The sequence below is a fragment of the Nocardioides sp. InS609-2 genome (assembly GCF_023208195.1).
Lineage (GTDB): Bacteria > Actinomycetota > Actinomycetes > Propionibacteriales > Nocardioidaceae > Nocardioides.
Genome location: NZ_CP060034.1, coordinates 842564 through 1066770, shown reverse-complemented (window position 1 = coordinate 1066770; position 224207 = coordinate 842564). Strand labels below are relative to the sequence as shown.

Below are 224207 nucleotides of genomic sequence, written 5' to 3'. Positions count from 1 at the left end.
GGCCGGAGCAGTGGCCGGCTGGCGTTCCCGGTGCTGCCGGTCGACGACTTCGTCAAGGCCGTCGACGCCCTCGTCCAGGTCGACGAGCGCTGGGTGCCTGAGAGCGGGGGAGAGAAGAGCCTCTACCTGCGGCCGTTCATGTTCGCCTCCGAGGTCTTCCTCGGCGTGCGCCCGGCAAAGCACGTCACGTTCATGGTGATCGCCTCGCCTGCCGGCGCCTACTTCAAGGGCGGCGTCAAGCCGGTGTCGCTGTGGCTCACCAACGACTACACCCGCGCCGGCCGCGGCGGCATGGGCGCGGCCAAGACAGGCGGCAACTACGCCAGCTCGCTCGTCGCCCAGCAGGAGGCGACCCAGCACGGTTGCGACCAGGTCGTCTTCCTCGACGGGCAGGAGGGCAAGTACGTCGAGGAGCTCGGCGGCATGAACATGTACTTCGTCTTCGACGACGGCCGCATCGTCACCCCCGCGACCGGCACCATCCTCGAGGGCATCACCCGTGCCTCGATCATCGAGCTGGCGGGGAAGCTCGGCCACCAGGTCGAGGAGCGCAAGTTCTCCATCGACGAGTGGCGCGACGGCGTGACGAGCGGCGCGATCACCGAGATCTTCGCCTGCGGCACTGCTGCTGTCGTGACCCCGGTCGGCACCCTTCGGTCGGACGAGGGCGACGTGCCCGCGCCGGCCGCGACCGACATCACGATGCAGATCCGGCAGAACCTCGTCGACGTGCAGTTCGGCCGCGCCGAGGACACTTTCGGTTGGATGCACCGCGTGGTCTGACCGCTCCCCGGGGGTAAGCAGCGCGACCAAAGCCCAGGTTGAGTAAGGTAAGCCTTACCTGATCTGAAAGGCTCGCCGATGCGCTCCCCGCCGCTGCTCGCTCTCGCCCTTGCCACCTCCTTCGGACTGACCGCGTGTGGCGTAGACCCGGCCTCGACGACCGCCGCGGACGCCGGCGCGGTCGCCGCTCCGGCTGCCGAGACGGGCGCCTTCCCCGCCACGATCGAGCACAAGTTCGGCAGCACCGAGGTCACCTCGGCGCCGAAGCGCGTCGTCACGGTGGGCCTGACCGAGCAGGACGCCCTTCTGGCACTGGGTGTCGTGCCGGTCGGCGTGACCAGGTGGTTCGGTGAGGCCGAGGGCGCGATCTTCCCGTGGGCCACCGACGCCCTGGCGGCTGCCGGGGGTGAGCTCCCGGAGGTGCTCGACTCCACCAACGGCATCGAGGTCGAGAAGGTCGCCGCGCTCGACCCGGACCTCATCATCGCCATCAACTCCGGGATGACCGAGCAGGAGTACGCACTGCTCTCCAAGGTCGCGCCCACGGTGGCGTCTGCCGACGAGGTCGACTACACCTCCTCGTGGCAGGACATCACCGAGCTGGTCGGCACCGCGGTGGGCAAGCCGGCGGAGGCGGAGCAGCTGATCGACGACGTCGAGGGCCAGCTCGAGGCAGCGGCCGCGGAGCACCCCGAGTTCGAGGACGCCCAGGCCGCGGTGGTCACGCCGTACGAGGGGCTCTTCGTCTACGGCGAGGAGGACTCGCGCGGCCAGATGCTCGACGAGCTCGGCTTCGAGTTCCCCGGGGCGCTGGTCGACCCGGAGACCGACGCGTTCGGCTGGTCGCTCAGTGCCGAGCGCACCTCCGACCTCGCTGACCTCGACGCGGTCGTCTGGCTCGACTACGAGGCCGCCGACGCGGGCATGAAGAAGCTGTTCGAGAGCACGCCTGCGCATCGACAGGGCCGCTGGTTCGACATCAGCGACGCCAACGGCGGTGCCTACTATGTCGCGCAGAGCATGGTGACGCCGCTGAGCATCCCATACGTCCTCGAGCGCTATGTGCCGCAGCTGGCCGCGGCCGTCGACGGTGACCCGAAGACCGAGGTCCAGGTCGTCAAGGACTGAGCCACACAAGCTGAAGGGCCCGTCTCCCCGGGGGAGAGACGGGCCCTTCGTAGTGCGTGGAGTGCACACGATCCGATTTCGAGGCGTCGTCACACGCGGCGGCCGGCGTCGTACGTCACCAAGAAGGCGGGTGGGCGCCACGACGCGCAGCCAAGCCGACCAGAGGTCGTGGGGATAACGTCCTGCTTGCCGGCTCGTTGTGACCGACACCGCCACGACGCTTCGAAAGGCACCACACATGCCACTTCGCCCGGCTCGACTGGCGCTTATCCTGACTGCGAGCGCCTTGGTCGCTGGTCTGCTGATCGCGCCGACCGCGAACGCCGCGGGGGCGGTCCCCAGCGGCGACAACACGATCGACATCCTGGTGCTGGGTGACTCCTACTCCGCTGGGAACGGCGCCACCGATGAACAGGGCGCCGTGCATGGCTACGGTCCCGACGGGTGCCGCCGGAGCACGGTGAACTGGAGCGAGAAGTACGCCGCGGCCCTGCGCGCGATCGGCCAGCCGGTGCTGCTGGTCAACCACGCCTGCAGCGGTGGCGTGACCGCAGACATCACCTCGCCCCGGGCGATGGACACCGCGAGCAAGGTCGAGCCCACACCTGCCGGCGTGACGACCGCGGCCGAAGCCGACGCCAGCCTGGCGCAGAGCGACCCGTGCAACACCCACGCGTTCCCCGGGGAGGAGTTCTGGACCTATCGCGCCACGGCCGTGAGCCCGGTGGTCGTCGCCTACGACTGCACCCGCAACCTCCGGCCGCAGGCCGACTTCGTGAGCAGCAACGTCGACCTCGTGCTTTTCACCATGGGCGGCAACGACGCCGGCTTCAGCTCGATCGTGCAGAACTGCTTCGTGCCCGGGCTCCGCAGCTCAAGCGGATGCCAGGGCAAGGTCGACGGCGCCCGGGCGCTGCTGCCGCAGATCCGGGAGCGTCTGCTGGCCGACGTCGCCGCGATCCGGGCCCACGGATTGCGCGACGACGCCAAGCTGGTGCAGCTCGGCTATCCCTGGCTCCAGGTGGACAACGACTTCACCCTGCCCGACCCGCCCGGCTACGCCGCTGGCGACCAGGTCCGTGCCCTGGTCTCCGAGGGCAACGCCGCCATCGCGGCGAACGTCCCCGTCGCCAACGTCGGCCACCCGGGACAACTGACGTTCGTCGCGGGTGTGCCGGAGAAGTTCTCGGGACACGAGCCCGACGCGACGACTCCGCTGGGAAACCCGGACCGCTGGGTCAACCAGGTGGGGGACGGGGACGCGAGCGAGGTCTGGTACCACCCCAACCGGTTGGGGCAAGCGGCGTACGCCGAGATGCTCCAGACCCGTGGCACGTTGGGTGCCCCGACGGGCCCGCCGGTCGGCACCCAGACCGGCGCACGAGCGAAGCTGCGCGTCAGGCTTCACCCACACCGGGTACACGCCGGCGACAAGGTCCGCCTCAGGGTCGCGGTCAGGCTCTCCGACGGTTCGCGGCCACACGGCAAGGTGATCGTGCGTGATGTGACTGGCCACCGGAAGCTGGTGACCACCAAGCTGCACAGGAGCGACCACGGGACGGTGCGACTCTCGCTCCGCCTCCGCCATGCCGGGACCACCAGGCTCCGCGTCGTCTACCGCGATCGGGTCGCGCCGTCCGTGCGCGCGACCCAACGCGTCCACGTGGCTCCACGTCATCGCCCGATGTGACGACGCTGCTTTGATCGTGTGCTCCTCGCAGCCAAGGCCCCCCGACAAGGGGAACCGGACCGTCCTGACGTGGACGATCCGGGGTTCACACGTCGGACCACGAGGTCAGCTGCTGCCGCGAGCCTTGATCGCCGTGCGTCGCCGAGTTGCAGTCTCCTGGAAGCCGCTTGGGCCGTTGAGGCATGGTGCCTCTTTCAAGAGGTTGAACCGGAACTCTTGGGAGAAGCGGTCACCCTCGCAGGGCCTGTCCAGGACCAGACCAGATGCCCTCACGGTCGGGGAGAGCCGGATGTTGAGACGGCAGCGACCAATTCGACCCACCCTCGTGGACTGCCGCCGGTGGAAGCTCAGGTGACCTTCGTGTCAGTCGTCAGCCAGCCGGCGAGCTCCTTCATGTACGACGTCTGCGAGGGGTAGTCCATCGACTTGAACTTCCAGGGGTGCAGCTGTTCGGCCTTGGCCGCGGGCAGCGTGGCGAACGTCGGCTGGTCCTGCAGCTGTTCCGGCGTGAGCGACCCGCGCAGCGAGTAGAGCACGATGTCGGAGGTGTAGGCGTCGGCGTTCTCCCAGCTGACCTGGTGCCAGTAGTAGTCCTTGCCGCCGACCTCGGTGAACTGCACGCCCAGCGACTGGTAGAAGGCCAGCGCCGGGTCGTCGGGAGCCTTGGCGTAGTAGATGCCGGCCGCCTCCTCGGCGTACAGGGGGACCAGGCTGAGACCGCTCCTCGCTGCCTCGGTGAGCTCGGCCGACGCGGCCTCGAAGGCGGTGCGCTGGTCGGCGACCGTGCCGCTCTCGATGTCGATGCCGAGGGCGACGACCAGCTTCTCGTTGGTCTTGATGACGTCGAGGGCCGAGCCGCTCTGCATGACGCCGATGACCGGTGCGATGGCGCGCACCTTCTCCATCTGCGACTCGTCCTTGAAGCCGTACATCAGCTCGGGCTTCTCGCCCTCGTAGGACGTCGTGATGATCAGGTCGGGCGCCGCAGCGGCGAGCTGCTCGAGGTTGATCTCGCCGATCACCTCACCCACGATCTCGACGTCCGACAGGTCGAGCGACTCGAACGTCGCGTCCTCGGACGGCGGGATGTAGTGGAAGAGCGCCACCGGCGTGATGCCGAAGTTCATCAGCGCCGCAGCTGCGTCGCCGTACGCCGCGATGCGGACGGGCGACTTCTCGAGCTCGATCTCCTGGCCGAGGTCGTCGGTCCAGGTCCACGGTCCGTCGGGTGCCTCCGGTGCGCCGGCGGCCGGGACATCGGTGGGGGAGTCGTCGGCGCCACAGGCGGTGAGGCCGGCCACGGCGAGGACGGCGACTCCGCCGCCGAGCAGGCGACGACGGGAGAGCAGGGGACGGGGGTTCATGAAGCGGCTCCTTGGGGGACGGGGTGTGCGGCGGACGAGGTGGGCACCACGATCGGCAGCCCGGTGTGGGGATCGGTGAGCACGCGGGCGTCGAGGCCGAAGACGGCGCTGAGCATCGCTGGGGTGAACACCGCGCTGGGAGTGCCCTGCTCGACGATGACGCCGGCCTTCATGACGACGATGACGTCGCTGTAGCGCGCGGCCAGGTTGAGGTCGTGCAGCACCATCGCGACGGTGCGGCCGCGTTCGCGGTTGAGCCGGGTGACCAGGTCGAGCACCTCGACCTGGTGGGCCAGGTCGAGGTACGTCGTCGGCTCGTCGAGCAACATCAGGTCGGTGTCCTGGGCCAGCGTCATCGCGATCCAGGCCCGCTGGCGCTGGCCACCGGAGAGCTGTTTGAGCGGGCGGTCACGCAGGTCGAGGGTGTCGGTCATGACGAGCGCCGCGTCGACGATGTCCTCGTCCTGCCGCGACCACTGGCTGAACCAGCGTTGGTGCGGGTGGCGCCCCCGGCCGACCAGATCGCGGACGAGCAGGCCCTCCGGGGCGACTGGCGCCTGCGGCAGCAGCGCCATTCGGGTGGCGATCTCGTGGGTGGAGATCGAGCCGATCGGCTGGTCGTCGAGCAGAACGGTGCCCGAGGTGGGCGAGAGCAGCCGCGCAAGGGTGCGCAGCAACGTCGACTTCCCGCAGCCGTTGGGACCGACGATCGTCGTGACCTTCCCGTCGGGGATGGCCAGGCTCAGGTCGCGGACGACCGGCTCGGCGCCGTACCCGACGGTGACGCGGTCGGCCCTGAGCCGGCCGGTGGTTGTGACGGTCATGCGGTCACCTTCTTGTTCGCTCGGAGGAGCAGCCAGATGAGGTACGGGGCGCCGATGGCCGCCGTGACGAGGCCAGCAGGCATCGCGACCGGGATCACCACGCGGGTGAGCAGGTCGGCGCCGACGACCAGGCAGCCGCCGTACACCATCGAGGCGACCATCGGCGGTCGCGAGCCACCGACGAGGCGCAGCGCGACCTGGGGTACGACGAACGCGACGAACTCGAGGGGTCCGACCGCGCTGACGGCGACAGCGGACAGGCCGACCGCCGCGAGCAGGGTGAGCAGCTGGGTGGTCTGGAGTTTGACGCCCAGCCCCCGGGCGGACTCGTCGCCGAGCTGGAGGGCGTTGAGGTTGCGCACCAGCAGCAGTGAGAGGGGCGCCAGGACGACCAGGGTCCAGATCAGCGGGGTGCCCTGGTCCCAGCCGCGACCGCTGAGCGAGCCGTTGAGCCAGACCTGCGCGCTGGCGGCGTCCTGGATGCGTGCACGCACCAACAGCCACGACGTCAGCGCGGTGAGGCAGGCGCCGATGCCGATGCCGATGAGCACCAGCCGCTTGCCGTCGATGCCGCGCCGCCACGACAGGACGTAGAGGAGCGTTGCGGTGGTCAGGGCGCCGAGGAACGCCGCGATCGGGAGGCCGATCGACTGGAGGACGCCACTGACAAGGCCGCCGGAGTAGCCCGCGCCGCCGCTGAGCACGATCACGGCCACTGCGCCGGCGGCCGCACCCTCGGTCACGCCGAGGATGTCGGGGGAGGCCAGCGGGTTGCGGGCGAACGTCTGAGTCAGCGCGCCCGCGAGGCCCAGCGCGGCGCCCGCGAGCAGGGCGACCATCGTCTGGGGCAGCCGCAGGTCGAAGACGATGAACTCCTGGCCGGCGTCACCGCGGCCGAGGAGTGTCGCGACGACCTCGCGCACCGGGATCGGGAAGTCGCCGAGGGCCAGGTCGAGGGCGACGAGGACGGCGAGCAGCGCGACGCCGGACCCGGTCGCGCCGACCGCGCGGAGCGGCACCAGCCACGAGGTGGCACCGACGCGAAGGGGAGCGGAGAGGGTCGTCACAGCTTCACCATCCGGGTCCGGCGCACGAGGAACACGAAGACCGGGCCACCCACCAGTGCCATGACGATGCCGACCTGCACCTCGCCCGGGCGGGCGATGACGCGGCCCAGCGTGTCGGTCAGCACGAGCAGCAGCGCGCCGAGCAGGCCGGCGTACGGCACGACCCAGCGGTAGTCGACGCCGGCCAGGAAGCGCGCGATGTGCGGCACGACGAGGCCGAGGAAGGCGATGGGGCCGCACGCGGCGGTGGCGCCGCCGGCCAGCAGCATCACGGCGGTGACGCCGATGACCTTGTGCCGCATCGGGTGCATGCCGAGCGAGCGGGCGACGTCGTCGCCGAGCTGGAGCAGGTTGAGGCCGGGTGCGCTGATCGCCGCCAGCAGTAGACCTGCGGCGACGAACGGGGCGACCTGCCAGAACACGTCGAGGTCGCGGCCGGCGGTGGAGCCGACGACCCAGAAGCGGTAGGAGTCGAGCACCTCGATGTCGCGCAGCACGATCGCCTGGGTGAGCGCCGCGAGCAGGGCGGTGATCGCCGCGCCGGCCAGCACGAGCGAGACCGGGTCGGGCCCGCCTCGGGTCGAGCCGATCGCGAAGACGGCGACGGACGCGGCCCCGGCACCTACGAGGGCGAACCACGCGTAGCCGGACGTCTCGGAGACGCCGAAGCAGAAGATGCCGACGACCACGGCGAACGCTGCGCCCGACGAGACGCCGAGGAGACCGGGCTCGGCCAGCGGGTTGCGGGTGTGGCCCTGCATCAGCGCGCCGGCGATGCCGAGCGCCGTGCCGACGGCCAGGCCGAGCACGGTTCGCGGCACCCGGAGGCCGTGGACGATCGTCGAGATCTCGGAACCGTCGGGGTTGAAGAGGACGTCGAGCACGGTGCCCGGCGCGATGCTGCGGCTGCCGACGGCCAGGCTGAGGAGCCCCGAGAGCACCACAGCAAGGGTGAGCAGCAGGATGCCGAACGTCGAACCCCGGCGCGGACGGCGCAGGTCCTCGCGTGGTCGGGCCGCGCGCGCAATGGCGGTGGCGGTCATGGGACTCCTCCTATCGCCTAACTTAGGCAAGGCTAACCAAACTCGACCGGCAGTGCGACATGGGGTCCGGGCGGCGGGCCGATCCGCTCCTGCGCAGGTAATCTCGGCTCGTGACGACTTCCCCGCGTCCACAGACGCCACCGTCCGGCCTGACCGTCGGCGGCTACGCGCTCCTGACGCGCCTCGGCGAGGGCGGAATGGGAGTCGTCCACCTGGCCCAGCGGCCCGGTGGTGACCGGGTGGCGCTCAAGGTGCTGCGGCCGCACATCATCGGCGACGACGAGTCCCGCGCGCGGCTGGCCCGCGAGGTCGGGTCGCTCTCTCGCATCAGGAGCAGGCGCGTCGCCGAGATCGTGGACGCGGACCCGTGGGGCGACGTTCCGTATGTCGCGACCCGCTACGTGCCCGGCCTGTCGCTGCACGACGAGATCCAGGAGAACGGGCCGATCCTCGGTGTGGACCTCACCTGGCTGGGTCGTTGTCTGGCGGAGGCGCTCACGGCGGTCCACTCGGTGGGCGTGCTGCATCGCGACATCAAGCCCTCCAACGTGCTGATGGAGGGCCGCACGCCGATCCTCATCGACTTCGGCCTCGCCCGGGTCGCCGACGACCCGCGGATCACCCACACCGGATGGCTGCTCGGCACACCGGGCTACCTCGCGCCCGAGATCCTGTACGGCGACGACGCGACCACCGCGTCCGACGTGCACTCGTTGGCGGCCACAGTCGGGTTCGCCGCGCTCGGTCGGGCGCCCTTCGGGCGCGGGCCGTCGATGGCGATCATGGACCGCGTCCGCCGCGGCGAGCACGACCTGGCCGAGCTCGACGACCCGATGCGCGACGTGCTCATCGCGGCCCTCGACCCCGACCCGAGCCGTCGCCCGACGCTGCCCGCGCTGGTGTCGTGGCTCGAGAACCCGCGAGCCCGCGACGTCATTGAGCCGATCCCGCAGCCCATGCGGGAGCCCGAGCCCGACCTCTTCACGTTGCCGCTGGCCGTCGCAGCGTCCGCCCGTGCCGAGAACCTGACCGCGCACGAACCTGCCGCGCCGTCAGTCGTCCCTCATCGCACGGGTTCGACCTCGGTGCTGCCCTCGGAGGGTGACACCGCCTGGCTCGCCGACGGCCCGGTGTCGGTGCAGGGCCGGCCCCCGGTCGCCGAACGCCTGCGCCGCTTCGTGTCCCTGTTGTCACTGGCCTCCGTCGGTGGTGGCGCTGTTGCGTTCGCGCCGTACCTCTCCGTGGCCGGTCTGCTCGTCCTCACCTGGCTGCTGCGCAGTGGGTCGATGTCCGCGTCGGCGGCCGGCGACCGACGCCGCGCCCGCGGTGCCAAGTGGTACGACGGCCCGCAGACGCTGCTGGCCACGCCCTGGCACGTGCTGGCGGGCATCCCCGGCACGCTCTTGCTCGCGTTGTGGGCCGGTGGCATCGCTGCTGCAGTCGGTCTGTTGTGCTTCGCCGCTGCCACGGGACCGGTGCTCGCCCTGGGGCTCTGCGGAGCCGCGCTCGCCTGTGGCTTGTGGTTCGGGCCGGGTGGTTCACGCGTACGCCGGCCGTTGCGCCGCGTCGTACACCCGCTGGCGGCGGAGCCGCTGACGTGGCTCGTCGTGACGGCCGTCGTGCTCGCGGTCGCTGCCGGACTGGCGTCACTGGCGACCAGCCAAGGCATCTCCTGGGCGCCGGCGTCGGGTGCACCGTTCTCGTTCCTGCGCTGACCGGATCACGAGACCTCGTCCGACATTCGCCCGGTCCGTGGCAGCATGGGCGACATGCACCACCTCTTCACCACCAGCATCATCATTCGCTAGCGCGACGGGACACCCCGCCGCGCTGACCTCTCGTCCCCACGGGAGGTTTTTTGTTTGTCAGACAACATCCGCCGGACACGAGAGAACGACCATGGACCTCCAGGGTGACTTCCACGTCTACGACACGACGCTTCGCGACGGCGCACAGCAGGAGGGGCTCAACCTCTCCGTCGCCGACAAGCTCGCGATCGCGCGCCACCTCGACGGGCTGGGGGTCGGCTACATCGAGGGCGGCTGGCCGGGCGCGAACCCGAAGGACACCGAGTTCTTCCGGCGTGCGCGCACCGAGCTCGACCTCGGCCACGCCCGCCTCGCGGCCTTCGGCGCCACCCGCCGCGCGGGAGTGAAGGCCGCCGACGACCCCGGCATCGCAGCCCTGCGCGACAGTGGCGCGAGTGTCGTCACGCTCGTCGCGAAGTCGCACGACCGCCACGTCGAGCTCGCGCTGCGGACCACGCTGGAGGAGAACCTCGCGATGGTGCGCGACACCGTCAGCCACCTGCGCGCGGAGGGGCAGACGGTCTTCCTCGACGCCGAGCACTTCTTCGACGGCTACCGCGACAACCGCGACTACGCGCTCGAGGTGCTGCGGACGGCGTACGACGCGGGCGCCGAGGTCATCGCCCTGTGCGACACGAACGGCGGCATGCTGCCGGGCTGGGTGGGCAGTGTTGTCCACGATGTCATCGAGACCACGGGGGTGCGGGTCGGCATCCACTGTCACAACGACACCGGCTGCGCGGTGGCCAACACCCTCGCCGCGGTCGATGCCGGCGCGACCCACGTGCAGGGCACGATCAACGGGTACGGCGAGCGCACCGGCAACGCCGATCTCGTCAGCGTCGTCGCCAACCTCGAGCTCAAGCTCGACCGACGGGTGCTGCCCGACGGGCTGCTGCGGGACGCCACCCGCATCGCGCACGCCGTCGCCGAGGTGACGAACTTCCCGCCGGCCTCGCGCCAGCCGTACGTCGGCACCTCGGCGTTCACCCACAAGGCCGGGCTGCACGCGAGTGCCATCAAGATCGACCCGAACCTCTACCAGCACATGGACCCGGTCGGGGTCGGCAACGACATGAGGCTGCTGGTGTCCGACATGGCGGGCCGGGCGTCGATCGAGCTCAAGGGCAGGGAGCTGGGCTTCGACCTGTCCGGCGATCGCGAGCTCGTGCAGCGCGTGACCGACCGCGTCAAGCAGCTCGAGCAGAAGGGCTTCACGTTCGAGGCCGCCGACGCGTCGTTCGAGCTGCTGCTCGTCGAGGAGGTCGAGGGTGCCCGGCCGTCGTACTTCGACGTCGAGTCCTGGCGCGTGATCACCGAGACCCGGCCCGGCGACGAGGCGGTGTCGGAGGCGACGGTCAAGCTGAAGGCCGCGGGCGTGCGCTACGTCGTCACCGGCGAGGGCAACGGACCGGTCAACGCCCTCGACGCGGCGCTGCGCGAGGCGATCGGGCAGGCGTTCCCGGGCGTCGCGAAGTTCGAGCTGATCGACTACAAGGTACGCATCCTCGACCAGGGTCACGGAACCGACGCGATCACCCGGGTGCTCATCGAGACCTCGGACGGCGAGTCCACGTGGGTCACCGTCGGCGTCGGCCACAACGTGATCGAGGCGTCGTGGGGGGCGCTGGTCGACGGGCTGACCTTCGGGCTGCGACGTCAGGACGCCAAGGGCTGACCGGCCTCAGGCCAGGCCGGCGATCTTTCGGTGGTCAAGTGCCGGCGAGGAACGAGCGGGCGTATCGAGACCCAACCATTGACGGCAGCCCGGCCTCAGGCCAGGCCGGCGTACGTCTTGCCTCGAAAGGCAGCGAGCCGTTCCGCCTGCTCGTCGAGACCCTTCGTCGGCTCGCCGCCCGACCACATCTCGACGGCGATCTCGAGCCTCGGGCCGGACGTGCGCGGCCGCCACGACCCGACCAGCTCGTGGCCGTCGAGGATCGCGCCGGGCCGGCCGAGGGTGCGCCAGAGGTCCTTGCGGGCTGCTGCATCGGGTACGACGAGCTCCCGGTCGCGACCTTGCAGGAACAGGTCGAACGGACCGAGCAGCAACACACCGCTTGCCTTCGGCGCCTTGCGCAGGGCCGTCTCGTCGGCGGCCAGCACCTGGAGCCTCTGGCCCTCCACCGTCACGGGCACGACGTCTTCGGGCCAGCGCGCGGTGACCTCGCTGACGGTGGTGTCGAGGTAGCCGGCGACGAGCTTCGGCGCGGCCGGGCCCAGCAGATGGAGAGTGGCGCGCACCGGGTCGAGGTGGTCGGGCACCTTCTTCGCCGGGCCGCGCCAGCCCTTGATGCGGTGCAGCACCGGGGGAGAGGTGCCGGGCTCGAGCTCCAGGCCGGCGTGCAGTCCCGCGATCCGGAACGGCTGTTCGTAGGTGTGCGTCGCCTGGCACGGGTTGCACCAGCGCAGGTACGGCGCGTCGAGACGCTTGGTCAGGCCTGACGACACGTCGCCCTTCACAGTGGGCGACTGCACGATGTCGCGCATCTCGGTGGCCACCGAGTCGAGCGCGTCGAGGATGCCGATGTCGGCCTTCCGGAGCGGCGTGGCCGCGTCGAAGATGCGCTTGCCCGCGTCGGCGTCGCTCCACGGCCAGGTGGCCGCCGCCACGGCTGCGGCTTCCGAACGGCGATAGGCGTGGGGTGCGCCGCGCAGCGTCCAGGCGAGGAACAGCTCCTCGGCGGGCAGCGAGCAGCGGCGCAGCTCGAGCGCCCAGGCCGAGCCGTCGGGTCCGGTGTCCTGTACGCCGAGGTCGAGGATCGGCGAGTCCCCGCGAGCTCGCTTCGCGTCCAGGGCCTGAGCGTGCACCCGGAATCTGAGGACGTCGTCGCGGCTCACCGAGCGGTCAGGCATGCCCGACCACGCGTCGTACGAGGTCGTCCCAACCGGCCTGGATCCGCTCGACCGGGACGTGCTCGATCTCGGTCTGCTGGGTCAGGATCGTCATCTCCAGCGGCGCGATGAGCGCAGTGGCGAGCATCGCGATGTCCCCCCGCACTCCCAGCTGGTCGAGGAGGTGGCGCACGTGCATTGCGGTGAACGAGACCGCGGCGTACGCACGCGATCCCGCAGCGCCGGCGGCCCGGATCAGATGGGCGTGGGTGATGTTGAGCTCGACACGGGAGTGCCCGAACGCCAGCAGCCGCTCCATCGGTGGAGCGCCGGGTCCGAGCGGCGGCGGCCCGGAGAGTACGCCGGCCTGCCAGGCCGTCTCGGACCGGTTGAGGAGCGCGCCCATCAGGCCCTCGCGGCTGTCGAAGCGCCGGAAGACCGTGCCCTTGCCGACGCCCGCCTCGTGGGCCACGGCGTCCATCGTGACGTGCTCGACACCGCAGTGGTCGACCATTCGCTGGGCGGCAGCAAGCAGCGCCTCGCGATTGCGCGCCGCGTCGGCCCGCTCCGGGGCGGGCTCGTCGGCCAGCTGTAGGTGGATCGGCACGCTCACCAGCCTAGGGGGACAGCTTCGTGGCAGGCTTGGAATAGAAACGGACCGTGGTCCGTTTAGCCTCCCATGACCGTCACCAATTTCAAGGAGCACCCCATGTCAGACACCCGCGTCGTAGTCCTCGTCGGCAGCCTCCGCGCCGACTCCCTGAACCGTCGCATCGCCGAGACGCTGAAGACTCACGCGCCCGTGGGTGTCACCGTCGAGATCGCCGAGGGCCTTGGTGAGATCCCGTTCTACAACGAAGAGCTCGACGGCGACGCCGTGCCTCCCGCCGCGAAGACGCTGCGCGACCTCGTCGCAGGTGCCGACCGCGTGCTGGCCATCACCCCGGAGTACAACGGCACCATGCCGGCCGTCCTCAACAACGCCATCGACTGGCTCTCGCGCCCCTACGGTGTCGGCGCCATCACCGGCAAGCCGTTCGCTGCCGTCGGCGCCACCCCCACGCCGTACGGCGGCAAGTGGTCGCACGACGACGCCCGTCGCTCCGCCGGCGTCGCCGGTGCCTCCGTCCGCGAGGACATCGTCCTCTCGCAGTCGGCCATGGAGGGCGACATCCTCGCCGACGAGCAGATCGTGGGCACCCTGCTGGGCGCGCTCTCGGCACTGGTCGCCGAGCCCGCCGCAGCCTGACCCGTCACGGCCCGACCAGCGATCGGTCGACCGGCTAGCGTCGGGGCGTGGCCGAACTCCATGACCTGACCGCGCTCGAGCAGGGCGACGCCGTACGCCGTGGCGAGGTGTCGGCGGCCGAGCTGGTCGAGCACCACCTGGCCCGAGCCGACCGCGTCGGAGCCTTCATCACGCGCACGCCCGAGCTTGCCATCGACCGGGCTCGGGCCCTGTCGACACTGTCGCGTCCGGACGACAACGCCTCGCCGCTCCACGGCGTGCCGACCGCGATCAAGGACCTCAACCTGACCGCGGGCGTGCGCACGACCTTCGGCTCTGCGGCGTACGTCGACTTCGTGCCGGAGGTCTCGGACGCGGTGACGCTCGCGATCGAGGCCGCTGGCCTGGTCAGCCTGGGCAAGACGAACACTCCGGAGTTCGGCTCGCCCTGCTACACCGAGCCGGACGTCGCGCCGCCGGCCGTCACGCCCTGGGACACGTCCCGGATGGCAGGTGGCTCGTCGGGTGGCGCGGCCGCTGCCGTTGCTGCCGGCCTGGTGCCGGTGGCGCAAGGCTCCGACGGCGGTGGCTCGATCCGCATCCCCGCCTCGTGCTGCGGGATCGTCGGGCTCAAGCCGAGCCGCGGACGCATCTCCGGCGCCCCGACGTACGGCGACCCGGTCGGGCTCGCGACCCCCGGACCGCTCGCGCGCACGGTCCGTGACATCGCCGCCTTCCTCGACGTGCTCGCCGGTCGTGGTGTGGGTGACCCGTCGTGGGCACCACCTCCTCACTCGTCGTTCCTGGCTGCCTGTGACCGGGACCCGGGACGTCTCCGGGTCGCTCGATTCATTGCACCAGTGATCGCCGACAGTCCGGTCGACCCTTCGTGTGTGCAGGCCTGGGAGGACGCCTCCCGGCTGCTCGAGTCGATGGGTCACGAGGTCGAGGACGTGCCCGTCCCGCTGCCTCCCGAGGCGGTGCCGGTGTTCGAGATCTGCTGGGCCGTGCTCACCGCGCTGTCCGCCGCGCCGCCCGGGCGCGAGGGCGATCTCCGGCCGCTCACCCGCTGGCTCAGCGAGCGTGGCCGTGCGGTCACGGGTCCGGAGTTCGGCCTGGCCATCGGCGAGATGCGCCGACTCGCCGCCATAGCGCTGGCCGCCCTTGCGCCGTACGACCTGGTGCTGACGCCGACCCTCGCCGTACCCCCACTGCCGGTCGGCGCGCTGCGGAACGACGACGACCCGGAGGCCGACTTCGAGGCCCAGAAGGTCTTCACGCCATGGACCTCTGCCTGGAACGTCACGGGCATGCCGGCCATCTCGCTGCCCCTGCACTGGACCGACGACGACCTGCCCGTCGGCGTGATGCTGGCCGCGCGGCCGGCCGAGGAGGAGCTGCTGCTGGCGGTCTCCGCCAGGATCGAGGAGGCCGCGCCATGGATTCACCGCAAGCCGCCCGTGTGGTGAGGTGGGCGGCATGACCGAGCCGACGCCGTACATCTGTGTCGCCGGAGCAGACCGCGCCATCGCCTGGTACGTCGACCTGCTGGCGCCGAGGTGGTCCATGAGTCGATCGCCATGGCCGACGGAAAGGTCGGCCACGTGGAGCTGGTCGTCGACGGTGCGCGCTGGATGATGGCGGACGAGTTCGAGTCGGCGGGAGTGGCCGGGCCCGACCCCACCCGCGGCCGCGGTCCGGAGGACTCGCCACCCGCCGGTCGCGTGGCGGTCTTCCGCGACCCGTTCGGCCATCGGTGGCTCCTCAACACAGGTGTGACGACGGGGTAGTCCGGGGCAATCGGTACCTCCCAGGTCCGCGGGAGGTGCAATTTGGCCCGGACTATCCCAGGGGAGCGGGGGCTGAGAACCAGGACGGCGCCCGGTCCCGGAACGTCGCCGGGTCCAGGGCGCCGGCGCCGGCCGGCACGACTGCGATGACCGGGAGGCCGGCCACGACCGGCAGGTCCTCGAGGTTGCAGGTCTCGGCCAGCCCGGGCTCGACGGGCCAGGACCCGACCACCAGACCGGCCGGCTCGACCCCGCGGCCACGGAGTGCCTGCACGGTGAGCTCGGTGTGGTTGAGCGTCCCCAGCCCGGCCGACACCACGACGACCACCTCGGCCGCGAGGTCCGCCGCCAGGTCGAGCAGGGTCCCGCCGTCGGTGTCGAGCCGGACGAGCAGGCCGCCGGCTCCCTCGACGAGGACGCAGTCGTGCCCCTCGGCGAGCGCCCGGATCCGGTCGGCGTACTCCGCGATCGGGGGAATGCTCACGCCGCGCAGCCGGGCCGCCGTGTCAGGAGCGAGCGGGTCGTCCAGGGTGGTGAGCTCGAGCACGTCGCAGCCCGTCAACGTGTGGATGACCGACACGTCGGCCGTCTCTCCCCAGCCCGGACCCATCCCGGTCTGCACCGGCTTGACGACCACCACCGAGCCATTGCCCAGCTCCCGGACAGTGAGCGCGGCCGTCGCGATCGTCTTGCCCACACCCGTGCCCGTGCCGGTGACGACGACGATGCGCCCGGTCATCGGTGTGCCTCGACGACCTTGGCCAGCACGTCACACGTGCGTGCCCAGTCGTCGTCCGGCACGCCGGCGTTCGTGGTGATCCGCAGTCGCGACACACCGTCGGGTACCGACGGCGGGCGGAAGCAGCCCACCCGCACGCCGTGTTCGAGGCACTCCGCCTGCGCCTGGAGTGCGACGTACGGCGACGGCATCGGCACGGAGAGTACGGCGCCGGCCGGCGTGGTCACGTCGAGCAGGTCCGCAAGGGCCGTCACCCGACGGCGTACCCGCTCTGGCAGGTCGGCGTTCTCGCGGAGCACCCGCAGCGCCGCCAGCGCACCGCCGGTCGCTGATGGAGCAAGCGCGGTGTCGAAGATGAACGGCCGGGCGCGGTTGACCAGGTGGTCGACCAGCGCGGGTGTGCCGAGCACGGCTCCACCCTGGGCGCCCAGCGACTTCGACAGCGTCGCCGTCACCACGACGTGCGGATGTCCGCCCAGGCCCAGGTCGCGGACCAGCCCGTGACCGCCGGCGCCGGCCACGCCGAGGCCGTGCGCCTCGTCGACAACGAGCAGGGCGCCGTGGGCAGCGCACACCTGCACGAGCTCGACGAGTGGAGCTGCATCGCCGAGCACGGAGTAGACCGACTCGGCCAGCACCAGCGCCCGCCGACCGCCGCCGGAAGAGAGCGCAGCGTCCACCGCGTGCACGTTGTTGTGCGGCACCACGGAGATCTCGGCACGGGAGAGACGGGCGGCGTCGATGAGGGAGGCATGGATGTGCGCATCGGAGACGATGAGGGTGTCGCGGTCGGCCAGGCCCGTGACGGCCGCGAGATTGGCGTGGTAGCCCGTCGACATCACCAGGGCTGCGGGCATCGCGAGGAAAGCGGCGAGCTCCTGCTCGAGCGTCGCGTGCAGGGCCAGCGTCCCGGTCACGAGTCGCGACGCCCCGGACCCCGCGCCCCAGACGACGGCCGCTTCGGCGGCTGCTGCGACCACCGACGGGTGGCGGGAGAGGCCGAGGTAGTCGTTGCCGGCCAGGTCGACCACGTCGTCGTCGGGTCCACGCGGACGCAACCGGCGAGTCAGCCCGGCCGCATCGCGACTCACGGCCTCGTCGGCGAGCCACTGCTCCCAGCGGCTCATCGGGCCACCACCGCAGCGCGCAGGGCAGCGCAGATCGTGTCGATCTCGTCGTCGGTGCTGATGTAGGGCGGCATCGTGTAGATCAGGTCGCGGAAGGGCCGGATCCACACTCCGGCGGCCATCGCGGCATCGGTCGCGGCGACCACGTCGACCGGTCGGTCGACCTGGATGACTCCCACCGCACCAAGGATCCGTACGTCGACCACGCTCGGCAGGTCGCGCGCGGGAGCGAGACCGTCGGTGAGCCGGGTAGAGAGGCGCTGGACGTTTGCCGCCCAGTCGGACGACGTCAGCAGGTCGAGGCTGGCGAGCGCGACGGCGCACGCGAGCGCGTTGCCCATGTAGGTGGGCCCGTGCATGAGCACGCCCGACTCGGAGCGGGACAGGCCGCGCGCGACGGCCGACGTACACAGCACTGCGGCCAGGGTCAGGTAGCCACCGGTGAGCGCCTTCCCGACACACATGATGTCGGGAGTGACGCCGGCCGCGTCGGCGGCGAACATGCTCCCCGTGCGCCCGAAACCGGTCGCGATCTCGTCGAACACCAGCACCAGGTCGTGCTCGTCGGCGACCTCACGCATGACGCGCAGGCACTCGGCGGGATAGGGCCACATGCCGCCCGCCCCCTGGATGAGCGGCTCGACGATGATGCCCCCCAGCTCATCGGCGTGGGCTGCCGCGACCTCCCGGAACGACGCGGACCACTCGCCGATGTCGGCGCCGACAGCCGGTGGCCGCGGCGCGAAGACGTGCTCGGGCACGAAGCCGCGGAACATCGAGTGCATGCCGCCGTCGGGGTCGCATACGCCCATGCAGCCGCAGGTGTCGCCGTGGTAGCCGCCCAGGACGGTGAGCATCCGCGTGCGCTGTGGTCGACCGCTGCCTCGCTGGAACTGGAGGACCATCTTGAGCGCGACCTCGACGCTCACCGACCCGCTGTCGGCGAGGAAGACGTGCTCCAGGCCGTCCGGTGCCAGGTCCACGAGCCGCTGCGCGAGCCGGATCGCCGGCTCGTGGGTGAGCCCGCCGAACATCACGTGCGCCATCGACTCGAGTTGCTCGGTCGCGGCACGGTTGAGCAGCGGGTGGTTGTAGCCGTGGATCGCCGACCACCATGACGCCATCGCATCGACGACGCGCGAGCCGTCGGCCATGGTCAGGTGCACGCCGTCCGCGCCGGTGACGAGCCGGACCGGTGTCGGGTCGGTCATCGACGTGTAGGGATGCCACAGGTGCTCGCGGTCCCACGCGAGTAGTTCGGCAGTGCTCGCCTCAGCCACGGTCAGGCATTGGGGAGTACGGCGGTGCCTGCGCCCCGACGGCGAGTGGCCGGGTTGTGCGACTCGGCGTCCGTGGCGGCCAGGTGCTCGTCCGAACCCAGTACGACGAAGCCGTTGTCGCGGATCAGCTCGAGGTCGGCCTCCGCGGCCTGGCCCTCGGACGTGAGGTAGTCACCGAGGAACAGCGAGTTGGCGACGTTGAGCGCGAGACCCTGCAGCGAGCGCAGGTGCATCTCGCGGCCGGCGGCGATGCGGATCTCGCGCTCGGGGCACACGAAGCGAGCCATCGCCAGGATCTTGACGCAGCGCGCCGGCGAGAGCTCCCACGTGTTCTCGTACGGCGTGCCGTCGAACGGCATCAGGAAGTTGACCGGGATCGAGTCGGACTCGAGTTCGCGCAGGGCGAAGAGCGCCTCGACGAGCTGCTCGTCGGTCTCGCCGAGCCCGGCGATCAGGCCGCTGCACGGGGACAGCCCGGCGCCCTTGGCCTTCTCGACGGTGTCCACGCGGTCGGCGTACGTATGGGTCTGCACGATCTGGTCGTGGTGCGACTCGGCGGTGTTGATGTTGTGGTTGTAGGCGTCGACACCCGCCTCGCGGAGCCGCTCGGCCTGGCCCTCCTTGAGCAGGCCCAGGCACGCGCAGACCTCGGCGTTCGGGTGCTCGGACTTGATGGCGCCGACCATGTCGGCGACCCGCTCGACGTCCTTGTTGGTGGGGCCCCGGCCGCTCGAGACCATGCACACGCGCGAGGCGCCGCCGCGGAGCCCGGCCGTGGCCTGCTCAAGTGCCTCGTCGGTCTTGAGCCAGGTGTACTTCAGGATCTCCGCGGTCGACCCGAGCGCCTGCGAGCAGTAGTTGCAGTTCTCGGGGCACAGGCCGGACTTGAGGTTGACCAGGTAGTTGACCTTGACCGTGTTGCCGAAGTGCTCGCGCCGCAGCCGTCCGGCAGCGGCGACCACGCTGAGCAGCTCGTCGTCGTGCGCGCGGAGCACCGCGAGGGCATCGTCCGCGGTGGCCGGCTTGCCGTCGAGGATGCTGGTGGCGAGCTGGTCGAACGCGTCGAGGTGTTGGGCAGTCACGGGTGGCTCCTGAGGAATCAGTCTGGTCCCGGTGCGGGCACGTCGCGGCACTGAACGGTGGTCAGGTGAACGGTGTTCAGGTTAGGGTCGGCGTCCCGGATCGTCAATCCGTCCCGATGAGGGGGGCTCATGCGCTACCACCGAAGCGACGTGGTCGAGCGGGCGCTCGACGTCCTCGACCGCTACGGCCTGGCCGACCTCTCCATGCGCCGGCTCGCGGGCGACCTCGGTGTCGCCCCGAGTGCGCTCTACCACCACGTCGCCAACAAGCAGACCCTGCTGGCCGCCGTCGCCGACGAGATCCTCGCCCGCGGCCGCCGTACCCGCCGCGCCACCGACTGGGACGGCCGCGTCATCGAGGTCTGCGACGAACTGCGCGACTCGATGCTGGCCTTCCGCGACGGCGCCGATGTCGTCGCCACCGTGCACGCCTTCGGGCTGGGCGCGGCAGGTCCGGCCGAAGAGCTCGACGAGATCCTGCTCGACACCGGCCTCGACGACGACCTCGCTGCCGTCGCCACGCGGACCCTCCTGCACTACGTCTTCGGCCACGCGCACGACGAGCAGACGACGCTCCAGGCCAACAGCGCCGGCGCGATCGACCGTCGGCCACGTGACTCCGCCGACTTCCAGCTCGGCCTCGGGCTCATCCTCGACGGGTTGCGCACTCACGTAGTCGAGTTGGGCCGTACGACGCGTTGAGTTGCCGATGTGCGAGCGCCAACTCAACGACCCACCTCGACCACGGCTCCCGACAGCTCAGCAAGCAGTACGCCGCCCGCCAGGTCGAGTCTCGTGTCCTTGAGCACCGCTGCGGTGAGGTCGACCCGGTCGAGTGCGGCGCCCCGCAGGTCGGTGCGGGTCAGGTTGGTCTCCCGCACGTCCACGCCGGCCAGGTTCGCGTCGCGCAGCACCGTGCCGGTGAGGTTCGCCAGCGACAGGTCGGCCTCGCTGAGGTCGACGCCCGTCAGGTCGAGGCCGCTGAGGTTGGCGCCACGCATCGTCACGCCGGACCACCTTCCGCCGAAGACGCGCAGCGGTCGCAGGGTGCAGTTGGCGAACACCGACCCGACGAGCTTGCACCCGTCGAACGTCGCGTCGAAGAAGTTGGTACGCCGGAAGTCACACGCGACGAACGCACTCGCCACGTGCGTCGACGCGTTGAAACGCCCGCCGTGGAACGTGCAGCTCTCGAACACCGCCCCCGATGTCGTCGTCTCCGAGAAGTCGACGTCGGAGAAGGTGCAGTCGACGAAGCGCGCGGCGCGCAGGTCGTCGCCGTACCAGTCCTCGCCGCTGATCGACTCGCCCTCTCGAGTCAGGGAATGCGTGTCAGACATCGACCGTGCCGCCGATGCGCCAGTAGACGCCGTCCTCGCGCTCGAGGAACAGCGCCTCGACGAGGTAGCGGCGCAGCGCCGCGAAGTCGGGGTGGAAGCGCTGGAGGATCTCGTTGACCTCGGCTTCGGCATAGGTCTGGCCGGGCTCGAACTGCTGCGCGACGTGGTCGAGCACCACCAGCAGCTTCGACCGCTTCGACGGGATCGTGTGCAGCCGGCCGTCGTCGCCGATGAAGTTGGCGACGATGCGCTGCTCCTCCGCGCTCAGTGGCGAGGTCATGCCGGCACCCGGTCGAGCAGCTTCACGGGTCGCTGGGCGTCGTCCAGCCCACCAGCGACCGAACGCACCTCGAAGTGCAGGTGGCACCCGTCGGGCGCTGCCGAGTCCGACGCGAGCGCCAGCGACACCCCGCGCGTGACGCGGTCACCCACGCTGACGTACACCGTGCGCGCGTGCGCGATCAGGATGTCGACGCCGAGCCGCTTGTTGCGGATCACGAGCGGGTTCTCGCCGTACGCCGGTCCGTACGCCGCGCTGCTCACCACCCGTCCGAACCGCCCGGCCGTGATCGGCGTCCCGCACGGCATCGCCACGTCGATGCCGTGGTGGAAGCCGCGCCCGCCACCGCAGCGGCTGTCGGCCGGGTAGTAGGGCGCGCGGGTGCAGCCGTAGCCGATCATCGTGCGGTGCGCACCGTCGTACCAGGGAGAGGTGTACGCCGTCGTGTCGCGCGAGTAGAACACCCACCTCGGGTCGTCGTCGGCCGCCGCGGCCGGCGCCGCCGTGAGCAGCAACGCGGTCATCAGCCCGAGCATGCGCATCATGTGATCACCCTACGAGAGGAGGCCCTCGCACTCGGTGATCAGCCGGGCCCGAAGCGGACCCGCCCGCTCGGCGAAGCCGCGCTGCGCCGCGGCGTACTCCTGCTTTCCCTCGGGGGTCTCGATGCGCACCGGCTCGAAGCCGAGGTCGACGAGGTCGTACGGCGCGGCGCGCATGTCGAGCTCGCGGATGTCGCGGGCCAGCTCGAAGCAGTCGGCGACCAGGTCACTGCTGACCATCGGGGTGAGCCGGAAGGCGTGCTTGTAGAGGTCCATGTTGCCGTGCAGGCAGGCCGGCTGCTCGTACGCCGCCCGGTCCTCGCGGCCGGGGGACAGCACGTTGAGCGACCGCGCCGGGGGAGTGAAGAATCGGTAGGCGTCGAAGTGCGAGCAGCCGATGCGGTGCGACTCCACGACCGCGTCGGTGCCCGCCGGGCCCAGCCGCAGCGGCCAGTCGGCGTGCCGCGTCTCGTCCTCCTCGAGCCGGTAGACCATCGCCCACTCGTGCAGCCCGAAGCAGCCGAAGTTGGCTGGCTGGCCGGCCGTCGCGGTCAGCAGGGTGTGCAGCGACTCGAGGAGCGCGCGCTGCGACTCGACGTACTCGGGCGAGACGGCGACGGGGGATGACTGGTACCCCTTCAACCCCGCGTACTCCTCCCCACTCTCTAGCGCGACCCCGAAGCCGGGGTGCCAGCGCCGCAGCTGCGCCGGCCGCTGGGAGTAGTACGTGAAGAGGAAGTCGTGCACGGGGTGCTTCACCGCAGACCCACGCCGGGCCAGGTGCGGCGCCACGAACGCGTCGACACGAGCCGCGTGCGCCTCAGCGCGCGCTCGCCACGTCACCTCGTCCAACACCTCGGCATCCACGTGTCCGAGCCTACGAGCTCTGGTCGGAACGGCCCGATCCGGCCACACTGAGGGATGGCTGATCATGCGGCGGCCCTCGACCGGGCCCACACCCATGCCCTGACCTGGCTGGCCTCGCTCGATGATCGAGCGGCGCCGGCAAGCCACGGTCTGCGCGACGTTCGGTGACGACCAGCGCACCCGCGCCGTCGTACACGGCATGCTCGACGACGGAACCGCCTAGATGACCGGTTCGCGGTGGCGCGACCGCGCCGTACTCCGTGTGTCGGTGAGCAACTGGTCCACCAGCGAGACCGACGTGGAGCGCAGCCTCACCGCGTTGCGGGCGGTGGCCGCCGGATAGGCTCGCCTGCGTGCGCATCGCCCGATTCACCACAGGAGAAGAGCCCGCCTACGGAGTCGTGACAGGAGACGTCGACGACTACGGCCAGCCCGCCGAGGACTCCACGATCGTGGCCCTTGCCGGCGACCCGCTGTACGTCGGCGTCAAGCTGCTCCAGCAGGAGCACAAGCTCGCCGACGTCCGGCTGCTCGCTCCCGTGCTGCCACGCAGCAAGGTGGTCGGCATCGGCCGCAACTACGCCGCCCACGCCGCCGAGCTCGGCAACGACCTGCCGACCGAGCCGCTGATGTTCCTCAAGCCCAACACGTCGGTGGTCGGCCCCGGGGACCCGATCTTCTACCCGCCGCAGACCCAGAACCTGCACTTCGAGGGCGAGCTCGCCGTCGTCATCGGCCGCATCTGCCGCGACGTACCCCCGGAGCAGGCAACCGACGTCATCCACGGCTACACGATCGCCAACGACGTCACCGCGCGCGACCTCCAGAAGTCAGACGTGCAGTTCACCCGGGCCAAGGGCTTCGACTCGTTCTGCCCGCTCGGCCCATGGATCGAGACCGACATCGACCCGCAGGTGTTCGCCGACGGGGTGCGCATCCAGACCCACCTCAACGGCGACCTCAAGCAGGACGGGTCCACCAAGGACCTGATCTTCGACATCCCGACGCTGGTCGCCTACGTCTCCAGCGTCATGACATTGCTGCCCGGCGACGTCATCCTCACCGGCACCCCCGAGGGTGTCGGTCCCATGCTGGTCGGCGACGAGGTCGAGATCTCGATCGCCGGCATCGGCACCCTCACGAACAAGGTGGCATCCCGTTGAGCAAGGTCCGTGTTCGCTTTCCTCCGTCTCCGACCGGCAGCCCGCACGTCGGCCTCGTCCGCACGTTCCTTTTCAACTGGGCGTTCGCTCGACACCACGGTGGCACGCTGGTTCTCCGCATCGAGGACACCGACACCGCGCGCAACACCCAGGAGTCCTACGACGGTCTCTTCGACCTCTTCCACTGGCTGGGGCTCGACTGGGACGAGGGCCCCGACGTCGGCGGCCCGCACGCGCCGTACCGCCAGTCGGAGCGCGGTGAGATCTACCGCGACGCGCTTGCCCGTCTCGCCGAGGGCGGACACAGCTATCGGTGCTACTGCACCACCGACGAGGTCGCGGCCCGCCGCCAGGCGAGCGGCTCCAAGGACATGGGCTACGACCGGTTCTGCCGCGAGCTGACCGACACGCAGGTCGAGGCGTTCGTCGAAGAGGGTCGCGCTCCCGTCGTGCGGTTCCGGATGCCCGACGGCGAGATCGCGTTCGACGACCTCGTGCGCGGCCGGGTGAGCTTCCACAGCGACCACGTGTCCGACTACGCACTGGCCCGCGCCAACGGCGACCCGCTCTACACCCTCACCAACCCCGTCGACGACGCGCTCATGGACATCACCCACGTGCTGCGTGGTGAGGACCTGCTCTCCAGCACCCCGCGCCAGGTTGCCCTGTACGCTGCGCTGGCCGACGTCGGCATCGGCACGGGAGCCCCGCTCTTCGGGCACCTGCCCTACGTCATGGGCCAGGGCAACAAGAAGCTGTCGAAGCGCGACCCCGAGGCCCACGCGCTGGCCTACCGCGACCAGGGTTTCCTGCCGGAGGGGTTGCTCAACTACATGGCGCTCCTCGGCTGGGCGATCGCCGCCGACCGCGACGTCTTCACCCTCGACGAGATGGTGGCGGCGTTCGACATCAAGGACGTGAACCCCAACCCCGCGCGCTTCGACATCAAGAAGGCCGACGCGATCAACTCCTCGCACATGCGGATGCTCTCGACCGACGAGATCACGCACCGCGCGCTGCCGTTCCTCAAGCAGGCCGGCGTGGTCTCCGACCCGGTGTCCGACGCCGACGCACAGCTGCTCGAGCTGGCCATGCCGCTGGTGGGTGAGCGCATCAACAAGCTCACCGAGGCCGTCGACATGCTCGGCTTCCTCTTCGTTGACGAGGCCTCCTTCACGCGCACCGACGAGCTCGACGAGGCCGGCCGCGAGGTCGTCCAGGCGTCGTACGACGTGCTCGCCGCGCTGCCGCAGTGGAGCACCACCGCCATCGAGGAGGCGCTGCGCACCAAGCTGGTCGAGGAGCGTGGCCTCAAGCCGCGCCTCGCGTTCGGACCGGTGCGCATCGCCATCACCGGCAGCAAGGTGTCGCCGCCGCTGTTCGAGTCGATGGAGCTGCTCGGCCGCGAGCGATCGATCGCGCGGCTCCACGACGCACTGTTCGAATGAGTCCCACGGGCGACCTCGCCTACCACGAGCTGCACCGGGCGGGCCGGGCCGGCGTGTGGCGCCCGCTGCTGGGCATCGTGCTGATGGTCGCCGGGACGCTCCTCCTCGCCCCGGTCGTCTGGCAGGCGATCTTCGCTCTCGGGTACGCCGCGGCAGGCGAGCCCGTCGTGTCGTCGATGGAGGGGTTGCTCGACACCGACAACCCGACGCCGGTCTCACTGGCGTTCCTCAACGTCGTGCTGGCCTCGGCGATCCCGGTCGCGTGGTTCCTCAGCCGCGTGCTGCACGGGCTCAAGCCGCGCTGGTTGTCGTCGGTGCTCCCGCGCATCCGCTGGCGGTTCTTCCTCGTCTGCCTCGGCCTCTCGGTGCTGGCCCTGATCGCGACGCTGGTCGTCACCGCGGTGCTGCCCCAGGAGGGCGGCACGGAGGTGACCGGCACCGTCAACGACTTCACGTCGACGACGCGCGACTTCCTGCTCGTCGTACTCCTGCTGACGCCGCTGCAGGCCGCAGGGGAGGAGTACGCCTTCCGCGGCTACCTCACCCAGGCGTTCGGCGGCCTCGGCGGATCCCGGGTGCTCGCCGTCGTCGCTCCGGCGTTGCTGTTCGGCCTCGCGCACGGCCTCGGCCAGAGCCTGCCGGTCTTCGTCGACCGCTTCGCGTTCGGCCTGGTGGCCGGCACCCTCGTCGTACTCACCGGGGGTCTGGAAGCAGCCATCGCCATGCACGTCCTGAACAACTTCCTGGCGTTCGGCCTGGCGCTCGCGTTCAGCGACATGGGCAGTGCCCTCAACCCCACCGGCGGCAGCTGGTGGAGCCTGCCAGGCACCCTCACCCAGTCCATCGTCTACCTCGCCCTAGCGCTCGCCGTGGCCCGGCGGATGGGGCTGCGCCACACCACGAACGGGGGCGTTTTGGAGGCGTCCGGGGGCCGCGTGTATCGTTCACCCCTGCGTCCGGAGGGCCCCTGAGCAAGCATGATTCACGCTCAGAACAGGCCTCTCCATTGGGATATGGTGTAATTGGCAGCACGACTGGTTCTGGTCCAGTTAGTCAAGGTTCGAGTCCTTGTATCCCAGCAAAGTCCCGCCCGCCGCGGCGGGATTTGGTGCGAAACTCAAGCCATCGCTAGAGTTTCGTCCGCTGCTTGCAGCAAGCTAGCCCCCGTTGTGTAGCGGCCTAGCACGCCGCCCTCTCAAGGCGGTAGCGCCGGTTCGAATCCGGTCGGGGGTACTCACCACGAAGGCCCGGTCACCAGACCGGGCCTTTCGTCATCTCGCGTCGCTCCGATGGACCATTCGGTTCTCGGGTGGCCCGTCGTGATCGTCGGGTACGCCGAGGTCGACAAAGCCCGCCCGTTCGTACGTCGCGATAGCCCGTGGGTTGTCACTGCGCACCATCAGGTACGTCGTCCGCTCCAGGCCGCGAGCCCAGCCGACGACTGCTTCGATGAGCGCCTGTGCCGTCCCGGTGCCACGAGCCACTGGGTCGACCCACATCGAGATCAGCGCGGCGTCGTCGCCGTCGAGTGACCCGCTGGCCATGCCGACGGCCTCGTCGCCGTGTCGCGCGACGAGGTTGAGCTCGACATTCTCCAGGCGGCCGCGCCAGCTGGACTCGGGTTCGTCGACCCAGTCATCGAAGCGGGATCCGAACGCTCCGGGAGCGTCAGCCAGCGCTCGGAGCCGGATGTCACGGAAGAGGGCCCAGTCGTCGGGCGTGATCTGGACGATGTCGCGGTCGATCATGGGCGTCAGGCTACGGACATCACGAAGGCCCGGTCATCAGACCGGGCCTTCGTCGTGTCCGCAGTGTGATGGGCGCTCTCGCGGACCCACCACACCGCAGTCGCGGGGATTACTTGGTGTTGACGGTGATCTTGGCGATGCCGACGAGCAGGCCGCCCTTGACAGCGTCGGTCTTGAACGTGTCGTTCAGGAGACCGGCGGCGTCGTCGGAGATCATGACCTTCGTGCCCTCGAGGATGGCGGTGCTGCCCTCGGTGGCGAGGGGCTGGAGGGTGCGGCCGTCGAGCTGGAACAGGAACGCGTTGGAGACGGCGACCTTGCCGTTCACGCTCACGTCGCCGTAGACACGGGAGACGCCCGGGTCGACGTTGAGGTTGGTCAGCTCGACCTTGGTGTCACCCGCGGTGAGCGACAGACCCGAGCCCTCGTGCTGGACCTGGCCGATGACGTACGGCGAGACCTGGCCGGGCTTGAACACGGTGACGTTGCCACCGGTGATCGGGAAGACGAGCGAGCCGTCGACGAGCTTCGCCCTGCCCACGACGCCCGGGGTCAGCTTGAGCGAGGCGAGGGCGTCGGTGAAGCCCTTGTCCAGCGCGATGGCGGTGTCCTTGCCACTCAGGGCGTCGATCGAGGCGACCGGCTTGGGAGCCGAGGCAGACGTCTTGTCATTGCTGGCCGCGGGGCTGGCGTCGTCCTCGGAGCCGCAGGCGGCGAGCGGGACGGCAAGCAGGGCGACGGTGGCGAAGGCGGCGAAGCCGCGCTTGGTGGGAGAGATCGTGGAGCGCATGGGGACTTCCTTCAGGTTTCTTTCAGATTCTGGGGGCTTTCCCCTTGACACGAGGTAGTTCGCTGTGGTTGTCCATCCGGATTGGATTGGTTTTTCGTGGTGTCCGATTCCCGCCAGAACTGATGCCAGACTGACGGCAGGATGAACACATGAACACCACCGCCCCGCACCCCGTGCGCATGGACAAGGAGTCCTGCTACCGGGCCGTGAAGAGCCGCGACCGGCGCTTCGACGGCGTCTTCTACACCGCCGTGAAGACGACCGGCATCTACTGCCGGCCGTCGTGCCCGGCGCGCACGCCCGGCTACGCGAACGTCTCGTTCCACCCGACCGCGGCTTCCGCGCAAGCCGCCGGCTACCGCGCCTGCAAGCGCTGCATCCCCGACGCCACCCCGGGCAGCCCCGACTGGGACGTCGCCGCCGACGTCGCCGGTCGCGCGATGCGACTGATCGCCGACGGCGTGGTCGACCGCGACGGTGTCGACGGCCTGGCCCGGCGGCTGGGCTACACCTCGCGCCACCTCACCCGGCTGTTGACGCAGGAGCTCGGCGCCGGACCACTCGCCCTCGCGCGCGCCCGTCGCGCCCAGACCGCGCGCATCCTCATCGAGACCACCGCCATGCCGTATGCCGATGTCGCGTTCGCGGCCGGCTTCTCGAGCATCCGGCAGTTCAACGACACGATCCGCGAGGTGTACGCCGCCAGCCCCACCGACCTCCGCGGCCGACGTGGCAACACCCGCTCGACGCACGGCACCGTCGAGATGCGGCTGGCCGTGCGTACGCCGTTCGCCGGCCGCGCGCTCCTGGCCTTCTTCGCCACCCGCGCGGTGCCAGGAATCGAGGCGGCCGACGCCGCGTCGTACTCACGCACGCTCCGGCTCCCGCACGGCGTCGGCACGGTCCGCCTCGAGCTCGACGACCTGACGGGGGAGGGCACGGCGTTCGTGCCCGCGACGTTCACGCTCGAAGACCTCCGCGACACCGGCGCCGCCGTCGAGCGGGTACGACGCCTGCTCGATGCCGACTGTGACCCGGTCGCCGTCGCCGACACGTTCGCCGGAGACGCCCTGCTCGGTCCGCTCGTGCGTGCCGTGCCCGGCCTGCGCGTGCCCGGCCACGTCGACGGCCACGAGATCGCCGTACGCGCAGTGCTCGGCCAGCAGGTGAGTGTGGCCGGCGCTCGCACGGTCGCGGCCAGGCTCACCCAGCAGTACGGCGCGACAGTCGCGCCCGACGGCGAGCTCACGCACCTCTTCCCCGATGTCGCCACCCTGGCGGGCGTCGACCCCGAGGACCTGCCGATGCCACGCGCCCGCGGCCGTGCGCTCATCGCACTGTGCGCGGCGCTGGCCGACGAGACGATCGCGCTGGACCGTGGGGCCGACCGCGACGAGGTGCGCACCCAGCTGCTCGCCCTGCCCGGCATCGGGCCCTGGACGGCCGACTACATCGCCCTGCGCGCACTCGGCCACCCCGACGTGTTCCTGCCGACCGACATCGGCATCCGTGACGCCCTCACCGGGCTCGGTCGCGACCCACGCGACGCGGCTGCCCTCGCCGAGACCTGGCGCCCCTGGCGCTCGTACGCCCAAATGCAGCTGTGGCAGTCACTGGCTGCCACCGAACCAGAGGAGAACTGACATGTGGACCGTCATCGACTCACCGATCGGCGAGCTGCGCATCGTCGAGAACGCCGGCTCGATCACCGCGATCGAGTTCACGCCGTTTCGGCCCGGCGAGGGCCGGCCGCTCGGCGACCGCGACGACCAGCACCCGGTGCTGGCGGAGTCGACCCGTCAACTGACGGCGTACTTCGACCGCGACCTCAAGGAGTTCGACCTGCCGCTCGCGCCCCAGGGCACCGACTTCCAGAAGCGGGTGTGGGACGTGCTGCTCGGTGTCGGGTTCGGCGAGACCGCGTCGTACGGCCAGGTCGCGAAGCGGCTCGGCATGACCAACGCCGCGTCACGAGCGGTCGGGCTGGCCAACGGCCGCAACCCGATCCCGATCGTCATCCCGTGCCATCGGATCATCGGCGCCGACGGCACCCTCACCGGGTACGCCGGCGGGCTGGAGCGCAAGCAGACCCTGCTCTCGCTGGAGCAGGAAGCGCTGTTCTGAGAGTCGAGCGTCAGGAGCTCTGCGTCGAGCGGGTGGCGTTGCCGATCGCGGCGCCGATGACAGCGGGGATGAACACGAGCGTGAACGTGAAGGGGATGAGCGCCGCGTCGGTGGCGATCATCTCCTTCACGTTCATCGACTCGTCGGCTTCGGAGAGGGCCATGACGACCAGCCAGCCGAGAGAGAAGACGGCGGACACGACACCCCAGCAGATCACCGTCGCCCCGATGCCGTCGCGGCGGCCGTCGTACAGGGCCCAGCAGAAGCCGGCGACTGCGAGCAGTAGAAAGGCGAGGAGGCCGGCGCCGATGTTGGCGTCACCCTCCTCGCCCCACCTGCTGACGATCAGCTCCATGTAGCCGGTGAGGGCGAGCGCGAAGGCGGCAACTCGGATCAGGATCTTGACGACAGTGGTCATGTCTCCACCATCGTTGGGCACTGCCCGGGGACGCATCGGCCGTCGTACTCACCCGGTCGGCCCTTGTCGCCGGTGTGCGCGAGGCGCATGGTGCAGACCCGCTACCTGCGTGAGTGGGTTGCGGTGAAGCTGCGCTGGCGGCTGAGCGCGAGAGTGCAGAGAAGTCAGCGTCTCCGGGTTCGCTAGTCGGCGGCGGCGCGACGCAGCGACTCGGAGAGCCGCTCGGCTGCAGCGAGTACGGCGGGCGCGTGCATGCGGCCGGGCTGGCGCGAGAGGCGCTCGAGCGGGCCGGACACCGAGACCGCTGCGATGATCTTGCCGCCGGGGGAGCGGACCGGCGCCGACACGGACGCGACGCCTTGCTCGCGCTCACCCACGCTCTGTGCCCAGCCGCGGCGCCGGATGCCGGAGAGCGCGGTCGCGGAGAAGGCAGCGTTCTGGAGTCCGCGGTGCATGCGCTCGGGATCCTCCCAGGCGAGGAGCACCTGGGCGGCCGAGCCGGCGCGCATCGTCAGCTGCGAGCCGACGGGGATCGTGTCGCGCAGGCCGGACGGGCGCTCGGCGGCGGCGACGCACACGCGGTGCTCGCCCTGGCGCCGCCACAGCTGGGCGGACTCGCCGGTGATGTCGCGCAGCCGCGCCAGCACCGGTCCCGCGGCCGCGAGGAGACGGTCCTCGCCGGCGGCGGCGGAGAGCTCGCCGAGGCGGGGTCCGAGCACGAAGCGGCCCTGCATGTCGCGGGCGACGAGCCGATGGTGCTCGAGGGCGACGGCGAGGCGGTGGGCGGTCGGCCGGGCCAGGCCGGTGCCGGCGACGAGGCCGGCCAGGGTGGCGGGTCCGGCCTCGAGCGCAGCGAGCACGAGAGCGGCCTTGTCGAGCACGCCGACTCCGGAAGTGGTGTCCATATGGCAATACTGCCGTCTCACAAGATGGGATGCAAGGGGTAGCGTGTGTGACCTACCCAGAAGTGAGGAGAACGTGATGGGCAAGACCTTGGCCGAGAAGGTGTGGGACGAGCATGTGGTCCGTAGTGCCGACGGGGAGCCCGACCTTCTCTATATCGACCTCCACCTCATCCACGAGGTGACGAGTCCGCAGGCGTTCGACGGACTGCGGGTCGCGGGCCGCGCGGTACGCCGTCCGGACCTCACCCTGGCGACCGAGGACCACAACGTCCCGACCGTCGACTGGGACAAGCCGATCGCCGACCCGGTGAGCAAGACCCAGGTCGACACGCTGCGCAAGAACGCCGCCGACTTCGGCGTGCGGCTGCACCAGCTCGGTGACATCGAGCAGGGCATCGTGCACATCATCGGCCCGCAACTCGGCCTCACCCAGCCGGGCATGACCATCGTCTGCGGCGACAGCCATACGAGCACGCATGGTGCGTTCGGCGCAATCGCCTTCGGCATCGGCACCTCCGAGGTCGAGCACGTGCTCGCCACCCAGACGCTCAGCCAGGCGAAGCCGAAGACGATGGCCGTCACGGTCCACGGCAGCCTGCCTGCCGGCGTCACCGCCAAGGACATGGTGCTGACCCTGATCGCGCACACGGGCACCGGCGGCGGCCAGGGCTACATCGTGGAGTACCGAGGACCGGCCATCGAGGAACTCTCGATGGAGGGCCGGATGACGGTCTGCAACATGTCGATCGAGTGGGGCGCCAAGGCCGGGCTCATCGCGCCCGACCAGACGACGTACGACTATCTCGAGGGTCGCCCCGAGGCGCCGAAGGGCGCCGACTGGGACGCGGCGGTGGCGCACTGGAAGACGCTCCTCACCGATGACGACGCGACGTACGACGAAGAGATCGTGCTGGACGCGTCGACGATGACGCCGTTCGTCACATGGGGCACCAACCCGGGCCAGGGCGTGCCGCTCGGTGGCTCGGTGCCCAGCCCCGACGACTTCGACGAGCCCGACGACAAGATCGCCACCCAAAAGGCCCTGGAATACATGGGCCTGGAGGCCGGCACCCCGATGCGCGAGGTGCGCGTCGACACGGTGTTCGTCGGCTCGTGCACCAACGGCCGCATCGAGGACCTGCGTCTCGCAGCCGAGATCCTGCGCGGCCACAAGGTCGCCGACGGCACGAGGCTGCTCGTCGTACCCGGATCCGTGCGGGTGCGCCTGCAGGCACAAGAAGAGGGTCTCGACCGGATCTTCCTCGACGCCGGCGCCGAGTGGCGTGGCGCCGGGTGCTCGATGTGTCTGGGCATGAACCCCGACCAGCTCGCGCCGCAGGAACGCAGCGCGTCGACGTCCAATCGCAACTTCGAGGGACGCCAGGGCAAGGGCGGTCGCACCCACCTGGTCTCGGTGCCGGTGGCCGCGGCCACCGCCGTACGCGGCACGTTGTCATCGCCCGCCGACCTCACTCCGATCTCCCAGGAGGCCTGACATGGAAGCGTTCTCCCAGCACACCGGCGTCGGGGTGCCCCTGCGCCGCACCAACGTCGACACCGACCAGATCATCCCGGCTGTCTACCTCAAGCGCGTCACGCGCGACGGGTTCGAGGACGGGCTCTTCGCCGCCTGGCGCAACGACGAGTCGTTCGTGCTCAACCGGCCGGAGTACGCCGCGGGCTCGGTGCTCGTCGCCGGTCCCGACTTCGGCACGGGCTCGTCACGCGAGCACGCCGTGTGGGCGTTGCAGAACTACGGTTTCCGGGTGGTCATCTCACCGCGTTTCGGCGACATCTTCCGCGGCAACTCCGGCAAGTCCGGTCTGCTCGCCGCACAGGTCGACGAGAAGGTCGTGCAGCGACTCTGGGACCTCCTCGAGGAGCGGCCCGGCACCACCGTCAGCGTCGACCTGGAAGCCCGTACCGTGCGTGCCGGTGAGGGGCCCGATGCCGTCGAGGACTCCTTCGACATCGACGACTACACGCGTTGGCGGCTGCTCGAGGGTCTCGACGACATCGGCATCACCCTCGGACACGACGGCGACATCGCGTCGTACGAGACAAACCGCCCGAGCTGGAAGCCAGCGACTCTCTGACCGCTGAACGCCCTCTGCAAACGCCGGAAACCCTTGCCACGCAAGGGTTTCCGTCATTTCGGAGGCCGTATGCCGGGCGAAAAGCCACCAGTTGAGCGGGATCGGCCATTTCGACGCGCAGAAAAAACCTTAGAAAAAGTGCCGACGGTGATTGTGACGGAGCCCACGACTACCTAGCGTGCAGGCAGGCGTCGGGCACCAGCCCGGCCGCATAGTTCATTGGAAGGGAAGCTAGTGAACAAGTCACAGCTCATCGACGCGCTTGCTGCGCGCTACGAGGGGAACCGCAAGGCCGCGGCCCATGCGCTCGAGTCGGTCCTGGACACCGTCACTCGCGAGGTTGCGAAGGGCGAGAAGGTCGCCATCACCGGCTTCGGTTCATTCGAGAAGCGCGTCCGTGCGGCGCGTTGGGTCCGTAATCCGCAGACCGGCGAGCGGATGAAGTCCAAGAAGACTGCTGTCCCCGCGTTCAAGGCCGGTCAGGACCTGAAGAACGTCGTCTCGGGTGCCAAGAAGCTGCCGAAGCTCACCTTGACCGCACCGGTCAAGGCTGGCGCTCCGGCCAAGAAGGCTGCCGCTGCTGCCGGCGCGGCCGCCAAGAAGGTGACCACGAAGAAGGCGGCTCCGGTCAAGAAGGCCACGGCCACGAAGGCCGCTCCGGCGAAGAAGGCGCCGGCGAAGAAGGCTCCGGTCAAGAAGGCGCCGGCCGCGAAGAAGTCGGTGCCGGCGAAGAAGGCTCCTGCCAAGAAGACGGTCACCGCCAAGAAGGCGCCGGCCACGAAGAAGGCGGCGCCGGCGAAGAAGGCGGCAGCGAAGAAGGCTCCTGCCAAGAAGGCTCCGGCCAAGAAGGCGACTGCGAAGAAGACCGCCAAGAAGGCCTGACCTCCGAGGCACCATGCGCCGACCCCGCCCGGTCCGAGCGGGCGGGGTCAGCCCATTTCAGGAGTGGTCACGCGCGGCCGGTGACCGCCGCGGTGAAGGTGCCGACACCGAGCACCAGGGCCCGGCCGAGGTCGCCGACGTCGTCGACGTCGAGGCGCAACGTGGGCAGGTCGCCCTCGATGGCCCTCGCGCCAGACAGAGCGTGCTCGACGGCGGAGTCGTTGCCGAACAACGGCGCGAACTCGTCGTACGACGCGGTGTAGAGGGTGGTGCCGGACCCCACGTGGTCGGCGACGTAAGCCGGCCCGTCGGGCACGCCCGCGAGCGCGTCGGACAGGTCGTGGGACGTGAGGGTCGGCAGGTCGGCCGTGACGGCGACCGGCCGCAACCCGGGCCAGCGACGCCGGGCATCGGCGGCGGCCTGCACGAGGCTGGAGTTGAGGTCGTCGCCCGCACCGTCGGGGATCACCGTGCAGCCGGCCTGGGCAAGCTTGTCGGCGAAACGGAAGTCGTCGGTCAGCACCAGCACCCGGTCGACTGCCGGGGTGTCGAGCACCGCGGCGATGGTGTCCTGTGCGAACGCCGCGGCCAGCTCCTGGCGGCGCTGGTCGGGCAGTCCCGACAGGCGCGACTTCGCCAGCGCCAGGGTCTTGACCGGCACGAGGACGACGAAGCGCGGGGATTCGGACATCGCCTCGATCTTGCCAGTACCAGCGGCATACGAGCGAGTAGCCTGCTCTGCACTCAGACAACACGAAACAGAACGAGGTCGTCGGTGCGGGTTCGCAAGCTGGAGAAGAAGCGCGGTTGGGCCTTCACAGTCGCCGCGTCGATCCTCAAGCCGACGTTGCTCACCGCCACGTCCCGCACCTGGATCGATGGCGAGAAGATCCCCGCGACCGGTGGCTGCATCGTCGTGCTCAACCACATCTCGCACACGGATCCCTTGTTGTCTGCGCACTTCGTCTACGACCACGGCCGGTTGCCGCGCTACCTGGCCAAGTCCGGGCTCTTCCGCAACCGCTACCTCGGTGGTCTTCTCGCATCCGCCGGCCAGATCCCTGTCGAACGGCTCACGGCGAGCGCCGTTGGTGCGTACGACGCCGGGGTGGCCGCGCTGGAGGCCGGCGAGTGCGTCGTCGTCTACCCCGAGGGCACTCTCACCCGAGACCCGGACCTCTGGCCGATGCGCGGGAAGTCCGGTGCGGCCCGGCTGGCGTTGGCCACCGGTGTGCCGGTGATCCCGGTAGGTCAGTGGGGTGCCCAGCTCCTGCTGCCGCCGTACACGATGGCGCCGCACTTCTTTCCCCGCAAGCACATCACCATGAAGGCAGCCGACCCGGTGCCGCTGGGCGACCTGCGCAGGCTCGAGGCGACGCCGGCCGTCGTACAGGAGGCGACCGACCGGATCATGGCGGCCATCGTCGCCATCGTCGAGGAGCTCCGTGGTGAGGAGGCGCCTGCCGAGCGATTCGACCCCCGAGCTGCCGGCGTGACCGCGATCGGCAACCCCAACAAGCGAGTACGTCGGAAGGACCAACGATGACGAAGGTGGCCGTGTTCGGTGCGGGGTCGTGGGGTACGGCCTTCTCGATGGTCCTGGCCGACGCCGGCAACGACGTGACGATCTGGGGGCGCCGCGAGGAGGTCTGCGACACCATCAACGCGACTCACCAGAACGCCGACTACCTGCCCGGCATCGACCTGCCGCCGTCGATCCGCGCCACGCACGACCACGAGGAGGCAGCGGCCGGAGCCGAGGCGGTCTTCATGGTCGTGCCGTCCCAGACGTTCCGCGCCAACCTCAGGGAGTGGGCGCCGGCGCTGCCGTCGAACGCGCCGATCGTGTCACTGATGAAGGGCGTCGAGCTCGGCACCCTCGACCGGATGAGTCAGGTGATCGCCGAGGAGACCGGCGCCGGGCCCGACCGCATCGCCGTGGTCAGCGGGCCCAACCTGTCGAAGGAGATCGCCCGCCGGGAGCCCGCCGCGTCCGTCGTCGCGTGCGAGGACGAGGAGGTCGCCCGCCAGCTGCAGTCCCTCTGCCACTCCGCTGCGTTCCGGCCCTACACGTCGGTCGACGTGCTCGGCTGCGAGCTCGGCGGCGCCTACAAGAACGTCGTCGGCCTGGCCGTCGGCATGGCCGTGGGACTCGGGTTCGGCGACAACACGACTGCGTCCGTCATTACGCGAGGGCTGGCCGAAACGGCTCGTCTCGCCACTGCGCTGAACGCCAACCCGCTGACGCTGATGGGGCTTGCCGGTCTCGGCGACCTGGTCGCCACCTGCTCGTCGCCCCTCTCGCGCAACCGCACCTTCGGCGTGAGGCTCGGTGAGGGGATGACCACCCAGGAGATCTACGACTCCACGCGCCAGGTCGCCGAGGGGGCGAAGTCGTGCTCGTCGCTGCGGGCACTGGCCGCCCGTACCGGTATCGACGCGCCCATCGCCGAGCACGTCGACGACGTCGTCGCCGGCCTGCTGACCGCGCCGGAGATGATGGAGAGCTTCATCGCGCGCGACACGAAAGCCGAGACGGACTGAGCCGGCCAGGTCCGACCGAGGAACGAGGTCGGGCCGTCGGCCGGCCAAGTAGAGCAAGCGACGCGACTGACGAACGAAGTCGCGCGAGCGAGTCGAACCCGGTGAGGTGCGCAGGGCGATGAGCGCCGCGGGTCAGACGAGACCGTCGAGGGCACGCACGAGGTCAGCCCACAGGTCGTCGACGTCCTCGATGCCCACCGACATCCGCACCAGCGCGTCGGGGATCGTGGTGGGCTCGGTCTTCCACCGGCGCCGCCGCTCGAACGTCGACTCGACACCGCCCAGCGAGGTCGCGTGCACCCAGAGCTTCGTCTTGTGGGTCAGCAGGTCGGCGGCCATCGCGCCCTGCGCCAGCACGATCGCGACGATGCCGCCGAAGCCGGGGTATCGCACCTCACCGACCGCCGGGTGCTCCTCGAGCCGCCGGACGAGCTCGCGGGCGTTCTCCTGGGCGCGCTCCACACGCAGGTGAAGAGTCCGTACGCCGCGCAGCGTCAGCCACGCCTCGAACGCGCCGGGGATCGCCCCGACCAGGTCGCGGCGGCCCTTCAGGACGGCGTACAGCTCGTCGTCACGGGTCATCACCGCGCCCATGAGGACGTCGCTGTGCCCGGCGAGGTACTTCGTCGCGGAGTGCACGACTACGTCGACGCCGTCGGCCAGCGGGGTCTGCAGCAGGGGAGTGGCGAACGTGTTGTCCACGACGACGTAGGCGCCCGCCTCGTGCGCGGCGACCGTGATCGTCGCGATGTCGGCGATCTCGAGCGCCGGGTTGGTCGGCGACTCCAGCCATACGAGCGCCGCGTCGTCGCAGGCTCGCACCACCTCGTCGGTGTCGGTGATGTCGACCAGCTCGACCTTCAGCCGGCCCCGCGACTCCAGGTCGGCGAGCTGCATGACGGTGCCGTTGTAGGCGTGCCGCGGCGCTACCACCTTGGCGCCCGTGCTGACGAGGTCGAGCACTGTGGCGACCGCGGCCAGGCCGGACGCGAACGTCAGGCATCGGCCGCCCTCGAGCTCACCGAGCACGTCCTCGAGCGCGGTCCAGGTCGGGTTTCCGTAGCGGCCGTACTCGACGTCGCCGCCCGCGACGTACGTCGACGCCATCGTGATCGGCACGTTCAACGGCGCGTCCGGCTCGTGCGCGGGGCGACCGGCAGTGACGGCGACGGTGCTGGGCTTGAGGGGTGAGTCCGCGGGCATGGCCACGACCCTAGGCCGCTAGGTTGGTCGGCGATGACTGAGCCCAGCCGCAAGACCCGTGTAGCCGTCGTCTTCGGCGGCCGATCGTCCGAACATGCCATCTCGTGCGTCACAGCCGGGAGCGTCATGGACGCCATCGACCGCGACGTGTACGACGTCGTACCGGTCGGCATCGCACCTGACGGGCGGTGGGTGCTCGAGTCGTCGGACACGTCTCGCCTGCAGCTGACGTCGGCGGATGCGCTGCCCGAGGTCAACGGTGAGCTCGCCAGTGTGGCGCTGCTGCGCGAGGAGGGCCACACCGACATCGTCGTGAGCGAGCCGTCGGCGCCGCCGCGCACGCTGGGCGAGGTCGACGTCGTCTTTCCGGTGCTGCACGGGCCCTGGGGCGAGGACGGCACGATCCAGGGCATGTTCGAGATGGCCGGCGTCCGTTACGTCGGCGCCGGGGTGCTGGCATCCGCGGTGAGCATGGACAAGGCCTACATGAAGGTGATCCTGGAGGCCGCCGGGCTACCGGTGATGCCCGGCGTCATCGTGACCGAGCGCGAGTGGCGCGCCGACGCTGCGGGCTGTCGCGAGCGGATCGCGGGTCTCGGCTTCCCGGCCTTCGCCAAGCCCGCCCGCGGTGGATCGAGCATCGGCATCAGCAAGGTGCACCACGCCGGCGAGATCGACGCGGCGCTCGACGAGGCCTTCCGGCACGACCCCAAGGTGCTGGTCGAGGTGGCGGCGATGGGTGCGCGCGAGATCGAGTGCGGCGTGCTCGGAGCCCTGGACGGTGGCGTCGACACGAGCCGACCGGCCGAGATCCGAATCGGTGGCGACCACGAGTTCTACGACTTCGCCGCAAAGTACCTGCCCGAGGAGCACACCCAGCTCGACGTACCTGCCGACCTCCCGCCCGAGGTCGAGGAGCAGATGCGAGCGCTCGCCGTACGCGCGTTCGAGGCGGTGTCGGGCGAGGGCCTGGCCCGGGTCGACTTCTTCGTGATGCCCGACCACTCGCTGGTCGTCAACGAGCTCAACACGATGCCGGGGTTCACACCGACGTCGATGTTCCCGCGGATGTGGGCCGAGTCGGGTCTCGACTACCCGGCGCTGGTCGACCGGCTGCTCCAGCTGGCGTTGCAGCGCGGGACCGGCCTGCGCTGAGTCGCTCCGACCGTTGGGTAGTCCGGGGCAAAATCGCCCTGGAACGCGCTCCGGAGGTGCATTTTGCCCCGGACTACCCGGGTCAGAGGCAGGGGTGCACGAGCTCCAGGTCAGCATTGATCGCCGTACGCAGGTCGCCCATCACGGCGTCCGCCTCCGGCCGGTACGTCGCGGGCACGAGCACCGAGATCACCGGCTCGTAGCCCAGCGACCAGATGGTGATGTCGGCCGAGGGATCCTTGAGTCCGACGTCGGGGATGTACCACTGCACGTCGTCGTTCAGCGAGCACTGGGAGAAGTCGTCGAAGGACGCAGGCATCTCGGTGCCGCACCCGAGGACGAGCGCCGGATCGCCCCAGGCCGCGCCGAGTGCGTCGTCGGGGTCGACCGGGCGGCGCAGCTCACCGGCGAGGGTGTCCGGCACGTCGTCGAGGAGCTCGCGGCAGGTCGCGGCGTCGGCAGCGGACACGTCACGCGACTCGATGGCGACCTCGTCTGACGCGCACCCGGTGAGCACGGCGACGAGCACCGGGCCGAGGAGCCCAGAAACGACGACGCCCCGGAACCGAAGGGATCCGGGGCGTGCGAAGGCTGGCACTGTCATGCGGCGGTCAGATGTGCACGACCGGGCAGGTCAGGGTGCGCGTGATGCCGTCAAGGTTCTGGACCTTGGACACCACGAGCTTGCCGAGCTCGTCGACGTTGCGAGCCTCGGCCCGGACGATGACGTCGTAGGGCCCGGTGACGTCCTCGGCGAGCGTGACTCCCTTGACCTGGGAGATGGCTATTGCTACCTCGGCGGCCTTGCCGACGTCGGTCTGGATCAGGATGTAGGCCTGGACGACCATCAGGACTCCTCGGTCTCGTAGTGCAACTGTCGTCGGTCAACCTACCGTGCTGCCAGGACCGGCCGATAGCCGTCCCGCGCCGCACCGCTGACCTCTTCCGAACCGGGCATCTGGTGGGATGGGGACATGCCCGCCACACCGTCCCCGAAGTCCCCGTTTCCCCCCGACGCGACGCTGGCCGATGCCGGCGAGTTCGGGCTGATCGGCGCCCTCACCGGGCTCTTCGCGCAGGGCGAGCACGTGCTTGTCGGTCCCGGAGACGATGCCGCCGTGCTGCGTATCCGCAACGGCCACGTCCTGGTATCCACCGACCTGATGGTCGAGGGCCGGCACTTCCGCCGCGACTGGGCCGGCGCCGAGGACGTCGGCCACCGGGCCGCCGCGCAGAACCTCTCCGACATCAACGCGATGGGTGGCCGGGCGCACTCACTGACCATCGGCCTCGCGGCCCCCGCCGACCTGCCCGTGCAGTGGGCCCTCGACTTCGCACGCGGTTTCGCCGACGAGTGCGCGCTGGTCGGCGCCAGCGTCGTTGGCGGCGACGTCACCCGTGCCGACCAGGTCGTCATCGCCGTGACCGTGATGGGCGCGTGCACACAGAGCCCGGTGCTCCGCAACGGTGCCCGGCCGGGCGAGCTCGTGGCGCTCTTCGGCCGTCAGGGCTGGGCGGCCGCTGGCCTCGCCGTACTCGGCCGCGGCTTCCGGTCGCCGCGTGTGCTGGTGGAGGCCTACCGCCGCCCCGAGCCGCCGTACGACGCGGGCGCCGTGGCCGCCGATGCGGGAGCGAGCGCCATGATCGACATCTCCGACGGTTTGCTCGCCGACGCCGGCCACATCGCCGACGAGTCGGGAATCGCCATCGACATCACCCGGCATTCGTTCGAGATCCCCGAGCCGTTGCACGCGGTCGGCTCGGCGCTCGGTGCCGACCCGATCCAGTTCATCCTCGGCGGCGGTGACGACCACGCCCTGCTGGCGACGTTCCCGGCGGGTCACGTGCCCGACGGCTGGCTGGTCGTGGGCGAGGTCTCCGAGGGCGAGGGGGTGACCGTCGACGGCGCCGCCTACGATGGTCCGACCGGCTGGGTGCACTTCTGACCGCTGCTCTCGTTCGATTTCATCGATCGCGTTGCTGTCCGATACTCTTGTTCGGTTGCTCGCCGGCCGTTTCGGCCGGAGCGAGCCCTCTGACGTAGTAAATCAACGAACCTCAGGAGTACCCGGTGGCTGCCGTCTGTGACATCTGCGCCAAGAAGCCCGGCTTCGGCAACAACCGCCCGTGGTCGCGCAAGATTACGAAGCGTCGCTTCAACCCCAACATCCAGCGCGTGCGCGCCACGGTGAACGGCACTCCCAAGCGCCTCAACGTGTGCACCGGCTGCCTCAAGGCCGGCAAGGTCTCCCGCTGACCCCACGCTTTCCCGAAAGGCCCTGCGAGCAGCTGCTCGCAGGGCCTTTCGCTTTGCCCTGATCCCTGCCGCACGGTGTCCGCGCCGGGCACTACCCTGTGGCACTCGACCGCTGGCGGGACCGTGACAGGAGGGGTGCCGATGGAACCCGTGCCCCATGGCATCTCTATCGACACGGTGCTGAGGTTCGTCGACGTCGCCACCGAAACCCTGGCCGAGGCCCGTGAGGAGATCGACGCCCTCAACGTCTACCCCGTGCCCGACGGCGACACCGGCACCAACATGTTCCTCACCGTCTCGGCTGCGCGTGACGCGATCCGTGCGGCGGTCGACGACGGAGCCGACTTCCCTACGGCGCTCGCGGCGTTCTCACGCGGCGCCCTGCTCGGGGCTCGCGGCAACTCGGGAGTGATCCTGTCGCAGCTGCTCGGCGGCATCGCGTCGCGACTGGCCGGTGCCACGCCCGACGAGCGCAACGCCGTCGTGATGGCCGACGCGCTCCGGCTCGCCACCGACGCGAGCTACGCCGCCGTCGGCACGCCCGTCGAGGGCACCATGCTGACGGTGGCCAGAGCAGCCAGCGATGCCGCGCTGGTCAGGGCCGCCGAGCCCGGTGCCCGTGCCCGCGACGTGTTCTCGGTGGCGGCTGCTGCTGCGCGCGAAGCCCTGGCCCGCACGCCCGACCAGCTCAAGGTGCTCGCCGACGCCGGGGTGGTCGACGCCGGTGGGCGTGGTGTCAGTGTCGTGCTCGACGCCGCCGAGACCGTGCTGACCGGGCGGCGCCCGCCGCCGGCGTCCGCCCGCAGAGGCGTGCCGCGCATCCCCGCCCCTGTCGCAGCCGACGAGCTGACGCCCGACGGGCCGTCGTACGAGGTCATGTTCCTGCTCGATGCCGAGGCCGCGGCGATCCCCGTCCTCAAGTCCGCGCTAACGCCGCTCGGCGACAGCTTGGTCGTCGTTGGCGGCGAGGGCCTGTGGAACGTCCACGTCCATGTCGACGACGTCGGCGCCGCGATCGAGGCCGGCATCGACGCCGGTCGGCCCCACCGGGTGCGGGTGACCCACTTCGCCGACCAGGTCCGGTCCCGTCCGAGCGCAGCTGCCCGCACGGGCCGTCGCATCGTCGCGGTCGCCGCAGGACCCGGGCTGGCGCGGCTGTTCGAGGAGGCCGGTGCGGTCGTCGTCCTGGGCGGGCCGGGGGAGCGGCCGTCGTCCGGCCAGCTGCTCGAGGCGATCGAGTCGTCCGGGGCCGCCGAGGTCGTCGTGCTCCCCAACGACGCCGACTCCGTGCGCGTCGCCGAGGTCGCCGCCCGCACCGCCGAGGAGTCCGGCGAGGTGAAGGTCGTGGTGATCCCCACCCAGGCGCAGGTGCAGGGCCTGGCCGCGGCCGCCGTGCACGAGCCCGGTCGCAGCCTCGACGCTGACGTCCTCGAGATGACCGCCACCGCCCGGCACGCCCGCCACGGCGCCGTCACCGTCGCCGTCCGCAAGGCCATGACGATGGCCGGGCCGTGCGAGCCGGGCGACGTGCTCGGTGTCATCGCCGGCGACTTCGCGGCCGTCGGCAACGACCTGTACGCCGTCGCGACGGGCATCCTCGACCTGCTGCTCGGCGGTGGCGGCGAGCTCGTCACGATCGTCTCCGGCAACGACGACAGCGCCGACGACCTGGGCCGGCGCTGCGCGGCGTTCGTCGAGACGAGCCACCCGCACGTCGACGTGGTCGTCCATGACGGAGGCCAGGCGCGCTACCCACTCCTCGTGTCGGTCGAGTAGGTCGCCGTGGTCGCCATCACCCCCGACTCGCCGATCGCGAGCGTCTTCGGCCGCTCGACGAAGAAGCGTGACGCAATCCAGAAGGGCCTGGGCCTCGACACCGTCGGCGACCTGGTCTGGCACTTCCCGCGGCGCTACGTGAAGACCACCGAGCTCTCGGAGGTCGCCGAGCCGCAGGAGGGAGACCTGCTCAGCGTCGTCGGGCGGGTCACCCGCAGTGAGGTGAAGTCGTTCATGAACCGGCGCACCCGCAAGCTGAGCTTCCGGGTGGAGGTGCGCGTCGAGACCAACGGGCCGTCGTTCACCTTGTCGTTCTTCGTGCCCTGGAAGGGTCAGGCGGAGACCGAGCAGCGCCGGATGGCCGCGGGCAGCCGCGGCATGTTCACGGGCAAGGCACAGCGCTTCGCCGGCTCCTGGCAGCTCGCGTCGCCGCACTCGGTGATGTTCGGTGCACCCGAGGTGAGCGACGACGACGAGGAAGACGGGTCCGACCACGGGCTGGTGGCCAGCCTCAAGGGACTGCTGCCGATCTATCCGGTGACGGCCGGCGTCTACTCGTGGGACGTCCAGAAGGCGGTGCAGTTTGCCCTCGACCTGGTCACCGACGTGCCCGACGTGTTCCCGCCGGCGCTGCGCGAGCGCTACGGCGTGCTCGACGTGATGGCGGCGCTGCGCTGGGTCCACGCCCCCGACGACCACGGCCAGCTGGGTGCCGCGCAGAAGCGGTTCCGCTTCGAGGAGGCACTCGTCCTCCAGCTGGTGATGGCGCGGCGTCGCGCCGCCCAGCGCGCGCTGGGAGCCCAGTCGCGGTCCGGCGGTGGTGGGTTGCTGGCGGCGTTCGACGCCCGGCTCCCGTTCACGCTCACCGGAGGCCAGCGTGAGATCGGCGAGCTGCTCGAGAGCGAGCTGGCCGCCAGCCATCCGATGAACCGACTCCTGCAGGGCGAGGTCGGTTCGGGCAAAACCCTGGTCGCATTGCGGGCCATGCTGCGGGTCGTTGACTCCGGCGGGCAGGCCGTGCTGCTGGCGCCGACCGAGGTGCTCGCCCAGCAGCACCACCGCAGCATCAGCGCGCTGCTGGGTGACCTCGCGGCGGGCGGAATGCTCGGCGGCGCTCCCGAGGCCACTCGGGTGGCCCTGCTCACCGGATCGATGACCAAGGCCCAGCGCCAGGAGGCGATGCTGGCGATGGCCAGTGGCGAGGCCGGCATCGCCCTGGGCACCCACGCCCTCCTCGAGGAGCGCGTCACCTTCGCCGACCTCGGCCTGGTGGTGGTCGACGAGCAGCACCGCTTCGGCGTCGAGCAGCGCTCTGCCCTCACCGACAAGGCCGGCACCCCGCCGCACGTGCTCGTCATGACCGCCACCCCCATCCCGCGCACGGTGGCGATGACCGTCTTCGGCGACCTCGAGACGTCCGTGCTCACCGAGCTGCCGGCCGGGCGCGCCCCGATCCAGACCAACGTCGTTCCGCTGGTCGACCAACCGCGCTGGATCGACCGGGTCTGGACCAGGGTCCGCGAAGAGGTCGACAAGGGGCACCAGGCCTACGTCGTCTGCCCGCGCATCAGTGGTGACGAGCCCGAGCAGGGCGAGACCGACCAGCTCGACCTCGACGACGACGGCAGCCCGGTGGCGCCCCGCCAGGCGCTCGCTGCCGTGACCGACCTCGTCGAGGAGCTGTCCGCCGGCCCGCTCGCCGGGCTGCGGGTGCAGATGCTCCACGGCCGGCTGCCCCCCGACGAGAAGGACGCCGCGATGCGGGCCTTCGCGGCCGGCGACATCGACGTACTCGTCTCCACCACCGTGATCGAGGTCGGCGTCGACGTCGCCAACGCCACGGCCATGGTGCTGATGGACGCCGACCGCTTCGGCGTCTCGCAGCTCCACCAGCTGCGCGGCCGCGTTGGCCGTGGCGGACATCCCGGGCTCTGTCTCCTGGTCACCCGGGCCGACGCCGAGACCGACGCGCGGATCCGGCTCGACGCGGTCGCGGCGACGACCGACGGCTTCGAGCTCAGCCGCGTCGACCTCGAGCAGCGTCGTGAAGGTGACGTGCTCGGCCGCAACCAGAGCGGCTTCCGGTCGAGTCTCGTGAGCCTGCGAGTGCTCCGCGACGAGAAGACGATCGTCCGGGCGAAAGAGGCAGCCGAGGAGCTCCTATCGGAGAGTCCCGAGCTCTCCTTGGCACCCGGTCTTGCCCGCGCGGTAGACGAGATGGAGCAGACACGCGAGTCTGAGTTCATGGAGAAGTCATAGCGGCATGACGCGGATCATCGGGGGAACCGCCGGCGGACGACGCCTGCACACACCCAGGGGAGTGGCGACCAGGCCGACGAGCGACCGGGTGCGGGAGGCCTTGTTCTCGGCTATCGAGTCGTGGTGTGGCTCCTTGTCGGGGCTGCGCTTCTTGGACCTGTACGCCGGATCCGGGGCCGTCGGCCTCGAGGCGTGGTCCCGCGGGGCCGGCGTCGTGACGCTCGTCGAGCAGGACCGTCGCACCGCGGCGCTGATCTCCGACAACGCCCGCGAGCTCGACTTCGCGCGCGCCCACGTGCTGGCCTCGTCGGTGACGACCGCACTGGCCAAGGTGCCCACCGCGCCGTACGACGTGGCGTTCCTCGACCCGCCGTACCCACTCGAGGCCAGCCGGGTCGACGCCGACCTCGTGGCGATGGTCGCCCAGCAGTGGCTGGTGCCGGGGGCGATAGTCGTGGTCGAGCGGTCCTCGCGGGGCGAGCCGATCACCTGGCCGGAGGGTCTGGTCGGGGAGCGGGAGAAGAAGTACGGCGAGACGATGCTTTGGTACGGTCGCGCCGCCCCCAACCCCGAGGAGTAGCCGTGCCCGCAGGTGTGCGACGCGTCGTGTGTCCCGGTTCGTTCGACCCGGTCACCAACGGTCACCTCGACATCGTCGAGCGCGCGGCCTCCCTGTTCGACGAAGTCGTCGTCGCGGTCGGCGTCAACGCCTCCAAGAACCGCCTCTTCAGCGCCACCGAGCGCATCGAGATGCTAACGACGGCCTGCCAGGACATCCCCAACGTGCGCGTCGACGGCTTCAGCGGCCTGCTGACCGACTTCTGCCGGGAGCACGAGATCGTCGCGATCGTGAAGGGGCTGCGCGCGGTCAGTGACTTCGACTACGAGCTGCAGATGGCCCAGATGAACTCCAGCCTGGCGCCGATCGAGACGGTGTTCGTGCCGACCAGCCCGGAGTACTCCTTCCTGGCGTCGTCGCTGGTGAAGGAGGTCGCGGCCTTCGGTGGCGACGTGGCCGGGCTCGTCCCGGCCTTCGTGCACACGCGGCTGACCGAGCGGCTGGCCGAGCGCGCGCGGGAGCAGAGTGACGAGTGAGACGCCGTTCAGGCGTCGTCACGGACCGTCCGTTTTGCTCACGCTGACCGCAGACCGTTACGATTCCTAGGTTCTGTCGTGCCGGACTGGAGTTGACCTTTTGAACAGCCTGGACCCGAGAGCGCCGCTCGTGCTCGATACACGCGAGCTCGGTCGCCGCCCGGGGTCCCAGCGTCAGGTGGTCGTCACCGTTCCGGCTCCGTCAGAACTCGGCATCGAAGTGCTTCGTGTCGCCGAGGGATCGCCGGTCGAACTCGACCTGCGCCTCGAGGCGGTCATGGAGGGCGTGTTGGTCACGGGTACGGCGCAAGCCGCGCTCGTCGGCGAGTGCGTGCGGTGCCTGGAGCCCATCGACGAGGACATCGTCGCCGATCTCCAGGAGCTGTACGTCTACGACGACATCCGGCACGACGCCTCCGACGAGGACCTCGACGACGAGACCAGAAAGCTCGAGGACGACCTGCTCGACCTCGAGCCGTTGCTGCGGGATGCGGTGGTGCTTGCACTGCCGTTCCAGCCGTTGTGCCAGGACGACTGTCCGGGTCTGTGCATCGAGTGTGGTGCGCGGCTCGCCGAGGATCCTGACCACAGCCACGAGGCAGCGATCGATCCACGCTGGGTGGGCCTGCAAGCCCTCCAGCCGGATCACCCCAAGGACTGACCGGCCGAACCAGGCCAGACGAAAACGATGGCCGGAGCGATCCGGCCCGTATGAGGAGATAACAGTGGCTGTCCCGAAGCGGAAGATGTCGCGGAGCAACACGCGCCACCGTCGGTCGGCGTGGAAGGCCGTTGCGCCCTCCCTCGTGACCTGCGCGAACCCCGCCTGTGGTGCCAAGCACCTGCCGCACCGTGCGTGTGGCACCTGTGGTCAGTACGGCGCGCGCGCCGACCGTCGCCAGGTTCTCTGAACCGGGCGACGAGCTGACCACCGCGGTTCTGCGCACCGCGCTCGGTGATCCCACGCTGGACGCCGAGCTACTCGACCGCGCCCTGACACACCGCTCCTACGCCTACGAGAACGGCGGGCTGCCGACCAACGAGCGGCTCGAGTTCCTCGGCGACTCGGTGCTCGGGGTGATCGTCACGGAAGCGCTCTACACGACCCACCCCGACCTCAACGAGGGCCGGCTCGCGAAGCTGCGGGCCGCCGTCGTCAACGCCCGGGCACTCGCCGGTGTGGCTCGCGACCTCGAGCTGGGCCAGCACATCAAGCTCGGCCGAGGCGAGGAGTCGACGGGTGGTCGCGACAAGGCCTCGATCCTGTCCGACACCGTCGAGGCGGTCATCGGCGCGATTCACCTCTCCGGCGGGTTCGAGGCCTCGGGCCCCGTCGTACACCTGCTCTTCGACCCGCTGATGCAGGCCGCCGCGGCCATGGGCGCCGGCCTCGACTGGAAGACGTCCCTCCAGGAGCTCTCCGCCGTGCGCGGGCTGGGCGTGCCCGAGTACGTCATCGCGGACGCAGGTCCCGACCACATGAAGACGTTCACCGCGCAGGTGAAGGTCGGCCACCAGCTCTACGGCCACGGCGAGGGCCGCTCCAAGAAGGAAGCCGAGCAGGCCGCTGCCGAGACGGCGTACGGCGCGATCCAGGACGCCTTGACCGCCGTCGCCGCTCCCTCCGACTGAGCCGTGCCCGAGCTGCCCGAGGTCGAGGTGGTCCGCGTCGGCCTCGAGCGCCACGTCGTCGGGACGACGATCACGCACGTCGACGTCCTGCACCCCCGCCCGGTACGCCGTGACCCGCGTGGTGCCGACGGTTTCGCTGCGGCACTGACCGGTCACCGCGTCGAGGCGGCCCGGCGCCGCGGCAAGTACTTCTGGCTCGCGCTCGACAACGGCGACGCGCTGCTCGGCCATCTCGGCATGAGCGGGCAGATGCTCGTGCAGCCGGTCGGCCAGCCCGACGAGAAGCACCTCCGGGTCCGCTTCGCGCTCGACGCCGCCAACCGGGAGCTGAGGTTCGTCGACCAGCGGATGTTCGGCGGGCTGTTCGTCTCGACCGGCGGCGCCGAGCTGCCGACGGAGATCGCCCACATCGCCCGCGACCCCCTCGACCCGGAGTTCGACGACGACGCGTTCGTCGCCCGGGCTCGGCGGCGGACGTCGGGTATCAAGCGCCAGCTGCTCGACCAGACGCTGATCTCCGGGGTCGGCAACATCTACGCCGACGAGGCCCTGTGGCGCGCACGCGTGCACGGCGACCGGCCGGGGGACCGGCTGACCCGCGCCCAGATGACCGACGTGCTGGGCCATGCCCGGGCCGTGATGTCGGCCGCGCTCGAGGTGGGCGGCACCTCCTTCGACGCGCTGTACGTCAACGTCAATGGCGAGTCGGGCTACTTCGACCGCTCGCTGCACGCCTACGGACGCGAGGGCGAGCCGTGCGAGCGGTGCGGCGCCCCGATCCGCCGGATCGCCTTCATGAACCGGTCGTCGTACTTCTGTCCGGTGTGCCAGCCGGTGCCGCGCCGACGCCGTACGGCGACCGCCTCCTGACTGGGATTGACCCGTTGGGGGCACGGTGGGACTCTTGAAGATGGCCCCAGCACGGGTCGTCCACCGCCCCCCGAAAGGTTCGCCCATGGCCAAGGCGCTGATCGGTCACCTGAACAGCGACCCGCGGTCCACCGCTCGTCTCTCCGCCCAGAACCACCACCTGCGCCGGCGCGTCACCGAGCTCGAGACGCTCGTCGTGCGGCTGCAGCAGGAGAACGACCGGCTCACCGCCGCCCAGGCGGCAGCCATCCTCGAGCGCGAGGGTGACGCGCTCGAGCGCATGCTGCACGCCTGACCCACCGGAGACGCAGAAACCCCGCCGACATGGTGGTCGACGGGGTTGTCTGGATGACTTCGCGGGTCAGCCGCGGGTCATCGTGCCGGTGGCGTTCTGGCCGTTGTTGGACCACACGCCCTTGAGCTTGTTGCCCTTGCGCTTGACCTTGAGCTCGACGGTCGGGGTGCAGACGAGACCCGGCTGCAGCGACTTGGTGAGCATCTCGGTGAACTTGAAGTAGCCACCGGACTTGCCCTTGAACTTCAGGGTGCCGGCGCAGAACCCCTTGTGGGTGACGGTGCCCTTGTACTTGTTGCCCCTCTTCTTGATCTTGAGAATGACGCCGGAGTCCTGGTTGTTGCTCCCGGTGACGTCGAACTTGCCGGTCCACGTGCCGGTGATCCTCGCGGCCTGCTGGGCCTGTGCCTGGGCCTCGGCGGGCGCCGCGTCGGCGGCGGCGACGGGCGCCGCCAGGGCGAGTGTGGTGACTGCTGAGACGAGCAGTGTGCGGAACATGAGTTTCCCCCTCGGGTCGGGTGGCGCGTGTGCGCCGGTGGCTCCTACCCATTCAGTCGTCGGGGGAAACCGCGTGCGGCCGATCAGTGTGGCCGGTAACGTCCGCGACTTGTGAGCCGAATCGTCGAAGTCCTTCTTCCGGGTCGGCTGGGCATCGGCTTCCGGTGGCTGGTGGCGAGTTCGTGGGTCTCCAACATCGGCGACGGCATCGCCATGGCGGCCGCACCGCTGCTGGTCGCGTCCCAGACGCGCTCGCCGGTGCTGGTGGCGGCCGCCGTCTTGTTGCAGCGACTGCCCTGGCTGCTGTTCGGTCTGTACGCCGGGGCGCTGGCAGACCGGCTCGACCGGCGCAGGGTCGTCATCGTGGCCGACGCGCTACGCGCCGTACTGCTGGTGGGGCTGTGCTTCGTGATCGCCACGGGCGCGGTCAACATCGCCATCGTGCTGGTGGCGGTCTTCCTCTACGGAACCGCGGAGGTCTTCGCCGACACCACGAGCAGCACGCTCACGCCGATGCTGGTCGACAGGGCCGACCTGGGCATCGCGAACGTCCGCCTCCAGGCCGGCTTCCTGACCGCCAACCAGCTCGTCGGGCCTCCCGTCGGCGCGTTCCTGTTCGCGGCCGGCATGGTGCTGCCGTTCCTCGTGCAGGTCGTCTGCGCGGCGACCGCGGTCGTGCTCGTCTCCCGGATCTCCACGCCGCCCGGAGCCGTGCGCGACGTGGGGGAGACGCACGTACGACGCGATATCGCCGATGGGGTCCGTTGGCTGCTGTCGAACCGCCCCATCCGCACCCTCGCGCTCGTCATCGTCACGTTCAACATCACCTGGGCTGCCGCGTGGTCGGTGCTGGTGCTGTGGTCGCTCGACCGGCTGCAGATGGGGGAGGTCGGCTTCGGCCTGCTCACCACGGCCGCGGCCGCCGGCGGCATCGTGGGGACCGCGAGCTATGGCTGGCTGGAGCGTCGGGTGCCGCTCGCGGCGCTGATGCGCGCGTGCCTGCTGCTGGAGGTCGTCACCCACCTCTCGCTGGCGCTCGCGCAGACCGCCTGGCAGGCCTACGTGACCATGTTCGTCTTCGGCGCCTACGCATTCGTCTGGGGCACCCTGTCCAATGCGGTCCGGCAGCGCGCCGTGCCGACGCAGTTCCAGGGGCGGGTGGGCTCGGTCTACCTGATGTGTGTGATGGCGGGCATGGTCGCGGGTACGGCGCTGGGCGGCGTGATCGCCGACGTCTGGGGGCTGACCGGGCCGTTCTGGTTCGCGTTCGTGGGCTCTGGGTTGACGCTCGCGCTGGTGTGGCGCCAGCTCAACCACATCGCGCACGCCGACGAGGTCGTCTCAGCCGCCTGACGACCTACGGCGCAGCCGGTCGCGGACGTACGCCGCGGTGACGACGACGCCGGCACGCCACCGGGTCGGACCGGTGAGCTGCCGGACGCGTCGTCGCGCGCGGTCGCGCTGGCGAGTGGTCTTCGCCAGCCGGCGCTCGAGCCGGGTGATGCGGGCCGTGGCCTCGCTGAGTGCCTGGTCAGGTCCAGCGGGAAGCTCCTCGGCGGTGAGCGAGTCGAGGGCTTCGTCGTGCAACCGCTCGCGCTCGGCGGCGGTCGACGCGGTGTCGGTGCCGCGGGGGAGGCGCGTCAGAAGCGCGTAGTACTCCAGCTCGTCGCGCCGGGTGGGGACGACCCGCTCCACGGCGAAGTCGACGAGTCCCAGGCGGCCCAGGTCGTCGACGAACGCCACGAACTCCGCGGGCGTGAACAGCCATACGTGGCTGTCGACGTAGTCGCCCTCGCGGGCGCGGCGGGTGAAGTCGACGGCCGCGTCGAGGGTGTGGATGCGAGCCTCGGGGCCGGGGACGTGACCGGCCCACGCGTCGGCCGGGGTGAGCGTGACGACCTGGTGGAAGTAGTCGAAGACAGCTCGCGTCTGTGGCCTCCGGTCGCCGCGGTCATGCGCCTCGAGGGCCTGGCCGACGGTCGTGGGCGGGCGGTGCACGTCGAAGCTGTAGCGGCGATCGGGGATGGCGAGCACGAGCGTGCCGCCGTCGGTGGTGACGGCGGCGATCTGCTGCAACCAGGCGATCACGTCGGGAATGTGCTCGACGACGTGGCTGGCCACGACCCAGTCGAACGGCGCCCCGCCCGTGCACGCCTCGTCGATGGTGACGATGCCGTCGGGCTGGGTGAGCCAGAAGTCGAGCTCGGGGATGGCATCGGTGTCGACGCCCGGGTCCTCGAGGTAGTGCGCGACCAGCCCGGCGCGGTCGGTGATGTCGACGTAGCTGACGTCGGCAGCCGGGCGTACGGCGATCGGCTTGGCCAGCGGCCCGATCTCGAGGCCGTGACCGGTGCCGAAGTCGAAGAACTCGGCGAACCGGGCGCGACGTGCCTCGTCCTCTGCGGTCACTGCATCTCGGGTGGCATCGAGCGGGCGGCGTACCCCTGCCAGTTGGACTCGAGCGCCTCGAGCAACTGGGTCACCATCAACGGCGACAGGTTGACGCGCGCCACGACCTGCCCTTGGTGGCTCCCGTCCTCGCGCTGATGGGCGTAGTCCATGCGGGCGAAGTCGATGGTGAACTCATAGGGACTGTGCGACACGGACGCGAAGTTGGCCCACACCCCGCCGACCTGGTCGTCGGGGACGTTGATCTGGAAGTTCTGAGGCTGGTTGGCGGCCTGGTCGTTGTCGTCGTCGGACATGGCGCAGAGGCTACCGGCGGGCTCGATACACCCGGGGTCTCGATACACCGGGGTCTCGATACACCTCGCTCGTTCCTCGCGAGGCACTCGACCACCGAAGGGTGGGGTGAGGCACTCGGCCACCGATCTCTCGTTGGTCGCGTAGCGCGCGCCGGCGAGCGTGTCGAGACCCGCCGCCGACGGTGCTCGCGAGCGCGTCGCCGCCGAGTAGGCTGAGCCGCGCTGAGCTTCCCCCGCCGGATGTCTGAGAGACTGCCGCGTTCAGTGGACGAGCCGTGCCCCCGGAGGAGCTACGCGTGTACCTGAAGAGCCTGACCCTCAAGGGGTTCAAGTCCTTCGCCTCATCGACGACGCTCCAGCTCGAGCCGGGCATCACGTGCATCGTCGGGCCCAACGGCTCCGGCAAGTCCAACGTGGTCGACGCGCTGGCCTGGGTGATGGGTGAGCAGGGCGCCAAGTCGCTGCGCGGCGGCAAGATGGAGGACGTCATCTTCGCCGGCACCTCCGGCCGCCCGCCGCTGGGCCGCGCCGAGGTGATGCTGACGATCGACAACTCCGACGGCGCGCTGCCCATCGAGTACGCCGAGGTGACGATCAGCCGGACGATGTTCCGCAACGGCGGCTCCGAGTACGCCATCAACTCCCAGACCTGCCGGCTCCTCGACGTACAGGAGCTGCTGTCCGACTCCGGCATCGGCCGCGAGATGCACGTGATCGTCGGCCAGGGCCAGCTCGACCAGATCCTGCACGCCACTCCCGAGGACCGCCGCGGCTTCATCGAGGAGGCGGCCGGTGTCCTCAAGCACCGCAAGCGCAAGGAGAAGGCGCTCCGCAAGCTCGACTCCACCGAGGGCAACCTCACCCGGCTCACCGACCTGCTCTCCGAGATCCGTCGTCAGCTCAAGCCGCTCGGCCGGCAGGCAGAGGTAGCCCGCCGGGCCGTCGCCGTACAGGCCGACGTGCGCGATGCGCGGGCCCGGCTCGTCGCCGACGACCTCGTCACCGCCCGCAACGCGCTCAACCAGGAGCTCGCCGACGAGTCGATCCTGCTCGAACGGCGCGAGCTGGTCGAGGCCGGCGCCGCCAAGGCGCGGGAGTCGGAGACCCGGCTCGAGGCCGCGCTGCGCGAGGACCTGCCCGCGCTGGCCCAGGCCCAGGAGACGTGGTTCGCCCTCTCGGGGCTCAAGGAGCGACTGCGCGGCACCCAGTCGCTGGCCGCCGAACGCGTCCGCAACGCCGCCGGCACCAGCGACGACGAGCTCGACGAAGGAGGCCGCGACCCCGAGCACCTGGAGGCCCAGGCCGCCAAGGTGCGCGAGCAGGAGCAGCAGATCGGCGCCGAGGTCGAGTCACTGCGCACCGCACTCGAGCACGCCGTCACCGCTCGTCGTACTGCTGAGGACGCCGCAGCCGAGGAGGACCGGCGCATCGCCGGCCTTCAGCGCGCTGCCGCCGACCGCCGTGAGGGGCTGGCCCGTCTGCACGGCCAGGTCAACGCCATCAAGTCGCGCGCCGCGGGCGCCGACGACGAGCTGGGCCGCCTTGGCGCAGCCCGAGAAGAGGCCGTCGCGCGAGCCGACCGGGCGCAGCGCGATTTCACCTCGCTCGAGACCAAGGTGGCCGGCCTCGACGCCGGCGAGGAGGGCCTCGACGCCGAGCACGAAGTGGCCGTCTCCGCCCTCGACGACATCGACGAACGACTCGCCAAGGCCCGCGACGAGGCGGCCCAGGCCGACCGCTCCCGCACCGGGCTGCTGGCCCGCAAGGACGCCCTCGAGCTCGGTCTCAACCGCAAGGACGGCGCGGGCGCCCTGCTCGCCGCGTCCGACTCCGTCTCCGGCCTGATGGGCTCCGTCGCGGCGCTGCTGTCAGTGCGAGCCGGCTACGAGGCGGCCGTCGCCGGCGCTCTCGGCTCTGCGGCCGACGCCGTCGCGTTCACCGGGCCCGACGCGGCCGTCGCCGCCATCGGTCACCTCAAGGGTGACGACCTCGGCCGGGCCGGCATGCTGCTCGGAGGCCCGCCGGCCGCTGAGCGGTCGTGGCCGGAGCTGCCCGGCACCGCGACGTACGCCGTGGACGTGATCGAAGGCCCCACCAGCCTCGACGGTGCGCTCGCACGACTGCTCTTCAAGGTCGCGGTGGTCGACGACCTCGACGCCGCGCGTGCCCTCGTGGCCGACCTGCCCGACGTCACCGCGGTCACCCGCGAGGGCGACCTGATCGGAGCCCACTTCGCCTCGGGCGGCTCGTCGAGCCAACCCAGCCTGATCGAGATCCAGGCCGCCCTCGACGAGGCCTCCGAGCAGCTGGTCGAGGCCACCGCGTCGGCCGAGCGGCTGGGCTTCGACATCTCGCGCTTCGAGTCCGAGCGGCTCGAGGCCCTCAAGCGCACCGACGTCGCGCTGGCCAAGCTGCACGAGTCCGACGCGACCCTGGCCGCCGTGGCCGAGGAGCTCGGTCAGTACCACTCGCTCGCCCGGTCGGCGCGTGGTGAGGCCGAGCGACTCGAGCGCGCCATCGCGACCGCGCAGGAAGCCCGTGAGAAGGACCTGGCCGGCCTGGCCGAGCTCGAGCGCCGGCTGGCTGCTGCCGAGGACGCCACCGACGAGGAGCCCGACGTCGTCGACCGCGAGCGGCTCGTCGACGCTGCCCGGGCCGCCCGGCAGGGAGAGATGGACGCCCGGCTGGGGCTGCGCACCGCCGAGGAGCGCGCCCGCGGCCTGCACGGCCGCGCCGACGCTTTGGTGCGCTCTGCCCAGTCCGAGCGCGAGTCACGCGCCAAGGCTCGTGAACGGCGCGAGCGGATCATCCGCGAGGGTCGCGCCGCGGAGTCCGTGGGCGCTGCCGTGGCCGTCGTACTCGGCAAGCTGGAGCACTCGATCGCGCTCGCCTCCGAGGCGCGTGGTGACATCGAGCGGGCCAGGTACGCCCGCGAGCAGGAGCTGCTCACGGTTCGCGCGACGCTGCGCGACCTGGGCCGCGAGCACGACGAGCTGGTCAACTCCGTCCACCGCGACGAGATGGCCCGCACCCAGCAGAAGATGCGCATCGAGCAGCTCGAGGAGCGGGCGCTCGAGGAGCTCGGGATGGACCCCGAGGGCCTGGTCACCGACTACGGCCCCGAGACGCTGGTGCCGTTCGCCGGCGAAGTGGCCGAGGGCGACGAGACGCCCGAGCCCGCGCCGTACGTGCGCGAGGAGCAGCAGAAGCGCCTCCGCACCGCCGAGCGCGCGCTGAGCATGCTGGGCCGGGTCAACCCGCTGGCGCTCGAGGAGTTCTCGGCGATGGAGGAGCGGCACAAGTTCCTCACCGAGCAGCTCGAGGACCTCAAGCAGACCCGCAAGGACCTCCTCGACATCGTCCGCGAGGTCGACAACCGGGTCGAGCAGGTGTTCGCCGAGGCCTACGCCGACGTCGAGCGCGCCTTCGACTCGACCTTTGCGCGGCTCTTCCCCGGTGGTGAGGGCAAGCTGGTGCTCACCGACCCCAGCGACATGCTCAACACCGGCATCGAGGTCGAGGCCCGTCCGGCAGGCAAGAAGGTCAAGCGCCTCTCGCTGCTCTCCGGTGGCGAGCGGTCGCTGGTCGCGGTGGCGTTCCTCGTCGCGCTGTTCAAGGCGCGCCCGTCGCCGTTCTACATCCTCGACGAGGTCGAGGCCGCGCTCGACGACACCAACCTCGGCCGGCTGCTCGAGATCTACGAGGAGCTGCGCGAGAGCTCCCAGCTGATCGTCATCACGCACCAGAAGCGCACGATGGAGGTCGGTGACGCGCTGTACGGCGTCACGATGCGCGGCGACGGCATCTCGGCCGTGATCAGCCAGCGCCTCCGCGACGCCGAGAGCGCGTGATGGGTCCGCGGCCGACACCCACCCGCGCCGACTACGTCGCCTGGCGCACCGTCACCACCCGCTGGCGCGACGACGACGCCTACGGCCACCTCAACAACGCGACCTACTACGAGCTGTTCGACACCGCCGTCAACGCGCACCTCTTCGAGGCCACCGGCACCAACGTGCGCCTGCTCCGCGAGATCGGCGTGGTGGCCGAGACGTCGTGCCGCTACTTCCGCGAGCTCGGCTTCCCCGAGCCGATCGAGACCGGTCTGGTTGTCGACAAGGTCGGCACGTCCTCGGTGATCTACCGCATCGGCCTGTTCCAGGGCGACAGCGACGAGGCGGCCGCCGAGGGCCGCTTCGTGCACGTGTACGTCGACAACGAGAACGCCGAGGGGGAGCGACCGGTCATCGCGCTGCCCGACTCGATCCGCGCGGCCGTCACCCCACTGCTGCGCCCCTGACAGTCGAAGTCACACTCCGGGACGGGCCGGGGATGGCGGTCCGAATGGCCGGATGTGCCACTCTGGAGGAGACGTAGACGCCGACCGCTCGGGAGTGATCGACCGTGATTGCCATCATCCTCATCATGCTGCTCGTCCTTGTGCTCTCCGCCGGCGTGGTCGCCTATGTGGCCTTCCCGCACCGCGGCGAGGACATTCCCGGAGCCCCCTGGCTCGGCGACGCCATGAAGAAGGGCGTCGACAAGCTGCCGACGCTCGACGAGGACCAGCACCACGACCAGTTCCACGTCTGACCGCCCCCGGGGGTGCGCGACGCCCGGCCGGGCGTGGGCGTCTGATTGGATTGCCGCATGGGTGACTGGCTGTTTCTGATCATCGGCATCGCGGTCGTCGGACTGCTGACTGTCGTCGGCCTGCTGACCTCCGGGCGCCGCCGCAAGTCCGGGCCGCCTTCCGCGGGCACGGAGGTCATCGCACCGCCTCCCACGGAGGCCGATGTCGAGTCGCCCGTCGAAGCGCCGGCACCGGTCGACGTACCTGCGCCGGCGCTCGAGAAGCCGGAAGGTACGGCGTCCAGGCTGGTGCGGCTGCGCGAGCGGCTCTCGCGCTCGCAGGGCACCCTTGGCCGCGGTCTGCTCGCGCTGCTGACCCGCGACAAGCTCGACGAGGACACCTGGGAGTCCATCGAGGACACCCTGCTCACCGCCGACATCGGCGTCGCCCCGACCCAGCAGCTGGTCGAGCGGCTGCGCACCCGGCTCCGCGTCGAGGGTGGCAACGCGCCCGACGCCCGCGCCGTACTCCGTGAGGAGCTGCTGATGCTCGTCGACCCGGGCATGGACCGTCGCCTGCAGGTCAGCGGTGCCGAGGGCAAGCCCGGAGTCGTGCTGGTCGTCGGTGTCAACGGCGCCGGCAAGACGACGACCGTCGGCAAGCTCGCCCGGATCCTGGTGGCCGAGGACCGCACCGCCATCCTCGGCGCGGCCGACACGTTCCGCGCCGCCGCGGTAGAGCAGCTGGCGACCTGGGGAGAGCGCGTCGGCGTCGAAGTGGTGCGCGGTCCGGAGGGCACCGACCCCGCCAGCGTCGCGTTCGAGGCCGTGAAGCAGGGCGTCGAGCGGGGTGTCGACACCGTGATCGTCGACACCGCCGGACGCCTCCAGAACAAGGCCGGCCTGATGGACGAGCTCGGCAAGGTCAAGCGGGTCATCGAGAAGCAGGCGCCGGTCACCGAGGTGCTCCTCGTGCTCGACGCGACGACCGGCCAGAACGGCATGATCCAGGCCCGCGTCTTCTCCGAGGTCGTCGACGTCACGGGCATCGTGTTGACGAAGCTCGACGGCTCGGCCAAGGGCGGTATCGTCGTCGCGGTCCAGCGTGAGCTCGGCGTACCCGTCAAGCTCGTCGGCCTCGGGGAGGGGCCGGACGACCTGGCCCCCTTCGACTCCGGCGCGTTCGTCGACGCACTGCTGGGCTGAGCACGAGACGACGCGCGACTGACGGAAGGCAGGGCAGGTGGACCAGGGCGGTGACAACCCCAGCATCGCGCGCCTGCGGCGTGCGGTCGGCCGCGTGCTCGACGGCCGCGCCAACGTCACCGACTCGCCGTCCCGACTCGGCCCCGACGCCACGCGGCTGCTCGAGACGCCGCTGTTCGACGAGGCCTACTACTCCCGCCAGACCGGGGTCGATGGCACCCGCCGCGAGCTGATCCGGCACTACCTGCGGACCCCGGTCGGCTGGCGCGCGTCGCCGCACCCGCTCTTCGACCGCGAGTTCTTTGCAAAGAACTACCGCGCCGACCTCGGGAAGCGCGACGTCTTCCTGGTCTACCTGCGGCGCAAGGCATTCCGCACGCCCACGCACCCGCTCTTCGACACCCGCCGCTACCGCCGCCGCAACCCCGGCGCGGCAACGCATCCGCACGGCCCGATCGGCCATTACCAGGAGGTCGGGGCGGCCGCCGGCATCCCCGCCAACCACTGGCTGGTCGGCCACGAGGGCGAGTTCACGCCGAGCCTGCTCGACTGGCTCTCGGCCCGCCGCGCCGAGTGGGACCTGCGCCGCGCCGGCATCGTCCGAGGTGCCGTGTCGAGGGCCGACCTCCGCCAGGGCGCTGCCGCGCTCGCGGCGTACGACGACGTCGAGATCGCCGCCGGCAGCGACCGGGCGCTGGTGTCGGTGGTCATCACGCCCGGCACCCACCCCGGCCATCTGGTGACGTCGCTGCGCAGCCTGCGCGGTCAGCGGTTCACGTCGTGGCACGCGCTCGTGCTCGATGACGCGGCCCAGCCCGACCTCACGGACCTGCTCGCCGCCGAGCTCCCCGAGGACTCGTGGCAGATCGTGCCGGCGACGGGTCACGGTCCGGTCGACCTCAACCGCGCGGTCGCCGCGGCCAACGGCGTCTGGCTGGCGTTCCTGTCCGCCGGCGACGCCTGGGAGAAGGACCGTCTCCACCTGGCCCTGGCCGTCGCGTTGGCCGAACGCGAGCTCGCCGTCGCAGACGTGATGCGCCGGGTGCGCCGCGACGGGTCGTCGGGCCTGGTCGGCAACGGCCTGCCGCGCGACGACGTGACGGACCGCAGCACCGTCGACCTGGCCCGGCTGGTCGTCGACCGGGCGACCGTGCTCGAGCTCGGCGGCTTCGACGAGTCGCTGCCGGGGGCGTGGGCCTTCGACCTGGTCGCGCGCGTCGCCCGGGTCAGCGGCGTGCGCGCCATCACCGCGCTCGGGGTGACCCGTCACCAGGCCTGGCTGCTGGAGGCGCGGCACCGCCAGGCCGGCGACCGGCCCGCGTTCGACCAGTCGGTCGTCACGTCCTGGGCCGACGTCGTACTCAACCGCTCGCTGATCGACTGGGACTCCCTCGCCGACACCGAGATCACGCCCGGCCTGGTGTCGGTGATCATCCCGACCTACGCCGACTGGTCGATGACGGTCGAGGCCGTCGAGAGCGTCATGCACGCCGCGGTCGTCGGTGAGGTCGAGGTCGAGTGCCTGGTCGTCGACAACGGGTGCGACGGTGAGATCTCGGTCATCCTCGACTCGCTGGCCTGGCGCTTCGACCGAGTGCGGGTGATCCACAACTCCGTCAACCACGGGTTCGCGCTGGGCAACAACCTCGCGCTGCCGCACGCGCGCGGCGAGCACGTGGTGTTCCTCAACAACGACACGACCGTCGACCGGGGCTGGCTCGAGTCGCTGGTGGCCCAGCTGGCCGACCCCGAGGTGCTGGGCGCACAGTCGCTGCTGCTCTACCCGACCGGCGTGATCCAGTCGGCCGGCATCGCGTTCCCGACCACGGGGGGCGTGCCGCACGCGTTCCTGCAGGGCTTCCCGATCGAGGACTCCGCCGGTATCGAGGAGCTCTCCTTCTCCGCGCTGACCGGCGCGGCGCTCGCGATGCGTCGGGCCGACGTCGTCGCCTTGCATGGCTTCGACCCGGTCTTCCGCAACGGCATGGAGGACATCGACCTGTGCCTGCGGCTCAAGGCGCTGCGGCCCGGGCGGTTCGTCGTACTCCCTGAGTCACGGGTGACCCACCACGAGTCACAGACGCCGGGGCGGTACGACGCGTTCGACACCAACCGCGAGCTCTACCTCCAGCGCTGGGGGAGGGATGCGCCGCGCGATGACGCCGCGTTGTGGGCGACCCGCGGGTTCCGCGTCGTCGACCACGCGGTGTCGTTCCGGCACCGCAACCAGCGGCGGCTCGGTGTGCCCGAGCCGGTGCTCATCCGCGACACCTGGCTGCGCGTCGACGAGTCGCCGCCGCGGCTGCGCTGGGCGATCAAGAACCCGGCGCCGTTCGGTCCCGACGCCGAGCGCTGGGGTGACACGCACTTCGCCCGGGCCATGGCGGCTGCGCTGCGCTGGGCCGGGCAGGAGGTCGTCATCGACCACCGGCCCGAGCACGAGCGCTATACCGGCCGGTTCGACGACGTGTCGCTGGTGCTGCGTGGTCTGGCGCCGTACCGGCCGTCGTACGAGCACGTCACGATCGGCTGGGTCATCTCGCACCCGGAGATGCTGTCGACCGGCGAGGCGGTGACCTACGACCGGCTGCTGGCCGCGAGCGAGGCGTGGGCGACGCGACGCTCGCGGGACTGGGGTATCCGGGTCGAGCCGATGCTGCAAGCCACCGACCACACGCTCTTCCACCCCGACCTGGCCGTGCCCGACACCGGGCACCCGGTGCTGTTCGTCGGTGGGTCGCGCAAGGAGTTCCGGCCGATCGTGAAGGCAGCGGTCGAGGTGGGCCTGCCGATCTCGATCTACGGCAGCCAGTGGCGCCAGTTCGTCACCGGCCGGGTCGTCAAGGACGCCTACCTGCCCAACTCCCAGCTCGGCGCGGCCTACCGGTCCGCCGGCGTCGTGCTCAACGACCACTGGGAGGACATGCGGCTCGAGGGCTTCCTCTCCAACCGGCTGTTCGACGCCGCAGCCAGCGGGGCGCGCGTCATCACCGACGACGTCGTCGGGCTCGGATCGACGTTCGGCCGGTCGGTGCAGGTCATGCACTCGTCGGCAGACCTCGTCACGATGAGCTCGACGCCCGACCTCGACGAGATCTTCGGCAGTGACGTGGAGCGGCGTCAGGTCGCTGCGCTGATCCATCGGGAGCACTCGTTCCGCGCCCGCGCTCAGCGGCTCATCGAGATCGCACTCGAAGCGCGTCGCGAACGCGGCTTCGACCGCTGACCCGTACGGAGTCCGTCAGGCGGACGCGCTGTCGGTGTCGACGATCCGTGCCCGGCGCTCTCGCTCGAGGTGGCGGCGCAGCGGGGTGTCACCGAGGTCTGCGGGCGGGTCGGAGAGGTGCTCGGTGTCGAGTACGGCGCGGAGCAGCTCGGGTCGCAGGGCGTCCTTCTGCAGCTGCTCCATGTGGGAGTACAGCCACGGGTCGCGGACGTACCAGCCGCTGGCCTCGCCGAGGCGGATGTCGTCGGGCAGGGGGCTGCGCGCGATGTAGGACTGCTCGAGCGTGCCCTCCTTGAAGCGGCGGTAGTCGGCCATGCCGTGGTGGTTGGGGCTCGGCTTGAGGTCGGGAGAGGCCTCGTAGCCTCGACCGGCGTTGACGACCTTGCGCTCGAACTGGGTCCACGAGCGCCACGGCAGGTGCAGCACCTCCATCGCGAACTCCGGCGGCGGCTGGCCGTTGCTCGGCATCGACGTGACGTGGTTGCCCTGCTGGATGACGATGTCGGACTCACCACGGTGGATCGCGTTGGGCGTCGGCTGGGCGTGGATTCCGATGTCGCGGAGCGCGGCGTCGGTGCGAAGGTCGCGCCACACGAGCCGCTGGATGCCACTGCCAGACCAGCCGGCGGGGCCGATCAGGTTGAAGACCGGCACGGTGAAAGCGTTGAGGTGGAGCGGAGTGCCCGCCAGCGCCTGGCGCACGGTCAGCCGCTTGTCGACCGGGATCAGGAACTCGTCGGCGTCGAGGTTGAGCACCCAGTCGGCACGGTGCTCCGTGCGGGCGCGCCGGGCCATCCTGGTGACGACGTCGCGCTGCTGCTTGCGGTGCTCGAGGTCGTGGAAGAGCTCGATCAGCCCGGTCTCGGCGTACGCCTCGAGCACCTCGGTGGTGCCGTCGAGGCTGTTGTTGTCGGTGACGACGAGCTTGTCGATGCCCTGGGCGAGGTGGTGCTCGACCATCGCGGCGACGATGTCGACCTCGTCTCGCACCATCAAGGTGCCGATGATCCTCATCGTGCGGGCGCTCCTTCGGCTGCTCGTTCCACCAGCGCACCCTAGTTCAATCCGGCGTCAGGGCGGAGTCGACGGTGTCTGCTCCGGCCGGCGCGGAGACCTCCCGCGGGCGCTCTTCCCATGTAACGCGGAGTTAGGGCGACTGGGCGCCAGGTCTGCGGGTATCCCAGTTGTCCTAACTCCGCGTTACATGGATCCGGGCCGCCCAGGACGACGGTTTGTTCACCTGCCCGAAACATGAGTGGCGTACTCGTTGCCTGCCCGCAACATGGGGCGCCGTACGTCGAAACCAACGCCCCGCAGAGTTTCTGCCACTGGGACGAAGCCGGTCCACGACAGCGTCGTCGCTGCCGGACCGTTCCCTCCGTGCGAACGATCACGAGGTTGAGACACATGGATACTGGCGATACCGCGTGGGTGCTCACGTCGGCGGCACTCGTGCTGCTGATGACTCCCGGCCTGGCACTTTTCTACGGCGGCATGGTCCGCTCCAAGAGCGTCCTGAACATGATGATGATGAGTTTCTCGGCGCTCGCAGTCGTGACGGTGCTCTGGGTCCTGTACGGCTACTCGATGGCGTTCGGTGACGACGTCGGCGCCGGCCTCGTCGGCAACCCTGGCGACTACTTCGGTCTCGCGGGCCTGATGAACCCCGACGCCCTGGTCTTCACCGTCCCAAGCCTTGCGTTCGTCGGGTTCCAGGCCGTCTTCGCGATCATCACGGTCGCGCTCATCTCCGGTGCGATCGCCGACCGCGCGCGGTTCGTGCCGTGGCTGGTCTTCTCGGCCGTGTGGGCGACGATCGTGTACTTCCCGGTTGCGCACTGGGTGTTCGCGTTCGACGGCGTGACCGGCGTCGACTTCGCGGGCGGATGGATCGCCAACAAGCTCGCGGTCATCGACTTCGCGGGGGGTACGGCGGTGCACATCAACGCCGGTGCCGCGGCCCTCGCCCTCGCGCTGGTGCTCGGCAAGCGCAAGGGCTTCGGCAAGGAGGCCATGCGGCCGCACAACCTGCCGCTGGTCATGATCGGCGCCGGCCTGCTGTGGTTCGGCTGGTTCGGGTTCAACGCCGGCTCGGCCCTCGGCGCCAACGTCTTCGCCGCCGTGGCCTGGATCAACACCCTCGCCGCGACCGCCGCTGCCGTGATCGGCTGGCTGATCGTGGAGCAGATCCGCGACGGCAAGCCGACATCCCTCGGTGCCGCGTCCGGCATCGTGGCGGGACTGGTGGCCATCACTCCTGCGGCCTCCTCGGTCAACCCGATGGGCGCGCTCGTGCTCGGTGTCGTCGCGGGTGTCCTGTGTGCGCTCGCGGTCGGGCTCAAGTACCGCTTCGGGTACGACGACTCGCTCGATGTCGTGGGCGTGCACCTGGTGGGCGGCCTCTGGGGCACGATCGGCATCGGCTTCCTCGCCACGGCGAACGCGCCGGCGGCTGTCGACGGCCTCTTCTACGGTGGTGGGGTGGACCAGCTCTGGCGTCAGGTGGTCGGTGCGCTCGCCGTACTCACCTTCTCGTTCGTGCTGACGATGGTCATCGGCACCGTGATCTCCAAGACCATCGGCTTCCGCCTCGACGAGGAGCTCGAGGTCGAGGGCATCGACGGAGCCGAGCACGCCGAGTCGGGCTACGACTTCACCAGCAGCGGCGGCGGCGGCCTCGGACTCGCAACGGGCCACCTGGCCGCGTCCACCGGTACCGCTCCCGCCAAGCCCACGAACAAGGAAGGTGCGAACGCATGAAGCTGATCACCGCGGTCATCAAGCCGCACAAGTGGGAAGACGTCCGCGAGGCGCTCGAGACCTTCGGCGTCACCGGCATGACCGTCTCGGAGGTCAGCGGCTACGGCCGGCAGAAGGGCCACACCGAGGTCTACCGCGGCGCGGAGTACGACATCGCGCTGGTGCCGAAGATCCGCATCGAAATCGTGGCCGACGACGCCGACACCGACGACATCCTCGGCATCATCGTCAAGACCGCCCAGACGGGGCGGATCGGCGACGGCAAGGTGTGGGTCAGCCCGGTCGAGACCGTGGTGCGCGTACGCACCGGCGACACGGACCAGGCTGCGATCTAGTCGCCCCAACCCCATGTAACGCGCCGTTACTCCGACTACCGCGCCCACCGGTGGGGTGCGAACAATGAGTAACGGCGCGTTACATGGCGCGCCGGGAGGAGCCTGCTGAGATGACCGCATCGGATCGCGCCCGGCGAACGAACGACGCCGACGCGCTGTGCCTGGCCGCCTACGAGAAGGCGGAGCTGCCTGAGATCGGGGCTGCCCTGGTGGCGGTGGGCGGCTACGGTCGCGGCGAGCTGGCGCCGTACTCGGACCTCGACGTGGTGCTCGTCCACGCCGCCGACCTCGACCCGGGGGAGGGTGCGGCCGAGGTGTGGTATCCGCTCTGGGACGCCGGGGTGCGGCTCGACCACGCCGTACGCACGGAGCAGCAGATGCTCGAGGCGGCCGCCGACGACGTGAAGGTCGCGACCGGGCTGCTCGACGCGCGGCACCTGGCCGGCGACCCCAGCCTCACCCTTCGACTGCGTACGACGATGCTCGCGGCCTGGCGGCGCGACGCCCGGTCCCGGCTGCCGGAGCTGCACGAGATCGTCCGGCAGCGGCACGGGCTGGTCGGCGAGGTGGCGCACGAGTCGGTGCCCGACATCAAGGAAGCCGCCGGCGGGCTGCGTGATGCCACGGTGCTCCGGGCGCTCGTGGCCACCTGGCTGGTCGATGTGCCCCACGTCGCCCTCGAGCGGGCCCGCCAGGAGCTGCTCGACCTGCGCGACCACGTGCACGAGATCTCCGGCCGCGCCACAGACCGGGTCGGTCCCGAGGTGTGGAGTGAGCTGGCTGGGCGGATCGGCGTCGAGGACGCCGCCGCCGCGCAGGTCGCCCTGCGCGAGACCGGCCGCCGGATCGCGCACATCCACCGGCTCACCTGGCGCCGCGTCGACGGCGTGCTCGCCCGGCCCGTGTCGGTGAAGGGGACTCGCCGGCCCGATCTGCAACCGGTGGCCAGGGGCATCGCCCTGTCCTCGGGCGAGGTCGTGCTCGACGGCCGGGTGGCACCCGCCGACGACCCGTTGCTGCTGCTCCGAGCAGCAGCCGAGGCGGCCGAACGCGAGGTCGCGCTCTCCCCGGCCACAGCGTCGCGGCTCGTGCGCGAGTCACCTCCGGTGCCCGAGCCCTGGCCGGCCGAGGCTCGAGACCTGCTCGTGCGCCTGCTGGCGTCGGGCCGCGGCCTCCTCGGCGTGTGGGAGACCCTCGAGGAGACCGGCGCAGTCGACCGGGTGCTGCCCGAGTGGCAGCGCATCCGGCTGCTGCCGCACGCCTCGGCGATCCACCGCTTCACCGTCGACCGGCACGTCGTGGAGACGTGCATCGAGGCGTCCGCGCTGATCCGCACGGTCTCGCGCCCCGACGTTCTCATGGTGGCCGCGCTGCTGCACGACATCGGCAAGGGCGAGTTGACCGAGCACAGCGTGGCCGGTGAGCCGATCGCCCGCAGAGTGGCCGCGCGGATGGGCTTCGACGCGGCGGCCGTCGACCACATCGGCACGCTCGTGCGCTGGCACCTGTTGCTCTCGACTGTTGCCACGACCCGCGACCCCGACGACCCGGCCACCACCGCGCAGATCACCGCGCGCATCACCACGCCCGAGGCCATGTCGCTGCTGCTGGCGCTCACCGAGGCCGACTCCCGCGCCGCGTCGGCCAAGGCCTGGTCGTCGTGGCGCGCAGGCCTGGTCAAGCGGCTCGCCGCGCACGTCGTACGCACGCTCGAGTCGGGGCAGGCGCCCACCGGTGCGGTGCGAGACCCGGTCGACGTCCCCGAGGACGTACGACGCGGCGCGACGTCGATCGCCGTACTCGATGCGGACGACGGGGTGCGGGTGCGGGTGATCGCCCCCGACCGCGTCGGCCTGCTGGCCGACGTGGCGGCGATGCTGGCCCTCCAGCGCACGTCGGTGCGCGGCGCGCGGGCGTGGACCCAAAATGACGTCGCCGTCTCCGAGTGGGACGTCACCGACACCGCGATCGACCCGGCCGTGCTGCGCCAGCGGTTCGACTCGATCGTGTCGGGACGCATCGACCCGGGGGAGCGGCTGCGACCGGCCGGCTCCGCACGTGACGGGGCGGCATTGGCCCCGACGGTCGCCATGCGTTCTGATGCGTCGACGCGGGCCACCGTGCTCGAGGTGCGGGCGGCCGACCGGCCCGGCGTCCTCCACCTCGTGTGCGCTGCGCTGGCCGAGCTCGGCGTCACGGTGGCCTCGGCGCACGTCGACACGGTCGGCCCCCAGGCGGTCGACGTGTTCTACGTGCAGGAGCAGAGCGCCGGGCCGCTGGCCGACCACCGGGCGGCGGCGGCGGCGCACGCCGTACGCGCCGCGCTCACGCCCCTCTGACGCGCCGGTTAGGCTGGGGACTCATCAGCCGGGCCGTCAGGCCGTTCGACCAGCTAGGGATCTTCGTTGTTCGCCACTCTCTCCGACCGGCTTGCCGACACCTTCAAGAACCTGCGCGGCAAGGGACGCCTCTCCGAGGCCGACATCGACGCGACCGCGCGCGAGATCAGGATCGCGCTCCTCGAGGCCGACGTGGCACTGCCCGTGGTCAAGGAGTTCGTGGGCGCTGTCAAGGAACGGGCCCGCGGCGAAGAGGTCAGCGGTGCGCTGAACCCCGGCCAGCAGATCATCAAGATCGTCAATGATGAGCTCGTCTCGATCCTCGGCGGCGAGACGCGGCGGTTGCGCTACGCCAAGACCGGCCCGACCGTCATCCTGCTCGCCGGCCTCCAGGGTGCCGGCAAGACCACGCTCGCGGCCAAGCTCGCGCTGTGGCTCAAGGACCAGGGCAAGACGCCGATGCTCGTGGCGGCCGACCTTCAGCGCCCCAACGCCGTCCAGCAGCTCCAGGTCAACGGCGAGCGCGTCGGGGTGCCGGTGTTCGCCCCCGAGGCCGGCAACGGCGTCGGTGACCCGGTTGCCGTCGCCAAGGCCTCGCTCGAGGAGGCCGCCCGCAAGCTGCACGACGTCGTGATCGTCGACACCGCCGGCCGCCTGGGCGTCGACGCCGAGCTGATGCAGCAGGCCTCCGACATCCATGACGCGGTCAACCCCGACGAGGTCCTCTTCGTCGTCGACGCGATGATCGGCCAGGACGCCGTCAACACGGCGCTGGCGTTCCTCGAGGGCGTGGGGTACGACGGCGTCGTGCTCACCAAGCTCGACGGTGACGCCCGCGGTGGTGCCGCCCTGTCGATCGCGTCGATCACCGGCAAGCCGGTCATGTTCGCCTCCGCCGGCGAGAAGATGACCGACTTCGACCTCTTCCACCCCGACCGGATGGCCTCGCGCATCCTCGACATGGGCGACATGCTCACCCTGATCGAGCAGGCCGAGAAGACGTTCGACCAGGAGGAGTCGTCGAAGGCGGCCGAGAAGCTGCTCGGCGGCGGCGACTTCACCCTCGACGACTTCCTGGCGCAGATGCAGCAGATGCGCAAGCTCGGCTCGATGTCGAAGATCATGGGCATGCTGCCCGGGATGGGGCAGTTCCGCGAGCAGCTCGAGAACTTCGACGAGCGCGAGATCGACCGCATCCAGGCGATGATCTTGTCGATGACACCCGCCGAGCGGGACAACCCGAAGATGATCGACGGCTCGCGTCGCGCCCGCATCGCGAAGGGCTCGGGTGTCCAGGTCTCCGACATCAACCAGATGGTCACCCGGTTCTTCGAGGCCCGGAAGATGATGCAGCAGATGGCGCGCGGGGGCGGGATGCCCGGGATGCCCGGGATGCCTGGCCTCGGTGGCGGCGCCGGCAAGCGCCAGAAGGGCAAGCCGAAGCCCGCGAAGGGTCGCCGTGTCTCCGGCAACCCCGCCAAGGCGGCCCAGGAAGCCAGGGCGGCCTCCGAGAAGCCGGCCGCAGCTGCCGCCAACCCGTTCGGCAACCCCGACGAGGCCGGCGTGGACTACGAGCAGGCCGCGGCCGCCCTCAACCTGCCCAAGGACTTCTCCAAGTTCCTGAAATGATGAGACGCCCGGTCGCCCGCGAGCGGAGCGAGTGGGCGGCGTCGGGCGGCCAGGTCGAGCAAGCCCCGCGGAGGCGAGCCTGCGAGCCGCCGCGACGGGCGCGTCGAGACCCGGTGAGCGGAGAGGAGAACTGAATGACCTCCGTGCTCGTCGTCGACGGCGCCAACGTCATCGGCTCGCGCCCGGACGGCTGGTGGAAGGACCGCGGTGGTGCCGCGCGGCGTCTGCACGAACGGCTGATGGTGGCCGACCTGCCTCACGACGAGATCGTGCTGGTGCTCGAGGGAGCCGCCAAGGGCGGTGTGAAGGCAGGCCGCGACGGGCACGTGCGCGTCGTACACGCTCCTCGTGACGGTGACAGCGAGATCGAACGCGTCACGTCCGCGGCAGTGGAGTCCGGTGCGCAGGTCACCGTGGTGACCGCCGACCGTTTCCTCCAGTCGAGAGTGCAGGGGATCGGCGCGATGGCGATGAGCCCGTCGTGGCTGCTGGGCCAGATCGGATAGCGTCGCGACCATGGCTGTCTTGAAGTTCTCAGGACCCGTCCTCCCCGACGGTGAGGCGCGTGACCTGTACGTCGTCGACGGGCACGTCACCTACGAGCCCCAGGCGGGGGCGGAGTCGGTCGGGGACGGCTGGATCGTCCCCGGGCTGGTCGACGCGCACTGCCACATCGGGCTCAACGACGACGGCGACGCGGGTGCCGCCGAGGCCGAGACGCAGGCGATCGCCGACCGTGACGCCGGCGCGCTGCTGATCCGCGACTGCGGCTCCGCCCACGACACCTCCTGGATCCACGAGCGCGACGACCTGCCCCGGCTGATCCGGTGCGGCCGGCACATCGCGCGCACCCGCCGCTACATCCGCAACTACGCACACGAGGTCGAGCCCGACGAGCTGACCGCGTACGTCGAGCAGGAGGCGAAGCGCGGCGACGGCTGGGTCAAGCTCGTCGGTGACTGGATCAGCCGCGACACCGGTGACCTCGAGCCGAGCTTCCCCGCCGACGCGTTCACCGCCGCGATCCAGACCGCACACGCACTGGGTGCGAAGGTGACCGCCCACTGCTTCGGCGAGGGCGTGCTGCCTGGCCTGATCGAGGCCGGCATCGACTGCATCGAGCACGGCACCGGCCTGTCGCCAGACCTCGTCGAGGCGATGGCCGCGCGCCACGTCGCGCTGGTGCCGACGGTGATGCAGATCGACAAGTTCCCCCAGTACGCCGACGCCGGCCGCGAGAAGTTCCCCACCTACGCCGGCCACATCACCGACCTTCACGCGCGCCAGCGCGACACGATCATGGCCGCCCACGAGGCCGGCGTGCCGCTGTACGCCGGCTCCGACGGCGGCGGCGTGACCGCCCACGGCAACATCGCCGGGGAGGTCGTTGCGATGGCCGGGCTGGGCCTGTCCGCGGAGTACGCGCTCGGCGCCGCGTCGTGGCGGGCCCGCGAGTGGCTGGGCCGGCCCGCTGGTCTCGCCGAGGGGACGCCGGCCGACTTCGTGGTCTACCCGACGGACCCGCTGGCAGACTTGTCGGTGCTGCACACACCCAGCCGCGTCGTACTCCGAGGCAAGGTCGTGGCGTGACCTCACCGAGCATCTCGCTGCGCACGGTCTGCCTCGACTGCTCCGACGCGCACGCGATGGCCGGGTTCTACGGCGCATTGCTGGGGTGGGAGCCGACCTTCACCGAGCCCGACTGGGTGCTGATGCGCAACCCCGCCGGGGGAGTGGGCCTCTCGTTCCAGGCCGAGCCCGCGTACGTCGCACCGACCTGGCCCGAGGCACCTGGCCAGCAGCAGAAGATGATCCACCTCGACGTGCTGGTCGACGACCTCGAGGCCGCCCTGGCAGTCGCACTCGCGGCGGGCGGCCGGGCTGCGCCGTACCAGCCGCGCGAGGACCTGCGGGTCGTGCTCGACCCCTCCGGGCACCCGCTCTGCCTGTTCCTCGACTGATCAGCCGGCCGCGCGTTCCACGGTGCGTGGCGGCCGCCGCGACCAGGTGACGGCGAGCAGGATCAGCCAGAGCAGCCCCGCACCGCCGAGCAGCAGGGGGAAGAGGATGACGCCGACGATGGTCGTCGCCATCCCCGTCCCGCTCAGTGCGGACCCGATCTGGGCCTGTTCGCCGGGAAGGGCAGCGCACGACAGCACGAGCGCACGGTGCGGCGCGTCGACGGCGTACGCCGCCTGCCAGCGCATGCCGCCGGTCGTCTTGGTGTAGGTGTCGGTCGGCGGGTCGAGGGTCAGCAGCCGGCCGGTCACGGAGTCCTCGACGGTGCACATGGGCGGGGTCCTGCCGTCGCGGACCCAGACGAGCTGGCGGCCGGTGTCGTCGACCCGGACCGGATGAGGCTGCCCGTCGGCGGGCACCGTGGCGTCGGTCTGGAAGGTGCCTGCGAACAGCCGCACGGCGCACAAGATCCCGAGGCCGATGCCGACCGCGATGACCAGCGGAGGCGCGATCCACCACGCGGCGTGCGGACGGGGCTTGGCCGCCGGTGTCGTCATGAGGTCATCCTCACCCGCCGGTCGCCTCGCAAACCCGTGGACCGGCTGCCGAGGCACCGGGTTTGATTGACGTCATGACCTCGATAAGCGACCTGTTCCCGCCGCTCGGCCTGCGTGCCACGGCGGGCCCGGTCGAGCTCCGCGGGATCGGCGACGACGACCTAGTGACACTGGCCGAGCTGGCCGTCGCCGGCATCCACGAGCCCGACCGGATGCCGTTCTTCTTCCCGTGGACCGACGTGCCGGCCGACGAGCTGCCGATGCAGTTCGTCAAATACCACTGGAAGTCGCGTGCCGAGTGGAGCCCTTCGTCGTGGGAGCTGAATCTCGGTGTCTGGTTCGAGGGCACACTGGTCGGCGTACAGGGGGTCAGCACTCGTGACTTCCTGGTCACCCGCGCAGGCGAGACCGGCTCGTGGCTCGGGCAGGCGCAGCAGGGCAGGGGCATCGGCACCGCGATGCGGCAGGCGATCTGCGCCCTTTGCTTCGACCACCTCGGCTTCACCGAGATCACCTCCGGCGCGTTCGTCGACAACCCCGCGTCGCTCGCGGTGAGCCGGAAGGTCGGCTACCGCCTCAACGGCGTACGACGCCTCGCGCGGCGACCGGGTGAGCTGGCGGTCAACCAAGGTCTGGTGCTCTCGCCCGACGACTTCGTGCGCGGCGAGCACTCGCTGGAGGTGACCGGCGCGGACGCCGTACGACGGTCGATCGGGCTCGATTCGGAATGACCGGCCGACGTCTGGCAGAATCACCCGCTGTGCCCTGCACGACCGGACCCTCTCATCCGGACGTCGTCGGGCCCATCGCAGGCGCCTGACCCGGTCCCCACCTGGTGGACGGCGCCTCACCACACACAACTTCCGAGGAGACACCACAAACGTGGCCGTCAAGATTCGTTTGAAGCGCCTGGGCAAGATCCGGGTGCCGCAGTACCGCATCGTCGTCGTCGACTCGCGCAAGAAGCGCGATGGTCGCGTCATCGAGGAGATCGGCAAGTACCACCCCAAGGAGGAGCCGTCCTACATCGACGTGACCTCCGAGCGGGCGCAGTACTGGCTCGGTGTCGGCGCGCAGCCGTCCGAGGCCGTCGCGAAGATCCTCAAGATCACCGGTGACTGGCAGACGTTCAAGGGGCTTCCGGGCACCGAGGGCACTCTGAAGGTCAAGGAGCCGAAGCGCGACAAGCTCGAGATCTTCAACGAGGCCCTCAAGGACGTTGCCAACGAGCCCAAGAGCGGCGCGACGACCAAGAAGGCCGCCAAGAAGACCGAGGCCAAGGCCGACGACGCCAAGACCGAGGACGCCAAGACCGAGGTCAAGGTTGACGAGAAGCCTGCCGTCGCTCCGGAGGAGACCAAGGTCGAGGAGACTCCGGCCGCGGTGCCCGCATCGGAGACGCCGGAGGGCGCCGCCGCCGAGGCCGAGGCTGCCGAGACCGTCACCGCTGACGACGCCGGTAAGAGCGAGGCCTGAGCACCATGCTCGCCGATGCACTCGAGCACCTCGTCCGCGGTGTCGTCGACAACCCTGACGACGTGACCGTGCGCGACAAGCAGCTCAAGCGCGGCTCGATCCTCGAGGTCCGGGTCCACCCCGACGACCTCGGCAAGGTCATCGGACGCAACGGCCGCACGGCCACCGCGTTCCGTACCGTCATCTCGGCCCTCGCGGGCCGCGGCGGTGCGCGCATCGACTTCGTCGATGTCGACCGCCGCTGAACTGATCCATCGCAACGGGCGTCATCCCTTCGGGGGTGGCGCCCGTTCGCCATTTCGGCTGACTTGTCGGGCATTACCTGAACTTGTCGGGGCGTGCACGGGCCGACAAGTTCAGGAATCCCCGGTCGACCGGGGATTCCTGACGCCACATACCCTGAGCCCCGTGGACAGCATCGAGGTCGTCGTCGGCCGCATCGGCAAGCCGCACGGCCTCCGCGGAGAGGTGACCGTCGACGTACGCACCGACGAGCCCGACCGCCGCTTCGCACCCGGCACGGTGCTCCGCGCCCAGCCGCCGGCGGGCTCCGCGTCGAAGCTGCGCAGTCTGACCGTCACCAGCTCCCGCTGGCACCAGAGCGTGCTGCTGGTCAGCTTCGACGAGTTCGACGGCCGCAACGAGGCCGAGGCCGCGCGCGGCATCGTGCTGCACGCCGACCTGCCCACCGACGCGTCGCCCGAGGACCCCGACGAGTACTACGACCACCAGCTCATCGGGCTCACGGCGTACGACGAGCAGGGCGCCGAGCTCGGCATGCTCACGGCGGTCGCGCACGGCGCCGCCCAGGACCTGCTGACCATCCGCACGCCTGACGGCCGCGACACCCTGGTGCCGTTCGTGTCCGCGCTCGTGCCCGAGGTCGACATCGCCTCTGGCCGCATCGTGGTGGCCGACCGGCCCGGCCTGGTGACACCGTTCCCGGACGACACGGCCGACGCGGACAAGACAACTGGCTGATGCGCATCGACATCGTCTCGATCTTCCCCGGCTACCTGGCCCCGCTCGAGCTCAGCCTGGCCGGCAAGGCCCGCGACAAGGGCCTGCTCGACATCGCCGTGCACGACCTGCGCGACTGGGCCCGCGACAAGCACCGCACTGTCGACGACACGCCGTACGGCGGGGGCGCGGGCATGGTCATGAAGCCCGAGCCGTGGGGCGAGGCGCTCGACGAGGTGGCCCCCGGCAGCCCCACCATCATCTTCACGACCCCCAGCGGCGAGCCCTTCACCCAGGAGCTCGCGCGCGAGCTGGCCACTCGCGAGCACCTGGTGTTCGCGTGCGGTCGCTACGAGGGCATCGACCAGCGCGTCGTCGACCACGCAACCACGCTGGGCGAGGTGCGCGAGATCTCGATCGGCGACTACGTGCTCAACGGCGGCGAGGTCGCGGCGCTGGCGATCACCGAGGCGGTCGTGCGGCTGGTGCCCGGTTTCATGGGCAACCCCGAGTCGCTGACGGAGGAGTCCCACGAGGACGGCCTGCTGGAGTACCCCGTCTTCACCAAGCCCGCCTCGTGGCGCGGCCGTGACGTACCCGACGTGCTGATGGGCGGCAACCACGCCGCCATCGAGCGCTGGCGGCACGACGAGGCGCTGCGTCGTACGGCGGAGCGGCGACCCGACCTGCTGCCGCTGAGCGCGGTGCCCGGCGGAGGCGACCTGCGCCACGCCGCGCCTGCCGATGTCGGGGAGCTGTTCGTCCTCCAGATGTGCTGCTGGGTCCAGGAGATGCACGCCAACCCCGGCGTCCGCATCCCCGCCCTCCACGAGGACCTCGACGACGTACGCCGGTCGCTGGGGGAGTGGACCTGGCTGGTGCTGCGCCGGGCCGGCCGGCTGGTGGCCGCCGCGCGCGGCCGCGCCGACGGCGAGACCTGGGACGTCGGCCGGCTGATGGTGGCCCCCGACCTCCAGGGCCAGGGCCTGGGCCGGTTCATGCTGGCCGAGATCGAGGCCGCCGCGCCGCCCGGTGTGACGTCGTACTCGCTCTTCACGGGCGCGTCGAGCACCGACAACATCCGGATGTACAAGAAGGCCGGCTACCGCCTGCGCGGCGACGGGCCGCCCGGCGCGGTCGTCTTGACCCGCAGGCGCTGACACAGGATTCGTCGTACGCCGCGGCCTCTGGCAGACTTGTTCCTCGGTCCACGTCGGCCGAAGACCGCTCCGAAGATCGCACCCCGGAGGGTTGCGTCGGGCTCCTGCCACAGGGGGAGTCCTCGCCGCCGGCCACGCACGTCGCGGACCACCGCATCGACACTTCCAAGAATCACGGCTGACCTGTGGCGAGTCGTCAGGAGCATCATGACCAACGTCATTGCCGAGCTCGGCAACGAGAGCAAGCGCGACGATGTCCCGGCCTTCCGCGCCGGTGACACCATCAAGGTCCACGTGAAGGTCACCGAGGGCACCCGCTCCCGTGTGCAGGTCTTCCAGGGCGTCGTGCTCAAGATCCAGGGTTCCGGCATCGGCCGCACCTTCACCGTCCGGAAGGTCTCCTTCGGCGTCGGCGTCGAGCGCACCTTCCCGCTGAACTCCCCGATCTTCGAGTCCATCGAGATCGTGAGCCGCGGCGACGTGCGCCGCGCGAAGCTCTACTACCTGCGCAACCTGCGCGGCAAGGCCGCCAAGATCAAGGAGCGGCGCGAGGCCTGAGTGTCGGTCCCCGACCACTCACTGGCTAGTCTCCCTTCGTGACTTCCGACGACCGCGAGCCCACCTCCACCGCTGATGGCGAGGAGGGCTCGCGGTCTTCTGTTTCCACGGGCGAGCCGGCCGAGCGCCGGCGCAAGCAGCTGCCCCTGTGGGGCGAGACCATCGTGCTGCTAGCGGTGGCGCTGATCCTGGCGGTTGTGATCAAGGCCCTGTTCGTCCAGGCGTTCTACATCCCGTCGGAGTCGATGGAGCCCGGGCTCGTGCGCAACGACCGGATCCTCGTCCAGAAGGTGTCCTACTGGGGCGGCAACAGCCCCCAGCGCGGCGACGTCGTGGTCTTCAAGGACCCGGGTGGCTGGCTCAGCCCGGTCGACGACGCCGGCCCCACGAGCACGCTGACCGAGGTGATGTCCAAGATCGGGCTCTACCCCAGCGGCGGACACCTCGTGAAACGCGTCATCGGCGTCGAGGGCGACGTCGTCACCTGCTGTGACGACCAGGGCCGCATCTCGGTCAACGGCGTGCCCCTCAACGAGAAGGCCTTCCTCCAGCAGGACGGCCAGGCGTGCGACGGTCCGATGGTCACCCAGTGCGGCGAGGACTGGACGGCCGGCCCGATCCCGAAGGGCCACATCTTCGTGATGGGCGACAACCGCGGGCACTCGGCCGACTCGTCGGAACACATGTGCTCGCCCACCGAGACCGAGTGCGTGCCGGGCGAGGAGTTCGTGCCCGCCGACCTGGTCGTCGGCAAGGTGTTCGTGCTGCTGTGGCCGCGCGACCACTTCCGCTGGGTCAAGCGTCCCGCGACCTTCGCGGACATCGCCGACTCACCCTGAGGCGTGCGCCGTGAGTGACCTTCCCCGGGGCGCGACCGTGCGACGCGACGCAGGCCTCTACGGCTACGAACGCGCGCTCCGGCGCGTGGGCATCGAGCCCGTGGCCGGTGTCGACGAGGCGGGTCGTGGCGCCTGTGCCGGCCCCCTCGTGGCCGGCGCGTGCATCCTGCCCGCGGGCAAGGCCGGCATCGTGCCCGGCCTGGCCGACTCCAAGCTGCTCACCGAGAAGGCCCGGGAGCGCGCCTACGTCCAGATCCTGCGCCGGGCCACCGCCTGGTCGGTGGTCGTCGTCGAGAGCGACGAGTGCGACCGCCTCGGCATGCACGTCGCCAACGTCGAGGCGCTGCGCCGGGCCGTCGCACTGCTCGACGTCCGCCCCGCCTACGTGCTGACCGACGGATTCCCCGTCGACGGCTTCGACGTGCCCGGGCTGGCCATGTGGAAGGGCGACCGGGTCGCCGCGTGCATCTCCGCCGCGTCGGTGCTCGCGAAGGTCACCCGCGACCGCATCATGTGCGACCTCGACCGCGACTGGCCGGCGTACGACTTCAAGACGCACAAGGGCTACATCACCGACGAGCACGCCGCGTTGCTCACCGAGCACGGTCCGTCGCCGGTGCATCGCATGCGGTTCGTCAACGTACGTCGTGCCGCCGGGCTCGAACCGCCGCTGCCCGTGCAGAATGGGCACGACCACGATCAGGAGGAGACACCATGAGCGCCGAGGATCTCGAGAAGTACGAGACCGAGATGGAGCTCACCCTCTACCGCGAGTACCGCGACGTGGTGTCGATCTTCAAGTACGTCGTCGAGACCGACCGCCGGTTCTACCTGTGCAACCAGGTCGACGTGAAGGCGCGCACCGAGAACGGCGACGTGTTCTTCGAGGTGTCGATGAGCGACGCGTGGGTCTGGGACATGTACCGGCCGGCACGCTTCGCCAAGAACGTGAAGGTGTTGACGTTCAAGGACGTCAACGTCGAGGAGCTCAGTCAGCAGGACATCGAGCAGCCCCCACTGGCGTGATGCGCCGGGGGCCCGGGGCCGCTACTTCTCGAGACTGACGCCCGCGGGAGGCGCCGGGATGGTGGCCCCGATCACGCTGTTGAGGTTCATGCCGCCCGTGTTGCCGTTGCCGTAGAGGTCGCCCACGATCACGGGCCCATTGGTGACCGTGAAGAACGAGTTGCCCGGGAACTCGAGGGTCGATGACGGTGCGTACACGGTGCCGGTCACGAAGGAGTTTCCGTTGCCCTGCAGGTTGAGGCCCGCGATGTTCTTGCGGTCGTAGATGATCACGAAACCGGCCAGCGATGCCGGCGCGACCGGGGCCACGAGCTGGGTGTCTCCGTTCTTGCCGTCCAGGCCACCCCCTGCCTGGCCCGTGGTGCACTCCTGAGGAGTCGCGGTGGTGCCACACGTGCCGTAGAGGGTGACACCGGTGCCCTTGAGCAAGGTGTTGTTGCCCATGTCCCACTTGCCGGTGAGGAAGTAGAGACCTGGTGCGAGGGTGCAGGCGGAGTTGGGCAACGTCAGTGCCGGGTAGATGCCGGGACCCTGGGTGCAGGGCGAGGTCTTGGCCGTGAGCGTTCCTCGCGACAACGGCAGGGCCAGCACGTTGAGGTAGGGGTCGACGATCTGCGGGACGCCCGTCTGCGCCGCAGGGGAACAGTTGCCCGGGCAGGTGCCGCTCGTGCTGATCGAGTTCGGCGCGGGTCTGGCCGTCATGTGCCCATTGGGGCCGCTGTCGATGGTGGCGTTCGAGTGCACCGACCCCCCGTTGACGGTGACGTCGCCGTTACCCAGGCTGTTGACGTCGTTGCCGAGGATGCAGAGGCCACACGAACGGGCCTGTCCGGGTTCGAGGATGGCCCGCGCCGAGGAGGCGATGGGGATGTTGGTGACCCCCGCTATGGACCCGAAGCCGGTCTTTACGTTGCGTTGGGGCACGAACACGCGCACCCTCGTCGGCTGCGCGGGCACCGTGCTGCCCAAGGAGGCATCGGTGAAGGAGATGCACTCGGTGTTGCCGGACTCCACGTAGAAGTGGGCGGAGTCGGTGCAGGTGGCCCACGCGGCGGGTTGCACGCCGAAGTTGGCCTGGGCGTAGGTCTTGGCCTCTGCCACGGCATCACGGAAGCACGGTGGGCTGGGCTGGGCCGAGGTCGTGCAGCTGCCCGACGCGGGATACAGCACATTGGCGGCCGCCAACGAGGAGGCGTCGGAGGCGTTCTGCGACTGACGTCGTACGTCACGGGCGAACCCTAGGTCGACCACCATGGCAACCACGACGAAGAAGATGGTTGCCATGACGCCGACCATGATGGCCACGGCACCACGCTCGTCACGCTTCCGCGCGGCCAGGACGCTCAGCACGGGTACGCCGGCGCGCCCGCGGGCAGCGAGTCAGAGGTGGTCGTTCCGGTGGGCAGGGGGGTGGCGTCCTGCTCGATCGACATCTGGGTCGATGACACGATCCAGCCGTTGTTCGGCATGGGCAGCAGGCCGACACCGCCGTCGGTCTTGACGAGGGCGCACACGATGAGCGGCTGGGCCCGGGCCCAGGTGGCCGGCCTGACGACCTTGACGTACTCCGCGCCGGTCAGCGCGTCGATCTGCTGGACCGCCGCGCAACGGAGCTTCTCCATGTCGGTGCCGGAGCAGCCCGGTGCGGTGAAGTTGCGGACGACCCCTTGGCGGGCCGCTTCGCGGACACCCTGACGAGTGTTCAGCGAGTCGTTGAAATACAGCCCGTACTGCAAGATGCCGAACATCACGAGGAACAAGATGGGCATCACCAGTGCGAACTCCACCGCCGCGGCGCCACGTTCGTCGCGTCGTCCGGGCAGCCCACACGACGTCACGGCGCGCCGTGAGGTCGAAGAATCCAGGTCGGCGGGGTGCCGCGCGCGTACATGTCGCTCAGTATGCGGTCGCCCTCCCACAAATGTCGGGGAAACCAAAAAGCGTCTAGACCGGCCGCAAAGCATCCACAGATCGACCGAAGTCGACCTTTTCCACAGGGACCGCTGATCTGTCCCACCGTCGTCGGTGAAGGCCACGAGGCTGCGGGTCAGGAGGTTCACCCATGACTCGAGCCCACACCGATACCCATCGCACCGCGCCACCGACCCACAACGGTGCTCTCGGCGCGTACGGCGAGACCCTCGCCGCGCGCCATCTCGTCGAACGCGGCATGGTGCTCCTCGACCGCAACTGGCGCTGCCGAGACGGCGAGATCGACCTGCTCCTGCGTGACGGCGACGTGCTCGTCGCCTGCGAGGTCAAGACCCGCACCACTTTCGCGTGCGGCACGCCGCACGAAGCAGTCGATGTCGCCAAGGTCGCGAAGCTGCGCCTGGTGGCTGAGCAGTGGGTGCGCGATCAGGCCGTTTCGCCCCGTGACATCCGGGTCGACCTGGTCGCGGTGCTGCGACCGCTGCGCGGGGCTTCGGTCGTCGAGCACGTGGCAGGAGTCGGCTGATGCCCTTCGCCACCACGCACACGGTCAGCCTGCAGGGCTCCGTCGGTCACCTGATCGAGGTCCAGGCCGACGTCTCCCAGGGCATCGTCGGCATGACCGTCGTCGGGCGCCCGGACGCGACCCTCAACGAGGCGCGCGACCGGGTCCGGATGGCCATCGCCAACTCCATGCTGGCCTGGCCGGCCACCCGCCGGGTCACGATCCTGCTGGCGCCGGCCGACCTGCCCAAGAGCGGGACCCACTTCGACCTCGCCATGGCAGTCGCCATCAAGGCTGCCGATGGGCTCGTCCCGACCTCGGCCCTGGAGGCCACGGTGTTCATCGGTGAGCTGACGCTCTCGGGCGGGCTGCGCTCGGTCCCGGGTGTGCTGCCGATGGTGATGGCAGCAGCGCAACGAGGCGTGGGGCGGGTGTTCGTGCCGGAGCCGCAGGTGCGCGAGGCCGCGCTGGTGCCGGGCATGGAGGTGTTCGGGGTGCGCTCGCTCGCCCAGGTCATCAGCGTGCTCAGCGGAGACGACGTGCCCGAGGCGCCGCCGGTCGCGCCCATGTCCGGAGCCAGGTTGCTGTCCTGGCGCGGCCAGCACGAGCGCAGCCAGGTCGACATGGCCGACCTGGAGGGCATGCTGGAGGCCAAGTATGCCGTGGAGGTCGCCGCAGCCGGTGGTCACCACCTGCTTCTCTCCGGGCCGAAGGGTGCCGGCAAGACCACGCTCGCCGAGCGGATTCCTTCGGTGCTGCCCGACCTGACCGCCGAGGAAGCGCTCGAGCTGACGGCCATCCACTCCCTGGCCGGAGCCCTCGAGCCCGGCGACGATCTCATGCGTCGGCCACCGTACTTCGCACCCCACCACGACGCGAGCAAGGCCAGCCTGCTGGGAGGCGGCACGGGCCGAGTGCGGCCGGGTGCGGTGAGCAGGGCCCACTGCGGTGTGTTGTTCCTCGACGAGTTCCCGCTCTTCCGCACCGACGTGGTCGAGGCGCTGCGTGAGCCGCTCGAAGGTGGTCAGGTGACCATCGCGCGGGGTGAGGAGCTTGCGACCTTTCCGGCCCGGGGCATGGTCGTGCTCGCCGCCAACCCTTGTCCGTGCGGCGACTACTCCCCGTCGGCGCCGGCCAACAAGTGCACTTGCTTCGATCCCGTGCGCCGCGCCTACCGCCAGAAGCTCACCGGTCCGATCGCCGACCGCATCGACATCCTGAGGCATGTCGAGCCGGAGCCGCGCCACGCCGGGGCCGACAAGTTCGCCGTGCGCGAGCGATCTGACCAGATCCTCCGTCGGGTGGCGTTGGCCCGCGAGCGGCAGGCCGAGCGCTACGCGGGTCGCGGTTTCCGGCTCAACAGTCAGGTCCCCGGTCACCTGCTCGAGTCCGAGTGGCCGCTCGCGCCCGAGGCGCGCAGCCGGCTCGACAAGGAGCTCTACGAAGGGCGACTGACCCGTCGGGGGGCGGTCCGGGTGCACCGGCTCGCCCTCACGGTGTCCGATCTGCGCGGCCTCGAGCACCCAGGGTTCGACGAGGTCATGGCGGCGCTTCACCTGCGCACCGGTGAGCCGCTCGAGATCGCGTCGCTGGGACGAGCCGGATGAACGCCTCGGCGCCGTCGACCGACGAACGGCTGGCCCGGGTGGCGCTGGCCCGGTTGGGCGAGCCGGGGGAGGCCCGGCTGGCCGGCCTAGCCGCCGAGCTGGGTGCGGTCCAGCTGTACGACGCGCTCTGCGCCGAACGCAACCCGCACGGCATACTCACCGACGTCGCCGGCCGGCTCTCCGAGGTCGATCCTGAGCGCGACCTGCGTCGGGCTGACCGACAGGGCATCCGATTCGTGGTCCCCGGCGACGCCGAGTGGCCGCGGCGGCTCGACGACCTTGCGGCCGCAGGCTCCCTGTACGAGCGCGGTGGTGCCCCGATCGGCCTCTGGGTCCGAGGCCCGCTCGATCTCTCCACCATCGACCGGTGCGTCGCGATCGTCGGTTCGCGGTCGTCGACCAGCTACGGGCTGCGCGTGGCCGACGAGATCGCCGCGACGGTCGCACGAGCCGGGGCAGCGGTCGTCTCGGGGGCAGCGTTCGGGATCGACCAGGCCGCCCATCGGGGCGCGCTCGCAGTCGGTGGCACCACCGTGGCAGTGCTCGCGTGCGGCGCAGACCGGGCCTACCCAGAGGCGCACCGGGCGCTCATCGACCACATCGCCACGGTCGGGGCCGTCGTGTCCGAGTCTCCTCCGGGCTGCTCGCCCACGCGCATCCGCTTCCTGGCCCGCAACCGGCTGATCGCCGCTCTCGGCAACGGCACGGTCATCGTCGAGGCAGCCATCCGCAGCGGTGCACTCAACACCGCCAACTGGAGCGAGCGTCTGCACCGCGTCCTGATGGGCGTGCCCGGACCGGTCACGAGCGCCCAGTCCGAAGGCGTCCACCAGCTCGTCCGCACCGGCGCGGCGGGCCTGGTCACCTGTGGCAATGACGTGCTCGAGCTCGTCGGGGGTGCCGGTCAGCACCTCCGCGACGATCCCCGCGAGCCTGCGCGACCCCGAGACCGTCTCACCGCTCGCCAGCGGCAGGTGATCGATGCCGTGCCGGTGCGTTCGCCGGCGCCTGCAGACTCGGTCGCCCGCACTGCCGGCATGGGTCTGATCGAGGTGCGCGGCGTGCTCGGTCGACTGTCCGACCATCGCCTGGTGGAGTTCGTCGGCGGCGGCTGGCGTCTGTGCGATCCCACCGGTCGCGATGGTCTGTCACGGTCCGATCCGGAGCTGAATCTCGATGGCGTCACGTGACCCGCCGCAGCTAGCCTCCGGGCGTGACCCAGACTCCGGCCGACCTGCTTGCTGCCTATGACGCCCAGCTCCGTCAGGAGGCCGAGGTCTCGACCGCACATGGGTGGCACCGGCACGGTCCGCTCGTCCGAGCCGTCACCGACTGGGGTGGTTTCGTCACCTACCGCGACCTCGAAGGAGCCGAAGGCGCGGCGCTCGACGCCCTGATCGCAGACACGATCGCGTGGTTCCGGGACGAGACAGAGGTCAGTTCCTTCGAGTGGAAGTCCCGAGGCCACGACGCCCCGGCCGACCTGCCCGAACGGCTTCTGGCCCAGGGTCTGGTGGCCGACCCGACCGAGACGGTGATGATCGGCGCTGCCGAGCGCCTGGACGTCCCCGTCGACCTCCCGGCAGGTGTGCTCCTGCGTCGCGCGGGCGACGACGGCGCCGACCTGCTCGCGGACGCGACCGCGGCCTCGAAGATGCAGGCGGCAGTGTTCGGCAGGGACGCCATCGCCGATCCCTCGGTCCTGGTCAACCGACTCATCGAGGCGCCCGAGCTCTACGAGCTGTGGCTGGCCGAGGACGAGCACGGCGCGGTGGTGTCTGCCGGGCGCCTCGACATTGTCCCCGGCACCGAGTTCGGCGGTCTGTGGGGTGGCGCCGTGCTGGCGGACTGGCGCGGACGGGGCATCTACCGCGCCATGGTGGCCGCGCGGGCGCGGTCGGCGATACGGCTCGGGGCGGTCTACCTCCACAGCGACTGCACCGACATGTCCCGCCCGATCCTCGAACGCAGCGGCTTGGTCATGGTGACCACCACCACGCCGTACAACTGGACGCGTCCCTGAGCGTGCGCCTGCCGGATGGTTCCGCCCCGCGTTCCTAGACTCGGAGGATGACCGACGTCGCCGACCGTGCGGACGTGCTGCCGGAGGGGTTCGCGCGCCTGCTGGGGGAGTACGAACGCCACCTGGTCTCCGAGCGCGACCTGGCTCCGCACACCGTGCGCGCCTACGTCGGCGACGTGTGCGGCCTGCTCGACCACGCCCACCGGCTCGGCCACGACGACGTCGCCACGATCGACCTCCGCAGCCTGCGCAGCTGGCTGGCCAAGCAGCACACGATGGGCAGCGCCCGCAGCAGCATCGCTCGTCGGGCGACGGCCGCGCGGGTCTTCACCGCCTGGCTCGTCCGCACCGGCCGGGCGCCGGCAGACGCAGGGGCGTCTCTCGCCTCGCCGAAGAAGCCCAAGTCGCTGCCGCCCGTGCTACGCGCCGACGAGGCGCGTGACCTGATCGAAGCAGCTGCCGACCTCGCCGACGACGGCAGCCCCGTCGGGGTGCGCGACGTGGCCATGCTCGAGCTGCTGTACGCCACCGGCATCCGGGTGGGTGAGCTGGTCGCGCTCGACATCGACGACCTCGACCACGAGCGTCGGGTCGCCCGGGTCTTCGGCAAGGGCCGCAAGGAGCGGACGGTGCCGTACGGCCAGCCAGCCGCCGCAGCGCTCGACCGCTGGCTGCGCTTCGGACGACCGCAGGTGCGGGCCGAGGGAGCCGGAGCCGCACTCTTCCTGGGGTCGAGGGGTCGGCGGATCGACCAGCGAGTGGTCCGCGAGCTCGTGCATCGGCGCATCGCCGAGGTGCCCGGTGCCCCCGACATCGGGCCGCATGGGCTCAGGCACACCGCCGCCACCCACCTGCTCGAAGGCGGAGCAGACCTCCGGTCGGTGCAGGAGCTGCTCGGGCACGCCTCACTGGCCACCACCCAGCTCTACACTCACGTCACCACCGACCGGTTGCGCTCGGCGTACAAGCAGGCGCATCCTCGAGCCTGAGCCTGAGCCTGAGCCTGAGCCTGGGCAGCAGTCAGGGGCCGGGGCGAGGCGTCAATAGGTGGTTTCGCCGATGTGGCCCCCGACGCCACCGGACAAGACTCCTCACAGACACTCGACTGCGGATAGCTGGGGAGCTCGCAATGACCTACGGACCATTTCGGGTGGTGCTGACTCTTGTCTGCTGCCTGACGTTCATGATTCCCGCGGGCACCTACTACGGCCCCGCCCGCGGGCGCCGGCCTCACGTGCCGGGTCCGGGCCGCATGGGACAGCAGGGCGATGCTCTTACGCAACGAGCTCCAGCCAACGAGCGACGAGCGCTTCTGGACGACGACGCAGGCCCGCTCGACGTACGGACACCCGGGGCGAGTTCGACTGTCTGACCCGAGCTGGTCAGCCGTCTGCCCGAGCAGGAGCAGGAGCAGGAGCAGACCTTCGAGGGCGCTCGGCCCCAATCGGGCACACCCGCGGGCCTGAATCACGCAGCCCGGAGCCCCAGGCAGGCGTTCTTCGGATCTGGTAGGTGATTTCGCCGATGTGCTCCAGAGCCCATCGGCGAAGACTCCGTTGGGGCAGTCACCCGACTGCCGGGAGCAAGGGAGATCCGATGAAGTACACACCATCACGCGCCGCCCTGGGAGTGGTCGCCTGCCTCGCGATCGTGCTCGCGGGAGTGGCCATGGTCACGCCAGCGGGCGCCAGTCTGACGCACGATGCGCAGGCCGTCGCGAAGCACAACTGGAGCAAGATCTGGAGGCAGAAGCTGCAGCCGAAGGCCGACCAGCGCTACTGGACGAAGGCGCAGGCCGACTCGAAGTACGCCGGCAGGACCGACAGCTACACCAAGCTGGAGTCGGACTCGAAGTACTACACGAAGGCCGACTCGGACTCGAAGTACTACTCCAAGACGGAGTCGGACACGAAGTACCAGGTCAAGCAGAAGATCTACCGCGGCACCTACCTCGCCGGGGCGCCCTCGACGGCGGCCGGCGCCTTCGTGTTCGGTGACCTCTCGTACGGCGTGACGCTCACTGCCGCGCCCACCGCGCACTACATCCAGACCGGGGCTGCGGTGCCGGCAGGCTGTTCGGGGACGGCGGCGGCGCCGGGCGCTGACCCGGGTCACCTGTGCGTCTTCGAGTCGCAGGCCTTCAACGTGGGCGCGACGAGGTTTGTGACCGACCTCGCGTTCAATGCGAGCACGGCGACGCCCACCGGTGCCTGGCTCTACGCCTCCACCGTGGGCGCCAACTACGGGTTCTTCGGGGGCACGTGGGCCATGCAGCCGGGTGGCGCCGCCACCGTGAGCAGCCTCAAGGGTGCGTCACCCTCCTTCGGACCCACCGTGGGCATGCCTCACTGAACCGCGCGGTGACCGGCGCCCTGGGGGAGGGCTGCCGGTCTGCGTGGCACGAGCGCAAGACGCCACCAGCTCGCCTGGGAGAGAGCTGCGGTGGGGGAAGGCGGCACGGGACGGTCACGCCACAGAGGGAGGAGGCGGACCGGCCCGGTGTCGTCGACCAGCTCGAGGGGATCGAGATAGGTGTCGCCACGAAGCCAGCCCCAGTGCAGGCAGGCGCGCGGGAAGCAGTGCGAGAACGGCACGCTGAGCCGCCCGATCACATCGCCCGCCTCCACCCGGTCATCGACGTGCGCCGTCGCCACCACCGGCTCATAGGTGGTGCGCGTGTCGCCGTGGTCGACGACCACGACTCCGCGCCCGGCCAGCTGCCCCGCGAAGCTGATCCGGCCGGCCATCGCGGCTCGCACCGACTGAGCCGGCACGCCGGCCAGGTCGACGCCACGGTGGCCCGTTCCCCAGGGATCGTCGGGAGGGTCGAAGCCGGACACGACCTCGGGCTCCGGCTGCAACGGCCAGACGCCGACCGGATCGGCCGACGAACCGACCAGGGGCACGGGCCCGGCCGACGCCCGCGCAGGAGCCGCGGCCACGACAAGGAAGAGGACCAGGGTGGCGGTGAGAGCACGAGGGAACATGCGCCCGACCTTGCCGGGCGCGGGCAGCGGGTGCCAGGCGCCCGGTCGAGCCTGTGGAGAACCCCGGAATCGTCGTGGCTGTGGACGAGTTGCGGCCGGCCGTTGCCGATTGGTCCACCCGCCTGTGGTGGCCTAATATTCAGCCAGCAGCCCTCCGGGGCTGACTTCGCACGCTCGCAGACCGCGACGGAGCTGCATTCCTGGGCTCCGACCACCCGTGGGCGCCGATCCTCAGTTCCATTCCTCCGCCAGTTTCTCGACGACGGAATGGGTCGGGTCGCGCGTGAGCGTCAGGGTCACCGGCACCCGTCGGTGACATTGAACTGAAAACCACACAGCGGTACGCCGCCCGTCCGACGGGTTCAAGGTCGGGCACTGGTCAGTTATGACCAGCACTCGCCGGCGTGGCCGCATCACACAGGAGATACACATGGCAGTCGTCACCATGCGCCAGCTGCTCGAGAGCGGCGTCCACTTCGGTCACCAGACCCGTCGCTGGAACCCGAAGATGAAGCGCTTCATCATGACCGAGCGCAACGGCATCTACATCATCGACCTGCAGCAGTCGCTGGCCTACATCGACCGCAGCTACGCCTTCGTCAAGGAGACCGTCGCCAAGGGCGGCGTCGTGATGTTCGTCGGCACGAAGAAGCAGGCCCAGGAAGCGATCGCCGAGCAGGCGACCCGCGTCGGGATGCCCTACGTCAACCAGCGCTGGCTCGGTGGCATGCTCACCAACTTCCAGACCGTGCACCAGCGGATCAACCGCCTCAAGGAGCTCGACGAGATCGACTTCGACAACGTCGCCGGCTCCGGTCGCACCAAGAAGGAACTGCTTCAGATGAAGCGGGAACGCGACAAGCTCGACAAGACCCTGGGCGGCATCCGCGAGATGACCCGCACCCCGTCGGCCGTCTGGATCGTCGACACCAACAAGGAGCACCTTGCTGTCGAGGAGGCGCGCAAGCTGCGCATCCCGATCATCGGCATCCTCGACTCCAACTGCGACCCCGACCTCGTCGACTTCCCGATCCCGGGCAACGACGACGCCATCCGCGCGGTCGGCCTGCTGACCCGCGTGGTCGCCGACGCCGTCGCCGAGGGCCTCATCGCCCGCTCCGGTGCCAAGTCCGGCGACGCTGCCGCGACCGCCGAGGAGCCGCTGGCCGAGTGGGAGCGCGAGCTGCTCGCCGGTGACGCCGACAAGGCTGCCGTTGCTGCCACCGGTGGCGACGCCGCCACCGACACCGCCGCTGCCGAGAGCACCGGCGCCGCTGCCGAGGCGCCCGCCGCCGACGCCGCTGCCGAGAAGGCCACCGACAAGCCGGCCGCCGAGGTCGCCACCGAGGAGCCGGCAGCGGAGAAGGCCACCGACGAGCCGGCCGCCGAGGAGCCGGCCGCGGAGATCAAGCCTCTCGCCGACGTGTCCTCCGCCACCGAAGGCCCGCACGGCGCCGACTCGGCTGCCGCGCTCGAGGACGGCTCGGCTCCCGAGGGCTTCGACGTCAAGGGCAACGCCGACTCGATGAAGTTCCACGCGCCGACGAGCCCCTGGTACGACCGCACCAAGGCCGAGGTCTGGTTCCGCACCGAAGAGGCCGCCGAGAAGGCTGGTTTCGTCAACGCCGAGAAGAAGGACTGACCTCACCCGTCGGTTCCACTCGCACACACTCAACTGAGGAAGAAGGAACATGGCTAACTTCTCAGCCGCCGATGTCAAGAAGCTCCGGGAGTTCACCGGCGCCGGCATGATGGACTGCAAGAAGGCGCTCGACGAGGCCGAGGGCGACTTCGACAAGGCTGTCGAGCTGCTCCGCGTCAAGGGCGCCGCCAAGGCCGCCAAGCGCGGTGCCGAGCGCGAGGCCTCCGCTGGCCTGGTCGCCCACTCTGCCGGCGTACTCGTCGAGCTCAAGTGCGAGACCGACTTCGTGGCCAAGGGTGACGACTTCATCACCGCCGCCCAGAAGATCGCCGACGCTGCGTCCGAGGCCAAGCCGGCCGACGTCGAGGCGCTCAAGGCCGTCGCGCTCGACGGTCAGACGGTCGGCGAGATCGTCGATGGTCTCGCGATCTCGATCGGCGAGAAGATCGAGCTCGGTCAGTACGTCCACTTCGACGGCTCGGCCGTGGCCTACATGCACAAGCGTGCGGCCGACCTGCCGCCCGCCGTGGGCGTGCTGGTGGAGTACGCCGGCGACGCCGACGCGGCCCGGGCCGCTGCGATGCAGGTCGCCGCGATGCGCCCGCAGTACCTCACGCGTGACGAGGTCCCGGCCGACATCGTCGCCAAGGAGCGCGAGATCGCCGAGGCCACCTCCCGTGAGGAGGGCAAGCCCGAGCAGGCGATCGCCAAGATCACCGAGGGTCGCCTCAACGGCTTCTTCAAGGACGTCGTCCTGCTGGAGCAGCCCTCGGTCACCGAGAACAAGAAGTCCGTCAAGACCGTTCTCGACGAGGCCGGCACGACCATCACGCGGTTCGCCCGGTTCGAGGTCGGTGCCTGACCCCGCTAGGGTTTCCACGACGTACGACGAGGAGGCCGGTTCGATGACTCAGACATGGATCATCGAGCCGGTCTTCTCGCATGTCTCCACACTTTCTGGCTCCGTGAAGGGAATCTCGTGACCGCCTACCACCGTGTCCTGCTCAAGCTCTCCGGTGAGGTGTTCGGCGGCGGCAGCGTCGGCGTCGACCCCGACGTCGTCTCCAACGTCGCGAAAGAGATAGCGGCCGTGGTCCGGTCCGGCGTGGGCGTGGCCATCGTCGTCGGCGGCGGCAACTTCTTCCGCGGCGCCGAGATGCAGCAGCGCGGCATGGACCGCTCGCGCGCCGACTACATGGGCATGCTCGGCACCGTCATGAACTGCCTGGCCCTCCAGGACTTCCTCGAGAAGGAAGGCATCGAGACGCGCGTGCAGACCGCGATCGCGATGGGCCAGGTCGCCGAGCCCTACATCCCGCGCCGGGCGATCCGGCACATCGAGAAGGGTCGCGTCGTGATCTTCGGCGCCGGCGCCGGCATGCCGTTCTTCTCCACCGACACGGTCGCCGCCCAACGAGCGCTGGAGACCCACTGCGAGGTGGTGCTCTACGCCAAGCAGGGCGTGGACGGTGTCTACAGCGCAGACCCGAAGAAGGACCCGACCGCCACCAAGTACGACACGCTCACCTTCAACGACGCACTGGTCCAGGGACTGAGTGTCATAGACGCGACAGCGTTCGCGCTCTGCCAGGGGAACGACATGCCGATCATCGTCTTCGGCGCCGAGGACGAGGGCGCGATCCTGCGCATCGTGCAGGGTGAGAAGATTGGCACGCTCGTCAGCACCGGGGCCTGAGCGCCCTCGACTACGCTCGACCGGCCGGTCGCCGTACGACCAGCAAACCCGAACTCACCTCAGGAGTACTCCGTGATCAACGAGATCCTCAAAGACGCCGAGGACAAGATGAAGAAGTCGGTCGAGTCGACCCGCGAGGACTTCTCGGCGATCCGCGCCGGGCGCGCCCAGCCGAGCATGTTCAGCAAGATCGTCGTCGACTACTACGGATCGCCGACGCCGCTCCAGCAGCTCGCGTCCTTCACCTCGCAGGACGCTCGGGTCATCTTGATCGCGCCGTACGACGTGGGCGCCATGGGCAGCATCGAACGCGCCATCCGCGACTCCGACCTCGGCGTCAACCCGGCCAACGACGGCAAGGTGCTCCGTTGCGCCTTCCCCGAGCTGACCGAGGACCGTCGCAAGGACTACATCAAGGTCGCCAAGGGCAAGGCCGAGGACGGCCGCGTCTCGGTGCGCAACGTGCGCCGCAACGCCAAGCAGGGGCTCGAGAAGCTCGAGAAGGACGGCGAGGTCGGCAAGGACGACGTCACCGGCGCCGAGAAGCGTCTCGACGGCGTCACCAAGACCTACACGGACCAGATCGACGACCTGCTCAAGAACAAAGAAGCCGAGCTGCTCGAGGTCTGACCTCGACGAGCCGCCATGACTGAGACGCCCCCACCTGTCGGCTCGCCGACCGCACCTCCGGCCAAGGACCACGGCCGCGCCGGCCGCAACCTTCCGGCCGCGGTCGCCTCCGCCGTCGTCCTGCTCGCTGCCATCGCGGCGTCGCTGGCCGTCTGGAAGACCGCGTTCATGCTCATCGTGGCGGCCGCTGTGGTCGTTGCCCTCTGGGAGCTGCGGCAGGGACTGCTCGCCAAGAACATCGACCTTCCCGAGCAGCCACTCATGGTCGGCGGTGTCGTCATGGTCGTCGTGGCCTACTTCTGGGGCGCGCCCGCGCTGGTGACCGCCACCGCAGTGACCGCCCTGGTCGTCATGCTCTGGCTGCTGCGCCGTGGGATCGACGGCTATGTCCAGACGGCGACGGCCTCCGTCTTCACCCTCGTCTACGTGCCGTTCCTGGGCTCGTTCGTGGCGCTGCTGCTGGCCGAGGGCGGAGCCACGGGCTTCGACCGCTTCGACGAGGGCGTCAAGGCCATCATGACGTTCATCCTGGTCACCATCGCCTCTGACATCGGCGGTTACATCGCCGGCGTCCTCTTCGGCCGGCACCCGATGGCCCCGGTCATCTCGCCGAAGAAGTCGTGGGAAGGCTTTGCCGGTTCGCTGGTCTTCACCGTGGCGGCCGGTGTGGCGCTCGTGGTCTACCTGCTCGAGGGACACTGGTGGGTGGGCGTCGCACTCGGCCTGATCGCTGTGGTGATGGCAACCCTGGGCGACCTGTGCGAGTCGGTGATGAAGCGCGACCTCGGCATCAAGGACATGAGCCAGGTCATCCCCGGCCACGGTGGTCTGATGGACCGTCTCGACTCCCTGCTCGCCACCGTCGCGCCGATCTGGCTGCTCCTGCACTACCTCGTCTTCTGATGCGGCTGCTGGTCACCGGAGGCCGGACCGGCTACCTCGGCCGACACGTCGTCACACTCGCGCGGTCAGCGGGCCATGACGTCGTAGCCGTCGGCAGTGCGGACGCCGATCTCCGCGACGCTGCGGCGGTCGCTGGACTCGTCGCCACCCACCTGCCGGAGGCTGTGATCCACACCGCCTACGCCCAGTCCGACTGGGCGGTGACCGCGACGGGTGCCGCCCACGTCGCCCGGGCGTGCGCGACGTACGACGCGAGGCTGGTCCTGGTCTCCTCCGACGTCGTCTTCTCGGGAGCCTCCGGCCGCTACGACGAGTCGGCTCCACCAGATCCGATCACGCCGTACGGAGCGGCCAAGGCGGCCGCAGAGACAGCCACCCTGGCGATGGTCGCTGATGCCGTGGTCGCCCGCACCTCGCTGATCCTGGGCGACGGACAGTCGCCGCACGAGCGTCTGGTCCACAGCCTGTTGGGCGGCGCCGAGGGTGCGCTCTTCGACGACGAGATGCGGTGCCCGGTGCACGTCGCGGATCTCGCCGCAGCCCTGGTCGAGCTCGCGTCGTCCGACCACCGAGGCGTCCTGCACGCGGCCGGCGCGGATGCGATGAGCAGGCTCGACCTGGGCCGCCTGATCGCCCGGCGCGACGGCCTCGCCCCGACGCAGCTGCGCGGCCGGTCACGGGAAGCAGCGGGCGTGCGCGGACCGGTCGACGTACGCCTCGACTCCACGCGTGCCGCGGGCCTGTTGACCACCCGGCTGCGCGGCGCCACGGAGTTCTTGTGACCCTCTTCCTCGTCCGGCACGGCCGGCCGCTGGTCGACACCTCGATGCCGGCGCACACCTGGGAGCTCGACCCGCAGGGGTACGACGACATCTGGGCCCTGCGCGAGTCCGGGCGTCTGCCCGCGCGAGCCGCCTGGTTCAGCTCGCCGGAGCCCAAGGCCATCGGCACGGCGGCCCTGCTGACGGACTCGCAGGTGGGCGTCATCGATGATCTGGCCGAGCACCGTCGCGACTCCACGGACTGGATTGACGACTTCGACGACTTCGACGCAACGGTGCGCCGGGCCTTCGCAGAGCCCGACGTGCCGGCGTACGACGGGTGGGAGCCGTTGGCCGAGTGCCGGTGCCGGGTCGTCGCAGCGGTGCGGCCGGTCGTGGCCACGCTGGGCGAAGACGACGTGGTGCTGGTCGGGCACGGCACGGCCTGGACGGTGCTCGTCGCGGAGCTCACGGACGCGGAGCCGGATCTCGATGCGTGGCAGGCGCTCGCCATGCCGGACCTGATCCGGCTCGACGAGCCCTTTGCGACCTAGGATCGCGTCATGACCACCGAGCAGTCGGACCGTGCCCCCGACCACGACGTCGACGGTGGAACCGACCGGAAGTCGCCTCTCGACTGGTGGCACCACAGCCATCCCACCTTCTCGGCGCTGATGGGCTTCTTCACGGGCATGCTCTTCGTCACCGCCGTGCCCGGTGCGTTCGCAGGAATCCTGCGCCTGGTCTTCCCCTATGACACCGCCGAGAAGCTCTTCCCGCTGGTCGCCATCGCCCTGGTGGTGCCGATCGCGCTGCTGGCCAAGCGGAAGACCCGGCGGTTCGGCGTCTTCATGGTCATCGGCATGGTGCTCACCGCGCTGGTGGTGCTCGGCGTTTCCTCGCTGGTGCTCTACTTCATGGTCCGCTACGACGCCTGAGCACGGACACCAGAGCGCGGACACCGGGTCAGGCCCGCACCGGAGGCGCGTCGTCGACCTCCCACCGCAGAGTGCGCTCCACGGCGCGGTCCCACGCGGCGCGACCGCGACGGCGTACGGGTTCGCTCATCGACGGCTCCCAGACCGCTGCGCTGCGCCAGTTGTCGCGCAACCCCTCTAGGTCGGGCCAGTAGCCGACGGCGAGCCCGGCGGCGTAGGCCGCCCCTAGGGAGACCGACTCCGAGACCAGGGGGCGCTCGACGGGCACCGCCAGCACGTCCGAGACCATCTGCATGAGGAGGTGGTTGGAGGTCATCCCGCCGTCGACGCGCAGCCGGGTGAAGGCCGTGCCCGAGTCGGCGTTCATCGCCTCCACGACCTCGCAGGTCTGCCAGGCCGTCGCCTCCAGGACGGCACGGGCCAGGTGTGCCTTCGTGACGTACGACGTGAGACCGACCACGACGCCCCGTGCATCGGGCTGCCAGCGCGGGGCGAAGAGTCCGGCGAAGGCCGGCACGATGTAGCAGCCGCCGTTGTCCTCGACCCGTAGCGCGAGTGTCTCGATCTCCGGCGCGGAGCTGATCATCTCGAGCGCGTCGCGGAACCACTGGACCAGGGCGCCGGCAACCGCGATGGAGCCCTCGGTGGCGTAGACGGGAGGCTGCCCCTCGAGGGCGTAGGCAACGGTCGAGAGCAGGCCGCTGGAGGAGGGCGTGATCGTGTTGCCGGTGTTCAACAGCAAGAAGGCGCCGGTGCCGTAGGTGCACTTGGCCTCGCCCTCGGCGAAGCAGGTCTGGCCGAAGAGCGCGGCCTGCTGGTCGCCGAAGGCACCGCCGATAGGTACCCCGGGCAGGCCGACGGTGCAGGTGCCGTAGACCTGTGCGTTGGGCCGGATCTCCGGCAGCAGCTCGACGGGGATGTCGAGGGCGTCGAGCAGGCGCTGGTCCCACGAGAGGCTGCGGATGTCCATCAGCATCGTGCGGCTTGCGTTCGTGGTGTCGGTGATGTGGACGCCACCGTGCGGACCGCCGGTGAGGTTCCAGATCAGCCAGCTCTCGATCGTTCCGAAGGCGAGCTCGCCGTTCCTGGCACGGCGCTGGAGCCCGGGGACGTGGTCCAGCAACCAGCGCAGCCTCGGTGCGGCGAAGTAGCCCGCGGGCGTGAGCCCGCACACCTCCTGGAACAGGGCAGCTTGCGGGCCGCGGTTCATCTCCCTCACCAGCTCACTGGTGCGGGTGTCCTGCCAGGTGATTGCACGGGCCACCGGGCGACCTGTGGACCGGTCCCACACCACCGTCGTCTCTCGCTGGTTGGCGATCCCCACGCTAGCGATATCGGTGACCTCCAGGCCCGCGACCGACAGGGCCTCGGGGAGGACACGCAGGGTGTTGCCCCAGATCTCGGTGGCGTCGTGCTCGGCCCAGCCCGGCTGCGGGAAGTGCTGTGTGTGCTCGTGCTGGGCGACCGACACCATCCGGCCCGCGTGGTCGAAGATGAGGCAACGGGTCGAGGTCGTGCCCTGGTCGATGGCCGCGACGTAGCGGGCGCGGCCCGTCACAGCCGGTCCTGGAGCATGTTCGCCGTGGCGTCGGCAGCGGCCACGACCTGCTCGACCAGGCCCTCGCGGGGTGCCCCGGACGCCTGCAGCAGCCGGTCACGCGGCCCGCTCACGGCCATGGCCCCCACGCCGATGCCGACGTGGTGGCGGATGGGTGCGGCCAGCCCGGCCGATCCGGGTCGGAAGGCGCCGTCGACGCACGCCCACCCCTGACGACGTACCTGCTGCAGGGTCCGGACGAGCGCGACGCGGGTGCTCGGGGTGTTCTGCGTGTACGACGTCAGCTCGAGCTCGTGGACGCGTGAGGCCGTCGGTGACCACGCGAGGAGCGCCTGGCCCAGGGCCGTGGCGTGTGCCGGCTGCAGCTCGCCGACCCGGAGCCTCTGCGGCGACCCGTCGGGCCGGAACACATGGCCGATGAGTTGGACCGAGGGGCCTTTCAGCACCCCCAGGTGCACCTCCAGGCCCGTGTGGGCCGCCAGTCCGTCGGCCCAGTTGATCGCGCGCGAGCGCAGCAGGTGTGGGTCGACCTGCTGACCGAGCTCGGTCAGGCCGCTGCCGAGGGAGTAGTGGCCCGAGCCGGGCTGCTGCACGGCGAAGCCGACGGCGCAGAGGGTCCGGACGATGCCGTGGACGGTGCTCTTCGGCAGCTCCAGCAATCGGGCCAGCTCCGCGAGCGGGATCGGGTCGGGTACGGCGCCGAGGATGTGCAGCAGCGCCGCGGCTCGTTCGATGGACTGAATCTGACCGGCCATCCCGCCATCCTGCCAGCGTGCGACATCGTCGTGCGAACGTTCGCCATCGTCGAACGGATGGGCTGGCGGGGGCGCGGCCCACGGGACAGTCTGTGACGTGCGCCACGAGCGCCTAGCGGAGGAGAGTGACATGAGCAGTGGAAAGAACCAGCTCGTCGGAGAGCTGTGCGCGGAGTTCGCCGGAACGATGATCATCATCCTGTTCGGCACCGGAGTGGTCGCCCAGGTCGTGACGAGCAGCGACGGCAGTCTCGGCGACCACGACTCGATCGCCTGGGCCTGGGGCCTCGGCGTCACCCTCGGTGTCTACACCGCAGCCCGGCTTTCCGGCGCGCACCTCAACCCGGCGGTGACGGTCGCACTCGCCGCGTTCAAGGGCTTCTCGTGGCGCAAGGTGCTGCCGTACGCGGCCGCGCAGACGCTCGGGGCGTTCGTCGGAGCGCTGATCGTGCGGGCGACGTACGCCGACCTGATCGCGACCATCGACCCTGACCACACCATCGCCACCCAGGGCATCTTCTCCACGCTGCCCGGCAACGGCGGCGACGGGGTCGGCATCCCCACAGCATTCCTCGACCAGGTCGTCGGCACGGCGATCCTCGTGTTCGTCATCTTCGCGCTCACGACGGCCTGGAACAACCCGCCGATGGCCAACCTCGGCCCGGTCGTCGTGGGGCTTCTCGTGGTCGGGATCGGCATGGCCTTCGGTGCCAACGCGGGCTACGCCATCAACCCGGCGCGCGACTTCGGCCCGCGGATCGCCTCCCTGATGACGGGCTACGGCGGAGCGATGAGCGACCAGAACGGTGATCTCTACTTCTGGTTGCCGATCGTCGCACCGATCATCGGAGGCCTGGTCGGAGGCGGGCTCTTCAAGTTCCTCATCGAGAACCACCTCACGGAGGAGGAGAGTGAGGACGTGGCGGTCAGTGAGCCCCTCGCGAATGCCTGAGCACCAGCGCCAGCACCGAACACCGACTAGGAGACACCCATGACGCAGTACGTCGGAGCCGTAGACCAGGGCACCACGAGCACCCGTTTCATGATCTTCGACCACAGTGGCAACGAGGTCGCCAGGCACCAGCTCGAGCACGAGCAGATCCTGCCGCAGGCCGGTTGGGTCGAGCACGACCCCGTGGAGATCTGGGAGCGCACCAGCTCGGTCCTCCAGACGGGGCTGGCCAAGGCCAAGCTCTCTGCCAGCGACCTGGTCGCCCTCGGCATCACCAACCAGCGCGAGACCACCGTGGTGTGGGACAAGAACACCGGACGGCCGTACTACAACGCCATCGTCTGGCAGGACACGCGCACCGACCGGATCGCGAGCAAGTTGGAACGGGACGGCCACGGTGACCTGATTCGTCAGCGCGCCGGGCTTCCGCCCGCGACGTACTTCTCCGGCGGCAAGATCCAGTGGATCCTGGAGAACGTGGACGGCGTTCGGGAGGCCGCCGAAAAGGGTGACGCACTCTTCGGCAACACCGACTCCTGGTTGGTCTGGAACCTCACCGGTGGCACCGACGGTGGTGTCCACGTCACCGAGCCCACCAATGCCAGCCGGACGATGCTGATGGACCTGGAGACGCTCGAGTGGGACGACGAGCTGCTCGCCCTGTTCGACATCCCGCGCGCGATGCTTCCTGAGATCAAGGCCTCCAGCGAGCCGGGTGGCTACGGCACCACGCGCAGCAACGGACCGCTGCGCGGCGAGGTGCCGCTGACCGGCATCCTGGGCGACCAGCAGGCTGCGACCGTCGGCCAGGTCTGCTTCGAGCCCGGCGAGGCCAAGAACACCTACGGCACCGGCAACTTCATGCTGCTCAACACCGGTACCGAGCTGGTCCGCTCCCACGCCGGGCTGCTGACCACCGTGTGCTACAAGTTCGGGGACGCCAAGCCTGTCTACGCCCTCGAGGGCTCGATCGCGGTCACCGGATCGGCCGTGCAGTGGCTGCGCGACCAGCTCGGCATCATCAGCGGCGCAGCCCAGAGCGAGTCGCTGGCCCGTCAGGTCGAGGACAACGGCGGCGTCTACTTCGTGCCCGCGTTCTCGGGCCTCTTCGCGCCGTACTGGCGCTCGGACGCCCGCGGCGCGATCGTCGGACTCTCCCGATTCAACACCAACGCGCACCTCGCCCGGGCCACCCTCGAGGCGATCTGCTACCAGAGCCGCGACGTGGCCGAGGCGATGGAGAAGGACTCTGGTGTCACCCTCGAAGTGCTCAAGGTCGACGGCGGTGTGACCGCCAACGAGCTGTGCATGCAGATCCAGGCCGACGTCCTGGGCGTGGAGGTCAGCCGGCCGGTGGTCGCCGAGACCACCGCCCTGGGCGCGGCGTACGCCGCCGGGCTTGCAGTCGGCTTCTGGAACAACACCGACGAGCTGCGCGAGAACTGGAACGAAGCGAAGAGATGGTCGCCACAGTGGGATGACCAGCAGCGCACCAAAGGTTACGAGCAGTGGAAGAAGGCCGTCGAGCGCACCCTCGACTGGGTCGACGTCGACTGAGCCACAGCGTCGCAGGCAAGGCCACCAGCACACACCAGGAAGAGGTTCCCTCGCATGAGGTCCATCGCGCTCTCGCCCGAGTTCCGTGAGCAGTCCCTGCAGCAGATGGCCACCGAGGAGCTGGACATCCTCGTCATCGGGGGCGGCGTGGTGGGCGCCGGCAGTGCGTTGGACGCTGCCACCCGTGGCCTGAAGGTCGGCCTGGTCGAGGCGCGCGACTTCGCGTCGGGCACGTCCAGCCGCTCGAGCAAGCTCGTGCACGGCGGCCTGCGCTACCTCGAGATGCTGGACTTCCGGCTGGTCGCCGAGGCCCTCAAGGAGCGCGGCCTGCTGATGCGGGAGCTGGCACCCCACCTGGTGCACCCGGTCGCGTTCCTCTACCCGCTCCAGCACCGGTGGTGGGAGCGCTTCTACGCTGGCTCCGGCGTTGCGCTGTACGACGCGATGAGCAGGGTCTCGGGCCGCGCGGGGGTGCCGATGCACCAGCACCTGACCCGTCGTGGCGCCCGGAAGCTGGCGCCGTCGCTGCGCAAGGACGCTTTGGTCGGTGCGCTCAAGTACTACGACGCGCAGGTCGACGACGCCCGGCACACGATGTTCATCGCCCGGACCGCGGCGGCCTACGGCGCTCACGTCGCCTCACGGGCGCGGGTGGTCGAGCTGCTTCGCGAGGGCGAGCGGGTGACCGGCGCGGTCGTCCGGGATCTCGAGAACGACACCACGGTCACGATCCGGGCGAGGCAGATCGTCAACGCGACGGGCGTATGGACCGACGAGACGCAGGCACTCGGCGGCCAGCGCGGGCAGTTCCACGTGCGCGCCAGCAAGGGCATCCACCTGGTCGTCCCCAAGGACCGGATCCGTTCCGAGGTCGGGATCATCCTGCGCACCGAGAAGTCCGTGCTGTTCGTCATTCCGTGGGGGCGGCACTGGATCATCGGCACCACCGACACCGACTGGGCGCTCGACAAGGCCCATCCCGCGGCGAGCGAGGCCGACATCGACTACCTGCTCGAGCACGTCAACCGGGTCCTGGAGGTGCCGCTCACCCACTCCGACGTGGAGGGGGTGTACGCCGGCCTGCGTCCGCTGCTCGAGGGCGAGTCCGACGCGACCTCGAAGCTGTCGCGCGAGCACGCGGTGGGTCACCCGGCGCCCGGGCTGGTCGTCGTCGCGGGCGGCAAGTACACGACGTACCGGATCATGGCCAAGGATGCCGTCGACGAGGCCGTCTTCGGCCTCTCCTCTCAGTTCGACCGCAAGGTCTCGGCGTCGGTGACCGAGAACATCCCGTTGCTGGGTGCCGAGGGCTACCAGGCGCTGCTCAACTCCCGCCACGTGCTGGCCGCCAGCTCGGGGCTGCACGAGGTATGGATCGAGCACCTGCTCAAGCGCTACGGCTCACTGATCCACGAGGTGCTGGCGATGGTGTCCGAGGATGCGTCGCTCGGGGAGCCGCTGACGGGGGCCACCGACTACCTGAGGGTGGAGGCCGTGTACGCCGCCAGCCACGAGGGTGCCCGGCACCTCGACGACGTCCTCACCCGGCGGATCCGGCTCTCGATCGAGACGTTCGACCGCGGTGTCGGCGCGGTCGACGAGGTGGCGGAGCTGGTGGGTGGCGTGCTCGGCTGGAGCGACGAGCAGACCGCGCTCGAGATCGAGCACTACCGCATGCGCGTCGCGGCAGAGCGGGAGAGCCAGCAGATGCCCGACGACGCGACTGCCGACGCTGCCCGGCTGGGCGCGGCCGACGTGGTGCCGCTCACGTGACAGGCCGAGGTGGTCGGGGGGTTCGCCGCGGCCACCGCGTCGGTGGGAGACTGGCTACCTGATGTCCGAGACACCCACGCCCGCTGAGGGCACGACCCCGCTCACGCTCGTCTTCGACGAGCCCCGTGGCCGCAAGAAGCCTCCCCGCCACCTCGCCGACCTCGATGAGGCGGGCCGCAAGGAGCTGCTGGTCGAGGCCGGGCTGCCCGGCTTCCGTGCCAAGCAGCTCTCGACGCACTACTTCGCGCGGTTGGTCGACGACCCCGCGCAGATGACCGACCTGCCGGCTGCCCAGCGCGAGGAGCTGGTCTCGACGCTCCTGCCGACGCTGATGACGCCGCTGCGCACGCTCGAGGCCGACAAGGGCACCACCCGCAAGACGCTCTGGAAGCTCTTCGACGGCGCGCTGGTCGAGTCGGTGTTGATGCGCTACCCCGACCGGGCCACCGTCTGCGTCTCGAGCCAGGCCGGCTGCGGCATGGCCTGCCCGTTCTGCGCCACCGGCCAGGGCGGCCTCCAGCGCAACATGTCTACCGCCGAGATCGTCGAACAGGTCGTCGCCGGTGCCCGGTCGATGGCCCGCGGCGAGGTCCCGGGTGGCCCGGGCCGCGTCTCCAACGTCGTGTTCATGGGCATGGGCGAGCCGCTCGCCAACTACAAGGCCGTGATCGGCGCCGTACGCCGACTCGTCGACCCCAGCCCCGCCGGCCTCGGCATGAGCGCCCGCGGCATCACCGTGTCGACGGTCGGTCTCGTGCCACGCATCAACCAGCTCACCGACGAGGGCATCCCGGTGACGCTCGCGCTCAGCCTGCACGCCCCCGACGACGAGCTGCGCAACGAGCTCGTGCCGATCAACACCCGCTACTCGGTGGCCGAGACGGTCGAGGCTGCGTGGCACTACGCCGAGAAGACCAAGCGCCGGGTCTCGATCGAGTACGCCATGATGCGCGGCATCAACGACCAGGCCCACCGTGCCGACCTGCTCGGCGACGTACTCAACTCCTACGGCGACTGGGGCTGGGTGCACGTCAACCTGATCCCGCTCAACCCGACACCCGGCTCGAAGTGGACCGCCAGCGACCCCAAGGACGAGCGCGAGTTCGTGCGCCGCCTCGAGGCCAAGGGCATCTCGACCACGGTGCGCGACACACGTGGCCGCGAGATCGACGGGGCCTGCGGGCAGCTCGCCGCTGCTGAGTGAGCTCTCGATCGTGACCGCACCCTGCTGGCCGCCTCGAGCGAGCGAGTCCATTTAGGACGCAGCGAGCCGACGGCCGCCGTTCACGTGTCGTCCACGACGACATCGGCGGGTGTTCGAAGTGGGTTCCTAGCGTCGGAGGCATGGCGCTCACCTCGCTGGCACGACGCAGGCAGGCCCACGACGCAGCGACACTGCTGCGCCTACCGATTCACTCACCGACTGCGCCGTTGCGTGTGCTGGTGGTCTCAGAGTCGTTCCTGCCGCAGGTCAACGGCGTGACCAACTCCGTACGTCGCGTGCTCGAGCACCTCGCGGCCGAGGGCCACGAGGCGGAGCTGGTCGCGCCCACCGGCCCCGCGACGTACGCCGGGTTCCCGGTCACGCACGCACGTGGCACCAGCCTGCCGTTCTACCGCGACTTCCGGATCGGTCTCGAGACCCGGCGGCGTCTGCGGGCCACGATGCTGCGGTTCCGGCCCGACGTCGTACACATCGCCTCGCCCGCAACTCTCGGTCACCAGGCGGCGCGTGCGGCGCGTGAGCTCGGCATCCCGGCGGTTGCGATCTACCAGACCGACCTGGTCGGCTTCGCCCAGCAGTACGGCGTGCCCGGCGGTGCCGCTGCGATGACGGCCCTGACCCGGCGCGTCCACACGGTTGTCGACCGCACGCTCGTGCCCTCGACCGCCAGCCTGGCGCAGCTGGAGGCGATGGGGATCCCGAACCTCGGTCGCTGGCCGCGTGGCGTCGACCTCGTGCAGTTCGACCCGCGGCACCGGTCCGTGGCGTTGCGCGAACGGCTCGCGCCCGGCGCCGAGCTGCTCGTCGGGTACGTCGGCCGGCTGGCGCCCGAGAAGGAGCTCGAGCTGCTGGCGCCACTGGATGCCACACCGGGCGTGCGGCTGGTGCTCGTCGGTGCCGGACCGGAGGAGGCGCGGCTGCGTGCCCTGCTCCCGAACGCCGCCTTCCTCGGCGTCCTGCACGGCGCCGAGCTGTCCGCGGCGTACGCGAGTCTCGACGTCTTCGTGCACACCGGCCGGCACGAGACCTACTGCCAGTCCGCGCAGGAGGCGCTCGCGTCGGGTGTGCCGGCGGTCGCACCGCGGGCGGGTGGCCCGATCGACGTGATCGACGACGGGGTCGCCGGCTACCTCTACGCACCCGGCGACGCCGCCGAGCTCGCGTCGTACGTCATGACGCTCAAGGACGACCCGATGCTGCGGCTCCGGATGAGCCGCAGTGCCCGGCGCAGCGTCGAGGGGCGGTCGTGGCTGCGGGTCAACGAGCTGCTGGTGCGCCACTACCGGGAGGTCAGCGGGGTGGGCGCGCGGAGCGACGTCAGGGCGTCGTGAACAGCGCCGCTGCTTCGTCGAGGGTGTCGACAAGGTGCACGTGCGGCTCCATGACGCGGCCATCGGCAAGCGACTGCAGCAACGGCCAGGCCGGCAGCGTCCGGGTCCAGTAGTCGCGGCCGACCAGCACCATCGGCGCGACGGACGAGTCGTCGGCGTAGTAGTTCTCGCAGGCGTCCTGGAAGATCTCCTGGACCGTGCCGCCGGCCCCGGTGAGGAACACGATGCCGCGGTTGCAGACCTGCAGCAGCACGGCCTCGCGGGTGGCGTTGCCGAAGTACTTCGCGATCGCGGTCGCGAACACGTTGGGTGGCTCGTGGCCGTAGTGCCACGTGGGCACGCCGAGGGTCTCGGTCGGCTCGGGGTGCGCGTCGACGACATCGAACGTCGCCGCTGCCCAGGCGTCGATCGACGGCCGGAACGACGGTACGGCGGCCAGGCCGGTCAGCGCCTCCTCAACCGTTGACAGGGGACCGGTGGCCAGGCGGGCACCCAGGTTGGCGGCCTCCATGGCGCCAGGCCCACCGCCGGTGGCGACAATGTGGGTGGTGCCCAGCAGGTGACCGAGGCGTGCTGCGTCGGTGTACTCGACCGAGCCGCGCTCGAGGGCGTGCCCGCCCATCACCCCGACGATGTCTCGGCCGGCGACCCACGTGGCGAGCGCGCCGTCGATCGCGTGGTCGTGCAGAGCCTTGGCGAGCGCCGAGTCGCGGGACTGGCGACGTTTCGACCACGCGAACGCCCGCCCGTCGAGCGACTCGCGGTAGGTCGCGGTGCCGTACAGCTCACGCGCGGTGTACAGCGAGGTCCGGTAGTCGTCGACGGGGGAGTTCGGCAGGTCCGGGAAGACCAGAGCGCCCTCGCCACGCACGCGGGCCTCGTCGCCCGTGGCGAACCGGCAGCCCAGGAACAGCGCGCCGCCGGTGTGACACGACGCGAGGGTGGCGGAGTGCCTGGTGAGGTCGAGCCCGCGCAGCCGCCAGCCGGCGAGCGAGGTGTTGCCGGCGGCCACGCGTCGTACGAGCTCGACGGTGGTGTCGACGTCGACCACACGTCCTCGGCTGCGCCTCACCCGCGCGACGCTAGCCGATCCCACCTGTCAGAAGGCGTGCGCCATCAGGTCTGCGAACAGCTCCTGGTCGTCGACCTCCATGCCGCGTGCCCTGAACCAGTTGCACATGTTCGTGCAGTCGCGCATCAGGAAGTCCAGGCCCTGCGGGTTGCCGACCAGGTCGACGATCTGCGGAAGGTCGATGATGACGAGCCGGTCGCCGGCCACGAGCGTGTTGTACGGCGACAGGTCGCCGTGCACGATGCCCGCCTGCACCATCGTCGCGAGGGCGCCACGCAGCTGTTCGAACAGCGACCCCAGTGCGTTCGGCGACGGCCGGGTCTGGGCGAGCCGGGGCGCCGTCTCTCCGTCGTGGGTGATCCACTCCATCAGGATCTCCGTGCCGTCAATCTGCACCGGGTAGGGCACGGCCACGCCGAGCTGCCAGAGCCGGTTGAGCGCGCCCCACTCGGAGATCGCCCACTCGCCGGACGCCACCAGGCGCCCGAACGTCGACTTGCGCTTGAGGGCGCGCTCGTCGCGGGAGCGCTTCATCGAGCGCCCCTCGGTGTACGACGCGGCCCGGTGGAACGTGCGGTGGTCGGTGTCGCGGTAGCGCTTGGCCGCCATGATCACCCCCGCCTCGGGCTCGAGCGGGTCGGCGCGCTCGAGCAGGAAGACGTCGGCTTCCTTGCCGGTCTTGAGGATCCCGAGATCGGTGTCGATGGCGCCTTGCGAGGTCACCAGCCAGTCAGGGCGCGGCTCGGGGCCGCGACTGAGTGGCTCGACGCTCATCCACGTCGACCAGCGCTGGGTGGACGCATCGAGGTCGTCGTAGGAGGTGAAGTCGAAGACGAAGCTGGGGTCGAGCTCGTCAGCCGGCTCGAAGGCCGAGTCGTTCGGGGTGCGTGTCATTGCTTGATGTGCTCCGTGAGGTCGAGAGGGTCTGGTCTGCGGACAGGCCAAGAACAGTCGTCAACATGACCTGCTCCTCTCGCTCGACGGGCACACGACTGCGCCCTGCTGCGTTCATCATGGGGGCGCGGCACAGTCGCCGCAACGCAATTACGCAGCCTCCCCCCTACTGGTCTCGAGCGGCGCGTTCTCCCAGACATCGTCGACGTGTACGACGCTGCGCCCGGCCCGCTGCAGCAGGCTCGCGGCGATGCCCGCGCGGTAGCCACTGAGGCAGTGCACCCACACCTCGCCGGCGGGCAGCTCGTGCTGCCGGGTCTCGAGGTGGTGGAGCGGGATGTGGATCGCGTCGGGCAGGTGGCCATCGTCGTACTCGTCGACGTGCCGCACGTCGACGAGCACCCGGTCGGCGGGTGCGTCGGCCAGGCCGAACCACGCGGCGCGGCGCAGGGTGGGGTGGCTCGGCAGGTCGACGCCCGGGACGAGCACGCGGGCGTGTGCGCCCTCGATGCCGATGCGTTCGAGGTCACGGCGGGCTTCGGTGAGGTCGCCCGGGTCGTCAGTCAGCAGCACGATCTCGGTGTCCTCGCTGGTCAGCCAGCCGACCCACGTCGCGAACTGGGCGCCGTACTCCACGTTGACCGACCCGGACAGGTGGCCCTCAGTAAACGACTCACGCGACCGGAGGTCGATCGCCCAGCCGCCGCGGGCGAGCACGCCCAGCACTTCGTCGTGCCCGACGTCGTGTCCCACCCTGGGTGCGACAGTGCCGCGGCCGGCGCGGTTGGCCGGCGACATCCGCCGGTAGTAGGTCGGCACCGGCCCGAAGCCCGCGACCAGCTCGTCGACGAACGCGTCGCGAGGTGTGTTGAGTGCGTGGTTGCTCGCCAGCTCGCCGCCGATGCTGAGCGGGACGTCGGTGGCCGAGGTGCTCGTCGCGGCGCAGAAGCTACCGAAGCCGTGGGTGGGATGCAGCGACGTGGCGGGGTCGAGGGTGCCGAGGTGGCGGACGCTGTTCCACTGGGCGCGCGCGAGGTGGCGCGCCAGGAGCGGGTCCATCAGGTCGGTGCGCCCGACGGTGCCGGCGAGCAGGCTGCCGCCGGAGAAGAGCGCGTCGCGGCCGACGCCGTCTGTCGCGAGGAGGGCCTGGTGGTGCAGCGTGTGGCCGGGGGTGTCGATCACGTGGACGGCGAACGAGCCCACGTCGACGACGTCGCCGTCGCGCACCCCGGCCCGGTCGAAGGCCACCCGTTCGTCGACCGAGAGCAGGTAGTCGACGCCGTGCCGGCGGGCGAGTCCCAGCGCGCCCGAGACGTAGTCGTTGTGCACGTGGGTGTCCGCCACCGCCGCGATGCGTACGCCGGCCAGCTCGGCCGCCTCCTCGACGATCTCGAGGTCGCGGGGCGGGTCGATGACGAGCGCGTTCTCGCCGTCGTGGACGAGGTGGGTGCGGTTGCCGACCTGCGGCACCTCGATCGTGATCACGTCCATGGTGTCCTCCCGTAATGTCTTCAAAGTTTAGTAATTCACATATATTAAACCACGCGATAGGTTCTTCGGGTGATTCAGACCTCCACGTTGCGCCGTGTCATCAGCCCGCTCGCCGTCGTCCTCGTCACCGGCTTCCTCGGCGGAGTCGTTGGTGCCGGCGCCACCGACGTGCCCGAGCGCGCACCCGCCGCCGGCTCGAGCGGCATCGGTGACCCCTACTTCCCGGCCGATGGCAACGGCGGCATCGACGTCCAGAGCTATGCCGTGCACGACCGCTACGCGTTCGCATCCAAGAGGCTGCGCGGCACGACCCGCATCTCGTTGCGGGCGACCCAGGACCTCTCGTCGTTCAACCTCGACTTCCTGCTGGGCGTCGACAAGGTCACCGTCAACGGTGTGAAGGCCGGCCACACCAAGCCGACCGACCATGAGCTGCGCATCACCCCGGCCACTCCGCTCGTCAGCGGCGCCACGGCCGTCGTCACCGTGAAGTACGCCGGCCGCCCGGCCAGGCATCGCTATGAAGGTGAAGGCAACTGGCTGGCCGACGGGCGCGAGGTCGTGGCCATGAACGAGCCGCACATGGCGCCGTGGTGGTTCCCCTCCAACGACCACCCGCGCGACAAGGCGCTGATGGACGTCAGGATCACCGTCCCGAAGGGCCGCGAGGTCATCGCCAACGGGAAGCTCGTGAACAAGAAGGCCGGCAAGCACAACACCACGTGGCACTGGCGCGCCGACGAGCCGATGGCCACCTACCTGGCGTTCTTCGCTGCCGGTGACTTCAAGATCGACAAGGGCACCCACCAGGGCCGGCCGTGGCTGGTGGCCGCGTCGAAGGCGCTGCCGCGTCGTACTCTCAAGACCTCCATGCGCCAGCTGCGTCGCAGCCCCGCGATCGTGAAGACGCTGGAGTCCGACCTGGGTGCCTACCCGTTCTCGGTGACCGGCGGCCTCGTCACCTCGCTAGACCCCGGCTTCGCGCTCGAGAACCAGACCCGCCCGACCTATCCGGCGCTCTCCGGCAACGCCACGAGCCTGCTGGTGCACGAGCTCGCCCACCAGTGGTTCGGCGACGATGTCGCGGTCGACCAGTGGCGCGACATCTGGCTGAACGAGGGAGCTGCCAGCTTCATGGAGGTGCGGTACGACGAGACGCACGGGGGCCCGTCGGGCACGGCCTGGCTCCAGCGTGAGTACAACAGCGTCAGCGCCAGCGACGGGCTCTGGAAGACCCCGGTCGTCGACCCGGGCAAGGACGACATCTTCGCCTACGCCGTCTACTACCGGGGGTCGATGGCGATGCAGGCGCTGCGCAACCGCATCGGCGAAGACGCGTTCTGGACGCTGCTCCGCACGTGGCTCTCGACCCGCTCCGGCGGCAACGGCAGCTCGGTGCAGTTCGAGGCGCTGGCCGGGCAGATCAGCGGCCAGAACCTGACCTCGTTCTTCCAGGCCTGGCTGCGCGACACCGCCAAGCCAGCGAGAACGGCAGACAACGGGCTCTGATCCGACAACTTGTGGCCGTCGAGCGGCGTCACATGGAGGTGATGTCCGTTCGAATTATCTCCGGTGCAGTCCTCGGCGCGCTTGCGCTCGCCGGTTGCTCCGCGGGGAGTGATCCATCGCTTTCGGCCCGCCCAGTTGAGTCGCAGAGCTCGCCACCCGCCGCACAGCCGACCTCGACCGGCTCCGGTCTGTCGGTTGCCGACGTGACGCACCGCCGTACGCCGCTGGCGGCGCACCTCTTCGGCCGCAGGACCAGCGTGGCCACGCTGGGACAGCGCGGGGAGGTAGTCATCTCGCTTCTCGCAACGAAGCCGAGCTTGGAACTCGAGCAGGGGCGGTTGGCGCTTGCCTCGAGCGCTGATCGCACCGGCAATGCTCTTCTCATTCCGATGGGCCCCCGTCGCGAAGAGGCCCAGCAGGTGGCCGGGGCCGCCGTGACGCCACAACATGTGGTCTGGATGGAGACGCCCTCCACGTCCCTCGATGAGGATCCGTGGATCCTGTACGGCTTCGACCGCCGCCGCGGTGTGACCAGCGAACTGGCTCGCGCTGCCGGACTCTGGGACCGAACGCCCCCGCCCCCAGTGCCAGGCCACACGGGCGTCGTCGCCGCAGGCGGTCGGATTGCGTGGGCACAGGTGCATGGCCGGAGCAGGAGCGACTTCCGCGTCGATGTGCTCACGTGTCGCATCGACCGGTGCGTGCCGAAGACTGCGGTGAGGAACGCGGCGTACCCGCAGATCACGTCGCGAGGCATCTACGCCGTACGGCGGGACAAAGGCGCGCACGAGGCGATCGTGTTCAGGCCCCACGTGGCTTCGCAACGCACTGTGTACGAGCTCTCCGACCCCGAGGCCGTGACCACCGGGTTCGCGGCAACTGACGAGAGCTGGATCGTTACGAAGCGACTGGACCGAGCCGGGTCGAGCGAGTCGAGCGCGCTGATCTCAGCCGGCGGCGATCCGGTGGAGGTAACGGGTCGGCCGGGCGAGAACTTCGGTTATCCGGTCGCCGGCTCCGGGTTCGTTGCCTGGGCAGAGGGGAGTGGGGTCACTTCCGAGCTGGGTGGGTACGTGTACTCGTTGTCGAGTGGGCAGGTCTACGAAGCCGGTAACCGAATGGGTCTCTACGGGCTGGAGGCGGCCGGCGCCCACCTTGCGTGGCAGATGGATCGAACCCGAGGCGCCGCCGACCTCGCTGGCATCCGATGGGTGGTCGCCGAGATCGACGAATGAGGCCAGCCTTGCTCCGGCCTCAGCGCACGCCCCACGAATAGGTCTGCTTCTTCAGCTTGAGATACATGAAGGTCTCGGTGCCCTCGACCCCCTCGATGGTCCGGATCTTCGTGGACACCAGATCGAGCAGGTGTTCGTCGCTCTCGCACACGGCCTCGACGAGCAGGTCGAAGGTGCCCGCGGTGATGACGACGTAGTCGACCTCGTCGAACCCGGAGATGATGTCGGCGATCCCCTCCAGGGGGCCCCGGATCCGGATGCCGATCATGGCCTGGCGGGCGAAGCCGAGCTCGAGGGGATCGGTGACGGCGACGACCTGCATGACACCGGTGTCGGTGAGCCGCTGCACCCGCTGGCGGACAGCCGCCTCCGAGAGCCCGACGGCCTTGCCGATGGCCGCGTAGGAGCGGCGACCGTCCTGCTGGAGCTGTTCGATGATCGCCTTGGAGACGTCGTCGAGTGGTCCGCCGGGTCGAGACGCCGCATTCATGCAGGCAATGTACAAGACGAGTGAACCCTGCCGAAACATTCGCCAGGACTACAGATTTCGTTGTCAGTTCCTCGTTCTTCAACCGAATCCCTTGTGGGACGGGTCGGTGCGTGACACGATCCCCGCAACTCGCCGTACGAAGAAGGGTGTGACATGGCCTCCACGAGAGCCGGTGTGAGTCGCCGCTCGCTGCTCCGCGGCGCGGGCACGGTGGCGTTCGCCGGAGCGAGTGTCGCTGCGCTCAAGCTGCCGTTCTTCGAGGTGCCCGGAGCACAACAGGATCCGGCCACCTGCAAGACGGCCGACCTGTCGGCCTCCCAGAAGCGGCTGATCATCTCCAACTGGCCGGGCTACATCGACCCGAAGCGCAAGGCCACCTCGACGTTCCAGATGTTCCAGCAGGAGACCGGCATCACTGTCGACTACACCGATGACGTCAACGACAACGCCGAGTTCTACGCCAAGGTGCGTAACCAGCTGGGCTCGTGCGAGCCGATCGACCGCGACATGGTGATGCTGACCGACTGGATGGCCGCGCGGATGATCGGGCTGGGCTGGATGCAGCCGTTCGACAAGGCCAAGGTGCCCAACCTGCACGCCAACCTCATCGACCCGCTCCGCAACCTCCAGTGGGACCCTGACCTGACCTACCACGCACCGTGGCAGACGGGCCTCACGGGCATCGCCTACAACGCCGCCAAGACGGGCGAAGTCAAGACGTTCCAGGAGCTGCTCACCAAGCCCGAGCTCAAGGGCCGGATCACCCTGCTGTCTGAGATGCGCGACACGATGGGCTTCATGCTGCGCATCGTCGGCGCCAGACCCCAGGACTTCACCCAGGAGCAGTGGGAGAAGGCGATCGAGGAGCTCCGCAAGGCCGTCGCTGGGGGCCAGGTGCGCGCCTTCACGGGCAACGACTACACGCAGGATCTCGCGGCCGGCAACATCTTGGCCTGTGAGGCCTGGTCAGGCGACATCATCCAGCTCCAGTTCGACAACCCCGACATCAAGTTCGTCGTACCCGAAGAGGGGCTGTCGCTGTGGAGCGACAACATGATCATCCCCAACCAGGCGAGCCACCAGGCCAACGCCGAGGAGTGGGTCAACTACTACTACGACCCCGAGGTCGCGGCGAAGCTCGCGGCCTGGGTCAACTACATCTGCCCCGTCAAGGGCGCCCGCGAGGCCATGGAGAAGATCGACCCCAGCCTGGTCGACAACGCGCTGATCTTCCCCGAAGACGAGGACCTCGCCGACACGTTCGACTTCATGCCGCTCGACGACCGGCAGACGATCGCATACGAGAGGGACTGGTCTGATGTCATCGGTGGCTGAGCAGGAGGACAGCACGTCTGAAGGGGCGTCCGACTCCGCGTCGTACGACGGGTTGCGGCTGCGCGAGCTGACCAAGTCGTTCGCCTCGTTCACGGCCGTGAACGCGCTCGATCTCGACGTACCCCGTGGCTCGTTCTTCGCGCTGCTCGGCCCCTCGGGCTGCGGGAAGACGACGACGCTGAGGATGGTCGCCGGTCTGGAGGCGCCCACCTCCGGCAGCATCACTCTCGCCGGACAGGACATCACCCACACCCGGGCCCACCAGCGACCGGTCAACACGGTGTTCCAGAACTACGCGCTGTTCCCGCACCTGACGATCTTCGAGAACGTCGCGTTCGGCCTGCGGCGGCGCAAGGTGCGCGAGGTGAAGTCGAAGGTCGAGGAGATGCTCGAGCTCGTCGAGCTCTCCACGCAACGCGACAAGAAGCCGGCCCAGCTCTCCGGCGGTCAGCAGCAGCGGGTGGCGTTGGCCCGCGCCCTGATCAACGAGCCCGAGGTGCTGCTGCTCGACGAGCCGCTCGGCGCGCTCGACCTCAAGCTCCGCCGCTCGATGCAGATCGAGATCAAGCGCATCCAGACCGAGGTCGGGCTCACGTTCATCCACGTCACCCACGACCAGGAGGAGGCCATGACGATGGCCGACACGGTCGCGGTGATGAACGCCGGCGTGATCGAGCAGCTGGGTGCGCCGTCGGAGCTCTACGAGAACCCGCAGAGCACGTTCGTCGCCAACTTCCTCGGCCAGTCCAACCTGATCGAGGGCACGGTGACCTCTCGGGCGGCCGACATCCTCTCGGTCGACATGTACGGCATCCCCGTGTCGATCCCGGCAGACCGGTCGCATGCCGACGGGGAGAAGGGCTGGGTCGGCATCCGGCCCGAGAAGGTGCTGGTGGGTGCTCCCGGTGAGGTGCTCGACGCGCCGGGCAACACCATCCCGGGAGGCGTGGTCACCGACGTCAGCTTCTTCGGGGTCAGCACGACGTACCTCGTGCGGATGCCGTGGGGCCAGGAGCTGACCGTCTTCGCCCAGAACACCGGCCGCCACCGCCTCTTCCGCATCGGTGAGCAGGTCGAGCTGTCGTGGCGGCCCGAGTATGCCTTCCTCCTCGACCATGCCCAGGACGCCTCGGCCGGCGCGCAACGGGTGGATGCGGCGTGAGGCGCAGCCGGACCGGCTACATCCTGCTGCTGCCGGGGCTGCTCTGGCTGTTGCTGTTCTTCGTGGTGCCGTTCTACTCACTGCTTGCGACCAGCCTCTACGACCCGGCCGGCTCCGACTTCCGCGGCTACGAGATGACCTATCACGTCGTCAACTACGTCGACGCCGTCCGCGACTACTGGCGCCCGCTGCTGCGTTCGCTCCTGTACGGCGGCGTCGCGACGGCGTTCTGCCTCGTGCTGGGCTACGTGCTGGCCTATGCCATCGCCTTCAAGGCGGGACGCTGGAAGAACCTGATGCTGGTGCTGGTGATCGCACCCTTCTTCACGAGCTTCCTGGTGCGCACCCTCTCGTGGAAGCTGATCCTCGCCGACGACGGCTTCATCGTGAACACCCTGCAGGCGCTGCAGATCCTCGGTGACGACGGGCGGCTGCTGGCCACGCCGGTGGCTGTCGTCGCCGGGCTGACGTACAACTTCCTGCCGTTCATGGTGCTGCCGCTCTTCGCCAGCCTCGACAAGATCGACCACCGGCTGATCGAGGCATCGAGTGACCTCTACGCCCACCCGATCGTCGGGTTCTTCAAGGTGACCTGGCCGCTGTCGCTGCCCGGTGTCGTCTCCGGCACCCTGCTCACGTTCATCCCTGCTGTGGGCGACTACATCAACGCCGAGCTGCTGGGCAGCCCCAACCAGCGGATGATCGGCGGCATCATCCAGAGCCTCTTCACCGACGCCAACGACTATCCCGCGGCGGCAGCGCTGTCGGTGATCCTGATGGTGCTCATCGTGGTGATGGTGCTCTTCTACGTGCGCCGCGCGGGGACGGAGGAGCTGCTGTGAACGCCCCGATGACCTGGATCCGACGCAACCTGGTGATCGTGCTGGGCATCTTCGTGCTCGTCTACACGTTCGTGCCGATCTTCGTGGTCGTGCTGATGAGCTTCAACGCCCCGCGCAGCCGCAACGTCTACTCGTTCGACGGGTTCACGCTCGACAACTGGCTCAACCCCTGCACCGACAAGTCGATGTGCGACGCCGTCGTACGCAGTGTCGAGATCGGCCTGCTCGCCACGCTGGCGGCGACGATCCTCGGCACCCTGGCGGCGTTCGCGCTGGTCCGGCACCGGTTCGCGGGCCGGTCGGCGACCAACCTGCTGATCTTCCTGCCGATGGCGGCTCCCGAGATCGTGATGGGCTCTTCGCTGCTGGCGCTGTTCGTGTCCGCCGGGTTCGCCGGCCAGCTGGGCTTCTGGACGATCCTCATCGCGCACATCATGTTCTGCCTGTCGTTCGTGGTGGTCACCGTGAGAGCGCGTCTTGCCGGCATGGACGACAACCTCGAACAGGCGGCCCAGGACCTCTATGCGACACCGGCCCAGACGTTCTGGCGGGTGACGTTCCCGCTGGTCTTCCCGGGCATCCTCGGCGCGGCCCTGCTGAGCTTCTCGCTGTCGTTCGACGACTTCATCATCACCAACCTCAACGCCGGCACGACCACGACCTTCCCCATGTATGTCTGGGGTGTCGCGCAACGCGGGGTGCCGATGCAGGTCAACGTCATCGGCACCGTGATGTTCGTGATCTCCATCGCGATCGTGCTCGGCGCCGAGGCGCGCAACCGGCGCCAGCGAAGGGCCGCGGCATCGTGACACCCGATCAGGCGCTGGCCGGCGCCCGGCCGGCTGTCTACTGGCTCGACGACCCGGCGAACCCGCCGGCCCTGCCTTCGCTGCGTGCCGACGTGGAGGCCGACCTGGTGGTCGTCGGTGGTGGCTACTCAGGTCTCTGGACGGCGCTGCTCGCCCTCGAACGCGAACCCGGTCGCTCCGTCGTGGTGCTCGAGGCCGGCCAGTGCGGACACGAGGCCAGCGGCCGCAACGGAGGCTTCGCCGACGCCAGCCTGACCCACGGCTTCGGCAACGGGCAGGACCGCTGGCCCGACGAGATGGCTGTTCTCGACCGGCTCGGTGCCGCCAACCTGAAGAACATCGGCGAGGCGGTCGCCCGCTACGACATCGACTGCCACTGGGAGACGACTGGCGAGCTGACGGTCGCCCGGGCACCCCACGAGGTCGAGGACCTGGCCGAGGTGGCCAAGGAGATGACTGCGGCCGGTCACGACGTGCAGCTGCTCGATGCCGGTCAGACGCGCGCGCGCCTCGACTCCCCGACGTACCTCGGCGGGCTGCTCGACCTCCATGGCACCGCGCTCGTCGAGCCGGCCCGGCTGGCCTGGGGGCTGCGACAGGCCTGCCTCGACCTCGGGGCGGTGATCCACGAGGGCTCGCCGGTGGTCTCGGTCGACTCCGAGGACTCGACGGTTGCGGTTCGCACCGCACGGGGCTCTGTGCGGGCGCGGAAGGTGGCGCTCGCGACCAACGCGTTCCCTCCGCTGTTACGACGGCTGCGGCTGATGACGGTGCCGGTCTACGACCACGTGCTGATGACCGAGCCGCTCTCCGCCTCGCAGCTGGCGTCGATCGGCTGGGCCGGACGCGAGGGGGTCGGCGACGCGGCCAACCTCTTCCACTACTTCCGGCTGACGCGCGACAACCGAATCCTCTGGGGCGGGTACGACGCGGGCTACCACTTCGGCTCGAAGATCTCCCGCTCGCTCGAGCAGTCCTCGACCACCCACCTGCTGCTCGCCCGGCACTTCTTCGAGACGTTCCCGCAGCTCGAGGGTCTCCGCTTCACCCACCGCTGGGGTGGGGTGATCGACACATGCACGCGGTTCTCGGCCTTCTTCGGGACGGCACACTCCGGCCGGGTCGCCTACGCTCTCGGCTACACCGGCCTCGGGGTGGCGGCGACCCGGTTCGGCGCCGACGTCATGCTCGACCTGCTGGCGGGGGAGGAGACCGAGCGCACCGCTCTCCAGATGGTGCGCCAGAGGCCGCTGCCATTCCCGCCCGAGCCGATGCGGTACGCCGGGATCCAGGCGACGCGCTGGTCGATGGCGCGCGCGGACCGCAACGGTGGCCGGCAGAACCTGTGGCTCAAGACGCTGGACCGGCTGGGTCTCGGGTTCGACTTCTGAGTCGGGCTCAGAGCATCGACCAGGCCTTGTCGAGCACCACCCGCAGGATGCTCTCGATCTCGTCGAAGTGCTCCTGGGTGCAGATCAGCGGCGGCGACAGCTGGATCACCGGGTCGCCGCGGTCGTCGGCGCGGCAGTAGAGACCTTCGTCGTACAGCGCCTTGGAGAGGTAGCCACGCAGCAGCTTCTCGGACTCGGCGTCGTTGAAGCTCTCCTTGGTCTCCTTGTCCTTGACCAGCTCGATCCCGTAGAAGAAGCCGTCGCCGCGTACGTCGCCGACGATGGGCAGGTCGAGCAGCCGCTCGAGTGTCGCCCGGAAGGCGCCCTCGTTGTCGCGGACGTGCTCGAGGATGCCTTCGTTCTCGAACGCGTCGAGATTGGCCATGGCCACGGCGGCCGAGACCGGGTGCCCGCCGAACGTGTAGCCATGCGCGAAGGAGTTGGTGCCCTCTAGGAACGGCGCCATCAGCCGGTCGGTGGCGATCATCGCGCCGAGAGGCGCGTAGCCCGAGGTGATGCCCTTGGCACAGGTGATGATGTCGGGCTGGTAGCCGTAGCGTTCGGCGCCGAACATGTGGCCAAGACGCCCGAAAGCGCAGATGACCTCGTCGGAGACCAGCAGGACGTCGTACTCGTCGCAGATCTCGCGGACCCGCTGGAAGTAGCCGGGCGGCGGCGGGAAGCAGCCGCCGGCGTTCTGCACCGGCTCGAGGAAGACCGCGGCGACGGTGTCGGGGCCCTCGTTCTCGATCGCGACCGCGATCTGGTCGGCGGCCCAGAGGCCGAACGCCTCGAGGTCGTCGGCGCGCTCGGGGGCTCGGTAGAAGTTGGTGTTGGGTACCCGGAACGTCGAGGGCACCAGCGGCTCGAACTGCTGCTTGAGACCTGGCAGGCCCGTGATCGACAGGGCGCCGGCGGTGGTGCCGTGGTAGGCGATGGTGCGGCTGATGACCTTGTGCTTCATCGGCTTGCCGGTGAGCTTGAAGTAGTTCTTGGCCAGCTTCCACGCCGTCTCTACTGCCTCACCGCCGCCGCTGGTGAAGAACACCCGGTTGAGGTCGCCGGGCGCGTAGCCCGCGACCCGCTGGGCCAGCTCGATCGCCTTCGGGTGCGCGTAGGACCACAGCGGCATGAACGCCAGCTCGCGTGCCTGGGCGGCGGCCGCGTCGGCCAGGTCCTCGCGCCCGTGGCCGAGCTGGGAGACGAAGAGCCCAGCGAGCGCGTCGAGGTAGCGCTTGCCGTGGCTGTCCCAGATGTAGGCGCCCTCACCGCGCACGATGACCGGCACCTCGGCGTGGTCATAGGTCGAATGCCGGGTGAAGTGCATCCATAGGTGGTCCTTGGCGGCCTGCTGCAAATGGTCGTACGTTGTGTCCATGGCGACCATCCTGCGGTTCCGCACTCGTCGACGCAAGGGATTCCGTGGCCATTTCGTCCGCAGACGCACGGAATCCGTGCAGAATCGCTGATATGACTGTCGTCTTTCGCAACGGATCCGTGTTTGACGGACATGATCACGTCGGTCAGGTGGATGTCGCGGTCGATGGTGACCGGATCGTCGCGGTCGGCCCGGACCTGGACCACGCGGGCGAGGTGGTCGACCTGGCCGGCGGCATGCTCGCTCCCGGCTTCGTCGACGCCCACGTGCACGCGGTGCAGGGCGGGCTGGAACGCGTCCGCTGCGACCTCTCGGGGGTGAAGGAGGACCGGGTCGCCTACTTGGAGACCGTGCGTGACTACGCGGACACCCACCCGGACCGACCGTGGATCCTCGGTGGTGGGTGGTCGATGGCGGTGTTCCCCGGCGGGACGCCGACGGCAGCCGACCTCGACACGGCGATCTCGGGCCGGCCGGCGTTCCTGCCCAACCGTGACCACCACGGCGCCTGGCTCAACACGGCAGCGCTGCGGAGGGCCGGCATCGACCGCCACACGCCTGACCCGCGCGACGGGCGCATCGAGCGGGACGCCGCCGGAGAGCCGACCGGCACCCTGCACGAGGGCGCGATGCGCCTGGTCACCGAGGTCTTGCCCCGCACCCATGACGAGGAGTACGACGGGGCGCTCCTCGAAGGACAGCGCTTCCTGCACTCGCTCGGCGTCACCGGCTGGCAGGACGCCATCGTCGGCTCCTACGCCGGCATGGACGACCCTGGCCCGATCTACTGGCGGGCCGCTCGCCGCGGCGACCTCACGGCGTACGTCGTGGGCGCACTGTGGTGGGAGCGCAACCGGGGCATCGAGCAGCTGGCCGAGCTGCGTCGCCGGCGAGACGAGCTGACGCACGGGCGGTTCCGGGCCACCAGCGTCAAGGTCATGCAGGACGGCGTTGCCGAGAACGGCACGGCTGCGATGCTCGAGCCGTACCTCGACAAGTGCGGTCACGCGACCGACAATCGCGGTCACTCCTTCGTCGACGCGGCCGCGCTGAGCAGGACTGTCGCGGCGCTCGACCAGGACGGTTTCCAGATCCACGTCCACGCGATCGGTGACCGGGCCGTCCGCGAGACGCTCGATGCGTTCGCGGGTCTCGACGGTCTGGACCGGCGCACCGACCTGCGCCATCACCTGGCCCACCTCCAGATCGTCCACCCCGACGACGTCGCGAGGTTCGCCGACCTCGGGATCGCGGCCAACCTGCAGACGCTGTGGGCCTGCCGCGAGCCCGAGATGATCGAGCTGACCCTGCCGTTCATCGGCGAGGAGCGCGGCCGCCAGCAGTACCCCTTCGGCGACCTGCACCGCGCCGGCACCCGGCTGGTCGCCGGCAGCGACTGGCCGGTGAGCACGCCCGACCCGCTGCTCGCCATGCATACGGCCGTCAACCGCACCGCCTATGGCATGGACGGCCCGGCCGGCAACGATCCCTTCCTGCCCGAGCAGTCGATCGACCTGCAGACCGCCTTCGCGGCGTACACGTCGGGCAGTGCCTGGATCAACCACCGCGACGACGCGGGGGTCGTCCGGCCCGGCGCGGTGGCCGACCTGGTGGTGCTCGACCGCGACCCGTTTGCCGGGTCGGTCGACGAGATCGGCTCCACCAAAGTGGTCTCCACGTGGGTCGACGGCGTGAAGGTGCACGGCTGACGCAACAAACCCGGCCCACACCGAGTCACACCCGCGGAACCCAACCGGTGGGTCCGTTCGATGATCGGGGAAAGCAATGACGTTTCGGGCCATGGCGGTGTCTCTGCTCGTGGGTGGGTTGGTCGCCAGCGGAGCACAGGTCGCCCAGGCCGATCCGGGGGTGACAGAGTCGTCGTACTCCATCTCCGGGCAGGTCAGGGACCAGACGACGGGCAAACCGGTGTCCGGCATCGCGGTCACGGCCGGGCACCTGTCGGAAGTCGACGGCCTGGACCACACCGATGCCCGGGGTCGTTACCGGATCGAGCTTCCGCAGGCGAACACGTACAGCATGGACTTCTTCGATCCCAAGAAGCGCTACATCGGCATCGGCTCGTTGCCGGTGCAGATTGCCGGTCATGAGCGCTACGACAGGCGGCTCGCGCGCGGCGGCAGGATCAAGGCCCGGGTCCTCGGCGATGCCGGGCCACTCGAGGACGTCATGCTCGATCTCTTCCACCGCAACGGCAAGGGCAGCTGGGTCAGGAAAGTGCTGCCCTACTACGCCAGCACGGACGCCGCCGGTCGGATCAGCCTGCCCCTGCTGACCCCGGGCACGTTCCGGGTGAGGATCGACCCTCACCTCGCCGCGGGCAACAACGCGCCGATGTTCTGGGGCGGCACCAGCACGATCAAGGGCTCACTCCGGGTGAAGGTGCGCTCCGGTGTCACGACCAGGCTTCCCGCCGCGCGCCTGAGGACCGGCTCGACCATCTACGGGACGGTCACCCGGCCTGACGGCACTCCGGTGCAGAACGCCCAGGTCGCCGCCCTCGACCTCACCGATCCGATCCCGAACCCGAACTGGCCGACGTCGCGCCGCTTCGGGGTGGGCACGGACTCCGCGGGGAGGTTCACGATGGACTCCTTCGCCGCGCACCCCTACCAGGTCTGCGCCGTCGACAACCTGGTCACGGGATGCCTGGGCGGCGGAGCCGACCCGGTCGACTCGACGACGGTGCGCCTCTCGCGCGGTGAGAGGCGCGAGGTGCGCATCGTGATCCCCTGGCCCTGAGGTCATCAACGACCTCGCGTCGAGCGATGACGACGGAATCAGTCGAGAGTCGTGGTGAACACCTATCGAATCCGTGGGGTCAGTGGTTAAGGTCGGCCCATGTCAACAGATTCCTTCAAGAATGTCATCGGCGGAGAGCTCGTGGACGCTGCGTCCGGAGAGACCTACGACGTGGTCGACCCCAGCACGGGTGAGGTCTACGCTCGTGCACCCATGTCGCGGGCCGCTGACCTCGACCGCGCCTATGCCGCAGCCGACGCAGCGTTCGAGGGCTGGGGGAGCAGCACCCCCCAGGAACGCTCCCGCGCCCTCCTGCGGATCGCCGACGCCATCGACGAGCGCGCCGACGAGATCGTCCGCGTCGAGTCGCGCGACACCGGCAAGCCCCTCGGCCTGACCGCGAGTGAGGAGCTGCCGCCCAGCTCCGACCACTTCCGCTTCTTCGCCGGCGCCGCACGGGTGCTGGAGGGCAAGTCGGCCGGTGAGTACCTCGCCGACCACACCTCGTTCGTACGCCGCGAGCCGATCGGCGTCGTCGGGCAGGTGACGCCGTGGAACTACCCGCTGATGATGATGATCTGGAAGATCGCTCCCGCGCTGGCGGCCGGAAACACCGTCGTACTCAAGCCGAGCGACACGACTCCGGCGAGCTCGACGCTGCTGGCCGAGCTGTGCCAGGAGTTCCTCCCGCCCGGCGTGCTCAACGTGGTGTGCGGCGACCGCGACACCGGGCGGGCACTGGTCGAGCACCCCACACCGCAGATGGTCGCCATCACCGGGTCGGTGCGTGCCGGCATGCAGGTGGCCGGCTCCGCCGCAGCCGACGTGAAGCGGGTGCACCTCGAGCTCGGCGGCAAGGCGCCGGTGATCGTCTTCGACGACGCCGACGTCGAGGCCGCGGCTGCCTCCATCGCCGAGGCGGGCTACTTCAACGCCGGCCAGGACTGCACCGCCGCGACCCGGGTCCTCGCCGGACCTGGCATCCACGCCGACTTCGTGGCTGCCGTCACCGAGGCGGCCAAGGCCATCAGGACGGGCATGCCCGACGACGAGGACGTGCTGTACGGCGCCCTCAACAACGCCGACCAGCTGGCGCGGGTCACCGGCCTGGTCGACCGGCTCCCCGACCACGCGAACCTCGAGACGGGTGGCCGCAGACAGGGGGAGACGGGTTACTTCTACGAGCCCACCGTCCTCTCGGGGCTGCGCCAGGACGACGAGCAGATCCAGGACGAGATCTTCGGCCCCGTCATCACCGTGCAGCAGTTCAGCGATGAGACCGAGGCGCTGCGCTGGGCCAACGGCGTGAAGTACGGCCTGTCGTCGTCGGTGTGGACCAAGGACCACGGCCGCGCCATGCGGATGTCGCGCAAGCTCGACTTCGGCGTGGTGTGGATCAACACCCACATCCCGTTCATCTCCGAGATGCCCCACGGTGGGTTCAAGCACTCCGGCTACGGCAAGGACCTGTCGATGTACAGCCTCGAGGACTACACGCGCGTCAAGCACGTCATGAGCTACATCGGTGAGTGACTCGATGCGCATCCTCCTCGTCGGCGCCGGGGGTGTCGGCGGCGCGTTCGCCGCGATCGCGGCGAGGCGCGACTTCTTCGAGGCGATGGTGATCGGTGACTACACCGTCGCCAGCGCCGAGCGGGCGGCCGCGGTCGACGACCGCTTCACCGCCGCCGAGGTCGACGCCTCGTCGGCGTCCTCGGTCGAGGCGCTGTGCCGCGAGCACTCGATCACCCACGTGATGAACGCCGTCGACCCACGCTTCGTCATGCCGATCTTCGAGGGCGCGTACGCCGCGGGGGCCGACTACCTAGACATGGCCATGTCGCTCTCGCGACCGCATCCGGACGCGCCGTACGAGCAGACCGGGGTGAAGCTCGGCGACGAGCAGTTCGCGGTGGCGGGGGAGTGGGAGTCCGCGGGGCGCCTGGCGCTCTGCGGGATCGGTGTCGAGCCGGGGCTCTCCGACGTTTTCGCGCGGTACGCCGCGGACCACCTCTTCGGCGAGATCGACGAGCTCGGGGTGCGCGACGGCGCCAACCTGACCGTCGAGGGCCCAGATGGATCGACGTCGTTCGCTCCGACATTTTCCATCTGGACGACGATCGAGGAGTGCCTCAACCCGCCTGTGGTGTGGGAGAAGGACCGCGGCTGGTTCACCACCGCGCCGTTCAGCGAGCCGGAGGTCTTCGAGTTCCCCGAGGGCATCGGGCCGGTCGAGTGCGTCAACGTCGAGCACGAGGAGGTGCTCCTGATGCCGCGCTGGGTCGAGGCCAAGCGCGCCACCTTCAAATACGGCCTCGGCGAGGAGTTCATCGACGTGCTCAAGACGCTCCACAAGCTGGGCCTCGACTCCACCGAGATGGTGAGGGTCGGCGGCGCCGAGGTGTCACCGCGTGATGTGGTGGCCGCGTGCCTGCCCAACCCGGCCGAGCTCGGGCCGAGGATGAAGGGCAAGACCTGCGCCGGGCTCTGGGTCACCGGCAAGGACAAGGACGGCGCGCCTCGGTCGACTTACCTCTACCATGTCGTCGACAACGAGTGGTCGATGGCCGAGTACGGCCATCAGTGCGTGGTCTGGCAGACCGCGGTCAACCCCGTCGTCGCGCTCGAGCTGCTCGCCCGGGGCGTGTGGTCGGGCGCCGGTGTGCTCGGGGCGGAGGCCTTCGACGCCGTGCCCTTCCTCGACCTGCTCACCGAGTACGGCTCCCCGTGGGGACAGCAGGAGCTCGACCCGGTCGGCTGACGGGTGTTCGGGGTCGTTCGGGAACGGCCTGGGGAGCGGCGCCGCCCTACGCTGCGAGCGCGCGTCCACTGCGCACCCACGGGGATCCACGACCATGACCTCACGCGCACGCCCGACCGACGTCTCGCGCCGACCCTGCGAGCCACGGTCCTCGGCGCCGTCGTCGCCCTGCTGGCACCGCTCCTCGGCCCGACGCCGGCAGAGGCTGCTCCGGGTGACTACGAGTACGCCAGGGAGCACACCGCCGGCGTTGCTGGGCAACGTCGCGGTGATCCACTTCCACCTCGGTGACCACGACGAGTCGGCGGCGCACCACTCCCGCGCCTGGCGTGAGGCGGTGCGTGAAGGTGACCGGTCGACGGCCGCCGTCGCGATGAACAACCTGGGCGAGGTGCACTTGCTACGCCAGGACGCGGAGGGTGCCGTCGAGGCGGCCCGCGAGCCGATCGCCATGGCCACCCAGATCGGCGCGGCCGGTACCGCCAACACGCGCACACCACCCTCGGCAACGCGCTGACCGTGCTGGGTGGCACCGAGGAGGCGATGCACCACCACGAGGAGAGCCTGCGGCTGGCCCGCGAGACCGGTGACCGGAACGTCGAGGCGTCGATCCAGTGCAACGCGGGGTTCACGCTGCTGGCTGCCGGGGAGCTCGTCGGGGCCCGCGCTTGGTTCGAGCGAGGCGGCCCGCTGGCCGACGACCTGGGCAGCCGCTACGAGCTGGCCCGGAGCCAGGACGGGCTGGTGAGGATCGCGCTGGCCGAGGGCGACAGACCGGTGCGGGCGAGCTGTGGAGCCGAGCCCTGTTCAACTTCGACGAGGTCGGCTCCCCGGAGGCCGCCGACGTCCGGGCTGCCCTGGCGGCGCTGCCCTGACCCGGCGGCTGGCACCGGCAGCAGCAGGAATGCGTGCCGGCCGCAGGCTGAGCGCGGCCGCCAGCAGGTGCAGCGAGGCCTGCGCCTGCAGGGCTGGACCGAGGCCGATGCTGCCCTCGGCGAAGCCCGCGACCAGCATGCCAAGTGCTTGGGCCGCGCCCTGCACCGCGAAGAAGGTGCTCACCACGCGACCACGGCTGGCGTCGTCCGAGAGTGACTGGAGCATGGTCACCAGCGCGGTCCATGCCGCCAGCCCCGGGACTCCGACCAGCGCGAACAACACGGCGTACACGCCGGTCTCGGTGGTGACCACCGGGGCGTTCCAGATCGCCAGCGACAGTCCGGCGAAGAGGAACAGCGACCACGAGAGCATCCGCGCCGGCTGCCACCTCCCGAGCAGGCCGACCAGTGCCACGCCTCCGAGGAGTGCGCCGACAGCCTGGACGCCACGCAGCAGTCCTACGTCTGCCTGGCTGCCGTCGAGGTCTCGGAGGACGAACAGCACGAACAGCACGACGAAGGCTCCCTGGGCCACCGAGCTGACCGCGGTTACGGCCAACAAGCGGCGCAGGGCAGGGGTGTGCGCGATGACGGCGAGTCCCTCGCGCCAGTCAGCCCAAACGGCGGCCAGCCCTTGCGCCCGGTCGAGGGAGGCGTCCGATCGCGGTGTCGTTGCCGTACGCCGGCCGAGCAGGAAGACGACGGCAGTCACGGCGTACAGGGAGACCGCGACCACGACCACGCCGTTGATGCCGCAGAGTCCGAGCACCAGGCCTCCCAGCGGCGCGCCGACGAGCCGGGCGAGGCTGGAGAGCACTCCCATGGCCTGGTTGAGCGTGGCGAAGTCGTCGGGCCGGACCAGCGCGGACGCCTGCACCAGCCGAGCGGGCTCGATGACGGTGCTCAGCACCGCCTGCAAGACCACCACGACGAACAGCAGCCACAGGTCGGCCCGGCCGTCGACCGCGAGGAGCCCGAGCAGTACGGCGGCCTGGCCGCCGGCGACGGCTGCCATCAACCGCCACGGATTCATCCGGTCCACCAGGACGCCGGCGGCGGTGCCGAGGAGCACGGTCGGGGCCAGCTGCAGCGCGAACACCACGGCGGTGAGGGGAGCGGAGTCGGTGAGCTCGAGCACGAACAGCGGCAGCGCCACCATCATCAACCAGTCGCCGAGCTCGCTGAGCAGGCCTGCCGCACCCAGCCGGGTCACGCCGGGGGTCGCGGCCACCCGCTTCAGGGCGGTCAGGAGCCCTGTCCGGACTCGCGCGCGACGTCGGGGTCGAGGAAGCCGCGCAGGGTGACGTGCACGATCTCGCTGCCCTGCGGAGCGTCCGGCCGGATCGGCCGGACGTAGGGCCGGAGCACGTCGTCGATGGCTGTCATCAGCTGCTCGGCCTCCGCGGGTGTCACGCGCAGCGCGTAGTTGTTGTCGGTTGCCGCGCGCCACGGCGCGGGCAGCTCTCCGCGACGATCCAGGTAGCGCTGGTAGAGCTCGTCGGCGTGACGCGCCGAGATGCTGGTCAGCGCGGCCGCGGCGACATCTCCGGCGGGGGAGTCGTCAGCGAACGCGAACCCGGGCACAGCCGCCCGCCACGGGCGACTGCGGCCGTCCCCCTCGCGCTCAGCCGGCTCGACGAGGCCCACCTGCGCGAGGGCCCGCAGGTGCCACGAGCAGTTGCTGGCGCTCTCGCCGACGACCACGGCGCACTCGCTGGCCGTGCGCGGGCCGGCAGAGAGCAGGTGGCTGATGAGCGCGTAGCGGACCGGCACCGCCAGGGCTCCGAGCGCCTCCTGCGCGAGGTCGCGCCGGGGAGGCGGCTTACGTGAAGTCATGCCTTCATGTTTGCACAGGTCGGCGCAATGTGAAGCGACTGCTTCGCATTGTCCCGACCGGGGCACCCGGGTAACCACGAAGCGCTGGAAGGATGCCGCCATGACCGACCCGACCGCGGACCTCGCCTGGTTCCGGCGACCCTCCGCCGAGCTCCCCGGCACGCTGAACGCCTGTTACAACGCGCTCGACCGACACGTCGTGAGCGGGCTGGCCGATTCGCTTGCCCTTGCCGGCGACCGCGACTACTCCTATGCCCGGTTGCTGACCGAGGTCGGCGCCTTCGCAGGCGTGCTGACTGCGTTCGACCTGGGCATCGGGGCCGAGGTGGTGCTCTCGGACCTGCCGCCCGAGTACGCCGTGATCGCGACGCTGGCCTGTGCGCGCGTGGGCGCGGTGGTGCACGACTCCGAGCAGCCGACCCCGGCGATGCGAGTGCTCGGCACCCGTCCCGAAACGCCCGTCGGGGACGTCCCGGTCATCACGGCCGATGACACGGGCGAGCTGACGTGGGCGACCGCCATGACGGCCGGTCGCAGCAACCCCGCCGGCTGCGCCGACGTACCCGCCGACGCTCCGCTCCGCGTGGTCGTCGGCCGCGCCGTACCTCTCGGCGAGCACCTCCTGGCCGTCGCCGCCGGGGAGGTCGAGGACGACGTCTTCGGCCCCCTGCTCGCCGGAGGAACCATCCGTTTGCCGGGGTAGTCCGTGGCAAAATGCACCAGGATATGGCCGGCGAGGTGCATTTTGCCCCGGACTACCGCGCGATCTGACCTCTCAGGCGTCGACGACGAGCAGGGGAGTGGGCTCGATGCCCAGCCGCACCCGGTCGCCGGGGTTGAGCGTGATCGCGAGCGAGCTGGCGATCTGGGCCATCACGTGCTGGCCGTCGTCGATGTCGGCGTAGACCCGGGAGATCGGCCCGAGGAAGCCGACGGAGACGACGGTCGCGTTGTCGGCGCCCTCGCCACCGACGGTGATCGCCTCCGGGCGCACCATCGCCTGGCCGCTGCCCGAGGTGATCGAGCCGTCGATCGCGGGCACGGTCACGCCGAGCACGTGGGCGGTGCCGCCGTCGACCTCGGCCGCCAGCAGGTTGTTGAGTCCGACGAACTCCGCGACGAAGCGGGTGGCGGGGTGGGCGTAGAGCTCGGCGGGTGCGTCGATCTGGTCGAGGCGGCCGGCGTTCATCACGCCCACCCGGTCGGCGACGGCCAGCGCCTCCTCCTGGTCGTGCGTGACGAAGAGCGTGGTGGTGCCGACCTCGAGCTGCACGCGGCGGATCTCGTCGCGCAGCTGCGCGCGCACCTTCGCGTCGAGCGCCGACAGCGGCTCGTCGAGCAGCAGCACCGACGGCTCGATGGCCAACGCACGGGCCAGCGCCACGCGCTGCTGCTGGCCACCTGAGAGCTGGTGCGCGTAGCGGTCGGCGTGGATGCCGAGCCCGACCAGCTCGAGCATGTCGTCGGCCCGGCCTTTGCGCACGGACGAGGAGTTGCCACGCAGCTTGAGGCCGAACGCCACGTTGTCGCGCACCGTCATGTGCGGGAAGAGGCTGTAGGCCTGGAAGACCATCCCCATGTCGCGCTTGTTGGCGGGGACCGCGGTGATGTCCTTGCCGCCGACCTCGACCGTGCCGGACGACGGCCGGTCGAGGCCGGCCAGGATCCGCAGCGCGGTGGTCTTGCCACAGCCCGACGGGCCGAGCAGGGCAACCAGCTCGCCGGGCTTCAGGTGCAGGGTCAGCCCGTCGAGGGCGTGCACCGAGCCGTAGACCCGGGTCAGGTCGGTGAGCTCGACGGCCAGGCCGCGGTTGGTGGCGGGGGCGATGGTCATTCCTTGACTCCTTCGACGTCGGGAGCCCGGTTGCCGCTGAGGAACGAGAGCCCCAGCAACAGGATCGAGACGACGATGATCGATGCGAGCGAGCCAGCGACGGCGGTCGCCGCGTCGGACTTTGAGATGGCGGTCAGGGCGACCGGCATCGTGTCGAAGTGCAGTAGCGAGGCGAAGGTGTACTCACCCAGGACCAGCGCCACCGAGATGAAAGCGGCGCTGAGGACGCCGCTCACGATGTTGGGCAGCACGATCCGGACGATCACTGTCAACCAGCCTGCCCCGAGCGAGCGGGCCGCTTCGGCGAGGGTCGTGACATCGATCGCGGCCAGGCCTGCGTCGATGGAGCGGTAGGCGTAGGGCAGCACGAGTACGGCGTACGCGAACGTCAGGGTCAGGGGCGAGTCGCCGAAGAGGTAGGTCACCCAGGCGTAGACGTTGGCGATGCCGACAACGATCACCAGGGCCGGGATCGTCAGCGGCAGCAGGCACAGGAACTCGATGACCCGCGACATCCCCGGCACCTTCAGCCGCACCCAGATCATCGTGGGCACCAGCAGCACGATCATCAGGAGGACGGTGAAAAGCGCCAGTAGCAGCGAGGCGATGATCGCCTCGCGCAGGTCCTTGTTCTCGACCAGCGCCCGCCAGGCGCCCCAGTTGCGACCCTCGTCGCCGTGGCCACGCGTACTGAAGTCGAGCATCGACAGCAGGGGCAGCAGGAAGTAGACGGCGAAGACCGTGAGCATCACTCCGCGGAAGATCCGGAAGCCGAGCGACGGCGTCGTCACCTCATCCACCGCGCCGTACGACGCAGCAACAAGGCGTAGAGCGCCATCACGATCGCCACGACGATGATCATCTGCAGCGCCAGTGCGAAGCCGAGGTTGGCCTGGCCCAGCAGGATCTCGCTGGTCAGCGCCGACCGGATGAACAGGGGCGTGATCGGGTTGCCCTGGCTGACCAGCACCGCCGCGGTCGCGTACGCCGCGAAGGCGTTGGCGAAGAGCAGCAGCATCGAGCCCAGGAACGCCGGGGTGAGCAGCGGGAATCCGACCTGCCGCCAGTATTGGCTCGACGATGCGCCCAGGTTGACGGCGGCTTCTCGCCACTGCGGGCGGAGGCCCTCGAGCGCTGGGGTGAAGACGATGACCATCAGGGGGATCTGGAAGTAGATGTAGACCACGATCAGGCCGTTGAGACCGAACAGCCAGCCGGAGCCATAGATGTCCAGGCCGATCCAGGAATCCAGTGCCTGCGTCAGGACGCCGTTGATGGCGAGCAGCGAGATGAACGCGAACGCGAGCGTCACGCCGCCGAACTGTGCGAGTACGCCGCACACCGAGAGCGTGGCCCGCCGCAGGAGGCTGCGTGGACCCAGGGACAGGATGAGGTAGGAGAGCACGGCGCCCAGGACGGCGCCGATGACCGCTGTGCTGCCCGACAGCAGGATGCTCTTCCAGAGCGCGTTGAGGGCGGCGTCGGACGTCAGCGCGCGGACGTTGCCGAGCGTGAAGCCGCCGTCCTCGCCCCGGAAGGCGCCCACGATGACCGTGACCGTTGGCACGATCAAGAAGACCAGCAGGAAGCCGAGGAACGGCAGCAGCGCCAGGTAGGAGCCGAGGGAGGTACGACGACCAGCACCGATGGCGGGCGGAGTGCCCGCCACCGGTGCCGGCGTCGCGAGGTCGGAGACGCTCACGGTCAGCTGATGACCTTCGACCAGTTGTCGGCCAGGTAGGTGCCGGCCTTCTCTGTCTGCTCGTTGGTCGGGATCACCGCGTCGCCGGCGACCTCGGGCAGGGCACCCCACAGGTCGGCGTCGATAGTGCCGGCCTCAGCCATGGCGTCGCCGCGGACCGGGCGAGCGCCCCCCTTCAGCCACAGGTTCTGGCCCTCGTCGCTGTAGAGGAACTCCTGCCACAACCGGGCCGCCGCCGGGTGCGGAGCGTCGGCATTGATGGCCTGGTAGTAGTAGCCGGCCACGACTGCCCCTTCGGGCACGACCGTCTTCCAGGTGTCGACGTTGGCCGCGGCAGCTGCGCCGAGGTAGTCCCAGTCGATGACCACGGGCGTCTGGCCCGACTCGATGGTCGCGGAGTCGGGGTCGACGGGCAGGAAGTTGCCGGCCTTCTTCAGGTCGCCGAAGAAGTCCACGCCCGGCGCGATGTCGTCGGCGGAGCCGCCGTTGGAGATGGCCGCCATCATCACGCCGCTGAACGCGGCGCCGGCCTCGGTCGGGTTGCCGTTGAGCGCGACCTTGCCCTTGAACTCCGGGCCGAGCAGGTCCTCGAGCGAGGTCACGTCGGGCACCTTGGCCGAGTCGTAGCCGATCGACATGTAGCCGCCGTAGTCGTTGACCCACGTGCCGTCCGGGTCCTTGAACTCGGCCGGGATGTCATCGAAGGTCTCGACCTTGTATGGCGCGAACAGGTCGGTGTTGGCGAGTGCGACCGACTGGCCGAGGTCGAAGACGTCGGGGGCACGGTTGGTCCCCTTGAGGTCTTCCGCTGCGGTGATCTCCTCCTGGCTGGCCGCCGTCGGCTGGTCGGAGTTGACCTCGATGTCGTACTTGTCGGAGAACGTGTTGATGATCTCCTCGTAGTTGGCCCAGTCGGGCGGCAGCGCGATGACGTTGAGCTCGCCCTCGTCCTGGGCGGCCTTGACGAGGGTGTCCAGGTCACCGAAGTCGGCCAGCGAGGTCGCCTCGCCGGCGGGGGTGCCGGACTCGGTCTTCGTGTCGTTGCCCTTGTCCTCGGGCGGCGCACAGGCGGCCAGTGTCAGCACGGTGGCGGCCGCCGCCAGCAGTGCCGGAATGCGTGTCTTTCTCATGTGCTGGTGAACCTCTCGTCGGGAATGAGTTGTGTCCAGGTGTTCGCGGGTCAGCATGGGGCCTCCACGTGTACGGCGGGGGCGAGGCGGATTCCAGTCCCGAGAAGTGCAGCCGACCACACGGGGACCTGCGGGTCAACGACCCCGGGCTGGAAGGATGGGTGGCGTGCAGAGACGTGATGTCGTCATCCTCGGATCGACCGGATCCATCGGGACCCAGGCCCTCGACCTGGTGCGTGCCCACCCCGACCGGTTCCGGGTCGTCGGGCTCACCGCCGGCGGCTCGAATCCCGCCCTCTTCGAGGCCCAGGTCGCCGAGTTCGCGCCGGCCCACCACGGCCTCGGCGAGGCCGCGTCCAACGAGCTGGCGGCGGCCGAGTGCGACGTCGTACTCAACGCCATCACCGGCGCCGTCGGTCTGCGACCCACGCTCGCGGCGCTCGATGCCGGCAACACGCTCGCCCTGGCCAACAAGGAGTCGCTGATCATGGGTGGCCCGCTGGTGCTCGACCGCGCCGCACCCGGCCAGATCGTGCCCGTCGACTCCGAGCACTCCGCGCTGGCGCAGTGCCTGCGCGGTGGCACCGCCCAAGAGGTACGACGGCTCGTGCTGACCGCCTCGGGCGGACCGTTCCGCGGGCGCACCCGTGACCAGCTGGCCGACGTGACCGTCGACGAGGCGCTGGCCCACCCGACCTGGGCCATGGGCCCGGTGATCACCATCAACTCCGCGACCCTGGTCAACAAGGGGCTCGAGGTGATCGAGGCGCACCTGCTCTTCGACATCCCGTTCGACCGCATCGCGGTGGTGGTGCACCCGACGAGCGTCGTGCACTCGATGGTGGAGTTCGTCGACGGCTCGACGCTCGCCCAGGCGAGCCCGCCGACCATGCTCATCCCGATCGCGCTCGGTCTCGGCTGGCCCGACCGGGTGCCCGACGCGGCGCCCTCGGTGGACTGGACGACAGCGCAGACCTGGGAGTTCTTCCCTCTCGACGACGAGGCGTTCCCGGCGGTCGCGCTCGCGCGGGCGGCGGGTGAGCGTGGATCCACGGCGCCCGCCGTCTACAACGCCGCAAATGAGGTGTGCGTAGAGGCGTTCCGGACCGGGCGGCTGAGATTCGTCGACATCGTCGACACTGTGAACGCCGTGGTCACCGCGCACGACGTACCCTCGGAGCAACAACTCACCGTGGACGACGTCCTCGCCGCTGATGCCTGGGCGCGCGACGAGGCCGCCCGTCTCATCAGCTGAAGCACCGGGGGACCCGCACTCCATGACCGCCCTTTTCTACACACTCGGCGTCGTCACCTTCGTGGTGTCGATCCTGGTGTCGATCGGCCTGCACGAGCTGGGGCACATGATCCCGGCGAAGAAGTTCGGCGGGAAGGTCACCCAGTACTTCATCGGCTTCGGCCCCACGGTGTGGAGCAAGCAGGTCGGGGAGACCCAGTACGGCGTCAAGGCGATCCCGCTCGGTGGCTTCGTGAAGATCGTCGGCATGCTCCCGCCGGGCGCCGCCAAGCTCGCCGACTCTGTGGAGATCGACGCGGACGGCAACCGCGTCGTGAAGGTCCGCAAGTCCAACACCGGGATGTTCACCCAGCTCATCTCCGATGCGCGTGCAGCCGAGTGGGAGACCATCGGTCCCGAGGACGAGCCCCGCCTCTTCTACCGCCTCAAATGGTGGCAGAAGGTGATCGTCATGGCGGCCGGCCCGACCGTCAACATCGTCATCGCGTTCCTCATCTTCGCGCCGGTCTTCGCGACGTACGGCAATCCCAGCGACCCCGAGGTGAGCCTCACGGTCGACAACGTCGCCGCGTGCGTGGTGCCTGCGGCCGAAGACAGCCGAGCGTGCACCGAGGCCGACCCGCCGACCCCGGCCGTGATGGCCGGGCTGCAGGAGGGCGACGAGTTCCTCGCCTTCAACGGCGAGTCCGTCTCGACCTGGGCCCAGCTCTCGAAGCTCATCCGTGACAACGACGCCGGTGCCGCGACCATCACGATCCTGCGCGACGGCACCGAGATGACCGTCGACACCAACACGACCGTCGCCGCGCGACCCACGTCCCCCGATGACCCCAAGCTCGAACAGGTCGGCTTCCTCGGCGTCACGCCGACGGTCCAGCGGGCGACCGGAGGGGTCGGCTACACGCTGGGCCAGATGGGCCACATGACCGTCGAGACGGTGCAGGCGCTCGCTCACCTGCCGACCAAGGTGTGGGGTGTGGGCCGCGCGATCGTCGGCCTGCAGGAGCGGGCGATCGACAGCCCGGTCTCGATCGTGGGTGGCGGCCGCTTCGCCGGCGAGACGGTCTCCCACGACACCTTCCCGGTGAAGGAGAAGGCCGTCTTCTTGCTGATGCTGGTCGCGGGCTTCAACTTCTTCATCGGCATGTTCAACTTCGTGCCGCTGCTGCCGCTGGACGGTGGCCACATCGCCGGCGCACTGTGGGAGGCCCTGCGCCGCGGCTGGGCGAAGCTCCGGGGCCGCCCCGACCCCGGCTACGTCGACGTGGCCCGCCTGCTGCCGATCGCGTACGTCGTCGGGCTGAGCCTGCTGGTCATGGGTGTGGTGCTGATCGTCGGCGACCTCGTGGTGCCGCTCCACGTCCCGGAGTGAGCTATCACCCGCCGGTCCCTAGACTGATGTCATGACTTCCGTAGGCGCGCCCATTGGTTTGGGCATGCCCCCCATGCCGCCGCCGGTCCTCGCCCCGCGTCGCCCCACCCGCCAGATCCAGGTCGGCAAGGTCGGCGTCGGCAGCGACCACCAGATCTCGGTGCAGTCGATGACCACGACGCTCACCAGCGACGTCAACACGACGCTCCAGCAGATCGCCGAGCTCACCGCGTCGGGCTGCGACATCGTCCGGGTGGCCTGCCCGAGCCAGGACGACGCCGACGCCCTGGCCGAGATCGCCCAGCACTCGCAGATCCCGGTGATCGCCGACATCCACTTCCAGCCGAAGTACGTCTTCGCGGCCATCGACGCCGGGTGTGCCGCCGTCCGCGTGAATCCCGGCAACATCCGCAAGTTCGACGACCAAGTTCGTGAGATTGCGAGAGCGGCGAAAGACGCGGGCACCTCGATCCGCATCGGCGTCAACGCCGGCTCGCTCGACAAGCGGATCATGGACAAGTACGGCAAGGCGACGCCCGAGGCGCTCGTCGAGAGCGCGGTCTGGGAGGCCGGGCTCTTCGAGGAGCACGACTTCCACGACTTCAAGATCTCGGTCAAGCACAACGACCCGGTCATCATGGTGCGCGCCTACGAGCTGCTCGCCGAGGCCGGTGACTGGCCCCTGCACCTCGGCGTCACCGAGGCCGGGCCGGCCTTCCAGGGCACCATCAAGTCGGCCACCGCGTTCGGCGCGCTGCTCAGCCAGGGCATCGGCGACACGATCCGGGTGTCGCTGTCGGCGCCCCCGGTCGAGGAGGTCAAGGTCGGCCTCCAGATCCTCCAGTCGCTCAACCTGCGTGAGCGCAAGCTCGAGATCGTCTCGTGCCCGTCGTGCGGCCGCGCCCAGGTCGATGTCTACACGCTGGCCGAGCAGGTCACGGCCGGGCTCGAGGGCCTCGAGGTGCCCCTTCGGGTGGCCGTCATGGGATGTGTCGTCAACGGCCCCGGCGAGGCCCGCGAGGCAGACCTCGGTGTCGCCTCGGGCAACGGCAAGGGCCAGATCTTCGTCAAGGGCGAGGTCATCAAGACCGTCCCCGAGTCGCAGATCGTGGAGACCCTGATCGAAGAGGCGATGCGCATCGCCGAGGGCATGGAAGCCCTTGAGGGTGCGGAGCCGACGGTCAGCGTCAGCTGACGTTCGGCATCGCGGCCTCTGAGGACAGCTCTGGCGCCACCGCGGACGTCTCCGTCTCCTGACCCCGCGAGATACCGTCGCGGCCATGAAGAGGATTGCGGGACTCTCCACCGCCGCCCTGCTCGCTCTGCTCGTGCCCGTCTCCGCCTCGTCGGCGACCGACGCGGCTCGCGAGGAGCTGGTGCCGATCACCCAGCGCGCCATTGCCGCAGTCGCGCTCGAGCACCTCCCGACCGACACCACCAGCCGGTCGGCGATGTACACCCACCAGCGCCACCCCGACGGCCTGCTCGGCGCGGACCTCCGCTACAACGGCGACGGAGAATACGACGGCGACCTGGTGCGGGTGAGTGTCGGACCGCGCCACGAAGCGTCCTGCTCGGAGTACTCCCACTGCGCGGACCTGGCGTCCCCGCCGGGCACGACCACGACGCTGGTCTGGCAACTCGAGGAGCCGGAGGAGGACCCGGGCATCGTGCTCGTGGTCTACCGCCACGACGACGAGCAGGTCATCGCCTACTCGTCGGGCGACACCATCACCAAGGACCCGCGCCAGATGCAGCTGCAGTTCCCGGTCGACATGATCACCAGCGTCGCCCAGGACCCGCGGTTGCGGTTGCTGACCACCCAGGCGGTCGTCGACCTCGGGGCCGCGCTGGCCGACTGGGAGGGTGGCGAGCCCGACCCGCTGGCCCTGACGATCGTGCCGTCGAGCGACCGGGCCCTCGCCGCGGCGTACATACTGTCGCGGAGTGGCTTCGGTGCCTACAAGACCATGCATCCCTCGCCGCTGAAACGCCGGTTCGGCACCGGCACCCTCGGTGCTCGGCTGACGTTCAAGAAGGGCTGGGGCTACACCGGGACGCACGACGTGCTCGCGATCCCGCGGCCGCCGGATTGGATGAAGAACCCCTGCAAGAAGCGGTTCGCCGGGCACTGCGTGACGATCGAGCGGGCCAGGGGCAGGATCCGCTTCGCCTGGCGGCCGAGCCGTCCGGGCCGACCGGGGGAGACCTGGGCGATCCACGTGCGGGAGGCCGAGACGGTGGCGATCCGCACCAGCGGATACCGCGTCCCCGAGGACCGGGCCGAGGCTATGGAGGCCTCCTACTGGCACAGCATGCGCAGCCAGATCGTCCGCCGCACGCTCGGTCTGACCACCACCAAGGAGACGAGCGAGGACCGCTTCGCGACCCGCCGGTGGCCGTCCTGACCGCGCCGTCGATCCCACCGCGTCGGCCGATCTCGCGAGCCGCACGACCCCAGACCGGGGTGCGAACAACTCGGTGTCGTTCGAATGGTTGCGGAGCATGCAGATCTGCCGGGAAGTCCCGACCGCTTTCCGCGTAGGCTCGCGCCGTGCTCACGACCCGCCGGGGAGTTCGCGTGCTCGGTGCCGCGGACCTCGCCTCGTTCTCCGCGCTTGCCGCGCGCGATGCGGTCGTCAACGTCTTCGCCGACTACCGGGCTCGCACCACCAACCTCGACCCGCGCTGGCTGGGCGGGGAGATGTGGGGCTACTTCGAGGACGGCGAGCTGGCCGGCGCGTGCCACGTCGCAGCCAACATGGTGCCGGTGCAGTGCGACCAGGTCGCCGCGCAGGCCTTCGCCGAGAAGGCGGTGGCCCGGGGGCGCACCTCGTCGACCATCGTGGGTCCGTCGGCGTCGGTCGACGTGATGTGGGACGTGCTGGCGGGGGAGTGGGGGCCGCCGCGCGAGTGCCGCTGGCGCCAGCCCCACCTGGTGCTGTCCGACGACCCGCTCACCGAGCCCGACCCGCTCGTCCGGCCCACGACCCGTGAGGACCTGGCACGGCTCTACCCGGCCTGCGTCGCGATGTACACCGAGGAGGTCGGCGTCTCTCCCGAGGCCGGCGGCGGCGGGGAGTACTACCGCGCCCGCATCCTCCAGCTGATCGCCCGGGGCTGGTCGTTCGCCCGCTTCGACGACGACGGCCGGGTGCTGTTCAAGGCCGAGGTCGCCTGCGTCTCGCCGTACGCCGCGCAGGTGCAGGGTGTGTTCGTGCCGCCAGAATTTCGCGGCCGGGGCCTGGCCACGGCCGGGATGGCGGCCGTGGTTGCCGCCGTACGTCGCGAGATCGCGCCGTCGGTGTCGCTCTACGTCAACGAATGGAACGCCCCGGCCCGGGCGGCGTACGAACGGGTGGGCTTCCAGGAGTCGACGACGTTCTCGACCATCATGTTCTGAGCGACCGAGCCGCCGGTTAGGTTGTCGAGCATGACCGCACCCCTGTCCAAGGACCTCGTCGCCCTGTCGGGACTCTTCGTCCTCTCCGCGACCATCCACCTGGTGAAGCCCGAGGTCTACGAGCCGATCATGCCCGAGGCGATCCCGGCCAAGCGCGAGGTCGTCTACGCCAGCGGTGTCCTCGAGCTGCTGTGTGCGGGCGGACTGCTGCACCCGCGCACGCGCAAGGTCGCCGGCTGGGCCACTGCCGGGCTGCTGCTGGCGGTCTACCCGGCCAACTTCAAGATGGCGGCCGACGTGCAGAAGTCGAACAAGACCGCCCTCAAGGCCGGCACGCTGGCGCGGCTCCCGATGCAGATCCCGATGATCCGTACGGCGCTCAAGGCCGCCCGCGGCTGAGGGACTGCTCGTTCACGGGGTCTTCGGTCGGCTCCGGATCGGTGGCGTTCTCGCACTCGGTGACCGTGCACCTGACGACGGCGCTCTGCTTCTTGCCGTGGGACTCCAGCAGGAGAGTGTCGTCGTCCTCCCAGTCGACCCGGCCGAACCAGCCGGTGGTGGTGTATGTCGCCACCCTGGTGCCGGTCACGGTGCGCACGGTGACCTCTCTCGGGCCGATCCCGTCACTGAGGATGGGGACCGTCGAGATCAGCCTGCCGTCCGGTGAGAAGCTCTCCACCCGCTCCTTGCACGACCGCCAGCTCGGCGTCTTGGGGTCGCTGATGGAGGTGAGCAGCATGCAGCCGCCCGCGTAGACGTCAGCCGTGAAGCTCGACATCAGGTCGTGGCGGAAGTCCACCGCCCCGCTCACTCGCTTCGTCACCAACTTGATGGTGTCCTTGCGGGTGTTCCACCAGAAGGTGCCGCCCTCCTGGCTCGTGAACATCACCTTGGCGCCCTTCATGCCCACCGTGGTGGGGTAGAGGTCGAACTTTCGGCTCTGCAGCTTCTCGCCCGTCCTGGCCGAGTAGATCGTCCGGGGCTGGTTCTTGCCGCCCGTGACGCCCGTGATGACGATCTTGCGCCCGTTCTCGGAGAGGTGGACCGACGCGGCGTCGCGGACCGTGAGCACTGTGGTGACGCCTCCAGTGGGGTCGATGCGGCGCACCTTGATGTTCTTGTCCGAGACCGCCACCAGGTGGTCGGCGCCGGAGCGACCCAGCAACCAGGGGTAGCGGCCGCCCAGCTCCACCCGCACGTCGCCGTTCACGAACGTCGTGTCGTCGACGTACGCCGTGGCGACGTCCGCCCCCCGCGCAAGGGTGGCCGGGTCGGTACTCGTCTTCGGTACGGCGGCGAAGACGGGCGCTGCGATGAGCGCTCCCGCCGCGGCGACGGCGATGGCCGTGAGCTTGGTCTTCATGCTGATGGTTCCCCCTGGTGTGGTCGGGTGTCACCCGTAGAGACGAGACGAGCGGGCAGTTGGTGCCAACTGGTTCGCGACGGCCCCGCGTGCCGCCGTACCCTCTGCCCATGATCCTCCGGATGTCCCAGCTCTTCGTGCGCACACTCCGCGACGACCCCAACGACGCTGAGGTCCCGAGCCACCGGCTGTTGGTCCGCGCGGGCTACATCCGTCGCAATGCGCCGGGCATCTACACGTGGCTGCCGCTGGGCCTGAAGGTGCTGCGCCGGATCGAGGACATCATCCGCGAGGAGATGAACGCGATCGGCGCGCAGGAGATGCTCTTCCCGGCGCTGCTGCCCAAGGCCCCCTACGAGGCGACGAACCGCTGGACCGAGTACGGCGACGGCATCTTCCGCCTGCAGGACCGCAAGGGCGACGACTACCTGCTCGGGCCTACGCACGAGGAGATGTTCACCCTCGTCGTGAAGGACCTCTACTCCTCCTACAAGGACCTGCCGCTCTCGATCTACCAGATCCAGACCAAGTACCGCGACGAGGCGAGGCCCCGTGCGGGCATCCTGCGCGGCCGCGAGTTCATCATGAAGGACTCCTACTCGTTCGACATCGACGACGCCGGGCTCGAGCGCTCCTACCAGGCACACCGCGAGGCCTACATCCGGATCTTCGACCGGCTCGGCTTCGAGTACGTCATCGTCAAGGCCACCTCGGGGGCCATGGGCGGCTCGGGATCGGAGGAGTTCCTCGCCAAGGCCGAGGTCGGCGAGGACACCTACGTCCGGTGCACCCACTGCGACTACGCCGCCAACGTCGAGGCGGTCGCGGTCCGCCCGCCCGCCGCCCTGGCGTACGACGACGTGCCCGCCGCGCATGCCGAGGAGACGCCCGACACCCCCACGATCGACACGCTCGTCGCGCTCCTGAACGAGAAGTACCCGCGCGGGGACCGGCCCTGGGCTGCCGGCGACACGCTCAAGAACGTCCTGCTCGTGCTCAAGCACCCCGATGGCTCCCGGGAGCCCCTCGCCATCGGCCTGCCCGGCGACCGCGAGGTCGACCAGAAGCGGCTCGAGGGCCAGCTCGAGCCGATCGAGGTCGACGCGATGACCGAGGCGGAGCTCACGGCACACTCCGCCCTGGTCAAGGGCTACATCGGCCCCGACGCGCTGGGCGAGAAGTCGGCCTCGGGCATCCGCTACCTCGTCGACCCCCGCGTCGTCGAGGGCACCCGCTGGGTCACCGGCGCCAACCTCTCCGGCCAGCACGTCATCGACCTGGTGGCCGGTCGCGACTTCACCCCCGACGGCACCATCGAGGCCGCCGACGTCCGGGACGGCGACGATTGCCCCAACTGCACCGAGGGCACGCTGGAGTCCGCACGCGGCATCGAGATGGGCCACATCTTCCAGCTCGGTCGCAAATACGCCGACGCGCTCGACCTCAAGGTCCTCGACGAGAACGGCAAGCTCGTCACCGTCACCATGGGCTCCTACGGCGTCGGCCCCTCGCGGGCTGTTGCCGCCATCGCCGAGAACACGCTCGACGAGATCGGTCTGTGCTGGCCCCGTGAGGTCTCGCCGGCCGACGTGCACATCGTCGCGGCCGGCAAGGACCCGGCCATCTTCGAGGCCGCGGCACAGCTGGCTGACGACCTCTCGGCCCAGGGCATCGACGTGATCTACGACGACCGCACGGGCAAGGTCTCACCCGGCGTGAAGTTCAAGGACGCCGAGCTCATCGGAGTGCCGACGATCGTCACGGTCGGTCGCGGGCTGGCCGACGGCACCGTCGACATCAAGGACCGTCGTACGGGCGACAAGACCGAGGTCGCCGTGGGCGACGCGGCCGCGAGGCTGGTGGAGACAGTCCGCGGCCGACGCCACCATTCGCCGGGCTAGGGTGCTCGCCATGTCACTCGGAATCATGCGCAAGAAGCCGATCGACCAGATCATCGAGGTCGACGACGACAACGGACTCGTACGCTCGCTCGGGCTCTGGCAGCTCACCGCGATCGGTGTCGGCGGCATCATCGGCGCCGGCATCTTCTCGCTCGCCGGAGCCGTCGCCAGCGGCGCCGAGGGCGGCAAGGGAGTGGGCCCGGCGGTCGTGCTCAGCTTCCTGATCGCCGGCGTCGCCAGCGCCGCGGCGGCCTTCTCGTACGCCGAGTTCGCCGGCATGATCCCGCGTGCCGGCTCGGCCTACACCTACGGCTACGCCGTGCTCGGCGAGATCATCGGCTGGTGCATCGGCTGGGACCTGCTGCTCGAGTACGTCGCCATCGTCGCGGTCGTGGCCATCGGGATCTCCGGCTACTTCTCGTTCCTGCTCGACCAGTTCGGGCTCGACCTGCCGACGTGGATGCTCGGCGCCCCGGGCAGCGGAGACGGCCACCGAGTCGACCTCTTCGCGATGCTGCTGTGCCTGCTGATCGCCTGGCTGCTCACGCTCGGCATGAAGAACGCCGCCCGCGTCGAGACCCTGGTGGTCGGCCTCAAGGTCGCGGTCGTGCTGCTCGTCATCATCGTCGGCTTCTTCCACATCAAGTCCGACAACTACTCGCCCTTCGCGCCCGCCGGCTTCGGGGGAGCGATGACCGGTGCGGCCACGGTCTTCTTCGCCGTCTTCGGGTACGACGCGATGTCGACGGCCGCCGAGGAGTCGAAGGACGCACAGAAGCACATGCCGAAGGCGATCATGTACAGCCTGGCCATCTCGATGGTGCTCTACTTCCTGGCGTGCCTGACCCTCGTCGGCATCCAGAACTACGGTGAGATCGACCCCGACGCCGGGTTCTCCTCGGCGTTCGCGAGCGTCGGCCTCGACGGGATCGGCACGATCATCGCGATCGGCGCCATCATCGGCATCTTGACGGTGATGTTCACGTTCATGCTCGGCGTGACCCGGGTGTGGTTCGCCATGAGCCGCGATGGCCTGCTGCCCGCGTGGTTCGCCAAGACCGACGCGAAGCGGCACGTACCCGTGCGGGTCACCTGGATCGCCGGCATCCTGTCGGCCGCCATCGCCGGCCTGATGCCCATCGCCGAGGCTGCCGAGCTCACCAACATCGGCATCCTGCTGGCGTTCGTGGTCGTGTGCGCCGCCGTGATCCGGCTGCGCCAGGCCCGCCCCGAGCTGCCGCGCAGCTTCCGCTGCCCGGCCGTGCCGATCGTGCCGCTGATCGGCATCGGGTTCAGCCTCTGGCTGATCTCCTTCCTCGCGTGGGAGACCTGGCTCCGGTTCGCCGTGTGGTTCGTCCTCGGCCTCATCGTCTACTTCGCCTACTCGCGAAAGCACTCGCTGCTGGCCACGCGGGAGGTCGTCGAGAAGTGAGCGCGATCGACGCCGTCATCTTCGACTGGGGTGGCACCCTCACGAAGTGGCACGACATCGACTTCCACGCCGAGTCGCTCGCGCTCGCCCAGGCCGTGCCGGCCGTCGACGGCACGCCGCTCGACGAGGCTGCCCGGCTCGACCGTGCCGGTCTCCTGCACCGGGCAGGTGACGTCATCTGGGGCCGCAGCCGGGACCACCAGCTCAGCTCGACGATCGCCGATCTCTTCGACGAGGCCGGCCTCGCCCACGACCCCGACCTACTGAGCGGCTACTTCGAGTTCTGGGAGCCGCACACGACGACCGACCCGGACGTCGGCCCGTTGTGGCGGTCCCTGCGCGAGCGGGGCATCTCGGTCGGCGTACTCTCCAACACGATCTGGCCCCGTGCCTGGCACCGCGGCTTCTTCGAGCGCGACGGCGTCCTCGACCTCATCGACGGCGACGTCTACACCAGTGAGATCGACTGGACGAAGCCCGACGAGCGCGCCTTCCGGGCCGCGATGGACGCCGTGGGCGCGAGTGACCCGGCCCGATGTGTCTACGTCGGGGACCGGCTCTTCGACGACATCCACGGTGCGGCGAACGCCGGGATGCGCACGATCCACATCCCGCACAGCGTCATCCCGGCCAGCCAGGTCGGCCACACCGAAGGAGAGCCCGACGCCGTCGCGCACCGACTGGCAGACATCGCCGGCATCGTGGAGCGCTGGGCCTGAGCCCTTTCGAGGACGCGACTTCTGCAGGTTTGCGCACAGCGTAAATATGCAGTCGTGAAAGTCTCGCCCTTCTTGCCACTGTCCTGCATGATTTCGCATGTGAGCAGGAAGTCTCGCTCACCGGGGTGACGCTGACCAGCCCGAAACGGTCCGCGTGCTCGCCACTTTGGGGCAGATCTCGGGACTGTCCCAGAAGGCCGAGCACGCGGACCGTTGCTGTTCTCGCCCCTGCCCCCGCATGAACGAGAGGACAGCTTCGTGACCACACCCACTTTTCGTACCCTGAGCCGGGTCGCTGCCATCAGCGTCGCGCTTACCGGCACCCTGGCTCTCGGAGGAATGACCGAGAGCGCCTCGGCCCGCATCTTGGGCACCAACGACGTGGCCGCCTGCCAGACCGACGTCGGGTCGTCGGCGCGCGGTGGCTACGGCACCGACCACCGCGACGTCTCCGTCAGCGAGCAGAAGGCGATCCAGGCGCAGACCGCCCGGATCCTCCGGGACAAGACCGGGTCGGCGACGGTGGGACCCGCCCAGTTCGGCGGGTCGATCCCGGTCTACGTGCACGTGATGCGCAGCAAGACCGGTGCCGGTGACGTCACAGACACGCAGATCGCCCAGCAGATCGCCGTACTCAACACGACGTTCGGCGGTCAGGAGTCGTCGACCGCGGCCAACACGGGCTTCACGTTCACGCTGGCGGGCACCGACCGCTTCAACAACGACCAGTGGCACAAGGACCGTCAGTCGACGACCTACCGGTCGCAGACCCGCAAGGGTGGCGCGAACGCCCTCAACATCTGGCTGGTCGACTTCAGCTACCTCGGCATCGCGACGTTCCCGTGGGACTACGCGAGCCAGCCGTCGATCGACGGGATCCGCGTGCAGTACACCTCGCTGCCCGGCGGCTCGGCCACCAACTTCAACTACGGCGAGACCGCCACGCACGAGGCCGGCCACTGGTTCGGGCTCTACCACACGTTCCAGGGCGGCTGCACGGCCACCAACGACGAGGTGAGCGACACCCCGGCCCAGGGGAGCGCCTCCAGCGGCTGCCCGGCCGGCCGCGACTCCTGCTCGCTGCCCGGCCTGGACCCGATCCACAACTACATGGACTACAGCTACGACACCTGCTACACCGAGTTCACCGGTGGGCAGAGCTCGCGGATGTCGTCGATGTTCACCGCCTACCGCGCCTGACCAGACATCACTGACTGACCCGTCCGAGATCCTCGGGCGGGTCAGTTCGGCGTCGGGACCAGGTCGGGAGCGCCGGGGAATTCCTGCGGCGCGCCGCCGAGCGAGAGCTGCCGCACCGCCGCGTCGGTCAGGGCGATGATCGCCCAGCGGCGCTGGGCGCGCACGGAGTTGGCGACAAGCGAGGAGTACGTCGCGGCGCAGGACTCCTCGACACCGATCGCGCTGCGGCGTACCTGGTCGGCGTTGGCCAGCTGCGCGGGCAGCGCGTACGCCCCCGCCGCTGCGACCGGCACGCCACCGGCCTCGGTGACGTATCCCGTCAGCTGGTCGCGGTGGCCCCGATGGCGCCGGTAGCCCTCGACCAGAGCTTCGTACAGCGCGGGTTCGAGCGACTGCGAGGTCTGCGCGCCGAGGACGCCGTACAGGTAGACCGCGGCGTGCTCGCCGGCGAGCGTCGTCTGGAGGCTGTCGAGGAGGGTCATCAGGCGGCCGGCTCCTGGTCGAGTGCGGTGAGCTCCTGCTGCACCGCGGCCGACATCACTGCCAGCAGCCGGGCGAACGTGCCGCTCTCGGCGCGCTGCGCACGGCCGGCCAGCTGCCTGGCCAGGGTCGTCTCCGCGCGGCGTACGGCAGCGAGGGCCTGCGGACGCGCGGGCGCGATGACCGGGGGAGTCGCGGAGGCGGTGGGTTCGCGCAGCTCGGCCACCGCGCCGGCAAGAGCCGCCTGGTGCACGGTATGCAGGTCGCCGAAGCCGGTGAGCCGGGCTATGAGATCGGGGTGCGCGGCCGTCGTAGCTGCGACGAGCGCCGCCGCCTCCGTGGTGGCCGCGACGGTGTCTGCCAGGGCGATCAGGTCGGGGTCGGAGGGTGCTTCGGCGTCGTCCGGTCCGGCGTCGGTCGACCGCGGGTCGAGGTCGCAGGCGGCGAGCGCGAGTGCCGATCCGGAGACCGTGACGGCAAGCGCGCGCCGGGTCAGCCGGAGGTTGGTGGGGGGTACGGAGCGGAACACGCGGCCGACCCTATCTCCGCCGTCGGCCGGCCCGGGGATTGCCGCTATCGTGGTCGGACACAACAGCACAGGAGGTCGAAAACCGTGAGCTCGATCGACAGCTCTGGCGAGCGGGCAGCCAGCCCCGCCAAGGCACGACAAGACCTCGTCCGTGATCGCATCGAAGCGGAGCTCCGCGACCCCATCGCCGCCATCGGCCTCGATGTCGAGGCCGTCGACCTGTCCGTCGCCGGCAAGCGACGCATGTTGCGCGTGGCCGTCGACCAGGACGGTGGCGTCACGCTCGACGACGTCGCCGATGCCACTCGCGAGGTGTCACGGGTGCTCGACGAGTCCGACGTGATGGGCGAGCAGCCTTACACCCTCGAGGTCACCTCCCGAGGCGTCGACCGCCCGCTGACCATGCCGCGTCACTGGCGCCGCAACGCCGACCGGCTCGTGAAGATCACCCTCGTCGAGGGTGGCGAGTTCAGCGGCCGCATCCTGACGAGCACCGAGACCACGGCCACGCTCGACGTGGAGGGTGCCGAGCGCGAGGTCGCCCACGCCGACGTCGCGAAGGCTCTGGTGCAGATCGAGTTCAACCGCAAGCGAAGCTTGCCCGAAGCCGAAGAGACCGAAGAGGACGACGCCTGATGGACATCGACCTGAGCATCCTGCGGATGCTCGAACGCGAGAAGGAGATCTCCTTCGACGTCCTCGTCGAGGCGATCGAGCAGGCCCTGCTCACGGCGTACCACAAGACGCCCGGAGCGCAGGAGCAGGCGCGAGTCGTGCTCGACCGCAAGAACGGCCACGTCACCGTGCTGGCCCGGGAGGCCGGCGAGGACGGCGTCAAGGGCCCGGAGTTCGACGACACCCCCGACGGGTTCGGCCGGATCGCCGCGACGACCGCCAAGCAGATCATGCTGCAGCGGCTGCGCGACGCCGAGGACGACATCAGGTTCGGCGAGTTCTCCGGCAAGGAGGGCGACATCATCTCCGGCGTCATCCAGCAGGGGCGCAACCCCGACGACGTCATGGTCGACCTCGGCAAGCTCGAGGCACTGCTGCCCCTCGGTGAGCGGGTGCCGGGCGAGAACTACGACCACGGCACGCGCATCAAGTGCATCGTCGTGTCGGTGCGCAAGGGCATGCGTGGTCCGCAGATCACCCTGTCGCGCACCCACCCCAACCTGGTGAAGAAGCTGTTCGCCCTCGAGGTGCCCGAGATCGCCGACGGCACCGTCGAGATCCACGCGATCGCCCGAGAGGCCGGCCACCGCACCAAGATCGCCGTCCACACCACCGCGCAGGGCGTCAACGCGAAGGGCGCCTGCATCGGGCCGATGGGCCAGCGGGTGCGCAACGTGATGGCCGAGCTGCACGGCGAGAAGATCGACATCGTCGACTGGTCCGAGGACCCCGCCGAGATGGTGTCGCACGCCCTGTCACCGGCCCGGGTGACGAAGGTCGAGATCGTCGACCTCGCCGCGCGGTCGGCGCGCGTCGTCGTACCCGACTTCCAGCTCTCCCTGGCCATCGGCAAGGAGGGCCAGAACGCCCGCCTCGCCGCCCGGCTCACCGGCTGGCGCATCGACATCCGCAGCGACGAGGCACCCGACCCGGAGTGAGCTCCGCGCCCTTGTAACGCCCCGTTACTCACTCATCTGCGCCCACCGATGGGCGCGGTGGTCGTAGTAACGGCGCGTTACATGGGGGAGCGGGCGGTGACGACCCGTCGGTCGTGCAGCGTCCTCAGGTGGCGCGCTCGTACGTGACCCACCTGGTGGCGACGGCCAGGTCGTCGTACACGCGTCGGGCGGTGGCGTTGTCGCTCGCGGTGATCCAGCTCACGACCCGGTCGCCGCGGGCAGCCGCGATCTCAGTGACGGCACCGATGAGTGCCCGGGCGACTCCGTGCCCGCGGGCCTGCGGGGTCGTGAAGAGGTCGTCGAGCCAGGTGGCGTAGTCACCCTCGGACGGGCGGGTGAAGCGGCGGTAGTGGGTGAAGCCGACGATCTCGCCGTCGAGCTCGGCCACGAGTCCGTCGACCTCGTGGTCGGGATCGTGCAGCCACCGCCACACGGTCGCGTGCACGGCGGGGTCGGCCGGCATCTTGTAGAAGTTCCGATATCCGGCGAACAGCCGCTCCCAGGCTGCGCGGTCGTTCTCGGCGACGGGACGTAGGACGACAGCGGTGGTGGTCACGAGGCCATTGTTGCGGCATGCCTCGGCGAGAGGTTGACGCGGCCGGTTCGTCGTTGACGGGGTGACCCGGTAGGGTTGTTGTAGTGGTCGGCACCCGCAACACCCCTGTGCGTACGTGCATCGGATGTCGGGAGCGGGCCATCAAGAGCGAGTTGGTGCGCATCGTCATCGGCACGGACACGGTCGGGCAGCCGGCCGCCGTACCCGATCCGGCAGGCACCGCACCCGGTCGCGGAGCGCACCTGCACCCCACGATCGAGTGTTTCGAACTCGCGGTGCGACGGCGAGCATTCTCCCGGGCCCTCAGGGCGCGAGAGGGGCTGGCCACCACACCGGTGAGGGACCACCTCATGTCACTACCCACCGTGATCGACCGACCAGAAACTGGAGCAGGCAGCTCATGAGCACTCGATGAGTTCTTTCCGATGAGCCAGCACCACAACTAAGCGGTCCGAAATTCACCCCTCCTTCTGGGGCTCGGACCAGAAGGAGCAGCGTTCCAACGTGGCCAAGACCCGAGTCCACGAACTCGCCAAAGAGTTCAACGTCGAGAGCAAGTTCGTTCTCGAGAAGCTCAAGGAGATGGGGGAGTTCGTCAAGTCGGCATCGTCGACGGTCGAACCTCCCGTCGAGATGCGCTTCAAGAAGCAGTACGGCGACGAGCTGAAGGCCTCCGCGGCCTCGGCCCCGGCCGCCCCCGCCGCGGAGCCCGCCAAGCCCGCGGCCACCAAGGCGCCGGCCAAGAAGGCCGAGCCCACCCCCGAGGCCGAGACCCCCGTCGAGGCACCTGCCGCGGCGCTCACCGAGACTCCTGCCGCAGCCCCGGCTGACGTCGCCACGAGCGGCGCACCGTCCGCGCCGCGCCCCGGTCCGAAGCCCGGCCCGAAGGCAGCGCCGGTCGCTGAGCCCACCCCGGAGGCCCCGGCCGCCGAGGTCGCCGAGGCCCCGGCTCCGGAGACCCCCGCAACCGAAGGCACCGACGGCACCGACGGTGCCGCGCCGAAGACGCCGGCCCCGCGTCCGGTCGGCAAGCCCGGTGGCACCCCGCGCCCCGGCAACAACCCGTTCGCGCCCAGCCAGGGCATGGGTCGCCGTCCGGCGGCTCCGCCCGTTGCTCCGGCAGCCGGCGACGACCAGCGTCCGCCGCGCCCGCCGGCGCAGCGTGAGGGCGCTGCCCCGGCCCGCCCGGGCATGCCGCGCCCCAACCCGGCGATGATGCCCAAGTCCCCAGCCGCCTTCGGTGGCGGCCCCGGCGGGCGTGCGCCTGCCGGCCGCGGCGGCCCTGGCGGTGCTCCCGGTCGCGGTGGCCCCGGTGGTGCTCCCGGTCGCGGTGGCCCCGGTGGTGCTCCCGGTCGCGGTGGCCCCGGCGGCGCCCCCGGTGGTGCTCCCGGTCGTCCCGGCGGCTTCGGCCCCAGCGGTGGCGGTCGCCCCGGTGGCGGTCGTCCCGGCCAGCGTGGCCAGACCCAGGGCGCCTTCGGTCGCCCCGGTGGCCCGTCGCGTCGAGGACGCAAGTCGAAGCGTGCCCGTCGTCAGGAGTTCGAGGCCATGCAGGCCCCGACGATCGGTGGCGTGCGTGTCCGCAAGGGCGACGGCGAGACGATCAAGCTGGCTCGTGGCTCGTCCCTGACCGACTTCGCCGACAAGATCGGCGTCGACGCGGCTGCCCTGGTCCAGATGCTGTTCAGCCTGGGCGAGATGGTGACCGCGACCGAGTCGGTCAACGACGAGACGTTCGAGCTGCTCGGCGAGGAGCTCAACTACGTCGTCGAGGTCGTCTCCCCGGAGGACGAGGACCGCGAGCTGCTCGAGTCGTTCGACATCGACTTCGGCACCGACGAGGGCGAAGAGGGTGACCTGGCCATCAGGCCCCCGGTCGTCACCGTCATGGGTCACGTCGACCACGGAAAGACCAAGCTCCTCGACGCGCTGCGTGACGCCAACGTGGTCGACAAGGAAGCCGGCGGCATCACCCAGCACATCGGTGCCTACCAGGTCCGCACCGACGTCGACGGCACCGAACGTCGCATCACCTTCATCGACACCCCGGGTCACGAGGCGTTCACCGCCATGCGTGCGCGTGGTGCACAGGCGACCGACATCGCGATCCTCGTGGTGGCGGCCGACGACGGTGTGATGCCGCAGACCGTCGAGGCGTTGAACCACGCCAAGGCGGCCGGTGTGCCGATCGTGGTCGCGGTCAACAAGATCGACAAGGAAGACGCCGACCCGACCAAGGTGCGCGGTCAGCTGACCGAGTACGGCCTCATCCCCGAGGAGTACGGCGGCGACGCGATGTTCGTCGACGTCTCGGCCAAGGCCGGGCTCAACCTCGACAAGCTGCTCGAGGCCGTCGTACTGACCGCCGACGCGTCGCTCGACCTGCGGGCCAACCCCGACCAGGACGCCCAGGGTCTCGTCATCGAAGGCCACCTGGACCGCGGTCGCGGTCCGGTCGCCACGGTGCTGGTCCAGCGCGGCACCCTGCGCGTGGGTGACTCGATCGTCGCCGGTGCCGGCTACGGCCGGGTGCGCGCCATGCTCGACGAGCACGGCGACAACATCACCGAGGCCGACCCGTCGCGTCCGGCGATGGTCCTGGGTCTCACCGCCGTACCGGGTGCCGGCCAGACCTTCATCGTGGTCGACGACGACCGGATGGCTCGCCAGATCGCCGAGAAGCGTGAGGCCCGCGAGCGTGCAGCCATGCAGGCCAAGCGCCGCGTGCGTCGTACTCTCGAGGACTTCATGGCCTCCATGGAGAAGGGCGAGAGCCAGGAGCTCAACCTCATCCTCAAGGGCGACGTGTCCGGTTCGGTCGAGGCCCTCGAGGACTCGCTGGCCCAGATCGACGTCGGCGAAGAGGTCAGCCTCCGGGTCATCGACCGCGGTGTCGGTGCGATCACCGAGACCAACGTCGACCTCGCTGCCGCCTCCGACGCCATCATCATCGGCTTCAACGTCCGGCCTCAGGGCAAGGCGGGCCAGATGGCGGACAAGGAAGGTGTCGAGATTCGCTACTACTCGGTCATCTACCAGGCGATCGAGGAGATCGAGGCAGCACTCAAGGGCATGCTCAAGCCCGAGTACGAGGAGTCGACCCTGGGTCAGGCGGAGATCCGCGAGATCTTCCGCTCGTCCAAGTCCGGCAACATCGCGGGCTGCATGGTCACCACGGGTGTCATCCGCCGCAACGCCAAGGTGCGCGTGCTGCGTGATGGCGCGGTCGTGGCCGACAACCTCGACCTCTCGTCGCTGCGCCGCGAGAAGGACGACGCGTCGGAGGTCCGCGAGGGCTTCGAGTGTGGTCTGGTCCTGAAGAACTTCCAGGACATCAAGATCGGCGACTTCGTGGAGTCGTTCGAGATGCGCGAGATCCCGCGAGCATGATTCGCTGATGGCCTCCCGAGCGGGGGCGGGCGGCCTACCAACCGTTCCGCTCGTCCCTCGCTCCACGGGTGCCAGACCCAACCACGGCCGCCCGCCCCCGCCCGTGCGGCCAGCACGGACCGAGGGCGGGATCCGTGCATCTGCAGGAGGAAAGAGATATGGCTAGCCCTCGTGTTCGCAAGATCGCCGACCGGATCCAGGTGATCGTGGCGGAGATGCTCGAGCGACGGATCAAGGATCCGCGGCTGGGGTTCGTGACCATCACCGACGTCCGGGTCACCGGTGACTCCCAGCAGGCGAGCGTTTTCTACACCGTCCTGGGCGAGGAGTCGTCGCGGGAGGAGAGTGCTGCGGCGCTCGAGTCGGCCAAGGGACTGATCCGGTCCGAGGTCGCCAAGCAGCTCGGCATGCGGCACGCGCCGTCGCTGGAGTTCATCCCCGACGCGCTGCCCGAGAACGCTCGCCACCTCGACGACATCCTGGCGGCGGCCCGCGCCGCAGACGAGCTGGTGGCGGCTCAGCGGGCCAAGGCGTCGTACGCAGGAGAGATCGACCCGTACAAGAAGCCGCGCGAGCTCGAGGCCGACGACGCTGACCTGCCTGCCGAGGACGAAGCCGACGACGAGTCGGGTCCTCAAGACAAGTGAGCGAAGCGCCCAACGGCCTCGTCGTCGTCGACAAGCCCGGCGGGCTGACCTCGCACGACGTGGTCGCCCGCGTACGACGTCTGGCCGGGACCCGCAAGGTCGGCCACGCCGGCACCCTCGATCCGATGGCCACCGGCGTGCTGGTGCTCGGTGTCGGCCGAGCCACCCGGCTGCTCGGTCACCTGATGCTGACCGAGAAGGCGTACGACGCCACGATTCGGCTCGGGGTGACCACGACGACCGACGACGCCGAGGGCGAGGTGGTCGCGCAGGCGCCGGCCGGCCAGGTCGACGAGACGCGGGTGCGTTCCGCGCTCGCGGAGTTCGTCGGCGACATCGAGCAGCGGCCCAGCGCCGTGTCGGCGATCAAGGTTGACGGCAAGCGGGCCTACCAGCGGGTGCGCGACGGTGAGGACGTCGAGCTGCCGGCCCGGCCGGTCACCATCCACGAGCTCGTCGTCCACGAGGTCTCGACCGTGCCTGGCGAGCCGTGCACCGACGTGACGATCTCGGTGCGATGCAGCAGCGGCACCTACATCCGCGCCATCGCGCGAGACCTGGGGGAGCGGCTCGCGGTCGGCGGCCACCTGACGGCGCTGCGGCGTACTGCCGTCGGCGGGTTCGACCTCTCGGTGGCACACACGCTCGAAGAGCTCGCCGAGTCCTTTGCGGTCGTGCCGCTCGAGGACGCCGCCCGGGCAACCTTCCCGTGCGTCGTGCTCGACGACGCCGAAGCGGCCGATGTGCGCGTCGGCCGGTCGCTGGACCGAAAGCTGCCCGACCTGTGTGCGGTCTTCGCGCCCGACGGCGAGTTCCTGGCGCTCTACGAACCTGCTGGTGACCGGGCCAAGGCCGTCGCGGTCTTCGTCGCCTAGGCTGCACGCCGTGAGTCCTCGTCTTCCTGTCTGGCGATCCCTCGACGAGATCCCCGCTGACCTCGGCGCCACTACCGTCGTCATCGGCAACTTCGACGGTCTGCACCGGGGGCACCGCGTGGTTCTCGGCCGGGCGCGCGCGAAGGCCGACGAGATCGGGCTGCCGTTGGTGGCCGTCACGTTCGACCCGCACCCGATGTCGGTGCTGCGTCCCGAGCACGCGCCCCAGCAGCTCACTAGCATCGAGACGCGTGTCGACCTGCTGGCCGAGGTCGGTGTCGACGGGGTGCTCGTGCTGCCGTTCGACCGCGAGATGGCGGCATGGTCACCGCAGGAGTTCATCGACCGGGTCCTGGTGCAGGCACTCGGCGTACGCGCGGTCGTCGTCGGCGCCAACTTCCGGTTCGGGGCGCGGGCGTCAGGAGACGTCGCACTACTGCGCGAGACCGGTGCGGAGCGCGGCTTCGAGGCGGTCGGTGTCGAGCTCGACGGGGGACCGCAGGTCTGGTCGTCCACCTACGTGCGCACCTGTCTCGCGACCGGTGACGTGGCCGGCGCCGCGGAGGCGCTCGGCCGTCCCTACACCGTGACGGGCGTCGTGGTCGAGGGCGACAAGCGCGGCCGAGAGCTCGGCTTCCCGACCGCCAACGTGCCCACGTCGGTCGTCGAGGCTGGGCCGATCGACGGCGTCTACGCCGGCTGGCTGACCCGCCGCGACACCGGTGAGCGCTACCCGGCGGCCATCTCGGTCGGCACCAACCCCACCTTCGACGGCGAGCGCGCCCGCCGCGTCGAGTCCTACGTGCTCGACCGCGACGACCTCGAGCTCTACGGCGTCGAGGTCGAGGTCGCGTTCGTCGAGCGGCTGCGCGGCATGGTGAAGTTCGAGGGCGTCGAGGCCCTCGTCGAGACGATGCACGACGACGTACGCCGAGCCCGCGAGATCCTGGGTGACTGAGCGGGATGCCGGGGCGCGCCGCCCCGAGGCCGCCGACCTGCTGGCTGCGGAGGAGTGGTTCGCGGACAACGGTCTGCCCTACTTCGTCGATAAGGTCCGTGAAGAGGTCGCCAGCCGACTGACGCGGTCGCGGCTCATTCTCGTCGGCGCCGCCGGCCTGGTCGTCTCGGTGGGCAGCGGCATCCTCGCCGGCCAGCTGTCCCACGACGTCTCCTACGGCATCTCCACGGGGGCGCAGGTCCTGCTCGTGCTCGCCCTCGCCTACGGGCTGCTGGCGCTGCGCGGTGGCCCGATCGCGCTCTGGGCGGGGCGCCGTACGTTCCGGAGCCTCGGGATGCTGTTCCAACTGGCCACCCGGGCGCTGCCGCTGCTGCTGCTCTTCGTGACGTTCCTGTTCATCAACACCGAGGTGTGGATGGTGGCCGAAACGCTGGACGGGGGAGTGATGGGGCTGACGGTCCTGCTCTTCGGTGCGGTGGCGACGATCTTTCTGCTCGTCCGGCTGCCCGAGGAGGTCGGCCGCATCGACGACCGCCTCGACGGCGAGCGGGTCGGCAGCGCGTGCACCGGCACGCCGCTCGAGCCCTGGACCGACCTCGACGACGGCCCGGGCATCGACGAGCCGATGGTGCGACTCGAGCGCGGCAACCTGGTGCTGGTGCTGCTGGTCAGCCAGGTGATCCAGGTGCTGTTGCTGTCACTGACTGTGTTCGGCTTCTTCCTGGTGTTCGGCGCGGTGATCATGGATCCCGAGGTCATCCAGTCCTGGGTCGGTGACCCCCCGACCCCGTTCCTTGGACAGCTGCTCATCCCGCGCGAGCTGGTGCAGGTCGCGACGTTCCTCTCGGCGTTCTCCGGCCTCTACTTCACCGTCTACGCCGTGACCGACGAGACGTACCGCAAGCAGTTCTTCACCGGGATCGTCGACGAGCTCGAGCGGGCCGTGGGTGCCCGGGAGGTCTGCCGCGCCATGCAGCGCGCGCAGTAGCCCGAGTCAGGCGTCGAGGTCCTTCTCGACCAGCGCGGCGATCGCGTCGACCGCGGCCTGGTCGTCACCCGAGACCTCGACGGAGTCACCGTTGCCGGCACCCAGTGTCATGATCATCAGCGACGAGCTGGCGTCGACCGACTCCTCACCGGGTACGGCGAGGAAGACGTCGGAGTCGAGCTCGCCTGCCGCCGCCGCGATGAGCGCGGCGGGGCGGGCGTGGAGTCCGACGGCGGAGCCGACGACAACGGTCTTGCTGGGCATGCGATCTCCTTGGGTGGTGTTCGGTCGGGTCAGACGGTGACGAGGTCGGTGTTGTTGGCCTTGTTGAGCGTCTTGAGGGCGATCACCGCGGCGCACGCCACGAGCACGCCGGCCACCAGGGAGACGAGGAACCCGAGGATGCCGTCGACGGCGAAGAGCACGAAGATGCCGCCGTGCGGTGCCCGCAGGGACACGTCGAAGGCCTGCGAGAGAGCACCTGTCACCGCACTGCCGAGCATGATCGAGGGGATAACGCGGAGCGGGTCCGCGGCCGCGAACGGGATGGCCCCCTCGGTGATGAACGACGCCCCCAGCGCCCAGCCGGCCTTGCCGTTCTCGCGCTCGGGGATGCTGAACAGGCCGGGCCGCACCACGGTGGCCAGGGCCAGCGCGATCGGCGGCACCATGCCGGCGAGCATCACCGACGCCATGATCTTGAGCTCGGGTGCGTCGGTAGCGGTTGCGGCGGCACCCAGGCCCGCCGTGGCGAACGCGTAGGCGGTCTTGTTGAGCGGTCCACCCATGTCGAACGCCATCATCAGGCCGAGGACGGCGCCGAGCACGATGGCCAGGCCCGGGTCGTCGGCCATGTTGTTGAGCCCGTCGCTGAGCGCCTCGGTGAGGTGGCTCAGCGGTCGGCCGAGCAGGACCACCATCACGAAACCCACGGCGAGCGTGGTCAGCAGCGGGATCACGAGCACCGGCATCAGGCCGCGTGCCCAGGTCGGGACCTTCCACCTCGCGATCCAGTGGGCGACAAGACCAGCGAGTACGCCGCCGGCGATGCCGCCGAGGAAGCCGGTGTTGAGGGTGACCGCGATCGCGCCCATCACGAAGCCCGGCGCGATGCCCGGACGGTCGGCGATGGCGTAGGCGATGTAGCCCGACAGGGCCGGCACGAGGAACCCGAACGCCGCGCCACCGAGCGTGAGCAGCAGGGCGCCGAGGTAGGTCAGCAGCGCGCCGTTCGGAAGCGTCGCGTCACCGGCCAGGTCGAAGCTCGAGGCGTCGGGCAGGTTGAGCAGTGTCGAGTCGGCCACGATCTGGCCGGCCGCGCCGGCACCGTCCTCGGTGTTCAGCGCGATCTCGTAGCCACCCAGCAGGAAGGCCAGCGCGATCAGGAGGCCGCCGGCCGCGACGAACGGGATCATGTAGGAGACGCCGGTCATCAGCACCCGGCGCACCGTGGCGCCGAACGAGTCGCTGGCCCCGCCGCCGTCACCGGCCTGGGCGGAACCCTCGACGCGGGGGGCGTGCGGGTCGTCGGCGTAGCGCAGCGCTTCGGCGATCATCGCGTCGGCGTCGTCGATGGGCCGCTTCACGCCGGAGGACACCATCGGCTTGCCGCCGAAGCGGCCCCGGTCGCGCACGCCGACGTCGACGGCGAAGATGACGGCGGAGGCGTTGGCGATGACCTGCGGGTCGAGAGGCGTCGAGCCGGCCGAGCCCTGCGTCTCGACCTGGAGCGCCACGCCGGCACGCTCGGCTGCGGCCTCGAGTGCCTCGGCGGCCATGTAGGTGTGCGCGATGCCGGTCGGGCAGGCGGTGACGGCGACCAGGCTGTGCTTCTCGGTCGGGGCGACCGGCGCCGCTTCGGCAGCCGGAGCTGCCGCGCGTGCGGGTGTGGCGGCCGCGGGGTCGGGTGCCGGCGTGCCGACGACTTCGGAGATCAGCTCGACGACCTCCTCCGGCGTCTCCGCAGCGCGCAGCGAGTCCGTGAAGACAGGCTTGACCAAGGCCCGCGCCAGCTTGGTGAGCAGCTGGAGGTGGGTCTGGTCGCCTCCGGCCGGCGCGGTGATGAGGAAGGCGAGGTCGGCCGGGCCGTCCTTGGCTCCGAAGTCGACCGGCGGGGAGAGGCGCGCGAACGCCAGGGTGGGTTCGCTGACTCCTCCGGTGCGGCAGTGTGGGATCGCGATGCCGCCGGGCAGGCCGGTGGCCGAGGTCTCCTCGCGGGCCAGGGCGTCCTTGACGATCTCGTCGACGTCGTCGGCCCGGCCGGCCCGGGCGACCATGCCGGCCAGGCCACGGATGGTGGCGATCTTGTCGGCGCCCAGGTCGGCATCGAGCCGGACGAGCGCCGTGGTGATCAGTTCGGTCATGTGAGTTCCCTTGCGATGAGGTCGAGCTGGCGTACGGCGACCAGGGCGGGTCGTACGTCGTCCGGACCGGGGATGGTGGTGCCGGGCAGTGCTGCGGCGGCGCTGCCGTAGGCGACTGCGAGTGCGAGGCGTTCGGGCGGAGTGAGGCCGCGGATGTCGCCGAGGATGTAGCCGAACAGGCTGGAGTCGCCGGCACCGACGGTGCTGACGACGGTCGTGGGCGGAGGCGTCGCGTGCCAGGCGCCATCGGCGGTGACGAGTACGGCGCCGCCGGCGCCGAGGGTGGCCAGCACCGCGCCGACGCCGCGGTCGATCAGGGTGCGCGCGGCAGCAGCCGTGGCGGCCGGGTCGGACTCGAGGGTGTCGGCGTCGGCGCCGCTGAACGACGCGAGCTCTTCACCGTTGGGCTTCATCAGGTCGGGCGCCGAGGCGGGCAGCGCGTCGACCAGGGCAGCAAGCGGTCGATCGCTGGTGTCGACGGCGACCTTGCTCGGGCAGTCGTGGAGGCGGCGTACGAGATCGGCGTAGAAGTCGTCGGGGGTGCCGTCCGCGAGAGACCCGGCGAGCACGGTCCAGTCGCTGGTGGCCGCGCGGGCCAGCAGCGTCGAGGTCATGGCGTCGAGGTGCTGGCGGCCCACGGTGGCGCCGGGGGAGTTGAGCTTGGTCGTGGTGCCGTCGGGCTCGGTGATCGTGAGGTTGGTGCGCAGGCCGCCGGCCGGAAGCACCGGCTTGCAGTCGATGCCGGCGGTCAGCAGCTCGATGACGAACGGGTCGTCCTTCCCCGCAGGGAGCACGGCCACGGTCGGGATGCCCGCGGCAACGGAAGCCCGGGAGATGTTGACGCCCTTGCCGCCGCCCTGGGCGGTGACCGACGCGACGCGCTGCACCTGGCCGCGCGCCAGCTCACCGGCCAGGGCGATGGTGCGGTCGATACTCGGGTTGGGCGTGAGTGTGAGGATCATGCGACCACCACCTCGACGCCGGCCCGCTCGATGAGCGTGCGGTCGGCCGACGAGATGCCGGCGTCGGTGACGAGCGTGTCGATGTCGCTCAGCGTGGCGAACCGCAGCGGAGCCTCGACGCCGATCTTGCTGGAGTCGGTGACGACGATCGTGCGGCGCGCGGCGGCCACGATGGCGCGCTTGGTGGCCGCCTCGTCGCGATCGGGGGTGGTCAGGCCGTGGTCGCTGAGGCCGTTGGTGGCGACGTAGGCGACATCGGCACGGAGGTCGGCCAGCGCGGCGACGGTGTCGGCGCCGACTGCCGCGTGCGTGGTCGGGCGCACCCGGCCCGGCAGCACGTAGAGCTCGATGTGCGGCAGCCCGGCCAGTCGGGTGGCGATGGTGACTGCATGGGTCACGACGGTCAGCCGGTGGTCGCGGGGGAGGACGGAGGCCAGCCGGGCCGTCGTCGTACCGGCATCGATGATCACCATCGACCCGGGCGGCGGCAGGAGGGCCACGGCCGCGGCCGCGATGGCGTCCTTGGCGGACGTGTTGGCCTGGTCGCGCTCGCCGAGGCCTGACTCGATCGCGGTGACCGCGCTCATCGGCACCGCGCCGCCGTGGACCCTGCGGACCAGGCCGATGCGATCGAGCGCGGAGAGGTCGCGGCGGACGGTCTCGGTGGTCACCCCGAACTTGTCCGCGAGCTCTGCCACGGAAAGCCGACCCTGCTGGCCGACCAGCTGGGCAATGGACTGCTGTCGCTCTTCGGCGTACACGGCGCGATGCCTCCCGATCGAAAATCTGTGTATGTGTTGTTTTATAGCCGAATGTGTTGATTGTCAAGCATTGAGTGGAATACGGTGTGTCGCATGACTGTGTCCTCGAGCAGAGCAGCCGACGCCATCCTGCGCGGCACCCCGGTCGTTCCCGGCGTGGGGGCCGGACCCGCCCTCCTCGTGCGTGGCGAGGTCTCGCCCGAGGCCATCACCCGCTTCGGCAGCGGTGATTTCGCCGACGACGACGCGGCCCTCGCGGCGTACGACGTCGCGGCCGGCCGGGTGGCCGACGAGTTCACCCGCAAGGCGGAGCAGGCGACCGGTGTGGCGGCCGAGGTGCTGTCGGCCAGCGCCGGTCTGGCCCGCGACAAGGGGTTGCGCAGTGCGGTGCGCAAGGACATCGCCGGCGGCACCGACCTGGTGGCGGCCGTCCAGGCAGCCATCGAGAAGTTCGTCGGCGTCTTCACCACGATGGGCGGGCTGATGGCCGAGCGGGTCACCGACCTGCGAGACATCGAGCGCCGCCTGGTCGCCGACATCGTCGGCGAGCACGCACCCGGTGTGCCCGACCCGTCCGAGCCGTCGGTGCTCGTCGCCGAGGACCTCGCACCCTCCGACACCGCGGGCCTCGACCCCGAGCTGGTCGTCGCCCTCGTCACCGAGCGTGGCGGCGCCACCAGCCACACCGCGATCATCGCCCGGCAGCTCGGCATCCCTTGCGTCGTGGGGGTTTCCGGTGCCGCCGACCTCGTGACCGGCACCTTCCTGGTCGTCGACGGGGAGACCGGAGAGATCGAGCTCGGCGCCGATCCCGACCAGGCTGCCGGTCGAGTGGAGGCGAGCCGCCAGGCTCGGGCGGCGCAGGCTGCCTGGGCCGGTCCCGCGGCCACGTCCGACGGCATGCCCGTCAAGCTGCTCGCCAACGTCGCGGACGGCCCCACGGCCGCCCAGGCCGGCACCGAGCCGGTCCAGGGTGTCGGCCTCTTCCGCACCGAGCTCTGCTTCCTCAACCGCAAGGACGAGCCCGGTGCCGAGGAGCAGGCCGACATCTACTCCGACGTGCTCTCGCCGTACGCCGATGGTCGTGTCGTCGTCGTACGCACCCTCGACGCAGGTTCCGACAAGCCGATCGCGTTCGCGACCCACGACGGCGAGGAGAACCCTGCTCTCGGGGTGCGCGGGCTGCGGCTGTCGTTCGACAACCCCGGCCTGATGGACCGCCAGCTCGACGGCATCAAGATCGCCGCCGAGCGCACCGGCACCGAGACGTGGGTGATGGCGCCGATGGTGGCCACCGTTGCAGAGGCGTCCGACTTCGCCGAGAAGGTGCGCGCCCGCGGCCTCAAGCCGGGTGTGATGGTCGAGATCCCCAGCGCCGCGCTGCTCGCCCACCGGATGCTCGAGGTGGTCGACTTCCTGTCGATCGGCACCAACGACCTCACCCAGTACACGATGGCCGCAGACCGGATGGCCACCGATCTCGCTCACCTGACCGACCCCTGGCAACCCGCCGTGCTCCAGCTCATCGCCATCACCGCCGAGGCGGGCAAGCAGGCCGGCAAGCCGGTCGGAGTGTGTGGCGAGGCCGCTGCCGACCCGTTGCTGGCGGTGGCGCTGATCGGCATGGGCGTGACGTCGCTGTCGATGGCCGCGCGCGCCGTACGTCCCGTGGGGGCCCAGATCTCGAACGTCACCTCGGACACCTGCGAAGCTGCCGCCGAGGTCGCCCTGGCCGCCAGCGACCCGATGGCCGCGCGCGCCGCGGTGCGGGAGTTGCTGAGCGGCTGAGCCAGCGGCCCCCGCCCGGGCGGGTCACGGCTCGACCTCTACTCACCGCTCGTCGCGGCTCTGGCCGGTGGGTCTCGAGGCTCGCGGTCCAGTCCCTCCTTCGTCGGGTCTGGACGGCTCGCGCCTCGACCTCCCCGTCGCTTGCAGGGCTTCCTCCGTCAGCCCTACGGCTCGACGGTGACCTTGATGGCTTCGCCGTTCTTGACGATCGAGAACGCACTCAGCACGTCGTCGAGCGGGATGTGGCGGGTGATCAGGTCCTTGACCGGCACCTGACCGCTGGAGATGTACTCCAGCGCACGCTTGTTGTGCTCGGGTGCGGAGCCGTTGGCGCCGTGGATGTGCAGCTGGCGGTAGTGCACGACGTTGGAGTCGCACTTGATGAACGGGTCGGTCTTGGGCAGGCCGCCGAAGAACGAGATCCGCCCGTTGCGTGCGGCCATCGAGATGGCCTGCTCCTGGGTGATGTTGGCCGCGGTGGCGGTGATGATGACGTCGGCACCACGGCCGCCGGTGAGCTCCATGACCCGCTCGACCACGTCGACCTTCGAGCCGTCGATGACCTCGTCGGGCTGGACGGCGTCGGCCGACATCTTCAGCCGGTCGGCGTTGACGTCGACCAGGTAGACCGGGCCGGCCTGGTGGACGCCGCGGGCGATGCGGATGTGCATGCACCCGATCGGCCCCGCGCCGAAGACGACCACGGTGTCACCGGCCTCGATGCCGAGGAGCTCCTGGGCGTTGATGGCACACGCGAACGGCTCCGCGGCCGACGCCTCGTCGTACCCCACATTGTCGGGGATCTTGTTGAGCCCGTCGACCTTGAGCACCTGGCGCGGCACGATCATGTACTCGGCGAAGCCGCCGTCGTACTGGTAGCCGACCGAGGTCTGGTTCTGGCAGACCGCCATCCAGCCCTTCTCGCACTCGTAGCAATCACCGCAGGGCACGGCGGCGATGACCTGGGCGCGGTCGCCGACCGACCAGTCGCCCGTGACGTCGGCGCCGATCTCGACGACCTCGCCGGCGATCTCGTGACCGATGGTGCGCGGGGGAGTGAGGTTCTGGTGGCCGTTGTGGAAGATCTTCACGTCGGTGCCGCAGGTGGAGCAGTTCTTGACCTTGAGCTTGATCTCGTCGGGCCCGCACTCAGGCTCGGGCACTTCCTCCAGCCGGACGTCCTCGGGGGCGTAGAAGCGCAGTGCCTTCATCGGTTGTTCCTCTCGAGTCGACGGTCGTGCGACTGGTGCGGAGGCCACGCTAGCGGGAAAGCTGGAGAGAAATCCACACTAACGGGCATGAATCCTGCCCGAGTGCTTGGCAATAGGCCCGAATGTGCGGTTTACTGCGAGGCAAGTTCTTGTGACGAGAGTCACGGGGACGCTCATTCGGTCCCTTTGTCGGAGGAAGCACATGTCCACAACCACCGGCGCACCCCGCGCGGGGATGCGCGTCCACGTGCAGAAGTTCGGCACGTTCCTTTCCAACATGGTCCTGCCCAACATCGGCGCGTTCATCGCCTGGGGCCTGATCACTGCCCTGTTCATCGAGACCGGCTGGATCACCCTGATCGGTGACTGGATCGGCTACGACGGCGGCTACGGCCCGATCTCCCACCTCGGTGGGTGGGGCGACTACGCCGGCGGCGGCATCGTCGACCCGATGATCACCTACCTGCTGCCGCTGCTGATCGGCTACACCGGCGGCCGGATGAGCTACGACGACAACATGCGTGGTGGCGTCGTCGGCGCCATCGCCACGATGGGCGCCATCGCCGGCGCCGGCGTGCCGATGTTCCTCGGCGCGATGGTGATGGGCCCGCTCGGCGGCTGGTCCATGAAGCGCCTCGACGCGCTCTGGTCGCACAGGATCCGGCCCGGCCTGGAGATGCTGGTCAACAACTTCTCGGCCGGCATCTGGGGTGGCTTCCTCGCGGTCGTCGGGTTCTTCCTCGCCGGCCCGTTCGTCGAGCGGTTCAGCGACCTGGCGTCAAACGTCGTCGACACGCTCGTCGAGAACAACCTGCTGCCGCTCACGTCCATCTTCATCGAGCCGGCCAAGATCCTGTTCCTCAACAACGCGATCAACCAGGGCATCCTGACCCCGCTCGGCACCGCAGAGGCCGTCGACAAGGGCAAGTCGATCCTGTTCCTGCTCGAGGCCAACCCCGGCCCCGGCCTGGGTCTGCTGCTCGCCTTCATGTTCTTCGGCAAGGGTGCCGCGAAGGCGTCCGCGCCCGGCGCCATCTTGATCCAGTTCATCGGCGGCATCCACGAGATCTACTTCCCGTACGTGCTGATGAAGCCCAAGCTGGTGCTCGCTGTCATGGCTGGCGGCATGTCCGGTGTGGCCACCAACGTGGCCTTCGGCTCCGGCCTTCGCTCGCCGGCCTCGCCGGGCTCCATCATCGCCGTGTGGACCGCTTCGCCTCCCGGCAGCCTCCTCGGCGTGACCACCTCCGTCATAGTCGCTGCTGGCGTGTCGTTCCTCGTCGCGTCGTTCCTGCTCAAGATCGACCGGACCGCTGACGAGGGCGACCTCTCCGCTGCCACGGCCGACATGGAGGCCCGCAAGGGCAAGCAGTCGGCTGTTGGCGCACTGCTCGGAGCGGGTGCCGCAGCGCCCGGGCAGCCCATCCGCAACATCGTCTTCGCCTGCGACGCCGGCATGGGATCGTCCGCGATGGGTGCCTCTGTGCTGCGCAAGAAGATCCAGGCGGCCGGCTTCGACGAAGTGACGGTGGTCAACAAGGCGATCTCGAGCCTGAACGACGACTGGGACGTGGTGGTCACCCACCAGGACCTCACCGACCGCGCCCGACAGCGAGCGGGCTCGGCGGTCCACGTGTCCGTCGACAACTTCATGGGCAGTCCCCGGTACGACGAGATCGTCGAGCTGGTGCGTCAGACCAACGGGTCCGAGACAGCAGCTCCGGCTGCCGCACCCGCCGCGGTCGCCGACGACGAGCCGGGCACTGACGGCAGCGTGCTCGCCGACGAGGCCATCGTCTTGTCGGGTTCGGCCACGACGCGCGACGAAGCCATCACCGAGGCGGGCCAGCTGCTCGTCGCGTCGGGTGCGGTCGCCCCGTCGTACGTCGATGCGATGCACGAGCGGGAGAAGTCCGTGTCGACGCACATGGGCAACCTGCTTGCCATCCCGCACGGCACCAACGAGGCCAAGGGCGACATCCGTCGTACGGCGATCTCGTTCGTGCGCTACCCCGACGGGATCGACTGGAACGGCAAGCCGGCCGAGTTCGTCGTCGGCATTGCCGGTGCCGGCAACGACCACCTCGCGCTGCTGTCGAAGCTCGCGTCGGTGTTCGTCGACGCCGACCAGGTCGAGCGGCTCCGCTCGGCGCCGTCGGCCGAGGAGGTGCGCGGCATCCTGGACGGGGTCCGTGCCTGACCGGCCTGCCTCAACACGCCTGGACCGTGACCGGCACGCCGCTCAACGCGGCGTTGCCGGACACGTCCAGGCGTTCGGGGTCGGTGAGGTCGTTGATCGATACGCCGGGTACGTCGGCCGCCCGGCGCATGCCCGTGGCGGTGCCGCCGCGCTGGTGGCCGTAGCCGTGGGGAAGGCTCACCACTCCCGGCATCATGTCGTCGGTCGCAGCGACCTCGACCCGGACCGTGCCGACGCGTGACGTGACGGCGACCGTCGCTCCGTCCAGCAACGACCGGGACGCAAGGTCGTCGGGGTGCATCAGCAGCTGGTGGCGCCCCTTGCCCCGCACGAGCCGGTCGGAGTTGTGCATCCACGAGTTGTTGTCGCGCTGGTGCCGCCGGCCGATCAGCAACAGCTCGTCGGCAGTCGGGGCGGGGGCGGCGGCGAGGCGGGCGAGGTCGTCGAGCACCAGCCGAGGAGCCAGATCGAGCCGCTTGTCGCGGGTCTGCAGACGCTCAGGCATCAACCCGGGCCGCAGTGGGCCGAGGTCGATGCCCTCGGGGCGGTCGCGCAGCTTCTTGAGAGTGACGCCGGTGCGCGTGCGCCGCAGCAGCAGCGCGACCAGACGGGTGGGACTGGTGCTCATGCGTGCGAACAGGAGGGCGCGGTTGCGCAGGGACGGCTTGGTGGGCAGTCGCTTGATCGTGCGCAGGGCGATCTCGCGGTAGATCTGCCAGTCGTGGCGGGCGTCCTTGTCCTTGGCGAACACGGCCGGTGTGAACCGTGCCGTGTTGCGCACCGCGAAGGTCTGGAAGATCAGGTCGTAGTGGTCGCGCTCGAGCGCCGTCGTTCGGCGGCAGGATCACGTCGGCGTGCCGGGTGGTCTCGTTGACGTAGATGTCGACGGCCGCCATGAAGTCGAGCGACGCCAGCGCCCCGTCGAGGCGGACGCCGTCGGGAGTCGACAGCACCGGGTTGCCCGAGAGCGTCAGCATCGCCCGGATCTGGCCGGGTCCCGGAGTCTCGATCTCCTCGCTGAGCACCGCCACCGGGAGCTCGCCGGCGGTCTCGGGCAGGCCGCGGACCCTGGAGTGCCAGGCGCCGTGGTGGCCGCGACCGATCAGGCCGGTGCCGACGGCATCGATCGCCGGAGACGTGAACATTGCGCCGCCGATGCGGTCGAAGTTGCCGGTGAGGATGTTGAGCAGGTTGACCGCCCACTGGCACACGGAGCCGAACTCGTGGGTGGAGACGCCGACCCGGCCGTAGGCCACGGCGCTCTCGGCGTCGGCGAAGTCGCGCGCCACCCGGACGATCTCGTCGGCAGGCACTCCGCTCATCGCGGCCGCCCTCTCGGGTGTGAAGTCGCGCAGTGCGTCCTCGACGGCGCCCAGCCGGTCGGCGTACGACGGGGGAGTGGCGATGCCGTCGGCGAACAGCACGTTGAGCATCGCGAGCAACACCCAGGCGTCGGCGCCCGGCCGCACGAAATGGTGCTCGGTGGAGACCTTCGCGGTCTCCGTGCGGCGCGGGTCGAAGACGACCATCTGGCCGCCGCGCCTCTTGAGCTCGCGCAGCCGGTTGGGGAAGTCGGGCGCCGTCATCAGCGAGCCGTTGGACGCCATCGGGTTGGCGCCGAAGACCAGGAAGTACGACGTGCGGTCGATGTCGGGGATGGGCAGCAGCAGCTGGTGGCCGAACATCAGGTGTGCCAGCAGCTGGTGGGGCAGCTGGTCGACCGACGTGGCGCTGAACGTGTTGCGCGAGCGCAGTGCCTTAACCATGCCGATGCCGTGCGTCATCGAGCCCAGGCTGTGCACGTTGGGGTTGCCCAGGTAGAAGCCGAGCGAGTCACGGCCGTGCTCGCCGATGATGCGCGCGAGGTTGTCGGCGACCAGGTCGAACGCCTCGTCCCAGCCGATCTCCACCCAGTCGTCGCCGACCCGCTTGACCGGACGGCGCAGCCGGTCGGGGTCGGTGTAGACGTCCGCGATCGCCACGCCCTTGGGGCAGATGTGGCCGCGGGAGAGTGGGTCGGCGTCGTTGCCCCGGACCGAGGTCACCACACCGTCGTCGATGGTGAGCTCGAGGCCGCAGATGGCCTCGCAGAGGTTGCAGACGCCGATGCGCTTCTCGACCATGGGCCGATCGTCGCACGGCCCGACACGCCAGAGGAGCGGCGCACCGCACACTATTACGGTTCGCGCAGTAGTGTGCGCTGCATGGATACCACCCAGCTCCTCAAGGGGGTGCTCGACCTCGCGGTGCTCGCGGTCGTCGACGCTGAGGACGGCTACGGCTACGACGTCGTACGCCGCCTGCGCGCCGGCGGGCTAGACGACGTGGGGGACGCCTCGGTCTACGGCACGCTGCGCCGGCTCTACGCCTCCGGCGCCCTCACGTCATATGTCGTCCCGTCCGACGAAGGTCCGCACCGCAAGTACTACGGCATCACGCCCATCGGCCGCTCGCAGCTGAAGAGCCAGACCGACGACTGGGCCCACTTCTCGGCCACCGTGTCCGGCATCCTGCAAGGAGTCCCCGCATGAACACCGCATCCATCGCACCGGAGGTCGCGCAGTTCGCCGAGGCGGTCCGGGCCAGGCTGGCCGACCTCACCTCCGACGAGCGCGAGGAGCTGGCCGGTGGCCTCGAGGCCGACCTGACCGACCTGGTCGAGGAGCGCGGTGTCGAGGCGCTCGGCGACCCGGTCGTCTACGCCGAGGAGCTGCGCACCGCTGCCGGACTCAGCCCGGCCATGGGCCAGGTCCGGATCAAGAAGGCGGCGGGGGAGACCGTGGCCGGCTGGCTCGACGCGGCCCACGATCGGTGGGACCGGGCGGTCACGGGGCTGCCCGGTTCCCCCTGGGAGTTCGTCGTCTCGTTGCAACCGGCTTGGTGGGTGCTACGCGCCTATGTCGCGGTCCAGTCGATCGACCTCCTCATGGTCGGGTCGTGGCAGATGGGCTGGGTGCCGACCCTCGACGGACTCGGTGTCCCGCTGCTGCTCCTCGCGGTGGCGCTGAGTGTGCAGATCGGCCGGAGCAAGCTCTGGCCAGGCAGCCCGGGAGTCGTTGCGAGAGTGGTGCTCCTCGGCCTCAACCTGTTCGCGGTCTGCATGGTGTTTCCCGTGTTCGGGTCCCTTCCCAACGCGACCTGGGCGCAGATCGACAGTGGCTACACCGACACCGCGTACAGCACCGGCATCACCAGCAATGGCAGCGACGTCAGCAACATCTATCCCTACGACGCCGACGGTCAGCCCCTCACCGGCATCCAGCTCTTCGACCAGTACGGCGCGCCGCTCAAGGTCGACGAGTACGCCGCGCCGTGGACCTACCCGTGGTCCAACGTCAACGGCGAGGTGTGGAACACCTTCCCCATGCCACAGGGCGCCGGCGACGAGGGCGGTGAACGCCAGTCCTCGCCCTGGACCTCCGACACCCCGCCAACCTTCGCGTTGCCGCCCCACGACCGGGTGCCGTCGGTGACCATCCCGGACGCGGCGTACGGCGAGAGCCAGGTGCAGGAAACCACGCCCGAGATGACGCCCGAGAAGACGCCGGAGAAGAAGAAGAGCCAGAAGTCGGGTCGATGATGGCTTTGCGGGACGCCCCGGCTTAGTCTCGCCGCATCATCCTCGATGAACTGGAGAATCCATGGGTTACGGACTCGGTGTCTTCCTGCTCGCTGTCGGCCTGATCCTGGCGTTCGCCGTCCAGGACGCGGTCGAGGCGATCGACCTCACCATGATCGGCTGGATCCTGGCTGCGGCCGGGGTCCTGGTCATCGCTATCACCGCGATGCAGACCAACGCCCGCCGTCGGCAGAGCACGGTGGCGCGGACCACCCACTCCGACGGTTCGCAGACCGTGCAGGAGCGTCAGTCCGACGGCAACAACCCGCCGCCGGCTGTCTGATTCCCGCATGTGAGCAGCCCGTGACACACCCCGTCGGCTAGGCCGGCGGGGTGTTGTCGCGATTGGGCCGGACCGGAGGCCCGCTGCTAGTCTTTTCCGGTTGCCCAGCCCGTACGGCGGGAGGCGACACGCCGTCATGACGGCCGCGGATCCCAGTGCTCGGACCAGTCAGGGTCCGGTGCGCCGCGCAACGAGACCGGAAGGAACCCCCATGTCGATCGGTACCGACGCGGAGACCAAGAAGAAGATCATCGCCGAGCACGCCACGACCGAGGGCGACACCGGTTCGCCCGAGGTGCAGGTTGCTCTGCTGAGCCACCGCATCAGCCACCTCACCGAACACCTCAAGACCCACAAGCACGACCACCACAGCCGTCGTGGTCTGCTGCTGCTCGTGGGCCAGCGTCGTCGTCTGCTCAACTACCTGCAGAAGACCGAGATCGAGCGCTACCGCTCGATCGTCGAGAAGCTCGGCCTGCGTCGATGACATCCGGAGCGGTCGCCCCAGCTGGGGTGGCCGCTCCTGCTGCATCACCCCGCTCCGCCAGCGAATCACCCGCAGCTGACCAGTAGGGTCGACTGCGACAACTGAACACTCACCACTCCAGGAGCGACCCGCCAACGCCGCCCGGTCCTCGGTAGTGGCTTTCAGGACGAATCCGTCCTGCGGGCCTCGATCGAAGACCGGCACATTCCAGCAGAACAAGCTGAGCCGCAGGTCAGGCGCGTGGTCGCTCCGCGTACAAGAAAGGGACCACCTTCGTGGAACCAGAAATTTCTGCTGTAGAGACCGTGCTCGACAACGGCAAGTACGGCACCCGCACCGTCAAGTTCGAGACGGGCCTTCTCGCCCGCCAGGCCGCCGGATCGGTGACCGCCTACCTCGATGACGAGACCATGCTGCTCTCGGCCACCACGGCCGGCAAGCAGCCCAAGGACCACTTCGACTTCTTCCCCCTGACGATCGACGTCGAGGAGCGGATGTACGCCGTGGGCCAGATCCCCGGCTCCTTCTTCCGGTCCGAGGGTCGTCCCGGCGAGGACGCCATCCTCACCTGCCGCCTGATCGACCGCCCGCTGCGCCCGACGTTCAAGAAGGGCCTCCGCAACGAGGTCCAGGTCGTCATCACCGTGCTGGCGCTCGACCCCGACCAGCCCTACGACGTGCTGGCCATCAACGCCGCGTCGCTCTCCACCCAGCTCTCCGGGCTGCCGTTCTCCGGCCCGGTCGGTGGCGTCCGCGTCGCCCTCATCGAGGGCCAGTGGGTCGCCTTCCCGTCGCACTCGCAGCTCGAGGACGCCGTGTTCGACATGGTCGTCGCGGGTCGCGTCACCGACACCGGTGACGTCGCGATCATGATGGTCGAGGCCGAGGCCACCGAGACGACCTTCGACAAGGTCGAGAGCGGCGCCCAGGCCCCGACCGAGTCGGTCGTCGCCCAGGGTCTCGACGCGGCCAAGCCGTTCATCAAGCAGCTGTGCGAGGCGCAGGTCGAGCTGGCCAACGTCGCCGCCAAGCCGGTCCAGGACTTCCCGGTCTTCCTCGAGTTCGAGGACGACGTCTACGCCGCCGTCGAGTCCGCCGTGAAGGCGCCCACCGCCGAGGCCATGACCATCTCCGGCAAGGCCGAGCGCGAAGACAAGCTCGACGAGATCAAGGCCGGTCTGCTCGACTCCCTCGCCGACAAGTTCGAGGGTCGCGAGAAGGAGATCGGTGCGGCGTTCCGCTCGCTCAACAAGTCGCTCGTCCGCGAGCGCGTGCTGCGCGACAAGGTCCGCATCGACGGCCGAGGCCCGGCTGACATCCGTCCGCTGCACGCCGAGGTCGGCCTGATCCCGCGCGTCCACGGCTCGGCGCTGTTCGAGCGCGGGGAGACCCAGATCCTGGGTGTCACCACGCTGAACATGCTCACCCTGGAGCAGAAGCTCGACACCCTCTCCCCGGAGAAGTCGCGCCGCTACATGCACAAGTACGTCTTCCCGCCGTTCTCCACCGGTGAGACGGGCCGCGTCGGTTCGCCGAAGCGTCGCGAGGTCGGTCACGGTGCGCTGGCTCGACGCGCGCTGCTGCCCGTGCTCCCCAACCGCGAGACGTTCCCCTACGCGATCCGCCAGCTCTCCGAGGCCATGAGCTCCAACGGCTCCACCTCGATGGGCTCGGTCTGCGCCTCGACGATGTCGCTGCTGCAGGCAGGCGTGCCCCTCAAGGCGGCCGTCGCCGGCATCGCGATGGGCCTCATCTCGGCCGAGATCGACGGCAAGACCGAGTACATCGCGCTCACCGACATCCTCGGTGCCGAGGACGCGTTCGGCGACATGGACTTCAAGGTCGCCGGCACCAAGGACTTCGTCACGGCTCTCCAGCTCGACACGAAGCTCGACGGCATCCCGGCCGAGGTGCTCGCCGCGGCGCTCAACCAGGCCAAGGATGCCCGCCTCGCGATCCTCGAGGTCATGAACGAGGCCATCGACGCTCCCGAGGAGATGTCGGTCCACGCGCCGCGCATCATCAGTGTGCGCGTGCCGGTCGACAAGATCGGTGAGGTCATCGGGCCCAAGGGCAAGGTCATCAACCAGATCCAGGACGACACGGGCGCGTCGCTGTCCATCGAGGACGACGGCACGGTCTACATCGGTGCGACCAACGGTGAAGCGGCAGAGGCCGCCCGTGCCATGGTCAACGCGATCGCCAACCCGACGATGCCCGAGGTCGGCGAGCGCTACCTCGGCACCGTCGTCAAGACGACGAACTTCGGTGCGTTCGTCTCGCTGATGCCCGGCAAGGACGGCCTGCTGCACATCAGCAAGCTGCGTGGCCTGGCCGGTGGCAAGCGGGTCGACAACGTCGAGGACGTCGTCTCGGTCGGTCAGAAGATCCAGGTCGAGATCGGCGAGATCGACGACCGCGGCAAGCTGTCGCTGATCCCGGTCGTCGACGAGTCCTCGTCCGACGCCGAGGGCGACGACGAGACCGTCGAGTCGACTGACGCCGAGTGACCACTCGCTCCAACAGCGGTACGACCGGCCAGCAGGTTTCTGCTGGCCGGTCGGCCGTTTCCCAGCCGGTCGGCTCCACCCGCACCCTCCAGACGGTGAAGGGCTGCGACGGCCAGATCACCTCGCGCGTACGCCGTACGCTCCTGCCTGGCGGTCTGCGGGTGATCACCGAGCACATGGCCGGAGTGCGCTCCGCCAGCATCGGAGTGTGGGTCGGCGTGGGTTCGCGCGACGAGACCCCGGCGCTCCACGGCGCCTCCCACTTCCTCGAGCACCTGCTCTTCAAGGGCACCCGCGAGCGCACCGCGCTCGACATCTCGGTGGCCCTCGACGAGGTGGGCGGTGAGTTCAACGCCTTCACCGCCAAGGAGTACACCTGCTTCCACGCCCGGGTGCTAGACGAGGACCTGCCGCTGACCGTCGACGTGCTCGGCGACATGATCACCAACTCGCTGCTCAGCACCCAGGACGTCGACGCAGAACGCGAGGTGATCCTTGATGAGATCGCCATGCATGACGACGACCCGGACGACGTGGTGCACAACCTCTTCGCGCAGCAGGCCTGGGGCGACTCTCCCCTGGGCCGGCCGATCGCGGGCAGCGTCGAGTCGATCGCGAGCCTGACCCGCGACCAGATCGCGCGCTTCCACCGCAAGCACTACCGCCCGGCCAACATGGTGGTGGCAGTGGCCGGCAACCTCGACCACGCCAGCGTGGTCCGGCAGGTCCGCAAGGCCTTCTCCCGTCAGGGCTTCCTTGATCGCGACGAGACGCCGGTGCCGCCGCGCCGCGGTCTCCGCGCACGCCGGGTGCACCCCGGCACGGCTTCCACGACCAAGCCCTTCGAGCAGGTCAACCTCGTGCTCGGGGTCGGTGGCCTGACGCGCCGCGACGATCGGCGCTTCGCCCTCGGCGTACTCAACACGGCGCTGGGTGGCGGCACCTCGTCACGACTGTTCCAGGAGGTCCGAGAGCGTCGCGGCCTGGCCTACTCGATCTACTCGTTCGCTAGCCACCACGCCGACGCCGGCGTCGTGGGCGTCTCGGTGGGCTGCCTGCCCGGCAAGGTCGACGACGTGCTGGCCGTGGTGCGCGACGAGCTGGCCAAGGTCGCGGCCGAGGGCATCACCGCCCAGGAGCTCGAGCGCGGCCAGGGCCAGCTGCGAGGCGGGCTGGTGCTCGGCCTCGAGGACTCCGGCTCGCGGATGTCACGACTCGGCAAGGCCGAGCTCATCCACGACGAGCTGTTGACGCTCGACGAGGTGCTCGCCCGCATCGAGGGCGTCACCCTCGACGAGGTGCGCGAGCTGGCCGCCGAGCTGTTCACGCAGCCCGAGATCCTCGCCGTCGTCGGCCCCTGAATCTCGATCGGGTTACCTCTCCGCGGGCTCGATCGCGCGGTATGCTCGAGACGCAGGCCCCGGACCCCGGCATGCGGTGGAGCACAGCTACTGCATTGCAGGACTCTGGGATTGCGATCGTGGCCGCGGTCGACGCTCGTGATCTCACGGAGCGAAGGGGGCGAGCCGAGTGTCGATTGCGTCGACCGATGGTCCGCAGCGTCTCGATGACTGGTTCGCGTCGGTGCCGGCGTTGGCCCTCGCGCACTTCGGCTGCGATCGGGCCGGGGTCGCGCTCAGAGGTGCGGATGGCGCGGTGATCACGCTCGCGGCCAGCGATGCCGTGGTCGGCGTGATCGACTGGTTCCAGTCGCAGCACGCCGACGGACCAGCCGTGAGCCCGGCCTGGTGCGCGCCCCAGGTGGCGGTGAGTGATCTCACGCAGTGCCGCACCTGGCCAGTGTGGGCGTCGGCCATCGCCGAGCTGGGCGTCGTGAGCGTCCTCGCCACACAAATCCTCACGCCTGAGGGGTCGACCGGGTCGCTCACGCTCTACTACACCCGTCGTGTCGCCTTCACCGATCACGAGCTCGCCCTGGCCAGGGTCCTCGCGCAGCACGCTGGTAGCGCGCTCGGTCATGCGCGCACGGCCGCCCACCTGATGACCGCGGTAGGTGGTCGGGCCCGGATCGGTCAGGCCCAGGGCATCCTGATGGAGCGTTTCGGACTCGCGGCCGAGGATGCCTTCGCGGTCATGATCCGACACTCCCAGGACACGAACACCACACTCCAGGACATTGCCGAATGCCTGATCGCGACGCATGCCCTCGACGACTGTCCCACCGGTGAGCACCCATGACCGGGCTCGGCCGGAGGCAGTCCGGCGAGGTGACGCGACGCGAGCCGTGTGCCGTGGGGCTCTTCGACACGCATGCGCATGACCTGCTGGCGTTGGCGATCCTGCTCCTCGACGACCAGCGCGAGGCTGAGGTGATCGTGGGGCAGGTACTCCGCGAAGCATGCCCCCGACACCGCTCCGCCGACGACCATGGCGACCGCCTGATCCTGGCGGACGAGGTGCACCGTCGCTCGTTCATCTCGCGATCGGGCCAGAGCAAGGTGTTGTTCCGGATGGTGAGTGAAACGGATTCCTCGCCAATCGTTGAGGCACTGCCGACACTGTCCGACCAGCAACGAGCGGTGATCGGCCTATGTCTGTTCGGCGACCACACCAACTCCGAAGCCGCCCAGTTCCTGGCGCTGCCGGTCTGCGTGGTCGACGAGCTGCTGAGGTCGGGGCTCCATCGCCTGGAGGTGGTCACCTAGATGGTGACGGTCACCGAGATCCTCTCCTCGATCATGGACGGGAACCCAGGCCCGACTACGCTGCCCGAGCTGCTCTGCGCCAAGTGCTCCAGTCACCTCGAAGTCACGGGCGTGGGAATGGCGCTGATGTCGGATGCCGGTCATCAGGGCGTGGTCGGGGCCACCGACGGAACCGCACGGGTCATGGAGGACCTGCAGTTCACGCTCGGGGAAGGGCCTTGCATCGACTCGTCCACCGAGGGTCGGCCGGTGCTGCAACCCGACCTGGCCATGACAGCGATGACCCGTTGGCCGGCGTTCGGCCCGGCCGTGATGGATGCGGGGGTGGCAGCCATCTTCGCCTTTCCGCTCCAGGTCGGAGGGATCAAGCTCGGCGTGCTCGATCTCTATCGCGACACCACCGGCAACCTCGGCGCCGCCGCGTTCACTGACGCGCTCGTGTACGCCGACGCCGCCGTGGTACTGCTGCTCCATCTCCAGGAACAGATGAAGCCCGGGGACGGCCTGCACCCGCAGCTGGCCAACTCCGTCGGCAACCGATCCGAGGTCCACCAGGCAACCGGCATGATCTCTGTTCAGGCGGCGGTCGGGCTGGCCGAGGCGCTGCTCCTGATGCGCGCCCATGCCTTCGCCGTCGACCGCTCGATCCTGAAGATTGCCATGGACGTGATCAATCGACGACTGCGTTTCGATCTGGACAGGGATGACAATGTGTAGTGCGCTGGGCGTTGCCCGTGATGGGGCAGGAACGGAGACATCTCGATGAGCCGGGAACAACTGCTGACGGCCACCTTCGTGGAGCTGGCTGACACGCTGGTGGCGGAGTTCGATGCGCTGGACTTCCTCCACCTGCTCACCGAACGTGCCGTCGAGCTGCTGGACGCTGACGCCGCCGGGTTGATCCTGATCGACCAGCGAGGGGATCTGCAGGCGGTGGCGTCGACGAGCCACGCGGTCAAGGTGCTGGAGCTCTTCCAGCTCCAGAGCGAAGACGGCCCGTGCCTCGAGTGCGTCCGGTCGGGCCGGCCGTTGGTGAACCTCGGCTTTGCCGAGATGGAAGACCGCTGGCCGACGTTCAGGAAGGCGGCGTCCGAGGCGGGGTTCCAGTCCGCGCACGCCATCCCGATGCGCTTGCGTGACCAGGTGATCGGCGCGCTGAACCTCTTCTGCACGGGGCAGGCGAGCATGAGCGACTCGGACGTCGCCGTCGGTCAGGCGCTGGCCGACGTGGCCACGATCGGGCTGCTCCAGGAGCGTGTGATCCGGCAACGGGAGCTCGTCTCGGAACAGCTGCAGACCGCGCTGAACAGCCGGATCCTGATCGAGCAGGCGAAGGGTGTCCTGGCCGAGCGGGCGAACCTCGACATCGAGGAGGCCTTCGATCTGATTCGCAGCTTTAGCCGGCGCACGCAGCAGTCGCTCGTTCAGGTCGCCAAGGAGCTCATCGAAGGCGACGTGGATGTGGAGGCGCTGCGCGGCGGCGTGTGACTCCGGTGCGTCAGCGACGACCGACGATGCCGATGACCGGCGGCGCCTTCTGCTCGACGATCGAGATGCGGAAGCCGGCCTTCGCCAGCGTGGCGGACGCCTTCTCGACGATGCGCGGCACCAGCTCGGGGCGGGCGGCTTCGTAGAACAGGTAGACCGCGCCACCGGGCACCACACGTTCGTGGAGCAGGGCCACCTCGTCGTCGCAGGCGCGCACCCAGAACAGGTTGACGTTGAAGGCGAAGACCTTGTTGAGCCGCTTGACCGGCACCCGCAGGGTGGCCAGGTCGATCTGGCGTACGACGAGCCGTCCGGCGTCGACGTACCGCGCGTTGCGGCGCTTGGTGCGGTCGACCCCCGACTCCGAACGGTCGATCGCGAAGAGCTTGCCGGTCTCGAGCCGCGAGCAGATGAGCTCCGCCGCGGCGCCCGCTCCGCACCCGATCTCGAGCACCTGGTCACTGGGCTGGACGTCGGTCACGTCCACTGCCCACTTGATCCGGGGCGGAATCGTCTGCAGAGCCATGGCCCCAGCCTGCCATGTACGACGCCCGGCCGTCAGGCATGGGTCTCGCCGCAGCGCCGTACCCGCGGAAGAAGACCGCCCGGACGCTAGGTTGACCCCGTGAGCGAGACGATCAAGGTCGGCGTCCTGGGCGCCCTGGGCAAGGTGGGTTCCGAGGTCTGCCGGGCGGTCGACGGGGTCCCCGACACCGAGCTCGTGGCCCGTGTCGACGCCGGTGACTCCCTTGATGTGCTGACATCCTCGGGAGCCGAGGCGGTGGTCGACTTCACCCATCCCGACGTGGTGATGGACAACCTCCGCTTCTGCATCGAGCACGGCATTCACGCTGTCGTCGGCACCACAGGGTTCGATGACGAGCGCCTTGACACGCTGCGCGGCTGGCTGGCCGACGCGCCGTCGGTCGGCGTGCTGATCGCGCCCAACTTCTCCATCGGCGCGATCCTGATGATGCGCTTCGCGGCCACCGCGGCACCGTTCTTCGAGTCCGTCGAGGTGGTCGAGCTGCACCACCCCGACAAGGCCGATGCGCCGTCCGGCACGGCCCGGCGTACGGCGGAGCTCATCGCCGCCGCCCGCCGCGAAGCCGGCAGCCCGCCGATGCCCGATGCCACCTCCACCTCGCTCCAAGGCGCCCGCGGGGCCGACGTCGACGGTGTGCGCGTGCACGGGCTGCGCGTGCGCGGCCTGGTCGCCCATCAGGAGGTCATCCTCGGCGGGCTGGGGGAGACGCTGACGATCCGCCACGACTCCCTCGACCGGGCCTCCTTCACTCCCGGCGTCCTCGCCGGCCTGCGCGCCATCGGCGCACACGCCGGTTTGACGGTCGGCCTCGAGCACTTCCTCGACCTGTAGGACGCGCAGGTTCTCGCGGTGCGAGAAGCCGCAGGCGGCTCCGCCGGCGCCGCACCATCGGCTGGTCCTGGCGCCGACGTGCTGGCCGCCCCGGCCGCCCACCCGAGTGCTGCTCGTGCCACCGACGGGCAGGAGTTCGTCGTACGACGCTCCGTCACCGATGCCGACGGCACCCCACGTGCGGATGGACGCACCAACAACGGCCTGCGCGTGCTGAGGGTGACGTCGTCGTCCACCAGGGTGCGGCCGACCAGCTGAAGGGCCGCTTCTGGATCAGGGCACCATCCAGCTGAGCACCGCAGTCGACTGCAGCGCGACGAGGATGCACATCAGCAGCAACAGGCCCAGGCTCCAGCCGATGACCTTGCGGAAGATGTCGCCTTCCCGGCCGGCCATACCCACGGCGGCAGCCGCGATCGCGAGGTTCTGCGGGCTGACCATCTTGCCGAGCACGCCGCCGGAGCTGTTGGCCGCGGCCATCAGCACCGGGTCGAGCCCTGCCGAGGCGGCGGTCTGGACCTGGAGTGCACCGAAGAGTGCGTTGGCCGACGTGTCCGAGCCGGTCACCGCGACGCCGAGCCAGCCCAGGATCGGCGAGAGGATCGCGAAGGCAGCGCCCGTGCCGGCGAGCCAGGCGCCGAGTGACCCGGTCTGGCCGGACAGGTTCATCACGTAGGCCAGCCCCAGCACCGCCATCACGGTGATGATCGCGGACTTCAGCTCGACGTAGGTGCGGCCGTAGGTGCGCAGCGCATCACCCGGGGAGACCTTGAGGATCAGCATCGTGATGATGCCGGCGAGGATCATCAGCGTGCCGGCGGCGGGGATCCAGTTGAACGCGAAGATCGTCGTGGCCACGGCGTCACCGTTGGGGTTGAGGACATCGAGGCCCGGCCACTCGAAGGAGTAGGTGAACGGCTTCTCGGCCAGGAACTCCTTGACCGCGGGGATGTTGACGATCGAGAAGATCGCGATGATGACGAGGTACGGCGCGTAGGCCTTGGCCACCTCGGCTCCACTGTCGGAGACCGGCGCATCGGACGCCTTTCCGGAGCCGACCGCGCGGCCGGTCGACGACGTCACCGAGGTGGAGACACCGTCGGGCCGGCGACGGGCTGACCGGCTGGAGCCGGAGTGCTCGTGCGCCTCTTCCTCGGCCACGGCCTGGTCGGCGGTCAGCACGTCGGACGGGGTCCACACGCGCAGCAGCGCCACGACGGAGGCAGCAGCCACGAGGGCCGCGACGATGTCGGCCAGCGGCACGGAGATGTAGTTGCTGGCAACGAACTGGGCGAGGCCGAAGGTCACGCCGCACACGATGGCGGGCAGCCACGTCTGGCGGACGCCGCGCTTGCCGTCGACGACGAAGACGAGCACCAGCGGGACGATGATCGCGAGGATCGGCGTCTGGCGTCCGACCATGGCGCCCAGGGTGTCGAGGTTGAGGCGCGGGTCGTCGCTGGCGCCGGAGGACACGGTGGCCAGGGTGACGATCGGGGTGGCGAGCGCGCCGAAGGCGACGGGTGCTGTGTTGGCGATCAGGGCCACCGCGGCGGCCTTGATCGGGCGGAAGCCCAGGGCCATCAGCATGACGACCGTGATCGCGACCGGGGTGCCGAAGCCGGCCAGTGCCTCGAGCAGGGCACCGAAGCAGAACGCGATGATCACTGCCTGGATCCGCTGGTCGGGACTGACCTTCTCGAACGAACGCCGCAACACGTCGAAGTGCCCGGAGGCGACGGTGAGGTTGTAGACCCAGATCGCGTTGATCACGATCCACAGGATCGGGAAGAAGCCGAACGCCGCGCCCTCGGTGCCGGCGAGGAGGGCCTGACCGACGGGCATCTCGAACAGCGCGATCGCGACCACGAGAGCCACCCCGAGCGAGATCAGGCCGGCCACCCACGCCTTGACGCGGAGACCCCCGAGGAGCACGAAGAGCGTCACCAGGGGGATGGCGGCGCACAGGGCGGACAGGGCCAGCGAGTCGCCGACCGGTGAGAAATTCTGTTGGAACATGACTTCTCCCGATGGTGGGTGAGTGGGGCTAGGCGGTGGTGAACGTGCTGGCGGGGGCGCCCTGGATCGAGGCGTCGAGCACCTCGATCGTGTGGGCCATCCCCATCGGGTGGCCTCCCTGAGACTTGGCGTGGCGCTGGATCGCCGAGGTCACCTGCATCAGGCAGCCGGGGTTGGCGGTGACCAGCACCTGGGCCCCGGTGGCGACGATGTTTCGTGCCTTGCGGTCCCCGAGCTCGCGGGCGGGCTCGGGGTTGGTGATGTTGTAGATGCCGGCCGAGCCGCAGCACAGCTCGGCCTCGGCGATCTCCTTCAGCTCGAGGCCGGGGATGGCCTCGAGCAGCCGTCGTGGTTCCGCGCGCACGCCCTGGGCATGCGCGAGGTGGCAGGCGTCGTGGTAGGCGATGGTCATCTCCAGGGGATGGCGCGGGGCGACCGGGCCGAGCTCGTCGAGGATCTCGGAGATGTCGCGGACCTTCTCGGCGAAGGCCTTCGCGCGCTCGGCGTACGCCGGGTCGTCGGCCAGCAGGGCGGCGTACTCCTTCATCGAGGAGCCGCACCCGGCGGCGTTGACCACGATGCGCCCGACGCCGCTGGCGTCGAATGAGTCGATGAGGGCGCGAGCGAACTTCTGCGCCTCCTGCTCGCGGCCGTTGTGCACCGACAGCGCGCCGCAGCAGCCCTGCGACTTCGGTACGACGACGTCACAGCCCTCGGCGCGCAGCACCCGCGCGGTCGCGGAGTTCACCCCGGGGAAGAACGCGCCCTGGACGCACCCGGTCAGCAGGCCCACGACCATGCGGCGGGCGCCGGTGGCGTGGATGTACGCCGGCAGTGGTTCGGGACGGCCGAGTCGGGGAGCCAGGCTCTCCATCGCGGCCAGCTGGGGTGCGAACCGGTCGAGCAGTCCGGTGCGTCGCATCGCGCTGTCCAGGCCGGTGGCCTGCAGCGCCCGGAGTGGTCCGCGCAGCAGCCTCAGCCGCTTCGGGTGCGGGAAGAGCGAGAAGATCAAGCCCCGCAGTGCCTTGTCCCGGGGCGACCGGTCGTAGTTGCGCTCGACCTGGGCGCGCGTCTGCTCGATGAGGGTGTCGTACTGCACGCCGGACGGGCACGCGGTGACGCACGCCATGCAGCCAAGGCAGGCGTCGAAGTGGCCGACCATCGAGTCGGTCATCGCCTCGCCCTCGAGGCCTTCCTTCATCAGGTAGATCCGGCCGCGCGGGGAGTCCATCTCCTCGCCCCACAGCACGTACGTCGGGCAGGTCGGCAGGCAGAAACCGCAGTGCACGCAGTCGCCGATGAGGGCGGCGTCGGGCGGGTTGTGGTCGTCGAAGGCGCCGTGGGGCGCGGGGGTGCCCCAGTCGACGGGCTCGATGACGCCGCCCATCTCGCCGAGCGTGCCGTCGGTGTCGTGCTCGGTGGTGCTCATCAGATGCCTCCCACGAAGCGGCCCGGCGCGAGCCGGTAGTCGGGGTCGAACTGGTCCTTGACGCGGCGCATCAGGTCGAGCGCCGGGATCGGTCCCCACGCGTCGACCGCGGACTTCACCGCAGCGGGTGCGTCGACCACGACGGTCGTGCCGCCCTGGGCAGTGCAGGCGTTGCGCAGGCGTTCGAGCGCGATGCTCACGTCGCCGACGGCGGTGTCCGGGTCCAACGCGGCGTACACGACACCGGAGCCGGCGGAGCCGCGCAGCGTGGCGCCGGTGTCGGCGGCCGCGGCGAGCACGTCGGCGAGACCCGAGAGCACGAAGGTCAGCTTGAGCGCCGTGCTGCGGCGGTCAGCGGTGGCCGTCACGTCCCAGGGGTACGTCGCCCCATCGGCCGGCGCGTCCTCCGACTCGGTCGCCTCGGCACCGAGCAGCGAGCGCAGCGCCTCGGCCCGGCCGGCCACGCCGTCGACATGCCCCTCGAGCAGCACGTGGAGAGTGCCGGTGCCGTCGGCCCACTCGACCTCGATGGCAGTCGGGACGACCTGTGAGTGCACGGCCGCCTGCGCGACGGTCAGCGCCCGGGCCGGGTCGGCGACGGGCACGCTGACCCAGCGGTGTGCGGCCGGCACGGGGTGGAGCCGGAAGGTCGCGTCGGTGATCACGCCAAGCGTGCCGCGCGACCCGATCATCAGCTTGCCGATGTCGTAGCCCGCGACGTTCTTGACCACGCGTCCACCGGCCTTGGCCACGACCCCGTCGGCACGCACCATCGTGATGCCGATGAGCAGGTCGCGTGCCGTGCCGGTCGCCGTACGGCGTGGGCCGCTCGTGTTGGCGCCAAGCACTCCGCCGATCGTGGAGCCCGGGACGGTTTCGTCGAGCGCGAGCCGCTGGCCGGCCTCACCGACGACCTGCTGCACGTCGTGGAGCAGGGCACCGGCCTGGGCGGCGACGATCAGGTCGCCGGCCGCGTGATCGAGCACCTGGTCGAGGGCACTGAGGTCGAGCAGCACGTCAGCGCTGGTGGGGGCGAGGCCCCAGGAGAGCTTGGTGCCGCGGCCGCGGGGCACGACGGTCAGATCGTGGGCCGCACAAGCCTTCATGACCTCCGAGACCTGCCCGGTGTCGGCGGGCCGGGCGACCAGCCCGGGGCGTACGCCGTCGACGTCGTCAGTCTGCTCAGCGTCGCGCACGTCCGCGCAGGCGGAGGTGACCGCCTCGCGGGCGGCGGCCTCGATCGTGTCGGTCGTCATCAGAAGACCTCCGCGACGCCGGCCTCCTGCAGAGGGTGGGCGCCCTTGTGTCGTCCGGGCACCTCCCCGCAGAGACGCGGTGTTGGGAAGACCTTGCCGGGGTTGGAGATGTTCTGCGGGTCGAAGGCGCACCGCACCAGCTGCATCGTGTCGAGGTCCTCGTCGGTGTACATCCGGGGCATGTACTTGGCCTTGTCCATCCCGACGCCGTGCTCGCCGGTGATGGAGCCACCGTGCTCGATGCACAGGTCGAGGATCGCGCCGCTGACCGTCTCGGCCGCGTCGCCTGCGCCCTCGACCTCGTCGTCGAAGAGCACCAGTGGGTGCAGGTTGCCGTCACCGGCGTGGAAGACGTTGGCCACCCGCACGCCCGAGGAGGCCGACAGGTCGGCGATCGCCTTGAGCACCTCCGGCAGGGCCGTGCGTGGGATGACCCCGTCCTGGACGATGTAGTCGGGGCTGATCCGCCCGACTGCGGCGAACGCCGACTTGCGGCCCTTCCAGATCAGCTGCCTCTCGGCGGGGTCGGTGGCCAGCCGCTGCTCGAAGGCGCCGTTGTCGTTGCACAGCCGCTCGACCTCGGCGTACTCCTGCTCGACCTCGATGGCAGCGCCGTCGAGCTCGATCACCAGGACTGCTCCCGCGCCGTCGGGGTAGTTGCAGTGCACCGCAGCCTCCGCCGCCTCGATGGCCAGCGCGTCCATCATCTCGATCGCCGCGGGCACGATGCCCGCGGAGATGATCGCCGACGTGGCCGCACCAGCCTGGTCGGTGGTCTTGAAGCCGACGAGGATCGTGCGCACCTCCTCGGGCAGCCGGACCAGCCGGACCGTGGCCGAGGTGACGATGCCGAGGGTGCCCTCCGACCCAACGACGGCGCCGAGCAGGTCGTAGCCGGGAGAGTCCGGGGCCGCGCCGCCGAGCGTCACCGTGTCGCCGTCCGGGGTGACGAAGTCGGCGCCGATCACGTGGTTGGTGGTGAAGCCGTATTTGAGGCAGTGGGCGCCGCCGGAGTTCTCCGCGACGTTGCCGCCGATCGAGCAGATCTGCTGGCTCGACGGGTCCGGCGCATAGTAGTAGCCGTACGGGGTGGCGGCCCTCGTGACGTCGAGGTTGATCACTCCCGGCTCGACCACCGCGCGCTGGTCGTCACGGCGAACCTCCCGGATCGCGCGCATCCGCGAGGTCACGATCAAGATCCCCTCCGCGTGCGGCAGGGCTCCTCCCGACAGCCCGGTGCCGGAGCCACGGGCCACGAACGGCACCGCGTGCTCGGCGCAGGCCTTCACCAGGCCGGCCAGTTGCGCGGCGTCCTCGGGGATGACGACGAGCGCCGGGGTCACCCGGTAGTGCGCCAGGCCGTCGCACTCGTAGGTCCGCAGCCGCGCGCGGTCGGTGATCACGCCCGCCTCGGGCAGCAACCGGCGCGCCACGTCGGTGACGTTGGAGATGCCCGCGCTGCTGTCGCTCGCCATCGCCGGCACGCCTCAGTCGGGCTGGGCAGTCAGGTCGGCGCTCTCGATGCCGGCCACCGCCGCGGCCTCGTCGTTGTCGGAGGTGTCACCGGTGACGCCCACCGCGCCGACCAGATCGCCACCCGCATCCCGGACGAGGACCCCACCAGGCACGGGGACCAGCGAGCCGCCCACGGCGGAGGCGACTGCCGCGATGAAGTAGGGCTGCTGCTCGGCGCGGCCCATGATGGAGCGCGACCCCATGCCGAGCGACAGGGCGCCATACGCCTTGCCGAAGCCGATCTCGAAGCGCTTCATCGACGAGCCGTCCTCCCGCTCGACGGCCACGACGTGGCCCCCGGTATCGAGGACGACGACGGTCAGTGGTTTGAAACCGGCCGAGGTCGCGTGGGCGCGGGCCCCGGCGATGATCGTGCGGGCGGTCTCCAGGTCGAGCGACGTCACTGGGTGGTCCTCTCTGCTGAGTTCTCGGATGTGGACTTCTGGTGAGCACGACGGCTGTGCAGGATCGGCTCGGTGTAGCCACTGGGCTGCTCGAGCCCCTCGAAGACCAGGGCCCGGGCTGCCGCGAAGGCATCGCCGTCGAAGTCCGGCGCCATCGGGGAGTACGACGCGTCGCCGGCGTTCTGCTCGTCGACGACGGCCGCCATCCGGCGCAGCGTCTCGTCGACCTGGGCTTCGGTGACCACGCCGTGGTGGAGCCAGTTGCTGACGTGCTGGGCGGAGATCCGACAGGTCGCCCGGTCCTCCATCAGGGCCTCACCGGTGATGTCGGGCACCTTGGAGCAGCCGACACCCGCGTCGACCCAGCGGACGACGTACCCGAGCAGGCTCTGCAGGTTGTTGTCGATCTCGGCCTGCCGGTCGTCGGCCGACCAGGAGTCCGGGTCGCCGAGCGGCACCCGCAGCAGCAGGTCGCGCTCGGTGCGCCGACCGCCCTGCTGGAGCTCCTCCTGCCGGGCGTGCACGTCGACCCGGTGGTAGTGCAGCGCATGCACGGTCGCGGCCGTGGGGGAGGGCACCCAGGCACAGCTGGCCCCGGCCTTCGGGTGACCGATCTTGGTCTCGTACATGTCGGCGAGGCTGTCGGGCGCGGCCCACATGCCCTTGCCGATCTGGGCCCGGCCGAGCAGGCCGCACTCGAGACCGACGTCGACGTTGAGGTCCTCGTAGGCCTTGATCCAGGTCTCGCCCTTCATGTCGTTCTTGCGTACGACCGCGCCCGCCTGCATGGAGGTGTGGATCTCGTCGCCCGTGCGGTCGAGGAAGCCGGTGTTGATGAACGCGACCCGCTCGCGGGCCTCGTTGATGCAGGCCTTGAGGTTCAGCGACGTACGCCGCTCCTCGTCCATGATCCCGACCTTGATGGTCAGCCGTGGCAGTCCGAGCAGCTCCTCCACCCGGCCGAAGAGCTCGACGGCGAAGGCGACCTCGTCGGGGCCGTGCATCTTCGGTTTCACGACATACATCGAGCCGGTGCGCGAGTTGGCAAGCTGCGACGGCCCGCCCAGGTCCTTGAGACTGCCGAGCGCGGTCATGATCGCGTCGAGGATGCCCTCGGGCACCTCGTTGCCGTCGCGGTCGAGCACCGCGTCGGTGGTCATCAGGTGACCGACCTGGCGGATGAACAGCAGCGACCGGCCGCGCAGCGTGACGTCCGCGCCGGAGGTCGTGGAGTAGGTGCGGTCGGGGTTCATCGAGCGGGTGAAGGTCTTCCCGCCCTTGGTGACCTCCTCGGAGAGCGTTCCGTCGTTGAGGTGCAGCCAGTTGCGATAGCCGAGCACCTTGTCGTGGGCGTCGACGGCGGCCACGGAGTCCTCGAGGTCCATGATCGTGGAGACGGCCGACTCGAGCAGGAGGTCCTTGACCCCGGCAGCGTCGGTGGACCCGACCGCGTCGTCGTGGTCGACCTGGATCTCGACGTGCAGGTGATGGTGCACCAGCAGCACGGCCTCGGGCGCCTCGGCAGTGCCGCGGAAGCCGACCAGCTGCGAAGGGTCGGCGAGCCGCACGACGTCGTCCTTGACGGTCACGGCCAGCCCGTCGTCGTCGACGGCGTACGACGCGGCGTCGGCGTGCGAGCCGGAGGCCAGCGAGAAGTGCTCGTCGAGGAAGGCCCTCGCGCGGGCGATGACCTCGTCACCGCGGACCTTGTTGTAACCCTCGCCGGGGGCGAGGTCGCCCTCCTGCGAGATGACGTCGGTGCCGTAGAGCGCGTCGTACAGCGAGCCCCACCGGGCGTTGACGGCGTTGGTCGCGAAGCGGGCGTTGAGCAGGGGGACCACCAGCTGGGGGCCGGCGATGGAGGCCACCTCGTCGTCCACGTCGGCGGTGGTGACGGCCACGTCGGCGGGCTCGTCGAGGAGGTAGCCGATCTCGCGCAGGAACGCGGCGTACGCCTCGGTGTCCGGCGTGCCGGGGTGCTCACGGTGCCAGTCGTCGATCCGGGACTGGAGCTCCTGGCGGCGACCCAGCAGCTCGCCGTTGCGCGGCGCCAGGTCGTGAACGATCGCTGCGGCGCCGTCCCAGAACGCCTGCGGGTCGACACCCGACCCGGGCAGGGCCTCCTCTTCCACGAACCGGTGGAGGCTCTCGGCGACGCTGAGTCCGCCGGTCTGTATACGCTCTTCCATGCCACTCCCTGACGAAGAACCCTGCCGGAGTTTCCGCAATGTGGAAACATCGTAAGTCAATATTGGAAAGTATGGAACACGCGCTCCGGTGTCAAACCGTCGCCGGGCCGCACCGAGCAGTCATGGGGGCCTCATGTCCGAGCGGGACCACACCGTGCATCGCCCCAGTGGTGGGGTGCAGTCGGTGCCGGGCCTCGACCTGCTCGAGGTCGTCGCTGCCCGTGGCGGCGCGCTGACGATCGGTGAGATCGCTGTCGCGGCCGACGCACCCCTGCCAACCGCCCACCGGCTGCTCCGCACGCTCGTCGACCGGGGTTACATGCGGCAGACGCCCAACCGCCGGTACGCCCTCGGGTTCCGGCTCGTGCCGCTCGGCGCCTCGGCCAACTCGATGGTCGGTGCCGGTGCCGGTGCCGAGCGGGTGCTCGGCCGGGTCGCCGACGCCCTCGGCGAGACCGCCAACCTGGCCATGCTCGACGGTGATCGGGTCGCCTACGTCGCGCAGGTGCCGGGAAGGCACTCGATGCGGATGTTCACCGAGGTCGGGCGACGGGTGCACCCGCACTGCACCGCGGTCGGCAAGGCGCTGCTCTCGGTGTCATCGGAGGACGACGTACGCGCACTGTTGGCCCGCACCGGCCTGCCCCGGCACACATCGCACACGCTGACCACCGTCGACGAGTTCCTCGCCCAGCTGGTCCGGGTCCGCGAGCGCGGCTACGCCCTCGACGAGGGCGAGCAGGAGGTCTGAGCCCTGATGCCACCGACACGGCGCCGAACGAGACGCCGTACGCACCGGTGGCGAGGCCGACCGCGAGCGAGTCCCGGACGATCCCGCGCCGCGTGGCGGGGGAGAGGGAGGCGGGCGCGGCAGACACGGTCCGGACGCTAACAGCGCCCGTTGGCCACACGCGTGCGGGCTCTCAGTGACGCGGCTGGTGGAGCAGCGCGTACGACGCCACGACGCCGACGAGCGCGCCGCCGAGCATGCCGGTGCCGATGAGGAACGGGAGCGACGGGCTGGCGCCGAGCCAGGCGCCGGCAGCGGAGCAGATCAGCAGCATCGCCACGACGATCACGATGCGGTAGAGCCTGGGCAGCGGTCCGGCCATGTCGTCCATGGTTGCCGGTTGCCCGCGAAAATCAAGCGAGAGCGGTGTGCAGGCGGACCTGCTTGACGGTGGTGATGCCACTGCCGTCGAGGTCGAGCTCGCGGTGCGCAGAGTCGGGGGCCCAGCCGGCGTCGGTGAGGAACTTCCGTACGGCGTCATCGCTGGCGACGACCCACGACGTGGCTCTGGTGAACCGGTCGGCGACGAGGGTGTCGACCGCCGCCTGCAGAAGCCGCGAGCCGTGGCCCTTGCCGCGCTCGGTGGGCTCGACGGTGATCTCCGAAAGCTCGCCGTCGGAGATCGGGTTGCAGTCGGGGTCGCTCGCGGGGGAGGTGAGCACGAAGCCCAGCACGCGGTTGCGCTCCAGGGCGACGAGCACGCGGTTGCGGGCATCGGCCGGCTTGGCCAGGGCATCGCGCCACGCGGCGGCCAGTGGCTCGAGGTCGGTCGGCATCGCCTCGGCCGGCACGAGGCCGGCGTACATCTCGGGCCACGCGCGCAGCTGTACGGCGGCGATCGCGGCCGCGTCGTCGGCCCACGCGACTCGCACCGAGACGTCGGGGCCGGGAGTAGTCATGACGACCATCCTGCCCTGCCCACCCGAGCATTACAGAACGGCGTCGCAACTACGCATCTCTGTCACAAACTGGTATCTTCTTGGTGTGTATGGAAATGACTTCGGCACCCCGTCCGATGATCCGGGCCGGGGAGCTGCGACAGACGCTCCTGAGGGCTTCGACGAGCTCCTCGCCACCGAAGGCCGGGTCGAGCCGCGCGACGCCATGCCGGAGGCCTACCGCAAGACCCTGATCCGCCAGATCGCCCAGCACGCGCACTCCGAGATCATCGGCATGCAGCCCGAGGGCAACTGGATCAGCCGCGCGCCGAGCCTGCGCCGCAAGGCCATCCTGATGGCCAAGGTGCAGGACGAGGCCGGCCACGGTCTCTACCTGTACGCCGCGGCCGAGACGCTCGGCGTCGACCGCGCCGACCTGCTCGACCAGCTGCACGACGGTCGCCAGAAGTACTCCTCGATTTTCAACTACCCGACGCTCACCTGGGCCGACATGGGCGCGATCGGCTGGCTCGTCGACGGTGCCGCGATCGTCAACCAGGTGCCGCTGTGCCGCTGCTCCTACGGCCCCTACGCCCGCGCCATGGTGCGGGTCTGCAAGGAGGAGTCGTTCCACCAGCGGCAGGGCTTCGAGATCCTGCACACGCTCTCCAACGGCACCGAGGCGCAGAAGGCGATGGCGCAGGACGCCGTCGACCGCTACTGGCTGCCCAGCCTGATGATGTTCGGCCCGCCCGACGACGACTCGCCCAACTCCGCGCAGTCGATGGCGTGGGGCATCAAGCGGTTCTCCAACGACGACCTGCGCCAGCGGTTTGTGGACATGACCGTGCCGCAGGCCGAGGTCCTCGGGCTTTCGCTGCCCGACGACGCCATCGCGTGGAACGACGAGACCGGCCACTACGACTTCTCGCCGATCGACTTCACCGAGCTGTTCGAGGTCATCAAGGGCAACGGCCCGTGCAACCAGCAGCGGATGGCCCACCGCACCGGCGCCCACAACGACGGCGCGTGGGCCCGCGAGGCTGCCTCGGCCTACGCCGCCAAGCAGGCTGCCCGCCTGGTGGCCGTGGCATGAGCGACTGGCCCCTCTGGGAGGTCTTCGTGCGCGCCCGCCGGGGCGTCTCCCACGTCCACGTCGGCTCGCTGCACGCACCCGACGCCGAGATGGCGCTGCGCAACGCCCGCGACCTCTACACCCGCCGCCAGGAAGGCGTCTCGGTGTGGGTCGTGCCGGCGTCGGCGATCTCCGCGTCGAGCCCCGACGAGCGCGACTCGTTCTTCGACCCGGCGGCCGACAAGGTCTACCGGCACCCGACGTTCTATGACGTCCCCGAAGGAGTCGAGCACCTATGAGCACCCCACGGGATTCTTCACCTACTCCGCTGCGCTCCTCCGGCGAACAATCCGGCGGGGGCCCCGTTCCTTCGGCCGACGTCCTGACCGGGCGACTCTTCGACTACGTCGTCGCCCTCGCTGACGACGCGCTCGTCAACGCCCAGCGGCTCGGCTGGTGGATCAGCCGGGCCCCGCAGCTCGAGGAGGACGTCGCCCTGGCCAACATCGGCCTCGACCAGCTCGGCCAGGCGCGGTCCCTGCTCGCCTACGCCGGTGAGGTCGAGGGCGCCGGCCGCTCCGAGGACGACCTCGCCTACTTCCGCGACGAGCGCTCCTTCCGCAACACCCTCCTCGTTGAGCGCTCGCAGGAAGACTTCGGCGTCGCCATGGCTCGGTTGCTCATCGTTTCGGCCTGGCAGTCCCACCTGTACGCCGCGTTGCGCGGCAGCACCGACGCGACCCTCGCGGCGGTGTCGGCGAAAGCCGTCAAGGAGGTGGCCTACCACCTCGACCACGCCGGCCGCTGGGTCGTGCGCCTCGGCGACGGCACCGACGAGTCGCATGCCCGCATGCAGGCCGCGCTCGATGCCGAGTGGCCGTTCCTCGAGGAGCTCTTCGACGGCTCGTTCATCGACCCGACGCTGATCGGCGACGGGGTGGCTGTCGATCCGGCGACCCTGCGCGACGCCGTACTCTCCACGATCGGCGCGGTCGTCGACGAGGCCACGCTCACGGTGCCCGACGTACGTCCCGCGCTCGGTGGCGGCCGATCGGGCCGGCACACCGAGCAGATGGGCTTCCTGCTCGCCGAGATGCAGCACCTCACCCGCTCCCACCCGGGGGCGACGTGGTGACCACGCGCACGCGGGCCTGGGCCGTCGCGGCCGGCGTGCCCGACCCCGAGATCCCGGTGGTCACCATCGAGGACCTCGGCATCCTGCGCGACGTCACCGAGGACGACATGGGCCGGGTGCACGTGCAGATCACTCCGACCTACTCCGGCTGCCCGGCCATGGAGGCGATCCGGCAGGACCTTGTCGAGCAGCTCAGCGACGCCGGCTACCGCCAGGTGGAGGTCGAGTTCGTGCTCGCGCCCGCCTGGACCACCGACTGGATGACCGACGAGGGCCGCGCCAAGCTCGAGGCGTACGGCGTCGCGCCTCCCGGCCCGCGTGCCGACCAGGTCACCGCGCTCACCCTCTCGGTGCGCTGCCCGCAGTGCGGGTCACCCGACACCCGCGAGTCGAGCCGCTTCGGATCCACGGCGTGCAAGTCGCTGTGGATCTGCAACGCGTGCCGCGAGCCCTTCGACCACTTCAAGGCGATCTGATGACGACCACCCCGGTGCGCCACCATGCGCTGTTCCATCCCCTCGCGGTGCGCAGCGTCGAGCCGCTCACCGACGACTCCGTCGCGATCACCTTCGACGTGCCCGACGACCTGCGCGACGAGTACGCCTTCACCGCCGGCCAGCACCTGACGATCCGCGGTGACGACGACGTACGCCGCAGCTTCTCCATCTGTACGTCGCCCTCCTCGGGCCTGCTGCGCATCGGGGTCAAGCGACTGCCGGGCGGTGTCTTCAGCGACGGCGTCGTCGGCGGCCTGAAGCCCGGCGACCAGCTCGACGTGATGACGCCCGCGGGTCGCTTCACCGTGACCCCAGACCCTGCCGTCGGCAAGCGCTACGTCGCCATCGCGGCGGGCTCCGGCATCACCCCGATGCTGTCGATCGTGGCTGCGCTGCTCGAGGGCGAGCCCGACTCCTTCGTGACGCTCATCTACGCCAACCGCACGGCTCGGTCGGTGATGTTCCTCGACGAGGTTCACGACCTCAAGGACGCCGACCCCATGCGCTTCCAGATCCTCCACGTCTTCAGCCGCGAGGAGACCGACGTCGAGCTGTTGTCGGGCCGTCTCGACGGCGAGCGGCTGCGCAGGATCCTCGACGCTTTCGTCCCGGTGGCCGACGTCGACGACTGGTTCGTCTGCGGCCCGCAGCCGATGGTCGACGAGCTGCGCACGGTGCTGAGCGACGTCGGCGTCACCCGCGTCCACACCGAGCTCTTCCACGCGGACACAGCCCCGACCCGGGCTGCGGTCACCGAGCTCAGCGGCACCGACGACGGCGCGGCCAGGGTCACCATCCGGCTCGACGGCAGGATCACCGACCTGTCGCTGCGCCCCGACGGCCCCAGCGTGCTCGAGGCGGCCACGACAGTGCGCAGCGACGTGCCGTTCGCGTGCAAGGGCGGCGTCTGCGGCACCTGCCGCGCCAAGGTCATCGAGGGCAGTGTCGCGATGGACGTCAACTACGCCCTCGAGCCCGAGGAGCTCGAACGCGGCTACGTGCTGACCTGCCAGTCTCACCCCACCTCCGAGCGGGTCGTGCTCGACTACGACGCCTGATCGCGCGACAGCAGCAGGCTGCCCACCGTGGCCAGCAGCAGCCCCACTGCGATGGCCGCACCCCACCCGTCGCGCACGCCGTCGCCGAGCCACGCGAGCCCGGCCAGCGCCGGCACGAACGTCTGCGCGGTGATCATCGGCGCGCTGGCCGTCGAGACCAGTGACCGGTCGAGGGCAAGCGAGTAGAGCCAGAACGCCAGCACGCCGAACGCCGGCACGGTGAGCGCCGCGGCCACGATCGCCGGCGAGAGCGGCACGTCGACGCCACGCACCGCCAGCGCGGATCCGGCGTAGCCGAGACCGGCCAGCCAGCCGAGCGTGAGGGCGCCGGCCCTGCGGGCCACCAGGCCGACGCCGAGGAGCAGGACCAGCCCGACCACCAGCCCCACGGCGTACGCCGTGCCGGTGATCGTGTCGCCGGCCGGCCCGGCGCCAACGGCCAGCAGCACCAGACCCGCAGTCACCGCGGCGACGGCGAGCCACCCTCGGCCCGAGAGCAGTTCGGAGAGCCGCGCGGACGCGAACGCCGTCACGGGCAGCGACAACGCGATGCTGGCCTGCGCGAGGTAGAGGGGGAGCAGCCAGATGGCCACGGCGTGCAGCAGGAAGCCCACGAGATACGCCGCGATGACCGCCAGCATCCACGGGTTGCGCGCGGCCCAGACGACGAACCCGGCCAGGCCCTGCGCGTTGCTCGAGTCGCGTCGTACGGCGTGGGCCTGGGCGACCGCCGCGAGCCCGAACAGGACCGCAGCAGCGACCCCGGCGAGCAGGCCGCCCGCCATGTCGGAGGTCACGATCAGCGGTAGTGCTCGGGCAGCGTCTGACCGATTTTGACCTGGGCTTTCGGCATCCGCATGAACTTCATCTGCAGCGCCCGCATGACGGCGTAGTAGGTGGTGCCCTTCAACGGGGCGTCGGGGAAGCGTCGGGTGAGCTCGCGGCGCAGCCGCATGCGCAGGAAGATCAGGTCGAGGATGACCAGCACCAGGGTGCCGAGCAGGATGACGTTGCCGATGCTGGCGAGGTAGAGGCTGCCGGAGTAGCCCAGCACCAGGGTCACCAACATCATCGGGATGAGCAGCTCGACGATGGAGAACCGGGCGTCGATGTAGTCGCGGATGAACCGTCGCTCGGGGCCCTTGTCACGCGTCGGGAGGTAGCGCTCGTCGCCCGACTTCATCGCCGCGCGCATCTTCTGGCTCGACTCCGACCGGTTGGCACGCTGGGCGGCGGCCACCTCCTTGCGGGTGCGCGGTGTCTTGGCCCGCGCCCTCCTGGCGGCCTCGGCTTCCTTCCGGGTGGGCGTTGGGCGACCCTTCGCACCGCGGCTCGAAGAGTCGGCCGGTGAGGTGCTGGCGGCGGGGGCAGAGTCGGACTTGGAGCGACGGAACAACGCAGGCCTCACGGTGGGTACGAACGAGTTGGACGACAGGAGTCGAATCGGCCCCTCAGCCTACCGGTCCGTCCTGTTCGCTCCCGCTTGCGTTTGGTCCTAGGGTGAGAACACGACCAGGAGTGACCGGCCCAGCCGATGGACGGCACCACGAAACAGGAGGGTCGCCACCTCATGAGCCTCATGCAACGCATCAGCCTGATCTTCCGCTCGAAGGCCAACAAGGCCCTCGACCGCGCGGAAGATCCCCGCGAGACGCTCGACTACAGCTACCAGCGCCAGCTCGACCTGCTGTCGAAGGTACGCCGCGGCGTTGCCGACGTCGCGACGAGCCGCAAGCGCGTGGAGCTCCAGGTCAACCAGCTCGAGGCACAGAGCGCGAAGCTCTCCGGCCAGGCCGAGAAGGCCATCGGGATGAACCGCGAGGACCTCGCCCGCGAGGCCCTGACCCGCAAGTCCGGGCTGACCAACCAGATCAACGACCTCAAGGCACAGCACGCCCAGCTCCAGCGCGAGGAGGAGAAGCTCACCCTCGCGCAGCAGCGCCTGCAGGCGAAGGTCGAGTCGTTTCGCACCCGCAAGGAGACGATCAAGGCGACCTACACCGCCGCCGAGGCCCAGACGCGCATCGGCGAGGCGATGTCGGGCATCGGTGAGGAGATGGGCGACGTCGGCATGGCCATCCAGCGGGCCGAGGACAAGACCGCCCAGATGCAGGCCCGCGCCGGCGCCATCGACGAGCTGATCGCCTCCGGCGCCCTCGACGACGCCTCCCAGGCCAACTCCGGCGACGACATCGCCCGCGAGCTCGAGTCGATGAGCTCGCAGGGCGATGTCGAGTCCGAGCTGGCCCGGCTGAAGGCGAAGTCGGCCCCGCAGGCCATCGAGGCGGGCGACGGCGACATCCTCAAGGACGAGGAGAAGCAGGTGGAGCGCGAGACCAGCGAAGGGGGCCCGGCATGATCGTCCGGATCCTCGGCGAGGGCCAGTTCGACCTCGCAGATGTTGCCCTCGAGCGTCTCAACAAGCTCGACTCAGCCGTAGAAGCAGCTGTCGAGTCCGGTGACGAGGAGTCGTTCCGCACGGCTTTGGACGCGCTGCTCGACGGCGTACGCACTGCCGGTGTGCCGCACGAAGCCGAGAGCCTCGACGAGTCCGACCTGATCCTGCCGCCGTCCGACGCCACCATCGACGAGGTCCGCCAGCTCCTCTCCGACGACGGCCTGATCCCCGGCTGAAATGGCAAGAACCCGTTTCATCAAGGATGCCGGGCTCACCTTCCGGATGACGGCGGTGATGTTCCTGCTCGGTGCGCTGTTCGTCGGCCTCGTCGTGGTCTTGATGTACCAGTTCTCGAGCGCTGCCCTCTTCATCGGCCTCGCCGGCATCGGCGTGGCTTTCTACCAGTGGTGGAGCTCCGACAAGGTCGCCATGCGAGCGATGCGCGCCCGCGAGGTGACCCCCGAGGAGGCGCCCGAGCTGCACGCCGTGATCGACCGGCTCTGTGCTCTGGCCGACATGCCCAAGCCGCGGGTGGGCGTCGCAGACATGGAGCTCCCCAACGCGTTCGCGACCGGCCGATCTCCCCAGCGCGCCGTTGTCTGCGTCACCACCGGCATCCTCGGCAAGCTCAACGCCGAGGAGCTGGAGGCCGTGCTTGCCCATGAGCTCTCGCACGTCGCCCACCGCGACGTACTCGTCATGACGGTGGCCTCCTCGGCCGGCATCGTCGCGGGCATGCTCACCCGTGGTGCGCAGTTCGGCGGCTTCGGGGTGGCCCGTCGCGGCAACAACAACAGCGGTGCCCCGGCGTTCATCATCGCCCTGGTCATCAGCCTCGTCGTGTACGCCGTGAGCTTCGTGCTGATGCGGATGCTCTCGCGCTACCGCGAGCTGTGCGCCGACAGGTCCGCGGCGTACCTCACGATGAAGCCATCGGCCCTGGCCTCGGCGCTGCAGAAGATCACCGGCGAGATCTCGACCATCCCGCAGAAGGATCTGCGTTCGAGCGCCGCGATGAACGCGTTCTTCATCGCCCCCGCGATCAGCGGTGTCAGCTGGAAGGCGATCACGTCCACCCACCCGTCGCTCGAGCAGCGCCTCGAGCAGCTCGCCAAGATCGAGGCCGAGCTCGGCCGCACGACGGGCTGATTCGTGCGCCTGTGGGACGCGGTGACCGGTCGGCACCGGATCAAGGGTCCCAACCTCGACTCGTTGTTCCTCATCCCGAGTGCGGCGATCACCCTGCAGACCGCTGCCGGCTTCATGCCCGCCGGGAGCGGGGCCGTGTGCTACCGCGCGGCCACGGGAGCGGCGTTTGCCCAGGCGCAGGCCGAGGTGGTCGCCCTCATCGACGAGGACTCCGAAGCACCCACGGTTACGACCACCACCGACTCGTTCGGCTTCACCTGGCTCGAGGTCACCGGTGCTGCCGACGACATGGCCGGTTTGTGCACCGACCTCCATGCCGTCAACTCGACCGTCGAGGCGCAGGGGTTCGGGGGCGGCCTGCTCTGCACGCTGGTGCCGTTTCGCGATGCGGCCGGCCGCACGTTCGGGCTGGTCTACCTCTACAAGCAGGGGACGTTCTACGCCTTCGCGCCGGTGCCCGGGCTGTCGGCGGGGGAGCAGCGGCGCGACAACCTGCTCGAGATCACCGTGCGTGACCACCTCCAGGCGGAGCTGCCTTTCGAGAAGGACCTGCACAGGTGGCTTGCCGTGTGGGATGCTCCGGGTTTGTGACCAAGGGGCATCAACGCAGCGCTGCCGTGGAGGAGTATCACCTCCTGCAGCAGCCCAAGCGAGCGGAGCTGAACGCGCTTGCCGAGCTGGCCGCGCGGATCTGTGGAGTGCCGATGGCGGCCATCACTGTGCTCACCGACGCCGGGCCCTACGGCGTTGCGTCGTTCGGGCTCGACGATGTGCAGGAGGCTGCGGCCGGCGCCGTACTGACGTCATCCCTCCTGGACGAGGGCCCGTTCGTAACCCCCGACACGGCTGCCGATCCCCGCTTCGCGACGAGCGTGTTCGTCAACGGCGAGCGTGCCGCCATCCGTTTCAGCGCGGCCCATCCACTGACCACGCCTGACGGCGTGCGGTTCGGCGTGCTGTGCGTCTTCGACGAGCAACCGCACGAGGTCGACCGGCAGGCCGACGACCTGGACCTCCTGGCCGATCGGGTGGTCGGCGTGTTCGAGCTCGAGCTTGCGTCGCGCCGGCTCTTCGAGGCGACCGAGGCGCTGGCTGTCGCGCAGGATGGCCTGGCCGACTTCGCCGGCACCGTCAGCCACGACCTCAAGAACCCGCTCGCCGCCGTCGCGATGTCGCTCGAGATCGCGCAGGACAACATCGACCCCGATGACGCACTGCTCATCTCGATGGTCTCCCGCGCCGAGCGCGGCGCCCAGCGGATGAAGGACATGATCGACGACCTGCTGTCCTTCGCGCGCCAGGGCAGCACGCCCGCCAAGCGCGATGTCGCGGTGGCTCATCTGGTCGAGGTCGCCCTCGGCGTACTCCCCGAGTCGGTCGACCGGTCGCTCGTCGAGATCGGCACGCTGCCGACCGTGATCGCCGACCCAGACCAGCTCCAGGTGGCGGTGGCCAACCTCCTCGACAACGCCGTGAAGTTCGTCCATCCAGACCGCCCCGTACGGGTGGTCGTCTCCGCCTCCGAGGACGCCGACGCCTGGACGATCTCCGTCGCCGACTCGGGTGTCGGCGTTCCCGAGGCCGAACGCGCCCGCGTCTTCGAACCGCTCGCCCGTCTCGACAAGTCGGTGCCCGGCACCGGACTCGGCCTCACCACGGCCCGACGCATCGTCAAGGCACACCAGGGCCGGATCTGGCTCGACGAGACCCCCGGCGGAGGCGCCACCGTGCACTTCACCCTGCCCCGCCCCTGACTCCCCGCGCAACGTCATACGAACCGTGGACCCGCTTCCACGATTCGGATGACCTCCTGACGTTTGGTCTTCCACAGGTCGCGAGGGTGGGGTGGTACGGCGCAGCGGGAACGGCCACGGTGAGTGCATGCCTGGCTCACCCGACCTCGACGACGCCCGCTTCGTGGCCGCTCGAGCGCTGGCGCAGGCGCAGGGGTCGATCGTGTCGCGGCGACAGCTCTACGCGCTGGGCATCACCAGGTGGGGGGTGGCCGGTCAGCTGCGGGCCAGACGATGGCAACGCGCGGGAGACCGGTCGGTGGCCCTGCACAACGCGGTCGTCGACGCGGTCGGCCACAGGTGGGTGGCCGTGTTTCAGGGTGGCCCGCGTGCCTGCCTGGACGGTGAGTCAGCACTCGTCGCCAGTGGGCTCGGGCGCTATGAGGAGCGGCGGGTCCGGGTGAGCGTGCCTCGCGGCGCACGCATCCGTCGTGACCGGCGCTACGACATCCGGCAGACGCGGCGGTGGGCGAGATCGACCTCGCCGGCGAACTTCGCCGACGGGGGCTGCCGGCTCCTGCACGGCAGGTGCTGCGCCGAGACCACCGGCATCGCTACTACCTCGACCTCTACTGGCCGGCGTACCGGGTGGTCGTCGAGGTCGACGGCATTCATCATGCCTGGGCGGAGAACGTCGTGGGCGATGCGCTGCGCCAGAACGCGCTGGCGATCGACGGTGACACGGTGCTGCGCCTGCCGCTCCTCGGCCTCCGTCTCCAGCCCGACGACTTCTTCGCCCAGATCGAGGCCGCGCTGCGAGCGGGCGGTCTTTCCGGTGCGGCCTGAGCCCAGGCGCCCGACGACGTCATACGGACCGTCGACCCCCTTCCACGATCCGGATGACGTCCCGGGCGGGCGGCTTGTCTCATCCCCTCCGCCCTAGGATTGGGACATGACCACCGTCGACCTCCCGCTGCTCCCGCTGGGCCGCGGCCGCGACCTCTCCGCCGAGCGTGGCGTCGAGTGCCCCGGCGACCTGCCTTCTGCCTCCGACCCCGACCTGGTCGCGCGGGCGCGCGCGGCCAAGGCGGCGCTGGGGGAGCGGGTGTTCGTGCTCGGCCACCACTACCAGCGCGACGAGGTCATCGAGTTCGCCGACGTCACCGGCGACTCCTTCAAGCTCGCGCGCGACGCGGCCGACCGGCCCGAGGCCGAGTTCATCGTGTTCTGCGGCGTGCACTTCATGGCCGAGTCGGCCGACATCCTCACCGGGCCGGAGCAGAAGGTCGTGCTGCCCGACCTCGCCGCCGGCTGCTCGATGGCCGACATGGCCCGCCTCGGCCAGGTCGAGGACGCCTGGGACGCGCTGGCCGACGCAGGCGTGCAGGACAGCGTCGTGCCCGTCACCTACATGAACTCCTCGGCCGACATCAAGGCGTTCTGCGGCCGCAACGGCGGTGTCGTGTGTACGTCGTCCAATGCCGACGTCGCCCTCGAGTGGGCCTTCGACCAGAAGGACGGCGCGAAGGTGCTCTTCTTCCCCGACCAGCACCTCGGCCGCAACACCGCCGTCCTCAAGATGGGCATTGCCCTGGAGAGCTGCGTCGTCTGGGACCCCCACCAGCCGTCGGGCGGACTCACGCCCGACCAGTTGCGCGCGGCGAAGATGATCCTCTGGAAGGGCCACTGCTCGGTGCACGGCCGCTTCTCGCCCGACGTCGTCGACCAGCTGCGCGAAAAGCATCCGGGCATCAACATCCTCGTTCACCCCGAGTGCACCCACGAGGTCGTGCTCAAGGCTGACCTGGTCGGGTCGACCGAGTTCATCATCAAGACCATCGAGGCAGCCGAGCCGGGCACCACCTGGGCGATCGGCACCGAGCTCAACCTCGTCAAGCGGCTGGCTGACGCGCACCCCGACAAGTCCATCGTCTTCCTCGACCGCAACGTCTGCTACTGCTCGACGATGAACCGCATCGACCTGCCGCACTTTGTGTGGGCGATGGAGTCACTGGTCGCCGGCAACATCGTCAACGTCATCGAGGTCGACCCGCAGACCGAGGTCGACGCAAAGGTCGCGCTCCAGCGGATGCTGGACCTGCCGGGCAAGTCACACCGCGACTGAACTGATCTACAGCAGCGAGCCATGGTGGATGTACGGCGCGGGCGGCTTCATGCCGCGCACGCCGAGGAAGCCGCGGGTGCGCAGCGACAGGCCGGCCGTCATGCCGACGTCGATGGCCCACTGGTTGGCGGCGGTGACGTGGTGGATCGACGTCTCGCCATCGGTCTCCGCGAGCGCCGCCCACAGTAGGTCGGTGGCGGTGCCGCGCGTTGTCGCCGCCAGCAGCGCGAGCCCGCGGTCGTCGAAATACGCGTAGCCCTCACCCATCCGGTGGTCGACGATGATCGCCCGGCACGTCTCCATGAGGTACTCGTGGTCCGACCCGTGCGCGGCACCGCGAGTCGCGCGGTCGACCGAGTCCATCATCGAGATGTCGCCGGGCGTCGCGTCGCGCACGCGCTCGACGGCCGGCAGGACATGGCGGTCGACCTCACCGGAGAGGTACATCTGCGGGTGCAGGTCGAAGCCGGCGAGCCGGTAGCGGCGGACGGCACGCGGGTCGTCGGACGCGCTGAGCATGCCGCGCAGCGAACCGCGGCTGTGGTCGAGTGCGATCGCGAGGAGCGCCTTGCCGAGGCCCTGGCCCTGCAGGTCGGTCCGGACGGCGTACGTCGCGAGGAACCAGGTGGTGTCCCGACGGAACGACGTCGCAAAACCGAGGACCTCGCCATCACGCTCGGCCACCCAGCAGCCCGCAGCGTCGGTCTCCAGGAACCGCAGCGTGCGGGTCACCCACAGCTCGCCGCGCGACTCCGAGCGCAGCTCCGGCGGGCCGGTGTCCGGCCGCGGGTTCGCGAGATCGACGGCGAGGAACGCCTCGGCGGAGAGCCGCTCGGCGACCGGCACGTCGGCCGCCGTCATCGGCCGGATCATCACGCCGGTGGGCACATCGGCCCTGATCGAGGGCTTGCTCATCGTCGGGTGCGTCATCGTGGTGGAAGCCTATGCGGGCCGGTGAGCGGGCGCATCTGAATCGTCAGGGAGGATGGGTGGATGCGAGTGCTGATCGCCCCCGACAAGTTCGCCGGCACGCTGACCGCGCGCGAAGCCGCCACCGCGATCGCGGCGGGGTGGGCGCGACGAGCGCCGGACGACGACCTCGACCTCGCGCCGATGTCCGACGGCGGGCCTGGTTTCGTCGACGTCCTGCACACGTCGATGGACGGGGAGCTCACCGCGGTGACGGTCCGCGGGCCGTACGCCGACCCCGTGCCCGCGACCGTGCTGGTCGTCGGCGACACGGCGTACGTCGAGAGCGCCCAGGCCTGCGGTCTCCACCTCACGAAGGAGGCTGGCGACCCCGAAGGCGCTTCGACGTACGGCGTGGGCGAACTGCTGCTGGCCGCCCGCGACGCCGGCGCGTCGACGATCATCGTCGGGCTCGGTGGCTCTGGCACGACCGACGGCGGCGCCGGCCTGCTCGCGGCCCTCGGGGCGACCGCCGACCGGCCGCTCGACGGGGGCTGCGCCGGTCTGAAGGGCGTGTCGGAGGTCGACCTGGCGCCCGCTCGCGCGGCTGTCGAGGGCCTGACGCTGGTGGCGGCCAGCGACGTCGACAACCCACTCACCGGCCTGTTCGGCGCGGCCAAGATCTACGGCCCACAGAAGGGCCTCCCCGAGGAGCGGCTCCCCGCGGTCGACGGCGTGCTGGAGGAGTGGGCGGCCGCGACCGACCGTCGTACGGCGCTCGGGAAAGGCGCCGGTGCTGCAGGCGGACTCGGCTTCGGGCTGCTCCTGCTGGGGGCCACGCGCGAGCCGGGCATCGGCATGGTCGTCGAGCGGGTCGGCCTGGCCGACCGCGCCCGCACCGCCGACCTGGTGATCACCGGCGAGGGCGCGTTCGACTTCTCCAGCGGCTCCGGCAAGGTGCCGTACGGCGTCGCCGAGGTCGCCGGTGCTGCGCTCCGGCCGTGCATCGCCCTCGCCGGCCAGGTCTCCGTCGGCTCCCGCGAGATGCGGACGCTGGGCGTCGAGTCGGCCTACGGCATGATCGACCTGGTGGGGGAGGAGCGCTCGTTCGCCGACCCGCACGGCGCCCTGGCCGACCTCGCCGAGCGGGTCGCCCGCACCTGGTCGCCCCGGTCGCCCGCGTAGTCCGGTCGACTCGGGGAATAACCCCACATGTGCGACCATTGGAACCTGTAACACCGCACCACCCTCAGACCACCCAGGGAGATCACATGACCGAGCAGCTCGAGACCACTGAAGAGCGTCGCACCGACCAGATCAACCTGAGCCCGGTGGCCGCAGACAAGGTCCAGAGCCTTCTCGCGCAGGAGGGTCGTGACGACCTCGCACTGCGCATCTCGGTGCAGCCCGGCGGCTGCTCCGGTCTGCGCTACCAGCTCTTCTTCGACGAGCGCACCCTCGACGGCGACGTCGTGACCGACTTCGACGGCGTGTCCGTGGTCGTCGACCGGATGAGCACCCCCTACCTCAACGGCGCCATGATCGACTTCGTCGACACCATCGAGAAGCAGGGCTTCACCATCGACAATCCCAACGCCGGCGGCTCCTGCGCCTGCGGTGACTCGTTCCACTGACGAGGACGCGCCAGCGGACTCGTCGATGGTGGTCGAGCGAGCGCCGCGACTGAGCTTGCGAAGTCGCGAATGCGCGTGTCGAGACCCGGTGAGGCGACAAGCGGCGTCCTCACAGCAAAGAGCCCCCGACCAGCAGGTCGGGGGCTCTCGTGCGTCGTGGGCGTCAGTCGAGGTGAAGGTGCAGCGCGTTGGCAAGCCGGGTGGCAGCCTTGCTGACCGAGATCTCGCGCTTGGCGATGTCGCGCGGGAAGTCCTCGAAGCGCAGGCTCGGCGGCTGCTGGGTGGCGGCCCTGGCGGCGCGCTCGAGGCGCAGGTTGGAGACGACGACCCGGGCGTCGTCGCGCATCTGGGCGGGCGTCGACAGCTCGTCGTACACGCGTGAGGTGCGGGGGGTGGGGGTCGCCATGTCCTCGACGGTAGGCGTTACCGATTGGTACTCCTAGCAGTCCCCGCAGGTAGGGTCTCGGCACATGTCGCTGCTCATCGCGGGATCCATCGCCACAGACCACCTGATGTCCTTTGCGGGCAAGTTCTCCGACTCGCTGGTCGTCGACCAGCTCGACAAGCTGTCGGTCTCCTTCCTCGTCGACGATCTCGACGTACGCCGCGGCGGCTGCGCCGCCAACATCTGCTTCGGCCTCGGCAACCTGGGCCTCAATCCGGTGCTCGTCGGCGCCGTCGGCGAGGACTTCGCTGAATACCGCGCCTGGCTCGAGCGGCACAACGTCGACTGCGACTCGGTGCACGTCTCCGAGACCAAGCACACCGCCCGCTTCGTGTGCACCAACGACCAGTCGATGGCGCAGATCGCGTCGTTCTACCCCGGCGCGATGAGCGAGTCCCGCCAGATCGAGCTCAAGCCGATCATCGACCGTGTCGGTCCCAGCGACTTCGTGCTGATCGGCCCCGACGACCCCGACGGCATGCTCCGTCACACCGACGAGTGCCGTGCGCGCGGCTACCGCTTCGTGGCCGACCCGTCCCAGCAGCTCGCCTTCGGCGACGGCGCCCTCATCCGTCAGCTCATCGACGGTGCCGACATCTTGTTCTCCAACGAGTACGAGGCTTCGCTGATCACGCAGAAGACCGGCTGGAGCGCCGACGAGGTGCTCGACCGCGTCGGCACCTGGGTCGTGACGCTCGGCCCCGACGGTGTGCGCATCGACGCCCGCGGCCGCGATTCGATCAGCGTGGGCGCCGTGCCCGAGATCGAGAAGGTCGAGCCGACCGGTGTCGGAGACGCCTTCAGGGCAGGCTTCCTTGCTGCGCTCGCCTGGGGCCTCGACCACGAACGCGCCGCCCAGCTCGGCTGCCTCGTTGCCGTCTACGTCGTCGAGCAGGTCGGCACACAGGAGTACGTCCTGTCCCGCGCGGACCTGCTCAAGCGCTGCGCCGACACGTACGGCGAGAAGGTCGCGGCCGACTTCGAGCCGCACCTCAAGACGATCCACGCCTAAGCGCTGCGTCGCACCACGTAGCGCGGTTCGCCGTCGCTTGCGGCATCCTCGCCGACGTACTCGTGACCGCGCATGCGACACCACGCCGGCACGTCGATGCGGGCCGCCGGGTCGCGGGTCACGACGGCGATCACTGCGCCTACCTCCACGTCGGTGATGTGGCGCGCGAGCTCGATGACGGGCATCGGGCACAAGAGGCCTCGGCAGTCGAGCTCGACATCGGGCGTCACAGCCCGACCCGCGCCCGTAGCTCGGTGACGACGTCGGGCAGGGCTGCCAGGAACGCCGACACGTCGTCGTCGGTGGTGCTGCGACCCACGGCGAGGCGGACGTTGCCGTGGGTGAGCACGCCCATCGCTGCAAGGACGTGCGACGGCTCCAGCGTGGAGGCCGTGCAGGCCGACCCGCTGGCGACCCCGAAGCCGCGTCGGTCGAGCTCGTGCACGAGCGCCTCGCCGTCGACGTACAGGCAGGAGAACGTGACGAGGTGGGGGAGCCGCAGGACCGGGTCGCCGACCACCTCCACGTCGGGCAGCCGGGCGACGGCGTGCCGGATGCGCTCGACCATCGCGAACTCGCGGGCGCCGCGCTCGGCGCTCTCCTCGACCACGGCCTGTAGCGCGGCGGCGGCGGCCAGCGCGGCCGGCACGTTCTCGAAGCCGCTGCTGCGCTCGTCGACCCGGTCGTCCGCGGGGAAGGCGTTGCGCCAGCGCGCGCCGGTGCGCACCAGCAGCACGCCGACCCCGGCCGGCCCACCCCATTTGTGTGCCGAAGCGGCCGCGACCGCCCAGCCGTCGGGCAGGGGCAGCCGACCCGTCGACGCGCACGCGTCGACGAACATCGGGATGTCAGTGGCCGCGGCGATCTCGGCGACCGGCTGCACGGTGCCGACCTCGTGGTTGGCGTGCTGCACCGCGAGCACGCCGACCGGCTCGTCGCCGGCGGAAAGTGCCTCCTGCACTGCCTCGGGTGTGATCAATCCGTGCGTCGTCACGCGAACGGCGAGGGTGGGCGCCTGCGCCCAGCGAGCCGCGTGCAGCACCGCCGAGTGCTCGACGGCCGAGTGCACGAGGGTGTGGCCCGCTCGTTCACGACCGCGCATCAGGCCCAGCAGCCCGCGGTGCACGGCGTCGGTGCCGCTGGACGTGAACGTCACCTCGCCCGTGCGTACGCCGAGGCTCGAGGCCACGACCTCGCGAGCATTGTCGAGGAGCAGCCGGGCCGTCCGGGCGCCGTGGTGGAGGCGACGCGGATCGGCGTACCCCTGGTCGATCGCCGACATCAGCACCTCGCGCGCGGCCGGGTGCATGGGCTCCGACGACGCGGCATCCAGATCGGCGTACGCCGGTCCCGCGGTGGGGGAGTTCGCGTCCCGGGCGGGAAAGGTCACACGCCGAACCTACCGGGCCACCCGCCCGCCATCGGCGGTGCCGATTCGGATAGTCTTCAAGCCATACGTGTTGGACCGAGAGAGAGGCTCGTTCGTGGGTCTGCAACTCCCGCAGCGTGCAGGAACGGCCCGTAAGAGGGCCGCGACTGCGACAGTGCTCGGACTCGCCCTGATGACCCTCACCAGTTGCGGCGACGCGTTCGACCGTGACCAGTGGGCCAACCTGGCGATGCCCGATCCGGCGACCGAGCAGGCGCCCTACACGCTCGAGCTCTGGCAGTGGTCGTGGGTGGCCGCGATGGCCACCGGCATCATCGTCTGGGGGCTGATCTTCTACACCGTCTGGCGCTTCCGTCGCCGCCACGCCGACGAGGTCCCGGTGCAGACGCGCTACAACCTGCCGCTCGAGATCTTCTACACGATCGCGCCGATCATGATGGTCGTCGTGTTCTTCTACTGGACCGTCGACGTCCAGAACAAGCTGGTCGCACTCGACCCCGACCCCGACCTCACCGTCGACGTCGTGGGCCAGAAGTGGTCGTGGACCTTCAACTACACCGAGCAGGGCGCGGACGGCCGCACGCCCTACACCGCCGGCACCGCGAGCTACATCCCGACGCTGGTGCTGCCCGTCGACCAGACCGTGCAGTTCAACCTGCAGTCGCCCGACGTGAACCACGACTTCGGCGTCGACGCCTTCTTGTTCAAGATGGACGTCATCCCGGGCCGCATCAACCAGTTCCAGGTGACGCCCAACAAGATCGGCGACTACCAGGGCAGGTGCTACGAGCTGTGCGGCACCTATCACTCGAAGATGCTCTTCGACGTCAAGGTGGTCAGCGAGGCTGACTACGCCAGCTACCTGGACGGCCTGGCCGACAAGGGATTCATCGCTGACCAGCCGCTGCTCGGTGGCGCCGACGCGCGCACCCAGGCTGGCCTCGACGACGCAGAAGGAGGCAGCGAGTGACCACCACAGACGCCCGCGTGGGCACTGGTGCCCCCGCCCGCAAGCCGCTCGGCCAGCAGGTGGTTCGCCTGCTCACCACGACCGACCACAAGCTGATCGGCAAGCTCTACCTCGGTACGTCGTTCGCCTGGTTCCTCGCGGCCGGCCTGATGGCCATGCTGATCCGCTCCGAGCTGGCCTTCCCGGGCCAGCAGGTCGTCAACGACGAGCTCTACAACCAGCTCTTCACCATGCACGGCACGATCATGCTGCTGCTCTTCGCGACGCCGCTGTTCTTCGGTTTCGGCAACGCGATCATGCCGCTGCAGATCGGCGCGCCCGACGTGGCGTTCCCGCGGCTGAACATGCTCAGCTACTGGCTGTTCCTCTTCGGCGGGCTGATCGCCGGCTCCGGCTTCCTCACCCCCACGGGCGCGGCGAGCTTCGGCTGGTTCGCCTACACACCGCTCTCCGGTGCCGTGCACTCGCCGGGCGTCGGTGGTGACCTCTGGATCATGGGTCTGTGGATGGCCGGCCTCGGCACCATCCTCGGCGCGGTCAACTTCATCACCACGATCATCTGCATGCGCGCGCCCGGCATGACCATGTTCCGGATGCCGATTTTCGTCTGGAACACCCTGGTCACCAGCCTGCTCGTGCTGATCGCGTTCCCGATCCTCGCCGGCGCGCTGCTCTCGCTGGAGGCCGACCGGCTGTTCGGCGCCCACGTCTTCGACACCGCCACTGGCGGCCCGATCCTGTGGCAGCACCTGTTTTGGTTCTTCGGTCACCCGGAGGTCTACATCATCGCGCTGCCGTTCTTCGGCATCGTCTCCGAGATCCTGCCTGTCTTCAGCCGCAAGCCGATCTTCGGCTACGTCGGCCTGGTCGGCGCCACGCTCGGCATCGCGATCCTCTCGATCGCCGTGTGGGCCCACCACATGTTCGTCACCGGTGCCGTCGACCTGCCGTTCTTCTCCGGCATGACCTTCCTGATCGCCGTACCCACCGGTGTCAAGTTCTTCAACTGGATAGGCACGATGTGGGGGGGATCTCTGTCCTTCGACACCCCCATGCTGTGGTCGATCGGCTTCCTGACGACGTTCCTCTTCGGTGGCCTGACCGGCGTCATCCTGGCCAGCCCGCCGCTCGACTTCCACGTCTCCGACTCCTACTTCGTGGTCGCGCACTTCCACTACGTCGTGTTCGGCACGGTGGTGTTCGCGATGTTCGCCGGCTTCTACTTCTGGTGGCCGAAGATGACCGGGCGGATGCTCGACGAGCGCCTCGGCAAGGTGCACTTCTGGCTGCTGTTCGTCGGCTTCCACACCACGTTCCTCGTGCAGCACTGGCTGGGCGTCGAGGGCATGCCGCGACGTATCGCCGACTACCTGCCCGCCGACGGCTTCACCACGCTCAACCAGGTCTCCACGATCGGTGCGTTCCTGCTGGGTGCCTCCACGTTGCCGTTCCTCTACAACGTCTACCAGTCGCGCAACTCGCCACTGGTCAATGTCGATGACCCGTGGGGCTGGGGTCGCTCACTCGAGTGGGCCACGTCCAGCCCGCCGCCGCGCCACAACTTCGTGACGCTGCCGCGGATCCGATCCGAGTCACCGGCCTTCGACCTGCACCACCCCGAGGTGGCGCTCATGGAGCTCGACGTCAACGACGCCGAGCGGCAGGGCCGTCCGGCCGACGCCCCAGACGTCGACGGGCGCAGGGAGATGCTCGAGGAACGCACCGAGCGCGACATCGACACCGACAACGGGGAGGGGCGCGCCTGATGAAGGTGGAAGCCTGGATCTTCATCATCACGACCATCTTCTTGGTGCTGGTCAGCCCGTCCTACTGGGTGATCACCGGCGACTGGACCGGCACGTCCGCGCTCACGATGGCGACGCTGCTGACCCTGATGGTCTCGCTCTACCTCGGCTTCCACGCCGCGAAGATGGAGCCGCGTCCCGAGGACCGCAAGGACGCCGAGATCTCCGATGGCGCCGGCGAGCTGGGCTTCTTCCCGCCGTACTCCTGGTGGCCGTTGTGGTGCGGGCTGACGCTTGCCGTGGTCGTCTTCGGCACCGCCATGAGCGCGTGGTGGATGGTCATCCTCGGCTTCACGCTGGGCGCCGTCGCACTGAGTGGCTGGATTTTCGAGTACTACCGCGGCGAGCACGCCCACTGAGCCCGTACGCCGTCCCTGCGGCGTGTGCGACCCCACGGCCGCGGATCAGGGGGATCGTGGGGTGCCGGGTTACTCTGGCATCGATTCGCGATCGCCTTCTGGGGGGAACCACACGCATGTCCGCATCCGTCTCGCGCCGCCGCCGTCTCGTGGTGGCAGTGATCGCCCTCGCCACAGCGACGGGTCTTGCCGCCTGCGACGCGGCCGACACGTTGACGGGCAGCGAGCCCGACGACTCGTCATCCTCGTCGGCACCCTCGACTCCAGCTGCGCCGAAGGTGAAGCTCGCCGCCGCCCAGAAGACCGGGCTGGCCATCGACCAGGGTCTCGTCTTCACCGCCGAGCAGGGCACCCTGCGCAAGCTCAAGGTCTCCTCGCCCGACGGGCCGCTCGAGGGCCAGGTCGGCGCGGACGGCCTGTCCTGGACAGCCACCGGTCGCCTCGAGCCAGGCACCACCTACACCGCGACCGGCCTCGCTGAGCGCGGCGACGGCTCCACCCAAAAGGTGCGCGCCACCGCTGCCACCCAGGAGCTGACACTCGACCAGCAGACCTACCCGTCGGTCGCGCCCCTGCAGGGCGAGACGGTCGGCGTCGGCATGCCCGTGATCATCACCTTCGACGTCGCGGTGACCGACAAGGCCGCGTTCGAGAAGCACATGTCGGTCAAGAGCACCCCCGCACAGCCTGGTGCCTGGCACTGGCTGAGCGACCAGGAGGTGCACTGGCGCCCGCGCACCTACTGGCAGGCCGGCACCGACGTCACCGTCGATGTCGACGTCAACAGCGTGCCGGCAGGCGGCGGTGTCTACGGCCAGGAGAGCCGCCAGGTCGGCTTCACCGTCGGCGACGCGGTGATCAGCAAGGTCAACGCGCAGACCCACCAGATGCAGACCTTCATCAACGGCGCGCTGGCCAAGACAACGCCGATCACCACCGGCAAGGCGGGGTTCACGACCCGTTCCGGCGTCAAGGTGATCATGGAGAAGTTCCGCAGCCGCCGGATGAACTCCGAGACCATCGGCATCGCCAACGACAGCGCCGAGGGCTACGACCTCGACGACGTCGAGTACGCCATGCGGGTGACCTACTCCGGCGAGTTCCTGCACGCCGCCCCGTGGTCGGTGGGCTCGCAGGGTCAGGCCAACGTCAGCCACGGCTGCACCGGCATGAGCACCGCCGACGCGAAGTGGCTCTACGACCGCTCCAAGCGCGGCGACGTGGTCGAGTACACCGGCACCGACCGCCCGATGACGCTGACCAACGGTTACGGTGACTGGAACGCGACGTTCCCCGACTGGAAGGCCGGCTCGGCCCTCTCCTGAGCCAAAGGTCAGGCCTCGAGCAGCTCGCGGACGCGTGGGATGACCTCGTCGCCGTACAGCGCGATGGCGTGCATCAGCTGCTCGTGCGGGAGCGGGCCGTTGCTGTACTTCAGATCGAAGCGTGAGAGGCCGAGGGTGCGCACGGTGTCGTCGATCTTGGCGGCGACCGTTTCGGGTGCGCCCACGAACAGCGCGCCGTGGTCGGCCTCGGCCTCGAAGTCCTCGCGGGTGGCCGGCGGCCAGCCGCGCTCACGCCCGATGCGGTCTCGGTTGACCTTGAAGTGCGGGAAGAGTCGCTCGCGTGCCTCGGCGTCGGTGTCGGCGACGAAGCCGGGGGAGTGCACGGCGACCGGCAGCACCTCCTTGCCGAGCTCGGTGAGCGCCCGCCGGTAGAGATCGGCGTACGGCGCGAAGCGGCCGGGCTCGCCACCGATGATCGCGAGCATCATCGGGATGCCGTACCTGGCCGCACGCACCACCGACTCCGGGGACCCGCCCACACCGATCCAGGTCGAGAGCCGGCCGGAGTCCGTCTTCGGGTAGACGTCGGCGTCGACCAGGGGCGGTCGGGTGCGTCCCGACCACGAGACCGGGGTCTCGGCCAGGAGGGCGTGGAGCAGGTCGAGCTTCTCCTCGAAGAGCACCTCGTAGTCGGCCAGGTCGAAACCGAACAACGGGAACGACTCGGTGAACGAGCCGCGACCCAGGGTGATCTCGGCCCGGCCCGACGAGATGGCGTCGAGGGTGGCGAACTTCTCGAAGACCCGCACCGGGTCGTCGGAGGAGAGCACAGTGACCGCGGTGCCGAGCAGGATCCGCTCGGTGCGCGACGCGGCGGCCGCCAGCACGATCTCCGGCGCGGAGACCGCGTAGTCGTCACGGTGGTGCTCACCGACGCCGAACGCGTCGACGCCCACCGAGTCGGCCAGCACGGCCTGCTCGACGGTGTTGCGCAGCACCTGCGCGTGGGAGAGCCGGTCGCCGCGCTGGTCGACGGTGACGTCGCCGAAGGTGTCGAGACCGAAGCTAACCGTGCTCAGTGGATCCTCCTCGACAGATCAGGGCCCGGCCATCGCTGGTCCGGGCCCTGATCTGGGTTGCGTGGTGTCTCGTGCCGCTCAGTGCGAGCGGAGCTCCTCGCCGTCGACGGCGTGGTGGCCGTCGAACTGGTGGCCGTCGACCGCGTGGTCGAGGCCGGCCTGGAGCTCGTGCTCGTGATCGGCGTGGTGGTGCGCCTCGTCGAGCTCCTCGGCCGTCGGCTTCTGCACGTTGTCGGAGTACATCGCCTTCGACAGCTTGGCGCGCAGGGCGTTGGCACGGGTGCCGGGTGCGGCCACGCCGTTGGCGTCGACGTCGGACTCGAGCTCGTAGATCTCGTCGCGCTCCCGGGCGGTGAGCGTGTAGGCACGCTCCTCGCTGATCGGCAGGTGCCGCTCGGAGTAGCCACCGTCTGCCGACCGCATGATGATGCCGGACTCGTAGCCGTGGAGCAGCGTGTCGTTGTCGTGACGCTGGAGCGAGATGCACCAGCGGCGCGTGATGATGAACGCGATCAGGGGACCGATGAAGACGGCACCGCGCATGAAGTAGGTGATCTGGTTGATGCTCAGATCGAGCTTGATGGCGATGATGTCGTTGCCGCCGGCGGCCCAGGCGAGGCCGTAGAAGGTCATCAGCGAGACCATGACGGCCGTGCGGGTCGGGGCGTTGCGCGGGCGCTGGAGCAGGTGGTGCTCGCGCTTGTCACCGGTGATCCAGGCCTCGACGAACGGCAGCACGATCAGGATCGTGAGCATCAGCGGGGGCAGGATCAGGATCGGGATCATGACGTTCCACGAGATCGTGAAGCCGAAGATCACCGACTCGATGCCCGGCATGATGCGCAGCAGCCCGTCGGGCCAGCCCATGTACCAGTCGGGCTGGGAGCCGGCCGTGACCTTGGTCGGGTCGTAGGGGCCGAACTTCCACACCGGGTTGATCGTGAGCAGCGCGCCCATGACCGCGACCATGCCGAAGACGATGAAGAAGAACCCGCCCGCCTTGGCGGCGTAGACCGGCAGCATCGGGAAGCCGACGACGTTCTTCTCGGTGCGTCCGGGCCCGGGCCACTGCGTGTGCTTGTGGTAGACGAGCAGCAGCATGTGGGCGGCGATCAGGGCCAGCAGGATGCCGGGGATCAGCAGCACATGGATGGTGAACAGGCGCGGGATGATCGCGTCACCCGGGAACTCGCCACCGAAGAGGAAGAACGACATGTAGCTGCCCACGACGGGGGTGGCTTTCAGGAAGCCGTCAGCGGCCCGGATGCCCGTGCCGGAGAGCAGGTCGTCGGGCAGCGAGTAGCCGGTGAAGCCCTCGAGCGTGCCGAGGAGGAGCAGCAGGCAGCCGATGACCCAGTTGAGCTCACGCGGTTTGCGGAAGGCACCGGTGAAGGCCACGCGCAGCAGGTGCACCATCATCGCGGCGACGAAGAGCATGGCCGCCCAGTGGTGCATCTGACGCATCAGCAGGCCGCCGCGGACGTCGAAGGAGATGTCGAGCGTGGAGGCCATCGCCTCGGACATGTGGATGCCGCGGAGTTGGTCGTAGGAGCCGTTGTACTGGACCTCGCCCATGCTGGGGGTGAACCACAGCGTCAGGAACACGCCGGTCAGCAGCAGGACGACGAAGCTCCACAGCGCGATCTCGCCGAGCATGAACGACCAGTGGTCGGGGAAGACCTTGCGCAGGTTCTTCTTGGCGAGGGTGGCCAGGCCCAGGCGCTCGTCGGCCCAGGTCGCGATGCTGCCGGCCCGGCCGCTGCTGCTCTTGGGCGTTGCGGGCTTGCCGGCGTTGGTCGTGGCCACCTTGCTGGTGTCGACGCTCATTGCCTCTCACGCTCCCAGTAACTGGCCCCGATGGGCTCCTTGAAGCCGCTCTGTGCAACAAGATACCCCTCGTCATCGACAGCCAAGGGCAGCTGCGGAAGGGGACGGGCGGCAGGGCCGAAGATGACCCGCGCCGAGTCGGCGAGGTCAAAGGTTGATTGATGGCACGGGCACAGCACGTGGTGCGTGGTGCGCTCGTACAAGGAGATCGGGCAGCCCACATGGGTGCAGATCTTGGAGTAGCAGATGATCCCGTCGATCGACCAGTTGTCGCGGCCGCGGCCGGGCAAGATGTCGTCAGGCTCCATCCGCACGATGATGATCGCGCCCTTGGCCTTCTCGACCTGCAGCTCGACGCCCTCGATCTCGTCGTAGCCGTTCTCCTCGGTGGGGAACAACGCCTCCGGAGCGGCGTTGATCAGGTCGCCGACCTCGATCTCGGACGCCTTGATCGGCGTACCGACGACGTCGCGGACCAGGCGCATGCCCGGCTCCCAGATCGTCTGGGAGAGCTTCTTGCCGGGGAGTGGACCCAGGTCACGCAGGAGTACGACGGCAGGCAGGCCGAGCAGGCCGACAGCACCGAGCAGCGAGTTACGCACCAGCGGACGCCGCCCGATGCCGGACTCCTGGAGACCGGCGTCGAGAGCCTCGAGCGTGGTCTTGCGGTCGTCGTCGGAGGAACCGGCGGGGTGGCGCATCTCGATGATCTCGTGGTCACTCATCAGCTTGCGGGCCCACTGGATGATGCCGATGCCGATCAGGAGCAGGGCGCCACCGAGCGAGAGCCCGAGGGCAAGCGTGGACGCACCCAGACCGGCGAACGTGTCGACGCTGTCGCCGATGTCGAGGGTGACGTAGGCGACGACGAACAGCACCGCGCACACCATCGAGAGGAAGAACAGCGACGCGATCTGGCGCTCGGCGCGCTTGTCGGCACGCTCATCGACGTCGGTCGGACGCCACACGTGTGCCGGCAGACCGGGGTCGGCGATGGGTTCCTGCCTGGTGGCGGGCACTGCACTGTCGTCTGAGCCGACTGCAGGCACGGATTCGTGCTTGTCGCTCATGCTTCCACCTTCTCCTTGGTGCTACGCGTGGTGTGCGCCGCGATCCAGACGGCGAAGCCGACGAGGCCGCCGATGCCGAACAGCCAGGCGAACAGGCCCTCCGAGACGGGGCCGAGGCCACCGAGGCCGAACCCGCCGTACTCGGGGGTCTCCTCGATGCTGCCGAGGTAGGCGATCACGTCGCGCTTCTCGTCGGGTGAGAGGTTGCCGTTGCTGAAGGTCGGCATGTTCTGCGGGCCGGTCAGCAGCGCCTCGTAGATGTAGCGGGGCTCGACGCCGTGCAGCGACGGGGCGTAGCCGCCGCGGGGCATGGCGCCACCGGAGCCGTTGAAGTTGTGGCACGCCGTGCAGTTGGTGAGGAAGATCTGGCCGCCACGGACGATGGCTGCCTGTCGCTCCTCGTCGGTGAGGCCGTCGATGCTGTAGTCGCCAGACGTGGGGACCGCCGGGCCGGGGGCCAGCGACGCGACGTACGCCGCAAGGGCGTCGACCTCCTCGTCGGAGTAGGTGACCTTCTTGCGCGGGACCTGGGCGCCGGGCTGGGCCATCGGCATCCGGCCGGTGCCGACCTGGAAGTCGACGGCGGCAGCGCCGACGCCGACGAGCGAGGGACCGATCTGCTTGCCGTCACGGACGGTGGGGATGCCCTCGCCGTTCTGGCCGTGGCAGAAGGAGCAGCCCACGAGGAACAGCTCACGGCCCTGGGCGGCGAGCTCGGCATCGCTCTCCTGGTCCTGCGCCTGGGCAGGGGAGAAGGCGGTATAGAGACCGCCGGTGAGCAGGAGGCCGAGGAGCAGGAGCACGACACCGGCGAGGGGGCCTCGGCGGTGCCGGGAGAGACGGCCTGCGGTTCGGTTCAGGAGACGCACATCAAGTCCTTGTCAGATCCGGATCCGGGCACTTACTGGATGAGGTAGATCGTGGCGAACAGGCCGATCCACACCACGTCGACGAAGTGCCAGTAGTAGGACACGACGATGGCGCTGACTGCCTGCTCGTGGGTGAACTTGCGAGCCAGATAGGTGCGGCCGAGGACGAACAGGAACGCGACCAGTCCACCGGTGACGTGCAGGCCGTGGAAGCCGGTGGTGAGATAGAACATCGTGCCGTAGGCCGAGTCGGGGATCGTCACGCCCTCGTGGATCAGGTCGGTGTACTCGAGCGCCTGGCCGCCGATGAAAACGGCACCCATCGCGTAGGTGAGGATGAACCACTCGCGCAGGCCCCAGCCGCTCATCTTGAAGATCGAGCCCTTGCGGCCGACCTGACCTCGCTCAGCGGCGAAGACGCCCAACTGGCAGGCCAGCGACGACAGCACCAGGATCACGGTGTTGACCGAGGAGAACGGGACGTTGAGCTTCTCGGTCTCCTGGGCCCACAGCTCGGTGCTCACTGCGCGGATCGTGAAGTACGACGCGAACAGGGCCGCGAAGAACATCAGCTCGCTGGAGAGCCAGATGATCGTGCCCACGCTGACCATGCTGGGTCGGTCGTGGTGCCCGTGCAGTCGGGATGCCGGAATCGTCGTCGCGGTGGCCACGTGCTCATTATGTCGGTAGTCGTTGCGTCGGCCACCTTGGCCCCCTCCCGATTCGCCGTCATATTGTTCACAGTGTGTTGACGACCCTCTCGACTACTCCGGCAGACCTCCCGGAGCTCACGCTCGGACGGGTGTTCACCGACTGGGGGATCGACCCCGTTCCGTTCGTGATCACGGTGTGGGTGGCAGGGCTCTACCTCCTCGGCGTACACGTGCTGCGCCGCCGCGGAGACCGCTGGCCGCTGGGACGCACGGTGGCCTTCGTCGGGGTCGGCATGGGCGCGTTCCTGGTCGCCACGGCCTCCGGGCTGGCGCGCTACGACACGACGCTGCTGTCGGCGCACATGGTCCAGCACATGATCTTGTCGATGATCGTGCCGCTGTTCCTGGCACTGGGCGCCCCGGTGACGCTGGCGCTGCGCACGCTGCCCGCGCGACCTCGGCGCTGGCTGCTGGTCGCGTTGCACTCCCGGGTCGCGAAGGTGCTGTCCTTCGCCCCGCTCGCGTTCCTTCTGTACGTCGTCTCGCCGTGGGCCCTCTACTTCTCACCGTGGTACGACGCGAGCCTGCGGTCGGCGTACGTCCATGAGCTCATGCACGTGCACCTGGTGCTGGTCGGGTCGCTGTTCTTCTGGCCGCTGATGGGTCTCGACCCGGTGCCGGGGCGGGTGCGCTGGCCGTTCCGGCTGCTGCTCGTGATGATGACGCTGCCCTTCCACGCCTTCCTCGGCGTGACGATCATGGGGCAGTCGACGCTGATCTCCGGCGAGTGGTACCTCGCCCTGCGCGAGGGCCCGATGGGCGCCTGGTTGCCGGATGCGATGGCCGACCAGCACCGGGCCGGCGGCATCCTGTGGGCGTCGGGCGACCTGATCGGGCTGGTCTTCTTCGGCGTCCTGTTCGTCCAGTGGGTGCGCTCGTCGATGGCCGAGGGCAGGCGTGAGGACCGGCGTCTGGACCTGCTCGAGGCACGAGCGGCCGCCGACGCCGCCCGGGCCCCGGACCGGTAGCATCGGCGCCGTGACCGACACCGCCGCCGCCCCGACCGCACCGTTGAGGGTGCTGGTCTACTCCGACGACATCGACACGCGTCAGCAGGTCATCCTCGCGCTGGGTCGTCGTCCGCACCCCGACCTGCCCGAGCTGCAGTACGTCGAGGTCGCGACCGAGCCGGTCGTCATCTCGAACATGGACGCCGGCGGCATCGCGCTGGTCATCCTCGACGGCGAGGCCGTCCCGGCCGGTGGCATGGGCATCGCCAAGCAGCTCAAGGATGAGATCTTCCAGTGCCCCCCGGTGCTCGTGCTGACCGGCCGCCCCCAGGACGCCTGGCTGGCGACCTGGTCGCGCGCCGAGGCCGCCGTATCTCACCCGATCGACCCGGTGGCGCTGGCTGAGGCGGTCATCTCGCTGCTCAAGTCGCGGGTGCCGGCGACAGCCTGAGCCGGCCATGACGACCACCTGGGCCGACGTGCTCTCCGGCCTCGTCGAGGGTCGCGACCTGTCATCGCAGCAGACCGCGTGGGCGATGGGGCAGGTGCTCGAGGGTGCCGCGACCCCTGCGCAGATTGCCGGCTTCGCGGTGGCTCTGCGCGCCAAGGGCGAGACCGTCGACGAGGTCATCGGACTCTCCGACGCGATGCTCGCGGCCGGCAACCGCATCTCGGTGCCCGGCCGGCTGCTCGACGTCGTCGGCACCGGCATGGACCGCTCGATGTCGGTCAACATCTCGACCATGGCCGCCATCGTCGCGGCCGGTGCGGGGGCGCGGGTCGTCAAGCACGGCTCTCGCTCGGCGTCGTCGACGTCGGGGTCCGCTGACGTGCTCGAGGCCCTCGGCATCCGCCTCGACCTGCCCGTCTCACGCGTCGCGGAGGTGGCCGAGGAAGCCGGCATCACGTTCTGCTTCGCGGCCGCGTTCCACCCGGCGATGCGGCACGCCGCCGCGCCCCGGCGCGAGCTGGGCATCGGCACGACGTTCAACTTCCTCGGCCCGCTCTCCAACCCGGTGCGGCCGGCAGCCCAGGCGATCGGCTGCGCCGACCTGCGGATGGCGCCGATCATGGCCGAGGTGTTCGCCCGCCGCGGTGTCGACGCCTGGGTCTTCCGCGGCGACGACGGGCTCGATGAGCTCACCGTCTCGACGACGTCGACGGTCTGGGCGGTGCGCGCCGGCGAGGTCATCCGCTCGGTGCTCGACCCGGCCGACCACGGCATCGCCCGCAACCCCGTCGAGTCGCTGCGCGGCGGCGACTCCGTGCACAACGCCGAGGTCGTACGCCGCCTGCTGGCCGGCGAGACCGGGGCAGTGCGCGACGCCGTACTCCTCAATGCGGGGGCCGCCCTGGCCATCTACGACGCACGTGAAGGAGCGCTCGGCGAGCAGCTGCAGGCAGGCCTCGACCGGGCGACCGAGTCTATCGACTCCGGTGCGGCGGCGGCGACGCTCGAACGCTGGGTCGCTGCGTCAGGCCGCTGACGGCAGGTCGAGCACGAACGACTCGCCCTCGCGGCGGAACCCGAGATTGTCGTAGTAGGCCCCGACCATGCGCGGCGGCGTCACGACGCGGCGGATGCCGAGGCCGGTGAGCAGGCCGCTCTTGCGCCAGACGAACTCGCCGGGGGAGAAGTCGCGGTAGCGCGGCGTGACGTAGTCGAGCAGGACCCGCGCGGTGTCGCCATCGGCGTGCAGGAGTACGACGCCGACGGTCTCGTCGCCACGCTGCACGAGGTGGGCGAACTGGCCGGCAGCCTCGGCGTCCCACGTGAAGTCGGGCTGGAAGGTGAGGATGTCGTCGCCGCGCACCCGAAGGACGTGGCGGAGGTACTCGGCGTCCGGTCGCACCTGCAGCACCTCGAACGCCGCCTCGTCGTGCCGCTTGCGCAGCAGCTTCACGATGAACCACACGTTGATCGCAGACAGCACGATGTTCATGCCGACCATCGGCCACACCGCCAGGCCGGCGTTGAAGACGACGAGCAGCACGCAGGCCGCGAGGTTGAGCACGCGAAAGCGGAGCACCCGCGACTGGAGCAGGGAGTACACCAGGAGTGCACTGCCGCCCCAGCCGAGGATGTCGAGCCAGAAGTCCTCGAGCCAGGTCACGGCCGGAGGCTAGCGGATCAACGCTTGACGACCAGCTTCACGCCTGTCGCGATCCTCTGCTCGTTCGTGCTGCCCCGTCGCGCCGGCCTGCCGCATGGCCAGGAGAAGCAGGCCGGGACCTGTCACCGCGAGGCCGCTCACGAGGAGGGGATGTGGGGGAGTCCAGCCGTTGAGGACGCCACCGCTCAGTGCCGAGAGGGTGTTGGCGAGGTCGAGGGCGGTGACCGTGAAGCCGGCGGCCATGGCGGTTCCGATCATCACCGAGATCGCGCCAGCGCCGCGAGTGCGTGTGGTCGAACGGTCGAGCATCCAGCCGGCGAGAGCCAGCCAGCCAACGACGTACGGCCAAGCATAGCGACCCTGCCAGGCGTAGCCGAGCTGCGCGAATGACAACACGGTTATCGAGATCGCCATCAGGGAGACGATCACGAAGATGGCCACAGTCGCGAGACGGGCCCGACCCGGCGCAGCGCGGAGCGCGAGGACAAGGAGCAATGCCCACGCAGCGATGACGAGGGCATAGACGATGATCGGCGCGTCGTTATTGCGGCTCGGCACAGCGGCCACCTGCTGAAGGACCCAGGCGATCCAGTTGCTGAACATCTTCGGCCACGGGCTTGCGGTCATGTGCGGACCGGTCTCGGTCGACGGGTCGTTGGTGCCGGACGTGAGAGTCCAGGCGACGCCAGCACCCACCGCAATGCCGGCGACGACGAGGGACGGGCGGAAGCGACGACTTCGTGATGCCCTCAGGAAGCCCGGGACGCCCATGGCCAAGGCAGCGGTGCCGAGGATCAGTGCCAGCCACAACGGACCAAGCGAGCGCAGGACGGCAATGTGCGCCGCGGCCACCGTGCCGGCGACGACGACCCAGCGCGGCGGATGAGCACCGTCGACGCTGCCGTACAGCAGCGCACACCACAACAACAGGCCGGCTGCCATCTCGGGGCCGTTGGGTGCGCCGATGATGGTCGAGTAGAGCATCGTCGGGGTGCATGCTGCGACCAGCGCCGCGGTTGGCCAGCTGGTGCGCGCCGTACGGCGGACGACGGCGAACGCCAGCGCCATCAGCGCCGCGCACCACACGGCTGTGGTGATCCGCATGGCCTGCGCGGCGGCGACCCCGTGGAACGGCCGTGCGACCGTTCCCGTCACCGCGTAGAAGGCCGGGTTGTAGCGAGCTGCGGCGCTGCCGACCAGCACTCGCCCGTCGGCCAGCTCTGCGCTGGGTCTGCAGTCGTCGCGCCCGGTGTAGCTGAGCGCCTCACACACCGGCCGGGCGCCTTCGACGATGTCGCGGGGTACGGCGAGCAGCTCACCGCGTCCGCTCGCCACCTGCTGGTGGGTGCGGCTCCAGTCGCCGCGCGCAACTGCCGCGGCCTTGAACACGTGGTCGTGCTCGTCGATGCCCTGGAAGGGCGGGACGACCAGGAGCCAGACGGCCTGCAGCAGCATGAGTCCGACGAAGGCCGTCGTCCAGGTGCGGAGCAGCGAAGGCATGTCAGGCGCCGATCCCGTGTCGCAAGAGGTCGCGCACGGCAGACCAGTCACGATCGGCCACGGCACCAGGTGCGGTGGGCCTGTGCGCCGGTGTCGTCGCGGGAACCGTCGTCGACGCACTCGACGTGGTCGAAGTCGATGCGCAGCCGCGTGATCACGTCGAAGAGCACGCTGCCCTCGTTGTACGCGGGCACCACACCCACGCGTCCCGGATCCCCATGGCTACCTCCACCTGTCCGCAGCAGCGTAAGGAAGGTAAAGACCTCGCCGGCGTCAAACGAGGGGAAATGGCCGACCGTCGGTCGGTCTAGTCACAACGGGCCATACCGCGAGACCAACGTCAGTCGAGACCGAGCGAGAACGCCGACTCGAGGTCGTGGCGGGAGTAGGCACGGAACGCGATGTGGGTCTCGGTGGCGGTGACCCCGTCGACCTTGTTGAGCTTGTCGGCCACGACGGCGGCGACGTCGTCGTGGTTGGTGACCCGCACCAGGGCGATCAGGTCGATCTGGCCGGTGACGGAGTAGACCTCGCTCACGCCGTCGAGGGCGGCGATGGCCTCGGCCACCTCGGGGATGCGCGCGACGTCGGCCTTCACGAAGACGATGGCGGTGATCATGGGGACACGCTAGCGGGCCGGGCGGTGCACCGGGCTCGGCAGGCGCTGCTCGTCGAACGGCACCAGAGAGAGCCGTGCCTGGGTGGCCGCGTCGTACAAGGGCAGGTGGCGGGTGGCACCCGCCACCGGACAGACCCAGTCACCGTCGACGTCGATGAGGCGGATGCCAGGCGCCTCGAGCCAGCGCAGCACCTTCTCGGTCTCCTCTGCGGTGGCCGCCGGCACGGGGCCGGGCGCGTTGCGCACGGACTCGGCGCTGGCGCGCAGCTCTGCGACGTAGTGCAGGGCGTCGGCACCGGAAGGGATGACTCCCGCGGCGGCCAGTCGACCGTGCCGGACCACGTGGACGGCCCAGCGGCCGTCGTCCTCCCTGCGGCCGGCCACCACCTCGGGGCACCGGGTGAGGGCGGAGAGGCGCTGGGTGCGGGCAGCGGCACGCACGAACGACGACAGCCGGTCGCGGTGGACGCCGGCCTCCTCGAAGCGCTCGAGCCCGGCGAGCGAGCTCATCCGCTGGTTGATCGCCTCGACCACCTCGTCGGGGCGTCGCAGCAAGGTGTCGCGCAGCTGCCCGACCAGAGCGGCGTACGTCGAGGCGTCGACGCTGCCGTCACACGGAGACAGGCAGCGACCCATCTCGGCCAGCACGCAGGCCGACCGGGTGGCGGGGGTCGGGGTGTGTGGCAGCTTGTCGGAGCACTGGCGCACCGGGAACGTCTCGTGCAGCGCGGCCAGGCACTTCTCTGCGGTCTTGCGGGAGGAGAAGGGGCCGAGGTAGTCGGCGTCGTCGTCGAGCACCCGGCGCACCAGCGACAGCCTGGGCCAGGCCTCGCGGGTGAGCTTGACGAAGTGGACCTTCTCGGGAAACCGCGAGCGGCGGTTGTATCTCGGCTTGTGCTCGGCGATACCGCAGCTCACGCACCTCGGCCTCGAGCGGGGTCGCGCACTCGATGCCGGTGACGGTGGAAGCGAGGTTGACCATCTCGCCCATCCGCGAGCGGGTCTCGGAGGCGGTGAAGTAGGTGCGGACGCGGCTGCGCAGGTCGCGGGAGGTGCCGATGTAGAGGACCCGGGACCGGTCGTCCTTGAAGAGGTAGACGCCGGGGGAGTGCGGCAGTGACTCGGCGAGGTGCCGCTTCTTGCGCTGGGAGGCGCTGACCCGTGAGCTGAAGGTCTGGAGCTCCTCGAGGGTGTGCACCCCCAGCCCGCCCAGCCGCTCCATCAGCCCGTGCAGGACATCGACCGTGGCGCGGGCGTCGGACAGGGCACGGTGGTTGGGGGTGGTCGTGGAGTTGAAGACGCGGGCCAGCGAGGAGAGCTTGCAGTTGGGCGCGTCGTCGCGGGTGATGACGCGGCGCGCGAGCTTGGCGGTGTCGAGCACCTCGAACCGTGGCCAGGCTCGGCCCTGCTCGCGGTTGAAGTGCTGGAGGAAACCGACGTCGAACGGCGCGTTGTGGGCCACCAGCACCGTGCCGGCCGCGAACTCGAGGAACGCCGGCAGCGCGGACTCGATCGACGGCGCGTCGCTGACCATGGCGTTGGTGATGCCGGTGAGGACGGCGATGAACGGCGGGATCTCGGCGCGTGGGTTGACCAGGGTCTGGAACTCGCCCAGCACCTCACCGGAGCGCACCTTGACGGCCCCGATCTCGGTGATCATCGAGCCGCCCGCGGCCGAGCCGCCGGTCGTCTCGAGGTCGACGACGGTGAACGTGATGTCGCGCAAGGGCCGGCCCAGCTCGTCGAAACTGCGTTGCGCCTCCCATCGGGAGGCCGCACCCTGAACGGCAGTGCTCATGTCGGCGACGCTAGACGTGGGCACCGACAAAGCCGGGACGCCCCGCGGACTACGCTGACCGGGATCGCCGTACCGACGGTTCGCACGCTCGACAGGAGACACCTCGTGACCACCGCCCTTCCCGACGCGTCGCAGCGCTGGCGCTGCGCGGGCTGCGGCAACCTGACCCGCTTCGACGTCAGCCGCAGCCGCCGGACCACCGAGTTCTGGCACTTCGACCTGGCCGGCGACCACGTCGTCGAGGAGGAGCAGGTCAAGGACGAGGCACTGGAGTCGGTGACCTGCCGCTGGTGCGGTCGCGCCGACGCCATCGAGCTGGTCGACCGCAACGAAGCAGCGCTCGCGGACGACCCGTCCGTCGACGGTCCGGCGGCCGGTCAGCGCTAGGTCGGGGTGACTGCCTCGTGACGACTCCATGAGCGTCGATCCCGAAACGTCCGGGCCGTTGCTGGGGGAGCTGTCCGACGTCGTCCGGCAGCGCGTGCTGTCGCTGGCCTCCGATGCCCTGCCCTCGGTGACGAACATCCCCGCGCCACTGCGCCGGGTGGTGCTGTTCGCGCCACAGCGGCGCGCCCGCCTGGGTGGGGCGGCCATTGCCGCGGCGATGGCCGACGAAAACTTCCGGGCTGCCGTGGGTGTACAGGTCGCGGCCGGTGCCGCCCCGTCGGGTGACGACGCCGCAGCCTCGGCGGCCTGGGCCTGGCTCACCCGACCTCACGACTGGCAGGCGGCGTACGACGACGCGCTCGGCCGACTGATCCCCACCGGGACCCCCGATGCCAGCGCTGCGGAGACCGAGCGCCTGCGTCAGCGCGTCGACGCCCTGGAGACCCAGGCGCGCGAGGCAAAGGCGACCCACCGGCAGCGGCTCGACGACCTGCGCACCGAGAACATGACCCTGCGCCGCAAGCTCGGTGACACCCGGGCCAGCCAGCGGGCCACCGAGGCCGCGCTCGACGAGGCTCGCGAGGCGGTGGCGTCGGCCGAGGGCGCGGCCAGCCAGGTCGCAGCTCGCGCTGAGACCGAGCTGCGGCGGCTACGAGCCCAGATCGACGAGCTCTCGGCCGGGGCACGCACCGAGCGCAAGGAGGCACGCGCGCAGCGCGACGACGCCACTCTGCGCGCCCGCCTCCTGCTCGACACGGTGCTCGACGCGGCCAGCGGTCTGCGGCGCGAGCTGGCCCTGCCCCCGGTGGACGGGGCTCCCGGCGACCGGCTGGAGGCCGAGATCGAGGCCGCGGGGGCGCCCCTGGCGGCGCGACCCGGCCCACCCGAGGGGCCGGCCCTGCTCGAACAGCTGCTCTCGTTGCCGCGAGCCCGCCTGATCGTCGACGGCTACAACGTCAGCAAGACGGCCTGGGAGCGTTCGTCACTGGAGGCGCAGCGGGTGCGCCTGATCGGTGGGCTCGCCTCGGTGGTCGCCCGCACGGGCGCCGAGACCACGGTGGTGTTCGACGCCGCCGCTTCGACCACCCGGCCCGTCGTGCCGACCCCCCGAGGGGTCAAGGTGCTGTTCAGCCCGCTGGGCGTCATCGCCGACGACGTGATCCGCGACCTGGTCGCGGTCGAGCCCTCGGGGCGCCCGCTGGTCGTCGTGACGAGTGACCAGGCCCTCGGCTCCGACGTGGCTGGCGGTGGTGCCCGGGTGATCTCCGCGGCGAGCCTCGTGGCTCTCCTGACACCGTGACGCCGGGCGCGAACCCGGGCCCGACACGCCGCTGACGGCCGGCCCGGCCGGGAATGTCGGTGCCGGCTGTTTCAGTCCGGAGCATGACGACACGGATCGACTGCGACACCTGCCTGGTGCGGGGGTTGGCCTGCCACGACTGCGTGGTGACGGTGCTCCTGGGCCCGCCCCCCGAACTCACCTTCGACGACGACGAACGCGCAGCGCTCGACGTCCTGGCTGCCAGTGGGCTGGTGCCACCGCTGCGGCTGGTGCGGCCGGTTGCCGGTCCGGAGGTCGAGTCCGCATGAGGCAGGTGTGACAGGTGTGACTCGGATCTCACGATGAGACCCGAAACGCGGCGCGACATCCGGTTGAAAGTTTGGCTCAGCCACACCTGCGCCGTTAGTCTCGGACGTTCTGGCTCCCGTGGCAGCGGATCATCAGGATCTGTGCGGGGGCCGCGCCGAGTCTTTGGTCACGGGCAACCGTGACCTGGAGCCGGGGAACCATTCCCTCTGGGGTGAATCGCCGTCAAGGCGGCCGCACTTGTGTGGCCGAGGAGTCGGTGTAGGGCATGTCGTGCCCGAATCCGTCAGCTCACCCGGTAGGCGTACGACACACAAGGGAGACCGCCCGCTCGTGATCCACGACCGGCTGCGACTCAGCACTGCCGTCATCGGCCTGACTGCGATCGCCTTCACCGGCTTCATCGCGGCCACTCCGGCGCAGGCCGAGCCCGAGATCAAGGACGTGCAAGCGCGCGTCGACCGCCTCTACCACCAGGCCGAGCAGGCGCAGGAGCGTTACCACGACGCCCAGCTGCAGCTCGATGACCTGACCGAAGACCTCGGCACGCTCGAGTCCGACGAGCGCCGTCAGGACGCCCGCCTCGACGTGGTCCGCGACCAGGTCCGCGAGTCCGTTCTCCGCCAGTACCAGGGCGAGGGCATCTCCACGGTCGGCCAGGTCGTCGTCTCCGAGGACCCCGGCGCCTTCCTGGGCCAGCTCTCGACGATGTCGGCGTTCAACGACCTCCAGTCCGACCTGTTCTCCTCCTACTCCACCGAGCTCGACGCCCTCGACCTGCGCCACGAGGCGACGACCGAGCGCTCGAGCGAGATCGCCGACGTCACCGCGCAGCTCTCCGACGAGAAGAAGGAGGTCGACGCCAAGCTCGCCGAGGCCAAGACCTTGCTCTCCGAGCTGAAGGACGAGGAGCGCACCCGTCTGCTCGCCTTGTCCCGCGGTGGCAGCACCACCCGCCTGCCCTCCGACGTACCCGCGTCAGGCCGGGCCGCGGCCGCCGTCGGCTACGCGATGGCGCAGGTCGGCGACTCCTACGTCTACGGCGCTGCCGGCCCGAGCGCGTTCGACTGCTCCGGTCTGACGATGATGGCCTGGGCCCAGGCCGGTGTGGGTCTCCCGCACTCGTCCAGCGCCCAGTACGGCTCCGGCCCGCACATCGCGGCCAGCGACCTCCAGCCCGGCGACCTGGTCTTCTACTACAGCCCGATCAGCCACGTCGGCATGTACATCGGCAACGGCCTGATCGTGCACGCCGCCAACCCGGGCACGGGCGTGGCAGTCTCCGGCCTCTACTCGATGCCCTATGTCGGAGCGGTTCGCCCCGGCTGATGGAGCCCCACAGATGACCTCGAGGACCGGTCGCCCACGTTGGTGGGTGGCCGGTCTTTCGTTGTGCGTCGTGGCGGCCCTGGTCGTCGTTGTCGTCGTGGTGTTCCGCGACGACACTTACCGCGTCGAGCCAGGCGCCACGCCGGGGGAGCGGCCGAGTGCACAGCCCGCGCTGGCGGCATCTGCCCTGCACACCCTGGAACACGCCGTGGAGTCGGGCGACGGCTCCGCACTGGAGGCCCTCGCTCCCGACGAGGCGTCGCGCACCCTGCTGGCCGACGTGGTGGCCAACAGCCGTGACCTCGACGTCGAGGACTTCTCGATGCGGTACGTCGACGAGGTCGGCGCCGTGGCTGCCGACGGCTCCTGGCAGGCAGCGGTCGACCTCACCTGGGCCTTCGGCGGGTTCGACAGCTTCCCGGCCGCCACCGAGGTGGTGGTCGGTTTCGCACCGGTGGCAGACACAGTGGGCATCACGTCCTTCGGAGACCCGTTCGGAAGCCGTCGCTCACCCGTGTGGCTCGGCCAGCGCGTGCACGTCGTACGCGGCAAGGGGCTACTGGTTCTCGCCGCCGAGTCGCGCCGCGTCGCCCGCACGTACGCCGACCGCCTCCGCGCCGCCTACCCGGCAGTGCGCGCCGTGCTGTCGCGGTGGCGGCCGTCGGTCGTGGTGGAGGTGCCGGCGTCCGCGGCCGGCCTCAACGCGGCCCTGGGCTCGGCCCCGGGCAGCTACGACGCGGTCGCGGCCGTGACGACCACGGTGGACGGATCCCAGGACGAGCAGGCGCCCGTGCACGTGTTCGTCAACCCGGACGTCTCGCGCCGGCTGCGCAGCGAGGGCGCGCAGATCGTGATGACCCACGAGGTCGTGCACATCGCCACCGACGCCGCGCTCAGCCCGATGCCGCTGTGGCTGCTCGAGGGTTTCGCCGACTACGTCGCCCTGCTCAAGGTCCGCCTGCCGCTCTCGGTCACCGCCGCCCGCATTGCGGGCCAGGTGCGACGTGACGGGCCACCCGACCGGCTGCCCGGAGCCGAGGAGTTCGACCCGTCGGCCGATGGGCTCGAGGCGGTCTACGAGTCAGCCTGGCTCGCTTGCCTGGTGCTCTCTCAGCAGATCGGCCAGGACGGCCTCGAGAAGGTCTACCGGGCCGCCGACGCGGGCATCGCTGTCGAGGATGCGTTGGGAGAGGCTGGCATCAGCCAGCAGCGGCTGGTCCGGCTGTGGCGGGACCGCCTGCAAGACTTGGCCTCGTGACCGACACCACCACGCCGGGAGATCGTCGCATCGCGTGGTGGGTGACCGCCGTGGGTGGCCTCGCGTTCGTCGTGCTCGCTGCACTCGTCGTGCCCTGGCACCCCGTGCCCGGAGGTCGCGTGACGCCCGTCGACCCCGGGTCGGTGTTCACGACGTTGCAGCTCGCGCGGGCCGACGATTTCGCCCGGTGGGCCCGGATCTGGAGCTGGGGGTCGCTCGCCGTGGCGTTGGTCGTGGCCGCCGCGCTGGGCTTCACGCGACTCGGCCGGAGCCTGATGCAGCGGCTGCCCGGACCCTGGTGGGTCAGGATCGTGCTCGGCGTCGCCGCCTGCGACTTGATCGGCCGGCTGGTCACCCTGCCCTTCGCCATCATGTTGCGACGCCTTCAGCGAGCCAACGACCTGACGCGCCAGTCGTGGGGTGGCTACGTAATCGACACCGTCAAGGGCGAAGTGCTCGACATCGTGGTGACCAGCATCGCGCTGGTCATGTTGATCGGGCTGGCCCGACGGTGGCGCAGAGTCTGGCCGGTGGTCGCGGCAGGCCTGCTGGCGGCCCTGATCGTGCTCGGGTCGTTCGTCTACCCGTTGCTCGTCGAGCCAGTGTTCAACAACTTCACGTCGCTGCCCGACGGCGACCTGCGCACCGGCATCTTCGAGCTCGCCGGCAAGGAGGGCGTGCCGGTCGACGACGTGCTGGTGGCCGACGCCTCGCGTCGTACGACGACGCTCAATGCCTATGTCAGCGGCTTCGGCGGCACCAGGCGGGTCGTGCTCTACGACAATCTGGTCGACGACCTGCCGCGCGACGAGGCGCTGTCGGTGGTCGCCCACGAGCTGGCCCACGCACGACATCGCGACGTGGTCGTGGGCACCGCGCTGGGCGCGACCGGTGCGGTGATGGGTGTCGGTCTGCTCGCGCTTGTCGTCGGCTGGTCACGGCGCCGGTCGGGCCACGGGAGCGACGGGATGGCCGACGTGGCGGTGGTGCCGCTGGTGCTGGCGCTGATGGCGTTCGGGACGGTGCTGTCGGCGCCGGTGCAGAACGGCATCAGCCGGCAGATCGAGACGCGGGCCGATGTCGACGCGCTCAGGACTACCGGGGAGCGGGCGCCGTTCGTGGAGCTGCAGCGTCAACTGGCGCTGCGGTCGATGGCCGACTCGACACCACCGGCGTGGTCACAGTGGTGGTTCGGGTCGCACCCGGGAGTGCTGATGCGGATCGCTGTCGCCGACCGGCTGATCGACTGAACCCGATGCGTCAGGAGCAGGAGCCGCTGCTGGCACCCGTCTCGATCCTGATGGTGTCGCAGGTCCCGGTGAACATCTCGCCGGTGACCCCGCCGAACAGGTAGACGGCAACCGCGATGACCGCGGCGATGCCCGAGACGAGCAGGCCGTACTCGACGGCGCTGGCGCCCCGTTCATCCCGCAATGGCTTCTGCCTCACGTCACTACGTCCTTCACAGTGTCTTGATGGGACAGATGGCCGCGAGCTGGCTGCCCACGGCCATCCCCGATCACGCTTGAGCGCAGGTCAGGTTGAGCAGGTGGCAGTGGTGGTGGTGCTGCTTCTGATGGCAGTGCAGGTGTCCGAGAAGGCTTCCTTGACGACCGGGCCGAGGGCCATGACGGCAACGACGATGATGGCCGCGATGCCGGCGATGAGCAGGCCGTACTCGACGGCGGAGGCGCCGCGCTCGTCCATCTTCGCCCTGTGGCCCTGGAGGAGAATGGTCATGTACTGGATCATGGTGAGTCCTTCCGATGTGGATGCTGGGACCGGAGGCGCTCGCCTGGCCCGATGACGCAATCTTCACCGCAATCGCGGCGTGATGCGGTCCACACATCAGTCGAGGATGCATAGCCCGAACGGGCTATCACGGGGGTGACCCGGGCGCGCGGTCAACGCACGTTCGGGGAGATGCTCGACAGCAGCCCGCTCCGCATCGCGGTCACCAGGGCCTGCGCGCGGTTGGTGGCGCCGAGCTTCTGGTAGATCCGCGCGATGTGGGACTTGGCCGTGGACTCGCTCATGTAGAGCTGGCCAGCGATCTGGCCGGCACCGAGTCCGTCGGCGAGCAGCAGCAGCACCTCGTGCTCGCGGTCGGAGAGCCGGGTCGACTCACCAGTGGTGCGCCGGATCATCGCCGACGAGAGACCGGCGCACAAAAAGGTGCGGGGGGACACGGCGGCGTGCTTGGCGGCTTTGACCACCTCGGTGGAGGGCGAGTCCTTGCCGACGAAGGCCGAGGCGCCGGCCTCCATGGCAGCAAAGATCTGCTCGTCGCCCGAGTGCATGGTCAGCACGACCAGGCCTGCGTCGGGAGCCTCGCGACGTACGGCGCGGACGACGTCGAGACCCGTGCCGTCGGGCAGCTGCAGGTCGGTGACCACCACGGCCGGCCGCTGCTCCTGCCACGCAGCCAGGGCCTGCGCGACGGTGCCGGCCTGGCCGACGATGCGCAGCGAGGAGTCGAGGGAGAAGGCAGTGGCCAGGCCGTGCCGGATCAGCTCATGGTCATCGACCAGCAGGACGGTCGTCGGGCTGGCTGGGGCGGAAGCATTCATGCGTCGATGCGATCCTTGGGTGAGGGGTTGTCGTCAGGGTGCACTCGTACCGAATCTCCCACACGGACGGACACCCGCGTACCACCGCCCTCGGC

230 protein-coding genes, 2 tRNA genes, 1 pseudogene and 1 riboswitch (2 of these 234 running past the window's edge) are annotated in these 224207 nt (G+C 69.9%); of the genes and pseudogenes, 149 read left to right on the top strand and 84 right to left on the bottom strand.

Going from position 1 to position 224207, the window contains the following annotated elements; translation table 11 throughout:
- From H4Q84_RS05615 to H4Q84_RS05605, 3 genes are all read left to right on the top strand, one after another.
- A protein-coding gene (locus tag H4Q84_RS05615; RefSeq protein WP_248582420.1) for a branched-chain amino acid aminotransferase crosses the window boundary here: on the top strand, positions 1-783 show its 3' portion. 291 nt of this gene lie to the left of the window's left edge; the window shows 783 of its 1074 coding nt (coding positions 292-1074); its start codon lies off the left edge, out of view; its stop codon occupies positions 781-783.
- A gap of 78 nt (positions 784-861) precedes the next feature.
- Positions 862-1911: an iron-siderophore ABC transporter substrate-binding protein gene (locus H4Q84_RS05610; protein ID WP_248582419.1), complete on the top strand. Its 1050-nt coding sequence runs from the start codon at positions 862-864 to the stop codon at positions 1909-1911.
- 238 nt (positions 1912-2149) lie between these two features.
- Positions 2150-3601, top strand: a complete 1452-nt coding sequence (locus H4Q84_RS05605) for a GDSL-type esterase/lipase family protein (protein WP_248582418.1) — start codon at positions 2150-2152, stop codon at positions 3599-3601.
- Positions 3602-3948: 347 nt separating this feature from the next.
- Here H4Q84_RS05605 and H4Q84_RS05600 read toward each other — a convergent pair whose 3' ends face one another.
- Genes H4Q84_RS05600 through H4Q84_RS05585 form a run of 4 tightly spaced genes read right to left on the bottom strand, consistent with a single transcriptional unit; the run spans position 3949 to position 7899 of the window.
- Entirely contained in the window at positions 3949-4965 is a 1017-nt protein-coding gene (locus H4Q84_RS05600; protein ID WP_248582417.1) for an ABC transporter substrate-binding protein, read from the bottom strand.
- Positions 4962-5789, bottom strand: coding sequence for an ABC transporter ATP-binding protein (locus tag H4Q84_RS05595; protein ID WP_248582416.1), 828 nt, complete (start codon positions 5787-5789; stop codon positions 4962-4964). Before H4Q84_RS05595 ends, H4Q84_RS05600 begins: the two co-directional genes overlap by 4 nt.
- Positions 5786-6856 (bottom strand): iron chelate uptake ABC transporter family permease subunit, encoded by a 1071-nt coding sequence (locus tag H4Q84_RS05590; RefSeq protein WP_248582415.1) that lies wholly within the window; start codon positions 6854-6856, stop codon positions 5786-5788. Before H4Q84_RS05590 ends, H4Q84_RS05595 begins: the two co-directional genes overlap by 4 nt.
- Positions 6853-7899 carry an iron ABC transporter permease gene (locus H4Q84_RS05585; protein ID WP_248582414.1) on the bottom strand — a complete coding sequence of 349 codons (1047 nt, stop codon included), beginning with the start codon at positions 7897-7899 and terminating at the stop codon, positions 6853-6855. The genes H4Q84_RS05590 and H4Q84_RS05585 overlap by 4 nt, the downstream gene beginning before the upstream one ends.
- A gap of 110 nt (positions 7900-8009) precedes the next feature.
- Between H4Q84_RS05585 and H4Q84_RS05580 the strand changes: the two genes are divergently transcribed.
- Together H4Q84_RS05580 and cimA are read left to right on the top strand one after the other, a co-directional pair.
- Complete coding sequence (locus H4Q84_RS05580) at positions 8010-9614, top strand: serine/threonine-protein kinase (protein ID WP_248582413.1); 1605 nt, start codon at positions 8010-8012, stop codon at positions 9612-9614.
- 184 nt (positions 9615-9798) lie between these two features.
- Positions 9799-11385 (top strand): citramalate synthase, encoded by a 1587-nt coding sequence (gene cimA / locus H4Q84_RS05575; RefSeq protein ID WP_248582412.1) that lies wholly within the window; start codon positions 9799-9801, stop codon positions 11383-11385.
- A 95-nt stretch (positions 11386-11480) separates the two neighbouring features.
- Here the strand turns inward: cimA and H4Q84_RS05570 are convergent, their stop codons facing one another.
- The gene (locus H4Q84_RS05570) at positions 11481-12563 is read right to left on the bottom strand and encodes a crosslink repair DNA glycosylase YcaQ family protein (protein ID WP_248582411.1); all 1083 of its coding nucleotides are present in this window, start codon (positions 12561-12563) and stop codon (positions 11481-11483) included.
- Complete coding sequence (locus tag H4Q84_RS05565) at positions 12556-13149, bottom strand: TetR/AcrR family transcriptional regulator (protein WP_248582410.1); 594 nt, start codon at positions 13147-13149, stop codon at positions 12556-12558. The genes H4Q84_RS05570 and H4Q84_RS05565 overlap by 8 nt, the downstream gene beginning before the upstream one ends.
- A gap of 102 nt (positions 13150-13251) precedes the next feature.
- On the opposite strand from H4Q84_RS05565, the gene H4Q84_RS05560 reads away from it, so the two are divergent.
- From H4Q84_RS05560 to H4Q84_RS05550, 3 genes are all read left to right on the top strand, one after another.
- Complete coding sequence (locus H4Q84_RS05560) at positions 13252-13791, top strand: NADPH-dependent FMN reductase (RefSeq protein WP_248582409.1); 540 nt, start codon at positions 13252-13254, stop codon at positions 13789-13791.
- Positions 13792-13838: 47 nt separating this feature from the next.
- A complete protein-coding gene (locus H4Q84_RS05555) occupies positions 13839-15239 on the top strand; it encodes an amidase (protein ID WP_248582408.1) in 1401 nt (466 codons plus the stop codon).
- 111 nt (positions 15240-15350) lie between these two features.
- Positions 15351-15560 carry a hypothetical protein gene (locus tag H4Q84_RS05550; protein ID WP_248582407.1) on the top strand — a complete coding sequence of 70 codons (210 nt, stop codon included), beginning with the start codon at positions 15351-15353 and terminating at the stop codon, positions 15558-15560.
- A 52-nt stretch (positions 15561-15612) separates the two neighbouring features.
- Here the strand turns inward: H4Q84_RS05550 and bioD are convergent, their stop codons facing one another.
- From bioD to bioB, 4 genes are read right to left on the bottom strand one after another with little or no spacing between them, the layout of a single operon-like run.
- The gene (gene bioD, locus H4Q84_RS05545; protein ID WP_248582406.1) at positions 15613-16299 is read right to left on the bottom strand and encodes a dethiobiotin synthase; all 687 of its coding nucleotides are present in this window, start codon (positions 16297-16299) and stop codon (positions 15613-15615) included.
- The gene (locus H4Q84_RS05540; RefSeq protein WP_248582405.1) at positions 16296-17426 is read right to left on the bottom strand and encodes an 8-amino-7-oxononanoate synthase; all 1131 of its coding nucleotides are present in this window, start codon (positions 17424-17426) and stop codon (positions 16296-16298) included. Before H4Q84_RS05540 ends, bioD begins: the two co-directional genes overlap by 4 nt.
- Positions 17423-18706 (bottom strand): adenosylmethionine--8-amino-7-oxononanoate transaminase, encoded by a 1284-nt coding sequence (locus tag H4Q84_RS05535; protein WP_282580314.1) that lies wholly within the window; start codon positions 18704-18706, stop codon positions 17423-17425. Before H4Q84_RS05535 ends, H4Q84_RS05540 begins: the two co-directional genes overlap by 4 nt.
- 2 nt (positions 18707-18708) lie before the next feature.
- Positions 18709-19788, bottom strand: a complete 1080-nt coding sequence (gene bioB, locus H4Q84_RS05530; RefSeq protein WP_248582404.1) for a biotin synthase BioB — start codon at positions 19786-19788, stop codon at positions 18709-18711.
- Between the two features lie 129 nt (positions 19789-19917).
- Between bioB and H4Q84_RS05525 the strand changes: the two genes are divergently transcribed.
- Positions 19918-20490, top strand: a complete 573-nt coding sequence (locus H4Q84_RS05525; RefSeq protein ID WP_248582403.1) for a TetR/AcrR family transcriptional regulator C-terminal domain-containing protein — start codon at positions 19918-19920, stop codon at positions 20488-20490.
- Positions 20491-20513: 23 nt separating this feature from the next.
- Here the strand turns inward: H4Q84_RS05525 and H4Q84_RS05520 are convergent, their stop codons facing one another.
- From H4Q84_RS05520 to H4Q84_RS05505, 4 genes are read right to left on the bottom strand one after another with little or no spacing between them, the layout of a single operon-like run.
- Positions 20514-21128: a pentapeptide repeat-containing protein gene (locus H4Q84_RS05520; RefSeq protein WP_248582402.1), complete on the bottom strand. Its 615-nt coding sequence runs from the start codon at positions 21126-21128 to the stop codon at positions 20514-20516.
- A complete protein-coding gene (locus H4Q84_RS05515) occupies positions 21121-21408 on the bottom strand; it encodes a DUF2087 domain-containing protein (RefSeq protein ID WP_248582401.1) in 288 nt (95 codons plus the stop codon). Before H4Q84_RS05515 ends, H4Q84_RS05520 begins: the two co-directional genes overlap by 8 nt.
- A complete protein-coding gene (locus H4Q84_RS05510; RefSeq protein WP_248582400.1) occupies positions 21405-21953 on the bottom strand; it encodes a M23 family metallopeptidase in 549 nt (182 codons plus the stop codon). Before H4Q84_RS05510 ends, H4Q84_RS05515 begins: the two co-directional genes overlap by 4 nt.
- 9 nt (positions 21954-21962) lie before the next feature.
- Entirely contained in the window at positions 21963-22817 is an 855-nt protein-coding gene (locus H4Q84_RS05505) for a 3-methyladenine DNA glycosylase (protein WP_248582399.1), read from the bottom strand.
- Between the two features lie 353 nt (positions 22818-23170).
- On the opposite strand from H4Q84_RS05505, the gene H4Q84_RS05500 reads away from it, so the two are divergent.
- The 5 genes from H4Q84_RS05500 (at position 23171) to H4Q84_RS05480 (ending at position 26661) form a co-directional block, all read left to right on the top strand.
- Positions 23171-23980, top strand: a complete 810-nt coding sequence (locus H4Q84_RS05500; RefSeq protein ID WP_248582398.1) for a fumarylacetoacetate hydrolase family protein — start codon at positions 23171-23173, stop codon at positions 23978-23980.
- Positions 23977-25428 carry a glutamate--tRNA ligase gene (gene gltX / locus H4Q84_RS05495; RefSeq protein WP_248582397.1) on the top strand — a complete coding sequence of 484 codons (1452 nt, stop codon included), beginning with the start codon at positions 23977-23979 and terminating at the stop codon, positions 25426-25428. Before H4Q84_RS05500 ends, gltX begins: the two co-directional genes overlap by 4 nt.
- The gene (locus H4Q84_RS05490; RefSeq protein ID WP_248582396.1) at positions 25425-26399 is read left to right on the top strand and encodes a type II CAAX endopeptidase family protein; all 975 of its coding nucleotides are present in this window, start codon (positions 25425-25427) and stop codon (positions 26397-26399) included. The genes gltX and H4Q84_RS05490 overlap by 4 nt, the downstream gene beginning before the upstream one ends.
- A gap of 36 nt (positions 26400-26435) precedes the next feature.
- Positions 26436-26507, top strand: a tRNA-Gln gene (locus tag H4Q84_RS05485).
- Positions 26508-26588: 81 nt separating this feature from the next.
- Positions 26589-26661: transfer RNA gene (locus H4Q84_RS05480), tRNA-Glu, on the top strand.
- Positions 26662-26699: 38 nt separating this feature from the next.
- Here H4Q84_RS05480 and H4Q84_RS05475 read toward each other — a convergent pair.
- Positions 26700-27176: a GNAT family N-acetyltransferase gene (locus tag H4Q84_RS05475; protein WP_248582395.1), complete on the bottom strand. Its 477-nt coding sequence runs from the start codon at positions 27174-27176 to the stop codon at positions 26700-26702.
- A gap of 109 nt (positions 27177-27285) precedes the next feature.
- Positions 27286-27966, bottom strand: coding sequence for a hypothetical protein (locus H4Q84_RS05470; RefSeq protein WP_248582394.1), 681 nt, complete (start codon positions 27964-27966; stop codon positions 27286-27288).
- Positions 27967-28115: 149 nt separating this feature from the next.
- On the opposite strand from H4Q84_RS05470, the gene H4Q84_RS05465 reads away from it, so the two are divergent.
- Positions 28116-29609: a DNA-3-methyladenine glycosylase 2 gene (locus tag H4Q84_RS05465; protein WP_282580313.1), complete on the top strand. Its 1494-nt coding sequence runs from the start codon at positions 28116-28118 to the stop codon at positions 29607-29609.
- Position 29610: 1 nt separating this feature from the next.
- A complete protein-coding gene (locus tag H4Q84_RS05460) occupies positions 29611-30090 on the top strand; it encodes a methylated-DNA--[protein]-cysteine S-methyltransferase (RefSeq protein ID WP_248582393.1) in 480 nt (159 codons plus the stop codon).
- A gap of 10 nt (positions 30091-30100) precedes the next feature.
- Here H4Q84_RS05460 and H4Q84_RS05455 read toward each other — a convergent pair whose 3' ends face one another.
- A complete protein-coding gene (locus H4Q84_RS05455; RefSeq protein ID WP_248582392.1) occupies positions 30101-30508 on the bottom strand; it encodes a hypothetical protein in 408 nt (135 codons plus the stop codon).
- Positions 30509-30690: 182 nt separating this feature from the next.
- Positions 30691-31413, bottom strand: coding sequence for an IclR family transcriptional regulator (locus H4Q84_RS05450; protein WP_248582391.1), 723 nt, complete (start codon positions 31411-31413; stop codon positions 30691-30693).
- A 76-nt stretch (positions 31414-31489) separates the two neighbouring features.
- Between H4Q84_RS05450 and leuC the strand changes: the two genes are divergently transcribed.
- The 3 genes from leuC (at position 31490) to H4Q84_RS05435 (ending at position 34391) form a co-directional block, all read left to right on the top strand.
- Positions 31490-32908: a 3-isopropylmalate dehydratase large subunit gene (gene leuC / locus H4Q84_RS05445; RefSeq protein WP_248582390.1), complete on the top strand. Its 1419-nt coding sequence runs from the start codon at positions 31490-31492 to the stop codon at positions 32906-32908.
- 1 nt (position 32909) lies between these two features.
- On the top strand, positions 32910-33509 hold the full coding sequence (gene leuD / locus H4Q84_RS05440) for a 3-isopropylmalate dehydratase small subunit (protein WP_248582389.1): 600 nt from the start codon (positions 32910-32912) through the stop codon (positions 33507-33509).
- Positions 33510-33743: 234 nt separating this feature from the next.
- The gene (locus tag H4Q84_RS05435; protein ID WP_248582388.1) at positions 33744-34391 is read left to right on the top strand and encodes an HU family DNA-binding protein; all 648 of its coding nucleotides are present in this window, start codon (positions 33744-33746) and stop codon (positions 34389-34391) included.
- A gap of 67 nt (positions 34392-34458) precedes the next feature.
- Here the strand turns inward: H4Q84_RS05435 and cofC are convergent, their stop codons facing one another.
- Complete coding sequence (gene cofC / locus H4Q84_RS05430; protein ID WP_248582387.1) at positions 34459-35082, bottom strand: 2-phospho-L-lactate guanylyltransferase; 624 nt, start codon at positions 35080-35082, stop codon at positions 34459-34461.
- Between the two features lie 84 nt (positions 35083-35166).
- On the opposite strand from cofC, the gene H4Q84_RS05425 reads away from it, so the two are divergent.
- Complete coding sequence (locus H4Q84_RS05425) at positions 35167-35937, top strand: lysophospholipid acyltransferase family protein (RefSeq protein ID WP_248582386.1); 771 nt, start codon at positions 35167-35169, stop codon at positions 35935-35937.
- Positions 35934-36935, top strand: coding sequence for an NAD(P)H-dependent glycerol-3-phosphate dehydrogenase (locus H4Q84_RS05420; protein ID WP_248582385.1), 1002 nt, complete (start codon positions 35934-35936; stop codon positions 36933-36935). The genes H4Q84_RS05425 and H4Q84_RS05420 overlap by 4 nt, the downstream gene beginning before the upstream one ends.
- A 132-nt stretch (positions 36936-37067) precedes the next feature.
- Here H4Q84_RS05420 and H4Q84_RS05415 read toward each other — a convergent pair whose 3' ends face one another.
- The gene (locus H4Q84_RS05415; RefSeq protein ID WP_248582384.1) at positions 37068-38138 is read right to left on the bottom strand and encodes a PLP-dependent transferase; all 1071 of its coding nucleotides are present in this window, start codon (positions 38136-38138) and stop codon (positions 37068-37070) included.
- A gap of 33 nt (positions 38139-38171) precedes the next feature.
- On the opposite strand from H4Q84_RS05415, the gene H4Q84_RS05410 reads away from it, so the two are divergent.
- Positions 38172-39293 (top strand): D-alanine--D-alanine ligase family protein, encoded by a 1122-nt coding sequence (locus H4Q84_RS05410; RefSeq protein WP_248582383.1) that lies wholly within the window; start codon positions 38172-38174, stop codon positions 39291-39293.
- A gap of 82 nt (positions 39294-39375) precedes the next feature.
- On the opposite strand, the gene H4Q84_RS05405 is transcribed toward H4Q84_RS05410, so the two are convergent.
- The gene (locus H4Q84_RS05405; protein ID WP_248582382.1) at positions 39376-39897 is read right to left on the bottom strand and encodes a DUF3515 domain-containing protein; all 522 of its coding nucleotides are present in this window, start codon (positions 39895-39897) and stop codon (positions 39376-39378) included.
- Positions 39898-39904: 7 nt separating this feature from the next.
- Complete coding sequence (locus H4Q84_RS05400; protein WP_248582381.1) at positions 39905-40141, bottom strand: Lrp/AsnC ligand binding domain-containing protein; 237 nt, start codon at positions 40139-40141, stop codon at positions 39905-39907.
- Between the two features lie 126 nt (positions 40142-40267).
- On the opposite strand from H4Q84_RS05400, the gene H4Q84_RS05395 reads away from it, so the two are divergent.
- The 11 genes from H4Q84_RS05395 (at position 40268) to H4Q84_RS05345 (ending at position 49477) form a co-directional block, all read left to right on the top strand.
- A complete protein-coding gene (locus tag H4Q84_RS05395) occupies positions 40268-41239 on the top strand; it encodes a thiamine-phosphate kinase (protein WP_248582380.1) in 972 nt (323 codons plus the stop codon).
- 125 nt (positions 41240-41364) lie between these two features.
- Positions 41365-41550 carry a 50S ribosomal protein L28 gene (gene rpmB, locus H4Q84_RS05390; protein ID WP_056602600.1) on the top strand — a complete coding sequence of 62 codons (186 nt, stop codon included), beginning with the start codon at positions 41365-41367 and terminating at the stop codon, positions 41548-41550.
- Positions 41551-41691: 141 nt separating this feature from the next.
- Positions 41692-43326 (top strand): DAK2 domain-containing protein, encoded by a 1635-nt coding sequence (locus H4Q84_RS05385; protein WP_248582379.1) that lies wholly within the window; start codon positions 41692-41694, stop codon positions 43324-43326.
- 6 nt (positions 43327-43332) lie between these two features.
- The gene (locus tag H4Q84_RS05380) at positions 43333-45585 is read left to right on the top strand and encodes an ATP-dependent DNA helicase RecG (RefSeq protein WP_248582378.1); all 2253 of its coding nucleotides are present in this window, start codon (positions 43333-43335) and stop codon (positions 45583-45585) included.
- Between the two features lie 4 nt (positions 45586-45589).
- Positions 45590-46165, top strand: coding sequence for a 16S rRNA (guanine(966)-N(2))-methyltransferase RsmD (gene rsmD, locus H4Q84_RS05375; protein WP_248582377.1), 576 nt, complete (start codon positions 45590-45592; stop codon positions 46163-46165).
- Between the two features lie 14 nt (positions 46166-46179).
- Positions 46180-46680 (top strand): pantetheine-phosphate adenylyltransferase, encoded by a 501-nt coding sequence (coaD, locus tag H4Q84_RS05370; protein WP_248583614.1) that lies wholly within the window; start codon positions 46180-46182, stop codon positions 46678-46680.
- A 100-nt stretch (positions 46681-46780) separates the two neighbouring features.
- On the top strand, positions 46781-47341 hold the full coding sequence (locus H4Q84_RS05365) for a DUF177 domain-containing protein (protein WP_248582376.1): 561 nt from the start codon (positions 46781-46783) through the stop codon (positions 47339-47341).
- Positions 47342-47405: 64 nt separating this feature from the next.
- Positions 47406-47591: a 50S ribosomal protein L32 gene (rpmF, locus tag H4Q84_RS05360; RefSeq protein ID WP_248582375.1), complete on the top strand. Its 186-nt coding sequence runs from the start codon at positions 47406-47408 to the stop codon at positions 47589-47591.
- Between the two features lie 13 nt (positions 47592-47604).
- Complete coding sequence (gene rnc, locus H4Q84_RS05355; RefSeq protein ID WP_349238421.1) at positions 47605-48312, top strand: ribonuclease III; 708 nt, start codon at positions 47605-47607, stop codon at positions 48310-48312.
- 3 nt (positions 48313-48315) lie between these two features.
- The gene (mutM, locus tag H4Q84_RS05350; protein WP_248582373.1) at positions 48316-49182 is read left to right on the top strand and encodes a bifunctional DNA-formamidopyrimidine glycosylase/DNA-(apurinic or apyrimidinic site) lyase; all 867 of its coding nucleotides are present in this window, start codon (positions 48316-48318) and stop codon (positions 49180-49182) included.
- An 85-nt stretch (positions 49183-49267) separates the two neighbouring features.
- Positions 49268-49477, top strand: coding sequence for a hypothetical protein (locus tag H4Q84_RS05345; RefSeq protein WP_248582372.1), 210 nt, complete (start codon positions 49268-49270; stop codon positions 49475-49477).
- A 66-nt stretch (positions 49478-49543) separates the two neighbouring features.
- Here the strand turns inward: H4Q84_RS05345 and H4Q84_RS05340 are convergent, their stop codons facing one another.
- Positions 49544-49975: a hypothetical protein gene (locus tag H4Q84_RS05340; RefSeq protein WP_248582371.1), complete on the bottom strand. Its 432-nt coding sequence runs from the start codon at positions 49973-49975 to the stop codon at positions 49544-49546.
- Positions 49976-50086: 111 nt separating this feature from the next.
- Here H4Q84_RS05340 and H4Q84_RS05335 point away from each other — a divergent pair, with 111 nt between their 5' ends.
- Positions 50087-51328, top strand: coding sequence for an MFS transporter (locus H4Q84_RS05335; RefSeq protein ID WP_248582370.1), 1242 nt, complete (start codon positions 50087-50089; stop codon positions 51326-51328).
- Here H4Q84_RS05335 and H4Q84_RS05330 read toward each other — a convergent pair.
- On the bottom strand, positions 51317-52384 hold the full coding sequence (locus tag H4Q84_RS05330; protein WP_248582369.1) for a methyltransferase domain-containing protein: 1068 nt from the start codon (positions 52382-52384) through the stop codon (positions 51317-51319). The genes H4Q84_RS05335 and H4Q84_RS05330 overlap by 12 nt on opposite strands.
- On the bottom strand, positions 52381-52680 hold the full coding sequence (locus H4Q84_RS05325) for a DUF3467 domain-containing protein (protein WP_248582368.1): 300 nt from the start codon (positions 52678-52680) through the stop codon (positions 52381-52383). The genes H4Q84_RS05330 and H4Q84_RS05325 overlap by 4 nt, the downstream gene beginning before the upstream one ends.
- Before the next feature lie 296 nt (positions 52681-52976).
- Between H4Q84_RS05325 and smc the strand changes: the two genes are divergently transcribed.
- The 5 genes from smc (at position 52977) to H4Q84_RS05300 (ending at position 61684) form a co-directional block, all read left to right on the top strand.
- Positions 52977-56531 (top strand): chromosome segregation protein SMC, encoded by a 3555-nt coding sequence (gene smc / locus H4Q84_RS05320; RefSeq protein WP_248582367.1) that lies wholly within the window; start codon positions 52977-52979, stop codon positions 56529-56531.
- A complete protein-coding gene (locus H4Q84_RS05315; protein WP_248582366.1) occupies positions 56531-56980 on the top strand; it encodes a thioesterase family protein in 450 nt (149 codons plus the stop codon). Before smc ends, H4Q84_RS05315 begins: the two co-directional genes overlap by 1 nt.
- A gap of 125 nt (positions 56981-57105) precedes the next feature.
- Positions 57106-57273 carry a hypothetical protein gene (locus tag H4Q84_RS05310; RefSeq protein ID WP_248582365.1) on the top strand — a complete coding sequence of 56 codons (168 nt, stop codon included), beginning with the start codon at positions 57106-57108 and terminating at the stop codon, positions 57271-57273.
- 57 nt (positions 57274-57330) lie between these two features.
- On the top strand, positions 57331-58458 hold the full coding sequence (gene ftsY, locus H4Q84_RS05305; protein ID WP_248582364.1) for a signal recognition particle-docking protein FtsY: 1128 nt from the start codon (positions 57331-57333) through the stop codon (positions 58456-58458).
- A gap of 37 nt (positions 58459-58495) precedes the next feature.
- A complete protein-coding gene (locus H4Q84_RS05300; protein WP_248582363.1) occupies positions 58496-61684 on the top strand; it encodes a glycosyltransferase in 3189 nt (1062 codons plus the stop codon).
- 15 nt (positions 61685-61699) lie between these two features.
- Here the strand turns inward: H4Q84_RS05300 and H4Q84_RS05295 are convergent, their stop codons facing one another.
- Positions 61700-62698: a glycosyltransferase family 2 protein gene (locus tag H4Q84_RS05295; RefSeq protein WP_248582362.1), complete on the bottom strand. Its 999-nt coding sequence runs from the start codon at positions 62696-62698 to the stop codon at positions 61700-61702.
- Positions 62699-63091: 393 nt separating this feature from the next.
- Between H4Q84_RS05295 and H4Q84_RS05290 the strand changes: the two genes are divergently transcribed.
- The 7 genes from H4Q84_RS05290 to H4Q84_RS05260 all read left to right on the top strand — a co-directional run bounded on the left by H4Q84_RS05290 (position 63092) and on the right by H4Q84_RS05260 (position 70708).
- Positions 63092-64444, top strand: a complete 1353-nt coding sequence (locus H4Q84_RS05290) for an ammonium transporter (RefSeq protein WP_248582361.1) — start codon at positions 63092-63094, stop codon at positions 64442-64444.
- Positions 64441-64779 (top strand): P-II family nitrogen regulator, encoded by a 339-nt coding sequence (locus H4Q84_RS05285; protein ID WP_248582360.1) that lies wholly within the window; start codon positions 64441-64443, stop codon positions 64777-64779. Before H4Q84_RS05290 ends, H4Q84_RS05285 begins: the two co-directional genes overlap by 4 nt.
- 110 nt (positions 64780-64889) lie before the next feature.
- Positions 64890-67118: a [protein-PII] uridylyltransferase gene (locus H4Q84_RS05280; protein WP_248582359.1), complete on the top strand. Its 2229-nt coding sequence runs from the start codon at positions 64890-64892 to the stop codon at positions 67116-67118.
- A 66-nt stretch (positions 67119-67184) separates the two neighbouring features.
- Positions 67185-68747 (top strand): signal recognition particle protein, encoded by a 1563-nt coding sequence (gene ffh / locus H4Q84_RS05275; protein ID WP_248582358.1) that lies wholly within the window; start codon positions 67185-67187, stop codon positions 68745-68747.
- A gap of 134 nt (positions 68748-68881) precedes the next feature.
- Complete coding sequence (locus H4Q84_RS05270) at positions 68882-69253, top strand: NYN domain-containing protein (RefSeq protein WP_248582357.1); 372 nt, start codon at positions 68882-68884, stop codon at positions 69251-69253.
- Positions 69254-69263: 10 nt separating this feature from the next.
- On the top strand, positions 69264-70337 hold the full coding sequence (locus tag H4Q84_RS05265; protein WP_248582356.1) for an amidohydrolase family protein: 1074 nt from the start codon (positions 69264-69266) through the stop codon (positions 70335-70337).
- Entirely contained in the window at positions 70334-70708 is a 375-nt protein-coding gene (locus H4Q84_RS05260; RefSeq protein ID WP_248582355.1) for a VOC family protein, read from the top strand. The genes H4Q84_RS05265 and H4Q84_RS05260 overlap by 4 nt, the downstream gene beginning before the upstream one ends.
- Here the strand turns inward: H4Q84_RS05260 and H4Q84_RS05255 are convergent, their stop codons facing one another.
- Positions 70709-71263: a hypothetical protein gene (locus H4Q84_RS05255; RefSeq protein WP_248582354.1), complete on the bottom strand. Its 555-nt coding sequence runs from the start codon at positions 71261-71263 to the stop codon at positions 70709-70711.
- Positions 71264-71337: 74 nt separating this feature from the next.
- Between H4Q84_RS05255 and H4Q84_RS05250 the strand changes: the two genes are divergently transcribed.
- From H4Q84_RS05250 to H4Q84_RS05205, 10 genes and pseudogenes are all read left to right on the top strand, one after another.
- Positions 71338-71994, top strand: a complete 657-nt coding sequence (locus H4Q84_RS05250; protein ID WP_248582353.1) for a GNAT family protein — start codon at positions 71338-71340, stop codon at positions 71992-71994.
- Positions 71995-72145: 151 nt separating this feature from the next.
- Positions 72146-72739 carry a 30S ribosomal protein S16 gene (gene rpsP / locus H4Q84_RS05245; RefSeq protein ID WP_248582352.1) on the top strand — a complete coding sequence of 198 codons (594 nt, stop codon included), beginning with the start codon at positions 72146-72148 and terminating at the stop codon, positions 72737-72739.
- Between the two features lie 5 nt (positions 72740-72744).
- The gene (locus H4Q84_RS05240) at positions 72745-72984 is read left to right on the top strand and encodes an RNA-binding protein (protein WP_248582351.1); all 240 of its coding nucleotides are present in this window, start codon (positions 72745-72747) and stop codon (positions 72982-72984) included.
- Positions 72985-73147: 163 nt separating this feature from the next.
- Positions 73148-73720, top strand: a complete 573-nt coding sequence (rimM, locus tag H4Q84_RS05235; RefSeq protein WP_248582350.1) for a ribosome maturation factor RimM — start codon at positions 73148-73150, stop codon at positions 73718-73720.
- A pseudogene (gene trmD / locus H4Q84_RS05230) lies at positions 73720-74388 on the top strand (tRNA (guanosine(37)-N1)-methyltransferase TrmD); the annotation flags it as partial. The gene rimM and the pseudogene trmD, both read left to right, overlap by 1 nt.
- Before the next feature lie 81 nt (positions 74389-74469).
- Positions 74470-74859 carry a GNAT family N-acetyltransferase gene (locus tag H4Q84_RS05225; RefSeq protein ID WP_349238420.1) on the top strand — a complete coding sequence of 130 codons (390 nt, stop codon included), beginning with the start codon at positions 74470-74472 and terminating at the stop codon, positions 74857-74859.
- Positions 74860-75066: 207 nt separating this feature from the next.
- On the top strand, positions 75067-75417 hold the full coding sequence (gene rplS, locus H4Q84_RS05220; protein ID WP_248582349.1) for a 50S ribosomal protein L19: 351 nt from the start codon (positions 75067-75069) through the stop codon (positions 75415-75417).
- 38 nt (positions 75418-75455) lie between these two features.
- Complete coding sequence (gene lepB / locus H4Q84_RS05215) at positions 75456-76256, top strand: signal peptidase I (protein WP_248582348.1); 801 nt, start codon at positions 75456-75458, stop codon at positions 76254-76256.
- A gap of 10 nt (positions 76257-76266) precedes the next feature.
- Positions 76267-76974, top strand: coding sequence for a ribonuclease HII (locus H4Q84_RS05210; protein ID WP_248582347.1), 708 nt, complete (start codon positions 76267-76269; stop codon positions 76972-76974).
- Positions 76971-77282, top strand: coding sequence for a DUF2469 domain-containing protein (locus tag H4Q84_RS05205; RefSeq protein WP_248582346.1), 312 nt, complete (start codon positions 76971-76973; stop codon positions 77280-77282). Before H4Q84_RS05210 ends, H4Q84_RS05205 begins: the two co-directional genes overlap by 4 nt.
- A gap of 21 nt (positions 77283-77303) precedes the next feature.
- Here H4Q84_RS05205 and H4Q84_RS05200 read toward each other — a convergent pair whose 3' ends face one another.
- The gene (locus H4Q84_RS05200; RefSeq protein ID WP_282580312.1) at positions 77304-78587 is read right to left on the bottom strand and encodes a pilus assembly protein TadG-related protein; all 1284 of its coding nucleotides are present in this window, start codon (positions 78585-78587) and stop codon (positions 77304-77306) included.
- A gap of 38 nt (positions 78588-78625) precedes the next feature.
- Positions 78626-79120 carry a TadE family protein gene (locus H4Q84_RS05195; protein ID WP_248582344.1) on the bottom strand — a complete coding sequence of 165 codons (495 nt, stop codon included), beginning with the start codon at positions 79118-79120 and terminating at the stop codon, positions 78626-78628.
- A 224-nt stretch (positions 79121-79344) separates the two neighbouring features.
- On the opposite strand from H4Q84_RS05195, the gene H4Q84_RS05190 reads away from it, so the two are divergent.
- The 6 genes from H4Q84_RS05190 to H4Q84_RS05165 all read left to right on the top strand — a co-directional run bounded on the left by H4Q84_RS05190 (position 79345) and on the right by H4Q84_RS05165 (position 85701).
- Positions 79345-79740 (top strand): YraN family protein, encoded by a 396-nt coding sequence (locus H4Q84_RS05190; protein ID WP_248582343.1) that lies wholly within the window; start codon positions 79345-79347, stop codon positions 79738-79740.
- On the top strand, positions 79740-81326 hold the full coding sequence (locus tag H4Q84_RS05185; RefSeq protein ID WP_248582342.1) for a YifB family Mg chelatase-like AAA ATPase: 1587 nt from the start codon (positions 79740-79742) through the stop codon (positions 81324-81326). The genes H4Q84_RS05190 and H4Q84_RS05185 overlap by 1 nt, the downstream gene beginning before the upstream one ends.
- On the top strand, positions 81323-82516 hold the full coding sequence (gene dprA, locus H4Q84_RS05180; protein ID WP_248582341.1) for a DNA-processing protein DprA: 1194 nt from the start codon (positions 81323-81325) through the stop codon (positions 82514-82516). Before H4Q84_RS05185 ends, dprA begins: the two co-directional genes overlap by 4 nt.
- Positions 82517-82539: 23 nt before the next feature.
- Positions 82540-83349, top strand: coding sequence for a GNAT family N-acetyltransferase (locus tag H4Q84_RS05175; RefSeq protein WP_248582340.1), 810 nt, complete (start codon positions 82540-82542; stop codon positions 83347-83349).
- Between the two features lie 47 nt (positions 83350-83396).
- Complete coding sequence (locus tag H4Q84_RS05170) at positions 83397-84338, top strand: tyrosine recombinase XerC (RefSeq protein WP_248582339.1); 942 nt, start codon at positions 83397-83399, stop codon at positions 84336-84338.
- A gap of 607 nt (positions 84339-84945) precedes the next feature.
- Positions 84946-85701, top strand: coding sequence for a hypothetical protein (locus H4Q84_RS05165; protein WP_248582338.1), 756 nt, complete (start codon positions 84946-84948; stop codon positions 85699-85701).
- Here the strand turns inward: H4Q84_RS05165 and H4Q84_RS05160 are convergent.
- Positions 85695-86336, bottom strand: coding sequence for a M23 family metallopeptidase (locus H4Q84_RS05160; protein WP_248582337.1), 642 nt, complete (start codon positions 86334-86336; stop codon positions 85695-85697). The genes H4Q84_RS05165 and H4Q84_RS05160 overlap by 7 nt on opposite strands.
- Positions 86337-86766: 430 nt before the next feature.
- On the opposite strand from H4Q84_RS05160, the gene rpsB reads away from it, so the two are divergent.
- From rpsB to H4Q84_RS05115, 8 genes are all read left to right on the top strand, one after another.
- Entirely contained in the window at positions 86767-87978 is a 1212-nt protein-coding gene (rpsB, locus tag H4Q84_RS05155; RefSeq protein ID WP_349238409.1) for a 30S ribosomal protein S2, read from the top strand.
- Positions 87979-88027: 49 nt separating this feature from the next.
- The gene (gene tsf / locus H4Q84_RS05145) at positions 88028-88840 is read left to right on the top strand and encodes a translation elongation factor Ts (RefSeq protein WP_248582336.1); all 813 of its coding nucleotides are present in this window, start codon (positions 88028-88030) and stop codon (positions 88838-88840) included.
- Between the two features lie 117 nt (positions 88841-88957).
- Positions 88958-89674 carry a UMP kinase gene (gene pyrH, locus H4Q84_RS05140; protein WP_349238408.1) on the top strand — a complete coding sequence of 239 codons (717 nt, stop codon included), beginning with the start codon at positions 88958-88960 and terminating at the stop codon, positions 89672-89674.
- Between the two features lie 75 nt (positions 89675-89749).
- Positions 89750-90304, top strand: a complete 555-nt coding sequence (gene frr / locus H4Q84_RS05135) for a ribosome recycling factor (protein ID WP_248583612.1) — start codon at positions 89750-89752, stop codon at positions 90302-90304.
- Between the two features lie 15 nt (positions 90305-90319).
- Positions 90320-91207 carry a phosphatidate cytidylyltransferase gene (locus H4Q84_RS05130; protein WP_248582334.1) on the top strand — a complete coding sequence of 296 codons (888 nt, stop codon included), beginning with the start codon at positions 90320-90322 and terminating at the stop codon, positions 91205-91207.
- On the top strand, positions 91207-91989 hold the full coding sequence (locus H4Q84_RS05125) for a sugar nucleotide-binding protein (protein ID WP_248582333.1): 783 nt from the start codon (positions 91207-91209) through the stop codon (positions 91987-91989). The genes H4Q84_RS05130 and H4Q84_RS05125 overlap by 1 nt, the downstream gene beginning before the upstream one ends.
- Positions 91986-92522 carry a histidine phosphatase family protein gene (locus tag H4Q84_RS05120; protein ID WP_248582332.1) on the top strand — a complete coding sequence of 179 codons (537 nt, stop codon included), beginning with the start codon at positions 91986-91988 and terminating at the stop codon, positions 92520-92522. Before H4Q84_RS05125 ends, H4Q84_RS05120 begins: the two co-directional genes overlap by 4 nt.
- A gap of 9 nt (positions 92523-92531) precedes the next feature.
- The gene (locus tag H4Q84_RS05115; protein ID WP_248582331.1) at positions 92532-92906 is read left to right on the top strand and encodes a hypothetical protein; all 375 of its coding nucleotides are present in this window, start codon (positions 92532-92534) and stop codon (positions 92904-92906) included.
- Between the two features lie 28 nt (positions 92907-92934).
- On the opposite strand, the gene glpK (H4Q84_RS05110) is transcribed toward H4Q84_RS05115, so the two are convergent.
- The gene (glpK, locus tag H4Q84_RS05110) at positions 92935-94464 is read right to left on the bottom strand and encodes a glycerol kinase GlpK (protein WP_248582330.1); all 1530 of its coding nucleotides are present in this window, start codon (positions 94462-94464) and stop codon (positions 92935-92937) included.
- Positions 94461-95219: an IclR family transcriptional regulator gene (locus H4Q84_RS05105; RefSeq protein WP_248582329.1), complete on the bottom strand. Its 759-nt coding sequence runs from the start codon at positions 95217-95219 to the stop codon at positions 94461-94463. The genes glpK (H4Q84_RS05110) and H4Q84_RS05105 overlap by 4 nt, the downstream gene beginning before the upstream one ends.
- Positions 95220-95349: 130 nt before the next feature.
- Here H4Q84_RS05105 and H4Q84_RS05100 point away from each other — a divergent pair, with 130 nt between their 5' ends.
- From H4Q84_RS05100 to H4Q84_RS05080, 5 genes are all read left to right on the top strand, one after another.
- Positions 95350-96171: an MIP family channel protein gene (locus tag H4Q84_RS05100; RefSeq protein WP_248582328.1), complete on the top strand. Its 822-nt coding sequence runs from the start codon at positions 95350-95352 to the stop codon at positions 96169-96171.
- Positions 96172-96210: 39 nt separating this feature from the next.
- Entirely contained in the window at positions 96211-97728 is a 1518-nt protein-coding gene (gene glpK / locus H4Q84_RS05095; protein ID WP_248582327.1) for a glycerol kinase GlpK, read from the top strand.
- Between the two features lie 54 nt (positions 97729-97782).
- Positions 97783-99501, top strand: coding sequence for a glycerol-3-phosphate dehydrogenase/oxidase (locus H4Q84_RS05090; RefSeq protein WP_248582326.1), 1719 nt, complete (start codon positions 97783-97785; stop codon positions 99499-99501).
- A 61-nt stretch (positions 99502-99562) separates the two neighbouring features.
- Positions 99563-100705, top strand: a complete 1143-nt coding sequence (rlmN, locus tag H4Q84_RS05085) for a 23S rRNA (adenine(2503)-C(2))-methyltransferase RlmN (RefSeq protein WP_248582325.1) — start codon at positions 99563-99565, stop codon at positions 100703-100705.
- A 140-nt stretch (positions 100706-100845) separates the two neighbouring features.
- Positions 100846-102057, top strand: a complete 1212-nt coding sequence (locus H4Q84_RS05080) for a glycosyltransferase family 1 protein (RefSeq protein WP_248582324.1) — start codon at positions 100846-100848, stop codon at positions 102055-102057.
- Here the strand turns inward: H4Q84_RS05080 and H4Q84_RS05075 are convergent.
- The 3 genes from H4Q84_RS05075 to H4Q84_RS05065 form a co-directional block, all read right to left on the bottom strand.
- Positions 102044-103129 carry a Rossmann fold nucleotide-binding protein gene (locus tag H4Q84_RS05075; RefSeq protein ID WP_248582323.1) on the bottom strand — a complete coding sequence of 362 codons (1086 nt, stop codon included), beginning with the start codon at positions 103127-103129 and terminating at the stop codon, positions 102044-102046. The genes H4Q84_RS05080 and H4Q84_RS05075 overlap by 14 nt on opposite strands.
- 27 nt (positions 103130-103156) lie before the next feature.
- Positions 103157-104023 (bottom strand): RIO1 family regulatory kinase/ATPase, encoded by an 867-nt coding sequence (locus tag H4Q84_RS05070; RefSeq protein ID WP_248582322.1) that lies wholly within the window; start codon positions 104021-104023, stop codon positions 103157-103159.
- Positions 104024-104173: 150 nt separating this feature from the next.
- The gene (locus tag H4Q84_RS05065; protein WP_248582321.1) at positions 104174-105514 is read right to left on the bottom strand and encodes a rhodanese-like domain-containing protein; all 1341 of its coding nucleotides are present in this window, start codon (positions 105512-105514) and stop codon (positions 104174-104176) included.
- A gap of 69 nt (positions 105515-105583) precedes the next feature.
- Between H4Q84_RS05065 and H4Q84_RS05060 the strand changes: the two genes are divergently transcribed.
- Complete coding sequence (locus H4Q84_RS05060; protein WP_248582320.1) at positions 105584-107023, top strand: M1 family metallopeptidase; 1440 nt, start codon at positions 105584-105586, stop codon at positions 107021-107023.
- A 32-nt stretch (positions 107024-107055) separates the two neighbouring features.
- Positions 107056-108258 carry a hypothetical protein gene (locus H4Q84_RS05055; RefSeq protein WP_248582319.1) on the top strand — a complete coding sequence of 401 codons (1203 nt, stop codon included), beginning with the start codon at positions 107056-107058 and terminating at the stop codon, positions 108256-108258.
- Positions 108259-108277: 19 nt separating this feature from the next.
- On the opposite strand, the gene H4Q84_RS05050 is transcribed toward H4Q84_RS05055, so the two are convergent.
- The gene (locus H4Q84_RS05050; protein WP_248582318.1) at positions 108278-108748 is read right to left on the bottom strand and encodes an Lrp/AsnC family transcriptional regulator; all 471 of its coding nucleotides are present in this window, start codon (positions 108746-108748) and stop codon (positions 108278-108280) included.
- 153 nt (positions 108749-108901) lie between these two features.
- Here H4Q84_RS05050 and H4Q84_RS05045 point away from each other — a divergent pair, with 153 nt between their 5' ends.
- Genes H4Q84_RS05045 through H4Q84_RS05025 form a run of 5 tightly spaced genes read left to right on the top strand, consistent with a single transcriptional unit; the run spans position 108902 to position 114287 of the window.
- Positions 108902-110083 carry a spermidine/putrescine ABC transporter substrate-binding protein gene (locus tag H4Q84_RS05045; RefSeq protein ID WP_248582317.1) on the top strand — a complete coding sequence of 394 codons (1182 nt, stop codon included), beginning with the start codon at positions 108902-108904 and terminating at the stop codon, positions 110081-110083.
- Positions 110076-111245, top strand: a complete 1170-nt coding sequence (locus H4Q84_RS05040; protein WP_248582316.1) for an ABC transporter ATP-binding protein — start codon at positions 110076-110078, stop codon at positions 111243-111245. Before H4Q84_RS05045 ends, H4Q84_RS05040 begins: the two co-directional genes overlap by 8 nt.
- Positions 111242-112087, top strand: a complete 846-nt coding sequence (locus H4Q84_RS05035; RefSeq protein WP_248582315.1) for an ABC transporter permease — start codon at positions 111242-111244, stop codon at positions 112085-112087. The genes H4Q84_RS05040 and H4Q84_RS05035 overlap by 4 nt, the downstream gene beginning before the upstream one ends.
- The gene (locus H4Q84_RS05030) at positions 112084-112896 is read left to right on the top strand and encodes an ABC transporter permease (RefSeq protein ID WP_248582314.1); all 813 of its coding nucleotides are present in this window, start codon (positions 112084-112086) and stop codon (positions 112894-112896) included. Before H4Q84_RS05035 ends, H4Q84_RS05030 begins: the two co-directional genes overlap by 4 nt.
- Positions 112893-114287: an FAD-dependent oxidoreductase gene (locus H4Q84_RS05025; protein WP_248582313.1), complete on the top strand. Its 1395-nt coding sequence runs from the start codon at positions 112893-112895 to the stop codon at positions 114285-114287. The genes H4Q84_RS05030 and H4Q84_RS05025 overlap by 4 nt, the downstream gene beginning before the upstream one ends.
- Before the next feature lie 7 nt (positions 114288-114294).
- Here H4Q84_RS05025 and H4Q84_RS05020 read toward each other — a convergent pair whose 3' ends face one another.
- Entirely contained in the window at positions 114295-115665 is a 1371-nt protein-coding gene (locus H4Q84_RS05020; protein WP_248582312.1) for an aspartate aminotransferase family protein, read from the bottom strand.
- A gap of 149 nt (positions 115666-115814) precedes the next feature.
- Between H4Q84_RS05020 and H4Q84_RS05015 the strand changes: the two genes are divergently transcribed.
- The 5 genes from H4Q84_RS05015 (at position 115815) to H4Q84_RS04995 (ending at position 121706) form a co-directional block, all read left to right on the top strand.
- Positions 115815-117374, top strand: coding sequence for an amidohydrolase (locus tag H4Q84_RS05015; RefSeq protein WP_248582311.1), 1560 nt, complete (start codon positions 115815-115817; stop codon positions 117372-117374).
- 91 nt (positions 117375-117465) lie between these two features.
- On the top strand, positions 117466-118428 hold the full coding sequence (locus tag H4Q84_RS05010) for a hypothetical protein (protein WP_248582310.1): 963 nt from the start codon (positions 117466-117468) through the stop codon (positions 118426-118428).
- Positions 118429-118527: 99 nt separating this feature from the next.
- A complete protein-coding gene (locus tag H4Q84_RS05005; RefSeq protein ID WP_248582309.1) occupies positions 118528-119961 on the top strand; it encodes a gamma-aminobutyraldehyde dehydrogenase in 1434 nt (477 codons plus the stop codon).
- Positions 119954-121189 (top strand): saccharopine dehydrogenase C-terminal domain-containing protein, encoded by a 1236-nt coding sequence (locus tag H4Q84_RS05000; RefSeq protein WP_248582308.1) that lies wholly within the window; start codon positions 119954-119956, stop codon positions 121187-121189. The genes H4Q84_RS05005 and H4Q84_RS05000 overlap by 8 nt, the downstream gene beginning before the upstream one ends.
- Before the next feature lie 214 nt (positions 121190-121403).
- Positions 121404-121706, top strand: a complete 303-nt coding sequence (locus H4Q84_RS04995; protein WP_248582307.1) for a tetratricopeptide repeat protein — start codon at positions 121404-121406, stop codon at positions 121704-121706.
- Between the two features lie 290 nt (positions 121707-121996).
- On the opposite strand, the gene H4Q84_RS04990 is transcribed toward H4Q84_RS04995, so the two are convergent.
- Positions 121997-123295: an MFS transporter gene (locus tag H4Q84_RS04990; protein WP_248582306.1), complete on the bottom strand. Its 1299-nt coding sequence runs from the start codon at positions 123293-123295 to the stop codon at positions 121997-121999.
- 14 nt (positions 123296-123309) lie between these two features.
- The gene (locus H4Q84_RS04985) at positions 123310-123900 is read right to left on the bottom strand and encodes a helix-turn-helix domain-containing protein (RefSeq protein ID WP_248582305.1); all 591 of its coding nucleotides are present in this window, start codon (positions 123898-123900) and stop codon (positions 123310-123312) included.
- A 100-nt stretch (positions 123901-124000) separates the two neighbouring features.
- On the opposite strand from H4Q84_RS04985, the gene H4Q84_RS04980 reads away from it, so the two are divergent.
- Entirely contained in the window at positions 124001-124603 is a 603-nt protein-coding gene (locus H4Q84_RS04980; RefSeq protein WP_248582304.1) for a hypothetical protein, read from the top strand.
- A gap of 72 nt (positions 124604-124675) precedes the next feature.
- Here the strand turns inward: H4Q84_RS04980 and H4Q84_RS04975 are convergent, their stop codons facing one another.
- From H4Q84_RS04975 to H4Q84_RS04960, 4 genes are read right to left on the bottom strand one after another with little or no spacing between them, the layout of a single operon-like run.
- Entirely contained in the window at positions 124676-125734 is a 1059-nt protein-coding gene (locus tag H4Q84_RS04975) for an ABC transporter ATP-binding protein (RefSeq protein ID WP_248582303.1), read from the bottom strand.
- The gene (locus tag H4Q84_RS04970) at positions 125731-126525 is read right to left on the bottom strand and encodes an ABC transporter permease subunit (protein WP_248582302.1); all 795 of its coding nucleotides are present in this window, start codon (positions 126523-126525) and stop codon (positions 125731-125733) included. Before H4Q84_RS04970 ends, H4Q84_RS04975 begins: the two co-directional genes overlap by 4 nt.
- Entirely contained in the window at positions 126522-127436 is a 915-nt protein-coding gene (locus tag H4Q84_RS04965; RefSeq protein WP_248582301.1) for an ABC transporter permease subunit, read from the bottom strand. The genes H4Q84_RS04970 and H4Q84_RS04965 overlap by 4 nt, the downstream gene beginning before the upstream one ends.
- Before the next feature lie 2 nt (positions 127437-127438).
- Positions 127439-128566, bottom strand: coding sequence for an ABC transporter substrate-binding protein (locus H4Q84_RS04960; RefSeq protein WP_248582300.1), 1128 nt, complete (start codon positions 128564-128566; stop codon positions 127439-127441).
- Positions 128567-128723: 157 nt separating this feature from the next.
- Here H4Q84_RS04960 and dxr point away from each other — a divergent pair, with 157 nt between their 5' ends.
- The 6 genes from dxr to H4Q84_RS04930 all read left to right on the top strand — a co-directional run bounded on the left by dxr (position 128724) and on the right by H4Q84_RS04930 (position 134995).
- Positions 128724-129821 carry a 1-deoxy-D-xylulose-5-phosphate reductoisomerase gene (gene dxr / locus H4Q84_RS04955; protein ID WP_248582299.1) on the top strand — a complete coding sequence of 366 codons (1098 nt, stop codon included), beginning with the start codon at positions 128724-128726 and terminating at the stop codon, positions 129819-129821.
- Between the two features lie 22 nt (positions 129822-129843).
- Positions 129844-131193: a site-2 protease family protein gene (locus H4Q84_RS04950; protein WP_248582298.1), complete on the top strand. Its 1350-nt coding sequence runs from the start codon at positions 129844-129846 to the stop codon at positions 131191-131193.
- Positions 131194-131224: 31 nt separating this feature from the next.
- A complete protein-coding gene (ispG, locus tag H4Q84_RS04945) occupies positions 131225-132388 on the top strand; it encodes a flavodoxin-dependent (E)-4-hydroxy-3-methylbut-2-enyl-diphosphate synthase (RefSeq protein ID WP_248582297.1) in 1164 nt (387 codons plus the stop codon).
- Between the two features lie 85 nt (positions 132389-132473).
- Complete coding sequence (locus H4Q84_RS04940) at positions 132474-133601, top strand: hypothetical protein (RefSeq protein WP_248582296.1); 1128 nt, start codon at positions 132474-132476, stop codon at positions 133599-133601.
- 146 nt (positions 133602-133747) lie between these two features.
- Positions 133748-134596, top strand: coding sequence for a DUF4081 domain-containing GNAT family N-acetyltransferase (locus H4Q84_RS04935; RefSeq protein ID WP_248582295.1), 849 nt, complete (start codon positions 133748-133750; stop codon positions 134594-134596).
- A 30-nt stretch (positions 134597-134626) separates the two neighbouring features.
- On the top strand, positions 134627-134995 hold the full coding sequence (locus tag H4Q84_RS04930; RefSeq protein ID WP_248582294.1) for a hypothetical protein: 369 nt from the start codon (positions 134627-134629) through the stop codon (positions 134993-134995).
- On the opposite strand, the gene H4Q84_RS04925 is transcribed toward H4Q84_RS04930, so the two are convergent.
- Entirely contained in the window at positions 134976-135959 is a 984-nt protein-coding gene (locus H4Q84_RS04925) for a hypothetical protein (protein ID WP_248582293.1), read from the bottom strand. The two genes, H4Q84_RS04930 and H4Q84_RS04925, sit on opposite strands and share 20 nt — an antisense overlap.
- A 110-nt stretch (positions 135960-136069) precedes the next feature.
- Here H4Q84_RS04925 and H4Q84_RS04920 point away from each other — a divergent pair, with 110 nt between their 5' ends.
- From H4Q84_RS04920 to H4Q84_RS04905, 4 genes are all read left to right on the top strand, one after another.
- The gene (locus H4Q84_RS04920; RefSeq protein WP_248582292.1) at positions 136070-137860 is read left to right on the top strand and encodes a proline--tRNA ligase; all 1791 of its coding nucleotides are present in this window, start codon (positions 136070-136072) and stop codon (positions 137858-137860) included.
- 10 nt (positions 137861-137870) lie between these two features.
- On the top strand, positions 137871-139292 hold the full coding sequence (locus tag H4Q84_RS04915) for an amino acid permease (protein ID WP_248582291.1): 1422 nt from the start codon (positions 137871-137873) through the stop codon (positions 139290-139292).
- Positions 139289-140011: an HAD family hydrolase gene (locus tag H4Q84_RS04910; protein ID WP_248582290.1), complete on the top strand. Its 723-nt coding sequence runs from the start codon at positions 139289-139291 to the stop codon at positions 140009-140011. The genes H4Q84_RS04915 and H4Q84_RS04910 overlap by 4 nt, the downstream gene beginning before the upstream one ends.
- A 258-nt stretch (positions 140012-140269) precedes the next feature.
- A complete protein-coding gene (locus tag H4Q84_RS04905) occupies positions 140270-141211 on the top strand; it encodes a zinc metalloprotease (protein ID WP_248582289.1) in 942 nt (313 codons plus the stop codon).
- Positions 141212-141252: 41 nt separating this feature from the next.
- Here the strand turns inward: H4Q84_RS04905 and H4Q84_RS04900 are convergent, their stop codons facing one another.
- Together H4Q84_RS04900 and H4Q84_RS04895 are read right to left on the bottom strand one after the other, a co-directional pair.
- Positions 141253-141693, bottom strand: a complete 441-nt coding sequence (locus H4Q84_RS04900) for a ferritin-like domain-containing protein (RefSeq protein WP_248582288.1) — start codon at positions 141691-141693, stop codon at positions 141253-141255.
- The gene (locus H4Q84_RS04895; RefSeq protein ID WP_248582287.1) at positions 141693-142220 is read right to left on the bottom strand and encodes a hypothetical protein; all 528 of its coding nucleotides are present in this window, start codon (positions 142218-142220) and stop codon (positions 141693-141695) included. The genes H4Q84_RS04900 and H4Q84_RS04895 overlap by 1 nt, the downstream gene beginning before the upstream one ends.
- Positions 142221-142379: 159 nt before the next feature.
- Here H4Q84_RS04895 and rimP point away from each other — a divergent pair, with 159 nt between their 5' ends.
- Together rimP and nusA are read left to right on the top strand one after the other, a co-directional pair.
- Positions 142380-142856 (top strand): ribosome maturation factor RimP, encoded by a 477-nt coding sequence (gene rimP / locus H4Q84_RS04890; protein WP_248583611.1) that lies wholly within the window; start codon positions 142380-142382, stop codon positions 142854-142856.
- On the top strand, positions 142856-143833 hold the full coding sequence (gene nusA, locus H4Q84_RS04885) for a transcription termination factor NusA (RefSeq protein ID WP_248582286.1): 978 nt from the start codon (positions 142856-142858) through the stop codon (positions 143831-143833). Before rimP ends, nusA begins: the two co-directional genes overlap by 1 nt.
- 124 nt (positions 143834-143957) lie before the next feature.
- Here the strand turns inward: nusA and H4Q84_RS04880 are convergent, their stop codons facing one another.
- Positions 143958-144410 (bottom strand): GNAT family N-acetyltransferase, encoded by a 453-nt coding sequence (locus tag H4Q84_RS04880; protein ID WP_248582285.1) that lies wholly within the window; start codon positions 144408-144410, stop codon positions 143958-143960.
- Positions 144411-144493: 83 nt separating this feature from the next.
- On the opposite strand from H4Q84_RS04880, the gene H4Q84_RS04875 reads away from it, so the two are divergent.
- The 6 genes from H4Q84_RS04875 (at position 144494) to H4Q84_RS04850 (ending at position 151265) form a co-directional block, all read left to right on the top strand.
- Positions 144494-144814, top strand: coding sequence for a YlxR family protein (locus H4Q84_RS04875; protein WP_349238407.1), 321 nt, complete (start codon positions 144494-144496; stop codon positions 144812-144814).
- Positions 144815-144914: 100 nt separating this feature from the next.
- Entirely contained in the window at positions 144915-147797 is a 2883-nt protein-coding gene (gene infB / locus H4Q84_RS04870) for a translation initiation factor IF-2 (RefSeq protein ID WP_248582284.1), read from the top strand.
- Positions 147798-147955: 158 nt separating this feature from the next.
- Entirely contained in the window at positions 147956-148444 is a 489-nt protein-coding gene (gene rbfA / locus H4Q84_RS04865; RefSeq protein WP_248582283.1) for a 30S ribosome-binding factor RbfA, read from the top strand.
- Positions 148441-149319, top strand: coding sequence for a tRNA pseudouridine(55) synthase TruB (gene truB, locus H4Q84_RS04860; protein WP_248582282.1), 879 nt, complete (start codon positions 148441-148443; stop codon positions 149317-149319). Before rbfA ends, truB begins: the two co-directional genes overlap by 4 nt.
- Before the next feature lie 10 nt (positions 149320-149329).
- On the top strand, positions 149330-150277 hold the full coding sequence (locus tag H4Q84_RS04855) for a bifunctional riboflavin kinase/FAD synthetase (protein ID WP_248582281.1): 948 nt from the start codon (positions 149330-149332) through the stop codon (positions 150275-150277).
- Complete coding sequence (locus tag H4Q84_RS04850) at positions 150270-151265, top strand: hypothetical protein (RefSeq protein ID WP_248582280.1); 996 nt, start codon at positions 150270-150272, stop codon at positions 151263-151265. Before H4Q84_RS04855 ends, H4Q84_RS04850 begins: the two co-directional genes overlap by 8 nt.
- 6 nt (positions 151266-151271) lie before the next feature.
- On the opposite strand, the gene H4Q84_RS04845 is transcribed toward H4Q84_RS04850, so the two are convergent.
- The 4 genes from H4Q84_RS04845 to H4Q84_RS04830 are packed head-to-tail and all read right to left on the bottom strand — an operon-like array spanning position 151272 to position 155351.
- Positions 151272-151529 carry an HPr family phosphocarrier protein gene (locus H4Q84_RS04845; protein WP_248582279.1) on the bottom strand — a complete coding sequence of 86 codons (258 nt, stop codon included), beginning with the start codon at positions 151527-151529 and terminating at the stop codon, positions 151272-151274.
- Positions 151530-151558: 29 nt separating this feature from the next.
- Positions 151559-153628 carry a fructose-specific PTS transporter subunit EIIC gene (locus tag H4Q84_RS04840; protein WP_248582278.1) on the bottom strand — a complete coding sequence of 690 codons (2070 nt, stop codon included), beginning with the start codon at positions 153626-153628 and terminating at the stop codon, positions 151559-151561.
- Entirely contained in the window at positions 153625-154590 is a 966-nt protein-coding gene (locus H4Q84_RS04835) for a 1-phosphofructokinase (RefSeq protein ID WP_248582277.1), read from the bottom strand. The genes H4Q84_RS04840 and H4Q84_RS04835 overlap by 4 nt, the downstream gene beginning before the upstream one ends.
- Positions 154587-155351: a DeoR/GlpR family DNA-binding transcription regulator gene (locus H4Q84_RS04830; protein WP_248582276.1), complete on the bottom strand. Its 765-nt coding sequence runs from the start codon at positions 155349-155351 to the stop codon at positions 154587-154589. The genes H4Q84_RS04835 and H4Q84_RS04830 overlap by 4 nt, the downstream gene beginning before the upstream one ends.
- Positions 155352-155444: 93 nt before the next feature.
- Here H4Q84_RS04830 and ptsP point away from each other — a divergent pair, with 93 nt between their 5' ends.
- Positions 155445-157139, top strand: coding sequence for a phosphoenolpyruvate--protein phosphotransferase (gene ptsP, locus H4Q84_RS04825; RefSeq protein WP_248582275.1), 1695 nt, complete (start codon positions 155445-155447; stop codon positions 157137-157139).
- 164 nt (positions 157140-157303) lie between these two features.
- On the opposite strand, the gene H4Q84_RS04820 is transcribed toward ptsP, so the two are convergent.
- The gene (locus H4Q84_RS04820; protein ID WP_248582274.1) at positions 157304-158350 is read right to left on the bottom strand and encodes a zinc-dependent dehydrogenase; all 1047 of its coding nucleotides are present in this window, start codon (positions 158348-158350) and stop codon (positions 157304-157306) included.
- A gap of 202 nt (positions 158351-158552) precedes the next feature.
- On the opposite strand from H4Q84_RS04820, the gene H4Q84_RS04815 reads away from it, so the two are divergent.
- Complete coding sequence (locus H4Q84_RS04815; protein ID WP_248582273.1) at positions 158553-160550, top strand: PTS mannitol transporter subunit IICBA; 1998 nt, start codon at positions 158553-158555, stop codon at positions 160548-160550.
- Between the two features lie 10 nt (positions 160551-160560).
- On the opposite strand, the gene H4Q84_RS04810 is transcribed toward H4Q84_RS04815, so the two are convergent.
- Together H4Q84_RS04810 and H4Q84_RS04805 are read right to left on the bottom strand one after the other, a co-directional pair.
- Complete coding sequence (locus H4Q84_RS04810) at positions 160561-161055, bottom strand: molybdopterin dinucleotide binding domain-containing protein (RefSeq protein ID WP_248582272.1); 495 nt, start codon at positions 161053-161055, stop codon at positions 160561-160563.
- Positions 161048-162673 (bottom strand): molybdopterin-dependent oxidoreductase, encoded by a 1626-nt coding sequence (locus tag H4Q84_RS04805; RefSeq protein ID WP_248582271.1) that lies wholly within the window; start codon positions 162671-162673, stop codon positions 161048-161050. The genes H4Q84_RS04810 and H4Q84_RS04805 overlap by 8 nt, the downstream gene beginning before the upstream one ends.
- Before the next feature lie 81 nt (positions 162674-162754).
- On the opposite strand from H4Q84_RS04805, the gene H4Q84_RS04800 reads away from it, so the two are divergent.
- The 10 genes from H4Q84_RS04800 (at position 162755) to H4Q84_RS04755 (ending at position 171603) form a co-directional block, all read left to right on the top strand.
- Positions 162755-163081, top strand: a complete 327-nt coding sequence (locus tag H4Q84_RS04800; RefSeq protein WP_248582270.1) for a PadR family transcriptional regulator — start codon at positions 162755-162757, stop codon at positions 163079-163081.
- Positions 163078-164130 carry a hypothetical protein gene (locus H4Q84_RS04795; protein WP_248582269.1) on the top strand — a complete coding sequence of 351 codons (1053 nt, stop codon included), beginning with the start codon at positions 163078-163080 and terminating at the stop codon, positions 164128-164130. The genes H4Q84_RS04800 and H4Q84_RS04795 overlap by 4 nt, the downstream gene beginning before the upstream one ends.
- Before the next feature lie 61 nt (positions 164131-164191).
- Entirely contained in the window at positions 164192-164452 is a 261-nt protein-coding gene (locus H4Q84_RS04790; RefSeq protein ID WP_248582268.1) for a DUF6458 family protein, read from the top strand.
- 211 nt (positions 164453-164663) lie between these two features.
- Complete coding sequence (gene rpsO / locus H4Q84_RS04785) at positions 164664-164939, top strand: 30S ribosomal protein S15 (protein WP_248582267.1); 276 nt, start codon at positions 164664-164666, stop codon at positions 164937-164939.
- A gap of 275 nt (positions 164940-165214) precedes the next feature.
- Complete coding sequence (locus tag H4Q84_RS04780; RefSeq protein WP_248582266.1) at positions 165215-167449, top strand: polyribonucleotide nucleotidyltransferase; 2235 nt, start codon at positions 165215-165217, stop codon at positions 167447-167449.
- Positions 167446-168810, top strand: coding sequence for a pitrilysin family protein (locus H4Q84_RS04775; protein ID WP_248582265.1), 1365 nt, complete (start codon positions 167446-167448; stop codon positions 168808-168810). The genes H4Q84_RS04780 and H4Q84_RS04775 overlap by 4 nt, the downstream gene beginning before the upstream one ends.
- 169 nt (positions 168811-168979) lie before the next feature.
- Positions 168980-169648 carry a GAF and ANTAR domain-containing protein gene (locus H4Q84_RS04770; RefSeq protein ID WP_248582264.1) on the top strand — a complete coding sequence of 223 codons (669 nt, stop codon included), beginning with the start codon at positions 168980-168982 and terminating at the stop codon, positions 169646-169648.
- Entirely contained in the window at positions 169645-170115 is a 471-nt protein-coding gene (locus tag H4Q84_RS04765; protein WP_248582263.1) for a hypothetical protein, read from the top strand. Before H4Q84_RS04770 ends, H4Q84_RS04765 begins: the two co-directional genes overlap by 4 nt.
- Complete coding sequence (locus H4Q84_RS04760; protein ID WP_248582262.1) at positions 170116-170832, top strand: GAF and ANTAR domain-containing protein; 717 nt, start codon at positions 170116-170118, stop codon at positions 170830-170832.
- Positions 170833-170910: 78 nt separating this feature from the next.
- Positions 170911-171603 carry a GAF and ANTAR domain-containing protein gene (locus H4Q84_RS04755; RefSeq protein WP_248582261.1) on the top strand — a complete coding sequence of 231 codons (693 nt, stop codon included), beginning with the start codon at positions 170911-170913 and terminating at the stop codon, positions 171601-171603.
- Between the two features lie 10 nt (positions 171604-171613).
- On the opposite strand, the gene H4Q84_RS04750 is transcribed toward H4Q84_RS04755, so the two are convergent.
- Positions 171614-172129, bottom strand: a complete 516-nt coding sequence (locus H4Q84_RS04750; protein WP_248582260.1) for a class I SAM-dependent methyltransferase — start codon at positions 172127-172129, stop codon at positions 171614-171616.
- 99 nt (positions 172130-172228) lie between these two features.
- Here H4Q84_RS04750 and dapB point away from each other — a divergent pair, with 99 nt between their 5' ends.
- Both dapB and H4Q84_RS04740 read left to right on the top strand, forming a co-directional pair.
- On the top strand, positions 172229-172981 hold the full coding sequence (dapB, locus tag H4Q84_RS04745; RefSeq protein WP_248582259.1) for a 4-hydroxy-tetrahydrodipicolinate reductase: 753 nt from the start codon (positions 172229-172231) through the stop codon (positions 172979-172981).
- An 18-nt stretch (positions 172982-172999) separates the two neighbouring features.
- The gene (locus tag H4Q84_RS04740; protein ID WP_248582258.1) at positions 173000-173239 is read left to right on the top strand and encodes a hypothetical protein; all 240 of its coding nucleotides are present in this window, start codon (positions 173000-173002) and stop codon (positions 173237-173239) included.
- A 15-nt stretch (positions 173240-173254) separates the two neighbouring features.
- Here the strand turns inward: H4Q84_RS04740 and H4Q84_RS04735 are convergent, their stop codons facing one another.
- Genes H4Q84_RS04735 through H4Q84_RS04710 form a run of 6 tightly spaced genes read right to left on the bottom strand, consistent with a single transcriptional unit; the run spans position 173255 to position 181793 of the window.
- Positions 173255-175000: an L-lactate permease gene (locus H4Q84_RS04735; protein ID WP_248582257.1), complete on the bottom strand. Its 1746-nt coding sequence runs from the start codon at positions 174998-175000 to the stop codon at positions 173255-173257.
- A 28-nt stretch (positions 175001-175028) separates the two neighbouring features.
- On the bottom strand, positions 175029-176429 hold the full coding sequence (locus H4Q84_RS04730; RefSeq protein WP_248582256.1) for a heterodisulfide reductase-related iron-sulfur binding cluster: 1401 nt from the start codon (positions 176427-176429) through the stop codon (positions 175029-175031).
- Positions 176429-177685 (bottom strand): FAD-binding oxidoreductase, encoded by a 1257-nt coding sequence (locus tag H4Q84_RS04725; RefSeq protein ID WP_248582255.1) that lies wholly within the window; start codon positions 177683-177685, stop codon positions 176429-176431. Before H4Q84_RS04725 ends, H4Q84_RS04730 begins: the two co-directional genes overlap by 1 nt.
- A complete protein-coding gene (locus H4Q84_RS04720) occupies positions 177685-179160 on the bottom strand; it encodes an FAD-linked oxidase C-terminal domain-containing protein (RefSeq protein WP_248582254.1) in 1476 nt (491 codons plus the stop codon). The genes H4Q84_RS04725 and H4Q84_RS04720 overlap by 1 nt, the downstream gene beginning before the upstream one ends.
- A gap of 12 nt (positions 179161-179172) precedes the next feature.
- Entirely contained in the window at positions 179173-179604 is a 432-nt protein-coding gene (locus H4Q84_RS04715) for a heme-binding protein (protein ID WP_248582253.1), read from the bottom strand.
- Positions 179601-181793 (bottom strand): malate synthase G, encoded by a 2193-nt coding sequence (locus tag H4Q84_RS04710; RefSeq protein WP_248582252.1) that lies wholly within the window; start codon positions 181791-181793, stop codon positions 179601-179603. The genes H4Q84_RS04715 and H4Q84_RS04710 overlap by 4 nt, the downstream gene beginning before the upstream one ends.
- A 133-nt stretch (positions 181794-181926) precedes the next feature.
- On the opposite strand from H4Q84_RS04710, the gene H4Q84_RS04705 reads away from it, so the two are divergent.
- Positions 181927-182544 (top strand): IclR family transcriptional regulator, encoded by a 618-nt coding sequence (locus tag H4Q84_RS04705; RefSeq protein WP_248582251.1) that lies wholly within the window; start codon positions 181927-181929, stop codon positions 182542-182544.
- A gap of 172 nt (positions 182545-182716) precedes the next feature.
- Here the strand turns inward: H4Q84_RS04705 and H4Q84_RS04700 are convergent, their stop codons facing one another.
- Together H4Q84_RS04700 and H4Q84_RS04695 are read right to left on the bottom strand one after the other, a co-directional pair.
- On the bottom strand, positions 182717-182905 hold the full coding sequence (locus tag H4Q84_RS04700; protein ID WP_248582250.1) for a hypothetical protein: 189 nt from the start codon (positions 182903-182905) through the stop codon (positions 182717-182719).
- Between the two features lie 31 nt (positions 182906-182936).
- The gene (locus H4Q84_RS04695; RefSeq protein ID WP_248582249.1) at positions 182937-183482 is read right to left on the bottom strand and encodes a GNAT family N-acetyltransferase; all 546 of its coding nucleotides are present in this window, start codon (positions 183480-183482) and stop codon (positions 182937-182939) included.
- Positions 183483-183567: 85 nt separating this feature from the next.
- On the opposite strand from H4Q84_RS04695, the gene paaA reads away from it, so the two are divergent.
- From paaA to paaE, 5 genes are read left to right on the top strand one after another with little or no spacing between them, the layout of a single operon-like run.
- Complete coding sequence (gene paaA, locus H4Q84_RS04690) at positions 183568-184557, top strand: 1,2-phenylacetyl-CoA epoxidase subunit PaaA (RefSeq protein WP_248582248.1); 990 nt, start codon at positions 183568-183570, stop codon at positions 184555-184557.
- On the top strand, positions 184554-184835 hold the full coding sequence (paaB, locus tag H4Q84_RS04685) for a 1,2-phenylacetyl-CoA epoxidase subunit PaaB (RefSeq protein ID WP_248582247.1): 282 nt from the start codon (positions 184554-184556) through the stop codon (positions 184833-184835). The genes paaA and paaB overlap by 4 nt, the downstream gene beginning before the upstream one ends.
- Complete coding sequence (paaC, locus tag H4Q84_RS04680) at positions 184832-185671, top strand: 1,2-phenylacetyl-CoA epoxidase subunit PaaC (RefSeq protein WP_248582246.1); 840 nt, start codon at positions 184832-184834, stop codon at positions 185669-185671. The genes paaB and paaC overlap by 4 nt, the downstream gene beginning before the upstream one ends.
- Positions 185668-186147, top strand: a complete 480-nt coding sequence (paaD, locus tag H4Q84_RS04675) for a 1,2-phenylacetyl-CoA epoxidase subunit PaaD (RefSeq protein ID WP_248582245.1) — start codon at positions 185668-185670, stop codon at positions 186145-186147. The genes paaC and paaD overlap by 4 nt, the downstream gene beginning before the upstream one ends.
- A complete protein-coding gene (paaE, locus tag H4Q84_RS04670; protein WP_248582244.1) occupies positions 186147-187226 on the top strand; it encodes a 1,2-phenylacetyl-CoA epoxidase subunit PaaE in 1080 nt (359 codons plus the stop codon). The genes paaD and paaE overlap by 1 nt, the downstream gene beginning before the upstream one ends.
- Here the strand turns inward: paaE and H4Q84_RS04665 are convergent.
- Together H4Q84_RS04665 and H4Q84_RS04660 are read right to left on the bottom strand one after the other, a co-directional pair.
- Positions 187214-188023, bottom strand: coding sequence for a hypothetical protein (locus H4Q84_RS04665; RefSeq protein WP_248582243.1), 810 nt, complete (start codon positions 188021-188023; stop codon positions 187214-187216). The two genes, paaE and H4Q84_RS04665, sit on opposite strands and share 13 nt — an antisense overlap.
- 2 nt (positions 188024-188025) lie before the next feature.
- Entirely contained in the window at positions 188026-188634 is a 609-nt protein-coding gene (locus H4Q84_RS04660) for a DUF3043 domain-containing protein (RefSeq protein WP_248582242.1), read from the bottom strand.
- Positions 188635-188796: 162 nt separating this feature from the next.
- Here H4Q84_RS04660 and H4Q84_RS04655 point away from each other — a divergent pair, with 162 nt between their 5' ends.
- The 7 genes from H4Q84_RS04655 to nadA all read left to right on the top strand — a co-directional run bounded on the left by H4Q84_RS04655 (position 188797) and on the right by nadA (position 194631).
- Complete coding sequence (locus tag H4Q84_RS04655; RefSeq protein ID WP_248582241.1) at positions 188797-189585, top strand: PspA/IM30 family protein; 789 nt, start codon at positions 188797-188799, stop codon at positions 189583-189585.
- Positions 189582-189860 (top strand): hypothetical protein, encoded by a 279-nt coding sequence (locus H4Q84_RS04650; protein WP_248582240.1) that lies wholly within the window; start codon positions 189582-189584, stop codon positions 189858-189860. Before H4Q84_RS04655 ends, H4Q84_RS04650 begins: the two co-directional genes overlap by 4 nt.
- A 1-nt stretch (position 189861) precedes the next feature.
- Positions 189862-190773 carry a zinc metalloprotease HtpX gene (htpX, locus tag H4Q84_RS04645; RefSeq protein WP_248582239.1) on the top strand — a complete coding sequence of 304 codons (912 nt, stop codon included), beginning with the start codon at positions 189862-189864 and terminating at the stop codon, positions 190771-190773.
- Positions 190774-190776: 3 nt separating this feature from the next.
- Positions 190777-191364 carry a hypothetical protein gene (locus H4Q84_RS04640; protein ID WP_248582238.1) on the top strand — a complete coding sequence of 196 codons (588 nt, stop codon included), beginning with the start codon at positions 190777-190779 and terminating at the stop codon, positions 191362-191364.
- Positions 191361-192527 carry a GAF domain-containing sensor histidine kinase gene (locus H4Q84_RS04635; protein WP_248582237.1) on the top strand — a complete coding sequence of 389 codons (1167 nt, stop codon included), beginning with the start codon at positions 191361-191363 and terminating at the stop codon, positions 192525-192527. The genes H4Q84_RS04640 and H4Q84_RS04635 overlap by 4 nt, the downstream gene beginning before the upstream one ends.
- Before the next feature lie 504 nt (positions 192528-193031).
- Positions 193032-193352 carry a DUF559 domain-containing protein gene (locus H4Q84_RS04630; RefSeq protein ID WP_248582236.1) on the top strand — a complete coding sequence of 107 codons (321 nt, stop codon included), beginning with the start codon at positions 193032-193034 and terminating at the stop codon, positions 193350-193352.
- A gap of 106 nt (positions 193353-193458) precedes the next feature.
- A complete protein-coding gene (nadA, locus tag H4Q84_RS04625; RefSeq protein WP_248582235.1) occupies positions 193459-194631 on the top strand; it encodes a quinolinate synthase NadA in 1173 nt (390 codons plus the stop codon).
- A gap of 6 nt (positions 194632-194637) precedes the next feature.
- Here nadA and H4Q84_RS04620 read toward each other — a convergent pair whose 3' ends face one another.
- Entirely contained in the window at positions 194638-195561 is a 924-nt protein-coding gene (locus H4Q84_RS04620; protein WP_248582234.1) for a GNAT family N-acetyltransferase, read from the bottom strand.
- 63 nt (positions 195562-195624) lie between these two features.
- On the opposite strand from H4Q84_RS04620, the gene H4Q84_RS04615 reads away from it, so the two are divergent.
- Together H4Q84_RS04615 and H4Q84_RS04610 are read left to right on the top strand one after the other, a co-directional pair.
- Complete coding sequence (locus H4Q84_RS04615) at positions 195625-196725, top strand: glycerate kinase (RefSeq protein WP_248582233.1); 1101 nt, start codon at positions 195625-195627, stop codon at positions 196723-196725.
- Positions 196726-196811: 86 nt separating this feature from the next.
- Positions 196812-197174 (top strand): iron-sulfur cluster assembly accessory protein, encoded by a 363-nt coding sequence (locus H4Q84_RS04610; RefSeq protein ID WP_248582232.1) that lies wholly within the window; start codon positions 196812-196814, stop codon positions 197172-197174.
- A gap of 163 nt (positions 197175-197337) precedes the next feature.
- Here the strand turns inward: H4Q84_RS04610 and H4Q84_RS04605 are convergent, their stop codons facing one another.
- The gene (locus H4Q84_RS04605; RefSeq protein WP_248582231.1) at positions 197338-197580 is read right to left on the bottom strand and encodes a hypothetical protein; all 243 of its coding nucleotides are present in this window, start codon (positions 197578-197580) and stop codon (positions 197338-197340) included.
- Positions 197581-197644: 64 nt separating this feature from the next.
- On the opposite strand from H4Q84_RS04605, the gene H4Q84_RS04600 reads away from it, so the two are divergent.
- Positions 197645-198631, top strand: coding sequence for a carbohydrate kinase family protein (locus tag H4Q84_RS04600; RefSeq protein WP_248582230.1), 987 nt, complete (start codon positions 197645-197647; stop codon positions 198629-198631).
- Here the strand turns inward: H4Q84_RS04600 and H4Q84_RS04595 are convergent.
- Entirely contained in the window at positions 198628-198861 is a 234-nt protein-coding gene (locus H4Q84_RS04595) for a sulfurtransferase TusA family protein (RefSeq protein WP_282580311.1), read from the bottom strand. The two genes, H4Q84_RS04600 and H4Q84_RS04595, sit on opposite strands and share 4 nt — an antisense overlap.
- Complete coding sequence (locus tag H4Q84_RS04590) at positions 198858-200021, bottom strand: aminotransferase class V-fold PLP-dependent enzyme (protein WP_248582228.1); 1164 nt, start codon at positions 200019-200021, stop codon at positions 198858-198860. The genes H4Q84_RS04595 and H4Q84_RS04590 overlap by 4 nt, the downstream gene beginning before the upstream one ends.
- Positions 200022-200193: 172 nt before the next feature.
- Between H4Q84_RS04590 and coxB the strand changes: the two genes are divergently transcribed.
- The 4 genes from coxB to H4Q84_RS04570 all read left to right on the top strand — a co-directional run bounded on the left by coxB (position 200194) and on the right by H4Q84_RS04570 (position 204480).
- Entirely contained in the window at positions 200194-200991 is a 798-nt protein-coding gene (gene coxB, locus H4Q84_RS04585; protein ID WP_248582227.1) for a cytochrome c oxidase subunit II, read from the top strand.
- Positions 200988-202757, top strand: coding sequence for a cytochrome c oxidase subunit I (gene ctaD, locus H4Q84_RS04580; RefSeq protein WP_248582226.1), 1770 nt, complete (start codon positions 200988-200990; stop codon positions 202755-202757). The genes coxB and ctaD overlap by 4 nt, the downstream gene beginning before the upstream one ends.
- Positions 202757-203155: a cytochrome c oxidase subunit 4 gene (locus H4Q84_RS04575; RefSeq protein WP_248582225.1), complete on the top strand. Its 399-nt coding sequence runs from the start codon at positions 202757-202759 to the stop codon at positions 203153-203155. The genes ctaD and H4Q84_RS04575 overlap by 1 nt, the downstream gene beginning before the upstream one ends.
- 116 nt (positions 203156-203271) lie before the next feature.
- Positions 203272-204480, top strand: coding sequence for an Ig-like domain-containing protein (locus H4Q84_RS04570; protein WP_248582224.1), 1209 nt, complete (start codon positions 203272-203274; stop codon positions 204478-204480).
- 8 nt (positions 204481-204488) lie between these two features.
- Here H4Q84_RS04570 and H4Q84_RS04565 read toward each other — a convergent pair whose 3' ends face one another.
- The 5 genes from H4Q84_RS04565 to H4Q84_RS04545 form a co-directional block, all read right to left on the bottom strand.
- Positions 204489-205520 (bottom strand): LLM class flavin-dependent oxidoreductase, encoded by a 1032-nt coding sequence (locus H4Q84_RS04565; protein ID WP_248583609.1) that lies wholly within the window; start codon positions 205518-205520, stop codon positions 204489-204491.
- Between the two features lie 78 nt (positions 205521-205598).
- Positions 205599-207347, bottom strand: a complete 1749-nt coding sequence (locus H4Q84_RS04560) for a ubiquinol-cytochrome c reductase cytochrome b subunit (RefSeq protein ID WP_248582223.1) — start codon at positions 207345-207347, stop codon at positions 205599-205601.
- Positions 207344-208417 (bottom strand): Rieske 2Fe-2S domain-containing protein, encoded by a 1074-nt coding sequence (locus H4Q84_RS04555; RefSeq protein ID WP_248582222.1) that lies wholly within the window; start codon positions 208415-208417, stop codon positions 207344-207346. The genes H4Q84_RS04560 and H4Q84_RS04555 overlap by 4 nt, the downstream gene beginning before the upstream one ends.
- Entirely contained in the window at positions 208414-209277 is an 864-nt protein-coding gene (locus H4Q84_RS04550; protein WP_248583608.1) for a cytochrome c, read from the bottom strand. The genes H4Q84_RS04555 and H4Q84_RS04550 overlap by 4 nt, the downstream gene beginning before the upstream one ends.
- A 41-nt stretch (positions 209278-209318) precedes the next feature.
- Positions 209319-209924 (bottom strand): heme-copper oxidase subunit III, encoded by a 606-nt coding sequence (locus H4Q84_RS04545; RefSeq protein WP_282580341.1) that lies wholly within the window; start codon positions 209922-209924, stop codon positions 209319-209321.
- 107 nt (positions 209925-210031) lie between these two features.
- Between H4Q84_RS04545 and H4Q84_RS04540 the strand changes: the two genes are divergently transcribed.
- From H4Q84_RS04540 to trpD, 3 genes are read left to right on the top strand one after another with little or no spacing between them, the layout of a single operon-like run.
- On the top strand, positions 210032-210967 hold the full coding sequence (locus tag H4Q84_RS04540; RefSeq protein WP_248582221.1) for a cytochrome c oxidase assembly protein: 936 nt from the start codon (positions 210032-210034) through the stop codon (positions 210965-210967).
- Positions 210968-210977: 10 nt separating this feature from the next.
- Positions 210978-211400, top strand: coding sequence for a hypothetical protein (locus tag H4Q84_RS04535; protein ID WP_248582220.1), 423 nt, complete (start codon positions 210978-210980; stop codon positions 211398-211400).
- Positions 211401-211407: 7 nt separating this feature from the next.
- A complete protein-coding gene (gene trpD / locus H4Q84_RS04530) occupies positions 211408-212436 on the top strand; it encodes an anthranilate phosphoribosyltransferase (protein ID WP_248582219.1) in 1029 nt (342 codons plus the stop codon).
- On the opposite strand, the gene H4Q84_RS04525 is transcribed toward trpD, so the two are convergent.
- The 6 genes from H4Q84_RS04525 to H4Q84_RS04505 all read right to left on the bottom strand — a co-directional run bounded on the left by H4Q84_RS04525 (position 212425) and on the right by H4Q84_RS04505 (position 216980).
- Positions 212425-213063, bottom strand: coding sequence for a hypothetical protein (locus H4Q84_RS04525; protein WP_248582218.1), 639 nt, complete (start codon positions 213061-213063; stop codon positions 212425-212427). The genes trpD and H4Q84_RS04525 overlap by 12 nt on opposite strands.
- Positions 213064-213072: 9 nt before the next feature.
- Complete coding sequence (locus tag H4Q84_RS04520) at positions 213073-214563, bottom strand: DUF2142 domain-containing protein (protein WP_248582217.1); 1491 nt, start codon at positions 214561-214563, stop codon at positions 213073-213075.
- 47 nt (positions 214564-214610) lie between these two features.
- Positions 214611-214766, bottom strand: a complete 156-nt coding sequence (locus H4Q84_RS04515; protein WP_248582216.1) for a hypothetical protein — start codon at positions 214764-214766, stop codon at positions 214611-214613.
- 137 nt (positions 214767-214903) lie between these two features.
- Positions 214904-215182: an Lrp/AsnC ligand binding domain-containing protein gene (locus H4Q84_RS04510; protein ID WP_248582215.1), complete on the bottom strand. Its 279-nt coding sequence runs from the start codon at positions 215180-215182 to the stop codon at positions 214904-214906.
- Between the two features lie 9 nt (positions 215183-215191).
- Positions 215192-215818 (bottom strand): hypothetical protein, encoded by a 627-nt coding sequence (locus H4Q84_RS23320; protein ID WP_349238406.1) that lies wholly within the window; start codon positions 215816-215818, stop codon positions 215192-215194.
- The gene (locus H4Q84_RS04505) at positions 215793-216980 is read right to left on the bottom strand and encodes a DEDD exonuclease domain-containing protein (RefSeq protein ID WP_349238405.1); all 1188 of its coding nucleotides are present in this window, start codon (positions 216978-216980) and stop codon (positions 215793-215795) included. The genes H4Q84_RS23320 and H4Q84_RS04505 overlap by 26 nt, the downstream gene beginning before the upstream one ends.
- 105 nt (positions 216981-217085) lie before the next feature.
- On the opposite strand from H4Q84_RS04505, the gene H4Q84_RS04500 reads away from it, so the two are divergent.
- The 6 genes from H4Q84_RS04500 to H4Q84_RS04475 all read left to right on the top strand — a co-directional run bounded on the left by H4Q84_RS04500 (position 217086) and on the right by H4Q84_RS04475 (position 222792).
- The gene (locus H4Q84_RS04500; protein WP_248582214.1) at positions 217086-217367 is read left to right on the top strand and encodes a hypothetical protein; all 282 of its coding nucleotides are present in this window, start codon (positions 217086-217088) and stop codon (positions 217365-217367) included.
- Between the two features lie 28 nt (positions 217368-217395).
- The gene (locus H4Q84_RS04495; RefSeq protein ID WP_248582213.1) at positions 217396-218667 is read left to right on the top strand and encodes an NYN domain-containing protein; all 1272 of its coding nucleotides are present in this window, start codon (positions 217396-217398) and stop codon (positions 218665-218667) included.
- Positions 218668-218750: 83 nt separating this feature from the next.
- Positions 218751-218957, top strand: coding sequence for a hypothetical protein (locus H4Q84_RS04490; RefSeq protein WP_248582212.1), 207 nt, complete (start codon positions 218751-218753; stop codon positions 218955-218957).
- A 153-nt stretch (positions 218958-219110) separates the two neighbouring features.
- Positions 219111-219261: riboswitch (cyclic di-AMP (ydaO/yuaA leader) on the top strand.
- A complete protein-coding gene (locus H4Q84_RS04485) occupies positions 219229-220284 on the top strand; it encodes a C40 family peptidase (RefSeq protein ID WP_282580310.1) in 1056 nt (351 codons plus the stop codon). It overlaps the preceding riboswitch by 33 nt.
- Positions 220285-220297: 13 nt before the next feature.
- Entirely contained in the window at positions 220298-221542 is a 1245-nt protein-coding gene (locus H4Q84_RS04480) for a hypothetical protein (RefSeq protein WP_248582210.1), read from the top strand.
- A complete protein-coding gene (locus H4Q84_RS04475; protein ID WP_248582209.1) occupies positions 221539-222792 on the top strand; it encodes a M48 family metallopeptidase in 1254 nt (417 codons plus the stop codon). The genes H4Q84_RS04480 and H4Q84_RS04475 overlap by 4 nt, the downstream gene beginning before the upstream one ends.
- Before the next feature lie 10 nt (positions 222793-222802).
- On the opposite strand, the gene H4Q84_RS04470 is transcribed toward H4Q84_RS04475, so the two are convergent.
- The 4 genes from H4Q84_RS04470 to H4Q84_RS04455 form a co-directional block, all read right to left on the bottom strand.
- Positions 222803-222991 (bottom strand): Flp family type IVb pilin, encoded by a 189-nt coding sequence (locus H4Q84_RS04470; RefSeq protein ID WP_248582208.1) that lies wholly within the window; start codon positions 222989-222991, stop codon positions 222803-222805.
- 87 nt (positions 222992-223078) lie between these two features.
- Positions 223079-223282 (bottom strand): Flp family type IVb pilin, encoded by a 204-nt coding sequence (locus H4Q84_RS04465; RefSeq protein ID WP_248582207.1) that lies wholly within the window; start codon positions 223280-223282, stop codon positions 223079-223081.
- A gap of 164 nt (positions 223283-223446) precedes the next feature.
- Positions 223447-224112, bottom strand: coding sequence for a response regulator transcription factor (locus H4Q84_RS04460; protein WP_248582206.1), 666 nt, complete (start codon positions 224110-224112; stop codon positions 223447-223449).
- On the bottom strand, positions 224109-224207 hold the final stretch of the coding sequence (locus H4Q84_RS04455; protein ID WP_248582205.1) for a histidine kinase. Its footprint extends 1494 nt past the window's final position; the window shows 99 of its 1593 coding nt (coding positions 1495-1593); its start codon lies beyond the right edge, outside the window; it ends in the stop codon at positions 224109-224111. Before H4Q84_RS04455 ends, H4Q84_RS04460 begins: the two co-directional genes overlap by 4 nt.

Excerpts from the sequence above, each read along its gene's own strand:
- H4Q84_RS05610 (WP_248582419.1), top strand. The coding sequence starts at position 862 with ATGCGCTCCCCGCCGCTGCTCGCTCTCGCCCTTGCCACCTCCTTCGGA.
- H4Q84_RS05605 (WP_248582418.1), top strand. The coding sequence starts at position 2,150 with ATGCCACTTCGCCCGGCTCGACTGGCGCTTATCCTGACTGCGAGCGCC.
- H4Q84_RS05600 (WP_248582417.1), bottom strand. The coding sequence starts at position 4,965 with ATGAACCCCCGTCCCCTGCTCTCCCGTCGTCGCCTGCTCGGCGGCGGA.
- H4Q84_RS05595 (WP_248582416.1), bottom strand. The coding sequence starts at position 5,789 with ATGACCGTCACAACCACCGGCCGGCTCAGGGCCGACCGCGTCACCGTC.
- H4Q84_RS05585 (WP_248582414.1), bottom strand. The coding sequence starts at position 7,899 with ATGACCGCCACCGCCATTGCGCGCGCGGCCCGACCACGCGAGGACCTG.
- cimA (WP_248582412.1), top strand. The coding sequence starts at position 9,799 with ATGGACCTCCAGGGTGACTTCCACGTCTACGACACGACGCTTCGCGAC.
- H4Q84_RS05570 (WP_248582411.1), bottom strand. The coding sequence starts at position 12,563 with ATGCCTGACCGCTCGGTGAGCCGCGACGACGTCCTCAGATTCCGGGTG.
- H4Q84_RS05560 (WP_248582409.1), top strand. The coding sequence starts at position 13,252 with ATGTCAGACACCCGCGTCGTAGTCCTCGTCGGCAGCCTCCGCGCCGAC.
- H4Q84_RS05550 (WP_248582407.1), top strand. The coding sequence starts at position 15,351 with ATGGCCGACGGAAAGGTCGGCCACGTGGAGCTGGTCGTCGACGGTGCG.
- bioD (WP_248582406.1), bottom strand. The coding sequence starts at position 16,299 with ATGACCGGGCGCATCGTCGTCGTCACCGGCACGGGCACGGGTGTGGGC.
- H4Q84_RS05540 (WP_248582405.1), bottom strand. The coding sequence starts at position 17,426 with ATGAGCCGCTGGGAGCAGTGGCTCGCCGACGAGGCCGTGAGTCGCGAT.
- H4Q84_RS05525 (WP_248582403.1), top strand. The coding sequence starts at position 19,918 with ATGCGCTACCACCGAAGCGACGTGGTCGAGCGGGCGCTCGACGTCCTC.
- H4Q84_RS05520 (WP_248582402.1), bottom strand. The coding sequence starts at position 21,128 with ATGTCTGACACGCATTCCCTGACTCGAGAGGGCGAGTCGATCAGCGGC.
- H4Q84_RS05515 (WP_248582401.1), bottom strand. The coding sequence starts at position 21,408 with ATGACCTCGCCACTGAGCGCGGAGGAGCAGCGCATCGTCGCCAACTTC.
- H4Q84_RS05510 (WP_248582400.1), bottom strand. The coding sequence starts at position 21,953 with ATGATGCGCATGCTCGGGCTGATGACCGCGTTGCTGCTCACGGCGGCG.
- H4Q84_RS05490 (WP_248582396.1), top strand. The coding sequence starts at position 25,425 with ATGAGTCCCACGGGCGACCTCGCCTACCACGAGCTGCACCGGGCGGGC.
- H4Q84_RS05475 (WP_248582395.1), bottom strand. The coding sequence starts at position 27,176 with ATGATCGACCGCGACATCGTCCAGATCACGCCCGACGACTGGGCCCTC.
- H4Q84_RS05470 (WP_248582394.1), bottom strand. The coding sequence starts at position 27,966 with ATGCGCTCCACGATCTCTCCCACCAAGCGCGGCTTCGCCGCCTTCGCC.
- H4Q84_RS05465 (WP_282580313.1), top strand. The coding sequence starts at position 28,116 with ATGAACACCACCGCCCCGCACCCCGTGCGCATGGACAAGGAGTCCTGC.
- H4Q84_RS05460 (WP_248582393.1), top strand. The coding sequence starts at position 29,611 with ATGTGGACCGTCATCGACTCACCGATCGGCGAGCTGCGCATCGTCGAG.
- H4Q84_RS05455 (WP_248582392.1), bottom strand. The coding sequence starts at position 30,508 with ATGACCACTGTCGTCAAGATCCTGATCCGAGTTGCCGCCTTCGCGCTC.
- H4Q84_RS05450 (WP_248582391.1), bottom strand. The coding sequence starts at position 31,413 with ATGGACACCACTTCCGGAGTCGGCGTGCTCGACAAGGCCGCTCTCGTG.
- leuC (WP_248582390.1), top strand. The coding sequence starts at position 31,490 with ATGGGCAAGACCTTGGCCGAGAAGGTGTGGGACGAGCATGTGGTCCGT.
- leuD (WP_248582389.1), top strand. The coding sequence starts at position 32,910 with ATGGAAGCGTTCTCCCAGCACACCGGCGTCGGGGTGCCCCTGCGCCGC.
- cofC (WP_248582387.1), bottom strand. The coding sequence starts at position 35,082 with ATGTCCGAATCCCCGCGCTTCGTCGTCCTCGTGCCGGTCAAGACCCTG.
- H4Q84_RS05420 (WP_248582385.1), top strand. The coding sequence starts at position 35,934 with ATGACGAAGGTGGCCGTGTTCGGTGCGGGGTCGTGGGGTACGGCCTTC.
- H4Q84_RS05415 (WP_248582384.1), bottom strand. The coding sequence starts at position 38,138 with ATGCCCGCGGACTCACCCCTCAAGCCCAGCACCGTCGCCGTCACTGCC.
- H4Q84_RS05410 (WP_248582383.1), top strand. The coding sequence starts at position 38,172 with ATGACTGAGCCCAGCCGCAAGACCCGTGTAGCCGTCGTCTTCGGCGGC.
- H4Q84_RS05405 (WP_248582382.1), bottom strand. The coding sequence starts at position 39,897 with ATGACAGTGCCAGCCTTCGCACGCCCCGGATCCCTTCGGTTCCGGGGC.
- H4Q84_RS05400 (WP_248582381.1), bottom strand. The coding sequence starts at position 40,141 with ATGGTCGTCCAGGCCTACATCCTGATCCAGACCGACGTCGGCAAGGCC.
- H4Q84_RS05395 (WP_248582380.1), top strand. The coding sequence starts at position 40,268 with ATGCCCGCCACACCGTCCCCGAAGTCCCCGTTTCCCCCCGACGCGACG.
- H4Q84_RS05385 (WP_248582379.1), top strand. The coding sequence starts at position 41,692 with ATGGAACCCGTGCCCCATGGCATCTCTATCGACACGGTGCTGAGGTTC.
- rsmD (WP_248582377.1), top strand. The coding sequence starts at position 45,590 with ATGACGCGGATCATCGGGGGAACCGCCGGCGGACGACGCCTGCACACA.
- H4Q84_RS05345 (WP_248582372.1), top strand. The coding sequence starts at position 49,268 with ATGGCCAAGGCGCTGATCGGTCACCTGAACAGCGACCCGCGGTCCACC.
- H4Q84_RS05340 (WP_248582371.1), bottom strand. The coding sequence starts at position 49,975 with ATGTTCCGCACACTGCTCGTCTCAGCAGTCACCACACTCGCCCTGGCG.
- H4Q84_RS05325 (WP_248582368.1), bottom strand. The coding sequence starts at position 52,680 with ATGTCCGACGACGACAACGACCAGGCCGCCAACCAGCCTCAGAACTTC.
- H4Q84_RS05315 (WP_248582366.1), top strand. The coding sequence starts at position 56,531 with ATGGGTCCGCGGCCGACACCCACCCGCGCCGACTACGTCGCCTGGCGC.
- H4Q84_RS05310 (WP_248582365.1), top strand. The coding sequence starts at position 57,106 with ATGCTGCTCGTCCTTGTGCTCTCCGCCGGCGTGGTCGCCTATGTGGCC.
- ftsY (WP_248582364.1), top strand. The coding sequence starts at position 57,331 with ATGGGTGACTGGCTGTTTCTGATCATCGGCATCGCGGTCGTCGGACTG.
- H4Q84_RS05295 (WP_248582362.1), bottom strand. The coding sequence starts at position 62,698 with ATGAGGATCATCGGCACCTTGATGGTGCGAGACGAGGTCGACATCGTC.
- H4Q84_RS05290 (WP_248582361.1), top strand. The coding sequence starts at position 63,092 with ATGGATACTGGCGATACCGCGTGGGTGCTCACGTCGGCGGCACTCGTG.
- H4Q84_RS05285 (WP_248582360.1), top strand. The coding sequence starts at position 64,441 with ATGAAGCTGATCACCGCGGTCATCAAGCCGCACAAGTGGGAAGACGTC.
- H4Q84_RS05280 (WP_248582359.1), top strand. The coding sequence starts at position 64,890 with ATGACCGCATCGGATCGCGCCCGGCGAACGAACGACGCCGACGCGCTG.
- H4Q84_RS05270 (WP_248582357.1), top strand. The coding sequence starts at position 68,882 with ATGACCTCCGTGCTCGTCGTCGACGGCGCCAACGTCATCGGCTCGCGC.
- H4Q84_RS05265 (WP_248582356.1), top strand. The coding sequence starts at position 69,264 with ATGGCTGTCTTGAAGTTCTCAGGACCCGTCCTCCCCGACGGTGAGGCG.
- H4Q84_RS05255 (WP_248582354.1), bottom strand. The coding sequence starts at position 71,263 with ATGACGACACCGGCGGCCAAGCCCCGTCCGCACGCCGCGTGGTGGATC.
- H4Q84_RS05250 (WP_248582353.1), top strand. The coding sequence starts at position 71,338 with ATGACCTCGATAAGCGACCTGTTCCCGCCGCTCGGCCTGCGTGCCACG.
- H4Q84_RS05240 (WP_248582351.1), top strand. The coding sequence starts at position 72,745 with ATGCTCGCCGATGCACTCGAGCACCTCGTCCGCGGTGTCGTCGACAAC.
- H4Q84_RS05225 (WP_349238420.1), top strand. The coding sequence starts at position 74,470 with ATGTGCTGCTGGGTCCAGGAGATGCACGCCAACCCCGGCGTCCGCATC.
- rplS (WP_248582349.1), top strand. The coding sequence starts at position 75,067 with ATGACCAACGTCATTGCCGAGCTCGGCAACGAGAGCAAGCGCGACGAT.
- H4Q84_RS05205 (WP_248582346.1), top strand. The coding sequence starts at position 76,971 with ATGAGCGCCGAGGATCTCGAGAAGTACGAGACCGAGATGGAGCTCACC.
- H4Q84_RS05190 (WP_248582343.1), top strand. The coding sequence starts at position 79,345 with ATGACTCGAGCCCACACCGATACCCATCGCACCGCGCCACCGACCCAC.
- H4Q84_RS05185 (WP_248582342.1), top strand. The coding sequence starts at position 79,740 with ATGCCCTTCGCCACCACGCACACGGTCAGCCTGCAGGGCTCCGTCGGT.
- dprA (WP_248582341.1), top strand. The coding sequence starts at position 81,323 with ATGAACGCCTCGGCGCCGTCGACCGACGAACGGCTGGCCCGGGTGGCG.
- H4Q84_RS05170 (WP_248582339.1), top strand. The coding sequence starts at position 83,397 with ATGACCGACGTCGCCGACCGTGCGGACGTGCTGCCGGAGGGGTTCGCG.
- H4Q84_RS05165 (WP_248582338.1), top strand. The coding sequence starts at position 84,946 with ATGAAGTACACACCATCACGCGCCGCCCTGGGAGTGGTCGCCTGCCTC.
- H4Q84_RS05160 (WP_248582337.1), bottom strand. The coding sequence starts at position 86,336 with ATGTTCCCTCGTGCTCTCACCGCCACCCTGGTCCTCTTCCTTGTCGTG.
- rpsB (WP_349238409.1), top strand. The coding sequence starts at position 86,767 with ATGGCAGTCGTCACCATGCGCCAGCTGCTCGAGAGCGGCGTCCACTTC.
- tsf (WP_248582336.1), top strand. The coding sequence starts at position 88,028 with ATGGCTAACTTCTCAGCCGCCGATGTCAAGAAGCTCCGGGAGTTCACC.
- H4Q84_RS05130 (WP_248582334.1), top strand. The coding sequence starts at position 90,320 with ATGACTGAGACGCCCCCACCTGTCGGCTCGCCGACCGCACCTCCGGCC.
- H4Q84_RS05125 (WP_248582333.1), top strand. The coding sequence starts at position 91,207 with ATGCGGCTGCTGGTCACCGGAGGCCGGACCGGCTACCTCGGCCGACAC.
- H4Q84_RS05115 (WP_248582331.1), top strand. The coding sequence starts at position 92,532 with ATGACCACCGAGCAGTCGGACCGTGCCCCCGACCACGACGTCGACGGT.
- H4Q84_RS05105 (WP_248582329.1), bottom strand. The coding sequence starts at position 95,219 with ATGGCCGGTCAGATTCAGTCCATCGAACGAGCCGCGGCGCTGCTGCAC.
- H4Q84_RS05100 (WP_248582328.1), top strand. The coding sequence starts at position 95,350 with ATGAGCAGTGGAAAGAACCAGCTCGTCGGAGAGCTGTGCGCGGAGTTC.
- glpK (WP_248582327.1), top strand. The coding sequence starts at position 96,211 with ATGACGCAGTACGTCGGAGCCGTAGACCAGGGCACCACGAGCACCCGT.
- H4Q84_RS05090 (WP_248582326.1), top strand. The coding sequence starts at position 97,783 with ATGAGGTCCATCGCGCTCTCGCCCGAGTTCCGTGAGCAGTCCCTGCAG.
- rlmN (WP_248582325.1), top strand. The coding sequence starts at position 99,563 with ATGTCCGAGACACCCACGCCCGCTGAGGGCACGACCCCGCTCACGCTC.
- H4Q84_RS05080 (WP_248582324.1), top strand. The coding sequence starts at position 100,846 with ATGGCGCTCACCTCGCTGGCACGACGCAGGCAGGCCCACGACGCAGCG.
- H4Q84_RS05070 (WP_248582322.1), bottom strand. The coding sequence starts at position 104,023 with ATGACACGCACCCCGAACGACTCGGCCTTCGAGCCGGCTGACGAGCTC.
- H4Q84_RS05065 (WP_248582321.1), bottom strand. The coding sequence starts at position 105,514 with ATGGACGTGATCACGATCGAGGTGCCGCAGGTCGGCAACCGCACCCAC.
- H4Q84_RS05055 (WP_248582319.1), top strand. The coding sequence starts at position 107,056 with ATGGAGGTGATGTCCGTTCGAATTATCTCCGGTGCAGTCCTCGGCGCG.
- H4Q84_RS05050 (WP_248582318.1), bottom strand. The coding sequence starts at position 108,748 with ATGAATGCGGCGTCTCGACCCGGCGGACCACTCGACGACGTCTCCAAG.
- H4Q84_RS05045 (WP_248582317.1), top strand. The coding sequence starts at position 108,902 with ATGGCCTCCACGAGAGCCGGTGTGAGTCGCCGCTCGCTGCTCCGCGGC.
- H4Q84_RS05020 (WP_248582312.1), bottom strand. The coding sequence starts at position 115,665 with ATGGACACAACGTACGACCATTTGCAGCAGGCCGCCAAGGACCACCTA.
- H4Q84_RS05010 (WP_248582310.1), top strand. The coding sequence starts at position 117,466 with ATGGCGGTGTCTCTGCTCGTGGGTGGGTTGGTCGCCAGCGGAGCACAG.
- H4Q84_RS05005 (WP_248582309.1), top strand. The coding sequence starts at position 118,528 with ATGTCAACAGATTCCTTCAAGAATGTCATCGGCGGAGAGCTCGTGGAC.
- H4Q84_RS04985 (WP_248582305.1), bottom strand. The coding sequence starts at position 123,900 with ATGACTTCACGTAAGCCGCCTCCCCGGCGCGACCTCGCGCAGGAGGCG.
- H4Q84_RS04980 (WP_248582304.1), top strand. The coding sequence starts at position 124,001 with ATGACCGACCCGACCGCGGACCTCGCCTGGTTCCGGCGACCCTCCGCC.
- H4Q84_RS04975 (WP_248582303.1), bottom strand. The coding sequence starts at position 125,734 with ATGACCATCGCCCCCGCCACCAACCGCGGCCTGGCCGTCGAGCTCACC.
- H4Q84_RS04960 (WP_248582300.1), bottom strand. The coding sequence starts at position 128,566 with ATGAGAAAGACACGCATTCCGGCACTGCTGGCGGCGGCCGCCACCGTG.
- dxr (WP_248582299.1), top strand. The coding sequence starts at position 128,724 with ATGGGTGGCGTGCAGAGACGTGATGTCGTCATCCTCGGATCGACCGGA.
- H4Q84_RS04950 (WP_248582298.1), top strand. The coding sequence starts at position 129,844 with ATGACCGCCCTTTTCTACACACTCGGCGTCGTCACCTTCGTGGTGTCG.
- ispG (WP_248582297.1), top strand. The coding sequence starts at position 131,225 with ATGACTTCCGTAGGCGCGCCCATTGGTTTGGGCATGCCCCCCATGCCG.
- H4Q84_RS04940 (WP_248582296.1), top strand. The coding sequence starts at position 132,474 with ATGAAGAGGATTGCGGGACTCTCCACCGCCGCCCTGCTCGCTCTGCTC.
- H4Q84_RS04930 (WP_248582294.1), top strand. The coding sequence starts at position 134,627 with ATGACCGCACCCCTGTCCAAGGACCTCGTCGCCCTGTCGGGACTCTTC.
- H4Q84_RS04925 (WP_248582293.1), bottom strand. The coding sequence starts at position 135,959 with ATGAAGACCAAGCTCACGGCCATCGCCGTCGCCGCGGCGGGAGCGCTC.
- H4Q84_RS04920 (WP_248582292.1), top strand. The coding sequence starts at position 136,070 with ATGATCCTCCGGATGTCCCAGCTCTTCGTGCGCACACTCCGCGACGAC.
- H4Q84_RS04915 (WP_248582291.1), top strand. The coding sequence starts at position 137,871 with ATGTCACTCGGAATCATGCGCAAGAAGCCGATCGACCAGATCATCGAG.
- H4Q84_RS04900 (WP_248582288.1), bottom strand. The coding sequence starts at position 141,693 with ATGACCCTCCTCGACAGCCTCCAGACGACGCTCGCCGGCGAGCACGCC.
- nusA (WP_248582286.1), top strand. The coding sequence starts at position 142,856 with ATGGACATCGACCTGAGCATCCTGCGGATGCTCGAACGCGAGAAGGAG.
- rbfA (WP_248582283.1), top strand. The coding sequence starts at position 147,956 with ATGGCTAGCCCTCGTGTTCGCAAGATCGCCGACCGGATCCAGGTGATC.
- H4Q84_RS04845 (WP_248582279.1), bottom strand. The coding sequence starts at position 151,529 with ATGCCCAGCAAGACCGTTGTCGTCGGCTCCGCCGTCGGACTCCACGCC.
- H4Q84_RS04840 (WP_248582278.1), bottom strand. The coding sequence starts at position 153,628 with ATGACCGAACTGATCACCACGGCGCTCGTCCGGCTCGATGCCGACCTG.
- H4Q84_RS04835 (WP_248582277.1), bottom strand. The coding sequence starts at position 154,590 with ATGATCCTCACACTCACGCCCAACCCGAGTATCGACCGCACCATCGCC.
- ptsP (WP_248582275.1), top strand. The coding sequence starts at position 155,445 with ATGACTGTGTCCTCGAGCAGAGCAGCCGACGCCATCCTGCGCGGCACC.
- H4Q84_RS04820 (WP_248582274.1), bottom strand. The coding sequence starts at position 158,350 with ATGAAGGCACTGCGCTTCTACGCCCCCGAGGACGTCCGGCTGGAGGAA.
- H4Q84_RS04815 (WP_248582273.1), top strand. The coding sequence starts at position 158,553 with ATGTCCACAACCACCGGCGCACCCCGCGCGGGGATGCGCGTCCACGTG.
- H4Q84_RS04810 (WP_248582272.1), bottom strand. The coding sequence starts at position 161,055 with ATGCCTGAGCGTCTGCAGACCCGCGACAAGCGGCTCGATCTGGCTCCT.
- H4Q84_RS04805 (WP_248582271.1), bottom strand. The coding sequence starts at position 162,673 with ATGGTCGAGAAGCGCATCGGCGTCTGCAACCTCTGCGAGGCCATCTGC.
- H4Q84_RS04800 (WP_248582270.1), top strand. The coding sequence starts at position 162,755 with ATGGATACCACCCAGCTCCTCAAGGGGGTGCTCGACCTCGCGGTGCTC.
- H4Q84_RS04795 (WP_248582269.1), top strand. The coding sequence starts at position 163,078 with ATGAACACCGCATCCATCGCACCGGAGGTCGCGCAGTTCGCCGAGGCG.
- H4Q84_RS04790 (WP_248582268.1), top strand. The coding sequence starts at position 164,192 with ATGGGTTACGGACTCGGTGTCTTCCTGCTCGCTGTCGGCCTGATCCTG.
- rpsO (WP_248582267.1), top strand. The coding sequence starts at position 164,664 with ATGTCGATCGGTACCGACGCGGAGACCAAGAAGAAGATCATCGCCGAG.
- H4Q84_RS04765 (WP_248582263.1), top strand. The coding sequence starts at position 169,645 with ATGACCGGGCTCGGCCGGAGGCAGTCCGGCGAGGTGACGCGACGCGAG.
- H4Q84_RS04760 (WP_248582262.1), top strand. The coding sequence starts at position 170,116 with ATGGTGACGGTCACCGAGATCCTCTCCTCGATCATGGACGGGAACCCA.
- H4Q84_RS04750 (WP_248582260.1), bottom strand. The coding sequence starts at position 172,129 with ATGGCTCTGCAGACGATTCCGCCCCGGATCAAGTGGGCAGTGGACGTG.
- H4Q84_RS04735 (WP_248582257.1), bottom strand. The coding sequence starts at position 175,000 with ATGTTCCAACAGAATTTCTCACCGGTCGGCGACTCGCTGGCCCTGTCC.
- H4Q84_RS04730 (WP_248582256.1), bottom strand. The coding sequence starts at position 176,429 with ATGAGCACCACCGAGCACGACACCGACGGCACGCTCGGCGAGATGGGC.
- H4Q84_RS04725 (WP_248582255.1), bottom strand. The coding sequence starts at position 177,685 with ATGACGACCGACACGATCGAGGCCGCCGCCCGCGAGGCGGTCACCTCC.
- H4Q84_RS04720 (WP_248582254.1), bottom strand. The coding sequence starts at position 179,160 with ATGGCGAGCGACAGCAGCGCGGGCATCTCCAACGTCACCGACGTGGCG.
- H4Q84_RS04710 (WP_248582252.1), bottom strand. The coding sequence starts at position 181,793 with ATGGAAGAGCGTATACAGACCGGCGGACTCAGCGTCGCCGAGAGCCTC.
- H4Q84_RS04705 (WP_248582251.1), top strand. The coding sequence starts at position 181,927 with ATGTCCGAGCGGGACCACACCGTGCATCGCCCCAGTGGTGGGGTGCAG.
- H4Q84_RS04700 (WP_248582250.1), bottom strand. The coding sequence starts at position 182,905 with ATGGCCGGACCGCTGCCCAGGCTCTACCGCATCGTGATCGTCGTGGCG.
- H4Q84_RS04695 (WP_248582249.1), bottom strand. The coding sequence starts at position 183,482 with ATGACTACTCCCGGCCCCGACGTCTCGGTGCGAGTCGCGTGGGCCGAC.
- paaB (WP_248582247.1), top strand. The coding sequence starts at position 184,554 with ATGAGCGACTGGCCCCTCTGGGAGGTCTTCGTGCGCGCCCGCCGGGGC.
- paaC (WP_248582246.1), top strand. The coding sequence starts at position 184,832 with ATGAGCACCCCACGGGATTCTTCACCTACTCCGCTGCGCTCCTCCGGC.
- paaE (WP_248582244.1), top strand. The coding sequence starts at position 186,147 with ATGACGACCACCCCGGTGCGCCACCATGCGCTGTTCCATCCCCTCGCG.
- H4Q84_RS04655 (WP_248582241.1), top strand. The coding sequence starts at position 188,797 with ATGAGCCTCATGCAACGCATCAGCCTGATCTTCCGCTCGAAGGCCAAC.
- H4Q84_RS04650 (WP_248582240.1), top strand. The coding sequence starts at position 189,582 with ATGATCGTCCGGATCCTCGGCGAGGGCCAGTTCGACCTCGCAGATGTT.
- htpX (WP_248582239.1), top strand. The coding sequence starts at position 189,862 with ATGGCAAGAACCCGTTTCATCAAGGATGCCGGGCTCACCTTCCGGATG.
- nadA (WP_248582235.1), top strand. The coding sequence starts at position 193,459 with ATGACCACCGTCGACCTCCCGCTGCTCCCGCTGGGCCGCGGCCGCGAC.
- H4Q84_RS04620 (WP_248582234.1), bottom strand. The coding sequence starts at position 195,561 with ATGACGCACCCGACGATGAGCAAGCCCTCGATCAGGGCCGATGTGCCC.
- H4Q84_RS04615 (WP_248582233.1), top strand. The coding sequence starts at position 195,625 with ATGCGAGTGCTGATCGCCCCCGACAAGTTCGCCGGCACGCTGACCGCG.
- H4Q84_RS04610 (WP_248582232.1), top strand. The coding sequence starts at position 196,812 with ATGACCGAGCAGCTCGAGACCACTGAAGAGCGTCGCACCGACCAGATC.
- H4Q84_RS04605 (WP_248582231.1), bottom strand. The coding sequence starts at position 197,580 with ATGGCGACCCCCACCCCCCGCACCTCACGCGTGTACGACGAGCTGTCG.
- H4Q84_RS04600 (WP_248582230.1), top strand. The coding sequence starts at position 197,645 with ATGTCGCTGCTCATCGCGGGATCCATCGCCACAGACCACCTGATGTCC.
- coxB (WP_248582227.1), top strand. The coding sequence starts at position 200,194 with ATGACCCTCACCAGTTGCGGCGACGCGTTCGACCGTGACCAGTGGGCC.
- H4Q84_RS04575 (WP_248582225.1), top strand. The coding sequence starts at position 202,757 with ATGAAGGTGGAAGCCTGGATCTTCATCATCACGACCATCTTCTTGGTG.
- H4Q84_RS04570 (WP_248582224.1), top strand. The coding sequence starts at position 203,272 with ATGTCCGCATCCGTCTCGCGCCGCCGCCGTCTCGTGGTGGCAGTGATC.
- H4Q84_RS04560 (WP_248582223.1), bottom strand. The coding sequence starts at position 207,347 with ATGAGCGTCGACACCAGCAAGGTGGCCACGACCAACGCCGGCAAGCCC.
- H4Q84_RS04555 (WP_248582222.1), bottom strand. The coding sequence starts at position 208,417 with ATGAGCGACAAGCACGAATCCGTGCCTGCAGTCGGCTCAGACGACAGT.
- trpD (WP_248582219.1), top strand. The coding sequence starts at position 211,408 with ATGACGACCACCTGGGCCGACGTGCTCTCCGGCCTCGTCGAGGGTCGC.
- H4Q84_RS04520 (WP_248582217.1), bottom strand. The coding sequence starts at position 214,563 with ATGCCTTCGCTGCTCCGCACCTGGACGACGGCCTTCGTCGGACTCATG.
- H4Q84_RS04510 (WP_248582215.1), bottom strand. The coding sequence starts at position 215,182 with ATGATCACCGCCATCGTCTTCGTGAAGGCCGACGTCGCGCGCATCCCC.
- H4Q84_RS23320 (WP_349238406.1), bottom strand. The coding sequence starts at position 215,818 with ATGGGTCGCTGCCTGTCTCCGTGTGACGGCAGCGTCGACGCCTCGACG.
- H4Q84_RS04505 (WP_349238405.1), bottom strand. The coding sequence starts at position 216,980 with ATGAGCACTGCCGTTCAGGGTGCGGCCTCCCGATGGGAGGCGCAACGC.
- H4Q84_RS04495 (WP_248582213.1), top strand. The coding sequence starts at position 217,396 with ATGAGCGTCGATCCCGAAACGTCCGGGCCGTTGCTGGGGGAGCTGTCC.
- H4Q84_RS04490 (WP_248582212.1), top strand. The coding sequence starts at position 218,751 with ATGACGACACGGATCGACTGCGACACCTGCCTGGTGCGGGGGTTGGCC.
- H4Q84_RS04480 (WP_248582210.1), top strand. The coding sequence starts at position 220,298 with ATGACCTCGAGGACCGGTCGCCCACGTTGGTGGGTGGCCGGTCTTTCG.
- H4Q84_RS04465 (WP_248582207.1), bottom strand. The coding sequence starts at position 223,282 with ATGACCATTCTCCTCCAGGGCCACAGGGCGAAGATGGACGAGCGCGGC.
- H4Q84_RS04460 (WP_248582206.1), bottom strand. The coding sequence starts at position 224,112 with ATGAATGCTTCCGCCCCAGCCAGCCCGACGACCGTCCTGCTGGTCGAT.